This window comes from Paracoccus suum (assembly GCF_003324675.1).
GTDB lineage: Bacteria > Pseudomonadota > Alphaproteobacteria > Rhodobacterales > Rhodobacteraceae > Paracoccus > Paracoccus suum.
This window is the reverse complement of record NZ_CP030918.1, coordinates 2674027-2899930: the sequence shown is the minus strand read 5'-3', so window position 1 is coordinate 2899930 and position 225904 is coordinate 2674027. Positions and strand designations below refer to the sequence as shown.

The window sequence follows — 225904 nt, the reverse complement described above, 5'->3', positions numbered from 1 at the left end:
GCCCTAATCCCGGTCAAGCGGCACGCGCAGCCGCAGGAAGCCCTGGTCGTCCGTCCCCTCGGGGATGAGGCCCAGCGGATTGTCCGCCAGCATGGTCGCGACCTCGGGGCCGGTGCGGATCAACCCGGACGCACCGGGCACGCGCGCAAAGGTGAACATCGGTCGCGCTTGGGGGGCGACGACCCGGCGGCGGCGCAGATAGGCGCGCACCAGATCGCGCACCGTGGCGGTGCCTGCGCTGATCGGCGCGCAATCGGCAGTCAGGTCGGCGTAAAGGCCCACCCCTGACAATCGGTAGCTGTTCGTCGCCAGGAGGAAGCGGCGCTCGGGCGTCACCGGCTGGCCCCCGTAGGTCAGGTTGCGGATCCGTCCGCCCGTCCCGTCGGCCCGGGGGAGCCCGTCCGCCATGTAGCGGGCAGGCCGGCTGGGATCGATCTGCCAGTGCAGGCCGTCGATCATGTCAAAGTTATAGCTGGCGAAATCGGGGTCGATCAATTCCTGCGTTCCCGCGCCGGGCAGGATGCGCAGGAATGCCCCAGCCGCGCGCTCGAGCCAATCCGCAAGCTCGGCCCCGGTCACGATCAGGGCCGCGGCGCGGTTGTTGAACGCATAGAGATCGGCCAGATCGCCATGGGTGATCCTGCCGGCGGGGATGTGGGTGTAATGCCCCGGGCCGCCACGGGCGCCAGCCCGAAAGGGGGCGACTGCGACGAGGATCGGCAGTTCGGCATAGTGCGTGCCCGACAGCGCGGCTCGCAAATGCCAGCGTTGCGCCATGGCAACCAGGCGCAGCCCGGGATCCTGCCCGAGCATCGCCAGGTGGCTGCCCAGCGGCACCGCCGTGCGCCCGATCCGACGCGCGCCCGCGCGCAGTGCGGACCGATGCGCAGGCAGGGTGGCCTTGCGAATGGCAACGCGGGCCGGTGAGCCTATGTCCGTGGCGAGTGATGTCGCGGGATGGAGTTCCGCTGTGGCATGCCCGACCTGCCAGCGTCGGCCATTCGTTTCCTGCTCCAGCACGAGGTTGATGACGCCCAGATGCGAGCCGCCAAAGCCTGCCTGCACCAAAGGTGCGGGGCTCGGCTGCGGGTATTCGCGCCTCTCTTCGGGGGCCGGATTCAACTCGTGGCTATGCCCGGCGATCACCGCGTCAATCCCCGGCAGGCCGGCGAGGGCGCTCGCAGCATTCTCGGTCCCAAGCTGATGCGGCAATGGCGAGGTGCCGGAATGGGCGAGCGCGACGACGAGGTCTGCGCCACTGGCGCGCATCAGCGGCACCTCGCGCTCGGCGGCCTCAATGATGTCCTCGGTCCGAAGGCCCGGAAACTCGGCGGCTTCCCAGGCCGAGGACTGGGGCGGCACGAAGCCGATCACGCCGATGCCGATCTGGTGGGTCCGCCCAGCCCGGTCGCGCAACTCGCGCTGCAGGATCACCCACGGGCGCACCCGGTTTTGCAGTCCGGGCAGGCGCGCATTGGCGAGCACGAAGGGAAATGCTGCTCCCCCAAGCGCCCGGGCCAGAAAGCTGCGGCCATAAGAGAAATCGTGATTACCCAGCGTCGCCGCATCGCACCCGACTGCATTCAGGCTGGCAATTGCCGGATGCGCCCCGGCCCCGGTCGCGGCGCGCGCCAGATCGTCTGCCAGTGGGTTGCCCTGGAGAAGATCGCCATTGTCGAAAAGCAGCGTATTGGCCGCCGTACTGCGCTGACGCTCGATCAGGACTGCCAGATGCTCCAGCCCGCGGCCGAGCGGCAAGTCGGTCCGGCGCCGAAAGTAATCGAAGTCCAGCAACTGCATATGCAGGTCGGTGATCGCCATGATCCGCAGGTCGATGGCCGTCGCGTCACCCGTGCGGCCCGCCCTAGCTTTGGAGGCATGCCCCTCGGCGAAGCCCGTCGCGTCCTCACGAAGGCCGACCCGGCTGCCGTCGCCGGAAATATCGCTCCGTGGCTCGATCAAGGCTGCCGCTCGCGGCAATGCATGGTTGCGTTCCCCCGCTTTCATGCCAGCATAACGTGCACGCGAGGGGTAACAACTGGACAACTCTTCTCTTATGGACGAAGGCGCCCCTTTTCGTACGCGGTTTCGGGGGTTAACTGGAAAGCATTTGGACGATCAAGACCGTCCAACACGGAATATGAGGAAGATCCCGCATGCAGGTGAGCACCAGCCACGACGTCGAGATGCCTGCTGATGCACTGTTCGATGCGGTAGCCGATTTCGATCTGCTTGAACGGATGATGGTGCGCCGCGGCGCACAGGTCACCCGGCTCGAGCCCCCGGCGGGCAGCCCCATGTCCTGGGACATCGCCTTTGACTGGCGGGGACGCCGCCGCGAGATGCGTCTGCACGTGACCTCGTACGACCGTCCCGAGAAGGTCCAGATGCACGGTACCTCGGACAGTTTCGACGTTGAAATCCGTGCCGATATCGTTGCGCTCTCGCGCTATCGCTCGCGCCTCGTGCTGACGATCGAGGGAAAGGCGCGCACCATCAAGGCGCGGCTGATGCTGCAGACCGCCAAGCTGACCCGCGGCTCGATCGACAAGAAGTTCGAGGCGCGCGTCGCGGCCTATCTGGACGGGCTGGCCGCGCGCGACGCCTGACGCGAGGGGACCGGCCCGAGTGGCCGCCGTCAGCTTGCGCCGGCGGCCCAGTATCGCTAGGCCAGCCGCCATGTCCGCGCCAACCGCTCCCGTCGTCATCCTCGTGCGCCCGCAGATGGGCGAGAATATCGGCGCTGCGGCGCGCGCGATGCTGAACTTCGGCCTGACGGACATGCGCCTCGTGGCGCCGCGCGACGGCTGGCCCAATCCGCGCGCCGTGGCCATGGCGTCTGGCGCAGCAGGACAGGTCCTCGATCGCGCCAGGGTGTTCGGGACCTTGGGCGAGGCGATGGCCGATCTGGACCGCGCCTATGCCACCACCGCCCGTGGCCGCGAGATGACAAAGCCCGTCCTGACCCCAGCCGCGGCCATGGAGGACGCGCGGGCCCGCGTCGCCGAGGGTGGTCGCATCGGCCTGATGTTCGGCCCCGAGCGCGCCGGGCTGGAGAACGAGGATGTCGCCCGCGCCAATGCCATTGTCACGGTGCCGGTCAACCCGGATTTCCCGTCGCTGAACCTGGCACAGGCGGTCCTGCTGCTCGGCTATGAGTGGGCGCGGGACAGCTTGCCGACTGCGCCCATGCCCACGGGTCGGCGTCCCCCGGCCGAGGTTGCTGCCAATGGTCGCGACATCGCGGCCCTCGCAGATCACTGGGAAGGGCGGCTCGACCAGGCCGGCTTCTTTTTCCCCGCGCAAAAGGCGCCCGGCATGAAGCTTGCGCTGCGCAACCTTTGGTCGCGCATGCCCCTGACACGTGCCGATGCCAAGATCCTGCACGGCGCGCTGCGCCAATTGACCCGCCATCGCGGCGGACCCCCGCCCGCAGGCGATTGACCCTATCTGGCGGACTGCTTAGGTCCGCCGCCAAAGCCAAGTGAGGTGACCCCATGGCCAAGCGGCCCGTGTTCCAGGAGGTCGGCGAGGCGGCTCGCCCCGCGCCACTGCCCGCAGGCGGGCTGATCGACGCAGCCCCGCTCGGCGCGCGCCGGGCGATACGCGCCTGGTTGGTGGTGCTGTTCATCATGGTCATGGCGATGATCGCGCTGGGCGGCGCGACCCGGCTGACGGGTTCGGGTCTCTCGATCACCGAATGGCGTGTCGTGACCGGCACGCTGCCCCCGGCATCGGCCGCCGAGTGGCAGGCCGAGTTCGACAAATACCAGCAGATTCCGCAATTCCGCGAGGTCAACCCGGACATGGACCTCGGCGGATTCAAGCGGATCTACTGGTGGGAATGGTCGCACCGCCTGCTCGGCCGGCTGGTCGGGCTGGTCTGGGCGGCGGGTTTTGCGTTCTTCTGGGCCACGAGGCGGATTCCGCAGGGCTGGGTCGGACGCTTGGCGCTGCCGGGCATCCTGGGCGGGCTGCAGGGTGCGGTCGGTTGGTGGATGGTGTCCTCCGGCGTCAGCGGGACAACCCTCACGCATGTCGCCAGCTGGCGGCTGGCGACCCACCTCGGCCTCGGCTTCGCGATCCTCGGGGTGATCGCCTGGTATGCACTGATGCTCGGCCGGTCCGAGGCAGCGCTGATGCGCGCCCGCCGGGCCGGCGAGGCAAAGCTGTTTTCCATGTCAACCGGACTAATGCATCTCACGTTCGTGCAAGTGCTGCTGGGTGCCCTGGTCGCCGGCATTGACGCAGGGCGCCAGTATACGGGTTGGCCAAAGATGGGCGGCGAATGGATCCCGGCTGCCGCGCTGGACTTGCAACCGCTGTGGCGCAACTTCATCGAGAACCCCGCCCTGGTGCAATTCATCCACCGCATCGTCGGCTATCTGCTGGCGATCTTTGCCGTGGTGGTGTTCCTGCGCGCGCGCCGCTCGCCCCACCCATCGACGCGGGCCGCCTTTGCCGCCATGCTGGCAGCGGTAGCGGTGCAGATCGGCCTCGGGATCCTGAACGTGATCCATGGCGCCCCCCTCGGACTGGCGCTGGCCCACCAACTGACCGCCGTGGCACTGTTCGTTCTGATCCTGCGCGGCCGCTACCAGGCGCGCTATCCGTTTGAAACTTCGGTTCGGGGAACCCTGCGATGAGCGATGGATTCGATCAGCTGCTGGCGTTCCAGCGCACCACCGAGGCGCTGGCCTCGATCGCCGGCCGGCTCGACTGGGATCGCGAGACGGTCATGCCCAAAGGCGCGGCCGAGCAGCGCAGCGAAGAAGTCGCAGCCCTCGAGACGGTGCTGCACGAGCGGCGCACCGACCCGCGTATCGGCGAATGGCTGGACGTGGCCGCCGATTACGCCGAGGACGCCGAGGACGAGCGTTCGCTGGCCTTGATTGCGCGCGACTATACGCGCGCCAGCCGCGTGCCAGCCCGCCTTGCGACCGAAATCGCCCGCGTCACCTCGCTGGCGCAAGGCATCTGGGCCGAGGCGCGCGCCAAGGACGCGCCGGATGATTTCCTGCCGACCCTGTCCGAGGTCGTGATGCTGAAGCGCGAGCAGGGGGCGGCGCTGGCCGATGGCGGCGATGTCTATGACGCGCTGCTCGACGATTACGAGCCCGAGACTTCGGCAACCGAGATTGCGGCGATCTTTGATGCGATGCGGCCCCGTCTTGTCGCCCTGCGCGAGGCGATCCTAGGCGCGGAAACCGTGCCGCGGGCGCTGAGCGGAACATTTCCGCAAGAGGGGCAGTTGCGGCTGGCGCGCGGCGTTGCGACTGCCTTTGGCTATGACTGGACCCGCGGCCGGCTGGACCTGGCGGTCCATCCCTTCAGTTCGGGTGGCTGGCAGGACGCGCGCGTGACGACGCGGGTGGTCGAGACCGATCCGTTCAATTGTGTCTATTCCACGATTCACGAAGTCGGCCATGCCAGCTACGAATTGGGGATCGACCCGGACTATGCGCTGACCCCGCTGGGGCGCGGCGTGTCGATGGGCGTCCACGAAAGCCAGAGCCGCATTTACGAGAACCAACTCGGCCGCTCGCGCGCCTTCACGGGTTGGCTCTCGGGGCGGATGGCCGATGCGTTCGACGATTTCGCCGGGGGCGACGCGGATGCATTCTACGGGACCGTAAATCGCGTCAATCCCGGCTACATCCGCACCGAGGCGGATGAGGTGCATTACAACCTGCACGTCATGATGCGCTTCGACCTCGAGCGCGACCTGATCGCCGGCAGGCTTTCGGTCGAGGACCTGCCCGAGGCATGGAACGCGCGATTCCTGCGCGATTTCGGCGTGGCCGTGGACCGCCCCGCGAATGGGGTGTTACAGGATGTGCATTGGTCAGTGGGTCTGTTCGGCTATTTCCCGACATATGCGCTGGGGAATGTCTACGCCGGCTGCCTCGACCGCGCGATGCGGGCCGATCTGCCTGACCTTGATGCCGAACTGGCCCGCGGCAAAGCCCACCCGGCGACCGAGTGGTTGCGCGAGCGGGTCCAGCGTCATGGCGCCCTGTTGCCCCCGCGCGAGTTGATCGAGGCTGCGACCGGCGCCGCGCCCTCGCCCGAGCCGCTGCTGGATTACCTCGAGGACAAATTTGGCGATCTGTACGCCCTGTGAGCCTTAAGGCTGCGCGAACGCGCGCGGTCCTCGAAGACGAGACTGAAAGCGAAGGGCCGCAGGTCGCGGCCTTTTTTCCTCGCGTTATGGCGGATCGGCGTCCTTGTCCGCACGAGGTCGTGCTGATGGCCATGGCGGAACTGGCCGCCGCGAAGCGCTGTGATGGACGCCCCGACCGGACTAAATCGCAAATCAGCTTAGGCCGACCGGCGCAACGGAGCATTAGCCGCGGATAAGACGCCGGGCTCCCCCTCGCGTTCGATCTCGCGTGTATGAAAATGGCCCAGCACCGCGATCATTTCCGCAACCTGGCTGGTCAACGAAGCTGCGGCCGCGGCATTGTTGTCGCTGAGCGTCAAGTTCGACTGGTTAACCGAGTCGAGTTGCGACAGGACCTCGGACACCTCGCGCACGCCCGTGGCCTGGTCGGTCGTGGCATGGGCGATGCCGGCGACGTTCGAGGCCATCGCCGCGACTGCCGTGCGGATCTGCTCCAGCGCGCTGCCGGCGTCCTTGACCAGCCGCACGCCGGTCGTGACCTCGGCTTTGCTCTTTCCGATCAGCTCGGCAATCGACTGGCTCGCCTTGGCGGACTGCTGGGCCAGGTTACGGACCTCGTTCGCGACCACGGCAAAGCCGCGCCCGACCTCGCCGGCGCGGGCGGCCTCGACCGCTGCGTTGATCGAAAGCAGGTTGGTCTGGAAGGCGAAGTTCTCGATCACGCGCGTAAACTCGCCCATGTGACGGGTGTGCTCGTCGATCCGGTCCATGGCATCGATGGCGCGGCCAACGGTTTCGGCGCCGGTGCGCACGATTTCCTCGGCGCTGCGGGCGGCACTGTCGGCGTCGCGCGCCGATTGGCTGGTCGTGGCGACGTTTCCGGAAATCTGCTCGACCGCTGCCGCCGTCTGCTCCAGCGAGGCCGCCTGCGATTCGCCGCGCTTGGCCAGATCCTCGGCCCCGGCGGCGATCTCGCTCGCCTCGGCATTCATGGTCCCGGAGCGCACGCGCAGGTCCTCGACCAGCGAGACGAGGTGGGCGAGCGCGTCATTGAAGATGGTGAAGACCGGCACGAACTCCGGGTCGGTGGCGCCGGCAAGGCGCACGGACAGGTCACCGCGCGCCATCGCGGCGATGCCGCTGACGAGCTTTTCGACCGCCACCTTGCGGGGCGTGACGTCGCTGGCAAACTTGATCACCTTGCTGACCTTGCCTGAATCCTCGACGACGGCCGTGTAGGTCGCGACGATATGTGCCGGCGCGCCGTCCTTGCGCAGGCGCCGGAACTCGCCCGACTGGCTCTCGCCGCGGGCGAGCGCCGCCCAGAAGGCGGCATATGCCGGCGAATCCCGTTCGGCGGGATCGACAAACATGCGATGGTGACGGCCCTTGACCTCGGACAATTCATACCCGAGGCAGTCGAGGAAATTCTGGTTAGCCTCGACGATTTCGCCCTGCGGCGTGAACTCGATCACCGCCTGCGAGCGGGATAGCGCCGCGATCACGCTGGCCTGCTGGCGCATCTCGACATGCTGGGCGGTGACATTGGCGATCACGGCGACGATGCTGCGGGTCTGCCCGCCGGGGCCGATGATCGGCGCATAGGTTGTCTGCAGCATCAGCGTGCGGCCGTCCTGTGCCTCGCGCAGGCTGCGGGCGTGAACCGTCTCGCCCGCGGCAGAGCGTGCCAGGAGGCCGCGCACCGTCTCGATGTCGATCATCTTGAACGCATCCGACAGATGTTGTCCCGGCAATGCGTCGAGGGGAACGCCGGTCAGCTTGGCGTAGCCAGCATTGGCGGAAATGATCCGTCCGCTCAGGTCAAGCTCGACCATGGGGGCCGTGTTGGCCGCCTCTGCGATCGCTGCCACGAGGGCTGGATCGTCCGTCAAACGTCGCATCATATGCCTCGTGCTGCGTATCGATGAGGATGGCGTAGCACCCGGCTTCTAAGATCGGGTTAAGACGCGCGTCCCTCGGCACGGGAATGCCGACAATTGTAATGATCGCCGGCGCCTACCCGACGCGCGGGGGCCCGAACCGGGCGAGCATGCGCTCGGCGATCTGGTCACGGGTCTGGCGATAGGCATCCAGTTGTGCCGCGCGGCCCTCGCCGAGGCCGACCGGGTCCATGATCGGCCAATATTCGACATCCAGATGCACATGTCGCGTCATTTCAAGGGCATGACGCTGGCTGGCGGGGGAGAGGGCGATGACCAGGTCAAAGGCGGTCAGATCGTCGCCCCAGTCGGTCATCTGCTCGAAGCTGCGCGAGCGGTGGCGGGCAAGCTCGATCCCCAGTTCGGCGCAGACGGCGACGGCAAATCCGTCGACCTCCATATCGCTTCGCACGCCGGCCGACTGCACGTAGCATGCGCGGCCATAATTTTTCTTCATCATCGCCTCGGCCATGGGCGAGCGGATGGCGTTGTGATCACAGCAGAACAGGACCGAGCCGGGGAGGGGGACCGGGCCGGACATCGGTCAGACCTGTTGCAACGCGCAAATCAGGGTGAACAGGCGGCGGGCGGTGTCGATGTCAACCTCGGCCTTGCCCTCCAGACGCTCCTGCAAGGTGCGCGCCCCCTCGTTGTGAATGCCGCGCCGGGCCATGTCGATCGCCTCGATCTGCGCCGGCGGCAGGCGTTTGACGGCATCGTAGTAGCTGGTGCAGATCTGGAAATAGTCCTTGATCACCTGCCGGAACGGACCCATCGACAGATGGAACGAGGCCAGCGCCTTGTCCTCTTGGGTGGCGACATCGAAAACCAGGCGGCCATCGCGGACCGCCAGCACCAGCGCATAGGGACCGGGGGGCGCGGTCTGCCCGGCCCGGCCCGGAAGCGCAAAGCTGTTATCCTCGAGCAGGTCAAATATCGCGACCCGGCGCTCCTGCTCCATCTCGGGGCCGGGCGGGGGTAGGGCGCTGTCGTCGATCTCGACGCGGCAGAGGCGGTTCATGACCGTGCCCCTTGGCCGGCGTGCTGCGCGATTCGCGCCGCGACCGAGCGTGCGTGGGCGCCGAGGCCCTCGGCCTCGGCCAGTCGCACGGCCGCCGGGCCGATGGCCGCCAGCGCCGCCGGTGTCAGGCGCGAGATGGTGGTGCGCTTGAGAAAGTCCATCACCGACAGCCCCGACGAGAACCGGGCCGACCGCGCGGTTGGCAGCACATGGTTCGGCCCCGAGACGTAATCGCCCGCCGCTTCGGGCGTCCAGCCCCCCAGGAAAATCGCGCCCGCATGGCGGATCCGGGCTGCGACCGCATCGGGGTCATCGGTGCAAATCTCCAGATGCTCGGGCGCGAGGCGGTTGGACAACTCCGCAGCCTCGGCCAGATCGCGGGTCACGACGATGGCCCCATGATCGCGCCAGCTGGCGCCAGCGATGGCGGCGCGGGGCAGGCCCGGCAGCAGGCGGTCCACCTCAGCGGCGACCGAGCGGGCGAACTCTGCATCGGGCGTCAGCAAGATCGACTGAGCGTCGGCGTCATGTTCGGCCTGCGCCAGCAGGTCGAGGGCCAGCCATTCGGGATTGGCGGTGCCGTCGGCAATGATGACCACCTCGGACGGGCCGGCGATCATGTCGATGCCGACGCGGCCAAAGACGCGCGCTTTGGCGGCGGCGACATAGGCATTGCCGGGGCCGGTGATCTTGTCCACGGCGGGGACCGTCGCCGTGCCGTAGGCCAGCGCGGCAATCGCCTGGGCGCCCCCGATGCGGTAGACCTCGTCCACGCCGGCGATCTGGCAGGCGGCCAGAACCAGCGGATTCAACTGCCCGCCAGGGGCCGGCACGCAAACCACCAGCCGGCCCACCCCGGCGACCCGTGCGGGGACGGCGTTCATCAGCACCGAGGACGGATAGCTGGCCTGACCGCCGGGCACATAGAGGCCCGCCGCATCGACCGGCGTCCAGCGCCAGCCAAGGGTCGCGCCCTCGGGGTCGGTAAAGCTTTCGTCGCGCGGCATCTGGCGGGCGTGGTAGGCCCGCACCCGACTGGCTGCGAGCGTCAACGCGGCGCGGTCATCGGCGCTTACAGTGGCGGCAGCGGCCGCGATCTCCTCGGGCGGGATGCGCAGCGTCTGCGGGGTCACGTCCAGGCCGTCATAACGTGCGGTCAATTCGATCAGGGCGGCATCGCCCCGGTCCCGGACGTCGGCGATGATGTTATCAACTGCTGCCCCGACATCCTCCGCATCCTCGCGCTTTGCGCTCAGAAGCGACCGGAACTGCTGGTCGAACCCAGCTGCGGCGGTATCGAGCAGATGCGGCATCCTCGGCCTCCGGCAGGCGCCGAAGGGCGCTGTCGCCCGGTGTTAGCGATGGCCGGGCGGCGCTGCAAGCTACAGCGCCAGCAGCATCTCGGCCTCGGGCACGCCGTTCGGGTTCATCTGCGCCGGTGCGCCGCTGAAGGCAAAGCCGAGCCGGTGGTAAAGGCGCTGGGCCGGCTCGTTGCCCGTGCCGACATGCAGTGCGAGTTCTGTCATGCCGTCCGCCCGCGCGATTTCCAGCAGATGCCGCAGCAGCGCCTCGGCGTAGCCGCGGCCGCGTGCCGCAGGGCGGGCGTAGACCGAGATGATCCACAGGCGGCGCGGGTGGTCAGGATCGGGGTCCAGCCCCGCCACGGCCAGCGGCAGTTGCGGGTCATCGCCGACGGCATAAGTCGGTGTCGCCGCCAGCCGCGCCGCGAAGCTGTCCAGTGGCCGGTCCTGCCAGTCGGCGAGGCGCGAGCCGAAAGCGTCGGGGGCCTTGGCCAGCGCCTCCAGCCGAATCGCACGCCAGGCGGCGGAATCGGCCGGGGTCAGCCGCCAGATCATCATTCCGGGTGCTGCGGCGCCTTGCCCGAGGGCGCGGCGTAGGGCCGGGTCACGTCGCGCAGGTCGACCGAGATGCATTCCACGTCTGCCACCAGCGTGCCATCCCCGGCAAAATGCAAGGCAATGCGCCCGGTGCCGTCCTCGCCCGGTTGCCATTCCAGCGCCAGCAGCGACAGCACCAAGTCCGAATCCGCACGGTCGATCCCGTCCGAGGAAAGGCGGGTCGCGTCGCTGATGACCATCAGGGCCTGCACCCGTTCGAACGGGCGGCCTTCGGCGCGGGCGGCGTCCTGGTCCTCCCAGCGAAAGCGGTTCAGCAGCAGGGTCAGGCGGCGCTGGGCCGGCTGCCAGCTGATCTCGGTCACCGGCAGCACGGCGTCCTGCGCCAGCGCGCTGATGATGCGCAGATCCTCGGCGTCCTCGGCACGCAGCATCACAGGGCCGGGCCCGGCGTCGGCAAAGCCTGCGTCAGGCATGGGTCGGCTCCTCGGCATGGGCGGCGCCCTCGCAGGCGCGCTCGATCCGCGCGCCGACGGCCGCCAGCTTGTCCTCGACATGCTCGTAGCCGCGGTCGAGATGATAGACGCGGCGCACGACCGTCTCGCCCTCGGCCGCAAGGCCGGCGAGGATCAGGCTGACGGAGGCGCGCAGGTCCGTGGCCATAACCGGTGCGCCGCGTAGCCGCTCGGTTCCCGTGACCGTCGCGCGGCCGCCATGCACGTCGATCCGCGCGCCCATGCGCGTCAGTTCTGGAGCGTGCATGAATCGGTTCTCAAAGATCGTCTCTTCCAGATGGCTCGTGCCCTCGGCGGTGCACAGCAGCGCCATGATCTGGGCCTGCAGGTCGGTCGGAAAGCCGGGGAACGGGGCCGTGGTGACATCGACGGCGCGGACGCGGCCGTTTTTGCGCGCCACGGTCAGCCCACGGGCGTCTTCCGACACAGTGATCCCAGCCTCGTCCAGCTTTTCGCAGAAGGCGGCGACAAGATCGATGGTCCCGCCAAGGCAGGTGACCTCGCCGCCGCAGATCGCCGGGGCGAGCATGTAGGTGCCAAGCTCGATCCGGTCGGTGACCACGGGATGGGTCGCGCCGCCAAGGCGGGCCACGCCCTGGACGGTGATGGTCGAGGTGCCTTCGCCTTCGATCTGTGCGCCCATGCGGCGCAGGCAGCGGGCCAGGTCGACGATCTCCGGCTCACGCGCGGCGTTGCGCAGCTCGGTCGTGCCGCGGGCGAGCGTTGCCGCCATCAGCGCGTTTTCGGTCGCGCCGACCGAGACGACGGGAAAGTCGATGACCGCACCGCGGAGGCCGCCCGAGGGTGCCTTGGCGTGGATATAGCCCTCGCGCAGCTCAAGCGTTGCACCCATCGCCTCAAGCGCCATCAGATGCAGGTCGACCGGCCGCGCGCCGATTGCGCAGCCGCCGGGCAGCGACACCTCGGCGATGCCGTCACGGGCCAGCAGCGGGCCCAGCACCAGCACCGAGGCACGCATCTTGCGCACGATCTCGTAGTCGGCGCGGTGGCTGCTGAGGCTGTGGCTGGACATTGCCAGCACACGTCCGTCCTGCAGGCCCGCCACCTCCGCCCCGAGGCTGCCGAGAAGCTGGGTCATGGTGCGGATATCCGACAGGCGCGGGGCGTTGGTCAGCGTCAGCGGCTCATCCGTCAGCAGCGTTGCCGGCATGAGGGTCAGGCACGCGTTCTTGGCGCCGGCGATGGGAATGTCGCCCTTGAGGGGCCCACCGCCCTGCACAATGATCTGGTCCATCCGTCCTGCCTATGCCCTTGGGGTCATTGTTGTGTGTCCCGGCCGGCGTTTTGCGTGGCCGGCGGTCTGGTTGTGGCCTCGTCTAGCCTTCGCGGTCCGGCGCTTGCTCACGCGAGGCATCCGGGTCGGACGCGTCAGTGCCTTGTGCGGATCTTGCGCGCGCCTGCGCCTTGCGTCGGTGCAGGTTGGCGCGCAATGCCTCGGCCCGGCGCGTGTCCTTGTCGGGACGCGACGCGGAGGATTGGGGCTGGCGTGGCTCGCGGGTCATGGGCCCGGTTTAGCCGCGCCGCCGGCAGCCGTCCAGCAGCGGCGTCAGCGCCTGCCGGGCTCAACCCGCGCACAAGGACGGCGGGCACATTCACCGCGCACATCCCAGAAAAGCGCTTGCGCCCACCGCGCGCCTTGTCTAAATCCCCGCCGCACGGACGCACCATCGTCCGCCGGCGCTGTGGTAGCTCAGTGGTAGAGCACACCCTTGGTAAGGGTGAGGTCGAGAGTTCAATCCTCTCTCACAGCACCATAATTCCAATCACTTGCGGGGGTTTGTGGTTTGCACTTTGGTTCTTTGAACCAAATGTGGCCGATCGAGCTTCAACGCGCTTGCGGCCTTCTTCAGATCGCTGGGCGTAAACGCGCCATAGGTTGAACGCGTGGAGGAGGGTGAAGAGGACCAGGTACTGTGCCGCTTCCTCGGCTACCCCCTCCAGACGTGTTTGATCAGCCAGCGGCTGCCAAGGAAGTCCCGCTGCCAGCTGCTGAGCGCCGCTTCGACGTCATATCCGTGCCCATGGCCGTGTGCGGGGGGCTCGCGCGAAATGTCTTGGGGACGTAGCTTCCGTCCTCGACACAGTCAGTGACGTGCTGGCGGATGACGCAGGCAAGGCTACTCTGGCTGCCGCGTCGAGCGCCGCCAAGGTATCCCGGAGCCGCTCGGCGACGGTGGGCGCGGCGGGAACGCAGTGCTCGCGTGCGGTCTCATAAACACTCGCCATGGCAGTGTGGCGTGGCCGCGGGCCTGGCTGGAGCCGGTCCTTGCAGCAGGGACAGGCCTTCCCTCCACCGACGTGTTGCCCTGGACCTGATAGGTTACGTTGGCTTTGATTCGGGTCTCGCCGATATAGCCGACTCCCAGACGCCGCCGCTCACCGTCGAAGAACGAGATGCAAGCCGGCGCCGGGAGACCTGGGAAACCAATTGGCTGAAATCGATGACGTCCATGATGGAATTCCTTTTTCTTATGCGCTCTGCGCACCTGAAGTGGCCATTGCCGTCTGCGCTGATGTTCCGTCCAGGCGGTCGCCGGGGAGCGCCAGTGTGAAGGCGGTGGCGTAGCGGCATGGGTGGTACATGCGCACGGCGCGGTTTGCTAGGCGCGCTTTCCGCCGCGCCTGACGACGCGGTTGATCTTGTCGGCAGGTCCCACGCGAAGGCCACTTCAACGTCCCCGCCACTTGCCCCGGCGTCAGATCCCCAATCGCCGGGCGGCCGCTTCGGCGGCCGTGCGCGCGGCGTTGTCCATGCCGGCGCGGGCGGTCTTCATCCTGGCGGTGCTTTCGGGGCCGGCCTCATCGGGGGTGCCGTTGCGGAACGGCGGCTCGGGTGCGTATTCCAGCACCAGCTGGACGCGGCGCGCTGCCTCCTCGCCCATCAATTCTGCAGCGAGCGTTAGGCCAAAGTCGAGGCCGGCGGTGACGCCGCCGCCGGTCATGCGATTGCGGTCGCGCACCACGCGGCCGTCCACGGGGCGCGCACCCATCAGCGGCAGCAGATCTGCCACCGCCCAGTAGGAAGTCGCGTCATACCCCTGCAGCAGCCCGGCTGCCGCGAGGACGAGGCTGCCGGTGCAGACGCTCGTCACCCATTTGGCGCGGCTGCCCCGGTCGGCGACGAACTCCAGCACCTCCGGATCGGTCATGCAGGCATTGGTGCCGATGGTGCCGCCGGGGATGAACAGCACGTCAAGATCCTCCGGGCAGCCGGCAAAATCGGTCGTGGGAGACACGGCGATCCCGGCGTCGGTCGGCACCGCGGCCAGGTCCTTCCACACCAGGTGCGTGTCGCAGCGGAGGATACGGAACACGGTCAGCGGTCCGATCAGGTCCAGGGCGACCATGTTCGGAAAGACCAGCAGTCCGACCTTGGGCGCGTCCGGCGGCACCTCGGTCATAGTGCGAATGTGGTTGGCCGGGGCCGGCTGGGCAGCCGCGGGCAGGGCTGCTCCAGCTGCCAGCAGCGAGCTGAATGCCAGAAGGGTACGGCGGTCGAAGGTGGCGGGCATGGGGAATCCTTTCGGCAAGGGCGAGGGCGCCGGGCACCCTTCTGTCCTGACGATGACTGCGGTCCGCTCGGATTTATTCCCGCGTGCCGGAATAATTTCTTCGGCGGGGCGTCAACCTTGCAACGACCCCAACGCGCAGGACCACGCCATGCCCCATTCCCGACCGCTCGCCGTCGCCCTTCTGGCAGGTTTCGTGGGCCTGACAGGCAGCCCCGCACTGGCCCATGGGACCGCCGGATGCCCCGCAGACTTGGCCGCCGCTGATACGTCCGTGGGACAGGACCACGCCGCGCCCGCCGCCAAAAGCCCGGCCGGGCATGAGCATGCTGCGCCCGATACTTCTGCCCACAGCGCCGCGCCCGTCGCGCACGGCCACGTCGCCGCCGGCCATGACACCGCCGCCGGCGCCCCAGAGCACGAACAACCGTTCCTGCTGGAAAACGACGAGGCCATGGTCCGGATGATGACCGACATGACCATCAAGGCCAGCGGCGATATCGACCGCGACTTTGCCCTGATGATGATCCCGCACCACCAGGGCGCGGTCGACATGGCCAAGGCATATTTGCGGCATGGTGGCGATGACCCGGTCCTGCAGCGTCTCGCGCAGGAGATCATCGTCGAGCAGATCCAGGAGATTGCCGCGATGCAGATGGCCATCGGCAACCCTGCGCCCGCCCCGGCGCCAGTTCCGACGCAGGCCGCCGCGCTCCGCAAATAAGCCCGATTCATAGAAACGAGGATGTACCAGCCATGACCAACCGAGTTCTGACGCTTGTCCTGCTTGGCACCATGCTGACCCCGCTGGGCGCGCTTGCCGGGCAGGCCCCCGGGAGTGCGGATGGCGGTGACCGCCCGATCAGCAGCAAGGACCGTGTCTATGCAGCCGAGCAGTTTTCCAACACCATCTCGGTCACCGATCCCTCCACCAACACGCTGCTGGGGCTGATCCGTCTTGGCGATCCGCAGCCCAGCAGCCTCAGCCCGCTCTACAAGGGGCAACTGCTGGTCCATGGCCTCGGGTTCGCGCCGGACGGCAAGACCCTGGCGGCGGTCTCGATCGGGTCGAACTCGGTCAGTTTCATCGACACCGCGACCAATGCGGTCAAGCACACGACCTACCTCGGCCGCTCGCCGCACGAGGCGTTCTACACGCCCGACGGCAGCGAAGTCTGGGTCACCGTGCGCGGCGAGGATTACGTCGCTGTCATCGACGCCGCGACCTTCGCGGAAAAGACCCGGATCAAGCTGCCGGCCGGGCCGGGCATGACGATCTTCTCGCGGGATGGGGCTTATAGCTACATCTGCTCGTCCTTCAACCCCGAGACGGTCGTCGTCTCGACCAAGGACCATCAGATCGTGGGCAAGGTGAAACAGGAAAGCCCGTTCTGCCCGAACATCGCCGCGACGCCGGACGGCAAGCAGGTGTGGCTGACCCTGAAGGATGTTGGCAAGGTGCAGGTGTTCGACGCCAAGCCGCCCTTCAAGGTCATCAAGACGATGGACACCGGCCCGCTGACCAACCACGTCAATTTCGCGCGCACCGACAAGGGCCAACTGGCCTATGTTACCGTGGGGGTGCTGAACCAAATAAAGGTTTTCGACACCGCCAGCTTCGAGCAGGTGGCGACGATCCCGGTCGGCAACCTGCCGCACGGGCTGTGGCCCTCGGCCGATGGCACTCGCGTCTATGTCGGGCTCGAGAATGACGACAATCTGGCGGTCATCGACACCGCCGCGCAGCGGGTCGTTGCGAATGTCCCGATCGGGCAGGCGCCGCAGGCGCTGGTCTATGTGCCGGATGCCGTGACCGAAGGCCCGGGGACGGAGAACCTGCAGCCCTTGGGCGATGCCACGGCGGCGACGACCCTGCGCCTCGCCGCGCCGGGTGATCAGGAAAAGACGATCACCAGCGTAACGCTGTTCGACCAGGGCCTGCTCCAGGTCATTCAGGCCGGCGTCGGCGGGCTGGAGCCGAAGCAGCCCTATGTGCTGGCACTGTCGGCCAATGCCGATGGCTCTGGCCCGTTGCAGCCGCTGGCGAAGTTCAAGTCGAACCCGGCGGGCGCGGCTGTGGTGAACGCCCTCGGCCCGATCCGCCACATCGTTGCAGCCGACGCGGGCGAGGCGCGCCGCTATCTGGTGATCGCGCGCCAGGGCGAAGACGGCCCCGGCGAGATCGTGCAGGCGCAGGTCGAATGACCCGCGCAGCCCGCCCCGACCGGCGCCCGCGCCGCCCCGGGGCGGCCACGCCATGAGCGATCTGATGGCCGAGGTGCAGCCAATGATCCCGGCGCTGCGCCGCTACGCGCGGGGTCTGCTGCGCGATGCAGCGGCAGCCGACGACGCGGTCCAGGACTGCCTTGAGCGAGTCGTCGCCCACTGGCATCGCCGCCGCGACGGGAACCCCCGGCCATGGGTGTTCACCATCCTGCACAACGTCGCCGTGAACCAGATGCGCCAACGCGTGCGGCGCGGCATCCCGGCGCCGATCGAAGACGCGCCGGCGGTGGCACTCGCCACCCGCGCCACGCAGGAAGACCGGCTGGTGCGTGGCGACATCCTCGCCGCGCTGGCGCTGTTGCCGGAGGAACAGCGCAGCACGGTCCTGCTTATATCCGTCGAGGACATGAGTTATGCCGAGGCGGCCCAAGTTCTGGGCGTGCCCGTCGGCACGGTCATGTCGCGCCTGTCGCGCGGGCGTGAGCGGCTGCGCGTGATCCTCGAGGAACGTGGCCTCGGTGCGCCGCAGGCCCGCCCGCGCCCCCATCTGCGGAGCCTGCCATGACTAGCCGCCCGATCACAGACGACGAACTGCACGCCTATGTCGACGGCCAGTTGGACGAGGCGCGTCGGGCCGAGGTGGCATGCTATCTTGGTGCGCACCCGGCCGTGGCGGCTCGTATCGGCGCCTATGACGCCCAGCGCGACGCCTTGCGTGCGGCGCTGGACCCGGTCGCTGCCGAGCCGCTGCCGACGCGCCTGAACCTCGCGCATATCGTGACCCCCCGCGTCGCGCGGCCGCGCTATGGCGCAACCTCGCGGCCGCGCTGGCGCTGGTCGCGTTGGGCGGGTTCGGCGGCTGGTCCCTGCACGGCCATGCTTCGCCCGAGGGCGTCGAGGCGATCGCGCAGGAGGCGGCCGACAGCTTTGCCGTCTACTCCCCCGACCGCATCCAGCCGGTCGAGATGCGTGCCGATGGCCTGCCGGCATTGGTCGCATGGGCCGGCGCGCACCTGCCGCGCGCGCCGGCGATCCCGGACCTCGCTGCCTCCGGCTATAGACTGATGGGTGGGCGGATCGTGCCAACGCCCCACGGTGCGGGTTTGATGCTGATGTATGACGACGACCGCGGTACGCGGCTGGTCATGCTGACCCGGCCGATGAGCGTCGACCAAGACAAGCTGATGGCGCCCCATGCCCGGAACGGCGTGGCGGGGTGGAGTTGGGCGACCGGCGGCATGGGCTACAGCCTCGTGGGTGCCGTAAACGCCGAGCGCCTGCATCCGCTGGCCGACGAGGTGCGCCGGCAGGTGGAGCGGGTTTCGTAGGACAGCCCAGCCGCACGGAGCGCGAGCGCCTGCAAACGCGCGTGGTTGCGGGGCGGGGTGTTGCGCGCCCGTTAGCCCGATGGCCGCGCAGCCGAGGCGGACGAAAACCTAAGCGCGCTCTCCGATCAGCCTTGCGCGAATACGCCCGGACAGCCAGTCCATGACCATCACCAGCAGGACGATCAGCAGGATGTAATAGGCGACATGCTCCCAGTCCTTTTGGGTCTGGATCGCCTGCACCAGCAGAAGGCCAATCCCGCCGCCGGTGATCGCGCCGATGATCGTCGCGCTGCGCGTGTTAGATTCGAGGTAATAGAGCAGTTGTGACAGGATCACCGGGTTGACTTGCGGCATGACCGCCCAGCGCGCGCGGGCGAGCGCGCCGGCGCCGGTCGAGCGCAGCCCCTCGACCGGCTTTTCGTCGATATTCTCCAGCGCCTCCGAGAACAGCTTTCCGAACGAGCCGGTGTCCGTCATCAGGATCGCGAGGCTGCCGGTCAGCGGGCCAGGGCCAAAGGCGCGCGACAGCACGATGGTCCAGATCAGCGCATCGACTCCGCGCAGGAAGTCAAGGCTGCGCCGGACGACCTGCCGCAGCCAGGGCGCCGGGGTAAAGTTCGACGCAGCGACAAAGGCCAGCGGTAGCGAAACAAGGCCCGCGCCCATTGTGCCCAGGAACGCCATCAGCAGCGTCTCGAACATCGCGCCGGCGACCTCGCCGTGATGCCAGACGCTGTTGCGCCAGAAATCCTGTGCCATCGCCTGAATGTTGGGCGTCCCGGGCCGCAATTCGTCGCCGCTGAACGCGAGCCCCAGCAGTTGCGGCAGCGATTGCCCATAGAAGGGGCTTTGAAGATCGAAGAAGAACAATTCCCAGCCGGGCTGGCGGCGAAAGATCTCGGATTTCGACCGGGTCAGCGTCACCCGCGCCCCCGGCAGATCGGCGGTCAGGCGTTTGTCTGACAGGTTCATCCACGCCGGCGGGTCGGGGATATCGGCCTCGATGCCATCCCCGGTCGGGATTATGTCGAAGCTGCGGTCATCGACCATCAGCCGCACTGCGCCATCGCCGGCAATGGTGACGTGATTGCCGCGCGGCAGGGAGATCTCGCGGCCGCCATCGGGCCGGGGGGCAATCCAATCCGGCTCGGCCTCGGGGCGGAAGGTCGCGTTGCGCATGCCTTCGATGGCAACCTCGATCCGTCCCTCTCCGCGGTTCTGGCGGGTCACGTGGGTCTTGTAAGACCAGAAGTCCTGCATAAGCACCGCGCCATTGTCCCAGCGTGCGCGCTGCGCGATGCCGGCCAGATCAAAGCTGATCGCGGCATAGACCAGGTAGCCGAGCAGCAGGGCAGGGAACGCCAACGACAGGCGCCGCTGGCGCGCAATTGCCCGGCGGGCCGCGAAGGTGGGGCCTTGCAACCCCGCGGCGTCAAGGGCGGCCATCAGATGCGCCCCGTGACTGCGGCGCGCCCGCGGACCAACCGATCGCGTGCGGTAGAGCTGAGCTGGTCGAACAGAACGATGGTGGCGAACAGCAGGATGAATACGGCCGCCGCCGCGTCATAACGGCCCTGGCCCCATGAGATGGCGTTGCGCAGTTCGTAGCCGATGCCGCCGGCGCCGACGAACCCAAGGATCGCGCTTGCGCGAATGTTGATCTCGAACCGCAGTGCGGCGTAGCTCAGCCAGTTCGGCGCCACCTGCGGGATTACCGCCAGCCACACCCGCTGCGACCAGTTTGCCCCGACCGACTCCAGTCCCTCGACCGGCTTCAGGCTGGCGTTTTCGGCCACCTCGGAGAACAGCTTTCCCAAGGCGCCCGCGCTGTGGAATGCGATGGCGAGAGTTGCCGGAACCGGGCCGCCGCCAAGGACGAAGATCAGCACCAGCGCAATCACGATCTCGGGCATGGCGCGGGTGATGTCCATGATGCGGCGGATGACGGGACGTAGGGCCGGCCATGGGGCGAGGCCGCGCGTGGACAGCAGCGCCAACACGCCGCCTGCGAATGTGCCGATGATGGTGGCGACGGCAGCGATGTTGATCGTCTCAAGCAGCGCCGGCAGGTACGAGAGGAACAGGCCGGGCAGCTTGCTGGCCTTGGCCGCGGCCTCGGAGACGAGTTCGGCCGGAAAGTCGAGGACATGGGGCAGGCCGGTCCAGAACCCGCCGGCGTTGCGCGCGTCTGCCAGCCGGAAGCCGGCGATCATCAGGGCCGCAAACACGGCCCAGAGCACCGTGGAATAGCTGCGCCGCCGCGCGGCGAGCGTGCGATAACCGCGGGCAATCTGGTGGACACTGTCCGGCATTCGGGCCTCGGGCTGGCAAGAAGAAAGTGGGCAGGGGCGACGGAGCGGGCATTGTCCGCCCGCCCCGCGCCTCTGGCCGGAGGGCGTCAGGCGCCGCCGGCTTCCTCGAGGCGACGCACCTCGATAATGGTCTCGTAGGCGTCATGCGTGACTGGCTTGAAACCAGCCGTCTCGCCCCCGGCCACACCGTAGGCGCAGTCCTTGTCCTTTTCGATCAGGCCCGCGACCAGCGCGACGAACTTGGTCTTGGCGTCCTCGGGCAGTTTCTTGCGGACGACCCAGGGGCCTTCCGGAATGGGCGAGGACTTCCACAGTTCAACCATGTCGTTCATGTCGACCAGGCCGGCGTCGACCGCCTTGCGCAGCGCGCCCGAATTATAGCCGTCTTCCCAGTCGCCAAGGCCGTCGGCCCAGGTCACGCCGGCATCGACGTCGCCGTTCTTGACCGCGACGATGGTCTGTTCATGGCCGCCGGTGAACTTGACGTCCTTGAAGAACTCGCCGGGCTTGACCGACATGCCGGCCTTGGGCAGTTCGACCGCCGGGACCAGATAGCCCGAGGTCGAGTTGGGATCGCCGAAGCCCAGGACCTTGCCCTTGGCATCCTCGAGCTTGGTGAAGCCGCTGTCCTTGCGGGCAAAACCGATCGAGTGGTAGGTCGACGAGCCGTCAAGGTTGGTCTTGACCAGCACCGGCTCGACCGCCTCGGGATCGGTCAAGTAGGTCTTGGCGTAGCCCGACGCACCCAGGATCGCGGCGTCGAGCGAGCCGCCCAGCAGGCCCTGGATCACGCCGTCATAGTCGGCGGGCGTGAACAGCTTGACCGGAACGCCCAGCGTTTCTTCGGCATATTTGCGCAGGCATTCGTTCGAGGTCATCCGGTCCTGCGCGTTCTCGCCGCCCAGAACGCCGATATTGAAGCCGGTGATCTCCTGCGCGAAGGAGGGCGCGGCCAAGGCCGAGGTCAGGGCTAACAAGGCCAGCGTCGTCGTTGTCTGCTTCATCATCTTCATGCTCCTTGGAGGGGATCGGAAAGGTCAGTCGGCCAGCAATTGCGCCGCATAGGTGTCGTCCGACGGCACCGGCGCCTGCTCGATCGAGGTCGAGGTGGCGGCTTCGGAAAAGCTGGCGTCGGCGCCGTAAATCTCGCGCGCGACAGAGGTGGTCAGCTGGGCGGGCACGCCGTCAAAGACGATCCGCCCCTTGCGCATGCCGATGATCCGGTCGCAGTAGCGCCGCGCCGTATCGAGCGTGTGCAGGTTGGCGATGACGGTGCGGCCATCCTGGTCGTGAATCGCGCGCAGGCTGTCCATCACCAGTTGGGCGTTCATCGGGTCGAGGCTGGCGATCGGCTCGTCCGCGAGGATGATGCGGGGGTCCTGCATCAGCGCGCGCGCAATAGCGACGCGCTGTTGCTGGCCGCCGGACAGGGCCTCGGCGCGCTTGGTGGCCTGCTCGGCAATGCCCAGCCGGTCGAGGATCGCGACGGCCCGGTCGATGTCTGCCGCGGGCCAGAGGTTGAACAGGGTCGAGACGGTGCCGCGGCGGGCCAGCAGCCCGTGCAATACGTTCTGCACGACGTCCAGCCGGGGCACGAGGTTGAACTGCTGAAAGATCATCGCGCAATCGGCCTGCCAGCGGCGCTTGGCGCGGCCGCGCAGGGCCAGTACGTCCTGGCCATCGACGAGCAACTGCCCGGCCGTAGCTTCGCCAAGGCGGTTGATGATCCGCAGCAGGGTGGATTTCCCCGCGCCCGAACTTCCGATCACGCCGATCATGGCGGGCTGCGAGATGACAAAGTTCGCATCATCGACCGCGCGGGCGGTGCCAAAAATCTTCGTCAGCCGGACGGCTTCGATCCGCATCGTATCCTCAGGGCTTCGCGCTCGCGGCGTTGGCACTCACTAAGGGCGGACGGGCGACAGTTTGGTGACGGCCGGATGACGTCACGATTAAATCTGAAGCGGTGGCGCCGATGCTTTGCCGGGGGCGTCCGCCCGGAATCCGCAAAGAAAAACCCAGCAACCGTGGCGGTTGCTGGGTCTAAAGGCCGGCGGGGACTGCTGCCGACGGCTCAGTTATCGGGGATCTCGCCAGGGCGATAGCTCGGCAGGCCGCCCGCCGGGATGATGGCGATCAGCGCCAGCCCGGCCATGATCAGGAAGCCGATCTTGAGGGCGAGCAGCCGGGATTCGGTGTTGATCCGCAGCGCCTCGGCCTTTTGCTCGGGCGTTGCGGTGGTGGCCGCGATCACCTCGGCCAAGTGGTCGTTGCTGACAAAGGTGATGCTTTCGAGGTCGACCTGGGACTGGACCTCGATGGGAAGGGTCGGGTTGGCGGACAGCTGGCGCATGACCGACATGCTGAGCAGGCCGACCAGCAGGGCGCCGGCCACGGCCGTTCCCACCGCCGCCGCCAGGTTGTTCGCCGTGCCGCGCAGCGAGCCGACATCCCCCGCCAGTTCCTTCGGCGAGGCGGTGACGAGGACGTTGAACAGCAGCGTCACCAGTGCGCCCTGGCCGATGCCGAACATGATCAGCCCGAACAGGACCGGCACCGCGCTCCAGTCGTTGCGGACCACGAAGGCCAGCCACAGCAGCGCCGCCGCGCACAGGATAAATCCCGCGCGGCCGATCTGGCGCGGGGTGAAGCGGGCGTAGAACCGCACCACGAACATCGCGGCGAAAAAGACCGTCAGGTTGAATGGCAGCATGGCGACGGCGGTGGCGAGTGGCGAGCGGCCCTGCACGATCTGGATATACAGTGGCACGGTGAAGTTCAGGGCCGCCTCAAGCGCGACAACGGTGAACATCGCCTAGACCGCGGCGCGCTCCTCGCGCGAGTCGAGCAGCTCCAAAGCCATCAGCGGCGTGCGGCCCGCGGCCTCCTGCCGGCGGGTCCACAAAAAGAAGCCCTGTCCCAGCACGACGCCCAGCACGATCATCACTGGCGCAGGGGACAGGCCGAGAAGGTTGAAGGGCGCGTCCGGCCGCGCCAGCGCAAGGCCCCAGCCGCCGAGGTTGTTGAAGCCAAAGCTGATCAGCAGGATCCCGGCCGCCGCCAGCACCACGCCAACGATGTCGATTCGTACGTCCGGCCGACCCTGGTCCGGGCGCAGCCGGAAGCTGAGGAAAAAGACCAGGCCCGAGACCAGCGCCAGCAACCCGAAGACGGGCCGCCAGCCGATATAGGTGCCCAGCATGCCGCCGATCAGAAAGGCCAGAACGCCCGCCCCCGCCCGGGCCGAACCGAGCGAGCCGAGGGCGGTCGCCTGCTGGGTGCCGTGGTAATTCTCGGCCACCAGCGCGACCAAGGCGGGCACGATCAGCGCGGCCGCCGCGCCGCACAGGCCCTGCGCGCAGATCATCACCGTGGCATTCGGGCTGAGGGTCATCATGACTTGCGACAGGGCAAACAGGATGACCGCGATGCGAAAGACGCGCAGCGCGCCGAAACGCTGGACCAGTTTCGCGCCCAGCATCACGAAGCCCGCGACGATCATGGAATAGGCGACGATCCCCGTAGCCACCGTCGTCGGGGGCACGCCGAAGCTGGCCACCATTCCGCCCATCGACACGGGCAGGGAGGCCACGTTGAAGGACATGATCGCCTGTCCGAACGCGATCGCGATCAGCGGAACCCACGAATTTCGCTCTTCTGTCCCGCCCTGCACCGCGGATGCTGCCGCCACCACCATTGAACCGCTCCTATTCTTGGCACGCGCCCGCCAGGCTATGCGCGCCGTCTTGTCCCTTGTCAGTCCGGCGAGGACATCAGCAGGTCGAGCCCCAGCCGCTGCGACAGGAATTGCGTTGCGAGTTGCCCCTTGACCGAGTTGCCCGCCGCGTCGAGCGGCGGCGCAAAGGTGCCAAGGCCGCCCTTGCCGGGCGAGACGGTGACGATGCCGCCGCCGATCCCGCTCTTGCCGGGCAGGCCCACCTCGTAGAGCCAGTCGCCGGATGTCTCGTAGAGCCCCGCCGTCAGCATGACCGCCAAGGCGTAGTGGCAGACGTCGGGCTTGACGACCTGCTCGCGCGTGACCGGGTTGAAGCCGCCGTGGGCCAGGGTTGCGCCCATCACCGCAAGATCGCGCGCGCTGACGTTCAGCGAGCATTGCCGGGTGTAGAGGTCCACCGCCTGCGCCGGGTCGCAATAGATCGCGCCGCTGCTCTCCAGCATCCAGGCGATGCTGCGGTTGCGGAAATTGGTAGCTGTGGCGGATTCATAGACCTCGTTGTTCAGCGGCAGCTTGCGGCCGGCAAAGCGCGACAGGCCGTCATGGATGAACCGCCACTTTTCCGCCTCCGTCTCGCCCGGCACCAGGCTGGTCGCCGCGATGGCGCCGGCATTGACCATCGGATTGGTCCGGCCATCGCCGCTATGCTCGATCCCCGCGAGCGAGTTGAAGGGGCGGCCGGTGGCGTTCACGCCCAGCCGCTCACGCGCGCCGGTCGGGCCGATCAGGTTGCAGATCAGGGCAAAGATGAACGGCTTCGAGACGCTCATGATGGTGAATTCATGCTCGGCGTCGCCGACTGCGAAGATGCGCCCGTCAGCCCCGGCAAAGCAGATGCCGAAAAGATCGCGCCGCACCCGGGCGAGGGCCGGATAAACGGTCGAGTTTTCACCGAGGGTCGAATCGCGGAAACGGGCGTGCGCTTCACTGACCAGCCGCGCGGTCTGGTCTGTCGGTGGCAGGGTTCCGGTCGAGATATAGGCGGCCGAGGGATCGAACAGAGGGTCCAGAAGTTCCAATCAGACCTCCGCGGGACCGAACGATTCCCGTAAGTTATTGGCTGCAGGCGCGAGATTGTCTCTGCGGCCCGTGGTTGTCCAGCAGGAAGATCACGCGGCGGTGACAGGCAGGGATTTCGTGTGGCAGGCAGAGGTGACTGAAGGCCGGCGGCGCTCGGTGGCCGCGACGCAAGTCAACTTTCTCCATAGCAGCAGGCTAGGCCCGGCCACCATTCAGTCAGGGATAGGCCGTCGGCGCACTATCGGCCTCGACCCGCTGCAATCGCGACATCGCGGCGCCAGCGATCTGTGCTGACCTGCGGCCTCAGGCCTCGCGCCTGGCGGGGATGGAAGCTCGGTAAACTTTGGGCGTCCTCCCGGCCACGGCAGGTCGGGGCGCTGGTTTGCGGCCGGATGGCGGCGGGTCCCCTAGGGACCGCTCAGAACCTCGTGGGGGAATAAGGTTCCAATGGCACCTGGGGCATGCGCCCGGCGACGACATCCGCCACCAAAGCCCCGGTCTTGGGTCCGCTGGCGAGGCCGACGTGGCCATGGCCGAAGGCATAGATGACCCCCGGCGCTTTCGACGAAGTGCCGATCACCGGAAGGCCATCGGGCGTCGAAGGGCGGTTGCCCATCCACCGCGTGACCGACTCGGGGTCGATCGCGAGGCCCGGGAAGGTCTTGGCGAGGTTCTCCAGCAGGATATCGGCCCGTTTCCAGTTCGGGGGCGCCCCCAGCCGAGTCAACTCGACCTGGCCCGAGGCGCGCAGTCCGGTCCGCGTCAGCGTGTTGCCCATCTTGCCGTCGCTTGGCATCGAGGGGATGCGCGGCCGGACCGTGGGGTTCGTCACCTCGACATGATAGCCGCGCTCGCTGACCATCGGGATGTGGTCCCCGGCCTTGCGGGCGAGGGCGCGCGAGTTGATTCCGGCCGCGATCACCGCACGCTCGCAAGGAATGTCGGGGCCGCCCTCGACCCGCACCGCCTTCAGTTGGCCGCCGTCCTGCGCAAAGCCCGTTGCCCGGGCCGGGACGAGCCGCGCGCCACGCTCGGCGGCATGGCGCGCCAGGGCGGCGACGTAGCCGCCCGGGTCGATGCAATGCGCCCCGGCGCGCACGAAGGCGCCGAAGGTGTATCGTGGGCCAATCGTTGGCTCGAGGTCATGCAACTCGCCCCGGTCCAGTTCGACCCACTCGACGCCATTTTCACGGCGCAGTCGCCAGGCGAGGGCCTCGGCCTCGAACGCGGCGCGGTCGGGATAGACATAGAGCAGCCCTTCGTTCCGCACCCAGTCCGGATCCCCGGCCTCGGCCGACAGCCTTGCGTGGCGGGCCGGGGCATCGCACAGCAGCGCCGATAGTGCGCGGGCCGTGCGCTCGACCCGCGGGACGGTCGAGCCTGCCCGCACGAACCGGGCCAGCCAGTCCGCCAGATGGGGCAACTGCGTCCAGCGGATCGTCAGCGGGCCCAACGGATCGCTGAGGAACCCCGGCACCTTGCGCCAAAGGCCGGGCATCGACATCGGCACGACCGAGGACGGGCTGATCCACGCACCGTTGCCAAAGCTCGCGGCCTGCTGGCCGCCCGGCGCTTCCGGCTCGACGATGGTGACGTCATGGCCGTCGCGCAGCAGTTCGATGGCCGTGCTGACACCGACGATTCCGGCGCCGATGACAACGATGCGTCGGGTCATGTCATTCCTCGAATGCCTGTTCACGGATGCGCCCGAATACGGGCAGCAGCACCGCCGCCAACGCGAGCGCGGCGAACACCAACAGCCCCAGCGAGATCGGGCGCGTGACGAAGGTGCTGAACTCGCCCCGCGACAGGAACATGGCGCGGCGGAAGTTCTCTTCCATGAGGGGGCCGAGGATGAGGCCCATGATCAGCGGCGCGGGTTCGCAATCGAGCTTGAGGAATACGTATCCCATCACGCCAAAGCCCATCAGCAGCCAGACGTCGAAGAGAGTCGCCGACAGGGTATAGGTGCCCAGCGCGCAGAAGATCAGGATCGCCGGGTAGAGATACTTGAACGGCATGCTGAGCAGCTTGACCCACATCCCGATCAGCGGAAGGTTCAGCACGATCAGCATGACGTTGCCGACCCACATCGAGGCGATCACGCCCCAGAAGATGTCGGGATGCTCGGTCGCCAGCAACGGGCCGGGCGTCACGCCCTGCACAATCAGCGCACCAATCATCAGCGCCATGACCGCGTTCGACGGGATGCCGAGCGTCAGCATGGGAATGAAAGAGGTCTGCGAGCCGGCGTTGTTGGCGCTCTCTGGCGCCGCCACGCCCTCGATCGCGCCGTTGCCAAAGCCCTCTGGCGGTTTCGAGACCTTTTTCTCGATCGAGTAGGCGGCAAAGGACGACAGCAGCGCGCCGCCGCCGGGCAGGATTCCCAGCACCGAGCCGATAGCCGTCCCGCGCAGGATCGGGGCGACGATGCGTCGCAGATCGTCCCGGCCGGGGATCAGGCCGCCGACCGCGGTTGTCAGTACGGCCCGGCGGGCGGGGTGTTCCAGGTCGCGGGCAATCTCGCCTATGCCGAAGAGGCCCATGGCCGCGACGACAAAGCTGACCCCGCTCGCCAATTCAAGAAAGCCCATCGTAAAGCGCGGCTCGGCGGTCTGCACGTCCTGCCCGACGAGGCCCAGCAGGACCCCCAGCAGGACCATGCCCACCGCCTTCAGCAGCGAGCCGTGCGCGAGCACGATCGAGGTCACAAGCCCCAGCACCATCAGCGAGAAATACTCGGCGGGGCCGAACATCAGGCCGACCTCGGCCAGCGAGGGCGCAAAGAGGGCGATCAGCAGGGTTGCGACGGTGCCGGCCACGAACGAGCCGATGGCGGCCGCGAAGAGGGCGGGCCCGGCGCGACCTTTTCGCGCCATTCGATAGCCGTCGATTGCGGTGACGACCGATGACGCCTCGCCCGGCAGGTTGATCAGGATGGCCGTAGTCGAGGAGCCATATTGGGCGCCGTAGTAGATGCCGGCCAGCATGATCACCGCTGTCACCGGCGCGAGGCCGAAGGTGAATGGCAGCAGGATGGCGATGGTGGCCGACGGGCCGAGGCCGGGCAGCACGCCGACGAGCGTTCCCAGCAGCACGCCGACAAAGCACCACAGCATGTTGACCGGCAGCAGCGCGTGGCCGAGGCCGAGCATGAGTTGATCGAAAAGTTCCATCCGCCCTCACCAACGCCCGAGGAACGGCTCGAGCCAGGCGCCGACGATCGGCACCTGCAGACCCAGCCATTTCACAAACACAATGCTGCACGCGATCCCGAGGAGAAGCGCATAGACCAGCATCCGCCGCACGGCGACGGGCGGGTGCGCATAGGCCGACACCATGACCGACAGCGGCACGGCAAAGACGAGGCCCAATCGCTCCAGCGTCAGGGCAAAGACTACCAGCGCTGCGGCGATCAGCACGATCGGGCGCCAGACGAATGCGGTCGGCGCGGGCAGCGTTTCCAGCGAGGCCCGAACGAGGATGATCACGCCGACCAGCAGCATGCAGCCGGCCACCGCCATGGGAAACCAGCCCGCGCCCATGCGCGATGCGGTCCCCAGCGGCAAGTTCCTTCCGCCGATCATGAAGCCGATGCTGATGAGGCAGAACAGGATGCCGGTGATGGCATCCGAGGATTTCCAACGTTCCCTGATCATCGCGCGCGTCCCTCTCTTTCACTGATGCTGACCACCTGGGGCGGCTCGAATGCCCTGACCGGCGGCACGGGGCCGACAAATTTCTCGATCTGCACGAGGCAGGAATTGGGGCTGGGGCCCTGCGCCAGGCGCGAGGTGCCGATGTCCGGCGTCAGGACGTTCGGGTTGCCGTGCCGCTCCAGGCCGCCGATTTCCTGCGGGTCCGACGGATCGAACCAGGCGCCCGTGGCCATCTGGACGACTTGCGGGCGCAGCGCATCGCTGAGGTCGGCCGAGGCGAGAAGGCTGCCCCGGCCGTTAAACACCCGCACCACGTCGCCCTGGGCGATACCCCGCGCCGCGGCGTCATCCGGGTGCATCCGCACCGGCTCGCGCCCGCCGGGCTTGCTCTCCCGCGAATAGCGGGCGTGGTCCCACTGGCTGTGCAGCCGGCGCGCAGGCTGGTTTGACATGAGGTGCAGCGGGTACTGCGCGGCAAGCGGGGCGCCCAGCCATTCCAGCGGCGGGCGCCAGTTGGGCCGTCCGGGGCAGTCGTCATATCCGAAGGAGCGGACTGCCTCGGAGCCGATCTCGATCAGGCCGGATGGGGTGCCAAGGCGGTTGGCGACCGGGTCGGTCCGGAACCGTTCAAGATAGGCCTCGGACGCGACGGTGGGCGTCAGCTCGGCATAGCCAGAGGCCCAGAATTCGTCGAAGGGGGGCAGGGGCTGGCCGATGGCGGCCGCGCCCTCCTCGATGATGCGATAGAGCCAGCGCAGCCAGTCCCCCTCGGACCGGCCTTCGGTGAAAGCGTCCTCGAACCCCAGCCGCGCCGAAAGGCGGCCGAGGATCTCGTAATCGTCCAGCGCCTCGCCGGGCGCGTCGAAGAGCTTGTGCGAGGCGCTGACAAAGTTGTCGCGACTGGAACATGCCAGATCGTTGCGCTCGAAAAAGGTCGTCGCCGGCAAGACGATGTCTGCATGCCGCGCGGTCGCGGTCCACCAGCTTTCCTGCACCACCACGGTGCGCGGCCGCTGCCAGGCGCGTCGCAGGCGGTTCAGGTCCTGATGGTGGTGGAACGGGTTGCCGCCCGCCCAGTAGATCAGGCGAATGTCGGGATAGGTGAGGGCCTGCCCGTCATATTCGACCGTGCCGCCGGGGTTCAGCAGCATGTCGGCGATGCGGGCCACGGGAATGAACGCCCGGACCGGATTCGTGCCCTGCGGCAGCGAGGGCCACTTGATCGGCCCCGGGACATTGCCGATGCCCCCGGCCGAGCCGTAGCCGAAGCCAAAGCCGCCGCCGGGCTGGCCGATCCCGCCCAGCATCGCTGCCAGCGTGATCGCCATCCAATAGGGCTGCTCGCCGTATTGTGCGCGTTGCAGCGCCCAGTTCATCGCGATGAAGGTGCGCTTTTGCGACATCTCCAGCGCCAGGGCACGGATGCGCGCGGCGGGGATCTGCGTGATGGCTGCGGCCCATTCGGGGTCCTTGCGCACGCCATCCTCGGCACCGGTCACATAGGCCTTGAACCGTTCGAACCCGACCGTGTAGCGGTCGAGGAAATCGCTGTCGTAGCGACCCTCGGCGATCAGCACCTCGGCGATGCCTAGCATCAGCGCCACGTCCGTGTTGGGCCGCAGGGCCAGCCATTCGGCGCCCAGTTCCTCGGCGGCGTCATCGCGGATGGGCGAGATGTTGACGAAGCTGGCGCCCGCGCGCCGACATTCCAGCAGTCCTTCGGGCGCGGCATGGCGGCCCACGCCGCCGGCATTGACCTGGGTGTTACGCAGCGGGATGCCGCCGAACATCACCATCAGCTCGGTGCTGCCGGCGAGGAGGGTCCAGGGCGTGTGCCCCGTCACCAGCCCGCGAGTCGTGCCGACAACATGGGGCACCACGACGTCGCCCGCAGCAAAGCTGTAATTCTGGACCGACCGCACGTAGCCGCCGGCGCAGTTCAGAAAGCGGTGGACCTGGCTCTGTGCGTGATGGAACCGCCCCGCGCTCGACCAGCCGTAAGAGCCGCCGAAGATCGCGCCGTTGCCGAACTCGGCCCGGACGGCGGTGATTTCCTCGGCGACCAGATCGAGCGCCGTGTCCCAGTCGACTGGTACAAAGGGCTCGGCCCCACGGATGCTGCCCTGCCGTTTTTGCAGATAGGCGCGACTGATATGCGGCCGGGTGATCCGCGCCGGCGACAGCCGGTCAGCCATGAGGTCCAGCCCGATCGGCGATGGCGCCGGGTCGCGCTCGAAGGGGATCAGCCCGGTTGGCCGGCCATCCCGCATCGCCGCCCGATAGATCCCCCAGTGGGTGGAGACGAGCGGACTCGCCGGGAGGGCAAGCTCTCCCTCCCGGCGGTAGGCGAACGACCCCTGCGCGAATTTACGCAGGTCTGCCAATTCAGTTGACCTTGATATTGGCGTCTTTGATGATCTTTTCGTACTTCGCCATTTCGTCGCTGATGTAGGTCTTCAGCTCGTCCGGCGACTTGTAGACCGGCTCAAAGCCCATGGCCTCGATCCGGGTCTTGTAGCTGTCGGACTTGACGACCGTCTCGACCGCTTTCGTCAGATAGGCGGCGGCCTCGGGGTCGAGGTCCTTGGGCGCCCAGAGGCCGTACCAGGACAGCATCTCGAACGGCTCCATCCCACTCTCGCCGACCGTCGGAACGTCAGGCGCCAGGGGCGAGCGCTCGAGGCTGGTCACCGCCAGCGCCTTCAGCTTGCCGCCCTTCACATGCGGCAGCGACGAGGCCATGGGGTCGGCCATCAACTGCACCTGGCCGCCGATCAGATCGTTGAGCGCGGGCCCCGCGCCCTTGTAGGCGACGACTTGCGCATCGACGCCAGCCGAGCGGATCAGGTATTCCACCGCCAGGTGCCCGGCCGAGCCGTAGCCGCTGGTGGCAATATTGTACTTGGTGGGATCCGCCTTGTAGGCCTCAAAGAACTCGGCCAGCGTGTTGGCCGGGGTGTTGGTCGGCGTCGAGACGAGCAGCGGGCCGGCGGCGACCATGCCGATATTGGTGAAGTCGGTCTTTACGTCATACGGCACGTTCTTGTTCAGCAGCGGCGTCACGACATGGATCGAGGCGTCGAGGATCAGGGTGTAGCCGTCGGGTTTCGCATTGGCGACCGCGGTCGTGCCTACCACCCCGCCAGCGCCGCCGGCCTTGTTGTCGACCACGACCGTCTTGCCGGTCGATTTGGCAAGCTCGTCCGCGACCAGCCGCGCGACGCTGTCGACCGAGCCGCCCGGCGGGAACGGCACGACGATGGTGATCGGGCGGTCGGGAAAGCCCTCAGCATGGGCGATAGCCGGTCCTGCCAGCAGGCCCGCGGCCGCCAGTGCGATAAGATGCTTCTTCATTGGGTTCCTCCACTGATTTTTGGTCTTGTTGTGGGGCGGGCAGATTGCTTGCCCGCCTCCCTGTCGGAAAAGTTCGACCCCCCGGTCAGAACGTGCCCGGATACTGTCCCCCGTCGATCAGCAGGTTCTGGCCCGTGACGAAGCCAGCATGGACCGAGCAAAGAAATGCGGCATATGCGCCGATCTCGGCAGGCTCGCCGTAGCGCCCGGCGGGATTCTCGGCCGAGCGTTCGGCCCAGATGTCGTCAAAGGGACGGCCGGTCGTTTCGGCGAGCTTGCACACGTGGTCGCGCTGCGCGTCCGAGGCGATGATGCCCGGCAGGATGTTGTTGATGGTGACATTGCGGGCGATGGTCTGACGCGCGAGGCCGCCCGTGAAGCCGACGAGACCCGAGCGCGCGCCGTTCGACAACCCCAGCTCTCCCTGCGGGATCTTCACGCTGCGCGAGACGATGTTGATGATCCTGCCAAAGCCCCGGTCCATCATGCCGTCGACGGTCGCGCGCATCATCTCGATCGGGGACAACATCATCTTGTCGAGGGCGCGGATCCAGTCGTCGCGGTCCCATTCGCGGAAATCGCCGGGGGGCTCACCGTCGCCGTTGTTCAGCAGGATGTCGGGCTCGGGGCAGGCGGCCAGCGCCGCCTGCCGTCCCTCGGCCGTGGTCATGTCAGCGACCACCGTCTGAACCCCGCCGCCGTTCAGTCCGCGCAGCAGGCTCGCGGCCTCGTCCAGCGTCGCGGCCGTGCGGCCGGCGATGGTGACGTTCACGCCCTCCGCCACCAGCGCCTCGGCGAAGGCGCGGCCCATGCCGCGGCTCGCCCCGAACATCAGCGCCGAGCGCCCCTTGATCCCCAGATCCACGCGCGGCCCCCTCAGGCGGCCACGTCGGAGATCGCCACCGGCTTCAGACCGTATTTGCGATCGAGGCCGAGGTCCTTGAAGATCGCGACGCCTTTGGCCAGCGCCTGAGGATCGAGCGGGCGCAAGGGCTTGCGCAGTTCGCCCACCGGGAAGCCGACGGCCTTCATCAGCGACTTCACCGCAACCGGGTTGATCGCGGAATAGGTGAAGTGCAGCAAGGGCAGCAGGTTCAGATAGCCGTCCTTGAACCCCTCGGCCTCGCCATAGCTCGTCCATGGGCGCGAGATCACGGCCATCTCGGCCGGGGCGAGGTTGCCGGTCATGTTGGCAGTGCCGTGGCCGCCAAGACTCATCGTCGGAACCACGAGACCGAGGTTGGGGCTGTCGCAGCACATCACCGACACGTCCGGGCGGCCAGCCAGCACTTGAGCCACCTGGCCGACGCGAGCGGTCGATTCCTTGTGGATCACATAGTTCGGGTGCTTGAAGATGCGCAGCAGGTTGTCCCAGTGCAGGTCGCTCTTGACGCGCGGGGGGTTGTTGTAAATGCCCAGCGGCAGGTCGGTCGCGTCCGCAACGTCGAGGAAGAAGCCCTCGATATCCGCCTCGGGGGCGCAGATGTAGGCGGGGGCGGCAAGGATCGCGCCGTCGGCGCCGTTGTCCTTGGCAAAGCGCACCGCCTCGATGGTCGATTCGGTGTTGTTGCCGGTGCAGCCGTAAAAGATCGGCATGTCGTCGGTCTTCATCTTGGCCGTCTGGCGGATGATTTCCTTTTTCTCGTCGGGCGAGAGCATCGAGCTTTCGCCCGTCGAGCCCATGATCAGGATCGCCCCGGTGCCGTGTTCGCGCTGAAAGGACAGCAGGGACCTGAAGGCCTCGAAATCGACGGACCCGTCCTTGTTGAACGGGGTGACCATCGCAACGAAAGAGCCGGTTAGCTTGCGCATGCATGTCTCCTTTGGCGCTGTCGAATGGATGGGACGTCGCTGGAGTGGCCGCCGACCGCCTGAAACGGCCACTTCAATTGCCTGATTGATATTCAGCGCAGAACGCTTCCCGCCTGTCAACGTCGATGTTATGCAGCGATATGGAACGCATTGACGACGGCGCCGAGGCCGCAATCTCTCAGGACGACGCGGTCGCCCCGATGACCGCAGAGCGGGCCGATCCGCGCTCGCGGATCATTAGCGCCGCGCTGGAGGTGTTCGCCGCCGAGGGGTTCGAGCTGGCGACCCTGCGCGCCATCACCGACAAGGCGGGCGTCAATATAGCTGCTGTGAACTATTATTTCGGCTCGAAAGACGAGTTGCTTCGCACCGTCCTCGAGGTGCGGATGGTCCCCTATGTCGCCGCCCGCCTCAAGCTGCTCGACCTGGCCTGCCAGCAGAGCGGGCCGGAGGGGCCGACGCTGGAGGCCATCGTCGAGGCGCTGGTCCGGCCGATGGTCCGGCTGAGCCGCGACCCGTCGGGCGGCCGTTCGCTGATCCGCATGATCCTGCAGGCGCGCGCTCGCCCGCGCGAGGAGACGGTGCGCGTTTTCGTCGAGGGCGTCGATCCCGTCGTGCATCGGTTCATCGACGCGTTCAGCAGGGCCTTGCCGCATGTGCCGCGAGACGAGATCTTCTGGCGCTACAATTTCGCGCTGGGCGCGACAATGCAGGTGCTGACCGATTCCGACCCCAACGCCATGCGCCTCAAGCGACTGTCAGGCGGGCTGTGCGATACCGACAATGATGAGATTGTCATTGACGAGTTGACCCGGTTCATCTCGGCCGGGTTCAGGGCGCCCCCGACAGGCACGGCGGCGCAGCGCGCGAGCGCGTGATCTGGGCGGAAGGGCGGGTCACTCGGGCGGCAAGCATCAGTTGCCCACGTGGCACGACTGGACAGCCAATCCATAACCGCTGAACTCAACGGAGTCTGATCGGAGGCGGCATTAACTCCGTCCACGAGCGACTCAAGACAGCACGGGACTAGCCATGAAAAAGCGCCGGCGCGAACGCCGGCGCTTCAAGTCTCAGTCCTTCGAGGTCACTCCTCGATATCGACGGTGTCGAAACGGTGCGCGCCCAAGGGGTCCATGACGTAGTTCTTGACCTTCTTGGACAGCGGCAGAACGACCGTCGAATGGGCCAGGGGAACCCAAGGCGCCTGGTCGCTGATAATCAGCTGCGCTTCCTCGTACAGCTTGGTGCGCTCGGCGCGGTCCGAACTGACGCGGGCCTTCTGCAGCAACTCGTTCAGCGGCTCGTAGCACCAGTTCGAGGTGTTGCCTCCGCCGACCGCGGAGCATCCGAAGAAGAAGCTGAGCGAGTTGTCCGGATCGCCGTTATCGCTGGTCCCGCCCAGGATGACCGCGCCATCGCGGTTCGGATCGCGCGCCTTCTTCAGATACTCGCCCCATTCGTACGAGACGATCTCGGCGGTGATGCCGACCTTTTCCAGGTCGGACTGGATCAGTTCGGCCGCGCGGCGCGCGTTCGGCATGTAGGGACGGCTGACCGGCATCGCCCAGACCTTCATCTTCAGGTCCTTGACGCCTGCCTCGTCCAGCAACTTCTTGGCCGTTTCAACGTCGTGCGGATAGCCGGGGACCGAAGCGTTATAACCCCACATGGTCGGCGGCAGGACGCTTTTGGCCACCTGGCCCTGGCCCTGATAGACCGCATCGACGATCGCTTGGCGGTCGATCGCCATGTTGATGGCGCGGCGCACCTCGACCTTGTCAAACGGCGGCATGCCCGAGTTGAAGGCGAGGTAGGCGATGTTGAGGCCGGGCTCCTCCATCACGGTCAGATCGGGGTTGGCTTTCAGCGAGGGAACGTCGGCAGGGGCCGGGTAGGCCGCGACCTGGCATTCGCCGGCCTGCAGCTTCTGCATGCGGGTGGTGGCGTCGGTCGCGATGGCAAAGATCAGGTTGTCGATTTTGGGCGCGCCGGCCCAATAGTCAGGGTTCGCGGCAAAGCGAACGGCGCTATCGATCTGGTAGTCGACAAAGCGGAACGGGCCGGTGCCGACCGGCTTGCGATCCAGGTTCTCGCGGTGGCCCGCGGCGTCCAGCGCGTCGGCATATTCCTTGGACACGATCGAGCCGAAATTCAGCGCCAGCTTCGAGGGCAGCGACGCATCGGGCTGGTTCAGAACGAACTTGACCGTGTAGTCGTCGACCTTGACGATCTCCTTGATGATCGAGCCCATTTCGATGCCGTTGAACATCTCCCATGTCGCGGCCGGGACATAGGTGTTCCACGGATCCTTGGTGTCCAGCTGGCGATTGAAGCTGAAGAGGACATCGTCGGCGTTGAAATCGCGCGTCGGCGTGAAATCATCAGTGGTGTGGAACTTCACGCCCTGGCGCAGCTTCAGCGTGTATTCCTGACCGTCGTCGGAAATGGTCCAGCTTTCCGCCAGCCCGGGAATGACATTGGTGGTGCCGGGCTCGAACTCCATCAGGCGGTCGTAGATGGTTTCGGACGACGCGTCCCAAGTGCTGTTGGAGGTATAGAGCGCCGCGTCAAACCCCTCGGGCGAGCTTTCCGAGCAGTAGACCAGCGTTTTCGCCATCGCAGGGGCAAACGCAACGCTGGACATCAGCGCCGCAGCGCAGAGGGGCAACAGGCTCGCGCGGCGGCGCGGGAACTTCAGGACCATGGAGAACTCCAATGAGGGTGAGGGTCGTTAGTAAGAGGCGGCAGGCAGGCTAGTCGGCCCTGCCTGCGGTCGTTCCCTGGCCGCGGCCGGGGGCCCAGACCGGGTCGGGGGTGGTCCACAGGACATCGTTGCGGATCAGCTGCGCCAGCAGATCGGCGTGCAGGTCGAGGAAGCGCTCGCCCTTTTCGGCGGTGGCGCTGCGCGGGTCCCCCCAGGTGCCGGTGACCGGCGCGCGCTCGGCGAAGGAATAAAACCGCGAGACATCCGCGGGCACGTCGACCGGATGGTCCTGATTGCCGAAGGCCTGGCCGAACAAGCCGGTCTTGACCGCATCGCCCATGGCGGCGAGCATCACCGAGGCCTCGCCCTCGCATGCGTGGTGCACGCCAGTATCGACATCGAGGATCTCGCGCACCTGGTCGGGGGCCAGCATCCAGGGCGTCGTGGCGACGATGGGCATGGCGAATTCGACCGCCAACTCACGCACGGCGACGGCCAGCGGCTCCATATTGCCGCCGTGGCCGTTGACGATCAGCAGCCGCGCAAAGCCCAGCGCCCTCAGCGAGCGGACGATGCAGCGGATCACCCGGCTCAGCGTGTCATAGTCGAGTGTGATCGTGCCGCCGAAAGGCAGGTGATGCTCGCTCATCCCCAGCCACAGGCCGGGCAGGACGGCGACGGGCGTGTCGGCCGACACCAGCCGCGCGGCACGGAGGGCGGCGGCCGACGCGCTCGCCGTATCGGTGCTGACCGGCAGGTGCGGGCCGTGCTGTTCCAGCGAGCCGATGGGCAGGATCGCGAGCGCCCCAGCGTTACCGGCGATCGCGCGCAGATCGGGGGCGGTCATGCGCGCCCACTCAACTTCCGTTTTCATCTTGGGCCTTTTTGCAGGATTGAACTTGGCTTACGGCGGGATCCCAGGCCTCCGTCAGGTCTGGCGCCCCCGCGCGTCGACGCGCAGGACCACGGTCCTGCCGTCCGCTTGGCGCAGGTTGACGCTGTCGAACTGAGCCATGACCGCGCAGGAATGGTTCGGGAAAATACGCACGCGGCTGCCGATGTCGGGTGCGGTATCCGAAAACCGGACAAAGCCATGCTCCTCCGACAGCCGCTCGACCTCCCACGCGCGGCCGGTGCCGTCCATGCTGACGGCGAGCCCGAAGCCGCTGCCGCCAGAGCCATGCGCGCCGAGGTCCGACGACAGGGATTTCGAGCCCGCGTCGACGATGAAATGTTTGTCGTTATGGGCAACGACCGTCGCGATGACGGCGAGCGCCAGATCGTCAGGCGCGCAGATGTCCAGCCGTAGCGCAGTGCGATCCAGAAAGGCGTAGTTGCCGGGCCGGATTTCGGTCACGCCCCTCGGGATTGGTGCACCGAGGCATGTGGGCGTCGCACCGACGGAAATCTCCGGTACCTCGATGCCCGCTTGCCGCAGCCGGCCTGCCAGCTCGCAGAGCGCCGCCGCCTCGGCCTCGGCGATGGACGCCAGTTCCGCCAGGCTCTTGCTGCCATAGGAATGACCCGCGTGGGAGAGCAGGCCCAGAAAGGTCAGGTGGGGGCGGCGATCGACCTCAGCAGCTAGCCGAATCGCGGCCTCGTCCTGCGGCTTGACGCCGACCCGGCCGAGACCGACGTCGACTTTGAGGAACACCGGCAGCCGCACGCCCTGCGCTGCGGCTGCGTTGCCAATGGCCTCGACCCCGGCCTGATGCGCCACGATCAGGCGCAACTCGGTGCCGCGAAGGGTGGCCGCGCGGACCAACTCCGTGATCGATTCCGGCCGCACGACCGGATAGGCGAGCGTCAGCGAAGGCACCCCCGCCTCGACAAAGACGAGCGCCTCGGCCGGCTTCGAGGCGGTCACGCCCACCGCGCCGAGATCCAGCTGGCGACGCGCGATGGCAAGGCACTTGTGGGTCTTGATATGGGGACGGAGCGCCAGGCCGGCGGCCTCGGCCCGGGCCTGCATATGGCCCAGGTTGCGCATCAATCCCTGCTCGTCGATCTCGACATGCGGCGTCGGCAGTCCGGCGGCTTCGGGGCGAAGAAAATGGGTGAACGTCCCGGGATCAGTCATGTTCTCTCCGCCAAAGGGGTGCTTGCGCATACGCTGGCACCCGGATTCCGCCTGTCCCCAAAGGGGCGGCGCGGCGCAGACAGGCGCAAAAAGATGGGCGCTTCAATTCTGCCATTTCGCGCACGGCGTGCTTTACCCGGGGCGGCATTTCAGTTGAGACTGCCGTTACGTCATATTCACATTCAAATCTAGAGATAAGAACAGGGATTCAGACATGAGCGTCCTTCGCCCCGTCAAGCGTGCAGTTGCCGGCCTCCTCCTCGGTACCGTTCTGGCTGCGCCGGTCTGGGCGCAGCCGATTGTGATTGCCATCGGCTCCGAGCCGTCGACGCTGGACCCGCAACTGCGCGACGATGGCGGCGAGCGTGCGGTGAACGACAACATCTACGAGACGCTGATGGCGCGGACGCCGACGGGCGAGTTGGTCCCCGGCCTTGCGGCGGCGGCACCCACCCAGGTCGATGCCACGACCTGGCAGTTCAAATTGCGCGACGGGGTCAAATTCCACAACGGTGAGCCGTTCAACGCCGACGCGGTAGTTGCCTCGGTCGCGCGGATCATCGATCCGGCGAACAAGTCCGAGCAGATCGCCTATCTCGAGACCATCGAGGGCGCGACCAAGGTTGACGATCTGACGGTGAACGTGACGACCAAGGGGCCGGACCCGATCCTGCCCTCGCGCATGTACTGGATGAAGATCATTCCGCCCGGATATGCCACCAGCGGCGATCTGGCCGGTGCGCCGGTCGGGACGGGTCCCTACAAGTTCGACAGCTGGAACCGCGGAACTGACCTCAAGCTGGTCGCCAATGCCGACTACTGGGACGGCGCGCCGCAGATCGCCGAAGTGACCTATCGCTTCGTCCCCGAGCCGGGCACCCGGCTTTCCGGACTGACCGCGGGCGAGTTCGACCTGATCACCTCGCTGCTGCCCGAGTTCACGACCAGCGTGCCCAAGTTTGCCGCCGTCCCGGGGCTGGAGACCTCGGTCATCGTGCTGGGGACTGACAACGAAGTAACCAAGGACCCCAAGGTGCGCGAGGCGCTGAATCTTGCGATCGACCGCAACGCGATGGCCGAAGGCATGTTCATGGGCTACGCCACCGTCGCCAAGGGCACCCATGTGAACCCTGCCGCCTTCGGCTATAACGCGAACCTCGAACCCTATGCCTACGACCCCGAGCGTGCACGCGCCCTGATCAAGGAGGCTGGCGCCGAGGGCAGGCCGCTGGTGCTGGTTGGCGAATCCGGCCGCTGGCTGAAGGACCGCGAACAGATCGAGGCGGTCGCCGCCTACTGGGGCGAGACCGGCCTGGCGGTGCAGACGGAAATCCAGGAGTTCTCGCAATACCTCGACAGCCTGATGGGCGACGGCCCGCGCCCCGACGCGATCTTCATCGCCAACTCGAATGAGTTGCTCGATGCCGACCGCGAGATGAGCTACATCTACCACAAGGACGGCAAGGCCTCGTCCAACTCGAATGCCGAGATGGCGGCGATGATCGATGCCGCCCGGTCCGAAACGGACGTCGCCAAGCGCCAGGGCCTTTACGAGCAGGTTCAGAAGATGGGCCGCGACCTGAATTACACGGTGCCGCTGTTCAACCTGAACGACATCTACGGCATGTCCGAGCGGCTCGACTGGAAGCCGCGGGTCGATGCCAAGCTGATGGTCAAGGAAATGAAGGTGACTGAATAACGCGCGTCTGCGCGCCGTCAGATCGACAGGGATAGCCCTAAGTGCTGCAATTCGTCCTCAAGCGCCTTGTCCAGGGCCTGCTGGTGGTCCTGGCCGTTACTTCGATCGTGTTCGTGGTGACGCGAATGGTGGGCGATCCGGTCGCGCTGATGCTGCCGCTGTCGGCCAGCGACGCGCAGCGGACCGAGTTCTCGGCCGCGATCGGCCTCGATAAGCCACTGCTGCAACAATATCTGCGGTTTCTCGGTGACATCGCCACGCTGGATTTCGGCGACAGCCTCTGGCAGCGCCGGCCGGCGATCAACGTGGTGGCCGAACGGCTGCCGAACACGCTGCTGCTGATCTCGGCCGGGCTTGGCACCGCGGTCGTCCTGTCGATACCGCTGGGCGCCATCGCGGCCCTGCGGCCGGGCGGGATGGTTGACCGGATCACCGTCTCGGCCGGGTTGCTGGGCCTTGCCATGCCGCAGTTCTGGCTGGGGCTGATGTTCATCATGATCTTTGCGGTCAAGCTGAAGTGGTTGCCGACCTCCGGCATGGGCACGCCGGCGCATCTGGTCCTGCCCGCGCTGACCTTGGCGCTGACCCCGCTCGCGCGCTTTACGATGATGGTGCGCGCGGCGATGATCGACGAGCTGAACAAGCCCTATATCAAGACCGCGAGGGCCAAGGGCCTGACGCTGCCGCGCATCCTGAGGGTGCACACCCTGCGCAACATCTTGGTGCCGTTTCTGTCGATCTCGGGGTGGGAGCTGATCACCGCCCTTTCGGGCTATACCGTGGTGGTCGAGACGGTGTTTGCCTGGCCGGGCTTGGGACTGACGGCCGTGCAGGCCATCCAGCGCGGCGATCTGTTCCTGATGCAGGCCATCGTCTTTGTCATCGCCTTCCTCGTCGTCCTGATCGGGATCGCCATGGATATCGTGGCCAAGGCGATCGACCCGCGGATGGAGCTTAACTGATGGCCCCGCCCGCGCTGCCCGGCGCAGAGGGCACGCCTGAGGATGCGCCCGCGCCGCGCGGCGTGAACCCGGCACCCTGGCGTCAGCTTCTCGCCGAACTGGCGCATGACAAGGGGGCGCTCATCAGCCTGATCGTCGTTCTGCTGGTCGCCGGCACCGCGATCCTCGCGCCGCTGCTGGCGCCCTATGATCCGGCCGCGCAGTCGATCATCGCCCGCCTCAAGCCGCCGGTCTGGGACGCGCGCGGCAATTGGGCGCATATTCTCGGCACGGATAACCTCGGCCGCGATGTCCTGTCCCGGCTGATCTGGGGCGCGCGCCTCACCCTGACCATCGCCCTTGCGACCAGCCTGATTGCGGGTGCGTTCGGCACCCTGATCGGCCTCTGGGCTGGTTACCGGGGCGGGCGCACAGACAGCATCCTGATGCGCCTTGTCGATATCCAGATTTCCTTTCCCGGAATCCTGCTGATCCTGCTGGTCGTCGGCGTGATCGGACCGGGCGTGTGGACGTTGGTCGGTGTTCTGGCGATCACGAACTGGATGGTCTACGCCCGCCTGGTGCGCAACGTGGTGTCCAGCACCCGCGCGCTACCCTATGTCGAGGCGGCCGAGATCGTCGGCTGCCGTCCCGGCCGGGTCATCATTCGCCACATCCTGCCGAACCTCGTCTCGGCGCTGATGACCCTCGCCATCCTGGAGTTCACCAACATCATTCTGGCCGAGGCCGCGGTCTCGTTCCTCGGCTTCGGGGTGCAGCCGCCCCAGACCTCCTGGGGCCTCGATGTGGCGTCGGGGCGCGACTATTTGTTCATCGCCTGGTGGCTGGTGACCTTTCCCGGCCTCGCGATCGTCGCGACCGTGCTGTCGCTGAACCTCTTTGCCAACTGGCTGCGCGTGACCACAGACCCGGAGGAGCGGGAAAAGCGCTTTGCCCGGCGCATCACGGCACGTCGCCGCCGGACCAGACCGGTCCCGCAACCATGAGCGCGCCCGTCCCCTTGTTGCAGGTGGACAACCTGCAGGTCGCCTTCGACACCCGCGCCGGGACTGTTTCTGCCTTGCGCGGCGTCGATTTTACCGTGTCCGAAGGCGAGACCTTGGGGATCGTCGGCGAATCCGGCTCGGGCAAGAGCGTGACCGCCCAGGCGATCATGGGCCTAATCGATGCGCCCGGCAGGATCGAAGGCGGGGCAGCGCGCTGGCGCGGCGTCGACCTGACCGGTCCCGGCGCTGCCGCTCGAGGGCGCGCGATCTGGGGCAAGGAAATCTCGCTGATCTTCCAGAACCCCATGACCTCGTTGAATCCGCTCATGACCGTCGGCGCGCAGCTCTGCGAGGTGATGGAATTGCACGGCGGCCTGACCCATGCGCAGGCCCGCACCCGAGCGGCAGAGCTGCTGGCCGAGGTCGGAATCGCCGGCCCCCTCCGCCGGCTGAGTCAGTTCCCGCATGAGCTGTCTGGCGGCATGCGCCAGCGGGTGATGATCGCCATGGCCATCGCCTGCGAGCCCAAGCTGCTGATCGCGGACGAGCCGACCACCGCGCTCGACGTCACGATCCAGGCGCAGATCCTTGAACTGCTCGACCGACTGCAAAAGCAACTTGGCCTCGCCATCGTGCTGATCACCCATGACCTCGGCGTGGTGGCCGGCCTCTGCCACCGGGTTGCCGTCATGTATGCCGGCCGCATTGTCGAGACGGGCGGCGTGGACCAGATATTCGAGGCGCCCGCGCATCCCTACACACAGGGCCTGATCCGCTCGACCCCCAGCCTCGAGGATCAGCAGGCGCGGCTGGTCGCGATCGACGGCAGCCCGCCCAGCCTGTTGCACCCGCCGCCGGGATGCCCGTTTCTGCCGCGTTGCCCCATAGGCGATCCCCTGTGCCAGGCGCCGCAAAGGCTGCTGCCAAATGGCGAAGGGTGGGTCGCCTGCCGCAAGGCGGGCACGCCCGCCTGGGGCGCCGCATGAGCGTGGGGTCTGCCAGCACTCTGTCAGTCGAGGGCCTCAGCGTCGATTACGCGCTGGCGCGCGCCGGACTCTTCAAGCGGCATTCGGTGCGCGCGGTGTCAGACGTCAGCTTCGACGTGGCACCCGGCGAGACGCTGGGACTGGTGGGCGAGTCCGGCTCGGGCAAGACCACGGTCGGGCGCGCGGTCCTGCGCCGCATCCCAGCCGCCGAGGGGCGCATCCGCTTTCAGGGGCAGGACATCACCCGCCTGACGGGCGAGCCGCTGCGCCGGTTGCGCGCGCATATGCAGCTTGTCTTGCAAGACCCCTACACCTCGCTGAACCCGCGCATGCGGGTGGCCGACATTCTGGCAGAGCCGCTGATTGTGCATGGCCTCGTGCGCAGCACTGCGGAGGCGGCCCCGCGCATTCGCGAGTTGCTGGACCGGGTTGGCCTGCCCAGCGACGCAGCGGAACGCTACCCGCACAGCTATTCGGGCGGACAGCGCCAGCGGATCGGCATCGCCCGCGCCCTTGCGCTGAACCCCCGGCTTATCGTCGCAGACGAGCCGGTCTCGGCGCTCGATGTCTCGGTCCGCGCGCAGGTGGTCAACCTGATGCAGGACTTGCAGCGCGATCTGGGGATTTCTTATCTTTTCATCGCCCACGACCTGTCTGTGGTGCGCCATATCTCGCACCGCGTCGCCATCATGTATGCAGGGCGCATTGTCGAAATCGCGCCGAGAGAGGCTATCTATCAGTCCCCGATCCATCCCTACACCGTTTCCCTACTGTCGGCTGTGCCGGTAGCGAACCCGCGCCTGCAGCGGGCCCGAACGCGCATTGTGAACCCGGGCGAGCCGGTGGACATCGCCCGGCCGCCCGCCGGATGCCGGTTCCACCCGCGCTGCCCGCTGGCAACCGAGCAGTGTCGGATCGAAGCGCCCCCGCTGGAGCGCAAGACGCCTGATCACCTTGCCGCCTGCTGGAATCGAAACGGGCCGTGATCGATCTGCTTCTCAGTTGGCCCGGGCTTGTCTCTGCACTGGTCCTGGTCGCGGCGGGCGCGATCCAGGGGTCGACCGGCTTTGGCTTCAACATGCTCGCCGCGCCAGTGCTCGCCATCATGATCCCGTCCTTTGTCCCCGGCGCGATGATCACGCTGGCCATGGTGGTCAGCATCGGCGGCGCGCTGGTCGAGCACTCCGACATTCACCGCCGCGATCTTCTTGCGGCGCTGTCAGGACGGCTGGTCGCGGTGATGGCCGCCGCGCTGGTGCTTGGCATGCTGGCGCCCGAGGCCTTCGCGGCGATCTTTGGACTGGGCGTTTTGCTGGCTGTCGGCCTGAGCCTGTCCGGCTGGCACGTCAGGCCGAGCGCCCGCAACCTGTTCATCGCCGGTGCAACCTCGGGCTTTATGGGCACGCTGACCTCGATTGGCGCGCCGCCGATGGCGCTGGTCTACCAGAACACCGGCGGCGCGCGGATGCGGGCAACGCTCAATGCGTTCTTCGTGCTGGGCAGCCTGATGTCGGTCGGGGCGCTGATCTGGGCCGGCCGTTACGGCCTGCGCGACCTCGCCCTGGCGGCAACGATGCTGCCGTTCGCGTTCCTGGGCTTTCTGTTTTCTGGCTGGGGACGGCGGATGATGGACAAGGGTCAGGTGCGGCTGGTGATCCTGACGGTATCGACGCTGTCGGCCATCGTTCTGCTGGCGCGGGCGTTTGGGTTTACCGGCTGACGCGGCCCCGAGTTGCACGGCTAGACGCCCGGGTTGGGCGAGCGCCGCAGTCGCCCCCAACGGTGTGAATGCTACAACCAATCGCTTAGATACCGCTTTGATTGACCGCAGGCGGTTTCCAAACCGTCACCGCGTGAGAGGCGAGCAGCGATGGCGCTGGCCAGCGTGCAACCCGTGCCACGACGGGTGCCCGGCTTGCGTGGCGCGGCAAATCTGACCGGCGCAGCGTTCGGGCGGAACAGCCAATCGACCGCCTCCGTGCTCTCGGCGTGGCCGCCTTTCAGCAGTACGGCGCGCGCGCCCATGTTGTGCAGGGCATCGGCCAATGCCTCCCGCGATGCGTCGGGCGAGAGGCCGGTCAGCGCGGCGGCCTCGGGCAGGTTGGGCGTAATCAGCGCCGCGCGTGAAAACAGTTGCGTGATCATGGCGTTCTGCCCGACGCCGTCGATCAGCGCGGCCCCGGCGCTGGTCGCGAGCACCGGGTCGAGGACGAACGGCACATCCGGCAGCGCGTCAGCAACCGCGGAAACGATATCTGCATTGGCCAGCATGCCGATCTTCGCCGCCCGAACCTGACCGGCGGCGGCGATCTGGGCCGCGACTATGGCGGGCGGCGCCGGGTGGATGACGCATCCCCCGGCCGGGTCCTGTGCCGTCACCGCCGTGGCGGCCACGCGCGCCGCCACCCCATGATCCGCGAGCACGACCAGATCGCGCGCCAGACCCGCCCCGGCCGAACTGTCGAGCCCGCCGATCAGCAGGACGGTCATTGTCCATCCGCCAGCAGCGCGAGGTCCGCGGCCCCGCGCTTGGCGAGAACCTGCGCGCCGCGCCAGGCGCGCAACCCGGTCGAGCAGCACAGCACCACCCGACCGGGCGGAAACTGCCAGTCCGGCAGCGAATCTGGCGCAAGGACGATTGCGCCGGGTAGGGGCCGGATGCTTTCCGTTGCGCGCAGGTCGATGACGGTATCCCCGGGCGCAACTTGCGAGGCCGCGACAAAGCCGAAGCCCGGGGCCTCGCTCGCCCCGTCGAAGTCAAAACTGCCGAACCGCCATGTCGCCATGTCCAAGGTGACGACCCTGCCAAGCGGCGACGGCTCCAGCCCGATCAGCAGCGCCAGGGCCATCTGGGCCTGGATGGCCCCGAGGCTCGCCACCACTGGTCCAAGCACGCCAGCAGTAGAGCAACTCGCGGCCTGCGCTGGCAGATCGGGAAACACCGCGCGATAACTGGGTGCGGTGCCGCAGAACGCGCCGGCATAGCCCGACCGGCCGACGACGGATGCCGAGATCATCGGCTTTCCAGCCCCCCGACAGAGGTCGGACAAGGTGTAGGTCACGGCAAAGCTGTCCGCGGCGTCGATCACCACATCCACCGCCGCGATCAGGTCCTCTGCAGTGGCCGGATCGACCCGCACCAGCAGCGCCCTGACCTCGCAGTCCGGCCCCAGCGCGCAGGCGCGCTTGGCGGCGATGGTCGCCTTGGGCTGGCCGATATCCGCCGTGGTGAAGAGGGTCTGGCGGTGCAGGTTCGTCAACTCGATCACATCCGGGTCGGCGATGGTCAGTCGTCCAACCCCGGCCGCCGCCAGCGCCGGGATCGCCGTGCAGCCGAGGCCGCCCGCGCCGACGACCAGCACATGTGCGGCGGCGAGGCGCGCCTGTCCCTCGGGGCCGACGCCGGGAACCTGCTGCTGGCGGGCATAGCGGTTCATCCGGCGGCCTCGATCCAGGCGCGGGTCTGCGCCTCGGGGTCTGGGGCGGCGATCAGATCGGTGACCACCGCCGCGACATCGGCGCCGGCGGCCAGCACCTCGGGCAGGCGCGCGGGGGTCAGCCCGCCGATGGCGACCAGTGGGATGTCACCAATACGGGCCTTCCAGCGGGTCAGCTTTTCCAGCCCCTGCGGCCGCCACGGCATTTTTTTCAGCAGCGTCGGCCAGATCGGTCCCAGCGCGATATAGGCCGGGCGCAGGCTGAGGGCGCGGTCAAGCTCGGCGCGGTCGTGGGTCGATACCCCAAGGCGCGCGCCGGCGCGAGCGATCGCAGCCGTATCAGCGGTGTCCAGATCCTCTTGCCCCAGGTGGATGAACGAGGCGCCCAGATCCAGCGCCGCCTGCCAGTGATCGTTGACAACCAGTTGCGCGCCATGCCGGGCGCAGACCGCCGTCGAGGCTGCGATCTGGTCCCGCACCTCTGCGGCGTCACCCTTGAAGCGCAGCTGGACCAGCTTGACCCCCGAGGGAACCAGCCGCGCGATCATGGCGGCGTCGGGTAGCACGGGGTAGAAGCGGGGCAGGCTCATGCCGTGTCCCATAGGGCCAGATCGGCCATGCCCAGCACTGGGGTGGATGGCGCGGCCATGTCGCGGGGCGGCATCAGCCCGGCCTCGAAGGCGGTGCGCCCGGCCGTGACAGCCTGGCCAAAGGCGCGCGCCATTTCCACCGGATCGCCGGCCTTGGCGACGGCCGTGTTCAGCAGGACCGCGTCAAAGCCCATTTCCATCGCTCGCGCCGCCTGGCTCGGGGCGCCCAGGCCTGCGTCGATGATCAGCGGCACCGCCGGGAAATGCGCACGCATCGCCGCCAGCGCATCCGCGTGGCGCAGCCCCTGACCCGAGCCGATGGGCGCCCCCCAGGGCATCAGGACCCGGCAACCGGCATCCAGCAGATGCTCGGCCACGATCAGGTCTTCGGTGGTGTAGGGGAACACTTCGAAACCCTCGGCGCAGAGGGTCCGGGCGGCCTCGACCAACGCGAAGGGGTCGGGTTGCAGCGTGTCCGCGTTGCCGATTACCTCCAGCTTGATCCAGGGCGTGCCGAACACTTCGCGCGCCATATGGGCCGTGGTGATCGCCTCGCGCGCGGTGGTGCAGCCGGCGGTGTTTGGCAGCATCCGCGCGCTGCAACCCTGCAGCAGCGACCAGAAGCCCGCACCGCCGACCCCGGTCCCGGCACCCGCAGCCTCGCGGCGCAGCGACACGGTGACGACCCCGCAGCCCGAGGCTGCGATGGCATCCGTCAGCACTTGGGGCGAGGGATATTGCGCGGTCCCGAGCAGCAGGCGCGAGGACAACTCGACGTCGTAAAGCCGCATCGCTAGCCCCCTTGCATTGGGGCCAGCACCTCGACCCTGTCCCCGTCGCGCAGTGCGGTCACGGGCCGGGCGGCAGCAGGCACGAACTTGCCGTTGAGGGCCGTGGCGAGCGCGTGCCCGCTGTAGCCCAGTTCGGTCAGCGCATCCGCGAGGCTGCTGGCGCCTACGGTGAAAGGCGTTCCGTTCAGATCAATTTGCAAGGCAAACCTCCTGTCGTGCGGCGAGGAACGCATCGGCCAGTTGTTCGGCCAGCGCCGGCGCCGTGAGAAAGCCGTGGCGGTAGAGCCCATTCAGATGCAGGCGGCCTCCCGCCGTACGAATGCGCGGCACGTTGTCGGGAAAGGCTGGGCGCAGGCCGACGCCCGTCTCGACGATTGCGGCCTCGGCAAAACCCGGGTGGACGGCGAACGCCGCTGCCATCAGTTCCATCGCGCTGCGCAGGGTGATGGGGCCGGCAGCGTCGGTCTCGACCATCGTTGCGCCGACCATGAAAAGGCCGGCGCCGCGCGGCACGATATAGACCGGAAACCGCGGGTGCAGCAGCCGCACGGGCCGGCTGAGGGTCACATCCGGGCAGCGCAGCAGCAGCATCTCGCCCCGCACGGCGCGAAGGTCGGGCAGGACATCACGCGCCGCGAGGCCGCGGCAGTCGATATCCGCGCCATCGGGTGCCGTTTGCACGCCGTAGCGGATCTGTACCCCCCGCCCACGCAGGCCATCGGCGAGGGCGGTCAGGGCAAGACGCGGGTCGAGATGCGCTTCGCCGGCATAGAACAGTGCGCTCCGGAACCGGCCCGCCAGGTCAGGCTCCAGCTCCGCGATCCGGTCTGCATCGATCCGCTCATGGCCCTCTGTGCGCGCGGCGAAGCGGTCCAGTTCTGCCCGATCGCGCGCCGGGGCGAGGACCAGAGTCCCGTGCCGCGCGACCCCTGGGGTTCGCGCGTGCCACCAGTCGGCGGCACTTGCACCGAGCAACGCCACCTTGGCAGGGGCGCTCTCGCCCTCGGCAAAGGGGGCGAGCATGCCGCCTGCCAGCCAGCTTGCCCCCGAGCCTTCCGGTGCGCGGTCCAGGACCTGCACCCGCACCCCCCGCTCGGCGAGGGCGGTCGCGGCGCACAGCCCCGCGACGCCAGCGCCCAGCACGGTGATCATGCCGTGCCGTCCGCGGTGGGCACATACAGCTTGCCCGTTTCGCGAAACTTCTCGGCCATCGCCGCCATGCCATCCTTTTGCGCCTCGGCACGGATGTCATGGCTGATACGCATCGAACAGAACTTGGGCCCGCACATCGAACAGAAATGCGCGGTCTTGTGCGCCTCCTTGGGCAGGGTCTGGTCGTGGAAGTCGCGGGCTGTCTCGGGGTCGAGCGAGAGGTTGAACTGGTCCTCCCACCGGAATTCGAACCGTGCGCGGCTCAGCGCGTCGTCGCGGGCCTGCGCGCCCGGCAAGCCCTTGGCGAGGTCGGCGGCGTGGGCGGCGATCTTGTAGGTGATGACGCCGGTTTTCACGTCGGCGCGGTCGGGCAGGCCCAGATGCTCCTTGGGCGTCACGTAGCACAGCATCGCGGTGCCGAACCAACCGATCATGGCGGCGCCGATCGCACTGGTGATGTGGTCGTAGCCCGGGGCGATGTCGGTGGTCAGCGGTCCCAGGGTATAGAAAGGCGCCTCGCCGCAGGTGGCCAGCTGCTTGTCCATGTTGGCCTTGATCTTGTGCATGGCCACATGGCCCGGCCCCTCGATCATCACCTGGCAGTCCTTGGCCCAGGCGATCTGCGTCAACTCGCCCAGCGTCTCCAGTTCGGCGAATTGCGCGGCGTCGTTGGCATCGGCGATCGAGCCGGGGCGCAGTCCGTCGCCGAGGCTGAAGCTGACGTCATAGGCACGCATGATGTCGCAGATCTCGGCGAAGTTCTCGTAAAGGAAGCTCTCGCGATGATGGTGCAGGCACCACTTGGCCATGATCGAGCCGCCCCGGCTGACGATGCCGGTAACCCGGTTCACGGTCAGCGGGATGTAGTGCAGCCGCACGCCGGCATGGATGGTGAAGTAATCGACGCCCTGTTCCGCCTGCTCGATCAGCGTGTCGCGATAGATTTCCCAGGTCAGGTCCTCGGCGATGCCGCCGACCTTTTCCAGCGCCTGGTAGAGCGGGACCGTGCCGATCGGCACCGGCGCGTTGCGCAGGATCCATTCGCGGGTGTTGTGGATGTTGCGGCCGGTCGACAGGTCCATGACCGTGTCCGCGCCCCAGCGGATCGACCAGACCATCTTGTCGACCTCCTCGGCCATGGACGAGGTGACGGCGCTGGTGCCCATGTTGGCGTTGATCTTGACCGAGAAGTTTCGGCCGATGATCATCGGTTCCAGCTCAGGGTGGTTGATGTTTGCGGGAATGATCGCGCGGCCTGAGGCGATCTCCTGGCACACGAATTCCGGAGTGACGAAATCAGGGATCGCGGCGCCGAAATCCTCGCCGTCCCGCGACCCGGCGGCCGCGGCGGCGCGTCCGAGGTTTTCGCGGATGGCGACATATTCCATCTCCGCGGTGATGATACCGGCGCGGGCATAGGCAAGTTGCGTCACCGCCTTGCCGTCACGGGCCCGCAGCGGGGCGCGCTGGACGGGAAAGCCGGGCACCAGTTGAGCACCATTGGCAAAGCCGTTGTCGGCGGGCTGGACCGCGCGGGCGGCGTAAGGCTCGCAATCGGCACGTGCGGAAATCCAGCCCTGGCGGATCGGGGCGAGGCCGGCTGAGATATCGATCGTCACCGCCGGATCGGTATATGGCCCGGACGCGTCATAAACTGTGACCGGCGGCTCGCCGGCCGAAGGGTGAACCGCGATCTCGCGCTGGGGGACCCGGATTTCGGGATGCAGCGTGCCCGGGATGTAAACCTTGGACGAGGCGGGCAGGGGGCCCGTCGTGACGGACGGAACCGCGGCGGGGGCGCCTTGCGGCGGGGTCGGGACGATCTGGTTCATCAAAGCCTCTTTGCGTTGATGACCCGTCGAAGAGGGAAAGAAGCCGGGATCGTGCCCGAGTGTTGCCCATGAGGGGCGACCGTTTGTGCTTCCTACGCCAGGATCAACTGGGTCAGGTTCAAAGGGTCGCTTCGCCGCGGGGTCGCCCCCGCTATCAGCCTCTCAGTCCCTCGGGCGGGACTCCCCTGACAGTGCAGATTTGGTAACGGCGCGGTGTCGCTGGGTCAAGGGGCGGGTGGAGGGAGGGAGCGAGGGCACACCATGAAAGAGGGTGCGAGGCCTGCAATCCGAGTGAGCGGCTGCGGCTTTTCGGCACAACCTCATCGGCAGGACGCGCCCGCCACTCACCCACACGGAAGCTGCGACGGTAGGCCCGGAGGGATTTGAACCCCCAACCAAGGCGTTATGAGCGCCCTGCTCTGACCGTTGAGCTACAGGCCCGCCGCAGGCAGTGTCGTCGCAAAAGCGTGTTTGCGGGTCAAGGGAAACTGGCCTAACAGGCGGGCCAAAGCAGCAGGGGTGCGCCATGAGCAACGAAACGACCGCCCGCGGGATCACTTATGCCGAGGCCGGGGTCGATATCGACGCCGGCAACGCCTTCGTCGAGCGGATCGGCCCGGCAGCCTCAGCCACGCGCCGCCCCGGTGTGATGTCGGGCCTTGGCGGCTTTGGCGCGCTGTTCGACCTGAAGGCGGCGGGCTACGTCGATCCGATCCTGGTCGCAGCGACCGATGGGGTCGGCACGAAACTGCGGATCGCCATCGACACGGGCCGCGTCAGCGGCGTCGGCACCGACCTTGTCGCCATGTGCGTCAACGACCTCGTCTGCCAAGGCGCCGAACCACTGTTTTTCCTCGACTATTTCGCCACCGGCAAGCTCGATGTCGAAGCCGGGGCGCAGATCGTCACCGGCATCGCCGAGGCCTGCGCGGCATCCGGCTGTGCCCTGATCGGCGGCGAGACGGCCGAGATGCCGGGTATGTATCACGGCGGCGATTTCGACCTCGCCGGCTTTGCCGTCGGCGCGATGGAGCGCGGGACTGCGCTGCCGGCCGGCGTGGCCGAGGGTGACGTCCTGCTGGGTCTGGCTTCGGACGGCGTCCACTCCAACGGCTACTCGCTGGTGCGCCGGGTGGCGCTGGCCGCCGATCTGGGGTGGGAGGACGAGGTTCCGTTCGATTCACCCGCCGAGACTCTTGGCGAGGGGCTGCTGGTCCCGACCCGCCTCTACGTGCGCTCGGTCCTCGCGGCGCGGGACGCCGGCGGTCTGCATGCCGCCGCGCATATCACCGGTGGTGGCATCACCGAGAACCTGCCCCGCGTGCTGCCTGCGGGGCTGGGGGCCGAGGTTGACCTCGACGCCTGGACCCTGCCGCCGGTCTTTGCCTGGCTGCGCGAGGCGGGCGGCATTTCGGATGCCGAGATGCTCAAGACCTTCAACTCGGGCATCGGCATGATCCTCGTGGTTGCCCCGGATCGCGCGGCCGCCCTGAGCGAGTTGCTAACCGCGCGGGGAGAGAGGGTCGTGACCCTCGGCCGGGTCAGCGCCGGGCAGGGGGTGCGCTACAGCGGCAGCCTTCGCTGATGCGGGTCGCGATCCTGATCTCGGGCGGCGGGTCCAACATGGTCCGCCTGATCGAGGATATGCAAGGCGATCACCCGGCGCGCCCGGTTCTGGTGCTGTCAAACGATCCCGGGGCCGGTGGCCTCGCCAAGGCCGCGGCGCTGGGCGTGCCGGCAAAGGCGGTCGATCACCGACCCTTTGGCCGGGACCGGGCCGCGTTCGAGGCGGCATTGTCGGTGCCGCTGGCCGAGGCTTCGCCCGACCTGATCTGCCTTGCCGGTTTCATGCGCATCCTGACGCCGGGCTTTGTCGCCCGCTGGGATGGCGGACGGATGCTGAACATCCACCCCTCGCTGCTACCGCTCTATCCTGGCCTCGACACCCATGCCCGGGCAATCGCCGCTGGCGATACCGAGGCCGGTTGTACGGTGCATGAGGTGACGGCCGATCTGGATTCGGGACCGATCCTGGGTCAGGCCCGTGTGCCGGTGAAGCCGGGCGATACGGCCGCGACCCTTGCGAGCCGCGTGCTGGAGGCGGAGCACCGCCTCTATCCCGCCGTCCTGCGCCGCGTCGCAAGCGGCAACCGCAGCCTGCTGCAGTTTTAGGGGCGGACTAGCGCCAAAGGGCCGAAAGCGCGGCAGCGGGATCAGGCTCGGCCCAGATCTCGGCCCCGAGGGCGATGAAATCGGTGACCGGCGCCAGCTTGGCGATAAGCGCGGCGTCGAGGTGGCCCTCGGCCACCACCGGCACCTCGATCATTTCGGACCACCAGGCAAACAGATCGAGCGGCGCTTGCTCCACCCCGGCAGTGGGTGCCCCGCCGACCGGGCCAAAGGTGACGTAATCGGCCCCGGCCTCTGCCGCGTTGATCCCGGCATGGCGCTGGTTGCCGCAGAAGGCGCCGACGATGGCATCCGGCCCCAGCGCCTGACGTGCATCACGCACCTTGCGCCCGCCGCTCATCAGGTGAACGCCGTCCAGACCGTGGCTCAGCGCCAGTTCCCAGTGATTTTCGATCACCACCGGCACGTCGCGGGCATGGGCGATCTCGCGCGCCATGTCGGCCAGCCGGCCCAGTTCGGCCAGATCGTCGTGGGCACGCAGGCGCAGGCAGGCGACCTGCACGCGGTCCAGCACCTCGGCCAGAAGCGGGCCCAGCGCGGCCGCCGAGGCGCCCATGGGCGTCACGAGATACAGCTGCACCGCCTGGGGCTCTGCATCGGCGGGCGCTTGGGGCGCGCGGGTGATCTGGTCTTCGGGCATGGCGAGTCTTTCGGATACGTCCCGGCGGCATAGCCCAGCGCCGCCTGCGAAGCCAGAGGTCGCGCAAGGGTGATGAGCCAGGCTAATGCTGCGGACGGCGGGAAAAGCTGTTCAAGCCCAGGGCAGGCCGCTGCGAACCGCGGCCTCGCACTGCGCAGCGAGCGCCTTGCGGTTGCTGCCCGCTACAGTGATCGGCGGGTGCAGCGTCACGGTGACGCTGCCTTGGGGCGCCTGTGCCAGAACGGCCAGCAAATGCGGCCCGAGCGCCATCGCGCCCCACCAGCCATAGAACCGTGCGTCCCGGCGTGGCGGCGCGCGATAGGCGGCACTGACCGGCTGCAGCGCCAGCCCGGCGGGCAGGTCCGGGGCGAGGAACGCCTGGAACAGGGTCGGCTTGAACGGCAGCACCCGGCGGCCATCGGTGCTGGTCCCCTCGGGGAAGAACAGCAGGCGGTGGCCGGCGCGCGTCCGGGCAGCGAACTCGGCCGCTTGAGACTGGGCAAGGCGCGGGTCGCGGACCACGAAATGCGTGTCGGTGACACGGGTCAGGATGTTGATGCCCGGCCAACCCGCGACCTCGGCCTTAGAGACGAAGAACACCGGCAGCGCGGCGTTCAGGACCAATATGTCCAGCCAACTGCTGTGGTTGGCGACAGCCGCGCCCGGCCCTTGCATCGGCCGGCCGACGCGCCGCCAGCGGATGCCGAGGATCGCGAGGCAGCCGCGGCAGACGCCCTGCACCAGCGGCCCGGTCCAGGGGCGGCGCGCGCCATGCAGCGCCCGCTCGGGCAGGCGCAGCAGCAACAGGGCCAGAACGCCGAGGGCGAGCCAGATGACCACGCCCGTGCCGCGCAGGCCGGCACGCAGCCACCCCAGCAGCGAGATGCGGGGCAGCACTGGCGGCGGTGCGGCGTTATCGTGCCAGGCAGGACCGGACGCGCGGGCTGGGGCGGAATCGGGCAGGGCGCTCGCGCGCGGCGCGACGGGGCCGTTCGGATCTGAGGCCATGCTACAGCGCCGGCTGCCGGCGTGTCTGGTAGAAGTCCCGATGCCGGCTGGACATCTCGGCCGTGTCCATCAGCAGGAACACGTCAGTGGTGTTGAACGGCCGATCGACGAACGCCCCGTCGCCCACCATGCCGCCCAGCCGCAGATAGGCTTTGATCAGCGCAGGCATCTGCGTCATCGCCATGCGCCGGTCCAGCGCCTCGGGCGCAATCAGGTCCATGCGCTGATAGCCCTCAGGCCGGGCGACCGCGCGCAGGCCCGGGGGCGCCAGGTGGTGATGATGCAGCCAGCTCAGCGGGGCGGCCAGCGCCTGCGGGTCGGTGCCGTGGAACGAGGCGACGCCGAACAGCACCTCGATATTCAACTCGTTGACGTAATCGGCCAGGGCATTCCACAGCAGATACATGCCCGAGCCACCGCGATAGTCTGGATGCATGCATGAACGGCCCAGTTCCAGCAGCCGCCGCCCGCTGGACCGTAGCGGCGAGAGGTCATATTCGGCATCGCAGTAAAAGCTGCCGAACTCGGCCGCGCGCGGGCCCGGCAGCAGGCGATAGGCGCCGACAACATGATCGAGGGTTTGTGGCGGAATGCGCGTGTCGATCAGCAGCAGGTGATCGACCACCGGGTCGAACTCGTCGCGCTCCAGCCGGCGATCATGATCGACCATAGGGCCGTCGCCGCCAAGCTCTTTGACGAAAACGCGATAGCGCAGACGCTCTGCCCCGAGGCGGTCCACCTCGGAGGTGGCTATGCGGATGGCGAAGAAGGAGGGTTCGGGCGTCATTCGCTGGCCAAGCCTGCGCAGGGGCGCGCGGCACGGTTTTACGGGCGGGAGGGCTGTGATGCAACCCGCGCGGTACCGCGCGAGGCCGGCAAACCCTGCGGAGCAAAGTCCTGCTGGCGGGTATTCCGTCCCGGCTGCGGTTTTTCCGGCCTTAGCGCGCCATCAGGACGGGAATTTCGGCCATCTCCAGCATGTTGCGGGTCGTTCCGCCCAGAATCGCCTCACGAAAACGGGAATGGCCGTAGGCGCCCATCACGATCATCGTCGCGCCGATCTCGACCGCGCGGCGGCTGATGATGTCGCTGGTGCGCGGCAGCGTCTTGGCCAGGATCGCGACATCCGCCCGCGCGCCGTGACGGGTCAGCATCTGGCACAGCGCGACGCCGGGGTCCGACCGCTCAGGCCCGTTGGGTGAGGGGTCGATGACGGCGATCTCGACCGCCTCGGCGCGGCGGATCAGTGGCAGGGCGCGGCGCACTGCGCAGAGCGCCTCGCTGCTCTGGTTCCAGGCGATCAGGATGCGGCGGTCGAACCCCTCGGGCAGCCCGCCCTCGGGCAGCACCATAACCGGGCAACCGCCCTCGAACATTGCCGCCTCGACCGCGCTTTCGGCATCGGGCGGAACGCCGGGGCCGTAAGGGCGCGACATGACCGCAAGATCAGCGAAGCGCGCGCGCATTCCCACCACGGCCGAAACACCGCCGGCCTGCGCGACTACGGAATCGAGTGACCAGCGTACGGTCTCGCCCTCCAGCCGCGCACGAGCCTGCGCCTCAATGGCCGAGGCGGCGTCCATCGCGCGGTCGATCGCCTCCTGCATGACGAAGCCGGTGGCACCCGCGTAGTAATAGCCGGTCTGGCTGCGATCCACGCCAAGGCACAGAACGTCCAAATGCGCGTCCTCGCTCGCTGCGAGGTGCAGCGCGGCATCCAACTGGAAGTCCTGCCGCTCGCCGGTCAGGACGGTCAGGATTGTCTTGTAAGCCATGGCACCCTCCTTTCGGGTGTTCCCCCGCCGCGAGCCTCGCGGCGGGGCTGAGCAGCATTATAACGCAGAACTGGCCGGGGCGGATTGATCTAAAACAAAAAGTTTTCGGATGGAAGGGTTCCCTGCAGCCCGCGGGCGGGGTGCGCGGCCCGTAGTTATTGCCCGCGCAGGCGCGAGGATGCGGCCAATTTCAGCGGTCGGTCGCCGCGGCGCCTCGTTGCGGGCCAGACTGCGGATCACTCGTCCCGCAGGGCCCATTTCCCGACGGTCGCCGAACGGCCGGGGCGGCGCGGGGGAACGATCAGTCCATGCTCGGGTTCGGGGTCGTCGACCTCGTCCTCGGCCAACGGAGCGGCGGCGGGGCCATGGGCAAAGCGATCGCCAATTGCCTCCTCCATGGCCGCATTCAGCGCGATGGAACGTTCCATGTAGGCCGGGTTGTCCTCGGCCGCGACGCCGGGCTTCCACACCTCGGCCAGCGACCGCAGCCCCTGGCGATCCATCCGATAGAAGATCTTCTCAAGCTCGGCGGCCTCGTATTCCGACAGTCCAATATTTTCAAGAACATAACGACCAGTTCTTAATGCGCTGTCGAACATTTCTCGTACGATATGATCGGCCCCCGCATCGTAAAGCTGGTAGACCGTCACCCGGTCGCGGGCGCGGGCGATGATGCGCAGGTCGGGCCGGCGCGAGCGGGCGAGGCGCACCAACCGCAGGTTTGCCTCCGGATCGTCCATCGCCGCGACCAGCACCCGCGCCTTGGCGAGGCCGGCGGCGTCCAGGATCTCGGGCTTGGTCGGATCGCCGAAATATCCCTTGAAGCCAAAGCGGCGCATCAGCTGGATCAGCTTCAGGTCATGGTCCAGCACCGTGGTCTTGAAACCGGACATCGTCACCAGCCGGTTCACCACCTGGCCAAAGCGGCCGACGCCGGCGATAATGATCATGTGCTGCTCGTCGATCAGATCGGGCTGCGGCAACGCGCGTTCTTCTGACAGGCGCCGGGCGACCTGGTCGTAGACGATGAACAGCAGCGGCGTCGTCAGCATCGACAGCGCGATGACCAGCAGGAAGGCCTGCGCAACCTCGTATGGCAACAGCGCCAGCGAGACGGCGTAGCTGGAGAGCACAAAGCCAAACTCGCCGGCCTGTGCCAGCGACAGGGTGAACAATGCCCGCTCCCGCGGGGCCATGTTGACCATCCGCGCAACCAGATGCAGCACCCCGCCCTTGACGACGATGACCACAGCAGTGGCGCCGAGGATGATCAGCGGCATCTCGGCCAGGATCGAGAAATCCATGCTGGCGCCGACGGTGATGAAGAAAAGGCCCAGCAACAGCCCCTTGAAGGGCGCGATCTGGCCCTCAAGCTCGTGCCGGAACTCCGAGCCAGCGAGCATCACCCCGGCAAGAAAGGTGCCAAGCGCCGGGCTGAGGCCGACAAAGCTCATCAGCCAGGCGATGACGACGACGATCAACAGTGCGACGGCGGTGTCCATCTCGCGCAGGCGTACGCTTTGGACAAAGCGAAAGAGCGGGCGAAAGAAATACTGACCGGCCAGGATCACCCCGCCGACGGCCGCAAGCGTTACCAGTGCGGCCGCCCAGCCGGGCAGGGACGCCATGAAGACGCCCCCTGCCTCGGCATGGCCGTCAACGGCGTCGGGCAGATGCGCCGTGCCGGCCAGCAGCGGCATCAGCGCCAGCATCGGGATGACTGCCATGTCCTGGGTCAGGAGCACCGAGAAGGTGTTCCGCCCGCCGGCCGTCTGCATCAGCTTCTTTTCGTTCAGTGTCTGCAGGACGATTGCGGTCGAGCTGAGGGACAGGATCATGCCCAGCGTCAACGCCACGGGCAGCGATTGTCCCAGCGCCATTCCCAGCGCCGCGAGGATAGCGACGGTGATCAGGATCTGCGCCCCGCCAAGGCCGATCAGCTTGCGCCGCATGGCCCAGAGGGCCCGGGGCTCCAGTTCCAGACCGATGAGGAACAGCATCATGACGACGCCGAACTCGGCGAAATGCTGCAGGCCGACGACCTCGCTGCCCGACAGGTGCAGCACGGGGCCGATGATGATCCCGGCCAGCAGGTAGCCCAGCACCGAGCCGAACCCGAGCCTTGAGGAGATCGGGACGGCGACAACCATGGTCGCGAGATAGATTGATGCCTGAAGGAGGAAACCCTCCATCAGCGCCCGGCCAGCATGAGCAGCTGATACGGCCGCCCGCCCTTGACGTAGGTGACGGCGCCCTTGCCGATCGAAGTGATCGGGCCGCCGTCGATCCGGTCGCCGAGACGGACCGTGACGATCTTGCCATTGCGCAGGCGGATCAGGCCACGGCTGGCGGGTCCCGCGCCGATGACGCCGATCAGCGTGGTGCGGCTGAGGTCTATGCCGCGCAACGTCGCGTTGCTGGCGATGGTGGCCGAGGTGCTGCCGCCGCCAACCGGGCCCGCGACGTCGGGCTCGTTGTCGCCTTCGACGGGCGCGACACGTTGGCCGCGGGCGGCGGCGGTCCGCGCCTCTGCCGCAGCCTGCGCGCGGGCGCGGGCCTCGGCGGCAGCGCGCTGTTGGGCCTCGATCCGGGCGTCCGCCTGGGCGCGGGCGCGGATACGCTCCTCCGCCTGACGCTGCAGCTGTTCGTCGAGGCGCAAACGCTCGGCGCGACGGGCTGCGTCGGCGGCATCGGGGTCAGGCGCCGCAGGCTGGGCCGGTGCGAGATCGGGCGTTGCCGGGGCCGACGGGCGGGCGGCGGCGGCGGCCGCGACGGCCAGCGCCGCTGCATCATCGTCGGTTTTATCCGCCGGTTTGGGAGTCGTAGTGCCCTTCGCGGCGCGGGGCGCGCGCTCTGGGAATGGCGAGGATTTCAGAGATTTTAGTGCTACGCCTCCGGGGCTTGCCGGAGATTGCTCGATCGCGTCGGCGATTGCACTCTCAACCGCTTTCGAGCTGGTTCCCGAAGCGCCCGGGCGGCGACCCGGCCGGCCCTTGGCGGCGCTCGCCGTCGGTGCCGCCTTCTTAGGAGCATCATCGGCGGCCGCCGCGGCAAGGGCGGCATCGACCGCCGATTTCGGGCTCGAGCCGCCGCTCGATTTCTTGGCGGCGGGTTTCTTGGCGGGGATAGGTGGGACGGGCGCCGCATCGTCGCGTGACGGGGGCCGCGCCTGTGCAGTCCGCGGACCCCGCACGTCGGCCACGAACAGGGCCCGGTCGTTGGCGAGGCCGACGCGGAACGCCCCGCGTGAGGGAGAGTCGGGAACCGCGCGGAAGGCACTCTCAAGCCAGTCCTTCATCAGCGGTGCTGGGTCTAGGGACGCGAGATGCAGTTCGGCGGGCTCGGCGGTCAGCGCGCCCTCGCGGCGGGTCGGCCGGGTGAGTTCGGTCGCCGGCGCCGTGGTGGCCGCCGCCGGTGTCGCGGCTGCGGCAGGACGGCTCCGCGGCCGGGACGCGCGGGCCGGGGGGGCTGCAGGTGCAGGAGGCTTTACGGCTGCAGCAGGCTTGGCAGCGGCAGGCGGCGTGGCCGCACTCGGTGCGGCAGCCGGCACCGTGCGCGCCGGTTCGGCGGGGGCACGCGGCGGGCGGCTCGGCGGGCGAATTCCCGTGACTGGGGAGGGCTCAGCCTCGCGCGCACGGTCAAACGGCAACGGATCGCGCGGAACGCGGGGAGAGGCGTCGCCCGCGGCCGGCCGGGCCGGCGCCACCGGCGCCCTGCGCGTGTCCTGGGTCTGGCCGGCAGCAGGGCGGCGAGAGGGGGACTGGGAGACGGCCAGACCGACCGCTTCCTCGATCGCCGCAGCATTTGACGCCGGGCCGCGGGGGGCCGCAGGAGTGGCGGCTTGCGCGGCCTCCGGCACTCTTGCAGGGGCCGGGCTCGCAGCGGGTTGTGCCGTGGCCGGGAGCGAATGGTCAGAGGCGGGGGCTTGCGGTTTGGCTGCGGCCGCCGGCGCCGCTTCTGGGCTCGGCGGAGACGCCGCGGTGACAGGTTGTTCAGTCGCGGCCGGGGCGCTCGGCGTGTCCGCGATCACCGGTTCGCTGGGGTTCGCGGGTGGCGTGGTTGCGGTCGTCGCCGCTTCCGCGGTGTCCGGTGCGGCAGCAGGTTGATCAACCTCAGCCGGCGCGGTCGGCTCCGATGTTTCGGCAATTGTCGCCGCAGGTGCCGCGACGGCGGTGGCCGTCTCGATAGCAGCCGGCTGTGACGCCGGCTCTGTAGCGGTCGGCGCCTCGGCGGGGATTTCCGCGGCTGTGGTTTCGGCCGGACCGGCATTAGTCACCGCCGGCGCCGGCTGCTGGGCTGTCACAAGCGCCGGGACGCGGCCGCTGGGGACAAACAGGAACACCGCCAGCAGGCCGAGGACCAGCAACGCCAGCATGAGGTAGAAATCCCGCTGACCCGGCGTTAGCCGCGGAGCCGCTGCCTTTGCCGCAGGCGCCCGGGGGACGACCGCGGCGGCACGCGCTTGGTTGGCGCGTTCATGGAATGCCTTGGCGCGCGCGTCCTTGATCGCGTTGCGGTCGGGGGCCGCAGTATTCTTGGGCCGTTCGGTTGGGATCGCGACCGCCGCCGTAGCGGGGACGAGACCAGGTGTGCCGGCGAGTTCCGCCGGGACGGGACCAGACGGTCCAGGGATCGCGGGCGGGGCGACGGTCGCCGTTTTGACCTTGCTGGGACGACTGGCGGCCGTGACAGCCAGCGAGCCCTTGTCCTGTGTCTTACCCGCGGCATCGCGCATCTTGGCGCTGAAGCCCACGCGCATGCGGTTCAACGCAGCGGCCATTGGGGCGACGCGTCCCTGCCAACCGCGATCCGCGGCCTCCGCCGCCGAGCGCATTGGCGCGACCAATGTCTTTGGCCCCAGTGTTTGGTCGGCCGACGGGTCGAGCTTCGCGAGTGATGGGGGCGGGGGGCCAAAGACGGGCACTTTTTGAGCGTCAGGCTTGGCTTGCGCTGACGAACCGATTACCGCGACCGACGGCGCCGGGGGGCCAAAGACCGGCGTCACCTCTGGAGCATGAGCTTTGGAAACCGTGACAGCCTCGCCCTTTCCGCCATCTGTGGGGGGGAGCGAATCCGCATCCCCCGGTTGGGGGCTGGGGAGCGGACCGATCAGGTCGTGGACCTCGGGGGCCGCAACGTCTTCGGTCTTCTGCACTTCCTTAGCAACCGCAGAGGTCACACCCTTCGATTGCAGTGCGTGCGTCGGGTCGGCCGCGCCTTCAGCAGGAGGCTGTGCGCCATCGCCCGCGGCTTGAACCTCCTGGGGGGTCGCCGCTGTCCCATTCTGCCTGTCTTGGGCGACCACAGTATCCGTCACCGTCTCGTTTGCTGACGCGACTTGGGCCTCGGCCTCCTTCGCGTCATAGGATGCATCCCCCGACCCTTCATCGGCATCGGCGTCGCTTTGCTTCCCGGCTTCCGCGACCGCCTTGTCTGGGTCCGCTTCGGTGACCTTGTGTTCATCCGCGCGAGGTGGCCGCTCCGCGTCCGACGGGGTTGCCGGACCTGCCAGCGATAGCACGGCTTTTTCCTCGGCAATCACAGCGACGGAAACATCAGCGACCGGCGCGTCATGTGCGGCTTGAGATGTAACTTCAACAATCGACGGCAAAATTTTGTTTTCGCTGCCAACAGTCACATCTGGCGCATTGACATTGCCGGGTTGCGAGATGGCCCGGATGCGTGTCAGGGCTTCGTCCAGCGGAACCCGCCCCTGCGCACCGACGCCAGGGGCTGACGCTTGCTCCGCAACTTTGGAAGGCGTCGTCTCGTCCACCGGCGCCTCCGCAGACCCCTTGTCTGCCTGCGCGACCGCCTTGCCCTTGGGAACATCGATGAACTGGACGGGTCGGGCCAGATGGGTGCCCTCGGCATCCGCCAGGGCGGCAATCGGCTTGAAGCCGTGGCCGGCGGCAAAGGCTTCCGCCTCGCTCAGCGTCTGGCGCCAGACGGCGGCGACGCGCACACGGTCCGGCGCGGCATCGACCCAATCGAAGGCAAGATCGTCGACGGCATAGGGGGTCAGCCCGTCGAGGCCCGCGGCGACGGCGGCGCGGCGAGGCAAGTCGGGATCCACGGTAAATTCGGTGAACAGCACCTGATCGTCGGGAATGATCAGGGCCACCTGGCCCGGGCCCGGACCCTTGAGCCCGTCGATCCCGCGACGCAGCGTCGCCAGCCGGCCGGCGAGATCGGGAGTGTCGAACCGCGCGGCCCCGCGCCAGGCCCATTCCTCGCCCTCGCGCTCCATCAGGTGGACCGCCTCCATGTCGAATGACAGGGCGTGCCGCGGCCCCGCGGCCTCGGGGTCTGGCATGGGCCGGCGGGCGGAATCAGCGGTCATCTGCAGGCTTTCGCTCGGTCGCGGCTGGCGCGTGGGAAAAGGGCTGGTTTATGTACGATCCCTACCGCTTTTCGGGGTCTGTGGAAAGACGGACACCATATCGTGAGGGGTCAAAAGGACATTCTTCGGTGTTACTGAGGTGGCTGCACCGGCATTTCGCGCACCCGCGCGCGGGCCGGGTACGTCAGCCGCGTTCACACAGGAGTCACTGATGCCCAGATCGACCGTCCCAGCCGCCGCACCGGCCCGCAGCTTGTCGGGCGACGACCGCGCCCTGCATCGGCGGCGCACTGGGGCGATGCTGGCCGCAATTTGTGCCACCGCCCTGATGTCTGCCCCGGCCGTGGCGCAGCCTGCAGGGAGCCCGCCCCCCGAGGGCGGGCCAATGGTTCATCCGCTGATGAGGGATCACGCCATGCGTTCCATGCGTCCGGCCCTGATCAATGTTACAGGCAGCGGCATCGCAAACGTGGCGCCCGACCTGGCGGTAATCTCGCTCGGTGTCACCGTGCAAGCGCCGACAGCCGGCGAGGCGATGACGCAGAACGCCGCCCGCCAGCAGGCCGTGATCGACGCCATCAAGGAACACGGGATCGAGCTGCGGGACATCCAGACCTCGAACCTCAGCCTGAACCCGGTTCAGGATTTCTCCAACCAGGGCAAACCGCCGGTCATCACCGGCTACCAGGCCGGGAATATGGTCACGGTCCGCGTGCGCGATCTGCCGCAAATCGGCCCGATCCTCGACGCCATCGTCGCAGCGGGTGCCAACGAGGTGCAAGGCATCAGCTTCCAGCGCGACGACGCTGCCAAGACCGAGGCCGAGGCTCGGCGCAAGGCCGTCGAGAATGCGCGCGAGCGGGCCGAGGTTATTGCCAGCGCGGCTGGCCAGCGGCTGGGACGCCTCGTCGCGCTCAGCGATACGCAGTCCCAGTCCGGGCCGCCGCGCCCGATGATGATGCGCGACGCGGCCATGGCGGCCGAGGCCAAGACCCCGGTCGAGACCGGCGAGTTGAGCCTGACGGCCGATGTCACCGCGACTTGGGAGATGATCCCGCTCGCCGGGGAAGACGGCGGAGACGGTGCAACGCCGCCCGCGAAGGAAGGCACGGATGGCAGCGCGGATGGCGGGCAGACGGTGGTTCCGACGATCATGCCGGCGCCCGAAGCTTCGCCTACCACTGGGGCGGCGCCTGCCGCTGATGCGCCGGCTAATGATGCGGCACCCGCAGCCGACGCCGCACCTGCAACAGACCCTGCGCCTGCGGCGGATGCGGCACCTGCGACTGGCGCTGCGCCCGCGCCGGACGCAGCAGTCCCTGAGGTCGTCACCCCTGACGCCGTTGCACCGGCTGGGGATGCGCCGGCAGCAGATGCAGCGCCGGCAGCAGATGCTGGGGCCGCGCCCGCGCCGACAAACTGAAGCAGCGGGGCGCCGGGCGAGCCGGCGCCCCGTCTCTTATCCGGCGGCTGCCGTCAGCGCCTGATCCAGATCGGCGATCAGGTCCGACGGATCCTCAATCCCGATGGACAGCCGCACCAGGTCGGGCGAGGCGCCGGCGGCGGTCTGTTGTGCCTCGGTCAACTGGCGGTGGGTGGTCGAGGCCGGGTGGATCGCCAGCGAGCGCGTGTCACCGAGGTTCGCGACATGGCTGAACAGTTTCAGCGCGCCGATCAGGCGGACGCAGGCATCATACCCGCCCCTGACCGCGAACGAGAACAGCGCCCCGGCCCCCCGGGGATAAAGTTCTGCGACGCGGTCGGCGTAGGGCGAACTGGGCAGGCCGGCATAGGTGACCGAGGTCACGCGGGGGTCAGCCTCCAGCCATTCGGCGACTGTGCGCGCGTTTTCAACGTGGCGCGGCATCCGCAGCGGCAGGGTCTCGATCCCCATCAACGTGTAATGCGCCGCTTGCGGGTTCAGCGTCATGCCCAGATCGCGCAGGCCGATGGCGATCGCATGGAAGGTGAAGGCGGCGGGACCGAAGGTCTCGTGGAACTTGAGCCCGTGATAGGCGGGCTCGGGCGCGCTGAGGGAGGGGAACCGGTCGCTCGCCGACCAGTCAAAGCTGCCGCTGTCGATCACCGCACCGCCAGTGACCGTACCGTTGCCGGTCATGTATTTGGTCAGCGAATGAACGACCAGCGTCGCCCCCATCTCGATCGGGCGGCAAAGCACCGGCGTGGCGAGGGTGTTGTCGACGATCAGCGGCACGCCCGCCGAGGACGCGATTTCGGCCACGGCCGGGATGTCGGTGACATAGCCGCCGGGGTTCGAGATCGACTCGATGAAGACGGCACGGGTATCCTCGTCGATTGCCGCCCGCAGCGCGTCGAGGTCATCCAGATCGACGAATTTCGCCGACCAGCCAAAGCGGCGTATGGTGTGGCTGAACTGGGTCAGGGTACCGCCGTAAAGCCGGCTTGATGCGACTAGGTTGCGCCCCGGGCCCATCAGCGGGAACAGCGCCATGATCTGCGCCGCATGCCCGGACGAGCAGCAGACCGCACCGGCTCCGCCCTCCAGCGCGGCAAGACGCGCCTGCAGGGCCTGGATCGTGGGGTTGGTCAGACGCGAGTAGATGTAGCCAACCTCTTGCAGGTTGAACAACCGCGCCGCGTGGTCGGCGTCGCGGAACTGGTAGGCGGTGGTCTGGTAGATCGGGACCTGCCGGGCCCCGGTCACGGGATCGGGGGCGGCGCCGGCGTGAACTGCCTGCGTTTCGAATTTCCACTGATCGCTCATCACCCATCCTGCCCTTTTGGTTCGGCGGCACTTTAGGCGGCGGCCCGCCTCCGGCGCAATCACCGCAACGGTCATGTTTCGGATGAATATCCTTCATCGGCCGTATGTTGGGGACCGTGATCTGGTGCGCCGCCGATACCCGGGACGCCATATGGAGAGGGCGCCCCGCTGCCGGGACGCCCTTCCTGAATAGGTGCGATGTTGGTGCGGTGCGGCTGCCGTCAGGCGGCGACGCGGCTCAGCAGCACTTCGTCGACCTTGCGCTGGGCCGAGACCTCGTCCATCCCGCTGACGGCCGCCACTTCACGGGTCAGGCGCTCCAGCGCCGCTTCATACAGCTGACGCTCGGAATAGGACTGCTCGCGCTGCTCGTCGTTGCGGTGCAGGTCGCGCACCACCTCGGCAATCGACATCAACTCGCCCGAGTTGATCTTCTGCTCGTATTCCTGGGCGCGGCGCGACCACATCGCGCGCTTGACGCGGGCCTTGCCCTTCAGTGTGTCGAGCGCACGCTCGATCAGGTCCGGGCTGGACAACTGGCGCATGCCGATCTCGCTGGCGCGGGCGGTTGGGACGCGCAGCGTCATCTTGTCTTTCTCGAACGAGATAACGAACATTTCGAGGCGCAGCCCGGCCACCTCCTGCTCGTCAATCGAAACGATACGACCCACGCCATGGGCGGGATAGACCACGAAGTCGTCGGGACGGAACTCGGATTTCTTGCTTTTGGTCATCTGGTTTCCTCGGCGGCGCGCAATACGCGGGCGCAAAAACGTCCCGCAGCAGAAAAACCTGCTGTCGGGGCGCAAACTAGTTGTATAGACATCCTCATGCGGGCAGACGCGCGAGGCCGGCAGTCAAAAGCGCAGGCATGAATGCGGCTGTCAGGAAGCGCCGCGCCCATACATGCGATATGACGGAATTGTATCACAGAATCGGCCCGTCTAGAAGGAATTTGTTCCTTCCGGACACGCTATCTTTTTTACAAGCTAAAACAGACCGTTAGCGGATAAAACGGCGATTTCAGTCGCCCTCCCCGGGCGCCTCGGAGAAATATTTCGCCAGCTTGTCCTTTACCCCGTCCATCGCCTCATATCCCGGCATGGGGTCTTTCTTGCGGGTGATGACTGGCCATTGTTCCGAGTATTTGCGGTTGAACTCGACCCAAGGCTCCATCTGCGGTTCGGTGTCGGGGCGGATGGCATCGGCGGGGCATTCAGGCTCGCAGACACCACAGTCGATGCACTCGTCCGGATGGATCACCAAGGTGTTCTCGCCCTCGTAAAAACAGTCCACGGGGCAGACTTCCACGCAATCCGTGTATTTGCACATGATGCAATTGTCTGTGACGACGTAGGTCATCGCTCGGCCTCCGGAGGGTCGGCACTGACCTAGACGTTGCCGCGGATCGGTTCAACCCGTCCTGCGGTGTTGGCGGATATGCATTCCATTGGCATCAGCGCCCCCGGATGGTCGATGACTCGGGCAGCCATGGCGTGGCCTTGCGCCACCGCGTCGGGCAGGCTGGCGCCGTGCATCCGCGAGGCGAGATACGCGCCGTTGAAGGCGTCGCCCGCGCCAGTGGAATCGCGCGGTTGCAGTCGGTTGACCGGCGGCAAGGGGACCGGCGCCCCGTCGCACCAAGCGGCCATCGGGCTGCCACCGTTCTTGACGACCACCTCGGTCGCGCCTGCGGCGACGTATCGCGCGGCGGTGGCGGCGGGGTCTGCATCGCCAAAGGCAGCCGCCTCGTCATCGAAGCTGGGCAGGATGACCTGCGCGGCGGCTGCCCCGCGCAGGGTCCATTCCCGCATTTCGGTCAGGCTCTGCCACAGCCGCGGACGCAGGTTCGGATCGAAGGCGACCCGCCGTGTGTCGGCCAGAGCCGCCAGAAACGCCTCCCGCCCCTCGGGTGGCAGAATTGCAAGTGTGATGCCGGAGAAATAGGCCAGGTCAGCCCCACACAGGGCTGTCACCAGATGCGCCGGATCGTCCGCCAGACGCCGCGCGGCCGAGTTTTCGCGCCAATAGGTAAAGCTGCGCTCGCCCTCCGTCAGGGAGATCAGATAGAGGCCCGGGGCGCGCTGCGGATCGCGGCGGATCCAGTCGGTGCCGATGCCGGCGCCGGAAATGAAATCCAGCATCGCCTGCGACAGCGGGTCGGTGCCGATGGCGGTCACGTAATCCACCGCATCCTGCGCCGGCAGGCAGGCGCGCGCATACCAGGCGGTGTTCAGCGTATCGCCGGCAAAGCCCTGGCGCAGCCGTCCCTGGGCGTCAGGGTCGGCCGACAACTCGACCATGCACTCGCCGACCGAGACGAGGCGCATCACCGCGCCAGCCAACCGCCGTCGACCGGGATCACCGCGCCGTTGACGTAATCGGACGCGGGGGCGGCCAGGAATACGCAGGCGCCGGCGATGTCCTGCGGCGTGGCCCAGCGGCCGGCCGGGATGCGCGCCAGGATCGCCGCGCTACGCTCGGCATCTGCCCGCAGTGCCTCGGTATTCGCAGTCTCAACATAGCCGGGGGCGATGGCGTTCACACAAAGGCCTTTCGCTGCCCATTCATTCGCCAGCAGCTTGGTCAGCCCGGCAACGCCGTGCTTGGCCGCGGTATAGCCTGCGACGCGGATGCCGCCCTGAAAGCTGAGCAGCGAGGCGATGTTGACGATCTTGCCCCGGCCGCGCGGCAGGGCCGCCCGGGCGAAGGTCTGGCAGGTGAAGAACAGCGCCTTCAGGTCTGTATCGATCACCGCGTCCCAGTCGGCCTCGGTCATGTCGGTGGCGTCGGCGCGGCGAATGATCCCGGCATTGTTGACCAGAACGTCGACCTCGCGCCCGGAAAACACATCGCGCGCTGCCAGCGGGTCGTCGAAGTCGAGGTGCAGCGCCTCGGCGGTGCCGCCCGCTGCCGCGATGGCGGCCAGCGTGTCGTCCATGGGCGAGCGCCCGGCGGCGATGACATGCGCGCCCGCCGCCGCCAGACCCTCGGCGCAGGCGCGCCCGATCCCGGCATTGGCACCCGTGACCAGGGCGGTGCGCCCGGCCAGCGAAAATGGATTGCGCGGCACTGGCGGCCCCCCGTTTGTGGCTTTGCGCGCAGCCTAGGCGGGGCGCCGCGAGGTGTCGAGCCGCGCGAGCAAGCGCCCTCGATTACTCAGCAGAGCCATTCACTGTAGTGCGGAATTTCGTGTTGTCTCACGCGCGCGTGAGAATTCAGATGCGGGATGATGTGCGCCGCGATCGGGCCGCACCGACCGGGCCCCGCAGAGGCCGCACGCAGGAGGGGACTGCCATGACCATGACAACCGAGGCCGGGGCCGGGGGGGTGCACGCGGTCGACGCCATGCTGCCCACGGGCCGGCTGATGACGCTGGGGCTGCAGCATGTGCTGGTGATGTATGCCGGCGCCGTGGCCGTGCCGCTGATCGTCGGTCGGGCGCTGAAGCTGCCGCCCGAGGACGTGGCCTTCCTGATCTCGGCCGATCTGTTCGTGTGCGGGCTGGCGACGATCATCCAGTCGGCGGGCCTGACGCAATGGTTCGGCGTGCGCCTGCCCGTGATGATGGGCGTGACCTTTGCCGCCGTCGGGCCGATGGTCGCAATCGGCGCGACCCATCCGGGCACCGAGGGCGCGCGCATGATCTTTGGCGCGATCATTGCCGCTGGGATCGTCTCGATGCTGATCGCGCCGCTGGTCAGCCGCATCGTGCGGTTCTTTCCGCCGGTGGTGACCGGCACGATTATCCTGGTGATCGGTGTCACGCTGATGCGGATCGGGATCAACTGGATCTTTGGCAACCCGGTGGGACCGACCGCGCCCAAGCTGGTCACCCCCGAGGCCGCGGCCTGGATGAAGCATATCGCCGAGATGTCCGGCACGGGAACGGTGCCGACGCTGCCGTCGGGGCTGAACCCGGCGCCGTCGATGCCAAACCCCGCCTATGCCTCGCCGGTCAATATCAGCATATCTGCGCTGGTGCTGGTCACCATCCTGATGATTGCCCGCTTCGGCCGCGGCTTCATCGCCAATATCGCGGTGCTGATGGGCATCGTCGTCGGTGCGGTGGTGACCATCCTGACCGGGCAGATGACCTTCGGCAAAGCTGCTGCGGCGGACTGGTTCGGGATCATCACCCCGTTCCACTTCGGCGCGCCGATCTTTGATCCGGTGATGATCCTGACCATGGTGCTGGTAATGATCGTGGTAATGATCGAGTCGATCGGCATGTTCCTGGCGCTTGGAACCATGACGGGCCGCCCGGTGGATCAACCGACGATGAGCGCGGGCCTGCGGACCGATGGCCTCGGCACGCTGCTGGGCGGGATTTTCAACACCTTCCCCTATACCTCGTTCAGCCAGAACGTGGGGCTGGTCGGCGTGACCGGCATTCGCTCGCGCTGGGTGTGCGTGGCCGGCGGGGTGATTTTGATGGTTTTCGGCTTGGTGCCTAAGATGGGCGCGCTGGTCGAATCGCTGCCAACGGCGGTCCTGGGCGGCGCGGGGATCGTGATGTTCGGGATGGTAGCCGCGACGGGCGTGCGGATCCTCGCCTCGGTGGACTTTACCCGCAACCGCAACAACCTGTTCGTGGTCGCGGTAGCGCTGGGGTTCGGGATGATCCCGTTGGTGGCTCCTGATTTCAAGCAGTGGTTGCCGCATGGCATCCACCCGTTGATCGAATCCGGTATCCTGCTGGCGACGATCGCCGCGGTAATCATCAACGCCTTCTTCAACGGGGTGCAGGGCACGGCGGAGGACGCTGCCCGCGCCGCGCGCGTGGCCGGCCACTAGCCTGCGAGCGCCCGGCGGCAGCGTCGGGCGCTATTTCCCGGTGGCGAGGGGATGGTGCGTCAGCACCAACTCGCGCAGCCGGGCATCGACGACATGGGTATAGATCTCGGTCGTGCCCAGATCGGCGTGGCCCAGCAGCACCTGGATGACGCGCAGATCGGCCCCGCCCTCCAGCAGATGGGTCGCAAAGGCGTGGCGTAGTACATGCGGCGTGACCCGTGCCGGGTCTATGCCGGCGCGCAATGCCAGCTGGCGCAGCACGGCGGCCATCGCCTGACGGGTCATGTGTCCGTCCGCCGAGGCGGCAGGAAACAGCCAGCGGCCTTGCGGACCGTGGGTCAGCTTGCCAAGCGCAGAGCCTTCGGCCGCCGCGTCGCGATGCGACAGCCAGACTGCCATCGCGGCGCCAGCGGCGGTTGTCAGCGGCACCATGCGGTCCTTGTTCCCCTTGCCGCGGATCAGCAGCACCTGCGGCTGGCCCCGCGCCGCCGCGACCGGCAGCGTCACCAACTCGGTGACGCGCATGCCGGTCGCATATAGCAGTTCGAGCGCGGCGGCGTTGCGCAGGCGCTCGGTCTCGCCCCGACCGACCTGGGGTGTAGCGGCAATCAGCGCCGCGACTTCGGCCTGCGACAGGGTGCGCGGCAGGCGCGGGCTGCGGCCGGGGCCAGAGATGCGGATGGCGGGATCGTCGGGCCGCCAGCCTTCGGTCAGGGCAAAGCGGCTGAACTGCCGGACCGAGGACAGCCGCCGGGCGCGGGTGGCGCGCGACAGCCCCTCGGCCTCGCAATCGGCCAGCCAGGCCTCGATCCGCTCGCGGGTCAGATCGCCCAAGGTCCAGTCCTTCCGCGCGCACCAGGCCGACAAAGCGCTCAGATCGCGGCCATAGGCCAGCAGGGTGTTGGCGGCGGCGCCCGACTCGGCCGATTGCGCCTCGAGGAAGGTCGAGATCAGCCGCGCATCACTGGCGCGAGGTGCGCCGGCACGGTCGGTCATCCCCGTTGCGCCTTCAGGGCGGGGGCGAGGATCAGTTGCAGCGCCGCGCCGCGAGCCGTCGCCTCGCGCCCCAACGCGCGGAGGGTGCGCACGCCCTTTTCGGCTCTGGCGATGTCACCATCCAGGCCGGCATCCACATCGGCCAGTGCGCGCAGCAGTGCAAGGCCGGCTGCCTCGCCGGTCGGATGGGGCTCTGCCGGACCCGTAAGCGCAGCAGCGAGCGCCGCGCCCAGTGGTTCAGTCGGGGCGCCTTGCGGCGGCAGCGGCGCCTGCCGGGCAACCGCCAGCAGCCAGACATCTGCCGGGTCGCCCGGCTCGGGAAGGGCGGCGAAGACCTTGGGCCCGAGGATGTCGGCCTCGTAAAGGGCGAGGTGCAGCGCCTGCCGGCCCGCATCGCCCGGCAACTGCATGCGAAGCAGTTCGGGCACGACCATCGCTGCCAGCGGGGCGGTCAGGCCCGCGGCGCCCATCTTGTCGATGGCGCGGGGCAGGGCCGCCGCGACCGCGCTTGGGCCTTGCGCATCCAGCGCGGCGTCCAGCGCCTGCATCGCTGAAACTCGGTCCCAGACCCCGCCCGAGGCCGCCGGGCGTTCCTCGCCATAGATATCGCGCAGCCGCGTGGGGGCGAGGCTGCCAAGGCGCGCCAGCCGCTCGGCCGCATCGAGACGCGCCTTCCAGCCGCCCTCGGGGACCAGATCGGCATAGGCGAAGGCTGGCGGCAGCTCGGTGGTCGGCAGCGGTTGGCCGATCGCGGCAAGCAACCGGAAATCGAGCGGCGTCACCGGGTCGGGCGGCGGAACCTCGGTTCCCGCATCGGTGCCGGCATCGTCGAGGAAAGCGGCCAAGCGCGCGGCAATCCCCGGCTCGATCAGGTTCATCGCCTCGGCCCCGCGCAGGCCGAGGGCGGCGGCGGCCCAGTCGCCACTGCGCGCGAGGCAAAAGAGGCGGGCGGCCATGTCGGGCGCCGCCCCGGGCCGCGCGGCCATCGCCTCGCAGGCGCGGCCCTCGTCGCCGATCAGCAGGGCGGCGTCAAAGCGGCGACGCTGACGCTGCGCATCGCCAGGTCCGGCGGCATCCATCAGCTGGGTTGCGGCATCGACCGCCCCGAGGGCCAGCAGACGGTCGACGCGCGCGAGGAACAACTGGCCGGCAGCTGTAACGGACCCGCCGGTCCCACTTTGCGGTGGGTCGAGCTGCGCGACGAGGATCGCCCGCAGCGCCCGCTGGGTGGCCGGCAGGCGGGGGCGGGCGTCGTTGATTGCCTGCGTGACCGCGGCGCCATCGGCCCCGGCCCACAGATCGCGCGGCAGGCCAGCGGCATGGGCCGAGACGGTCCCGGCACGGTCCGCATCTGGCCCGTCGAGGCGGCGCACCCCGACCGGGGGCACGCGCACATCGGTTGCGACGGTATCATTGCCCAGATCGGCCGGCCTGCGCGGCGCGCGGCGCCCGGCCTCGCGTGGGATGGGATCGCCGGGGCGCCAGGCAGAGACCGGCGAGCCTGGGGCTGCGCCGCCCTTAAGCAAGTCGCTGGCCGCCAACGGCGCGGCGCCAGCCGGCGCAGATGCGATCAGCAGCGCAGCCGTCAGCGCCGGGGCGGGTTTAATCCAGCGCATCGGCGCCGGCGGCCGCGGGGGTGTCGGGCTGGACACTCGCTGGGGCGGGTACAGCCGGCACCGGCGCTATCGGAGCTTCTTCGGGCGGCTGGAGCTTCAGCGTCACCGGGATCCGCGTCTCGCGCGGCTCGGGGTCCATTTCGCCGAAATAGGCGAACCCCGCCAAGCCCGCGACAGCGAGAATCGCCAGCGCCACGATCACCTTCAAAACCCGCATCACACTGCCCTTTGCCCTTCCGGTCTGCGCCGGCCTGCGGGGAATATAACTGGCATTTCGGGAAAGGGCACGTCATTACACGCACCACCCGCCGCGCGGACGGCAGGGACGAGAGGGACACCGGGGACAGGAATGCAGCGCGCGATCACGCTGATCGGCATGATGGGTGCGGGCAAGACCGCCGTGGGTGCAGAGCTGGCGCGCGAGCTCGGCCTGCCTTTCCACGACAGCGACGTCGAGATCGAACGCGCCGCAGCCATGTCCATCCCCGAGATATTCGCCCGCGACGGCGAGGATTTCTTTCGCGCCCGCGAGGCCGAAGTCATTGCCCGCCTGCTGGCCGGCCCGCCGACCCTGCTGTCAGTCGGCGGGGGCGCCTGGATGAGGGCCGAGAACCGGGCCCGGATCGAGGCTGCGGGCCTTTCCGTCTGGCTGGATCCTCCGCTGGAGGTGCTGTGGTCGCGGGTCCGCGCGCGTCCCGGCCGGCCTTTGCTCGCGACCGAAAATCCACGCGCGACCCTGAAGGCGCTGCTGGAGGCGCGCCGTCCCGTCTATGCCCAGGCCGCGCTGCACCTGCCGGTCAGCGCCGCCGACACGGTCGAGACGACTGCCCGCGCCCTGCGCCTGGCCGTCAACGCCCATTCACCCGGATTTTTCGCATGACCGTCAGTCTGACCACCGTTCCCGTCGACCTCGGGCCGCGCAGCTACGAGGTGCGTATCGCCCCGGGCCTGCTGGCCGAGGCCGGCACCGCCATCGCGCCGCTGCTGCGCCGGCCGCGGGTTGCGATCGTCACCGACGAGACGGTCGCCGCGCTGCATCTGCCGGCGCTGGAGGAAGCCCTGGACCACGCCGGGATCGCCCACAAGACGTTGGCCCTGCCACCGGGCGAGGCGACCAAGGGTTGGGCCTCGCTGCAGCGCGTGGTCGAATGGCTGCTGGCGGCGCAGGTCGAGCGGGGCGGGCTGGTGCTGGCCTTTGGCGGCGGGGTGATCGGCGATCTGGCCGGTTTCGCGGCCGCGATCCTGCGCCGAGGGGTGCGTTTTGTGCAGTTGCCGACCACTCTACTGGCGCAGGTCGACAGCAGCGTCGGCGGCAAGACCGGCATCAACTCGCCCGCCGGCAAGAACCTGATCGGTGCGTTCCACCAGCCCTCGCTGGTGCTGGCAGACACGGCCGTGCTGGGCACCCTTGCGCCGCGCGATTTTCGGGCGGGCTATGGCGAGGTAGTGAAATACGGGCTGCTGGGCGATGCGGCGTTCTTTACCTGGCTTGAGGGCGCGGGACCCGGCCTTGCAAGCGATCCGGCGGCGCTGGTGCGCGCCGTCGCGCGTGGGGTCGAGATGAAAGCCGGGGTCGTCGCCCGCGATGAGACCGAGGAGGGCGAGCGCGCGTTGCTGAACCTGGGCCACACCTTCGGCCACGCGCTGGAAGCGGCGACCGGCTATGACGGCGCGCGCCTGCTGCATGGCGAGGGGGTGGCCATCGGTTGCGCGCTGGCCTTTGACCTGTCGGCTCGGCTGGGCCTTTGCCCGCAGGAGGCGCCGTCGCGCGTCGCGGCGCATCTGGCGGCGATGGGCCTGCCCTCGCGCCTCGCCGATGTTCCGGGCCTGCCGGACGACGCGGCGCTGATCGCGTTGATGGGGCAGGACAAGAAGGTCAAGGACGGCAAGCTGCGCTTTGTTCTCGCCCGCGACATCGGCGATGCGTTCGTGGCGGATGATGTGCCCATGGAGGCGGTGGCGGCGACGCTCGCCGCCGCCCGCTAGAGGAGCGGGGCGCGACCGCTTTTTGGACGCGAAAACCCCGACGCCGGCCATGGCCGGCGCCGTTCGTGCGTCACTTGGTGGCAGCAGCCTCGGCATAACTGTTGTCATAGGCGGTGCTGACTTCGATCTTGGCGGCGGCGATGGACGGATCGCCCTCGGCAAAGACCGTCAACACGGCCTCGGCGCCCTTAGGGTCCATTATGCCGGTCTCGGAAAAGATCGCGCGGCTTGCCTCGAGCGCCTTGACGTAGGCGGCGCGGTCGCTGCCAACCACCTCGGCCGGCATCTTGTCGGCGATCTCCTCGGCGCTGTGGTCCTTGATCCATTGCAGCGTTTCGACCACGGCTGCGGCCATCGCTTTGACCGTGTCTGGGTTGGACTTCACCCAATCGGCCGGCGCATAAAGGACGCCCCCCGGATAGTCGCCGCCGAACAGGCTGTTGGTGTCGGCCTGGTTGCGGGTGTCGACCAGCACCTTCATGTCGGGATAGCTGGCCTGGACCATCGTGACCGCCGGGTCCAGCAGGACCGCCGCGTCGATCTGGCCCTGCTCCATCGCGGCGACGGCGGTCGCGCCGACGCCCACGCCGACGACCGAGGCGGCGTCGCGCGGCAGGCCGTTCTTGCCCAGCATGTATTTCAGGAAATAGTCGGTGGAGGAGCCGGGGGCACTGACGCCGACCGTCTTGCCGGCAAGGTCGGCCGCCGTGTTGATCTGGTCCTTGGCCTTGGGCGCGACGGCCAGAACGAGGCCGGGATAGCGGTCCTGCACGACAAAGGCAGTCATCGGTTGGTGCTTGGCGGCCATGGTGACGGTGTGGTCGAAATAGCCCGACACGACATCGGCGCTGCCGCCGACGACTGCCTTGAGCGCCTGGCTGCCGCCCTTGAAATCGACCAGATCGACCTCGACCCCGTGCTTGTCGAAATTGCCCAGCGCCTCGGTCAACACCGCCGGCAGGTAGCACAGGCAGGTCTGGCCCCCGACAGCGACCGTCACCTTGGCCGCCATCGCGGGCGTGCCGAGCATGGCGGCAGCCAACGCCGCGCCGATCCACAGTTTTGTCATCTTGCCTTCCCTCCCCCTTCGGAAAATCTCAGCGGTCCCCGCCGCCCGGTGCGGGCTTCCAGACCAGCAGTCGACGCTCGATCAGCGTCACCATGTAATCGATCAGCAGCACAAAAGCCGACAGGACCACCATGCCGGCAAACACCCCGGCGATGTCAAACATCCCCTCGGCCTGCGAAATTAGGTAGCCAAGCCCCGCCGACGCCCCGAGGTATTCCCCGACCACCGCGCCCACCACGGCAAAGCCGATCGAGGTGTGCAGGGACGAGAACACCCAAGCCAGAGCCGAGGGCACGTAGACATGGCGCAGCAACTGACGCTCGTTCATGCCCAGCATCCGGGCATTGGCGAGGACCGTCGGATTCACCTCCTTCACGCCTTGGTAGACGTTGAAGAAGACGATGAAGAACACGAGCGTGAAGCCGAGGGCAACCTTGGACCAGATGCCAAGCCCGAACCACAGCGCAAAGATCGGGGCCAGCACGACGCGGGGCAGGGCGTTCGCCGCCTTGACATAGGGGTCGAATACGGCTGCCACGACCGGACGGCGCGCGAACCAGAAACCCAGGATCAGCGCTGCGATGGTGCCGATGGCAAAGGCCAGCATCGCCTCCAGCAGGGTGATCCACAGATGTCGCCAGATCGACCCTTCCGTGAACCAGGCGACGATCTGGTTCCAAACGTCGCGCGGCGTCGAGAAGAAGAACGCGATCTTGCGCGGATCGCCCAGCAGATGCGTGGTCGAGGCGAGGTGCCAGCCGCCGATGATGGCCAGTGCGACGGCAATCTGCGCTGCCAGCAGCAAGGGCCGGTTCATGCCGCGCCCCCCAGCGCCGCGCGCGGCGTATACGCCTTCATGACCTCGGCACGGAGCAGCGCCCAGATCTCGCGGTGGATCGCCTGAAACTCCGGCGTCAGCTTGATGTCGGCAATCTCTCGCGGGCGGTCCAGCTTTACCGGGAAATCGCCGATGATGTGCGAGGACGGACCGGCGGACATGATGACCACGCGGTCGGACAGCGAGATTGCTTCCTCCAGGTCATGGGTCACGAACATGACGGCCTTGCGGTCCTCGGACCACAGATCGAGCAGCAGATCACCCATGATCAGGCGGGTCTGCGCGTCCAGCGGGCCGAAAGGCTCGTCCATCAGCAGGATGCCGGGCTGGCGGATCAGCACCTGTGCCATGGCAACACGCTTGCGCTGCCCTCCCGACAGGAGGTGCGGCCAGCGATCGCCGAACCCGGCGAGGCCGACCCGGGCCAGCCACTCATCGGCCAGCGCGCGGGCCTTGGCGGGGGGCGTGCCCGCAACCTCCAGCCCCAGGGCGACGTTCTGGCGCGAGGTTTTCCACGGCAGCAGCGCGTCCGACTGGAACAGGTAACCCGCGCCCCGATTGAGGCCTGCGAGGGGACGGCCCTTGATGGTGACGCTGCCCGCGGCCGGCCGCAGCAGCCCCGCCGCCGCGTTCAGCAAGGTGGACTTGCCGCAGCCGGTCGGGCCGACAATGGCCACGAACTCGCCTTTTGCCACCGTCAGGTTGGCGCCCTCGACCGCCGTGAACACGCCGTTGCCGGGCGTCGGGAAGGCAATGGTGACATCGCCCAGCCGCACGGCCTCGTCTGGACCATCGCTCATGTGCCCCCCTTCGATCGACGTCGGGTAAGGATAAAAGGGCAGGGCGGCGCTGGTGTAAAGCGCGGTTGGGCGGCGTCTTGTTGGGCGCGTGGCTGGCATGTCGGCGCTTCGCCCGCTGGAGCCCGGCCACGCTGCCACGGCCGCTGCGGGCTTTCGCGCCGCCCGATAGCGGGCTATGCCGGGTCAGTGCTGGCGAGCCTTCCGCGCCAGCGCGGCTGCAAGGGCCCTCGCAGATCAATGTTCAGCATCCCGACCCTAGCTTCGTTACCTCCCGCGGTTCAGGTCCGCGACCTGTCCCTCAGCTATGGCAGCACGCTGGCGCTGGACGATGTGTCGATGACAGTCGCGCCAGGCAGTTCGTTCGCGCTGCTGGGGCCGAACGGGGCGGGCAAGACGACGCTCATGTCGGTGCTGGCGACATTGTTGCCCCCCGGCCGAGGGCTGGCGCAGGTCGCGGGCCATGATGTCGTCAAGGCGCCGCTCAAGGTCCGAAAGGCCATCGGCATGGTGTTTCAGGACGCCAGCCTCGACGATCGCCTGTCGGCCGAGGAGAACCTCGATTTTCACGGACGCGTCTATGGCATGGGCCCGCGGGCGCGCGCGCAGGCCATCGACCGAATGCTGGCGCTGGTCGATCTGGAGGATTGGCGCGAGAGCATCGTGCGCAGCTTTTCCGGTGGCATGAAGCGCCGGCTGGAGATTGCACGGGCGCTGATGCACGACCCGCAGATCCTGTTTCTGGACGAGCCGACCGTCGGACTTGACGCGCAGACCCGCGCGCGCATCTGGGTCTACCTGAACGCCATGCGCCGCGAACGCGGGCTGACGCTGCTGACCACCACGCATTACATCGAAGAGGTCGAGGGCGCAGACCAGATCTGCATCATCGACGAGGGGCGCATCATCGCGCAGGGCACCCCGGATGAGTTGAAGACCACGCTCGGCCATGCCTTTTTGCACGTGAAGCCTGCCTCGCCCGATGACCGCGAGGCGCTGATCGCGGCCTATCCGCAGGCGCGGGTCTTGGAGGACGGCGCACTGGCCATTCCAGCCGGCGGCGATCAGTTCGGCGCGGATTTCCTCGCCCGCTTTGGCAATCGTCTCAGTGAAATGCGCTACGAGGCGCCGACGCTGGAGGGAGTGTTCCTGTCGCTGACCGGCCGCGCGTTGCGGGACCGCGCCGATGGAGAGCGGGCGGCGCAGCGCGATGCCGGGCGCAGGGCCGGTCGGCGATGATCGCGCTTGGCCGGGTAATCCTCCTCGTCCTGCTGATTGCGCTGTGGGCCGCGATCGCCGCGCGCATGCCGCAGGGCCTGTTCGCCTCGCCGATGCAAACGCTAGCGGCGGCAAAGGTCATGCTGGGCGAGGGACGGCTTTACAGCGCCATCCTTGCATCGCTGCGGGTCTATCTGACAGGGACCGGGCTGGCCGCAGTCCTCGGGATCGCGCTCGGCGCCGCGATGGGCATGGCGCCCCTCTTCGGGCGGATCATCGACATCTTCGTCTATGCGCTCGCGGCGACTCCCCGCGTCGCCTTTATCCCGCTGATCATTGTCCTGCTGGGGCTGGGGATCGAGGCTAAGGTCTTTATCGTCTTTCTGGGTGCCGTCATGCCCATCATCCTGAACACCTACACCGGCGTGCGCGGCGCCGACCGCGACCTGATCGAGATGGCGCGCGCGACCGGGGCCGGGCAGGGTCGTATCTTTGCCCATGTCATCCTACCGGGCGCCGCGCCGTTCCTGATGACGGGCCTGCGGATCGGCGCTACCATAGGGCTGATCAACACCGTCGTGGCCGAGCTTTACACCGCTGTCTCCGGCCTCGGCGGGCTGCTGGCCACCTATGGCGCCAGTTTCCGCATGGCGGAGTATTTCGTGGTGGTCATGACCTTGTCGCTGATCGGCGTGCTGGTTACCGAGGTCCTGCGCCATCTGGAGAACCGCCTGACCCGCTGGACCTCGGCGGGCAGCGCCAAGCCCTCACCCTGAACGCGGAGCATCGTCATGCGCCTGAAAACCCTCATCGCCACGACCGTCTCGCTTTTGGTTCTGGGCACCGCCGTCGGGGCCGCGCCATTCCGGCTGGTCATCACCGACCTCGAGCCACCGCTAGTGCCGAACTCGGTTGTCGATATCGCGAAGGCCGGCGGTTATTTCGACCGCGCGGGTGTCGAGGTGGAGATCGTGCGCGTCCAGCAGACGCCCATGGCTCTCGCCGCCTTGCAGTCGGGCGAGGGCGAGATGGCCAACGTCGCCACCGAGAGCCTGGTGCAACTTGTCGCGCAGGGCGCCAAGGACCTGCGCGCTGTGACCTCGCCGAACAAGGCGCTGCCCTATCTGATCGCCGGCAAAGAGGGGATGACGCTGGAGGGGCTGGCCGGAAAAAGCTTTGGCATCGGCCGCATCGGCAGCCTCGATCACACGCTGTCTGCCAAGGTCCTGTCCGACAAGGGCATCGACGTCGAGGGGTTGAAAATGGTCGCACTGGGCCAGCCCAACGTCCGCGCGCAGGCACTGGCGGCTGGCCAGATCGATGCCACGACGATCTCGATCGGCAGTTACCTGGCGCTGCCCGGCCATGACAAGCTGCCGATCCTGATCCCGGTCAAGGACTATTTCAAGGCCGCCCCGGTCGTCTCCAAGGTAAATGCGGTCAAGACCGAGACCCTGGAAAATCGCGGCAAGGAGGTCACTTCGGTGATCGAGGCGCTGACGCTTGCGGCGCGCGACATGGCCAAGGACAAGGACGCCTGGCCCAAGGCCATGGCCCCGCTGCGCCCCGACGTTGACCCTGCGACCCTCGCCACGCTGGGCGAGGCGTTCCTGACGAGTTGGTCGATCAACGGCGGGCTGCAAAAGGACGAGTTGGAAACCACGCAAGAGTGGCTGTACCAGTCCGAGGACTTCAAGGGCCTGCCCCAGGTCTCGCTGCAGGACTGGGCCGATTTCGGACCAGTCGACGCGGTGCTGGACAAGATCGGTCCGGTCGAGGGCGCCGACAAGGTTTCGCGCTGATTGCCGGGGGCAGCGCCGCATATCCTGTTCGACAAGGTCTCGCTCGCGTTCCAGCCGGGTGGCCCGCCCGCGATCCAGGATATCTCGCTGGGCGTGGACCGGGGCGAGGTGCTGGTGGTCCTAGGCCCTTCGGGCTGTGGCAAGACCACATTGCTGCGTCTGATCGCCGGGCTGCTGCGGCCCAGCGCGGGCCGCGTTCTGGTCGAGGGCAGCCCGCCGCGGGCAGGCGAGGACAGCGCGCTGGTGTTTCAGAATTTTCGGCTGCTGCCGTGGAAGACGGTCGCGGGCAACCTCGCCTTTGCATTGCCTCATCTCGATCCGGACCAGCGCGCGGCGCGCGTCGCGCATTTTCTAAGCGTGGTCGGCCTTTCGCGCGTTGCCAGGGCGTTTCCGCGGGCTCTGTCCGGCGGGATGCAGCAGCGCGTAGCGCTGGCCCGCGCGCTTGCAGCCGAGACGGACATCCTTTTGATGGACGAGCCCTTCGCCAGCCTCGATGCCCAGTCGCGCGAGTTGATGCAGGGTGAAATCCTCAAACTGTCGCGCGTGACCCATGAGGGGCGGCCCCGGACGGTGGTCTTTGTGACCCATAGCGTCGACGAGGCGCTGGTTCTGGGGGACCGGGTGCTGCTGATGAGCCCGCGGCCGGGCAGGGTGGCGGACCTCCTGACGGTGCCCTTTGCCCGGCAGCCGGGCGATCCGCGCCTGCAGCCCCAGTTTGCCGCGCTGCGCGAGCGGCTGTGGGACCAGCTGAGGCAGATGGTCCTTTCGGACCCGCAATCGGATTTCTATGGACGCGGGCAGGCGCTGTAGGCCTGCGGGCAAGGATCGCTCATGAGTTCAGTCGTCCCCATCCTGCGCGGCATTCACGGCATCTGGCTGCGCGAGATCATGCGCGCCACCCGCGACAAGGGCCAGCTGCTGGGCGGCGTCAGCCGGCCGCTGATCTGGCTGCTGATCCTCGGGGTCGGCCTCAACCCCTATTTCCGCGGCGAGGTCTTTGGCGAGGTCCGGCTGGTGCTGCCCTACAGCTACCTGCAGTTCCTCTTTCCCGCCGTGATCGTGCTGAACATCATGTACACTTCGATCCAGTTCGCCGTCTCGGTGATCTGGGACCGCGAGTTCGGCTTTCTGCGCGAGGTTCTGGTCGCGCCCCTGCCCAGATGGGCGGCGCTGCTGGGCAAGGTCCTGGGCGGCGCCACCGCCGCCACCGGCCACGGAATCCTGGTCCTGATCCTCGCCCGCTTTGCCGACGTGACCCTGACTGTCCCGCAGGTGCTGCAGGCGGTCGTCTACATGTTCGCGCTATCCTTTGCGCTGACCTGCTTTGGCGTGGTGCTGGCGAGCAAGGTCCGCAGTTTCGAGGGGTTTGGCGTCTTTTCCAACACCGTCATCCTGCCGCTCTATTTCGCTTCCAGCTCGGTCTTTCCGCTGGACCCGTCGCTGACCCGCACGCAACTGGTCGCGACCTATCCCGAATGGCTTGTCTGGCTGATCCGTGTCAATCCGATCACCTATGCGGTCGATGCGCTGCGCGGCATCCTGATCAACTTCAACCAGTTTCCGGCGCAGACCGGATTTGGCCTCGTGGCTGCGGGCTGCGTCGGTTTCTTTCTGTGGGCGCTGCGGAGCTTTGGCAGGTGACACGCTGGTGGCGCAGATGGCGCAAGCCTGCGCTGGACATCGGGCTGATCGCCGCGCTTCTGCTGGCCGTGAGCTTCCTGCCGCCGGACACCTCGCTGGCCGAGAGGCGAAAGCAGCGCGTGCTGCGCTTTTGCGTGCCGGACCTCGCCAGTCCGCTTGTTGCCGCCGATCAGCCCGGCGCGCCGGGACCGGAGTTACGGCAGATGCAAGCGGTCGCGGCGAGGCTGGGCTTGCCGTTGCAGACAGTCGCGATTGCCAACATGGGCCGCTCGTTCAACCCGCGCGACTGGCAGATCGGGCGCGGCCAGTGCGACATCATCGGCGGCGGACTGGCCGACAGCTCGGCCAACCGCGATTTCCTGACCCTTTTGCCCAACGGCGGCCGCATTGCCATGGTGCGCGCGGGGCCAGCGGCGGAACTGCCGAAAGGGGCCGAGATCGGCGTTTTCATGGGCTCGGCCGGTCTGGACCGGCTGCGCCTGTCGGGCTGGCTTCGCGCCCAAGGGTGGCGCGCGCGTCCGCTGGCGACGCAGGCGGCGCTCGATGCCTATCTGCGCGGTGGGGGGACTGCCCTGGCTTCGACCCTGACACCGCTGCCGCCGGACACGAAGGTGGCGGACCTGCCGCCCGAGGCGGCCGAATCGCAGTCGCTGGCCTTTGGCCTCTGGCGCGGGGACGTCACGCTGACCCGCGCGGTGCGCCGTGCCTTGTCACAAACCCCCGCGAGGTGACCCGCCCCACAAGGACAATCGCAGGATGCAAGAGTATACAATTGCAGTCTTGAACTCGCCCGGAAAACGGCGCACGCCAGAGGCACAGGATGTGTCGGGGCAAGGACCCGCCCAGCCGGGCGCTCCATAAATCCGTCACAAGCCGAGCCAATGATGCAGGCTGGACGGGTCCTGTCCGTACCACGCGCTGCATCGACTCCGTCCCCTTTGCGTCCATTCGCGCAGAGGCGCCGCGTCGTCCAATCACTCCGGTGCCCGTGGTACGTGCCGGACTGCCAGTAAGAGGTTAAGATGCTCGCTCAACTTTCCCGACCGAGGGCCGCCCTGGCCATCACGTCATCGCTGGCGATGACGCTCGGGTCGATGTGGCCCGGTGCCGCAGCCGCGTTCACGGCCGATCAGGCGAGCGCGGGCAAGACGGAATACACGTCGCAATGCGCCCAGTGCCACGGCCTGCGCCTTGAGGGTCTCGAGGCGCCCGGCCTGTTCGGCCAGGACGTGATGGGCAACTGGGACACTGCCGGGGGACTCTACGAGTTCATCTCGGTCGCGATGCCGCCGGCCGCGCCGGGCCAACTGGGCGAGGCCGCCTACCTGAACGTTGTGGCATACATCATGGAACAGAACGGCGCGAAAGCCGACGACAAGGAGCTGACGGTGGCGGATGCAGGCGCGGTCAGCCTGGTCGCGGCGACCAAGGACGGCGCCACCGCCATGGCTGCCGCCAATCAGGAAACCGCCATCGAGGCCGGCGACACGAATGTCCCCCAAGCCTTCACCTGGGGCAAAGAACTGCCGCAATTCAAGCAATAACGCGTTCCTGGCAGTGCCCTCGCCGCCTCGTGCCGCGACCTGCCTGAAGGAGAGACCCTGGACATGCTGAACCTTCGCAAGCACCTGCTGATCGCCTCGACCGCGCTGATCTGCGTTGCCCCCGGCGCCTTCGCCCAAAGTGTGCTGGACAAATACAGCCCCGTCACCAGCGAGATGCTGACCACCCCACCCAAGGGCGAATGGCTGCAATGGCGCGGCGATTATTCCAACACCGGCTTCTCGCAGTTGGACCAGATCAACAAGGACACGGTCAAGAACCTGGAACTGGCCTGGGCCTGGCCGATGGCCGACGTCGGCATTCAGGAAACCGTGCCGCTGATCCATGACGGCGTGATGTTCCTGCAAACCTCAAACGGTATCGTAGAGGCGCTGGACGCCAAGTCGGGCGACTTGCTGTGGACCTATCGCCACGTGCTGCCGCAACTGCCGGAATCCTGGTCCTATCAGGCCAACCAGGCGCGCCGTCAAAAGAACTCTATCGCGCTCGCGGGCGACAAGGTCATCCTGACCACGCCGGACGCAAAGCTGGTCGCGCTGGACGCCAAGACCGGCAAGGTGTCCTGGGAAAAGCAGGTCCTGGACTGGCAAAAGGGCTATTCCTACACGGTCGGCCCGCTGATCGCGGGTGACAAGATCATCTCGGCTATCTCGGGCTGCTCGATCGCGGGGACCGCAGGCGGCTGCTTTATCATGGCGCACGATCTGAACACCGGCGAAGAGTTGTGGCGCTTCAACACCATCAACGATCCGGACAACCCCAAGCAGGGTGAAAGCTGGGGTGAGGTTCCGCCCGAGAACCGCTGGGGCGGCACGCCGTGGACCACCGGTTCCTACGATCCGGAACTGGGCATGACCTATTGGGGCGTCGGGATGCCCGGCCCCTATGCCGAACTGATCCGCGGCTCGGCCGAAGGCAAGGTGCTCTACACCAACTCGACGCTGGCGCTGGACGTGAACACCGGCAAGCTGAAGTGGTATTACCAGCACCTGCCCGAAGATAACTGGGACCTCGACAGCCCGTTCGAGCGGATTCTGGTCGATCAGGACGTGGACGGCGCCGAGCACAAGCTGCTGATCTCGGTTCCCGGCAAGAACGGCATCGCCTTCGCCCTCGATCGCGAGACGGGCAAATACCTTTGGCACAAGGACACCGTGTTCCAGAACGTCGTGACCAAGATCGACGATGATGGCACGGTGCATATCAACCGCGATCTGGTTCCGACCGCCGTCGGCCAGCCCGTCCATGCCTGCACCTCGGTCTCGGGCGGCAAGCTGTGGCAGGTCGGCTCGTACAGCCCGCTGACCCAGACCTATTACGTGCCGCTGACTGAGGCATGTAACGACGTGACCCCGACCCAGTCAGAGTTCACCGCCGGTAACGCGGTCGGCTCGGTCAAGTTCGGGCCGCGCGTGCTGCCGGAGGGTCAGGACAAGGCGGGCCTGTTCGAGGCGCTGTCGATCAACCCGACACAGGGCGATCACCTGTGGCAGCACCGCCAGCGCGAGGCGCCGACCTCGTCGGTGCTCGCGACTGCGGGCGGTCTGGTGTTCGGCGGAGACGCTGCGCGATACATCAAGGCCTTTGACGACAAGACCGGCGACGTGCTGTGGCAGCAGCGGCTGAACGCACCGATCGGCGGCTCGCCCGTCACCTACGAGATCGATGGCGAGCAGTATCTGGTCGTGCCGACCGGATATTCGAACTCGGCCTCGACCATCTCGTCGGCCTTCCCGGAGATGCCGCTGCCGAACGGCACCGGCAACTCGATCTTCGTGTTCAAGCTGAAGAAGGACGGCCAGTAACGCTTGCGGCCATTACGCGAAGGGGCGGGGGCTGCGGCCCCCGTTCCGGTTGGACGGAAGGGGTTTCAAGATGAAGACCTGGTTTGTGGCCGGCCTGCTGGGCCTTGGCATCGCGACCTCGGCTTTCGCGCAAAGCTACGGCGTGCCGTCCGAATTGCTGAACAACACCCGCCGGCTGGAGGGCGACACGCTGCAGGTCTGCACCGACGTCACCGGCAAGATCGGCGCATTCGACCGCGAGGTCGCCACCGCCATCGCTGATGCGCTGTTTCTGAAGGTGAATTTTCACGAGGGTTTCGGCGGCTTTCCGACCAGTGGCGACGGGTTTCTGGACGAGTTACAGATCGCCATGACCAACACCTGCGACATCATGATGGGCATGACCGTGCAGGAAAACTCGCCCTTTCCCGACTGGGCGGTGCTCAGCCGGCCCTATGTCAGTCTGCCCTATCTGTTCGTGGTGCGCGACGATTACAAAAGCTTCGCGGACGTGCCGCGCGAGCGAAAGCTGGGCACGCCCCTGTCCTCGATGGGCGAGCGGGTGTTCATCACCTGGAACCAGCAGCAGCCCAAGGACCGCCGTTACATCCGGCTGCCCTATGCGGACATGGACCTGATGACAAAGCGAGTCGCCGATGGATCGATCGCGGGCATGCTGATCTGGGCGCCGGTCTACTCCGATCTGCGCAAGTCGAACCCCGAGGCGGCCTCGCTGCATCCCATCCCGATTGCGCCGGTACCCGAGACGGTGACGCGGGTCGGCATCCTGATGAAGGCGCGCGACACCTATCTGCGGACCCAGATCGACCAGGCAATTGATGCACTGGTTGCGGACGGCACGATTGCCGGGCTGATGGAAAAGTTCGGCTACGCGGGCACGCCGGGCGACGCCAAGGGCGTGCAGTAATCAGACCAGCCGCAGGGCCGCGAGCAGCGGCTTGATGTCAGGAAACCATCCGAGGACCAGCAGGATCGCGGCAGCCGCCATGCCGATGCCTGACAGTTTCCGCCAGCGTTTTGCCAGCCGCGGAAAGATCGCAAGCAAGGCCCATCCGGCCAGAAGACCGGGAAAGGGCAGCACACCGATGGCGATGGCCCCGATGATGACGCGTTGCAGCGTATCGATGCTGGCGAGCACCGCGTAGCCGCCCGTTCGGGGCAACATCTGGTGCAGCGGCGCCCGCGCCAGATCCAGCAGCGGGACGAGTGCCAGCAGCAGGGCAAAGCTGACCAGAATCGTCGCGAGGGGCCGCAGCCGTCCGAACCAGGTTCGGGCGGGGGAATATGGCGGGGGCTGGACCCAGCTTGCTTGAAAGGCGATGGTCAGGAACACACCCGAGACCAGCAGGTGCCGGAACGGGTTAAGGGTAAGCCAGCCTTGCTGGCGCGGTCGCGGATCGCCCGTCAGCGTCAGGATCGCCGCCAGAAGAAAACCCTGCAGACAAGCGTAAAACAGCGCCGCGACAATCCGCAGGATGATCTGCGACATGGTCAGGTCATAGAGAAATACCATCGAGCCCGTCCGGCTGTTCGATGCCGAGGCTATGCCCAGAAGTCCGGGGATAGTCCATTGAACTGCGCAGGGCGGAGGCAGGGGCGGACTACGGGGATGGGACGCACCCGGTCAGCCCCCCTGACGAGTCGGCCTGCCGTGCCATTCCCGCCCCGTGCCGAAAGGCCCATCAAGGCAAGTCTGCGCTACTTCGACCTCGCGCCGCCCGCTGCTTCAGATCAACTGCTCATAAGCCGCCAGTGCGATCCGCCGCAGGTCCGAGCGCGGGACGGTGCCGACGACCGCATAGCTCAGATCGCGGTCCATCCAGTAGAACCCCTGGGTCGGCCCCTCTTGCGCGAACTGGAAGGCGGTCGTGGTGCTGGCGCCCTGGGGCGCGACGTAAAGCGTGATCCGCTGTCCGGCGGCGTTGTCATACATGTAGAGCGCGGCTGGCCCCTTTTCGGACGGCACGATACGTCCGCCCATCAACGTGAAGCCAACGGCGGCGAAGTCCGGTGGGCGCATCTGGTGGCCAAGGCGCTTGGACATCCAGGTATTCAGGTGATCAGCATCCGAGGCGGCGACCTCGACCGGGTGCGCGACCTCGACGACATAGGTGTCGTAGGCCCGCATGGCGTCGCTTGCGAGCGTGTGCGCCGCGGGACGGGACGCGGCCAGATCGCGCGCGAACCAGCCTGCGCCTACGCCGAGCGCCAGCGCGGCAACCGTCGCGGCGATCTGCCAACGGCTCGTCCAAGGGCGGCCGCCCGTCCTTGTCACATCCTCAGCCTCGGCGCGGCGAATGACATCGGTCAGGCGCGTCGGCACGGGTTCGCGCGCCACGGCCTGATAGAGCGCGGCGAGGGCGGCATCCTGTCTCTGCCATTCAGCGAGGGTGGCGCGCGCGGCGGCATCACCAGCCAAGCGCGCGGCGATGGCGGTCGCCTCGGCCGGGGGCAACGAGGCAGAGGCGTAGCCCAGCAACTCGTGGTCCGTCAGGGCGATCTGCTCACTCATGTCTGGCACCCTGGCTTGGCCCCCTTGTCTCTGTCGGCCCGGCGCCGCGGCCGGTCAGCACCCGCAGCGTCGCGCGAGCGCGCGCCAGTCGCGACATCAGCGTGCCCTTTGGAATGTCGAGAAGGCTGGCCGCCTGATCGAAGCTGTTACCCTCCAGCGCCACGATGACCAGCGCCTCGCGCTGATCGCCGGGCAGGCGGGCGAGCGCGTCCTGCACCTCGCGCAGGGCGAGTCCGGCTTCCTGCCCGCCGGGCTGAGCGGTCTCGAACGTCAGGTCGTCGATGGCCACAAGATGGCCGGGACCCGGGTTCTGGCGTTGCAGATCGCGGTAACGGTTGATGAGGATGCGGAACAACCAGGCCTGAACCGGGCCGTCGCCGCGCCACGAATGGCGCTTCGCAACGGCCCGTTCCAGGCAATCCTGCACCAGATCATCCGCCCGGTCCGGATCGCGCATCAAGGCCCGGGCATAGCGCCGCAGCGCAGGGATCGAGGCCTCGATGTCTTCCAGGACCGTCATGCAGCGGGCTTTCTGGCAGGGCGATCACTTGCGGACGAAGGTCAGGGACGCGCGACGTGCCAGACGTCCTTCAGCCCGTCACCCTTCACCTCGCCCGCGGCGGTATCCTTGACGAAGGTGTAGAGCGGCATGCCCTTGTAGGTCCACTGCTTCGTGCCGTCAGCACGGTCGATGATGGCAAAGTCCCCCTCGGCCTTGTCGCCCGCGTCGGCGACGGCGGCCGGCCAGTTAGCGAGGCAGTCGGCATCGCAGTTGGACACGCCCTTGGTGTCCTTGTCGAAGGTATACAGCGTCATGCCCTCGGCATTGGTCAGCATCGCGCCGCCGGTGCCTTCGGCGGTCTTGGGCGCCGCGGCCAGGGCACTGCCCGCCGCAAGGATCAGGGCGAAGGAGGAGATCATCAGGCGCTTCATCGGTATCACTCCCGTTTGGGCGATGCGGCGATTTTCGCTGCATCTGGTTAGGAATGACGGGGCACGGCAGGAAATAATCCCTGGGTGGGAAAATAATTCCCGGCGTGGCGCTCCGTCACAAAGGCGGTGCGTTCCGGCCCGCATGCGTCTAGCCTCCCCGAAAACGGAGGCCGGTCAGTGCTGGATGCCGATCAACGCCGAATGCTGACAGCCGCCGGTGGCACGCTGTTCGGCTATGCGCTGGCGCTGACGCGCAACCGCGAGCAGGCGATAGATCTGGTCCAGGATTGCGTGGTCCGGGCGCTGGCGGGCCCATCGGCGCCGGACAACGAGCGTGCGTTCCGAGGCTGGCTCTTTGCCATCGCCCGGAACAGCTGGGTCGACCAGCTCCGCGCGTTCCGGCGTCAACGCGCGCTGCAGGACGCGGTCGGTGAGGCCAGCCCCGTCACCGACGCGCTTTCCGATGGCGCCGTGACGCAACTGGCGGTGCGCGAGGCGTTCCTTTTGCTCTCGCCTGATCACCGCGACGTCCTGGCGCTCGTTGATATCGGCGGCTTCAGCTATGACGAGACCGCGATCATGCTGGGCATCAACCGGGGAACGGTCATGAGCAGGGTAAGCCGCGCGCGCGCGGCACTGGCCACGCTGCTGTCCGATTCCAGGGTGGTGGAGTTTCCCGGGCGGAATCGGCGGGCCGGTCATGGCTGAGCCATTGTCCCCCGCAGACCGGGTCAGCGCCTATGTCGACGGCGAGATGACGCGGCAGGAGGCGGCGGAATTCGCCGCCCAGATCGCGCGCGAACCAGCACTGGCCCAGACCGTGGCCCGATATCAGGCGATGCGTGCGGGTGTTGCGGCCCTCGGGCGCGAAACCGTAGTGATCGCCCTGCCGGGGCAACCGCAACGGCGCTTGCCGATCCGCGCCGCGACTGTCCTTGCCGCCGGTCTGGCGGCTTTGGCAGTCGGCGGGCTCTGGTGGGCGCAGCGGGACATGCTCACCGCGACGGCCATTATCGCGACTGCGCAGGACGCGGATACGGCGGCCATGGTCGCGCAGTTCGAGGCGACAGTCGCAGGAGGCGCCCTGCCGTCTTCCGGTCCGGCGCCTGCACTGCCGGACTCTATCACCGATCTGATGCAGGCGAATGGTCTGCGACAGGCGGCGGCGTCAAACCTCGCGCTGCCATCGGGCGGGATCGCCACGGCACGCGATTTCGTTGGCACGCACCGGTGCCATGTCGGCATTTTCTCGCGTCCAGCCGCCGCGGGAACGGCATCGGGCCTGAAGCTCACGGATGATGGCCGGACGCTGCTGGCCGACTGGGCCGAGGGTGGCACCGAGTTTACCCTCATATCGCGCTCGATGGCCCCGGTCCGCTTTGCCACCCTCGCCATCTCGCTGCACCGCGCCTCGCGGGCACCTGACCAGTCCCACCCCGACCTGGTGCTGGCACTGACCGAGGCGCGGCAGTCCTGCCTCGGCTGATCACCACAAATATTTCGACCGGCCGGGAATAAATCCGCCCCCTGAATCGTCTTTTGTCATGTCGCGCCATCATCGCGCCAAGTCCAAAGAGCAGGCGCCGCGCTCAACGGGAGAAAGTCATGTTCACCAGACGACAGATGATCGCATCCGCGGGGGCCGCCAGTGGCCTCGCGCTGTTGGGCGGCACGCCATCCTTCGCCGAAGCCGTGAACCTCGGCTTCGAGAATGGCGAGCGCCAGCTTGTGAGCTATCCCGGCAAGCGGCCGCTGCTGGGCCTAACCGCCCGTCCCCCGCAGCTGGAGACGCCCTTCAGCATCTTCAACGACGGCGTGATCACCCCGAACGACGCCTTTTTCGTGCGCTACCACCTCGCCGACATCCCGACCGAGATCGACCCCGAGGCATTCCGGCTTGAGGTCGGCGGCAAGGTCGCGACCCCTCTGTCGCTGTCCCTTGCCGACCTGAAATCGCAGTTCGAGCCGGTCGAGGTCGTTGCAGTGCATCAGTGTTCCGGCAACAGCCGCGGTTTCGTCGACCCGCGCGTCGCGGGCGGGCAGGCAGGCAACGGGCTGATGGGCAATGCCCGCTGGACCGGCGTCTCGCTGAAATCCGTCCTCGAAAAGGCAGGCGTTGGGGAGGGCGCGGTGCAGGTGGCATTCGACGGCCTGGACGGCCCGGTCCTGGCCGAGACGCCCGATTTCACCAAGGCCCTGGCGGTGGAGCACGCTCTCGACGGCGAGGTGATGCTGGCCTGGGCGATGAATGGCGAGGACCTGCCCTGGCTAAACGGCTTTCCGCTGCGTCTGGTCGTGCCCGGCTATTACGGGACCTACTGGGTCAAGCACCTGAACCAGATCACGGTGCGGGACACGCCGCTCGACTCCTTCTGGATGACCAAGGCCTACCGCATCCCGGACAACACCTGTGCCTGCGTCGAGCCGGGCACCACGCCCGCGCACACGGTGCCGATTGCGCGGTTCAACGTCCGGTCCTTCATCACCAACAAGGTGAATGGCGATGTTGTCGCAGCGAACGCCCCTCTGGCCCTGCGCGGCATTGCCTTTGACGGCGGCTACGGGATCACGGATGTGAGCCTGTCGGCGGATGGCGGCGCGACCTGGACACGCGCCAAGCTGGGCGAGGACCTTGGCAAGTACTCGTTCCGCGAGTGGACGCTCGATCTGCCGGTCGCGTCGGGCGACATCGCCCTGATGGTGCGCGCCAGCAACCGGATCGGACAGACGCAACCGATGGAGGCGCTGTGGAATCCGGCCGGCTACATGCGCAACGTCGTGGAAACCACCCACGTCAAGGCAGCCTAGGGAGGTGATGATGAAAACGCTTGGACTGGCCCTGATCTCCGCTTGTGCCCTGGCTGCCCCCGCGCTCGCCGCGCCGGTCACCTATGACCTGCCCTCCGAAAACGAGACCGCGACGCTGCGGCCCGGCGATGGGATGGACGTGGCCGAGGCAAACTGCGGCACCTGCCATTCGGCTGATTACATCGAGTACCAGCCCCCCGGCAAAGGCGCCAAGTTCTGGGACGCCGAGGTGCACAAGATGATCGCCACCTATGGCGCGCAGATCACCGAAGAGGACGCCGCCAAGATCAGCGCCTATCTGGCGGCGCAGTACTGATCCGAACGCGCCGCCGGGAAGCTGGCGGCGCGATTGTGTTTCGCGAGGGAGGGCTTGGCGGGCTCGCGGATACAAGAGCCCTCGGCTGACATAGTCTTTTGGTGTCTTGGCGCCGTCGCGGGATGACTTTTCTTCGCGGAGTTTCGTTGCCCGGTCAGCCTTCAGCGAGGGGGCCGGCCGCTTTTGACGCCGTTGCGGACCACGGGAATCACCAAGCTCGGGGCGGCCGGCGCTGTCGTGCAGCAAATTACGCCGATCTCCCTTGAATTAGCGAGGAATGCGACAGCGATGCGTACGCGGCGGGCCCAAGTTGCGCCCTGTACGATTAACCTACCGCTTTTTGCCGCAGCCAGCATCCCGAGAACGGCGCCTCTGCCGGGAATGCTCGGTCGCCAGTGCCAAAGCGGTACCTCGCGAGTCTAACAAACTTTCTAGGTTCCAATCCTTGCCGCCAGCCAAATGCCATCTAAATACCATCCATGGAGATGGTGTAGGGATGGCTGGATGTCGGACAAGGTGGTTCCTCTACGCGAGCGCGGCGGGGACAGTGAAAAGATCACGATCAACCTCGGCTACGTCGATCTCGGGCGGATCGACCTGCTGGTGCAGGAGGGGTTCTTCTCAAACCGCACGGATTTCATCCGGACCGCCATTCGCAGCCAGTTGCGCCAGCAGTCCGACGAGGTGGCACGCTCGGTCGACCGCCACATGCTTGAGGTTGGGCTGCTGGAACTGAATTCGGCCCGGCTTGAGGCGGCGCGGGCTGCAGGTGAGATGCTGCAGGTCAAGGTGGTGGGCCTCGTGCGCATCGCTGCCGACGTCACACCAGAACTTGCGCTGCAGACCATCGGCTCGCTGACCGTGCTCGGCGCGCTGCAGGCGAGCCCCAAGATCAAGGCCGCACTGGCCGAACGGATCAACTAGCCGCCACGGCGGCAGGAAAGGAACACATAATGCGTACTGATCACGTCGCGGAGATCCTCCGCGCGACCGGCTCGCTGCGCTCTGGCAACCCGGCTGGGGTGACCGACATTGTCCGCAACGCACTCGCGATTGCGGGCCTGCCGGGGCCGGCTACTGCTGGCGCTGAGGGCACTTCCGCCCTTCATGTTACGCCGCAAACCACAGCGGCCCCACGAGTTGGCCGCCCCCCGCGGATCGCCCGGCTGCGCAAGCCGCTGGGAGAGGTCGTGCGCACGCTGCGCGCGGGCAAGCCGGGGCTGAAGCTGGACGGTCTGCCGGGCCTGCCTCGGCCCACGCCGGCCCCCGATCTGCCGCTGCCGGAAGGCGCGCAATTCCTGGACCTGCGCCATGTCTGCCCGTCGGGCGCCCGGCGCTATCGCCTGTATATCCCGTCGCGCGCGGACGAGGGGCTGCGGGGCCTTGTTGTCATGCTGCACGGGTGCACGCAAACGCCCGAGGACTTCGCCGCGGGCACCGGAATGAACGCCTTGGCGGAAAAGCATCGCCTGCTGGTCGTCTACCCGGCCCAGACCGGTGGCGACAACGCCATGTCCTGCTGGAACTGGTTCCGGCCCGAGGACCAGCGGCGCGGCGCCGGTGAGCCGGCGATCATCGCCAGCCTGACGCATGAGTTGCGCGCCCGCTACGCCATCCCGGAGGACCGGGTGTTTGCCGCTGGCCTATCGGCCGGCGGGGCGATGGCGGCGATTCTGGCCGAGACCTACCCCGAGCTTTATGCGGCGGTCGGCATCCACTCAGGCCTCGCATATGGTTCGGCCAACGACACCATGTCCGCATTCGCGGCCATGCGCGGGCAGCCGGCTGTCGTGCGAATGCCGTCGCCTAATGCCCGGACGGGCGCTGCCCAAGGCCCGAGAGTAATCGTGTTCCAAGGCACCGCGGACTCCACGGTCCACCCGTCGAATGCCGCGCGGATCATTGCCGGGAAGGGTGCGGTCAAGGCCTCCCCTTCCGCACCCTCGGGCGGGACCCGTGGCTACATCCGTTCGGTGGCGAAACGCGCTGACGGGACGAATGCCGTGGAGTGCTGGATGATCGACGGCGCGCAACATGCCTGGTCCGGAGGCAGTTCGAGCGGCAGCTACACCGACCCGACCGGCCCCGACGCCTCGGCGGCCATGGTGCACTTCTTTCTGCAAGGCAGAAGCGACGCGCCCGCGTGAGAGTCGGCGGTGTCCAGCCCGTCACCGTCTAAACTTCTCGCTTTGGAGGAATGGCGGCGTCGAGCCCGACGCCGTCCCGCCTGCCGCCTTTGAAGAAGGGCGACGGCAATGAGACTGCCGCCTCCCATCGCATTTGGAGAAAACCGGCCCACCAGGGCCGGCTTTCATTTTGTCCGCATCGAGGCCGCCGCCCTCGCCGCAATTGGCGAGCGTAAAACCTAACCCTCGATCGCCTTGCTCATTCCGGCGATGAATGCCTCAACCTCCTGCGGCGTGTTGTAGTGCACCAGCGACAGGCGCAGCAGGCCGCCATGTCCCGTCTCGCCCAAGGTTTCGACCAGCCGGCGCGAGTGGAAGTCGCCGTGGCGGACAGCGATGCGATCCTGATCCATGATGCGGCAGAGCGCATCCGAGTCCTTGCCGCTCACCCGCAGAGCCAGAGTCGGCAGCCGGCGAGAGTCGGGGTTGGAGGTCGGTCCGATCACATGCACATCGTTCCGTGACGCCGCCCAGTCGAGCAGGCGGCCGGTGAGACCGTCCTCGTGACGGCGAATCGCGTCAAAACCCGCGACGATACCGGCCCGTCCCGGCGCACCGCCGATCCCGGCAAGATAGTCCCGTATCGCCACAGCCGAATAGGCGCATTCATAGGACGGGTTGCCCGGTTCCAGCTTGCCGGGCACGCGGTCGCGGCCGTAGAAATAGTGGGAGAGCGTCTCAAGCTCCTCCAGCAGGTCGTAGCGGCCGTACATCGCCGCATAGTGCGGCCCGTAGGTCTTGTAGAGGCTGAAGACGTAGAAGTCCGCGCCCAGCGCCTGCACGTCAATCGCACGATGCGCGGCGTAAGCCACGCCATCGACAACCATCCGCGCGCCAGCCGCATGCACGCGCCGGCCAACCTCGGCCACGTCGTTGACCCAGCCGAGGATGTTCGAGGCATGGGTCACGGCGACCAGCCGCGTCCGCTCCGACAGCAGCGCGTCGAGCGCGTCCATGTCGAGCGGCGTTCCATCGGCCGCCGGCTGCCAGCGGCGGATGGTCACGCCGAACTCCTCCAACCCCATCCAGGGACCGATGTTGCTCTCGTGATCGCCCATATGGACGATGATTTCGTCGCCGGGCGCGAAGGTGTGGCGCATGGCGCGGGCCAGGTTCTGGAGAAGAACAGTGGTCGAAGGACCAAACACGATTTCCTCGGGCCGGGCGGCGTTCATGATCTCGGCCAGGGCGTAGCGTCCTTGGGCGAGGGCGTCGGCCGCGGCTTGCGACACGGCATAGGTGCCGCCGATCTGGACGTTCCGCTCGAACAGGAACTCGGTCATCCGCGCCACGACCCCGCGCAGAATCTGACTGCCGCCGGCGTTGTCCATCAACGTCCAGCCGCGCGAAAGGCCGGGAAATTCTGCCCTTACGGCGTCAAGGTCGAGCGATTGCATCACGGCTCCTGTCAGTGGTCCAGAACAGCGGAAAGGAAGTTGCGGGTCCGTACCTCGCGCGGCTTGCTGAAGATCTGAGCCGGCCGGCCTTCTTCGACGATGCGGCCCGCCTCTGTGGGCAAGAAGCGGTCGGCGACTTGGCAGGCAAAGCCCAATTCATGCGTGACGATCAACTGGTGGCGCCCATATGGGCGCGACGGCGGATCACGTCGAAAGCCTCGCTCACCATCTCGGGTCAAGCGCACCGTTGAACGTTGTTGGTCCGGATCAAGGTTTGGCCTCCTATTCTTGGGCCGCACCAAGGCGCAAATCCCAAAAGCCATCTGGCAGCTTGTCCAGACCCTCGCCATTCGCCCGCGCGAGCATGGTGCGTGCCTCGCGCATGGCGTCGGCGGCGACTGCCTGCTCGTCCACGCCCACCGCTTGCCCGCCCTGCAACCGGACCACGCCGTCGATCATCACGAAATCGACGTCGTTGCCATTGGCAAAGCAGATCGCCTGGGCCAAGGGCATGAGCGGTGGTGCGATATGGGGCCGGTCGAGCCGGACCAGGATCAGGTCCGCGGCCTTGCCGGCCTCAAGCGAGCCGATCCGGTCCTCCATTCCCAGTGCCTTTGCGCCGGCCCGGGTGGCCATCTCCAGCGTCTTGCCGGGTGGCAGGAGGGCCGGGTCGCGGAAGTGCCGGCGGTGGTAGTGCATGGCCTGCTGCATGTGGCGGAACATGTCGGCCGAGCGGTCCGGCGCCGTCGCGTCCGACCCTAGCGCCACGGTGACGCCCGCCGCCATCAGCTCGGTCGCCGGACAGCGGCCGAGGATCGACGCCACGGCCGAAGGGTTATGCGCAATCGTGGCGCCGGTTTCGGCCAGCGTAGCGATCTCGTCAGGGTCGAGGTCTGTCGCGTGCGACAGCAGGGTGCGCGGCCCCAACAGACCCAGCGATGCTGCGCGGCGGACCGAGCCGCGCGTGTGGCCGTCCTGGGTAAAGACCAGCCCCCGGTCCTCGGCCGCGGCGCGCGTTTCTTGTGCCTGCGCGCAGGCGTCGGCGAAAATGACCGGGTCAAGCCTCTGCTCGTGCTCGTCGCGCAGGGTCGGATAGATCAGCGCGACCGACAGCGTTCCGCTCCCATGCCAGCGATCTGCGACACCACAGGCGGTTGCCAGTTGTTGCTCGAAACTGACGTCGTAACGCTCGGCGCGGTCATCCTGCCACCGTGCGTAGGTGCGAGGATGGGGCGCGCGCGTGGGACCGATGGCGACCACGCTGCGGGTGCCGATGCTTGCGACGCCTTCACAATGGGCGTCGGCATAGGCCGGATCGTCGCTGCGCATGATCGTGTCGCCGCCGCCCAGCAGCGATACGCCGCAAGTGACGCCAAACCGCAACCGTTCCAGGGCGGCGAGGCGCGCTTCGGCCTGCCAGAACTCAGGAGTCGAAGCGACCGTGTAGGCAGCCTCGCACAGGGCTTCCCACCGCTCGCCATCGCCATAGGCGAGGGTTTTGATCAACCCATGCCCGGCATGGGCATGCACGTCGATAAGGCCCGGCAGCATAAGCTTGCCTGTGGCATCGATGCGTTGCGCGTCGGGAAAGCGCGCCTCGGCTTCGGCGCGGGTGCCCACAAATGCGATGCTGTCACCCCCGACGGCGAGGCCGCCATCGTCGATGACGCGGCGCGCGTCGTCCATCGTTGCGATCGTCGCGCCAAGGATCAGGGTGATGCTCATGGCAGGCGTGGCAGCGCAGCAAAATCGGGCACGGCGTCCACGGGCAGCGTAAAGCCGGGGTGATCGCCGGCAAGGCCGGTCACGCGGATGGGATTATAGAGCGTCAGCCATGGCGGGTCCTGCTGCATGGCGGCGCAGGCCTGGGAATACAGGGATGCGCGGGGACCGGGGGCTGGTGTGGCGCGCGCCCGGTCGATCAGCGCCTCGACGGCCGGGTTGCTGAAGCCTTGCCACCATGAGCCCGCGACCCGGCTATCGATCTTTTCGTGCATCACCCGGAAAGTGGATAGCGGCGAGCTGTCGAAGACGGCGAGATCGCCAATCTGCTTTTTCCTGACCGAATGGGCGTAGGCGGTGCGGTCCTCGGTCAAGGTTACGTCGAGTCGGATGCCGACGGCGGCGAGCTGCTCGGCCAGGACGGCTGTAAGGCGCTGAGCCTCGTCGGGAAGGCGGGTGGGGCAACTGACAGTCAGGGTTAGTCCGTCCGCGTGGCCCGCCTCGGCGAGGAGGCGCCGCGATGCCTCGCGGTCGGGTCCGGTTTGTCGGGGCGCAGGGCCACCGAAATGCAGCGGGCTGACGATGGCGTCGAGCCGCTGCGCGCCGCCCGCCATGACCCGGGCGACGATCTGGTCGCGGTCCAGTGCCAGGTCGATGGCCCGGCGCAGCCGGGGGTCGGCCAGCGGGCCCTGCGCTGCGTTCATCAGGTAGATGATCGCGACCGGCACCAGGGTTTCGACGCGCGTGAAGCCTCGGGGCAGGGTGCTGTCCCAGGGCAGGTTGGTCGCGACGGCGGCCTCGCCTGCGAGCAGGCGTTTCAGACGCCGCCCCGCATCTGGCTCAGCCCGCAAGGTCAGGGAGGCGTTCGGCGCGTCGCCGGTCGCCTCCAGCCGCACTTCGTCCTGGGCGGCGGATGACAGGCGATAGGCGCCGCTGCCGACCAGTGCTTCGGTCCGGCCATCGTCCAGCGCAGGCAGGCAGCCCGGCGCAGCGATAAAGCCTTGTACGAGAACATCCAGCAAATCCGCCATGGGGGCGGGCAGGCGCAGCACCAGCCGATCGGCCGCGGGAGTTATGACCTGCAGGTCGCCGAGATACTGCCGCCAGACCGCAGGCGCGCCCAGGGTCGCGCCCCGGTCGGGCCGGGCCATCCGCTGCAGCGATGCCGCCACCGCAGCAGCGTCAACCGGGCTGCCGTCATCGAAGCGCCGATTCGGCACAAGCTCGAACGTCCATTCGGTCGCGTCGTCGTTGCAACTCCAGGCGCGCGCCAGTCCGGGTACGAAACCATCCGGGGTCCGGCGCACCAGCGTCTCGCAGATCGCGCCGAGGATGCTGAGATCGTCAGCCGCATCCGTGCAGTCGTGGGGGTCGGTGACCTCGACCCGGCGTTGCAGAATGAGGCTCATGTCTTGTCCCTTTCCGGCTCTTCCAACAGATGGCAGGCGACGGACTGGCCGTCGCCGGCGTCGCGCAACACCGGCCGCTCGGCTGCGCAACGGTCCCAGGCAAAGGGACAGCGTCCGCGGAACACGCAGCCGCTGGGCAGTGCGAGGGCCGAGGGCACCTCGCCCCGTGGCGCGGGCGCGGGTTCCCGCCCTGGGTGGATCGAGGGCGCCGCGGCAAACAGAGCGCGCGTATAGGGGTGACGCGGACGGGCGAATAGCCGATCCTTGGGTGCCGTCTCGACGATCAGGCCCAGATACATGACCGCGATGCGGTCGGCGATGTGGTGGATAACGCCGAGATCATGGCCAATGAACAGGTAGGAGAGGCCGAATTCCTGCTGCAAGTCCTTCATGAGGTTGAGGATCTGCGCTTGCACCGACACGTCGAGCGCGCTGACCGGCTCGTCCGCGACGATCAGTGCAGGATGCACGGAGAGAGCGCGGGCGATGCCGATGCGCTGCCGCTGTCCGCCCGAGAACTGGTGCGGAAAGCGCCGGCCCTGCTCGGCCGTGAGGCCGACCCGGTCCAGCAGGCCAACTGCACGCTCGCGCGCCTCGGCCGGCTCGACGCCCTGCGCGCGCATGGGTTCGGCCACGATGTCGCGCACCCGCTGGCGGGGGTTCAGCGAGGCATATGGGTCCTGAAAGATCATCTGCATGCGCGCACGGTGGGGCAGCAGCGCCCGCTGGCCCAGATGCGAGATGTCGGTGCCATCCAGGAAAACCTTGCCAGAGGCAGGCTCATGCAGGCGGGCGATGGTGCGCGCCACCGTGGACTTGCCGCAGCCTGACTCGCCGACGAGGCCCAGGACCTCGCCGCGGGCCAGCGTGAAATCCACCCCGTTGACGGCGTGGACCGTAACTGGCGGACGGCCGATGCCGAGCCGGCCCAGCAGGCTGTCGCGCAGTTTGAAACGCTGGTGCAGGCCGCGCACCTCGAGCACGGGCGCCGCGGTCATGTCGCCTCTCCGGGAGAAAGGGGGAAATGGCAGGCAGCCGACTGCGCGCTGCGGACAGGCGCAAGAGGTGGGCGCTCGGTCAGGCAGCGTTCTGCAACGCGAGGGCAGCGTCCGGCAAAGGCGCAACCCGTTGGCAGCGCGCGCAGATCGGGCACCGTGCCGCGGATCTGGCGCAGGCGCGTCTGGGGGTTTGCGGGGTCGGGAATCGAATCGACGAGGCCGCGGGTGTAGGGATGTGCAGGCGCATCGATCACGGCCCGGGCGGGGCCGGACTCGACCACGCGTCCGGCATAGAGGACCGAGACGCTGTCCGCCGTCTCGGCGACGACCGCCAGATCGTGGGTGATCAGGATCAGCGAGGCGCCCTGATCGCGCACTTGTCTGCGCATCAGTTCCAGGATCTGGGCCTGGATGGTCACGTCCAGCGCCGTCGTCGGCTCGTCCGCGATGATCAGCCGGGGTCCTGCCAGCAGGGCGATGGCGATGACCACGCGTTGACGCATCCCGCCGGAAAACTCGTGCGGATAGGCCGCCAGGCGCTCCTCGGCGCGCGAGATGCCGACGCTCTCCAGCATGGCGACTGCCCGTGCCCGCCGCTCGCGTACGGTCAGGTCCGTGTGCAGGCGCAGCATCTCGTCCATCTGGGCGCCGACAGTCTGCACCGGATTCAGTGAGGTCATGGGGTCCTGAAACACCATGGCAATCTGGCGGCCACGCACCCTGCGCATCTCACGCTCGGACAGCCGGGTCAGGTCGCGCCCGTCGAACAGGACCTGGCCGCCCTCGATGGCGCCGGGCGGATCGATCAGGCCGAGGATCGAGTAGCCGACCACAGACTTGCCGCCGCCACTTTCACCAACCAGGCCCATGATCTCGCCTTGGGCCACGTCGAAACTGACGCCCGCCACCGCCGGCACAGCGCCGGCCGCGGTGTGAAAGGTCGTGCGCAGATCGCGCAGGCTGAGGAGGGGCGCGCTCACCGGAGCCTCGGGTTCAGCGCGTCGCGCAGGAAATCGCCCAGCAGGTTGATGCCGAACACCATTGCCATGATCATCAGGCCGGGAAAGACGCTAACCCACCACAGACCGGAGAAGAGGACGTCAAAGCCATTCTTGATCAGCAGGCCGAGGGATGGCTCGGTGATCGGCACGCCCACGCCGAGGAAGCTGAGTGATGCCTCGATCAGGATGAACGTGCCCACCTGGATCGTGGCGAGGACGATTACTGGCGTCAGAACGTTGGGCAGGATGTGCTGACGCAGGATCGCGAAGTCGGGCAGGCCCGCCACCCGCGCCGCCGCAACGTAATCGCGCCGCGCCTCGCTCAGCGTTGCGCCGCGCACCGTGCGGGCGTAGACGACCCAGCCGACTGCGGTCAGCGAAACCATGACCTTGTCGGCGCCGTTGCCGACGGCGCTCATCAGGAACAGCGCGATCAGCATGGACGGAAAGCTGAGTTGCACATCGGCGATCCGCATCACGACCGCATCCAGCCAGCCGCCGAACCACCCTGCGGCGATGCCGATGGCGGTGCCGATGGTCATTGCCGCGAGGGTCGCGCCAACGGCGATAAAGGCCGAGCTTCGCGCCCCGTAGAAGATCGAGGAGAGCACGTCCCGGCCCTGTCCGTCCGTGCCCAGGGGGAAGCGCGGGTCAGAACCAGTCCAGCCGATCGGCGGCTTGTAGGCGTCCAGCAGGTCGAGCGTCAGGATGTCATAGGGGTTCTGCGACGCGATGGTCGGTCCGAACAGCACCACGAATACCGAGAACAGCGCCAGCACCGCCCCCAGCAGCGCGGGCGGATTGCGAAGGATGTCGCGGAACAAATCGGTTCCGCGCGTCGGCTCGGCGATGGTCATGTGGCGCGGATCCGCGGATCGAGGATGGGGTACAGCATGTCGACCACGAAATTGATCAGGACGAACATCGTGGCGACCAGCATCAGGTAGACGACGATCACCGGGCGGTCGGCCCTTGCGATGCTGTCGATCAGCAGCTTGCCGATGCCCGGCCAGGAAAAGATCGTCTCGGTGATGGTGGCAAAGGCGATCAGATCGCCGACCTGCAGGCCAAAGATCGTGACCACGGGCGACAGCGCATTGCGCAAGCCGTGACGCCAGATCACGCCTTGGCGGGAGACCCCCTTGGCACGCGCAAAACGCATGAAATCCTGGCGCATGACCTCCTGCATGCCTGCGCGGGTCATGCGCAATAGGATCGCCGTCGTGGACAGCGACAGCGTGACTGCGGGCAGGATGACATGCGCCAGCCCGTCGCGCGTCGCGATCGAGATCGGCACGCCGAAGACGTCCACCGTGTCGCCACGCCCGGAAGAGGGCAGCCACCGCAACTGGACCGCAAAGACCAGGATCAGCATCATTCCCACCCAGAAGCCGGGAAGCGAGATGCCGAGCAACGAGCCGGTCATGACGGTGCGGGACGATGCCGCCTGGGGCCGGGCACCGGCGTGCACACCCAGCGGGATCGCGACCAGCAGGGCTACGACAATCGCGACGAACACGATCTCTAGCGTCGCTGGCAATCGCTCGAGAATCAGGGACAGGGCCGGTTGGCGAAAGACGTAGGAGACGCCGAAGTCGCCTGACAGCAGGTTGCCGAGAAAGCGCAGATATTGCACCGGCAGCGGCTGGTCGAGGCCGAGGCGCGCGCGCGCTGCGGCCACGACCTCGGGCTGGCTGTCGATCGGTACCAGCATGAACACGGGATCGCCGGTGAAGCTCATCATCAGAAAGACGATGAGCGTCACGGCGAGCAGGACCAGAACCGTCTGGACGAGGCGGCGGATCAGATAGGCGAGCATGCGCGTGTCCGGTCGGAGGTTGCCAGGTAGCCTGGGGACGCGGGTTGCGTCACTCGGCTACGTCCATTTCGAAGGCCCAGACATACTTGTCCCGCCGCGGCTCGAATGTGACGCCGTCGCGCACCCCGTAGATGTCCTGCTCGTAATGCAGCGGGATCATCGGTATGTCCTTGAGCAGCAGCGCGGTCGCGTCCTTCAGGATGCGGTCACGCTCGGCCACGTCGGCGGTCGCGTTGGCCGCGTCGACGAGCTTGTCGAGTTCCGGGTTGGAGTAGCTGCCGCGATTGACCTGGCCGTAACCCTTGTCGTTGTCGCGCGAGTAATAGAGCGTTTGGTACATCGCGCCGGCGTCGGCCGAAGGCACGTTCCAGCCGGACATGATGAAGCTCGATTTCTCTGACGGGTTGCGGATGTAGCCCCAGAAGTTCGATTTGGGCATCAGGTTGAGGTTCACCTTGATCCCGACCTTGCCCAGCATCGAGGCCATGGCCTGCGCGATCTGCGCATCGTTGACATAGCGGTTGTTGGTCGCGTCGAGCGTGATTTCGAACCCGTCGCCGACGCCCGCTTCCGCCAGCAGCGCCTTGGCCTTTTCCGGATCGTACGGGTACATCTTGTGGAAGTCGGCATCGGGCAGGTAGCCGACCGACCCCTCGGGGACGAATTGGTCCGACGGGGTCGAGAATCCGTTCATGATGACCTTGCGGATCGTCTCGATGTCGATCGCCTGGGCCATGGCAGCGCGGACACGCTGGTCCTTCAGCGGGTTCGTCTCGAGCGGGATGGTGGGCGACTTGTCACGAAAATCGAGCGCCAGCACCATGTTGTTGAGGCTGGGCACCTCGACCACGCTGAAGCCGTTCTCGCCCTTGACCCGATCAACGTCGCGGACCGGCAGGTCGATCACGAGGTCCAGCTCGCCCGTCAGAAGCGCCGCGGTGCGGGTGGCCGGGTTGGTGATCGGCCGCAGGGTGACGGTGTCGATCTTGGGCTTGCCGCCCCAGTACTCGGGGAAGGCTTCGAGGGTGATGTGATCCTCTTTGGCCCAGTCCTCCAGCTTGTAGGGCCCGGTGCCCAGGGGCGAGGCCGTCTCGGCGTCGGGGCCGGCGCCCGCGTTCTTTTCACTGAGGATCAGGATCTCGGCCAGCTTGTTGGGCAGTGTGGCAAAGGGCGAGGGGGTCTTGATCTCGACCGTGTGGTCGTCAACGGCCATGACGCTGGCGACGTTCGCCCCCAGCTCGGCCATGTTGGTGTCCTTCAGGCGGTTGAAGGTGAACACCACATCCGACGCCTTGAAGTCTTCGCCGTTGTGAAACTTGACCCCGGGCCGCAGCTTGAAGCGCCAGGTGGTGGGATCCACGATCTCCCAGCTCTCGGCTAGGCCGGGCACGAACTTCAGATCGGCGGTCCGGCGGACGAGAGGGTCGTAGATGTGGTAGAACAGGATGGTGCTGTTCAGTTCCTCGCCGGCCTGAGGGTCGACGACGCTCGCGTCCGAGGTCATGCCGATCGTTAGCTCCTTGGCGCAAGCGGCCCCGACGGCAAGGGCGCTGACGCCCAGTGCCAGCATTCCGGCACGCCACAGCGGTAGCATTCTGGTCATTGGTCGTCCTCCCTTGGCGGCCGGGTCTGTGCCCGGCTCTGTTGTCACGCGCCCGGACGGGTCGCGGTCTGGACCTCGATCTGGTAACCTTCGGGGTCGTTCATCACGAATGCGCGGATGCCCAGGGCTTCGCTCTGGGACACGGGGCTCAGGCCCGGAACGTGGTGGGCGTCGGCCCAGGCGTGCCACGCGTCAACGTCGGGCACGCGCAGACAAAGCTGCACCGGCTTGACGTCCGCCGCGCGGTGCATGCCGCGCGCCTCGTCCACCAGTCCGACATGGGCGCCGTCGGCGATACGATAGATCCGCGACCAGCCTTGGTCGATGGCGAGCGGCAGGCCGACCACGTCCTCGTAAAAGCGCGCGGCCGCGGCAAGATCACGATAGTAAAGGAAGGTGATCCCCAGCAAAGGCGGCGCGGGACGCTCGGCTTGCGACATACAACTTCTCCCCTCGGACAAGGGGACAGTATACAGGGTGTATTCTATGTCAAGCGGCGTCAGCGCCGGGCGAGGTGGTCCAGAATGGCGCCGCGGGCGTTGTTGATATGCGACTGCATGGCCTCGCCGGCAGCGACTGGATCACGGTCCAGAATAGCATCCACGATGGCCAGATGCTCGCGACAGCCCGCCTCGAATCTTTCGGGGATCGAGCGCTGACCGAACATCCGTGTTCGGCTTTTAAGGCCGGTCACGATGTCGAGGACCAAAGGCGAACCGGCGGCCTCTACCACGGCGGTATGCAGGTCCTGGTCAGCCTCGAAATGCGCGGCGGGCGAGGGCGGAGCACCTGCCAGGAACTCTCGAAACCTCTGGCGAAGATCAAGGAATATGCTGGTCTTCGGGGCCACGGTTGCGGCGCGGCGGGCGGCGTCGGTCTCAAGCAGTAGGCGGACGTGCAAGATGTCCATCACGTCGTCTACGGTCAGGCGCGAGACCTGCGGAACGCCCGCGTGGCGCCCCACCAGTCCCTCGGCCTCAAGCTGTGAGATGGCCTCGCGCACCGGGGTGCGCGACACGCCAAGGGCTTTGGCGAGGTGCGATTCCGCCAACCGGGCGCCGGCGCTGATTTCCCCCGACAGGATCATCTCACGCAGCCGGTCTCGGGTGACCTCGGTCAGGGGGCGAGGCGTCGTTTCGATCTGAGTCATGAACTCTCCGCGCGCTTGCATCGGCCAAAGTCCCGGCGCTACTGTCGCAATGTATACCGGATGACGAGGCGGCGTGACAATGTTCGATACCCTGATCGCCGGCGGGCGCGTGTTCAACGGAGGCGCTCTGGTCGGGGCTGACGTGGCCATTGCCGATGGACGGATCGCTGCCATCGGGCGCGATCTCGGGGCGGCGCGCGAGACGATCGCGGCGCAGGGCCACTTGGTGCTGCCGGGCGGCGTCGACTCGCATTGCCATATCGAGCAGGTGTCCGGCGCCGGCATCCTGAACGCCGACACCTGGGAGAGTGCGACGCGCTCAGCCGCATTTGGCGGCACGACCACGGTGGTAAGCTTTGCCGCGCAGCATGCCGGACAGCGCCTGACCGAGGTCGTCGCCGACTACGAGGCCCTCGCCGCGCGCGGGGCGCTGATCGACCACGCGTTCCACCTGATCGTCGCCGACACCTCGGGTCCGGCGCTGACCGAGGACCTGCCGCTGCTGATGGGGAAGGGGCACCGCTCGATCAAGGTTTTCACGACCTATCCCAAGGTGCGCATGGATGACGAGCAGGTATTGGACCTGCTGATGGTCGCGCGCGACTGCGGCGGCATCCTTTGTGTGCATGCAGAAAATGACGGCATCTTGCGCTGGGCGTCGCGCCGTCTTCAGGCCTCCGGGCGGGATGCGCCGCGCTTTCATCCAGCCTCGCATCCCGCCGCGGCCGAGATCGAGGCTCTATCGCGCATGGCCGTGCTGGCCGAGTTCACGGGCCAGCCGATCATGCTGTTTCACGTCTCGACGGCCGAGGGGGCCGCGATCGTGCGCGCCGCGCGGGGCCGCGGGGCACCTGTGATTGCGGAAACCTGTCCGCATTACCTGCTGATGGACGTGTCGGAGGTGGAGGGCGACGCGCGCCACGCCGCGGCGCGGATCTGCAGCCCGCCACAGCGTGGCGCGGCGGATCGCAAGGCCCTCTGGCAGGCGCTGCGGCTGGGCGATATCACTGCCTTGACCTCCGATCATGCGCCATACCGGCTGGACGCGAGCGGCAAGTTCGCTGCCGGTCCCGATGCGCCGTTTCCGCGCATCGCGAACGGCATGCCCGGGCTGGAGACGCGCCTGCCGCTGATGTTCGACGCGATGGTCACGCGGGGACAATTGGACCTTGCGGCCTTTGTTACCCTTACAGCGAGCCGACCGGCCGAGATCTTTGGCCTGACCGGCAAGGGTCGAATCGCGCCGGGCTTCGATGCGGACATTGCAATCTGGGACCCGGCGCGAGAGATCATCTATGGAGCCGATGATCTGCATGACAACACCGGCTACAACCCCTGGGAAGGGCGCAAGGTCGTTGGGGCGCCGGTGACAGTCCTGTCGCGCGGTCAGTGCGTGATCCGGGACGGGTCCTTGGCCGGAGTGCCGGGCCATGGCCGCCGAGTGCCGATGGAGGTTTCGGTCGACATGCGTCCGTCAGCGCCGAGCGAAGGGGCGATGCTGACGGACTGAGAGCGAGCGAGAAAACACGCCTCGGCGCAGAGCCGAACCTTGGGATAGGCTGACTTGGCGAAAGCTAAGTACCGGGGAACGGACCCTCCCCGGTCAGTCCTTTTCCCAGAAGGCCGTGCCTTCCAGCTTCTTCATGGACTCGAGGATAACTTCGCGCGGGATGACGCCGCAGCGCTCGGCCCACGCATCGTAGCTGGCCCGCATTTCCGCCACCATGTCCGGATGCGTGGCTGCAAGGTCGTGCATCTCGGTCCGGTCGGCCTCCATGTCATACAACTCCCACGGGCCGGGAAAGCGGCGCACGAGCTTCCATTTGCCGATGCGGACCGCGGCATTGCCTTCGTGCTCCCAGAACAGCGGGGCCTCGCGCGGGGTCTCGGCCTCGAAGCTGGGGACCAGGCTGCTGCCTTCGAGGGGCAGGATAGCGTTGCCCGCGAACTCGCTGGGATAGGTCGCGCCGCTGACCTCGACCACGGTCGCCATCAGGTCCGGCAACTGCCCGGCGCCATGGCGCAAGCCGCCGCGATCGGTGATGACCTTGGGCCAATGCGCGATCAGAGGGGTCGCGATCCCCCCCTCGTGGACCCAGTGCTTGTAGAGGCGAAAGGGGGTGTTCGACATGTTTGCCCAGGCGACGCCATAGCTTTGATAGGTGTCCTCGGGGCCGGGCATGATCGAGGGATCGTTGCCCAGCCGCACCGGGCGACCGTCCCGGGTCTCGCCGCGGGCGATCATCAGATCGTCCACCAGCGAACTCAGATCGACCCCCTCGGGGATATCCTCGGCGCAGGCACCGTTGTCGGCGAGAAACAGCACCAGCGTATTCTCCAGCCGACCGGTCTCCTCCAGGGCGGCGAGGATGCGGCCGATGCCCTGGTCCATGCGGTCTATCTGGGCGGCATAAACCTCCATGCAGCGCAGCAGCCAGGCCTTTTCCTCGGCGTCCTGCCATGGCGGCTGGGTCGGATCGCGGTCGGTCAGTTGCCAGGAGGCGTCGATGATCCCGCTACGCACGAGGCGTTCCAGCCGCTCTTCGCGCAACTGGTCCCAGCCCGCGTCAAAGCGGCCGCGATACTTGGCGATATCCTCGGGGTGTGCATGCAGCGGCCAGTGAGGCGCGGTGTAGGCGACATATTGGAACAACGGCTGGTCGGGCGTGTGCGCATGGTGGTCGCGCACAAAGGCCGCCGCCTGATCGCTGATCGCGTCGGTGTAGAAGAAGTCGGGGTTGTCGCGTGCCTCATGCTCGACGTTGTCATTTCCGCGGGTCAGCGTGTTCGGATAGTAGAAGCTGCCGGCCCCGATGATCGTGCCGTAGAATTCGTCAAAGCCGCGTTGCAGCGGCCAGGAATCAGTCGGCTCGGTCAGGTTCTTGGCGACGTGCCATTTGCCCGACAGGTACGTGCGATACCCAGCGCCCTTGACCACCTCAGCCATGGTGACGCACTGCCGGTTCAGATCGCCAGCATAACCCTCGGGTCCCGTGTCATAGGTCAGGATGCCGATGCCAGTCTGGTGCGGATGCAGTCCGGTCAGCAGCGAGGCGCGCGAGGGCGAGCAGCGGGCGGTATTGTAGAACTGGGAATAGCGCAGCCCCTCGCGCGCAAGACGGTCGAGGTTCGGCGTCTCGACCTCGCCACCGTAGCAGCCGATGTCAGAGAAACCCATGTCGTCGTTGAGGATGATGATGATGTCAGGCCGTTGGGGCGCCATCACTTGTCCTTTCCGTTGGAAGTGCTCTGTCCAGCGCGGCGCGAGAGCGTGATCGAGAGACGGTATCGTTGGGGCACGAAGTGCGCGCGCAGCAGCTCCAGAGGACGGCCGTGCTCATCCGCGGTCAGGCGCTCGACAAAGATCAGCGGATCGCCGGGCCCTACCTGCAAGTGGCGGGCATAGTCGTCATCGGCGCCGACGGCGCTGATGGTCTGGCGCGCCTCACCGATGACAAAGCCCATCTCATCCTCGAAGAGGCGATAGATCGCGGTTCTGCCCAGATCGCGCCGCTGCAGGTCCAGCCCGATCTCGGGCGGATAAAACGCGTCCTCGATGCCGACCGTCACGCCGTCGGCAAGGCGCAGGCGGCGCAGTTGAAAGACCTCGCGCGCGCCAAGACCGTCGACGATCCGTGGGTCGGGAGCCCTGACCATGCCTTGGCGTAGCACCTCGCCGCCCGGATCAACGCCAGCCATCTGGCCGGCCTCGACAAAGCCGATTAGGGGCCCGCCCCAACTGCCGGTGTAGGACGGGCGGAGAAACGTTCCGCGGCCCCGCGTGCGGGAAAACAGGCCCTCGTCGACCAGCCACCGCAGGGCGTGACGGATGGTGATGCGGCTGACACCGAAGATCGCGCCGAGTTCCGCCTCGGTCTTGAGGCGGCCGTCGGCGTCCACCAGGATGCCGGCCTGGGTTTGCCGACGGATCAGGCGACGGACCTGGACGTGGAGCGGCACACTGCTTGTCGGGTCGATGCCGTCGACGGTGCGCGCCGGCTCGACCTCGCCGTCCTGCGGTTCGGACGCTTTCATTCGGGTTCCACCCGCGCGCCGGTCGCGGGATCGAACAGGTGGATGTCCTTGGCGGCAAAACTCATGCTCAGGTGCTGGCCTTCGGTGACGACGGCGGCATCGGACAGGCGCGCGCGCGCAGTGCCGTCGGCAAAGGCCAGCTCGGCAATGGCGCTGTCGCCAAGGTTCTCTACCAGCTCGACCGTGACCGGCACGCCCTCGCGACCCAGCCGGACGGCCGAAGGCCGCACGCCGAGGATTACCTCGCCGTCGGCGCGCGCCGGCAGTTTCACCGGCATGGGCTGTCCGGCCAGTGTCACGGCCCCGCCGCGTACCGCGGCCCGCATCAGGTTCATCGGTGGCGAGCCGATGAATCCCGCGACTTGCAGCGAGTTCGGCCGCGCAAACACCTCGGCCGGAGTGCCGATCTGGACGATCTCGCCGTCCATGAACACGGCCATCCGGTCGGCCAGCGTCAACGCCTCCTCCTGGTCGTGGGTGACGTAGACCGTGGTCACAGCAAGGTCGCGCTGCAGCTTTTTCAGTTCGGCCCGAGTCTCCAGCCGCAGCTTGGCGTCGAGGTTCGACAGCGGCTCGTCGAGCAGGAACAGGTTGGCCTTTCGCACGATCGCGCGGGCGAGGGCGCATCGCTGTTGCTGGCCGCCAGACAACTGGCCGGGCTTGCGGTCGAGCAGGTGCCCGATGCTGACCTTGCGCGCGGCCTCGGCTACCTGCGGGACGATCTGGGCCTTGGGCACCTTCGCCATTTCCAGCGGAAAGGCGATGTTCTGGCCGACAGTCATGTGCGGGTAGAGGGCGTAGCTCTGAAATACCATCGCAACGTCGCGATCCTGCGCCTCGCGCGCCGTCACATCGGCGCCGTCGAACAGGATGCGCCCCTCGCTCGGCTGGTCAAGGCCCGCCATAAGCCGCAAGGTTGTGCTTTTCCCCGAACCCGAGGGCCCGAGCAGCGCAAAGAACTCGCCCGGCTGGATGCTGAAGTTGACACCCTTGAGCGCGGCGAGGGCCCCGTGGCGCTTGACCACCCCGTCGAACCGGACTGCGTCGTTGCCGCTCATCTCCGGCCCCCTCCCTTGACTGCCCCGACCGTCAGCCCCTTGACGATGTGCCCTTGGGCCAGCACGCCCAGGATCACGACCGGCAGCATGGCGATCACCGATACCGCGGCAAGCTGCGCCCAGAGCGTCTGCTCGACCGAGACGAAATTATACATGGCGATGGTGACGGGCCGGACGGTGTTACCCGACAGCACGACCGCAAACAGGAACTCGTTCCAGGCGTTCAGGAACACGAACACCACCGTCACCGCGATCCCGCCCTTGGCCTGCGGGATGACGATTCGGCGCAGCGTGGTCCAGCGGCTGGCGCCGTCAACGGCCGCAGCCTCCTCCATCTCCAGCGGGATGTCCTCGAAGTAGGAGACCATCAGCCAGATCGCGAAGGGCAGTGAAAAGGTAAGATAGATCAGGATGATGCCCTGATAGCTGTCGATCCAGCCGATGCCGCGCAGGACGATGAAATAGGGGATGATCAGCCCGACCGGCGGCAGCATCTGAGTGGTCAGGATATAGAACCCCGAGAAGCGCTTGCCCGGCAGGCGCAGCCTCGCGAGCGTATAGGCCGCAGGGATCGCCAGCAGCATCGTCAGGATCGTCGTTCCGACCGAGATGACCACGCTGCTCCACAGGTTCGGCAGGATCGAGTGTGGCCCCCACAGCGTCTGGCGATAAGCGTCGAGCGTCGGCTCGAAGATGAACTTGGGCGGATAGGCGAGGATGTCGCGCTCCGACTTGAACGAGTTCATCACGCTCCACAGGATCGGGAACACCCAGGCGAGCAGGAATGCCAACCCGACGAGGCCGAGGAAGATGCGGCGAAGGGTGCGCATATTCATCGGGCGCGCCTGAGCAGGAACAGCAGGCCCGCGACGGCGATCGTCAGGGCCAGCAGCGCCACCGACAGCGCCGCGCCGTAGCCCAGCGACAGTTCGGTAAAGGACTTGCGATAGGCGTAGAGGTTAAGGATCTCGGTCGCCGTGCCGGGGCCGCCGCCGGTGACGGTAAAGATCGCGGCAAAGGCGCTGAGCGCGACCATGGTGCGCATGATCAGGACCATGATGATGGCCGGGCGGATCAGCGGCAGGGTTATGCGGGTGAACCGCTGCCAGGCGCTCGCGCGGTCGATGCGGGCGGCCTCGTGCAGATCGTCGGGCACGCCGGCCAAGCTGGCCAGCAGGACCATGAAGGCGAAGGGGGTCCATTGCCAGGTGTGGATCACGATCACCGCGATCATGGCCAGTATCGGATCGCCGAGCCAGTTGTGGCTGCCAAGGCCGGCGGTGACCGACAGCCAGTCCACCACCCCGAACTCGGGCGCCAGCATGAAGGTGCGCCAGACCATGCCGACCACGGCGGGCGACAGAACGACCGGGAGGATCGCGACGATGCGAAACAGCGTCTGACCGCGCTTCATTCCCATGACGGCAAGTGCCAGGGCAAGGCCCAGCAGCAGTTGCAGAACGACGGTCGAGAGGGTGTAGATCAGGCTGGCCGCCAGCGATTGCCAGAAGCGCGGGTCGACCCAGAGGGCGGCGTAATTGGCCGTGCCGGTAAAGCCGTTCATGAACGGCATCGAAAGGTCCATCCGTTGCATGCTGACATAGATCAGCAGCAGCAGGGGAATTGTCGTCGTGGCGATCAGCACCAGAAAGGCGGGCGCCAGAAGGATGCTGGCAAACTTTCGCTCGCCTGTGAGGCGCCGCCGGTTGCGACCGGCGGCCCCGGGCGGGGGCCGCCAGCGGGTATCATCGGCCTGCAAGCTCATTTGCCGAGGGCGGCGATCTGTGTCTGCGCGGCGTCGAGCGCTGCCTTGGGGGTTGCCTGACCGGCGAGCGCCGCGGCAATGGCGGTCGCCACCATATCGCCGACTGCCGGCCACTGCGGCACGCGCGGGCGCCAGTCGACGTCCGTATCCTCGCGCAGCGCGGTCAGTGTCGCCTCGACGAAGTTGTCACCGAAGGCCGAGACGGTCTCGACATAGGCCGGGTCCTCCCACAGCGACAGGCGGTTCACGCCGGACCGTTTTGCGGGTCCATTGAAACCATACGAGGTGGCGATCTGCGTCGGCGTGCTGGCCGCCCACTGAATGAAGAGCCAAGTGGCCTTTTTCCCAGCGTCCGGCAGGGCGGCGTTGATCGGAAAGCCCCAGTTCCAGATCGAGCTGACGCGCTTGCCGGAGGGTCCCTTGGGCCAGCGGGCATAGGCGATCTTGCCGATGACGGTGGATTTCTCGGTGTTGTTGATGACCGAGGCCGAGGAATGGGCATCGATATAGCTGGCCAGTGTTCCTTGCGAGAAAGCATCTGCGATGTCGGGCCAGTTCCACTGCTGGGCGGCGGCGGGGGCGTAGTCCTTCATCGTCTTGACGTACCAGGCGAGGGCCGCCTCGGCCTCCGGGCCGTTGACGGTCAGCTGGCCGGCGGGCAGCCAGTCGCCGCCGAAGGCGCGAAAAATTGACGAGTAGATATAGACGTTCTGGCCCGCGCCCGGCAGCCCGCGCAACGCCGTTCCCCAGACGCGATTGCCGGGATCATGCAGCGCCGCAGCGTTGGCGATGAAGCCGTCCAGATCCTCGGCCGGCTTAAGCCCTTTGGCCTCGTACAGGTCTTTGCGAAGTACCTGCAGCGTGACCTCGCCATCATAGGGGATGCCATACAGCTTGCCTTCGATGGTGTTGGCAGCGGTCCAGGCCGGCACGATATCCTCGGGCTTGAACCAGGCCTTGTCAGTCAGCGTCGCATCCTCGAGATAGGTATCCAGTGGATCGACCCAGCCGTTCGCCTGATAGAGCGGATAATACATCGGGTCTGCGGCGTGGGTCGCATAGGTGCCGCTGCCCGAGGTCAGGTCCAGCACGGCCTTTTGCCGGATCTGCGCCGGTGGCACCTTTTCGAAACGCAGCGTGATGCCGGTCAGCGCCTCGAACTGCGGCGCGAGGCTGATCAGGTTCTCGAAATATGCGGCCGGAATGACGGCCACGGTGATCGCCTGGCCCTCGGCTTGGCGCCAATCGATCTTGGCCGACTGATAGGCCGAAAGATCGGCCTGCTGCGCGCGGGCGGCGCGGGGTCCAAGCGCCAGAAGCGCGGTCGATCCGGCGATGCCGGCCAGAACGTGGCGTCGATTGAAATTTCTGCTGTCCATCAGAGCCGTCCTCCCCAGGGCGAGACGGGTGCAGTCAGGCATTTCCTTTTGAGTCGGTCAATAGGTTATGACATTTGCCTTCGGGTAGGACTGATGTTCCGCGCCAGAGCCTTTATCAAGATGATCAACCGGGCAGCCCCACCGTTCGGAAGCCAATGTTTCCGCAAGAGGAATTTGGCGCGTTGCCTGTCCTCGCCGCGACTCGGTAGCGATTGCAGTACGAGGCGTGGCAGAGGTACGAGCCGCCGCGCATGACACGCTCTGTCCCTGTCTCGGGGCCCGGCGGAGAGACTGCAGGCGAGACTGCGTAGTAGCCCGGATCGAACCAGTCGGCGCACCATTCCCAGACGTTTCCCGCCGGCTGGTAGAGGCCGAAGCCGTTGGGCTCAAAGCTGCGCGCGGGCGCAGTCGCGAGCGATCCGTCATCGCCCGAGTTCCAGGTCGGAAAGACGCCCTGCCAGAGATTCGCTTGGTGCGTGCCGTCCGGTGTGAGCTCATTGCCCCAGGGGTAGCGCTGCCCGGCCAACCCGCCGCGCGCTGCATATTCCCATTGCGCCTCGGTCGGCAGTCCGCGCCTGGCCCAGATGCAATAGGCGAGCGCGTCGTTGTGGCTGACATGGACGACAGGATGATCCATCGCACCGTCGATCCCCGACAGCGGACCGAACGGATGCCGCCAGTCGGCGCCGCGCACGGCCAGCCACCAAGGCATGCCGAAGGAGCCGACGACATCCTTGCGCGCGGCCTGCACGGCGAGGTGGAACACGGCCGAGGAGCCGTGGCGTTCAGCCTCGGTCAGGTAGCCGGTCGTCTCGACGAAGGCCGCGAAGCGGGCGACGGACACGGCTTCGGCATCGATGCGAAAGGCGGGCAGGGTGACGGCATGGACCGGACCCTCCCCGTCGGCGGGATAGCCTTCGCCGAAGGCATCGCCCATGCGGAACGTGCCCGCGGGGACGGCGACGTCATGGTGCTGGACGGGGTCGGGCGCGGGCAGGGGGGCTGCCGCCGCGGGCACGGTCGGCCCGACCATCGCCGGGGCGCATCGGCTGCAGGGGGTCTGGCTCATCGCGGATTTCCGGCTGGCTGAGGAACGGACCCCAGCTTGCGCGATGGACGTGCCGCGGCCAAGGCGCGAAAGCCAAATCGGCTACCGCAGGCATGGCCGGTCCTGAGTTGGTGGTGCCGATAGCGGATCCCGTTACCGCCCATAGCGGGAGGTGGCACATGCAGCACTTGAGGGAATGAGGCGTTTCTGTGCCCTCAGCGACCGCGTCGCCGCAGCAGCGGGCGAATCCGCGTTCCCACCAACTGTGTCCCGCGCTCAAGACCGGCCATGATCCTCGGCGCAGTCAGGCCGTGCAGCACGACCGAGGCGGCGACGATCAGGCCGGCCAAGGCCCAGAGCGTGCGCCCAGATTCGACCGAAAATGGCGCATGGGCGAGACCATAGGCGAGGTAGTAGAACGAGCCGACCCCGCGGATGCCGAGGGCGGAGACAGCGAAACGCTCCGCCGTCGGCAGGCGCGCGCCGGCCAGTGCCACCCACCCGGCCACGGGCCGGATGGCGAGCAGGAACAGTGCCGCGACCAGGTATCCGCGCCAGTCGAGCGGCGCCAGCAGCCCCTGCGCGATGGCGATGCCAGTGACAAACATCACGGCGACCAGGAACAGCGTCTCGGTCTGCTCGACAAAGTGGTGCAACTCGCTGTGCAATTCGTGATGGCGCTCGAACCGGCGAAAGCTGAGGGCGGCGACGAATACCGCGATGAAGCCGTAGCCGTGGACCGTGACTTCGGTGAGGCCATAGGTGAACAGGGTCAGGCCGACGGCGAGGAATGCGTCCGCGACGCCGCGCCGGGGGGCGAGGCGGAAGACCACCCACCCCAGCAGCCAGCCGATCAGCACACCCACGACCGTGCCTGAGACGATCTTCCACAGCACGTCTTCGGTGAACCACGTGGCAATCACCGGCCCGGTGAACTGCCCGGCATCGCCCGCAGTGCCGAGATTGCCCGAGAACGCGGCCGCGGCCGCGAGCGCGAGGTGGACGAACGGAAACGCCGCTCCGTCGTTCAGGCCGGCCTCGGCGGTCAGGGCAAAGCGCGCCTCATCCTCCTTTTCCTCCTGCCCTGGTGGGCCGACCTGCACGCTGGCGGCCAGGACTGGGTCGGTTGGGGCCATGCAGGCCGCAAGCAGCAACGCGACCGCCCCCGGCAGGCCGAGGATCAGCCAGCCAGCAAGCGCCAGCAGCGCGATCGAGAGTGGCATGGTGATTCCCAGCAGCCGCCAGGCCGATCCCCAGCCGCGCCAGTTGAAGGCGCGGTCGATCTTCAGTCCGCCGCCGGTCAGGGACAGGATCACGGCCAACTCGGTCACACGCTGGACGATGGCGCCCTGCGCGATCACGTCGAGGTGGGGCACCACAAAGAGGTTCCCGACGAGGATGCCCCCCGCGAGACAGGCGATCGGCAGCGATAGCGGCAGGTTGAGCGACAGACGGCGCATCAGCGGCGGCGCGATCGCCGCAGCGAGAATGCCAAAGCCGAGCATGGCGAGGAACAGTTCGTAGCTGGTGTCTAGCATGTCGCGCGCCAAGCCCTCGCCGCCGTGGGGCGGGCTTGCTTTGTCGGGACCGCTGGCTGGCGCGTCAACCCTGCTAGGCCAGTGCCCGCGCCGCCCGGGGGGCGCAGAGCCTGTCCAACGTCGGTCCGCGTCGCCTCATGCAGCGCGGATGTCCCGGCCGTGCTCGTCATGCAGGGCGCCGTCCACGATAAGCTGCGGACGGCCGTGACGGCAGCGCTCGATCCGGGCGGCGACGGCATAGGTGCTGGCGAGCATCGCCTCGGTCACGACCTCGTGCGTCAGCCCGGCTGCTTTCAGGCGGCCGTCGGCGATGACCAGCGTCTGGTCGCAATAGCGCAGCGCCTGGTTCAGATCGTGCAGCGCCACCATCGCCACCATGCCGCTCTCCGCGGCGAGGCCTTGGACCAGTTCCAGAACCTCGATCTGGCGGTGCAGGTCCAGCGCCGAGGTCGGCTCGTCCATCAGCAGGACGTCCGGCTCGCGGATCAGAACCTGCGCCAACGATACCAGCTGGCGCTGCCCGCCCGACAACTCGCCGAGGTTGCGAAAGGCGAGGGGGACGATGTTCAGCAGGGCCATGACCTGGTCGATGCGCGCGAGTTCCGCCTCGCTGACCCGCCAGCGGCCCGAGCCGCCGCGCGCGGCCAACAGGATGCTTTCGAACACGGTCAGCACGGCGTTGGCGGCTGTGTCCTGGGGCATGTAGCAGATGCCGCCACGGCTGGCGCCTGCGACATGGACCCGCCCCGAACCGGGCATGATCCCGGCGATGCGGCGGAACAGCGTGGACTTGCCGGCCGCGTTGGGGCCGACGACGGCAGTCAGCCCGCCCCCATTGATGCAGGGAACAGAGATCTGTGACAGGACCTCGCGCCGGCCGAACCGCGCGCCAACGTCCTGCAGGGACAGCGTCACCATGCGCGCCTCCGGCTCGTGAAGATGAGAACGATAAAGAACGGGACGCCGACCAGGGCGGTGACCACGCCGACCGGCAGGATGGCGCCGGGGATCAGCATCTTGGAAAGCACCGAGGTCGCCGACAGCATCGCCGCACCAGCTAGCGCGGCGGCTGGCAGGAAGAAGCGTTGGTCCTCGCCCACCAGCATACGCGCGATGTGCGGCCCGACGAGGCCGACAAAGCCGATGGTACCGACGAAGGCCACCGGCACGGCGGCTAGCAGCGCGACCAGGATCATCACCTGCAACCGCAACCCGCGCACATTGATGCCCATCGCTGCCGCCTTGTCATCGCCCAGCCGAAGCGCGGTCAGCGCCCAGGCCTTGCGCATCAGCAGCGGCAGGACCAGCACCAGCATCGCGGCGATGATGGCCACCTTGGGCCAGGTTGCCTTGGTCAGGCTGCCCATGGTCCAGAAGACGACCGCCCCCAGCGCCTGCTCGGACGCGAGGAACTGCATCAGCGCCAGCGCCGCGTTGAAGGTAAAGACCAGGGCGATGCCCAGCAGGACGATCGTTTCGACCGCAACGCCGCGCATGCCGGAGGCGAAGTGGATGATCAGCGACGCGCCCATGGCCATCAGGAAGGCATTCAGCGGTACCGCCCAGGCAAGCGCGCCGGGCACGCCGACGCCTACGACGATCGCCAGGGCCGCGCCAAAACTGGCTGCGGCCGAGATGCCAAGGGTGAACGGGCTGGCGAGCGGGTTGCCGAGAATCGTCTGCATCTGCGCGCCCGCGACCGACAGAGAGGCGCCGGTGACCACCGCCAGCAGCGCGATGGGCATGCGGATCGACCAGACGATCACCCGCTGCTGGACATCGACATTGTCGGCATCGACGAGCGCCGCGACTACCTGGGACAGCGTGTAGTTGGCCGGCCCGAGGGCCATGTCAAAGCCGATCGACAGCACGAGGGCCAGCAGGATCAGCCCGAGCAGCGCCACCCGCCGCGAGGCGAGGGCGCGATACCCCGTCGCCCCGGCGCCCTCCATGCCCTCGAGCGCAGCCATCACTCAGCCTTCAGCGAGACGAACAATCCCGACGCATAGGCAATCGGCAGGAACTTCTCGTGGAAGGCCTCCATCGTCGCGTCGGGGTCGACATCCGCAAAGGCCTCCGGGTGCAGCCATTTGCCGAGCTGCTGGACAGCGGCGAACTGGTAGGGACTGTTGTAGAACTGGTGCCAGATGGCGTGAACGTTCCCGTCCTCGGCCGCCTTGACCCCGGTAAAGGCCGGGCGCTCCATCAGCGCGGCCAGCTTGGCCTTGGCCTTGGCCATGTCCGAGCCAGGGCCGACGCCGACCCAGGCACCGCCGGGTACCGAGGATTCCCATTCGCCGCCCGTCACGATGATCTGGTCAGGATTCGCAGCGATGATCTGCTCGGGGTTCACGGTGCCGAAAGTCGCGGGGATGATATCCTTCGCGATGTTGGTGCCGCCCGCAATCTCGACCATGCGGCCAAAGTTCTCGTCGCCGAAGGACATGCAGCAGTCGTCGGAATAGCCGCCCGCGCGCTCGATAAAGACGCTGGGCCGGGCGGCGACCGGGGCGAGGCGCTTTTCGACATCGGCGAGGATGCCGGCACGGAAGGCGATCAGTTCTTCCGCCACTTCGACGCGGTCGAAAAGCTGACCCATCAGGCGCAGGCTCGGCTCGGTGTTCTGCATCGGCTTTTCACGGAAATCGACATAGACAACCGGGATGCCGGCCGCTGCCAGCTTTTCGATCGCGCCGGATTCCTCGGTCGAAACCTTGGCCTCGATATTCATCATCACGACATCCGGCTTCAGCGTGACGGCCTGTTCCACGTCGAAGGTGCCGTCCTTGACCCCACCAAAGGTCGGCAGCGCATCGGCCGCGGGCCACTTCGCCTTGTAGGCGTTCCAGGTGCCTGCATCGTTCTTCTTGAGGTCGTCGCGCCAGCCGACGACGCGGCCGAACGGGGCCTCCTTGTCCAGCGCACCGACGACGTAGAGTTGACGGCCCTCTCCCAGGATCACGCGATCAACGGGCAAATCGACCTCGACCTGGCGACCGGCGATATCCGTGACCGTGGTCGGCGCGGCCAGTGCGGGGAAAGCGGCCATGATGGTGACAAGCGCCGTGGAAAGAAGGGTGTTCATGCTGTTGGTCCTGCTGGTCTCTTTCGCCTCGGTTTTCATTGTTTACTATTCTTGTCAACATTAATAGTCGGGGTATAGTTCAGCCGTGGAGAGACGATGATTTCGAATGCCACCCTGCGCGACGAGATCCGTGATTACTGGTCTGCTCGCGCCCCCAGCTTCGACGCCGCGCCCGGCCACGGCATCGCCACCCCTGGCGAGCGCAAGGCATGGCAGGACCTTCTGATCCGCCATCTGGGACCGGGCCAGGGCGGGCGCGCGCTGGACCTGGCCTGCGGGACCGGCGAGATGTCGGGGTTGCTGTGCGATCTGGGCTACCAGGTGACGGGCCTCGACTGGTCCGAACCGATGCTGGGCATCGCCCGCGCCAAGGCGTGGAACGCGGGCCGGGCGATCACCTTCCGGCAGGCCGATGCCGAAATAACGATGGAGCCTGATGCCAGCCACGACGTGCTGTTGACGAGGCACCTTGTCTGGACCTTGGTAGATCCTGCGGCGGCGTTTGCGGAATGGCGGCGCATCCTGCGGCCGGGCGGCCGGCTGCTGATCATCGACGGCGATTTCGTCTCGGCGGGACGCGCCGCGCGGTTGCTGAACTGGATCGAGCGGCGGATCGCGCCGGGGTCCGGCGGGTCATCAGATCCCGACCTCGCCGCACAGCACCGATCGATCCTCCGCCGGGTGCATTTTCATGACGGCGCCCGGGCCGAAGTAGTTGCAGGGATGCTGCATTCGGCAGGCTTCACCAAGGTTACAGTGGATCGCGGGCTGGGGCCGATCAACCGGATGATCGGCCGCCACGCCGGGTTCCTGCATGGCCTCAAGCGGCAGACACAGCACCGCTATGCGATTTCGGCTACGCGGCCGGCGCGCTAGGGCGGGGTTGCTTCGCAGGACTGGCGGTCGACCTATTGGATGTGAACGGCGCGCCAGACCCACAGTCAAAGCGGATCGGGACTGATCACGGTTGATTGATTGCCTCGCCGAGTAAGGGCACCCGCTCGTTTAGTCGATGACTTTCAGCAACTCGCTGACCCTGGAGAGGCCGAGATCAAGGTTAACTTCCTCACCGCCTCCGACCCCGATCCGGATGTGCTGGGGCTGGCCGTAGGCGCTGCCGGGCAGCAGGAAGGTGCGGTAGGGATCGGCCAGCAGCCGCCTTGCGAACTCGTCGCCGTCGGTGTTCGCATCTAGGCGCGCCAGGCCGATCAACCCCGCGCGGGGACGCACCCAGGATAGCCGCGGCTCGTGCTCCACGAAGGCGTCCAACCGGGCGAGGTTGGCAAGCCCGTCGGCGCGCGCCTTGCCGATGGCGGCGCGAAAGCGGTCGGGACGCATTGCGACCTCGGCAATCACCTCGCCCATGATGTTCATGATCTCGCTGGAGTTCTCGCGCCGGATCACCGCGTCCATCACCAGTTGCCGGTCGCGGCAGATCAGCCAACCGGTGCGAAGCCCCTGCAGGCCCAGCGCCTTGGACACGCTGCCAGTTGTGATGCCCCGCTCGTATAGCGCCGCGATGGACGTCGACCGGGTGCCTTCCCATTCGAGCCCCGCGTAGACCTCGTCGACGATCAGCCAGGCGCCGACGCGCCGGGCTTGTTCGACCAACTCCACCAGTTCGTCTTCCGAAAAGCGTTGGCCGGTCGGATTGTTCGGGTTGGTGACAAAGATTATCTTCGTCCGTTCACTAACTTGATCGACCAGTTGCTCCATCGGGAAACGCCAGCCATCTTCGCTGCGACGCACGACATGCCGGATGGTGCTGCCAACCGCCTTGGCCAAGACCTCGGCCTGCGGCCAGCCTGGAGTCTCGATCACGATCTCGTCCTCGGGACCCAGCAACTGCATGATCGCGAGGTAGTTGGCCTCGGCGGCGCCGGCCGTGATCAGGACATCGTCCGGCTCGCAAATCCCGGCCAGTCCGGTCTCGCGCAGAACATGATCGCGCAGGCGGGGAAGGCCGCGAAATGATTTGCCGTTCCAGTCGAGCGGCAATTGCGGATCGAGCGCCCCCAGAAACTCGCCAAGTTTTGGCGATTGCGCCAGCGAGAATCCTACTATGGCCTTGGGGGCAGCTTCGGTCGTGTTGAGCAGATATTGAAAAAGCGTATGGATCTTGACTTTCATGCCCGGCCCGTTTTCATAAAGAAGAGAAAGGAGATTAAAAAGTGAAAACAGAGGCTTACATAAAGTCACCGCCAAAAGAATTATATGTGCTGGACTATGGTTTATTCAAGGTCCACGCAAATGGTCGCGTTATCGGGATATGTGGTTTTCTGATCCGCACGACCGCCGGCGAGAATATTCTGATCGATACAGGATTTCCGCGGAAATATGCTTATGACTTCGCGGCCTCCTCAGCCGAAGATCGGCTTGGTGAGTTCGGGGAAGTGCTCGATCTTACGGAACGGAATCTGCCCCCGGCGCAGTTGGCATTGACCGGGATCGCGGTGGCCGATGTGGACATTTTGATCATGACTCACACCCATATCGACCATGTGGGCGGCATCGCGGACTTTCCGGGACGCCCAATTCTGATGTCCCGGGCCGAGCGCGCGCTGGAGCGTCCATCGTATTGGGGCGATCTCCGTCCGTTCGACTGGCCTGACCGAGAATATCTGCTCATCGATGCCGATACCGAGATTGGCCCTGGGATCCGGGTGTTGCATGTGCCGGGGCACGCGCCAGGCCAACTCGCGATCGAGGTCGACCTGCCCGAAACTGGCACCGTCCTGATCACCGGCGATGCCATTTCGCGGCCGTCCGAGATCGACGAAGGCTTCGGCGGCTCTTGGGACGTTGCGCGGGCCTGCGAAAGCGGATCGCGCCTGATGCAGCGGGCCGAACAAAGCGGTGCCTTTGTCATTTACGGCCACTCTCCCGAGCAATGGCCGAAGCTGCGCAAGGCGCCCGATTTCTACGGCTAGCGGACATCGCGGCCCTGATTGAGAATGATCACGTTCCCGCTGGAGATATCTCCGGCGGGGGACGCGAGAAAACGTACCCATTCCGCGACCTCGGCGGGTTGCATGGCGCGGCCATGCGGCATTTGAGCAATCGCCGCCTGCAACACCTCGTCGCTGACGACCTTGAAGAGTGGCGTTTCCGTCATGGCCGGGGCGATGGAGTTGACGGCGATCTTGTCGCGCGCAAAACGTCGGGCCAGATCCTTGGTCAGCGTGTCCAGTGCCGCCTTGCTGGCCCGGTAATGCGGCGGGTCAAAGACGTCGAAATTATAGGCGCCATTCGACGAGATATTGATGATCTTCCTTACGCCGTCGCGGTTTTGCATCAGCTTGATCGCAGCCTGGCAGCAGTGAAACGCCGACGAGAAATTCAGGCTCATCTGGCGGTCAAGCTCTGCAGGCGGGATGTCGGGAAACTCGGACATCAGGCAGGTGCCGGCGTTGTTGGCCAGGATATCGACGCCGCCTGCTTCACTGGCGATGCGCTCGAAGGCAGCCCGGATCTGCGCGGGATCGGTCAGGTCAACGCGCAGCCCGACGAACTCGGGCCCGATTTCGGCCGCCATCCCGCTAAGCGCGTCGCCCTCGATGTCGAGGCCATAGCAGCGAATATCGTCGCGCAGCAGCGCCGCCACGATGGCACGGCCCATGCCTCCGGCCGCGCCCGTGATCACCGCGACACGTTGTTTCGTCATGGCAGAATCCTCCCCAGTGGTTGTCATGTCACAGCGGCGCGGACGCGATACGCCTCGCGATCCCACAGCCGGTCGCGCAGGACCTGATAGAGGACGTCGGCGGCGTGGCGGATGTCGCCCTCGTTCGTGTAGAGCGGAGTGATCCCGAAGCGCAGGATGTCGGGCGCGCGGAAATCGCCGATCACGTTACGGTCGATCAGCGCCCGCATGACCGCGTAGCCCTGCGGGTGACGGAACGAGACCTGGCTGCCGCGCTCAGCCGCCGCGCGCGGCGATGCCAGGACCAGATCGGGGCAGCGTGTCTCGACAGCCTCGATGAAAAGATCGCCCAACTTCTGAGAGGCCGCCTGCAGTTCGCACAGGTCGACATCGTCATAGAGGGTCAGCGCCTCGTCCAGCGCCGTCAGTGACAGGATGGCCGGCGTCCCGGCCTGCATTTTCTGGATTCCGGCCGCTGGGCGGTAGGACGAGTCGAAAGCGAAAGGGTCGGCATGACCCATCCAACCCGCGATGGCCGGCGTGAATGCATCGGCGTGGCGCGGCGCGACGTATAGGAAGGCCGGCGCGCCGGGGCCGCCGTTCAGGAATTTGTAGCCGCAGCCGACCGCAAAATCCGCGCCACAATCGGCCAGCCGGACGGGAAATGCGCCGGCGGAATGCGCCAGGTCCCAGATGATGATTGCACCGGATGCATGCGCGGCCTCGGTCACCGCTTTCATGTCGCGCCGCCGTCCGGTGCGGTAATCGACCTCGGTCAGCATGACGATGGCGACGTCGTCGCCGATCGCGGACTCGACATCTTCGCAGGGCAGGGCGGTGACGTGAAACCCGCTCTCGACAAGCCGGGTCAACCCGTCCGCGACGTAGAGGTCGCTGGGAAAATTGCCGGCATCCGAGAGAATGCGGCGGCGTGGCCCTGCCAGTTTGAGCGCCGCGCTGAGAACCTTGAATAGGTTCACCGAGGTCGAATCGCCCACCGAGACCGTCTGCGACTCGGCACCGATCAGCGGTTCGATGCGCCGCGCGACCTTGGTGGGTAGCCCGAACCATCCGGCGTCGTTCCAGCCCTTTACCAGCGAATCGCCCCATTCGTCCCGCACGGCGGTCGCGACGCGGTCGGGCACGGACCTGGGCAGGGGGCCTAGCGAATTGCCATCCAGATAGGTGACATCGTCCGCGAGCAAAAAGCGGTGACGGCGATACAGCGGCGCTGTTTCGCCGTTGGCCGGCACGGGGGAACTGTGCGTCATGGCTTCCCGATCCAAAGCATATTTTGTCGTGGATACCGCAAATCGTATATGATATTCAAGATCGCATGAAGCCTGGAAAAACAGATAGCGCCTACGATGTGCTTAGGAGGTCGATCCTCAATGGCACACACGCGCCCGGCGCGCCGCTGAGGGTTGCGGCCCTGGCGAAGGCGCATGGCATCAGCGCGACGCCGCTGCGCGAGGCCTTGTCGCGGCTTGAGGAAAAGCAACTCGTCGTGGCTAGCCCAAACTGCGGTTGGCGCGTGGCCGCGGTCTCGTTCGAGGAACTGAGCGATCTGGAAACCGCACGGCTGTCGCTGGAACAGCAGCTGCTGCGGGAATCCATCATCCATGGCGGTATGGAGTGGGAGTCCGACCTGGTCGCCGCGCATCATCGCCTGATGCACACCCCTCAGCCGATCGGGCGCGAGGCCGTTGCAGACCGCGAGCGCTGGATCGACGCGCATGACAGCTTTCACATGCGGCTGATCGCAGCCGGTCTGTCCGCCTGGCTGAGGTCATTCTACGCCGTGACGCTGGAGCAGCTTCAACGTCACCACCAGGCGCTGCTGTTTCACCCGGACTCGATCAATCCGGATCGCGAGGGGCGGCATTCGGACGATACACTGGACCTGCTCCACGCGGCGCTTTCGCATGAGCACCACACCAAGCTGATGCAGGCCGCGCTCGACCGCGACCAGGACGCGGCGAGCGCGCTGCTGGACGAGCATGTGCAAATCACCATGTCGATCTATCGCTCGGTCGTGAATCGCGGCGACGGCTAACTGACAAGAACCAAAGGGGAGGAACTGCGATGAAGATGAAGTTTGTGCTGTCGATGGTCGCGGCAGCGATGCTTGGCCAAACCGCGGCTGCCGAAACGCTGACCGTTGGCGCCTACCCGGCCAACCCGCCGTGGGAGTTCAAGAACGAGCAGAGCGCCTTTGAGGGGTTCGAGGTCGATCTGGTGAACGAAATCGGCAAGCGCATCGGTATGGATATCGAGTTCAAGGACCTCGGCTTCCAGGCGCTCTTTGCTGCGATCTCCTCGGGTCGCATCGACATGGCGATTTCGACCATCACGATCACGGACGAGCGCTTGCGCAGCCAGGATTTCACCCAAGGCTATTACGACAGCGACCTCGCACTGATCGCCAACAAGGACAGCGCGGTTGCCGGCATGGGCGACATGAAGGGCAAGACCGTGGGCGTCTTGTCCTCGTCGGTGGCCGAGAACTGGGTCAAGGACAACACCGAAAAGGTCGGCTTCGCCAATGTGCGCGGATACACGGCGCAACAGGACCTGCTGCTGGACGTGCGCGCGGGTCGCCTCGACGGGGCGGTCGGGGACCTTGCGGGATACCAGTATGCCTTCCGGCAGATGCCCGATCTCAAGATCCTCGAGACGATCCCGACCGGGGACCGCTTTGGCATCATGATGCCCAAGGGCTCCAAGCACCTCGAAAAGGTGAACGCCGCAGTTTCTGCAATTAAGGAGGATGGCACCCTCGCAAAGATCCACGAAAAATGGCTTGGCGTGGCGCCGGCAGCAGGCACGTCGACCGTAACAGTACTGCCCCTGCCCAAGGCAGAGTGACGACCCGGCGGCGCCGGCCCATGCCGGCGCGCTACTCATACCCTGGGACAACGGCCTTCGATGGATTTCATTAGCACATTCCTGAATGCGGAGGTCATCCTCCGTATCTATCCGATGCTGCTGAAGGGCAGCGGCAATACGGTGGCGCTGGCAACGACGACCATTGTCGCCGGCGGAATAGCGGGCGTGCTGATCTGCCTCGTTCGTCTTTACGCGCCCAAGTTCTTTCGCGGCCTCGCCATCGCCTATGTCGATCTGTTCCGGGCAATCCCGATCCTGGTGCTGCTGGTCATCATCTATTACGCCCTGCCGTTCATCGGCATCCGGTTGAATGCCTTCATGGCGGCGACGCTGGCGCTGGGCCTTGTCTTCTCGTCCTTTACCGCCGAGGTGTTTCGCGCCGGCATTCAGGCCATCCCCCGCGGCCAGACCGAGGCTGCCGCGGCGCTTGGGCTGTCGTTTCCGGTCACGATCTGGAAGGTTATCCTGCCGCAGGCCATGCGGATCGCGATTCCGCCCCAGACCTCGAATGCCATCGCCATCGCGAAAGACACCTCGCTGGCTTCGGTGGTGGCGATGCCCGATCTGCTGAAGCAGGCGACGGACGCGCAGGCGCTGACCGCGAACCCGTCGCCGCTGATCGCGGCGGCCATCATGTATCTGATCGTGCTGCTGCCGGCGGTGCGCCTCGTGTCCTACCTCGAGACAAAATTTCGCAACGACGGCAGGACGACGTGACTGGCCATGCCGGCCAGTTTCAAAGGAGCCTTCTAGATGAACGCCGCTGCGACAAATGACGAGCCGGACGCCGTCATTCGGATTTCTGGCCTGAACAAATGGTACGGCGCCTACCACGCGCTGCGGGATGTCAACCTGAACGTGAAACGCGGCGAGCGGATCGTAATCTGCGGCCCTTCCGGCTCGGGCAAGTCCACCCTCGTGCGCTGCATCAACGCGCTTGAGGACCATCAATCGGGCACCATCGACGTGGTCGGAACGCGGCTGACGGCCGACATGAAAAACGTGAACCGGATCCGGGCCGAGGTCGGGATGTGCTTTCAGCAGTTCAATCTGTTCCCGCACATGACGGTCCTGGAAAACTGCACATTGGCGCCACAATGGACGCGCAAGAAATCCCGTAAGGAAGCCGAGGCGGAGGCCATGCATTTCCTCGGCAAGGTCAAGATCCCAGAGCAGGCAGGAAAGTACCCCGGGCAGCTGTCCGGCGGACAGCAGCAGCGGGTCGCGATCGCCCGCGCCCTATGCATGAAGCCGCAGATCATGCTGTTCGACGAGCCGACCTCGGCCCTGGACCCGGAAATGATCCGGGAGGTGCTCGACACCATGATCGAACTGGCGGAGGAGGGCATGACCATGCTCTGCGTCACCCACGAGATGGGATTTGCCCGGAGGGTTGCCGACCGAGTGATCTTCATGGATGGCGGCGTGATCGCGGAGGAGGGCGACCCGACCACGTTCTTTTCCGCGCCGCGGAACGTTCGGACGCAGCAGTTTCTCAGCCAGATCGTTGGGCATTAGGCGCGGATCTTGCGAGTTCGGCCAAGTGCTGCTCGCTGGGTAGGAGTTGCTGGCTTGCCATCCCCCACTCGAACAGTCGTGATCGACATCATGGGTAAATTGCGATCCCAAGAGGGAAGCCAAATTGCGCGCGCCCAGCCGTGAAAGCTGCGTCCTGACGCGATCCCATTGGGGTTTCAATGCATTGCTTGTCCGCGTCATCGGGGCACGGCAGGCGCGAGTCGCGCGCGAAAGTTCCTAAACTCCCGCAGCGCCTGGACCGAGCGGCCGTTGTCGATCGCGGCGAGGTCGAGGATCACCGCATTGGCCACGGTCATCGGCACCAGTAGCGACTGCGAGTGACCGGCTCCGCCTCGTGAGACGATGATCCGCCGTTGGGGTGCGGGCTTGATCCTCAGCCCGCTCGCGTCGCTGAGCAGCAATAAGTCAGTACCCCGAGCCGCCGCGACTTCGCGCAGCGCGAGGACCGGCGGCCGCGGTTCGCGAAAGGAAGTCAGCCAAAGGACGTCATCCGCGGACATCCGGTTCAGGGTCTCGGCCAGGTCCGGCATTCCCGCGAGGTCGAGCGCGTCATAGCCAGACCGCCGAAGACGCAGGGTGATCAGGGCCGACAAGCTAGCGGCGTGGCCGAGCCCGTAGACAAAAATCCGCCGCGCGTCGCGCAGCGATTCAGAAAACCCGCGGATATCGTCGTCGCCGACCGTGTGGCGAAGCTGCTGCAATGCAGCGATTTCGCTGTCCAGGATGGACGATAGCAGGCCACCTGTCGGAGCGCGCAAGAGCCGCGCCGCGACACGGGCGGCCCCGCTGTCGAAATCGCCGTCGGCGCTGTCGATCAGGCTGGCTTGCAGGAAGGCGCGAAACTCGGGGTAACCGTCAAAGCCGAGCCGGCGCGCGAGGCGAACCGCAGAGGCGGGGTGAACGCCTGCGCGCTCGGCCACCTCTTTGCCGCTTTCCATCGCCGCCCGCATGGGATCCTGCATCAGGACGTCGACGATCCGCGCATCGGCGTCGGTCAGCCGTTCGGCATGATCGGCGACCAAATCCCCCAATGCCCGCGGCAGCGGCGCGGGGATATTCAAGCGGACACCCTCACCTCGGGCGAGGGGACCCGCATGCCCGAGGACGCGTCGAAATAGAGCGCCTCGGCGATATCGATGCCAACCCAGACCTCGTCCAGGTTGGACGGCAGGGCTTTGCGGGGACCGGTCATGGTGAGGCTGCCGAGGTCGGTGTCGCAGTGCAGGATGACTTCCGCGCCAGACATCTCGGAAAGCAGCACCTTTCCGCGGACAGCGGGGCTATGCGGTTGCGTGGCGCTGATTTTCAGCGTCTCGGGCCGCAGACCCACGACCAGCCCAGTCGGACCAGCATAATCGGGCACCTCGTCGGCACGGACGAAGTTGATCCCCGGCGCCCCGAGGAAGCCGGCGACAAACATGTTGGCCGGCCGGTCGTAGATCTCATTGGGCGTGTCGAATTGCTGCAGGTGGCCGTCCTTCATGACGGCGATTCGGTCCGCCAGTGACAGCGCCTCGGTCTGGTCATGGGTGACATAGACGGTTGTCGCCCCGACCTGCCGGTGCAGCTGCTTGATCTCGGTCCGCATGGTGACGCGCAGCGCATTGTCGAGATTCGACAGCGGCTCGTCCATCAGGAAAATCGAGGCATTCCGCGCCATCGCGCGTCCCATCGCGACGCGTTGGCGCTGCCCGCCAGAGAGTGCCTTGGGCTTGCGGTCCAGATAGGGCGTCAGTTGCAGCATTGCCGCCACTTTCTCGGCCTGAGCCTGCCGCTGGACGCGCGGCATCCCGCGCAGTTCCAGCCCGAAGGCGATATTCTCGCGCACGGTCATATGCGGATAGAGGGCGTAGTTCTGAAAGATCATCGCGATGTCGCGGTCCTGCGGCGCCAGATCGTTCGCGCGTTGGGCGTCGATCAGGATGTCGCCTTCTTGCGTCCTCTCGAGCCCGGCGATCAGCCGCAGCAGCGTGGATTTTCCGCAGCCTGAGGGGCCGACAATGACGACGAACTCGCCCGGGTGGATGCCCAGCGAGATGCCGTGCAGAACCTGAGGCCCGTGGGGATAGGATTTGCGGATGTCCCGCAGAGTGATCGCGCTCATTGGACATCCTCGCGACGAAGGTGACGGGTGCGCAGCGCGATCGCCAGCGAGGGGCGGTCGGTCGTGAAGACCTTGACCCCCAGGTCCAGCGCCCGGCAGACCTGCGCGGCTGAGTGCGCGGCCCAGCAGCCGAAATCCAGCCCAGCTGCCTGTGCCTGCGCCATCAGCACGGCGTCGGCCTGATCAATGTGCACGCTGACCTCGGGGATGCCGCGGCTGCGAGCGATCTCGATCACGCCCTCGGCCCCGAGCTGCATCAGCACCGGCGGGCTGACCAGCCACAGGCGCGGTCGGTCGCAGGCTGCCGCGATTTCGGTCAGCGAGTCGAGCAGGAAGGACGAAAACACGGTGGTCTCCAGACGCCCTTTTTCCGACAACGTCGCCACAACTCGGGGCACGAAATCGGGATAGGGCCTGCCGTCCGCGCCGGGCTTGATCTCGCAGCGAAAGGCGACCGCGCTGCCCTCGAACACCTCGCACAGTTGGGCAAGCGTCAGCGGATGGCCGCCTTGTCCATAGTTAATGAGAGCTGACAGCACCTCGGCCGCAGGCAATTCGGCGATGGCGCCGGTGCGGTCGGTGGTCCGGTCCAGCGTCGCGTCATGGTGCACGATGATTTCGCCGTCGCGGGTGGGGTGGACGTCGAACTCGACCTCCTCCAGCGGCATCTGCGCGGTGGCGGCAAAACCCGCCGGGGCGCTATCCCCGAACTCCAGTGTGCCGCCGCGATGGGATGCAATGCGGGTCATTTCACTCGTCCTTTTCGTCATTTCACAGCGCCCATCGTGATCCCGCTCACAAGCTGGCGCTCCACCAGCAGGAAGCCGAGCAGCACTGGCAGGATGGTCAGGGTCGAGGCGGCCATGATCAGCGGCCAGTCAAGAAACCCCTCGCCCGGGTTGATCCGGTAGAGACGCGCGAGCCCGACCTGCAGCGTGTAGAGTTCGGTTTTCCCGACCGCGACCAGCGGCCAGATGTAGTTGTTCCACTCCGCGATGAAGATGAACAAACCCATGGACAGGATGGCCGGGCGGGCGATTGGGACGATCACGCGCCAAAGGACCTTAAGGGGCGTCGCGCCGTCCATGTAGGCGGCCTCGTCCAGTGCCACGGGGATGCCGCGGATGTACTGGCGCAGGAAGAATGCCGCGAAGCCGCTAGCGATCGACGGCAGGATCAAGCCTGCGTAGCTGTCCAGCAGGCCGACCCTCGCGAGGGTCAGGTAGTTGGGGATCAGGCTGATGTGGCTGGGGATCATCAGCGTGGCGACGGTCGCCGCGAACATCAGGCTGCCCCCCGGGAAGGTAAAGCGTGCGAAGGCAAAAGCCGCCGCGACCGCGACCACCAGACCGGCTACCGTGACGATGCCCGAGACGACGATGCTGTTCAGCAGATAGCGCGCAAAGCCGTATTGGCCGACCGCGCGGCCATAGTTGTCCCAAGTGAACTCGATCCCGCCGGTGTAGTAGGCGTCAGAGGTCTGGAAGGACATCCAGACGGAATAGAGCACGGGCGACAGGAAAATCAGCGCCGTGCAAACCGCGAGCGCGGTCCAGAGGTTACTACGCTTCATAATGCACCCGTCCCCCGATGATCCGCGACTTCACCAGCGCCAGACCGACGAGGATCACGAACAGGATTACCGCCAAGGCCGAGCCCTGGCCGATGTCAAAGAGATTGAAGCCTACCTTGTAGAGCTCGTTGACCAGCATGTTCGTGGCTCCTGCCGGGCCGCCATGGGTCATCACATCGACGATGGTGAAGATCTGGAACGCCTCGATCACCGAGATCACGAGCAGAAAATAGGTCGTCGGCATGACCAGTGGCACGGTCACACGGCGAAAGACGTGAAAGCGCCTGCCGCCGTCAACGGCGGCTGCGTCATAGAGTTCGGGCGGAATTGCCTGCAGGCCGGCGATGTAGATGATGACGTCGTAGCCCAGTTGCTTCCAGGTGTTGACGAAGACGATCACCCCAAGCGCTAGCGCGGGATCCTGCAACCACCGCATGCGGGGGGCGCCGAACCATCCGAGGGCGGCGTTCGCCAGACCCTGGTCCGTCGCGAACACCCATGAAAAGACCACCCCGATCGAAACCGTCGATGTGACCGCCGGCAGGAATAGCGCGCCGCGCATGATGCGGGTGGCTGGCGTCTGCCGCGTCAGAAAGCTGGCTGCCGCCAACGCGAGCGCCAGCCGCATCGGAACCGAGATCAGGACGAACAGCGCAGTAACCCGGAGCGCGTTCCTGAAGTCATGCGAGGCGAACAGCAGCTGATAGTTCTCGAGCCCGACCCAGGGTTTTTCCGAGGACAGGAAGTCCCATTCCCGAAAGCTGAGGTTTAGGCTCGTCAGGATGGGAATGTAGGTGAACATCGCCATCAGGATGATCAGCGGTGCCACTAGGACATAGGGTGTCAGCTTGCGCTGCATGGGCATGGATTCCGGGAAACGATGGCGGACCCGAGAGTTCGGGCCCGCCTGGTTGGAGGTCAGCGTTATTTGCTCAGACGATCAGCCTCGGCCCGGGTCCGGGTCGCAAAGTCGGTCAGCACGTCCTTGACCCCGCGCTTTCCCAGCGCCATCGCCTGCCACAGATCGTACTCGTTGGTACGCATCCACGTGACGACCGGCGGGCGAGCTCGGCCATGCGCCACGTCGAGTTGCTTGATTGCGACGTCGATCCCAGGCTGATCGGCCATCGCCTGAATGGCGGCAGGCTGCTCGGCGGTCAGACGGTTGATCGGCATGTAGCCGGTGGCCGCGAACCATGAGGCATTCGATTCAGGACCGGCCGCGAAGCTCATGAACTTGTAGGCAGCGTCCTTGACCTCAGGCTTGGCGCTCTCGAGGATGCCGATCCCCGCGCCGCCGATGGGGACCGAGCAACCGTCGTTGCAGGGCATCGGCAGAACGCCGAGGTTTTCACCCAGCGCCTTGTAATTACCGCCAAAGTTGCCAGTCGAGTTGAAGATGATGCCGACCTTTCCGGCAAGGAAGGCCTCGTCGCCCGCATCCTCGTTTGTCACGGTGTCGGGCGAGGCGACGTCATGTTCGTGCACCAGCGACGACATCCATTCGTAGGCATCGATCGTGGCGGGCGAATCGAGCAGGATTTCGTTCGTCGTCCGGTCGATCAACTCGCTGCCGTTGCCCATGACCAGGGCCCAGCGCGTGAACTGCCCGGGCGCCGCGATGCCGCGAATCCCCTCGTCCCCCAACTCTGTCATGATTTTCTGCGCCGCTCCCAACACCTCGTCAAAGGCGGTCAGCGGCGGCAACTCTGCGAAGCCGGCGCGCTTGAAGATGTCCCGGTTGACGTAGGTGACCGGGGTCGAGGAGTTGAAGGGCACGATATAGTTCTTGCCCTTGTAGATCCCGATCTCCTTCGCAAAGGGGTAGAGGTTGTCCTTGAGCGGGTCGGCATCCAGGTAAGCCGTCAGGTCGGCCAGCACGCCGCGCTCGGCAAACAGGCCATAGCGCGTGACCTCCATCACCACTGCGTCGGGTCCGCGCTTTGCCGGGATGGCCGCCTGCAGCTGGGTGACGATCTCTTCGTAATTGCCGATATGCTGGGCATCGATCTTGATGCCGGGATTTGCGGCCTCGAATTTCTCGATGATGGACGCCAGCGCCTCGCCCGACTTGCCGCCAAAGCTGTGCCAGAATTTGACCGTGACGTCGGCGTGTGCGGCGGTTGTCGACAACAGTGCGACAAGACCCGCGATGTGCAGTTTCGATAGCATGTTCGGTACTCCTGCAATTTTTCTTGCAGGCGCTATGGCCGCCCGAGGTGACGCTTGGGTGGCCCCGAGGTGAAGGTTTGATGAAGAAGTGTGGGCGAGGATTGTCGGGTAGCCCCGGCCGCCGCTGCATAATCGCCAGAGCGGTCCCACTCCGACGAACAGCAGCTTTGTCTGCCTCCGGAACCGCGATCCCTGCTGCCGCGGGATTATCACGCGCGGGAACTGGGACCCACGACGAAGCTGGCGCAACAGCGGCGCGAATGAATGAGCTGGATAATGCAGAACGGCCCGCTGCTGCGCGCCAGCGAGTTGACGCGGGACGATTTGGTTCGATCGCGACTATGGCAACCGGGAGTTCGTCTGAAGCGACGCCGAGGGTAACCTCTCGTCCTTCGGGAGCTAATGGCCCAAGGCAGGTTGATCGCCCTTAGCGATAAACTACCTGATCTTGCCCGCGGGGGTGATCCCCTCGATCGGCGGGGCGGGATACGGCTGGGTCACCAGTTCGGGCCGGCGCCGCTCGTAAAAGGCATTGCCGCCGGTGGTCAGCACATAATGCATGTTGTTGTAGCCGGCGCGGTAATTTGCGGCGTGGAAGAACTGTGCATTGCCGATCATGGGATGGCGCTCGCCGCGCAGAACCGAAGCGGCAGCCTCGCGAACCATGGGAGCCGAGCGCCGGTCCATCTTGCGCGTCATCACCCCCGGGGCAAACTGGTTTCGCTGCGAGACGACACCGCAGACGGTCCGGGGGTACTTGCCGGATGCGACCCGGTTCATCACGACGCTGCCGACCGCGACCATCCCGTCCCGGCTGGAGCGGTTGGATTCGAACGCCATCGCGCGCTCCATGCACTCGAGTTCGGAGTGCCGCTTGAACATGCCGCAGCCGGACAGGCTCGCAAGCATGATCGCCACCAGGACGATGCTCCGGGCAGGACGACGAGATTTCATGGGCTGCTCTTTTGTTTATTATTGGTTGCAGCTTGGCCGAGATGGGGCCGGACGGCAAGATCGCGGCGAGTATCGAGAAAATTTGCGTGCTCTCGAAAAGTGAAAGAGCCACGCCGTTTCGCGCACCAGGTCGGGCGGGGCGGTTGGCCGGTTGGATCGCCGACTGAGCGAAAGGCCGGCCGACAGAGTGCTGGCGCGACCGTGGGGTCAGCCGAATGGGTGCAGCGTCGCTGGCTCGTGGCAACTGACTGGCCGCATCCGGTGCCCCCGGATAACATCTGGTCAAAATGGCAAACACCCTCGGGCAGCGGCAAGTGGGAGTGTCGGGGCGGATGGTTCTGGCGGTAGCGATCCTTCGCGCGCGGCAGTCGCAATCTCTCCAAATGTAAGGCATTCTCTGGAGCTGGGCCTTGATGGAGAGAGGCGGGGCGTGGTTGTGAATATCTCGATCCAGGACCTGCTTTTCCGATTGGCGGCAACCGCCATCATTTGTGCCATCCATGGCTTCGTCTTGGCGGCGGCGGCGGGATATGCGGGTGACCCCGGACCGGGTTATGAAGGGCGCCGCTCGCTCAATCCCTTCGACCAGATGGACCCGGTGGGTGCGATCAGCATGGTCGTTTTTGGCTTTGGTTGGATCCGCCCGATCGTGCTGGACCCGCAATTGATGCGTCAGGGTCGGTTTGGCGAAGGACTGGTCGCCGCGTGCGGCATCGTGTCGATCCTCTGCCTTGCCGCCGTCGCCAGTTTCGCCAGACAGCCGTTGATCCAGATGCAGTCGGGCAGCCTGACTCTCAACTTGTCCACTTTCCTGGTCATGCTGGCCGCGCAGTCGATCGCGTTCGCCGCCATCAACCTTGTACCCGCGCCGCCCTTTACCGGCGCGCACTTCCTGAGCGTGGCCTTTCCGCATCGTCTGCCGAACGCGCGCTTGCCACGCATCCTTCCCTACGCCTTTGCCACGGTGCTGATCGGCAGCGGTTTGGCCGGGGGGCTTCTCGCGCCGCTCATGAGGACGCTGACGCGGGCTATCGTCGGGGGCTGATCAGGCGCCCGTGAACGCGCCGAGGTACTTTTGCCTCAGCATGTCGGTCGTGCCGTCGCGATCAAGGTCCGCCAGTGCAGCGTTCAGCGCTCGCTTAAGTGTGAGATCGCCCTTCCACAATCCGAAGGCCAGCCCTTGCTGCGCCGGCAGGCCGGGAACTGGGCGCAACGACCAACCATGCCCGCTCGCTATCTGATCGAGCAGCAACCGATCCCCGATCGCGACGTCGATGCTCCCGGCGGAAAGCGCCTTGACCAGCGCATCAGGGCTGCGGAACAACTGGGGCCGGGCTTTCGCGTTGCGCAAGACAGACGATACTGCCAGCCTATCCGCGCCCGAGGAATCGATCAGGACCCCTACGGAGCGGCCCTCGAGTCCGACATCCTCGCGTGGCGACATCATCCCCCAGCCGGTTTGCGCATGGGGCAGCGTCAGGTCCAGAAAAGACCGAGTCGCCGGCGTATCCGTCACCCCGCCAGCAACAACATGGCAGCGCGCCCTCGTGATCCGCCAACTACGCGGATTGAAGCTCTCGCCCATCGCCGGAACCGTGTTGAGCGTAAGCCTCAATCCCATGCGCTGCGCGGCCTGCTGCAGCAGTTCGACCTCGAACCCAGGCCGGCCCGCATCGCCAGTCACGAGCGGCGGATAGGAAAGCGGGACGCAAACATCGAGCGCGCCAAGGCGGCGGACCTCGGCGAGCGACGTGTCGGGCGGCAGCAGGTAGACCGCGGCGAGCAGCCCAGCGGTCAGAGCAAGCGGTGACAGATCGCGAAAGGCGCGGCGCCACCTGCTCATTCCAGTCTCCGGAAATCCCCCAGCGCGATGACGAAGAATACCACCGCCATCGCAATCAGGACCGCCGGTCCGTAATGCGGATCGAACTGGTTGTAATGGATCAGCACGCCCCGCAGCGCATCAACGGCATAGGTCATGGGGTTGAGGCGCACGAGAGTCACCAGCCACTCGGGATAGACGATCCGCATCTGAGCGCCCGTCAGTGCCGGGTCGAGCGGAAAGATCGAGGACGAGGTAAAGTAAAGCGGGAGGATCACGACATTGGAGAACACGCCGAAGCCTTCGAAGCTGCGCACGCGATTGGCCAGCACGATACCGAGAGAGGTCAGAGCAAAGGCCATCAGGAACATCAGGCCCAGTGCCCGCAGGACGTCCCAGGGCGCCAGCGGCACATCGACAAAGCGCGCCAGCACGAGGACGATGGCGCCGTGGAACATCGCGACCGTGGTGCCGCCCAGGACCTTGCCCAGCAGGATCGTACCGCGCGAGAGCGGCGAGGCGAGCACCTCACGCATGAAACCGAATTGGCGGTCCCAGATCACCGACACCGCGGACTGCACGGAGGTATAGAGGATATTCAGGGCGATGACGGCCGGAAAGATGAATTGCAGATAGGTGTAGGGTACGACAAAGCGGACCTCGCCATAGATCTCGCCCCGGAAGTAGGGGTTTAGTCCGATGCCGAGGATCAGCACCCAGAGCAGCGGCCGGCTGACCCCGCCGATCAGTTGTCCGCGATCGCGGATCGCGCGTTTCACCTCGCGCAGCCAGATCGCGTAGAGCCCGGATACCTGGATGGCGTGGAAGCGGGCGGCCTTCATCGCGTGTGCTCTCCGCCTTGTTGGGCGAAGGCATAGGTCCTTTCGCGCGGGCTTGGCGCGCGCTCGCGGATCTCGCGCCCGGTCAGGGACAGGAACACGCTTTCGAGCGTCGCCTCATCGAGATGCATGGTGATGATATGCGGGCCGAACCGCGCCAGAAAGCGGTCGACGAAACCTTCCTCGGGGACAGGTAGGATGATCGAGCCTTGGGAATCCAGGGCGGCGTCGGGGACCAGGGCAAGGATCTGGGCCCGGGTCTCCTCGTCACGCGGTGTGACCCGCAAAAGAACTTGTCCGTACCTGCGCCGCAAAGCCGCGGGCGTGTCGGCGGCGAGAACCTTGCCCTGGTCGATGATACAAACGCGGTCGCAGCCCGCGACCTCTTCAATGTAGTGGGTGGTCACCACCACTGTCAGGTCACGCTCGTCACGCAGGCGCGCGATATAGTCCCAGATCCGCGCGCGGCTCTGGACGTCGAGCCCCACCGTCGGCTCGTCCATGAACAGGATGGCCGTGTCGTGGATCAGCGCTCGGGCAATCTCGACGCGGCGTTTCATGCCAGAGGACAGCGTGCGCACCAGTCGATCGTGCTGATCGGTCAACTCGACCAAATCCAGCATCTGGTGGATGCGCTTGCGACGCAGCGGTCCCGGAACGCCATATACCCGGCCGTGGAAATCTAGGTTCTCGCCCACCGTCAGCCGGTCATCAAGGCTCGGCTCCTGAAAAACCACTCCGATGCTGGCGCGTGCGGCTTGTGCCTGCTTCACGACATCCTTGCCGTCCACCAGAACAGTGCCGCTGTCGGCCCGCAGCAGGGTAGTAAGAATCCGCACAAGGGTAGTCTTGCCCGCGCCGTTGGGCCCGAGAAGCGCGAACAACTGACCGGGTTGGACGGTCAGGGATACCTTGTCGAGCGCCAGCGTCCGTCCGAAGCGCTTGCCGACATCGCAGGCAACGATCCCACCCTTCACGGCAGGTTGCCGGCTGCCGGGCAGATGGTGCCGCCCGCCAGCTCCACGGGGGCGCAGTTCCTCTTCGCCGCTAGGGAACCGGCTCTGCGGGGAAAGCATGGTCCTTCAGGATCGCGGCTATCGTCCCGTCTGCCGTCAGCTCTGAAATGGCGCGGTCGACGTTGCTGCGCAAAAAGCTCTGGTTGCCCAGCATGGCTGCGCCCATGTTCAGCGTGGTTGGTGGCAAGGGGTCGGGCGCAATCAGGCGCAGGTCGGCATAGGCCGGGTTCGCCTCCTTCGCGGCCCAGACGGCGGGTCCCCAGACCAAGGCGGCCGCCGCCGTGCCTTTGGAAAGGGCCGCAAGGGCATCTTCGTTGGTGCCCATTGGAAAGCGTGGCCACTGGCGGGCAGGGGGCAGCGTTTGCAGGTATTTGATGAAGCTGAAATCCGCGCTGGTGCCGATTGCCGTCGCGATGGGCCGATCTGGCGGAATGTCCGCGAGAGATTGCCAGCTTGGGTCGGTGACGGCGAACACGTAGGTCGAGGCATAGTAGGGGCGCGTCAGCGTCACCCAACCGGGATAAACCCCCGGGATCAGCTTGAAGCCGAAGTAGACGTCGCAATCCGTCAGAAGATGGGTGTAAAGGACGTCCCAGCCCGCCGTGACCCGCTTGTCCTCGATCATCTTGGGCGCGGGTTCCAGCAGCAGGGCCGCGGCGATCTGCTGGGCGATGTCCTGTGCGATCTTCCACTCTGAATCCCTCGGGTCGATGCAGTAGCGCAAGGTATTCTTGTCGTCGTTTCGACCGTAGCGCCACGGCTCTGCGATGTAGGGCGTATCCTGCGCCGGGGCCGCGATGGGCATAAACCCCATGAGACCGACGGAAATCAACGCGCAGGCCCGAATGATCATTCCTGGTGCCATCCGCCATGCCCGATTGTTCAGGAAGGCAGCGGCGCCGTCATCCCGCCGCTGCCTTCGTTTTTGCGTGGACCGTCAGTTGGCGGCCGTTTTCTTCTCGTCCGAAACGGCAAATACCCACAGGGCCGAGCCGCCATCCGGGTTCAGCAATTCGGGCGTCAGCGTCGCCCAAGAGCGTGCGGCGCTGGACCCATTGCCCACGGCGACGGCGATGTACTGCTTGCCGTCGACCTCGTAGCTGATCGGGAACGAGTTGATCGCGTTGTTCACCCGCGTTTCCCACAGCACGTCGCCGGTCTCGTCGTCAAAAGCCCGGAACCAGCGGTCCCAACTGCCCGCGAAGACGAGCCCGCCTGCGGTCGGCAGAACGGCGCTGGTGACGGGTGAGCGCTGGCGATGGCTCCACATCTGCGACTGGTCGGTCAGCTTGACCGCATCGATCCGGCCGATATTGCCGTCGCTGTTCGGCACCGGCACGCGGTCATAGGTGGCCCTGCCTCCGCCCGTGTACACTTGGCCAGGGTCGAGCGGCTGCGGCGTCGTGTTCGAGCAGAACTCGTTCAGCGGCAGGTATAGTGCCTGGGTCTTCGGGCTGTAGGCCGTGGCCGGCCAACCGCGCCCCCCGGGGTCCGCCGGGCAGTTCACCGTCGTCTTGCCGATATGCGGGACAGCGTCCTGGTTGATGGTCTTTTCGCCTGTCTTTTCATCGATGGCAGAGACGACGTTTTGCGGCACCGTCTCGGTCGCCCACAGGAAATCGCCGTTGGTGCGATCAATCGCCTCGATGATGCCCAGCTTGCCGGTGGTCACCAGCATCTTCTTGTCCACACCGGCGACCGGAAGGTCGATCAGCTGCCGCTCGTAGACGTAATCGAGGTCCCAGGTGTCGTCCTTGAGGTACTGGTGGTACCATTTCAGCTCGCCCGAGGCCGGGTCGATCGCCATGGTAGAATCGGTGTAGAGGGCATCGTTGTTCTTGCCATCCTTCACCGGCAGCGTTCCGCGCATTTCGGCGATCCAGGGGTAAGGCTGGCCGACCCCCTGGAAGACAAGTTTCTGGTCGGGGTCATAGGTGCCCGAGATCCAGGCCGAACCGCCCATCCGGCTCTCCAGCGGCAGCCCGTTCCAGGTATCTCCGCCTTTCGGGTCATCCGGCCGGGCAATGGTGTAGACACGCCAGAGCTCCTCGCCGGTCTTGGGATCGTTGCCGGTGACGAAGCAGCCGCCCGGCTGGGCGTTGCCGCAGCCAGTCATCCCCTGAATGATCTTGCCCTCGGCGATGAACGGGCCGCTGGTGTAGCGCCAGCCCTTTTGCCAGTCGGCCGTTTGCTTTTCCCAGGCGACCTGGCCGGTCTTGACGTCGAGCGCGATGATAAAGGCATCGGAGGTCGCTGCGATCAGCTTGTCATCGTAGATGGCCATGTTGCGCTTGGCGAGGTTGTTGCCACCGGCGTCGATCAATTCCTGCGGCAACTCGCGCTGATATTCCCAGAGCAGATCGCCCGTCTTGGCGTTCAGCGCCTGGATCTTGTCGCCGTAGTTGTAGACGAACAGGACCCCGTCATGGACGATGGGCGTCGTTTCCGTCGCGCCGTTCGACAGCGACCACACCCATGCGACCTCCAGGTTCTTCACATTCGTCTTGTCTATCTGCGCGAGCGGCGAGAAGCCCCAGCCGTCATAGGTACGCCGCCACATCAGCCAGTCGCCATCGGCCGGCTTCTTCAGCATCTCGTCGGTCACGGGCGTGATGGCGTCCAGCGGATTCGGCGCGGCCTTCTCCTGCGCCACTGCCACGCTGCCGAGCACCAACAGGGGTGCGACCCACATCGATGAGGTTAACAAACGCGCGAATGTCATGCTGAGACCCTCCAAATTACCGAGGGCGACCTTGCCGGGAACGGCGTGACCGTCCATCGTTGGCTTGCAGTAGGGGATCAGAATCCCCACAGTCAAAGAACACTCCCAGTGTCCCACCATGTCAAGCCGGGATGAGCGCTCAGTTCAGCACCACATGATGTGAGAGATGGAACGATGACGCACCGACAGCCACTTCGCCAATTTTGCCGGTCTGGCGCAGTTTCAGCCATCCTCGTCGCAATTTTGGCGCCTGCAGGTTTTGCCGAGATCAAGGGCATGCCAAGCCTCGACGCCACGGCGCCGATCGGTGCTGCACCCAAGACCGTCGAAAAAGCGGTGGACGAAGACCTTCGCCCGCCGCAATTCACTACCGCGCAGGTCGAGCGTGGCCGGAAGGCCTACATGGCCAATTGCTCGGATTGCCATGGCGATCAGTTGAACAACGGGGAATTCGGGGGTGCGCCGCTGAAGGGTAATTACTTCGACGAGCATTGGGGTCCGACAACGGTCGACGCGCTCTACAGCTTTACCCAAAGCGCAATGCCGCCGAACCGGCCCGGCGCCCTGACAGACAAGACTTACACTGACATCACCACATTTCTGTTGTCGCAGAACGGCTATGCGGCGTCAGGTTCTGAGATGCCGCCTGATATGGACGCCATGGCCACCATGACGCTTGAGAGGTAGCTTTCCAGCGCAGCCGTCGGAGATCACGACTGCGCTTTGAGCGCTTCCCAAAACAGCCGCCCCTTATGCCGGCCTGATGAACATCCGTTCGCTCGGCTTTCCAGCGTGGCTTGTTCCGCGGATCGTACGATAGGCGTGCCATGTCGCGTGGCCCAGCAGCGGGAAGATCACGATCAACCCGATAAAGAGGCTTGCCACGCAGATCGCGAACAACACCAGGACGATTGCGCCCCAGACGATCATCACGCGCAGGTTGTTCCAGGTCATGGCCATGCTGATGCCCAGCGCCGTAAGGGCATCAGTTCGCTCTTCCAGCATCATGGGCAGCGCGAAGACGCTGATGGCAAACCCGAAGGCGGCGAAGAGAGCGCCGACGGCACTGCCGGCGATCAGCAAGCCCCAGCCCTTGTGGGTGAAGAGCAGCATCTGCCCGAGGTCCTCGATGCCGGGAAACCCCACGACCCCAAAGAACAGAGCGTAAATGATGACCGCGGCGCGCAGCCACAGCAGGAAGAGGCCCAGCAGCAGGACCCCCATGAACAGCGCCTGGTAGCCCGAGGCGGGCCGGACGAAGATCATCTGTAGAAAACTGGTGCGCTCGCCGAGCTCGAGCCGGCGGCTTTTCTCGTAAAGGCCGTTGGCGACCAGCGGCCCGAGGACCAGGAAACCAGCGAGGGCAGGGAAGAGGACATAGTCCAGCTCCAGATGAAACAGCAGCCACGCGATCCAGGCCGAGAGGCAGAACACGCCCAGCCCGTAAAGGAGGCTGGGAAGCGAGTTCGCCCAGAGGTCTCGCCATCCCTGACCGAGCCACGAAAGTGCGGTTCGGCCGGGAAGGCTGCGTACATAGGGGTTCTCGCGCGGCAGCGATGGGACCACCTTCGGGATCACGATCCCGCCGGCATGGGGATTGTCTGTCGGGGGCAGTTCCTTGGGCTCGCGGGGGTCGACGGGGTCGTTCAACATGATGGTTTCGCCGCTGCAAGGGGACCGGCGATGTCCTGCGGAAGGGCAAGCGCGCAATCCGGGTGGGAGGCGAGGGAAATGGCGACAAGGTGCCAGTTCGCCGCGATGAAGATGACGAGGATCAGTCCGGATGTCGCCAGCGCAAAGAGCCGCGCGCCGGACCAGAAGCGCCGTGGAATGTGTGCGAGGCTCATTGCGCCCCCGCATCGAGCAGATAGGTGGTCAGGATCTTGATCTCCGTAGGGCTGAGCCGACCCTGCCAGGACGGCATCCAGCCCTGCCGCCCGCCCCAGATGGTGCGGTAGACGGAATCATCGTCGCCGCCGTAGATCCACTGGTTGTCGGTCAGGTTCGGGGCGCCGATTTCCTCCATGCCGCGCCCGTCATCGCCGTGGCAGCTGGCGCAGTTGTCGGCGTAGATTTCGGCCCCTGCGGGATTGTCGGCAGACGGCGCGGCATCGGTGCGCGACAGCGCGCGGATGTGGCCGATCACCGAAAGTATTTGCGGTCGTGTCAGCATCCCGTCCCGGCCAAAAGCCATCATCTGCGAGGTGCGCGTGTCGGGGTGGGTCGAGTTTATGCCGACGTTCAGCGTCTCGATGATGGTGTCGGGATCGCCACCCCACAGCCAGTCGCCGTCGATCAGGTTCGGAAAGCCGGGGCCGCCTCGCGCGTCGCGACCGTGGCAGCCCGCGCAGTTGTCACCAAACAGCGAATGCCCGGTCTGCCGTACGCGCCCGATCAGTGCGTCGTCAGCGCGGATTTCGTCCACGGGCATCGCCAGGACCGGGTCGGCCCAGTCGGCCCGCGCGGCATTGGCCTGAACGATCGCGGCATCGACCTCGCCGCGATCCGTCAGGCCCAGCAGGCCCTTGGTGTAGGTCGTGACCAGTGGCCAGGTGGGCAGCAATACCCAGACGATCACCGCCCACAGATGTGTCAGACCCACCGCCCACCACACTGCGCGCGGAACGCGGGTGTTCAGTTCGGTGATGCCGTCCCATTCATGACCGGTGGTCTGATGACCGGTCAGCGGATCGCGTTCTTTTACCGACATGGGCCATTCTCGTCATCCAGAATGCTGTTTGCCGCCTTATCGAAGCGTTTGCCCAGCGACGGCCAGAAGGCGTAGATGGTGATCCCGACCGAGAGCGCGACCAGGTAGATCAGGCCGAAGGTCTTGGCGAACGCGACGACGCTGTCATGCGAAAAGTCCATCTTCACTCCTCCGCTACGATCTTGATCTGGTCCGGGAGGGTGGTCAGCTTGCCGAGGACCTGCAGATAGGCGACGAGCGCGTCCATTTCGGTCAGTCGGTCGGGCTGATCGTCGAAATTGCGGACATGGGTTGCCTCGCCATAGCGCTCGACAACGCCATCGGCCTGCTCGCGGTCAGGCCTGGTCTGGCCCAGCGCATCCAAGCTGGCGTTCGCGATCATCTCGTCGGTGTAGGGCACGCCGACGGTCCGAAGCGCCTCCAAACGACCCGGCAGGCTCGCGGTCTCGAGTGAGGTGCGCGCTAGGAAGGCATACTGAGGCATCACGGACTCAGGCACCACGTCGCGCGGGTCGATGAGGTGCCGCACGTGCCAGTCGTCGGAAAACTTGTCACCCAGCCGGGCGAGGTCGGGGCCGGTGCGCTTGGATCCCCAAAGCATGGGATGATCGTACTTGCTCTCGACCGCCAGCGAGTAGGGGCCATAGCGCTCCACCTCGTCGCGCAGCGTACGGATCATCTGGCTGTGGCAGGTATAACAGGCCTCGCGCACATAAATGTCGCGCCCTGCCTGCTCGAGCGGGGTGTAGACGCGCATGTCCGAGACCTTCTCGACCGTCTCGTCGATGGTGAACAGGGGGGCGATCTCGACAAAGCCGCCAACGCCCGCTGCGATGATGATACCGATCGTCAGCGCGATCGAGTGACGCTCCATCCGGTAGTGCGTCCGGGCATGCCCTTCGAAGAAGGCAGAGAAGGGTTTGAGCAAGGTTCTGAAAAGGCGGTTCATCGTTTCACTCCGCAGCCGGCACGGCCGGCTCGAGGGCTTCGGAATCGGTCGGATGGTCAAAGGCGCGACGCTCGGCCGGGACATGGCGGATCGTCATCACGACGTTCCACAGCGCGATGGCGGCCCCGATGAGGAACAGCAGGCCCCCGAAAGCGCGGGCGATATAGTAGGGATGCATCGCGACCAGAGAGTCGACGAACGAATAGCGCAGCGTGCCGCTTTCGTTATAGGTCCGCCACATCAGCCCCTGGATGATGCCGCTGTTCCACATCGCAAAGACGTAGATGACGGTACCCGCCAGGGCGAGCCAGAAGTGCCACTCGACCGCAGCGGCCGAGTACATCCTCTCGCGGCGGAAGAGCAGCGGTGTAACCGCGTAGATCGACCCGAAAGAGATCAGCGCGACCCATCCCATCGCGCCGGCGTGGACGTGGCCCACGGTCCAGTCGGTATAGTGCGACAGCGCGTTGACCTGACGGACTGCCATGAACGAACCCTCGAAGGTCGAGAGGCCGTAAAACACGGCTGCGGTCATCATGAAGCGCAGCGTGGCGTCGTCCCGAACCTTGTGCCACGCGCCGTTCAGCGTCATCAGCGCGTTCCCCGCCGATGCCCAGGACGGGACCAACAGCATGACCGAGAATGTCATGCCCAGCGTCTGCACCCAGTAGGGCAGGGCGGTGTAATGCAGGTGGTGCGAGCCAGCCCACATGTAAAAGAACACGATCCCCCAGAAGCTGAGGATGGACAGACGGTAAGAGTAAATCGGCCGTTCCGCCCGCCGGGGCAGGAAGTAGTAGAGCATCCCCAGAAAGCCCGAGGTCAGGAAGAACGCTACCGCGTTGTGCCCGTACCACCACTGGGTCATTGCGTCCTGCACGCCCGAGAACAGCGAATAGCTTTTCGCGCCAAAGAACGAGGCGGGCACCGCGAGGTTGTTGATGATGTGTAGCATCGCCACAACCAGGATGAAGGCGAGGTAGTACCAGTTGGCGACGTAGATGTGCGGCTCGTTCCGGCGTTGGAGGGTACGGATATACATGACGAAATACACCACCCAGACGACAACCAACCACAGGTCGGCATACCATTCCGGCTCGGCGTATTCCTTGGACTGGGTGACGCCCATCAGGTAGCCGGTCGCGGCGATGATGCAGAACAGGTTGTAGCCGAACAGCACGAACCACGGCGACAACTGGCCGGCGATGCGCGCCCGCGACGTGCGTTGCATGACGTGATACGATGTCGCGATCAGCGCGTTGCCGCCAAAGCCGAAGATGACGCCCGAGGTGTGCAGCGGACGCAGCCGGCCAAAGCTGGACCAGGCGGCGTCAAAGCGCAGGTTCGGCCATGCGAGTTGGGCTGCGACCCATACGCCCATTCCCATCGCGATCACCCCCCAGACCAGGGCCAGGATGATGCCGACGCGCGTCGGGTCGTCGTAGTAGGAGGCCGAGCGATCCTCGGTGGGCTCGGGGTCGTAGAGGTGCGAGACGACAAGCCAGATCATCACGCCGCAAAAGGCCATCACCACCCAGCCATGCGCACCCATCGGATCGCCATGGCCAAGGACCGCCATCAGTAACCCTATGGCGAGGCCAAGCAGCGAGATCAGGATCGCCGTCGCTCTTTCGGTTTCGGTCAGCCGTGACACCATCATCGCGCTGTCTCTTTCTCAGAAGGGCGCAGGAAGGCGCCCGTGCAGGTCGTCGGGGGAAGCGGGCGGTCGTCGTCGTCGAGGATGCGTTCGGCATCGCCCAGCAGGTCCTCGTATTGGCTGTGGCGCAGGTTCCAGAAAAAGGCTGCGAGGCCGACGAGTCCCATGAGGAGGGTAACGGGAATGAGGAGCGAGAGGATGCTCATGCCGGCACCTCCAGCCCCTCGGCGGCGGGCAAGGACGGTGTCGAGGCCATCTTTCCCGCCCGGTTCAGCCGCAGAGCGTTGCCGATCACCAGCAGCGACGAGCCGGACATCGCGAGCGCCGCGATCAAGGGCGTGACCTGTCCCGCCATCGCGAGCGGGATGGCGAGGCAGTTGTAGGCGACGGCAAGCCCGATATTCTGGCTCACCAGCCGGGCGGTGCGGCGCGCGAGGTCGTGCGCCACGGCCACCGCCTGCAAACCGTCTCGCAAAAAGACCAGGTCCGCGGCGCTGCGGCCAGCATCGGAGGCGCTCGACGGGGCCATCGACACATGGGCCGCAGCAAGTGCCGCCGTATCATTGAGGCCGTCGCCGACCATCATTGCCCGGCGTCCATCGATCTGCAGAGCATTGAGATAGCCGATCTTGTCCGCGGGCGTCGCACCGTCATGGACCTCGGCAATGCCCAGCCGGCTGGCCATGGCCTTAGCGCGCTCTGCCACGTCCCCGGACAGCATGGCGGTCGTCAGCCCCCGCGCCTCAAGTTCCGCAATTGTCTCGCGGGCGCCGTCGCGCAGGGTCTCGGCCAGATGGAAAGCTTCGGCGGTGTCACGCTCGAAAGCGAAGGCCGGCCCGGCGGGCGCAGTCCCGCCCGACGCGATTTCGGCGACCCAGGATGAGCGGCCGAGGCGTGCGCGGCGGCCGGAAACCACGGCTTCGATGCCGAAACCCGGCACCTCGCGCAGGTCGGAGGCCGGCGGTCCGCACTCGGGCAGATGCGCGGTGATGGCCAAGGCCGCGGGGTGCACCGACCCGGCGGCGAGCGCGCGGGCGGCAGCCCTCCGTGCGGGATCGGTCGGGGCCGCGCTGACCCTCGGCTGGCCCGTCGTCAGCGTGCCTGTCTTGTCGAAGACGACGTGGTCGATTTGCGCCAGCCGTTCGAGGGCGGACCCGTCCTTCATCAGCACGCCCTCGCGCATCAGCCGGCCGGCGGCGACCACATGGGCGACCGGCACGGCTAGGCCCAGCGCGCAGGGACAGGTGATGATCAGCACGCTGATCGCGACAAAGGCAGATGCGCGCCAGTCGCCCGTGGCCAGCACCCAGCCGATGAAGGTCAGCAGCGCCAGCGAGTGGACGACCGGCGCATAGAGGCGCGCCGCGCGATCCGCAATACGGACATAGCGCCCGCGCCCGGCCTCGGCCTCGCCCAGCATGCGTTGCATCTGGGCAAGGAATGACTCGTCAGCCGCGCGCAACACCTCGGCCCGCAGCGTGCCAGTCAGGTTGCGCGTTCCAGCCTCCAGTGTCGCGTTGAGGCCTGCCGCAATCGGCATCGACTCGCCCGTGACGAGCGAGCGATCGATATCCGTCGCGCCCTCCACCACGCGGACATCCAGCGGCACCGTCTCGCCCGGCCCGATGTGCAGGATCATGCCAGGCGCCACGGCGTCGAGACGCAGCCATTCCGACGTGCCGTCCGGTCGCTCCACGCTGGCGCCCTTGGGGGCCAGACGGGCGAGGCCGGTGATCGCGCTGCGGGCTTTCTCGCGCATCAACTGGTCGAGGTAGCGACCGGCCAGAAGGAAAAAGATCAGCGTAACGGCCGCGTCGAAAAAGACATGCGCGCCGCCCTGGACGGTCTCGACCACGCTCAGCGCGACGGCGAGCAGGATACCGATCGAGATAGGCACGTCCATGTTCGTGCGCCCCGCCCGCAAAGCGCGCAGCGCAGAGTCAAAGAAGGGCCGGCCGGAGTAGGCGACGATGGGCAGCGCGATCAGGCCGGAAATCAGGTGGAACGTCTCGCGCGTCGCGCCATCGGCGCCCGACCAGACCGCCACCGATAGCAGCATGATGTTGGCCGCGCCAAAACCTGCAACCGCCATGGCACGAACCAGTTGGCGGCTTTGGGCGCTTTCGGCCTGTGGTCCCAGGTCAGAGGTGTCGATGGGCGATGCCGGGTAGCCGAGGGCCTGCAGTTTCTCGATCACCGGCAGCGGATCGGCGCCGGCGTTCGCCAGCGTCACTGTCACACGGCGCAAGGTCAGGTTGGCCCGGGCCGAGACGACCTCTGGCAATTCTGCCAGCCGACGCTCGACCGACGCGACGCAGGCGCCGCAGCGGATGCCGGGCACGGACAGCAGGATCTGCCCGTGACCCTCGGGCGTCGGCATGACGCTGGCGCGTCGCTCGGCAGAGGCTGCGGTGAGGGTGGCTGAACCGGACATGGCCTTGTCGCGTGTGGGTTGTCACGCGAGCCATCCTGCCTTTCCCCCCATGAGGCCAGTTCGGGGTGGGAAATAGTTTGATCGAGATCAAGTGCTGCGAGCGATAGTTGCTGTCGCGGGCGGGTCCGCTGGCTTCAACCGCCCGCGGCAGACTCCAGCCCCTGCAGGTCGAGCACGGTGATCAAGCGGTTGCGGTCCACCGCAATGATGCCGCGTCGGCGCAGCGCCGTGATCTGGCGGCTGACAGTCTCGATCGTCAGGCCGAGGAAATCGGCGATGTCACTGCGCCGCAAGGGCAATTCGAAGCTGGGCGAGCATCCCTCCGCCTCCGGGTCGATGTGCGTTCCAATCAGCAGCAGGACCGAGGCGACCCGTTCTGAGGCGGATTTCTTGCCCAGTGTCAGCATCCAGTCGCGCGCGTCATCAAGCTCGCGGAGGGCCTGGGCATGCAGACGGCGCGACAGCCCTGGGGATTCAACGGCCATCTCCTCCAGCTCCTCGCGCTGGAAAATGCAGAGGCGCACGGTCCCGGCCGCCTCGGCCGTGACGTCGCTGACCTCAGCGAAGGGCCGGCCGAGGAAATCGGGCGCGAACTGCAGGCCCACGACCTGCTGGCGACCGTCCGGCATGAGCTTGGTCAGCTTGACGACGCCGCTGAGGATGTTGGCATGCGACGTTACCGGGCTGCCTGCGGATGCAAGGTTCGAGCCGGAAGGGCATTCCCGCCGGATCGCGGTACGCGCCAAGCGCGAAAGCTGCGCGGGGTGCAGGGCGCCGCATATGCCACGATGGCGCGCCTCGCAGGCGCGGCACAGGACCGGGATCGGCGAAGGGCCAGTGTCCGGCATGTTGCTCATGGCGCTCGCCTCCCACGGCCGCCGGGCGCGTCGCTGCCGGGCTGCCTGCGCAGCCAGTCTAGACGAAATGCGCTTAGACTGCACCCCTGCAAGGCCGCGGCGAAACGTCCGCCGGCCGGCGCTGGCCCTTTTGCTTTTCGAGGCACCCATCCTCGTCCTTCCCAAAATTAACGGAAACGAGTAGGTGACTCACTCATGGCGATGAGAACCCTCCAACGATTCCTTGCATTCGGAATCCTGGGCCTTCTGGCCTTGGTCTTCGTCATCGGCGCCGTGCGCGCCGGAGGCTGGTTTCTGGTCCCGGCCCTGATTTTTGGCCTATTGTTCCTTGTCGGGGTTTACGACCTGGCCCAGCGCCGTCACGCGGTGCTGCGCAACTATCCGGTCATCGGTCACCTGCGTTTCATCCTCGAAAGCTTCCGCCCCGAGATCCGCCAGTACCTGATCGAAGGCGACCGCGACGAAGTGCCATTCAGCCGCGAGGCCCGCGCCCTCGTTTATCAGCGTGCGAAGGGGGTCGAGGACAAGCGTCCCTTCGGCACGATCGAGAATGTCTATGGCTCGGGCTATACGTGGCTCACGCATTCCGCGACGCCGGTCAAGAATGCCGATTCCGATTTCCGCGTCGTGGTCGGCGGACCGGCCTGCAAGCAGCCCTATTCGGCCAGCCTCTACAATATTTCCGCGATGAGTTTTGGCGCGCTGTCGGCCAATGCGATCCTTGCGCTGAACCGCGGCGCCAAGCTGGCCGGTTTTGCGCAAGATACCGGCGAGGGCAGCATCAGCCGCTACCACCGCGCAGGCGGAGGCGATCTGATCTTCCAGATCGCCTCGGGCTATTTCTCGTGCCGCAACCCCGACGGCACCTTCTCGCCCGAGCGGTTTGCCGAACTGGCGGCCGATCCGCAGATCAAGATGATCGAGATCAAGCTGAGCCAGGGCGCCAAGCCGGGACATGGCGGCATGCTGCCCGCCGCCAAGATTTCGCCGGAAATCGCCGAGGCGCGCGGCATCCCGATGGGTGTCGACTGCATCTCGCCGCCCGCGCACAGCACGTTTTCAACCCCGATCGGCCTGATGCATTTCATCCAGCAACTGCGCGATCTGTCAGGCGGCAAGCCTGTCGGCTTCAAGCTCTGCATCGGGCACCGGCGCGAGTTCCTCAGCATGGTCAAGGCCATGCTCAAGACCGGCATCCGGCCGGACTTCATCGTTATCGACGGGGCCGAGGGCGGCACCGGCGCCGCGCCGATCGAGTTCGTGAACCATGTTGGTATGCCGATGCTGGAAGGGCTCACCTTTGTTCACAACGCCCTGCGCGGCGCCGGCATCCGCGACGAGATCCGCATCGGCGCGGCCGGCAAGATCATCTCGGCGTTCGACATCGCCCGCGCGCTGGCCCTCGGCGCGGACTGGTGCAACTCCGGCCGCGGCTTCATGTTTGCGATTGGCTGCATCCAGGCGCAGTCCTGCCATACGAACAAGTGCCCTGTGGGTATCGCCACCCAGGATTCACTGCGCCAGCGCGCCGTCGACGTGCCTGACAAGAGCCAACGGGTCGCGCGCTTCCACCGCAACACGATGCACGCGCTGGGCGAGATCGCCGGCGCGGCGGGCCTGCGCGACCCCAGCGATTTCATGCCCTATCACTTCATGTTCCGTCAAAAGGACAACGAGTTCCTCGACGGCAATGAGGCCTATCCCTACCTACCCGACGGCTTCCTGCTGGATCCGGACGAAATCCCCGAACTCGCGGATTGGTACGACCGTTGGGATCGGGCGAGCGCTGAAACCTTCGATCCCCCGGAGATCCCGTTCGGGCGGTTCGCGCGGCGGCGTACGGCCGCGAAGCGGGCGTAAGGGCAACGAGAGGCCTTGGCCGCGAGCGTACACTGAGGCCCAAGGCGCGCGGTGCGCACGCAATTCGTCCTCTCAGCCAATCGATTCAAAACCGCATCTTTGTGGAGCCGGAGCGGCGGCACGGCGGGGCATGGCATCTGCGGGTGACGGCGGCCGTTTGACGACGGGTCTGTTCCACGCAGACACCGGTCCGTGGCGCGACCGATTTCGAGCTAAGTACTGCCCGTCTCCAGCAGCAACTGCTCTCCCCCGATGCTTTCCACCACCGGACACCCGCCGTTTGCACCGGCGACACACCTAAGCCTTGCTTAAACGAAACCGCCGGTCTACTGACAGTTTGTCATACAGTAATATCTGCTGAGCCATGCTGGAGAGTTACATGAATCTGAACATTCGCCGCGTCCTCTCCTTCGTAGAAGATGTCTGGGAGGACGGCGCAACGCGTGTTGAGGAGCCTCTGCGCAAAGCCGCCGTGGTGTTCGTGCTGGAAAACCCGATGGCGGGGACTTCGGGTGCCGACCTTCGAGAACTCATCGACGCGAGCCCGGCGCTGGGCGAAAAGATGGGTCGCAAGCTCGTTGATCTGATGGATGGGTGCGAGGTGCAGAGCTACGGAAAAGGCGGCCTCGTCGGTCTGGATGGCGAGCAAGAGCATGCCAACGCTCTGCTGACGACGGCCTTTGCCGATCCTATCCGCGCGCAGATCGGTGGCGGCGAGGCTTGGATCTCCTCCTTCCAGAAGGTCGTCGCACCGAACACGCCCATCGACATTCCAATGAACCACAAGGACGAGGTCTACGTGCGGTCGCACTACGACGGCATGACCATCGCAGTGCCCAACGGCCCGCGGGCGGACGAGGTCGCGCTCATCTTTTGCGCGGCCAGCGGTGGACGGCTGAACGCCCGGGTGGGCGGCCTGACACATGAAGAGGTCGTGGCCCGCAAGAGCGCGCGCTAAGATGGCCTTGTATGAGGTTGACGACTTGCAGCGCGACGCGGGGCAGGGCGCTCTGACGCCCTCTGCCGCGTTAACGGCAAGATTTCGGTCAGGCGTAAGCTCACCTGTCAGCGTTCTGGAGGAGACGTTCGCGAGGATCGACCGGGACGAGCCGCGTGTCGGCGCGTTCGTTTGCCAGGCGCGGGATGCTGCCCGCACGGCCGCGACAGCGTCGGCGCAACGGTGGGCGGCGGGATGCCCCTTGTCGCCGCTCGATGGCATTCCGGTCGCCGTCAAGGACATCATAGAGACAAGCGATATGCCCACCGGCCAAGGCTCGCCCCTCTGGGAGGGTTTCGAGACGCGACGCGATGCGGCGAGCGTGCAGGCGCTTCGCGAGGCTGGCGCGGTCATCGTCGGAAAAACGACGACGACCGAGTTCGCCACCACAGAACTTTTTGCACGCACCACCAACCCTCATGATCCTGCTCGGACGCCGGGGGGTTCCAGCAGCGGATCGGCGGCGGCAGTGGGTGCTGGGTTCGTTCCCATTGCGCTTGGCAGTCAGGTGGTCGGCTCGACACTGCGGCCGGCAAGCTACTGTGGATGTTACGGCTTCAAGCCAACCTTCGGTGCGCTCAACCGCGGCGGCAGCTACGATTATCTCAGCCAAAGCTGCGTCGGTTTGCTTGGCGCCTCGTTGGAGGATCTGTGGCTTGCCGCCCGGACAATCGCGAAGCGCGTGGGCGGGGATCCCGGTCACCCGGGGCTTTCGGGGCCCGACGATTTGCCGCCTGCCGTCCAGCCGACGCGGCTCGCACTTTTGCGCACGGAGGGTTGGCCGCGTGCGACCTCCGGCGCACGAACTGCCTTCGATGCTCTCGTCGAGGAGTTGCGGCGACGTGGCGTGGATGTAGTCGACGAGGCGACGGACCCGGCGCTCGCCGGTGTGGAGCAAGCGATCGCGGATGCATTGCCGCTGACCCAAAAGATCAATGCTTGGGAGTTCCGCTGGCCCCTCGGGACCTACGCGAGACAGGATGCAAGCAAACTCAGTCCCGTCATGCGCAGGCGCCTTTCGACCGCCGAGGAAATGACCCAGTCAGACTACGCGCAGGCCCTAAGTCAAAGGGACGCAGCCCGAACCGTGTTCGACAACGTGATGCAACGGTACGATGGGACCATCACCTTGGCCGCAACCGGTGCCGCTCCGGTGGGCGCGGACTCGACTGGCGATCCAGCCTTCAACGTCCCCGCGTCACTGCTGGGCGTGCCCGCAGTCTCGTTGCCGATCCTGCAGGACGAAGGTCTACCCTTGGGTATCCAGCTGCTCGCGGCGCAGGGTCAGGATGCAGCCCTGTTCGCCTTTGCCCGCTGGATGGTGTCGCGATAAAATCCGATCAGTTGTCCAGCAGTTTCAGGGCAATCGTCGCGGCCTTGTCGATATGCTCAACCGCGGCCGCACGTGCCCTTTCTGGATCGCCTGCGGCTACGGCCTCGACGATAGCCCTGATTTCGCGTAGCGATTGCTCCATGCGGCCCGGGCGCGACATGGTGCGATAGCGCAGGTAGCTTACCCGGGCGGTCAACTCGCTCAGGACTTCCTCGATCACGTCGACGCTGGGCATCCTCGTGGCGACGGCATAGAATTCGACCATCACCTCGACCGCCCGCGCAACATCCTGATCGTTCACCGCATGGTGGAAGCTGTCGAATGCTGCGGTAAGCTCGGTCAGGTTCGCGGGGTCTGTCAGGCGGGCCAAGCGGTCGAACAGCTCTCCCTCGAGATACTTGCGCAGGGTGTAGATCTGCGAGGCCTGGTCACGGGTGAGGCGGGCCACCGTCGGCCCGCGCCTGCCTTCGACCTGGATCAGGCGTTGCGCCTCGAGGCGCCGCAGCGCCTCGCGCAGTGACGTGCGGCTGACCCCGAGCGCCTCGCATAGCTCGCGCTCGACAAGGCGCGTGCCAGGCGGCAGCTGACCATTCACGATGGCATCGCGCAAACCGTCATAGGCTTGCTCGCGGACCAGCACCGGCGTTCCGATCGACCTCAGGGCCGCTACGCCCGCTTGCGGTTTGCTCGTGGCAAGCTTTCCACTCATGACCGCCCTCATTTTACGCCGTCACCTTGCGCTAAACCGTTCGCCGTGGAGGTAAAAGACCTTATAATCGGCCTGAAACCAAGGCTCGGCGGCAAGCCGCGCCCGCCCGGGCGTTGCACGGGCCTTCTCGCGGGCCGGGGAATCCAAGGCTTCGTCAGTGGCCAGGTAGTGAAGCGCGAGGCGGTTGAAAGGTTGCGGATGCGCGACTTCGAGCGAAAAGCGACGGCAAGCCAGCCAGTCGGGGTTTTCGAGGAGGGCGGGCAGATGGTCCTGGTCATACCACGCGTCAAAGTCGCCAAGCCGGTCGCCGGGAACTGAAAATAGTACGGAATACAGCACCGGAGCGGGAATTGCGTCGTCAAGCGCCACGTTAGACTGAAAGCCGATCTCGGTGCCGATGTAGCGGGTAAATCCGCCTACGGAACCGAGCATCCGCGCAGTCATGGCCGTCGGATTGTCCTTGATTTCGACATAGGCCGGGGTTTGCAGGACGTCGGTGCCGGTCATGTCGTAGACAGCGAGGTAATCGCGGTCATTGCGCTTGTAGCGTTGGGCGCCCGTGAATCCCGGCACCGTCATGCGCAAGGGGATGTGTTCGTTGTCGTACCACTCATTGAACTCGCCCTCCCAGTCCGGGGAAGGGGTCATCTCCGAGAAAAGAACTGCGCCCGCCATGTCGGTCTCCCATTGACATACTGTATTCTCGTCATACAAAAGTTTTTCTAGTCTCACCAGAGAGAAAGCTCTGTTGGCCGAAGGCCGCAGCGGAGACCGGGATACCGAGACACAAGGGGCGGCTTATGCGGATCGCAATCACCAACATCGGTCAGCTTGTAACGGGGGATTTGGCCGAGCCTCTCGGCAACGCCGACGCGGTCGTGACCGAGGGTGGGCTGATCCACTCGGTCGGGACCGCAGATCCCGGCCTCGTCGAAAGCTGTGACGTTGTCATCGACGCTGGCGGCACCACTCTGATTCCCGGCCTGATCGACAGTCATGTCCACATCACCTTCGGCGATTACACGCCGCGGCAAAAAACGGTCGGTTACCTGGAGAGCTACCTCCACGGCGGCGTGACGACTGCCATAAGCGCATCCGAGGTCCATGTGCCCGGCCGCCCTATAGACCCGGAAGGTGTGAAAGCCCTGGCACTGGCGGCGCAACGCTGCTTTGCCAACTATCGTCCCGGCGGGATGCGGGTTTGGGCGGGTTCGGTGATCCTGGAGCCCGGCCTCGTCGCTGAGGATTTTGCACAGCTTGCGGCTCAGGGGGTCTGGTTGGCCAAGGCGGGGTTCGGCGCCGTGGCAAGTCCAGGCGACTACGCCCCGCTGGTCGCCGCGGCCAAGGCCCACGGCATGATCACGACAATGCACACTGGCGGTGCGTCCATTCCCGGCAGTGCGCCGATACATGGTGCCGATGTGATCGCCGTCGCGCCCGATGTGTCGTTCCATGTCAATGGCGGCCCGGTCGCCATGCCCGACGCGGATTTTCCCAAAGTCATCGCTGAAAGCGACGTGGCTCTGCAAATCTGCACGGCGGGCAATCTTCGCACCGCCCTTCTATGCGCCAGGCTGGCCGAGGAGGCTGGTTGCTTTGAGCGGGTGCTGATCGCGACCGACACCCCGACTGGCAGCGGTATCATGCCTTTGGGGATGATCTACACGATCAGCCACCTCGCGAGCCTGGGCGGCATCGCCCCTGAGCGCGCGATCTGCGCGGCGACAGGCAGTAATGCCCGCGTCTACCGTCGAAATAGTGGCTTTATCGCCCCCGGACGCGACGCGGACCTGGCGCTCATCGACACCCCGCTTGGCGGCTCGGGCAAGGATGCGCTGGCGTCGCTTTCCAACGGCGATCCGGTCGCCATCGGGGCCGTGATCTCGGGCGGCGTTCCCCGGTTCGTAGGCCGCAGCAGAAATACGCCAGCCACCACGCGCCAGGTTCGCGTCGCCCAGAACCGGGTGCCATTCGATTTTTCCGGCGCCGCAGCACATTGAGGATTCCGATGCCCGACAACAATATCCAAGGCCGAGTTCTGATCGCAGGCGGCGGCCCCGTAGGATTGCTCGTCGCGCTGGGGCTCGCCCGCCGGGGAGTCCCCGTCACGCTCGTCGAGCGTGAAAGCCAGATAAGGGACGATCCACGGGCGGCGACGACCCATCCAGCCACGCTGGAAGTGCTGGACGATTTCGGGCTGGAGGGCGAGGTCCGCGCAGCCGGTCTGGTCGCGCCAGTATTTCAGTTCTGGGATCGACCAGCCTGCGAGCTGGTAGCCGAGTTCGACCACGGGCTGCTCGCAGACGAAACGCGCTTTCCCTATGTGGTGCAGTGCGAACAGTTCAAGACATCGCGTATTGCCCTGGCGCACCTGCGCCGAGAGGCGGACGCGGAAATCATGATGGGTTACGACGTGGTCGCCGCAGGCCAGGACGACGACGGCGTTTGGCTGGATGTTCGCCCGACAGGGTCACAAGACGCACCCAGCCGGCTGACCGGCAGCTGGCTGGTCGGCGCGGATGGCGGGCGCAGCCTGGTCCGGAAGGCCGCGGAAATTCCTTTCGACGGCTTCACCTACCCGGAGCAGTTTCTGGTTCTAACCACCCCGTTCGATTTCGAAGCAGAGCGGGGGTATTGCTTTCGCAGCTACTTTGCGGACCCCGAGGAGTGGTGCAACTGCTTCAAGGTGATCGCGGATGGCCCGCCCGGCCTGTGGCGGACGGTATTCCCGGTTTCGACTGACCTCAGCGAGGACGAGATCATGTCCGACGAGGCGGTGCAGGCAAAGATGCAGAAATTCTTTCCGCTCGATCGCGACCACGAGATTGTTCACCGCAATCTCTACCGCGTGCATCAACGGGTGGCCGAGCGGTTCCGGAAGGGACGCATTCTGCTCGCGGGCGACGCCGCACATATCAACAATCCCATCGGCGGGATGGGTCTGAACGGCGGAATCCAGGACGCGGGCAATCTGGTCGCCAAGCTATCGGACCTCTGGCACGGCCGTGCGGGCGAGGAGGTTTTGGACCTTTACGATCTGCAAAGACGCTCGCTTTCGATCAACTTCGTCCAGGCGCAGAGCATCGAGAACAAGAAGCGGCTCGAGGCTTCCGACCCTGAGACCCGGCGCGAGAACATGGAGAACCTGCGCCAGATCGCCGCCGATCCCGTCAAGGCAAAGGCATTCCTGCTCGGCAGCTCGATGTTGCGTGCGCAGCGAACTGCCGCAGCCATGAAACTGGACTAAGGCGCCGGAAAGTTCTTGCGCGACGGGAGAACGGCCGTCATTCTGTCATACAATAATACATGCCGAATGGACCCGCGGGATTCTGCAGGCGGGAGAGATAAGGGGAGATATCGATGCTAAGCCGAATGACGCTTACCGCCGCGCTCGCAGCTTGTACCGCTTTCGCGGCCCAGGCGGCCGATCTCGAAGTCTGGCGGCACGGGACGGTCGCCGCGAAAGGCGATGCGGGCCTGATCTACATGGCTGCCGAGGGGGGGATGGATGAAAAACAGGGTCTCGACATCCAGGTCAGCGAATTCAAGGGCGACGCGCTGGCCCTGAGGGCGCTGCTGGCTGGCCAGCTCGACAGCTACGAGGGCAACCCTGCCGGCCCCATGATCGCTGCCAGCAAAGGGGGCAAGCTCAAGATCGTCGGCTGCCACTGGCAGGGCTTTACATACTCGATCTTCTCCAAGACCTTGGCGAGCGCCGAGGACCTTCAGGGCAAGACGGTCGCCGTTTCGGCGCCGGGGGCATTGCCGGATGTTTTCACGCGGGCGGTCCTGATCGAGAAGGGCATTCCCGTCGACTCGGTAACCTTGGTCACGTCCGGAGGGGACGCGGACCGCGTCAAGGCCGTTGTCTCCGGCGTCGCGGACGCGGCGCCGTCGTCGACCGAGTTTACCCCACAGGCGGAAAAGCTGGGACTGAAACCCATCGTCGATGGCCAGACGATGCTACCCAATTACATGCGACTGTGCATGGTCATGCGCGGAGACGCGACGACCAAGGAATCCGCGGCCAAATTCATTGCGGCGGAGATGGCAGCTTATAAATACGCCTTTGCCCACAAGGACGAGACCTTGGCGCTGTCCAAGAAGATCGCCCAACTTCCCGATGGCGATGAAACCGCAGCCTATGCTTACGACCTCGCCAGCAAACCCGGGGTCATTGCGATGGATTTCAATGTCCCGGTCGAAAAGCTGAACTGGCTGCGCGACGTTCTGGCGAAAACGGGCAACATCGACGCGAAGTTCGATCCGGCAACGATGGTCGATGACACGGTGCGCCGCGCCGCCCTCGCGTTGTCGGCGAAATGATGGCGGCGCTGCAGCGCGATGCCTGGACCGCGCCCGCGGTCCTGGAGGCCGATGCCCCGCATGTGTCCATCACCGGCCTTCGAAAGGATTTCCGGATCACGATCGCCGGTCAATCCAAGCGCATTCCGGCCCTTTGCGGCGTAGATTTTGCCGTTCGCAAGGGCGAGATCGTCGCAGTCACAGGCGCCAGCGGATGCGGCAAGACGACGTTGCTTCGCATCATCATGGGTTTGGAGACCGCGACTGCCGGCGAGGTCCGCGTTTCGGGCAAGCGGGTTCGCGGCTGCGGATATGATCGGGGTTTGGTGTTTCAGCACGCCGAACTTCTGCCTTGGCGCACCGCGTTGGCGAACATCGAGTTCGGGTTGATGACCAAAGGCATCCGGCAACCGCTTCGCCGCCGCACGGCCGAGCGGTTCCTCGCGATGGTCGGGCTGCAAAACGCACGCGACCGCAAGCCTCACCAATTGTCGGGTGGCATGAAGCAACGCGTCGGAATCGCCCGTGCCCTGGCGATCGAGCCCGAAGTTTTGCTGATGGACGAACCCTTCGGTGCTCTCGACGCGCAGACACGCGAGAGCCTCCAGGCAGAGCTGCTGGATATTCAGGCCGCTACCGGCAAAACCATCATCATCGTCACCCATGATCTGGACGAGGCGGTCCTGCTGGCCGACCGCGTGGTCGTCATGGAACGCGGCGCTGTGAAGGACATCATTGAAATCGGTCTTCCGCGGCCCCGCGGCCCGCTTGCCGAGATGCGCGCCCGGCCCGAGTTCGGTCGTGCCCGTGTCCACCTGTGGGAGTTGCTGCGCCACCTGCCGGAAACCAAGCAAGAGGTTGGCCTGCGATGAGCTCTAATCCCGTGATCCTCGAAGACACCGCTCCGTCAGACGCGCAGCCCGCGCGCTTCAGCGTCCCGGCACCGGCCATAACGACCGCCTCGATCCTCATCGTGCTTTTGCTGTGGGAGTATTTCGGCCGCAATGTGAATCCGCTGTTTGGCAGCTATCCCACCGCAATCGCCCGCGAGCTGGTGGTGATGGCCAAAGAAGGCACGCTGTGGAAGGCGGGATGGGAAAGCACCCGCCCGATGGCCGCCGGCTTCCTGCTCGCCCTCGTGATGGGCATCCCCTTCGGCCTTCTTCTCGGCCGCTTCCGTTGGGTCGAGGCCGCCTTCGGCATTTACGTTACCGCCGGATATGCCATGCCATTGATCGCCTTGGTTCCGCTGCTGGTCCTGTGGTTCGGACTGGGGTTCGCAGTAAAGACCGCGATCGTCACCCTGCTGACCTTCTTTCCGATCTGCATCAACACCTGGATAGGAGTTAAGTCGGTGCCCCGATCGCTTCTCGAGGTCGGGAAGTCCTTCGTCGCAAGCCCCTTCACCATCCTGACCCGCATCGTGCTGCCCGCCGTCGTGCCCTACATCATGGCCGGGATCAGGCTCGCGATCGGCAAGGCGGTGATCGCGATCATCGTGGCCGAATTCTTTACCGCCGTCTCCGGGTTGGGCGGCGTCATCCTGACGGCGTCGAATAACTTCGAGACAGCGCGGATGCTGGCGCCGATCATCGTCATCATGGCTGGTGCGGTGATCGCGACGGCTGCGGTCGGTTGGCTGGAGCGGCGCATCGCCCCCTGGCATGTGGAAATCTCCGGGCGCGGCGTTCAATGACCGGGACAGATGTCGTCTACGGCTCGGACCTGATGGCCGAGCTGCTGCGGTCCATGGGCGTCCGTCATGCTTTCATCAATCCCGGGTCCAGCTTTCGCGGACTGCACGATTCCATCGTGAACTGCCTCGATGACCGCGATCCCAAGCTGGTGCTGACCACCCACGAGATGATCGCGGTCTCCATGGCGCATGGTTACGCAAAGGCTTCCGGCGAGCCGGGGGTGGCGATTTTGCACAACCTGGTCGGGTTGCTGAACGGATCGATGGGCGTTTTTAATGCCTTCTGCGATCAGGTGCCGCTGCTTATCCTCGGTGGCAGCGGTCCGGCAGATCCGGCAGAACGCCGGTTCATTGATTGGGCGCACTGCGCATCGACGCAACCGGACATCGTTCGGCCCTTCGTCAAATGGGCGGAGGAGCCCGCAACACTGCAGGCCTGCCTCGACGCGATGCTGGAGGCGCGAAGGCGTTCCGTCACGGCGCCCCGCGGACCAGTCTACGTTTCTCTCGACGCGGGGCTGCAGGAAAGCCCTGCCGATGCCGACGTTGTGCTGCCCGATCCTTCTCTGCCTCGCTTTGCCGCCCCGGCGCCTTCTGTTCCCGATCCCGCCACACTGACCCGGATCGCGGAGGTGTTGGCCGCGGCGCGTTTGCCGCTGATCATCGGTGGGCGGTTTGGCACCGATCCTGCGACGACGGCCGCGCTCGCCCCGCTCGTCGAACTCACGGGGGCGGCCTATCTGGACGATCGGAACATCGTCTGCATGCCAACGGCCCATCCGCAGAACATGGAGGGGGATGGCGCCATCCGGGGTGAAGCTGACGTCATCCTCGCGCTGGACTGCCAGGACCTTACGGCGGCCACACTGGGCTATGGCAGCAATCGCAGCGCGATCCTTTCCGGCAGCGGCGCAGTGGGAAGGGCCGCCCCCTACATCATCGACATTTCACGCAACGATCAGTTCGGCGGCAGCTGGGCCCGTTTCGGTGGACCGACGCCGCCCGCCGACCTGCGGGTCGATGCCGACGCCCTCGCGAGTCTGGGTCCCTTGCTGGCGGCGGTCGAGGCGGCGATGACCGAAGGGCGGCGGGTGAATTCCCAGGCCCGCATCGAGACGCTGAAGGCCCGTAAGGCTGAGGTTGCAGCACGCCGCCGGCACCGACGCGAGGCGGGCAACAATGAAACTGTCAGCCTGGCGAAGCTGACCGAGGCGCTCTTCGCCGAGGTGCGCGGTGACGATTGGTTGCTGGCGGTGCGCAATCACCGCAGTTGGCAAGCGGGAATCTGGGACTTTCCCGGTTCGGGCTATTACCTCGGCGGCGATGGGGGAGGCGGCGTCGGCTACGGCCCTGGCGCAGTCGCGGGCGCGGCGTTGGCGCTGAAGGACAGCGGCAAACTGGTCATCGGGATCCTCGGCGACGGCGATTTCGTCATGGGAGGCGGCGCGCTTTGGAGCGCTGCCCATACGGGTGCGCCAATGTTGATCGTCATCGCGAACAACCGCAGCTGGGGAAATGACGAGCTGCATCAGATCGAGGTCGCCCAGCATCGTGGTCGCCCTGTCGGCAATGCGCATGTCGGTCAACGAATGGAGGATCCACCGATCGACCTGCTCGCCATGGCGCGCAGCATGGGCGCTTCGGGCTTTGGGCCCGCCACCAATCCAGCCGAGTTGGCAGTCGCTCTTGCCGAGGGCGCGGCCGCGGCGAGGGCAGGGAAAGTCGCGGTGGTCGAGGTAATGACCGCAGTCGAATGACGGCGCGCGGATGCGACAAGTGTCACGCTTTGGGGGGGAAAGAATGAAAAAATGGATTGGCTTAGTATCGGCGGTTTCACTGCTCGTGGTTGCGGCGCCCGTCTGCGCCCGGGACGCGAAGCCATGGCGCCACGGAACCGTGCAGGCCAAGGGCGACGCGGGCTTCCTGTTCATGGCGGCAGAAAAGGACTTTGACCGCAAGCACGGCCTCGACATTGAGATGGTGACGCTGAAGGGCGACACCCTTCTTATCAAGGCGTTGATCGCGGGTGAATTGGACAGCTACGAAGGAGCCATTGGCAGCCCGATGATCGCCGCCTCGAAAGGCGCTGACATCAAGATCATCGGGTGCCATTGGCCCAAGTTGTCCTACGTGATGTGGGGCCGTGAAGGCATCCAAACTGTCGCCGATCTGAAGGGTAAGAAGATCGGGGTCTCGGCGCCGGGCTCGCAGCCAGACCTGTTCGCGCGGGCTCTGCTGGACAAGGAGGGGCTGACAGAGGCTGACGTTACGGTCGTCACAGCGGGCTCGGATTCAGAGCGCATCCAGGCGCTTGCCGCAGGTGCCATCGACGCCGCGCCAGCGTCGAGTGAGTTTTCAGCCAAGGCCAAGGAAGTAGGCGCGCATGCAGTGGCGAACGCCGTTGATGCACTGCCCGACGCAATGCGGCGTTGCCTCTACGTCACCGGGAAAACGCTCGCCGAACGACCCGAGGATGCCGCCGCCTTCCTTGCAGCCGAGCGTGATGCCTACACCCACGCCTTGGCCAATCGCGACGAGACGACCGCACTGACGCGCAAGATCGCCCATCTGAAGGCGGAAAGCCCCGAACCGGAGGCAGTTTTCGACGAGATCGTCACCCTCGGCATCGTGTCGCGCGATTTCAAGATCGACCCGGCCAAGCTGATCTGGCAACGCGATCTGCTCGCGAAGCTCGGAAGCATTGACGCAGCCTACGATCCGGCGGGGATGACGGACACGGCCGCCCTCGCCGCGTCCGGCGCTATGGTAGGCAAATGAGCGGGTCTTCGATGATCCGCGCGAAAATGCTGATTGGCGGCGTTCTCTGCGACGCCGCCGACGGGGCAGAACTTCCTACCGTGAACCCGGCGACTGGCCGTCCCTTGGGCGTGGCGCCCGACGCGGGCCCCGAGGATATCCGCCGTGCGGTGGACGCGGCACACGCCGCCTGGCCCGCATGGGCCGGCCTTTCGGTGGATGCGCGCGCCGCGGCCATGCGCAAACTTGCCGCGGCGGTTCGGGGCCGTGCAGATGAAATCGCGCGCGTCGAGGTTCAGGATACCGGCAACCTACTCGCGCCGATGTTGAGTGACGTCCTGCGTGCGGCCGACCGGCTGGAATTTTATGCCGGCCTCGGCCATGCCGTCATGGGGGCGACCTATCCTGCGACGCCCACCCACGTCCACCTCTCGCTGCGCGAGCCGTTCGGCGTCGTAGCCCGCATCGTCGCCTTCAACCATCCATTCTATTTCGCCCTTTCCAGAATGGGGGCACCGCTGATCACCGGAAACTGCGTTATCGTCAAAACCCCTGATCAGGCGCCGCTGTCGGGGGGAATTCTGGCGGAGCTTGCCGCCGAGCACCTGCCAGCGGGGGTCGCGTCCGTTCTCAGCGGCACCGGCGCGCGCTGCGGCGACGCCATCGTCCGCGAGCCGCGCATCAAACGCATCGGGTTCATCGGCTCGGTTGAAACCGCCCAACGCATCCAGCGCTCTGCGGCGGAGGTCGGCGTCAAGCATATCACCCACGAGCTTGGCGGCAAAAACATGATGATCGTGCTGCCTGATGCGGATGTGGAAAAGGCGGCCAGCCTCGCGATCGAGGGAATGAACTTTCAGTGGCAAGGTCAGTCCTGTGGTTCGACCTCGATCCTGGCGCTGCATGAGGACATTCATGATGCCGTCCTGGCCCGGGTACGGGCCCGCATGCGCGCGATCCGTCCCGGCGATCCCTTCGATCCCTCGACCGGAATGGGGCCCCTCATTTCCGAGGCCCACCACGCCAAGATCACGGCCGCCATCGCGCGCGGACGGGCCTCAGGCGCGGAAATCCTGGAGGGCGGGGGCCGCCCCGCCGGTGCGATGTTCGCCAAGGGATTTTGGGTCGAGCCGACCCTCTTTGGCGGCGTGACGGCCAACAACGCCCTGGCGCGAGACGAGTTCTTCGGACCTGTTCTGAGTGTGCTCCGCTGGCGCGACGAGGGCGAACTCATCGCCATTGACGATGCATCCTCGCTCGGGCTGACGGCCAGCATCGTGGGCCGCGACGTCGGTGCCGCGCTGGGCCTCGGCCGGCGGCTGAGGGTCGGGTATGTCTGGATCAACTGCGTCGGCCCGCACTATGTCGGCGTCCCCTACGGAGGGATGAAGAACAGTGGGGTAGGGCGCGAAGAAGGGATCGAAGAGCTTCTGAGTTACACCGAGATCAAGGCCATTTCGATCGCCAGCGGGTGAGCCCGATCCCTACGTCCAACCGTTCTGTTGCAAAGGACCCCTTTTCCATGACCAAGCATTCGACTGATCTGCGGACCCTTTTGCGCGACCCGTCGCTGCTGCAGACGCGGGCCTATATCGCCGGTGAGTGGGTTGAGGGGGCGAGCACGTTTCCGGTGATGAACCCGGCCCGCGGCGATGTCATTGCCGAGGTTGCCGACATGACCCGCGCCGATGCCGCGCGCGCCATCGCGGCGGCCGCCGAGGCGATGAAGGCCTGGGCGGCCCGGACCGCGAAAGAGCGCGCGCAGGTGCTGCGCAAGTGGTTCGACCTGATGATGGAAAACCAGGACGACCTGGGCAAGATCCTGACCGCCGAACAGGGCAAGCCGCTGTCCGAGGCCAAGGGCGAGATCGCCTATGGCGCCAGCTTCATCGAGTTCTTCGGCGAGGAAGCCAAGCGGGTCTATGGCGAGACGATCCCCGGCCACCAGCCCGACAAGCGCATCACCGTGCTGAAGCAGCCGATCGGTGTGGTCGCCAGCATCACGCCGTGGAACTTTCCGAACGCCATGATCACCCGCAAATGCGGCCCGGCCCTGGCCGTCGGCTGCGGCTTTGTCGCGCGCCCGGCGGCGGAGACCCCGCTGTCGGCGCTGGCACTGGCGGTGCTGGGCGAGCGGGCGGGCCTGCCCAAGGGCATCCTGTCGGTCGTCACCTCCAGCCGCTCGTCCGAGATCGGCAAGGAGTTCTGCGAGAACCCGCAGGTACGCAAGCTGACCTTCACCGGCTCGACCGAGGTCGGGCGCATCCTGCTGCGCCAGGCCGCCGACCAGGTCCTCAAATGCAGCATGGAACTGGGCGGCAACGCGCCCTTCATCGTCTTTGACGACGCCGACCTCGACAAGGCGGTGGAGGGCGCGATGGCCTCCAAGTTCCGCAACAACGGCCAGACCTGCGTCTGCGCCAACCGCATCTATGTGCAGTCGGGCGTCTATGACGACTTCGCGGGGCGCCTCGCCGCTGCGGTCGACAAGCTGCGGGTCGGCGACGGCCTCGAGGACGGGGTGACCACCGGCCCGCTGATCAACAAGGATGCGGTCGACAAGGTCGAGGAGCATATCCAGGACGTGCTGGACGGCGGCGGCAAGATCGTCACCGGCGGCAAGCGGGTCGACGGCCTCTTCTTCCAGCCGACGGTCGTGACCGGGGTCAAGGACAGCATGAAGGTCGCGACCGAAGAGACCTTCGGCCCGCTGGCGCCGCTGTTCCGGTTCGAGACCGAGGAAGAGGTGGTGGCCAAGGCCAATGATACGATCTTCGGGCTCGCGTCGTATTTTTACGCCCGCGACATGGCCCGCATCATCCGCGTGCAGGAAGGTCTGGAATACGGCATCGTCGGCGTGAACACGGGCGTCATCTCGACCGAGGTGGCACCGTTCGGCGGCGTCAAGCAGTCCGGCCTCGGCCGCGAGGGCAGCCATTACGGCATCGACGACTTCCTCGAGCTGAAATACGTCTGCCTGTCGATCTGAGGAGGGGGCCGGATCCCCTCGCAGGGGTCCGGCCACCGGTCAGTTGATGACCGCCAGCACAGCGGCCGCGATGCGTTGCGCGACGGCGGCCCCGGCGGTGCTGACCGCCCAGGCCCGCGCGGCATAATCGGCGGCGCGGTCGGGCTGCAGCAGATCGTCCAGCGCCATGCCCAGTTGCTCGGGCCGCGGCACCTCGCGCACCGCACGGGCAGCGCGCAGATCAGCCCAGGCCTCCACCGACCGAACCGTATGTGGACCGTGCAGGATGGTCTTGAGCGCTGAAGCAGGCAGAGGGCTGCGATCCGGTCGAAAGGCGGGGAGAGCGACGGAGATTGAGACGTCGACCATCCACCGTGAGCGGACGACGGCCGCCGTCCGCTCGGTCGCGGCGCGCTGAGCGCATCGCCGTTCCACTGAGCGCCAACCTTGCGGCTTTAAATTCAGTCCTCTGCCGGTTGACCCCCCCTTTGCCGAGAGATACCGATCCGTTGCTAGGTGCGACATTTTGTCTACGACCTTAGTCTAGCGAGGAGCAATGCCAGTGACAGACACCACACTTGGAATGTCGCGGCGCGACCTGTTGGCCATGATCGGAATTACGGCGGGTGCCTCCGTCATGTATTCCGCGATGGCGGGCATGGGTTACGCCGGCACGTCCGACTACACGGGTCCGATCAAGCTTGAGGGGGATCCGAAGGGCACCAGCGTGCTGGTTCTTGGCGCAGGTCTGGCCGGCATGACGGCGGCCTATGAACTTCGCAAGGCGGGATACAAGGTCCAGATCCTGGAGTACCGCGAAAAAGCCGGCGGTCGCTGCTGGACGCTGCGCGGCGGCGATGTCTACACCGAACTCGGCGGCTTCAAGCAGGAAGTGAAATTCGCCGAGGGCAACTATCTGAACCCCGGTCCGTGGCGCATCCCATCCGACCACTATGCCGTTCTTGACTATTGCAAACGCTTTGGCGTCAAGCTGCAGCCGTTCATACAGATCAACTACAACGCCTTTGTCCACAACACCGAGGCGTTCGAGGGTAAGCCCCAGCGCTTCAAGGAAATCCAGGCCGATTACCGCGGCCAGATCGCTGAGCTGCTGGCCAAGGCCGTCGACCAGAAAAAGCTGGACGAGTTGGTGACCGACGAGGATGCCGCTCTGCTGGTTGAATCGCTCAAGAAATACGGCGTTCTGGACGACAAGCTGGAATACGTGAAATCCGCCGCGACCTCGGGTTATCGCGGCTGGAAGGTCGATCCGGGCGGTGGCACGCAAAGTGCAGGCGAGCCCTCGGACATCATCTCGCTGGCCGATATCCTCAAGGGTCGGCTGTGGAAGGACCTCATCACCGGTGAATCCATCGACCACCAGGCGGCGATCTTCCAGCCCGTGGGCGGCATGGACATGATCGCGCAGGCATTCGAGAAAGAGGTCAAGGACCTCATCACCTACAACGCCAAGGTCACCAAGATCGAGGGCAGCGACAGCGGCGTCACCGCCACATGGGTCGATGCGAACGGCGGGACTGAAGAAAAAACCGCATCCGCAGATTACTGCATCTGCACGATCCCCTTCTCGGTTCTTGGCCAGATCGAAAACAATTTCGGTGCCGAGATGAGTGCGGCGATCGATGACGTGTATTATGCGAGCTCGATCAAGGTCGGCCTCGAATTCAAGCGCCGCTTCTGGGAACAGGACGACCACATCTACGGCGGCATCAGCTACACCAACACGCCGATCACGCTGCTTTCCTATCCGTCGACCGACTTTTTCAGCGATGGTCCGGGCGTCCTGTTGGGGGCCTATTCCTGGGGCGCAGCTTCGTATCAGTTCAACGCCGTTCCAGCCGAAGAACGGATCGAGAAGGCGCTGGAATTCGGCTCGCAGATCCATCCGCAGTACCGCGACGAATTCTCGAACGGCGTCGCCGTGGCTTGGCATCGCGTCCCGTGGACTCTGGGCTGCTACGGTGAATGGCGTGACATGGAAGGCAACTATGCCAACGCCTGCAAGATGGACCAGCGGACGCTGATGGCGGGCGAGCATATCTCGCACCTGCCGGCTTGGCAGGAAGGCGCGATCTTGTCCGCGCTGAATGCCATCGAGCGTCTGCACGCGCATGTCACCGGCGCCTGAACCAGGATCGAGGGAAAAGCCATGAAACATAATATTGCGCTGGCTGTTTTCGCAGCAGTTCTGGGCGCTTCGACCATCGGTGCGTCCGCCGCGGATTTTGCCCAAACTAGCACCGCGCAGACCCTCCCCCAGACCGGCGGCAAGGAGATCTACAACGCTGTCTGTTCCGCCTGTCACATGCCCGGCGGCCAAGGCGCCACGGGTGCCGGCGCCTATCCCGCATTGGCTGGCAACGAGTTCGTTGACTCTGCAGATTCGGTGATCGCCTGGGTCTTGAATGGTCACAAGGCGATGCCGCCGCTGGGCGGCGTCATGGACGACGCCCAGGTCGCTGATGTCGTGAACTACGTCCGCCACGATCTGGGAAACAGCTTCGAAGGCGATACAACTGCGGAAGACGTCGCGGCAGTACGCTGACGCTTCGGATCGGGCCTTTGGGCCCGATCCACCCCCGGAAATGACGAGGAAATCGAACCATGAAGAACGCACTCGCACTCGCCCTTTTGCTCGGAGCCGTGCCGCTGATCGCCCAGGCGGAAGACATTGTTCGCCACAAGACGCCGGGATCCGATTTTCCCATTTCTCGCGCCGTTGAAGTGCCAGCGGGGAAAACCACGGTCTATCTGAGCGGCGTGGTTCCTTCGGTTGCCGATCAGAATGCCGATTCCAAAACCGCCGCCGCCTGGGGCGACACCAAGGCCCAGACCGTCAGCGTTCTGAACAACATCGACGCGGCGCTGAAGGACTTGGACCTGACCATGGGCGACGTCGTCAAGATGCAGGTCTTCCTGGTGGCGCCAGAAGGGGCGGCGGCCGATTTCGCGGGCTTCATGGAGGGCTACACCCAGTTTTTCGGGACTGAGGCACAACCGAACCTGCCGGCCCGCTCGGCCATGATCGTAGACGCGCTCGTCAACCCGAACTGGCTGGTCGAGATCGAGGTGACGGCGGTTCGTCCCTGAGTACTGTCGGAGTTCTCGGCGGCCCTCGCTTTGCATGAGAGTTGAGGGCCCCTCCTGCCTCGGAACCGGAAGCGTATTTAGCGGCGACTGTTGGCCTCTGGGGTGCCTGAGGCCGCAAAAGGTTTTTCGCCTTTCGGGCCGCAAGGTGACGGAACTCTCACAACTGAGTCCGACTGCTAACTTTCACGCCTGCGGCTGAAGCGTAGCGGCGCATCAGTCTTCTGAGGACCGTACCCTGGCTCCGCCCCGCGCTTTGGACGCGGTGGACTGGTACACCTTGCCCTCCTGGTGGTCGTGAAGAGGGTAATGCGATGCCGTTAACCTACAGCGACCCTCGCCATCTACCGGCGCCTCTCTGTACCGGTTGGCAACCGTGAAGCACCCCCGGCGAGTTCGGTCCTGAAGATCGGTCCGAAACTATTTCATCGGAACTGATTCATGTCATGGCTGCCGATCCCAAGGTCGTGCGGCCGATCCTCGTTGTTCGACAGCGACACTGGGGAGCAGACCTTAGCGCCTCCGCCTTTCGCATATCTTGGACGTGAACCGTAAATTAGCGGAAGGGCTGCGTTGACCTTGCGACGAGGGCAGGGTCGGTGCGCTTCACCGGTAAGCCGGTTCCCTTTGAAACAGGCCGCCCCCGCGTGCGGCAGGCAAGCGCGGTCCCGAAACATCCCTAATGACGATGGTTGACGACTTCACGATATAAAGTGTAAACGTGAAGTATGTGAGGAGACGACCTTGGCCCTGTCCCGCTTTGCAACCCGCTTGAACTCATTCGCCTCGGCGCCGGCGCTCTATTGGTCCGACCTCGTTGGCAAGCCGACAACGCTTCAGACCATCGAGCGGGCGGCGACGGTCGAGGGGCTAACGGATGTGGACCTGAACTATCCCGACCATGTCACCGGCGACCCGGCGCTGATCGGCCGGCAAGTCCGGGACGTTGGCCTGAACGTCAACGGCCTCGCCATGCGATACTACACCAATCCCGCATTCAAACTCGGCGCCTTCACCCACCCTGACCGGGCCGTGCGGCGTGAGGCGATCGACCTGACCAAGCGCGGGATTGACGCCGCGCGGGAGATCGGTTCCTCGTTGATGACCATCTGGCTGGGTCAGGACGGCTTCGACTATAACTTCCAGCTCGATTATCGGCAGGCCTGGGACGCTGAGGTCGAGGCCCTGCGCGAGGTGGCGGCGCACGACCCGGATTGCCTCGTCAGTGTTGAGTACAAACCCGACGAGCCGCGGGCCCATGCCCTGCTGCGCGATGCCGCAACGACGCTGCTGGCGATCCAGGACGCAGGGTCTGAGAACCTCGGGGTTACCCTCGATTTCGCGCATGCCCTCTATGCGGGGGAACAGCCGGCCCTTGCAGCGGCCCAGATCAGTAGGCGAAGCCGGCTGCTCGGCGTTCATCTGAACGACGGCTTCGGCAAGCGTGACGACGGGTTGATGGTCGGTGCGGTGCATGTGCGCGCGACGCTCGAGTTGCTGTGGCAGATCCGTCGTGATGGTTATGACGGCGCACTCTATTTCGACACATTCCCCGATGCGAGCGGGCTTGATCCCGTCGCCGAATGCGCGGTCAACATCCGGACCGTCAATCGCCTGATGTCGGTGGCCGACCGTCTCGACGCCGACAACCGGCTGGCCGAGGCACTCGCATCCCAGGACGCTGTAGGGTCCCAGCAGATCGTCAACGACGCCCTCATGGGGCGCTAAAGCACCGACCGCGCGCCGGCGCGACGCCCCCGGCAGGAAGAGGAGGAGACAATCGACATGACGTTCAACTATCGCGCGATTGCCGCGACCTGTGCGCTGATTCTGACGGCTGGACTGGCCCAAGCGCAAGACCTGGCGCCCCTGAACTCGGACACCGAGGCCGACCGGATCGACTGGACCCAGCTCCAGTCCAAATTTGGCGACGTGCCGGCGGCGCCCGCGGGCACCCGCCTCGGCGGTGTGTCGAAAACCCTCACCAACCAGTACTGGCGCAGCGTCGGTGAAGGTTACGCCAATGCGGCCCAGAAAGCCGGGGTTGAGGTTGTCTATCAAGCCGCGCAGAGCGAGGGCGACCAGCTCGGGCAGCTCTCGATCACCGAGACGATGATCTCGCAAGGGTTCAACGCGCTGCTGCTATCGCCGCAGACCGACTCGAACCTGCAGCCGGCCATGGAAAGCGCGATGGCGAAGAGCATCCCCGTCGTCAACGTCAACGACGCCGTGATCCCGAGCGCTAGGAATTACGTCGGCAACGTCCAGCGCGACAACGGCGTCAAGGTGGCTGAATGGTTCATCGCCAACCGTCCCGATGGGGGCAAGGTGGCGGTGATCGAGGGGCAGGCCGGGGTCTATGCCGCCGGTCAACGGACCCGGGGATTCACCGAGACCATTACAAAGGATCCGAAGTTTCAGGTTGTGGCCAGCGTGCCCGGCAACTGGGATCGTCAGGTTGCCTATGACAGCGCCGCCAACATCCTGCAGCAGCACCCGGACTTGATCGGGTTCTACGCCAACAACGACGGTATGGCGTTGGGGATCGTGGAGGCGGTCAAGGCGGCTGGCAAGCAGGAACAGGTCGCGGTATTCGGGACTGATGGTATCCCCGATGCCTATGCCTCGGTCAAGGCAGGCGAGCTGAAGGGCACCGTCGACTCGTTCCCGGTGCTGACGGGCGAGGTTGCGGTCGAGGTTGCGCTGCGCCTTTTGGGCGGTCAGAGCCTTCCGCGTGTGGTGGTCACCCCACAGGCATTAATTACGGCGGACACCGTTGAAAAGTACAGCGTCACCGGTGACGATCTGCGCGCGGTTTTGGCGGTCCAGACCGCCAAGTGAAACCATGGGGTGAGGCCGCGCCGAGCCAGTCAGGCTGGCGGCGTTGGCCCCCGTCACCGGGCATCGCGGGAGGAGCCTGGACATGTCAGATGAACGACCACGCCTACGGCTGGCGGGCATCAGCAAGAGTTTCGGTCCAGTCCACGCTCTGTCGGACGTGAACATGACTGTCCGACGCGGCAGCGTTCACGGGCTGCTGGGCGAAAACGGCGCCGGCAAATCGACGCTGCTGAAAATCCTGTCTGGCGTCATCGAGCCGGGCGCCGGCACCATTGAGGTGGACGGCGTGCCGATCACCGGCCGCGGCCCCGTGGCCGCGCGCCGCGCCGGTATCGCGATGATCCACCAGGAACTGCAGCACGTGCCAAACCTAAGCGTTGCCCAGAACATGTTTCTGGGCCGCCCGCTGACTACCGCCGCGGGCACCCTGGTCACCCGGAGGCGGCAGGAAGATGCCGCGGCCCGCGCGCTCGCGCCGCTCGACGCCGCAATTGACCCCAAGGCCCCGATCCGGACACTGAAGGTTGCCCAGCGCCAGATCGTCGAGATTGCCCGGGCGTTGATGGAAGATTGCCGCATCCTCGCTATGGACGAGCCGACTTCGAGCCTGACCCCGGCCGAGTTCGACCGCCTCGCGGTTCTGATCGCCGATCTGGCCGGGCGCGGCGTGTCGGTAATTTACGTATCACACAAGATGGACGAGGTGTTCAGGGTCTGTGACCAGGCGACCATCCTGCGCGATGGCCGGGTGGTTGCTGACGTAGGGATGGCCGAAACGAACGAGGCGGGCGTCGTGGCCCGCATGGTCGGACGCGAGTTGGTGGCGGCTGAGTTTCACAGCTTTTCCAGGCCGGAGGTGGTGATGTCGGTGGCCGGCCTCAGTCGAGGGGGCGCGGTCCGCAACGTAAGCTTCGACCTGCACCGTGGCGAGGTCCTCGGCATTTCGGGGCTGGTCGGCGCGGGGCGGACCGAGTTGCTGCGCCTCATCGCCGGCGTGGACCATCCGGATGCCGGCACGGTCACGATCGACGGCAAGCCCCTTCCACTCGGGAATCCCCGGACCGCCATCGCTGCCGGCCTCGGCCTTCTGCCCGAGGAGCGCAAGCGCGAGGGGATTGTCGCCGGCCGCTCGATCCGCAGCGACATCGCGCTGTCGTCCATGGGGCGCTTTACCAGCGCGGGGCTGATCGACTTCCCGGCGCTCAGCGCCGAAAGTCTGCGGCTCATGCAAGATCTGAACCTGCGGCCGCTGGACATCACTCGGCCGATTGGAAAGTTCTCGGGCGGCAACCAGCAGAAGGCCATCATTGGCCGTTGGGTGGCTGCCGGCGCCCGCATTTTGCTGTTCGACGAACCGACCCGGGGCATCGACATCGGCGCCAAGGCCGAGATCTATGCCCTGATCGAGCGCATCGCCGCGGAAGGTCGGTCGATTATCGTCGTGTCGTCGGAACTGCCCGAAATCCTTCGGGTAGCCGACCGTGTCCTCGTCATGCGCGAGGGTGAGGTCGCCGGCATCCTTCCCCGCACCGGGCTGAGCGAGGAGGCCGTTGTGCGCCTCGCCGTTCCCCAGAGCGGGACCGAGCGTCCCCTGACCGCCGCTTCAGCCCCCGAGGACATCAGCCATGCAAACCGTTGAAGCCAAGTCGGCCTCCCGCCTGCGGCTGACGGCCGGACTGCGCGACGCCGGCACCCTGTTCGGGCTGCTGGTGATCGTCGTGGTCTTCTCAAGCCTGACGCCGACCTTCCTAACAAGCGCCAACATGCTGAACATCCTGCAGCAGTCGGCGATCAACGCCTGCGTCGCGCTGGGAATGACCTTGGTCATCATCAGCGGCGGCATCGACCTGTCTGTTGGTCCGACTGCCGCGATTGCCGCCGTGGCGGCGGCGACCCTGATGGCCGCGGGGGTACCAATCCCCCTCGCGGTCTTGGCGGCGCTCCTGATCGGGGCGGCGGCCGGGGCGTTCAACGGGGCTCTTGTCGCCTTTGGCGGACTGCAGCCGTTCATCGTCACCCTTGGCACACTGTCGCTCTACCGGGCGATTGCCCTCATCTACACGGGCGGGAATCCAATCTTCGGTATTCCACCCGAGTTTCGGGCCCTGTTCACCGGCTCGGTCGGCGGCATTCCCAACCCGGTCAACATCGTGGCGGTCCTGTCGCTGGCCATCTGGATTGTGCTGAACAAGACCCCGCTCGGTGAATATTTCCTCGCCGTGGGCGGGAACGAGGAGGCGTCCCATATCGCTGGCGTCCCGGTCCGGCGCGTCAAGATCGCGGCGTATGTTTTCTCTGGCGCCCTTGCAGCGACGGCGGGGCTGATCCTTGTCGGGCGTCTGGGCGCTGCCGATCCGACTCTCGGCAACCTGTGGGAGCTCGACGCAATCGCGGCGGCGGCCATCGGCGGGGCCTCGTTGATGGGGGGCAAGGGTTCCGTGGTCGGCACATTGATTGGTGCCGTGATCCTCGGATCGCTGCGGAACGGGCTGACGCTGCTGAACGTGCAGGCGTTCTATCAACTGCTAGCCACCGGAATCATCATCCTGGTTGCCATGCTGATCGACCGCGCCACGCGGGGGCGGGAATGAAGCGCCCCCTGGACCGGCCGCAGAGCATCGGCCCCCACATCCGGATGCTGCTGCCGACGCTGACGCCCCTTGAGACGAGCGTGGTCGAAACGGCCCTGGGGCAGCCCGGCTTTAGCGAAGGCACTGCGCTGCGTGACCTCGCCCAGGCCGCGGGCGTCTCCGAGCCGATGGTTGTCAAGGTCGCGAAGAAGCTGGGCTTCAACGGGTTTCGCGAGTTTCGAACCGCGCTCGTCCTTTACAACGCGCTGCCCGGCAGTGACCTTCACCGCGAACTGGCGCCCGAGGACACCTCGTCCGAAATCACGCGCAAGGTTTTCGACACGTCAATCCAGGCGGTGCAGGAAACGCTGGCAATTCTTGACATGGAGGCTTTCGATCGTGCTGTCGGCCTGATCCATGGCGCACGGCAGCGGGACCTGTACGGCATCGGCGGGTCGGCCCAGATCGCGCGCGACGTGGCGCATAAGCTGTTGCGAATCGGGGTCCGGGCCTCGGTATTCGACGATGCCCACATGATGCTGATGTCGGCCGCGTTGCTGGGGGACGGCGATGTGGCAATCGCTTTCTCGCACTCGGGCACCACCACGGCGGTGATCGAGCCACTGCAACTGGCGCGCCGGCGCGGTGTGCGGACCATTGTCATCACCAACTACGCCGGCTCGCCGCTGGCAGAGGCCGCTGACGTCGTCCTGTGCTCGACTGCGCAGGGCTCACCACTACTGGGCGAGAATGCCGCCGCGCGGATCGCGCAACTGGTGATCTGCGACGCGCTCTTTGCCGCCATCGCTCAGCGGGACCTGCCGCAGGCTGAGCGAAACCTCAACGCAACGATGGGCGCCGTCTCGGCCCGGAGGCAGGTGAAATGAATTGTCTCACCGCGCCGGTGGTCGTCGTCGCCGGCAGCCTCCACTACGACATCATGGTCGATGCTCCTGATCGCCCGCGGAAGGGCGAGACGGTTGCGGGCCTTGCGTGGCGACCAAAATTCGGCGGTAAGGGCGGCAACCAGGCGGTGGCGGCCGCGGCTGCGGGCGCGACCGTGCGGATGTGGGGCGCCGTGGGTGACGACGACTTCGGCCGCTTCCTCAAGGGGTGCTTGGCCGCGGCGAAGGTCGATGGCGGGTGGGTGACGGTGCACCCGGACCAGGGCTCGGGGATGAGCGTCGCGGTTGCCGACAGCGACGGGGACTATGGCGCCGTGATCGTGTCGGGCGCCAACCTGCACCCTGATCCGGCGTCGCTCGCCGACGCCGCGCTCTGGCAGGGCGCGGTCGCGCTGATCCTTCAGAACGAGATCCCCGAGGACGCGAATGTCGCCGCCGCGCGCACGGCGCGTTCCCGCGGCGCGTTCGTGGTCCTCAACGCAGCGCCCTTTCGGCCGATGTCGGAGGCGATGGCGCCGCTGGTCGATCTGCTGATCGTCAACGCGATCGAGGCTGAGCAGGGGGGAGGGGGCGCGGTCGAGACACTGCATGACGCAGCCGCCGCGGCGCAGAGGCTGGCCAGGCGGTTCCCCCGCGTCGTAGTGACCGCCGGTGAACAGGGGGTTGCTGGGGTGGAACGCGGCTCCGCTCCGACCACGCTGCCGGCGCTGCCTGTGCCTCTGGTCAGCACGCACGGCGCGGGGGACACATTCGTTGGCGCACTGGTCGCGGCGTTGGCGCGCGGAACTGCCTTTTCCAACGCGCTCGATGCCGCCAACCGCGCGGCCGCCGCCCATGTCTCGCGCCCGGTCAGCGCTGCCTTGGGGGATGATGTCAGCTGATGTTGACGGGCTTGGATCGCAGCCGAGCGGCCGTCGTTGGGTCCGCGCGCCGACATAATTGGGGCGGAAGGCCGCGCAGGATCAATTCGGCGTCCGCGACCGTCATTGCGCCGAGCTGATAGAATGCGTCACGCGTCGCCCCGGTCCGATGGGCCGACAGCAGGACGCCGGGCGCGTGTCGCACGGGGTCGTCCGGCGCAACGGGCTCGTCCGGAAAGACGTCGGTCGCGACCCGGATGTGGCCGAACGCGGCAGCCGTCAACATGTCGGGAAAATTCACCACGGCCGCCCGGCTCATCAGCAGGACCGCGGCACCCTTGGGCATCAGAGCGAACTCGCGCGCCCCGATAAAACCTTCATTCTCGCTGGTGACGTTTGCAAAGACGAAGGTGAACTGGCTGCGGGCAAGCACTTCGTCGAGTGTCGCAGGGGTCGCGTCAGCGCGGGCGATGATCTCGTCGGGAAGCCACGGGTCGAACACGCGCACGGTGTTGCGGAACGGTCGGATGAGTTCGCGCAGGTGCCGACCCAGGTCGCCAAAACCGATGATCCCGACCGGCGCCCGGGTAAACGGCACTGTGTCGACGTTGCCTTCCAGCCCGTAGGTTTCGGTGCCGGCGCGAAACGCCCGATCGGCCGCCGTGATTCCGCGAGAAAGGTCCAGCGCCATGCCCAGCGCCGCCTCGGCCACCGGTTCGGCAAACGCCGCAGCCGGGGTAATCACCCAGATGCCGCGCTCGACGCAAAACTGGTAATCGATATTGGGCAGGAAGTTCGTCTCAACGTTGATGATCGCCTTCAGCCGGCGCGCGCGCTCCAGCCGCGTGCGCGGCATCGTGGTTTGTCCGATGATCAGCACTGTCTCCGGAAGGAGCTCGTCCACCTGATCATCGGGCATCGGCCGATCCTCTGCCACGACCAATTCCCCCAACGCCTCGAGGCGTGCACGCATGTCGGGTGTCATCATCAGATCGAGCGTCCGAGGCAGGGGGTCTACGAGTATAATGTCACGCGCCATCGCCCGAGGTTCTCCGTGCGTCAGTGGGGTTGATCCGAGCATAAAGTGGAACACCGACTTGGGGAAGCTGGCGGCGAACGACCTGCCCAACTCGCTGCAAGACCGTGCGGGCAGGGGAAAGCTCCACAGGCTCAGGGCAGAGCGCGCCGCCAATTTTGCGGCGATGGATTTGCCCTTGTCCAAGCAAGTTGAACCGGCGACAGGCACCCCCGCTTGGCAAGTGGCCCGGTAGCCCCATTTGCCGCCGGTCAATCAGCACAACCCGACCTTTTGGCCGGGTCGTTGAAGCGCGATAGAACCGTGCCCCCTCTGCGAGTCGTGGGCACGCTTTACATCGGCCGCGGACTCTGCATCCGTGGCCCTTAGTGCCAACCCGCGCCCCGCCGAACCAGCGAGGCGCGTCTGGTTCAGTCGGCCAGGTCGAGCTTTTCGAACCGGTGCGACCCCAAGGGGTCCATGGCGTAATTCTTGACCTTGGCCGACATCGGCAGCACGACCGTCGCGTTTGCCAGCGGCAGGACCGGGGCGATGTCATGGATCATGTTCTGGATCTTGACGTAGAGCTTGGTCCGCTCGCCCTGGTCGGAGATCTGGCGGGCCTCCTTCATCAGGCCCTCGACCTCTTCATTGCACCAGAAGGCGGCGTTGCCCCCCGACTCGCAGCCGATGAAGAAGTTCATCAGGCTGTTCGGGTCGGGCAGGTCCGCGCTGCCGCCCATCATCGCGATGCCGTCGCGGTCACGCTCGCGCACACGCTTCAGGTACTCGCCCCATTCGTAGCTGACGATTTCGGCCTTCACGCCGACAGCGGCGAGGTCGGACTGGATCATCTCGGCCGCGCGACGGCCGTTGGGCATGTAGCTGCGGCTGATCGGGATGGCCCAAAGCTCGACCGACAGATCCTTCTGTCCCAGCTCAGCCAGGGCCTTTTTCGCGGCCTCGGGATCGTACGGATACGGCTTGATATCGCTGGCATAGCCCCACATCGTGGGTGGCACCAGTGTCTCGGCTACCTGGCCCATACCGCCATAGACCGTCTCGATCAGGGCGCTGCGGTCGATGGCCGTGATCAATGCCTTTCGCAACGCCGGATCGTCAAACGGCGCCTTTTGCGTGTTGAAGGCGAGATAGGCCACGTTCAGGCCGGGTTGTTCCATGACGTTGAGCGCGGGGTCGGCCTTGAGCCCGGCGACATCCGCGGGGGCTGGGAAGGGCGCCATCTGGCATTCGTCCGCTTTCAGACGTGCCATGCGCACGGACGGATCGGGCGTGATGGCAAAGATCAGGTTGTCGATCGCAGGCTTTCCATCCCACCAGTCGGGGTTCGCCGCGTACCGGATCACCGCGTCGGCCTGGTAATTGACAAGCCGGAAGGGCCCGGTGCCGACCGGGGCAAGGTTCAGATCGTCGGTCCGCCCATCAGCCAGCAGCTGGTCGGCATATTCCTTGGAGAGGATAGCGCCGAAGTTGCGCGCCATCAGGGCCGGGAACGTGGCGTTCGCCTCGCTCAGCACGAACTTCACAGTCAGATCGTCGACCTTGATGATTTCCTTGATCAGTTTGGCCATGTCGTTGGAATCGAAGATCACCCAGGTGCCTGCCTGGCTGTACTCCTTCCAGGGGCCGTCCTGCGGAATCTGACGCGTGAAGCTGAAGATCACGTCGTCGGCGTTCATTTCGCGCGTCGGCGTGAACTTGTCGTTGCCGTTGAACTTGACGCCCGGGCGCAGGTGGAAGGTGTATTCGCGCCCGTCGGGGGACACGTCCCAGCTTTCTGCGAGCGCAGGCTCGACCTCGGTGCCGCCGGCCTTGAAGCGGGTCAGGGCGTCATAGAGCGCCTCGAACGAGGCATCCCACGTCGAGTTGGCCGAGTAGAGCGCCGGGTCGAAACCCTCGGGCGTCGCCTCGGAGCAGTAAACGAAGTCTTTGGCGGACGCGCCGAAGGCCGTCAGCCCCAGCGCCGCCGACAGGGTCAGCCCTGCAAGAGTGGATCGTTTCATGTTTGTCTCCCTGTAAAATGCATCAGTCGATATGGTCCAGGCCGCGACCGGGCGCCCACACTTGGTCGACGGCGCTCCAGGCATGGGGATCGCGGATCAGGCCGGCGAGGGCCTTGGCCTGTGCGGCCAGAATGGCCTCGCCTTTTTCCGCGGTGGCCGGTCGGGGATCACCTAGGGTTCCGGTGCCGGGGCGACGCTCCCAGAAAGAGTAGAACCGCGTGGCCGAGCCGGGCAGGGCGTGATCATTGGGATTGTTGGTGATGGCGGCGGCGAAATTTTCGCTCCGCACCTTGGTCGGCATGATCGCCAGCATGACCGAGGATTCGCCCTCGCATGCGTGACCCGCGCCCGGGGCGGTTTCGAGGATCTGACCGATCTCGGTCGGCGCCATGCGCCAGGGTAGCGAGGCGACCATCGGAAGGTTGTGCTTCACCGCCAGTTCGCGCACCGCCACCGCGAGCGGGTCAATGTTGCCGCCATGGCCGTTGACGATCAGCAGACGCTTGAACCCGCCCGAAACCAGCGAACGGGCAATGCTGTCTAGCATCGCGTGCATGGTGGCGTAATCGACGCTGATCGTGCCACCGAAGGGCAGGTGATGCTCGCTCATGCCCAGCCACAGGCCGGGCAGCACAGCCACCGGCACCTCGTCCGCCACGAGCCTTGCGGCGGCGATCGACACGGCCGAGGCGCTCGCCGTATCGGTGATCACAGGCAGATGCGGGCCGTGCTGTTCCAGCGAGCCGATGGGGAGAATGGCGAGCGATCCGTCCCGGGCGGCAATCTTGCGAATTTCCGAGGCGGGCAGGTTTTGCCACTCGACGTCGTGGGGAATGTCTTGGGTCATGTCGTCTCTCCTGGCGCAGCCGGTCTGGTACGGCGGCGGCGTGGAGGACAGGCTCGCTCATTTGACAGTGAAAGCAAGGGGCTGCGCACAATAATTTCGCCAACATCGGGTAGATTTCCGATGGATGCACAAGCAGTCTGCGCCTGACGCGATAAAAACGTGATTGAGGGACCGCCTTCCCGGCGGTCCGAACCGGCGCATGGGGCTTGGCTGGGGCCTTCGATGTCGTGCCAGCGAGGCAAACGCCTAACGGGCTGGCGGATAGATCAACCGGTTGCCCCTCTCGGTCGCGACCATGAACTCGTCGCGCGGCGCGATCCTCGCCCTCGGCCATGTTGTCGATGCTCGCAACGCGGCTGAAGACCGGCTCTGCCAGCGCGCGACAGGGGCGCCGAGGGCGATAATCGAGGTCGGAGTGATGCGGCTGGACACGCGGTCTCCGGCCTGGTCGTGGCCCACCGGCGCGGTAATGATGCGCTCCATGTCGCGAACACGACAGTCCGGCGACAAATTCGCCCAAGCCTCCGAGGTCGCAGTGCGGCCCCCTACTTCCGCTCCTCGGGGGAGCCGACCCCGCCCACGGCCCCGGAGTTGCCCGCTGCCTGCAGCGTTTCCGCCAGCCGCATGAGCGAGATCGCCTCGTTGCGATAGCCGAAAGGATCCGCGCCCTTCGCGGACTGCGCCAGAGCGATCGCGTCGTGCCAGTTCCAGTTCCTGATGTAGGGTGAGCCTTTCAGCAGCTGGCCGAAACCCGCCATCGCTGCGGCGAACCGGGCGTCGTCGTCCACCCTCCCATCTGCCAATATCGGGGTCTCGAGAAGCTTCGAGGCACTTTGGCCCGGTAGCTTGTAGCGCATGCGCAGAAAGCCAAGCTCGTCGCCGCCGCTCTGGGCAGGCTTAGCGTCCGTTCCGTAGCGCAGCGGGTCGTTCAGCAGCGCGGGACTGCCCGGCGCCGCTACCTCGTAGAGTGCGGTGACGGCATGACCGGCCCCAAGCTCCCCGGCATCGACCTTGTCGTTGTTGAAATCCTCGCGCCTGAGGGCCCGCGTCTCATAGCCGATCAGGCGGTATTCGGCGACCCGCGAGGGGTTCCACTCGACTTGCAGCTTCACGTCATCGGCGATGGGAAACAGCGCCCCCGAAAGCTGGTCGACCAGCACCTTTTGCGCCTCTTGCAGGGTGTCGATATAGGCCGCCTGCCCATTTCCCTTCTGCGCCAGGGCCTGCATCGTCGCGTCGTCGAGGTTGCCGCGGCCGAAACCCAGAACCGAGAGGTAGGTGCCGTCCATGCGCTTGCGGGCGACATAGTCCTCCAGATCGCCCGGATCGGAGATGCCGACGTTGAAATCGCCATCCGTCGCCAGGAGGATGCGCGAGACCTCACCCTTCTTCGCCATGCTCTCGGCGGTGCGGTAGGCAAGCTCTAGCCCCTCCGCGCCATTGGTCGATCCGCCCGCTTCCAACCGGTCGAGCGCGCCCAAGATCTCGTTGCGCTTGTCGGCGAAGGTGGGCGGCAGGACCTCGCCCGCCGATCCGGCATAGGCCACGATGGCGATCTGGTCCTCGGGGCGAAGCTGCCCCAGCATCATCCGCAGAGATTGCTTGAGAAGTGGCAGCTTGTCGGAGTCCTCCATCGAGCCCGACGTGTCGATCAGAAATACCAGATTAAGCGGGGGGCGATCTGCAATGGCCGGCATTCGGCCCTGAAGCCCGATCCGGACCAACTGCGTGCCCGGGTTCCAAGGCGTCGGCAGCACCGCGATCGATGCCTTGAAGGGTGCAGGGTCCTCGGCGTCCGGCGCCGGATAATTGTACGGGAAGTAGTTCACCATTTCTTCGACGCGCACCGCAGCAGCAGGCGGCAACTCCCCCGCCATGATGCTGTCGCGGACAACCGCGTATGACGCGGTGTCGACATCGGCCGAGAAGGTCGAGACCGGCTCTTCCGCCGTGACCTTGACCGGGTTGTCATCCGCGTTGGCAAAGGCTTCTGTGTCAGGGGCGATGGGGATCGGAACAATCTGGATTTCCGAATAGGAAGAGATGGCATCGCCTGCGGGCGCTTCGGCCGATGCATCGCTGGTACCCCCCTGCGATGCCGTAGCTTCCGCGTCGCTCGAACGCGCAGCCTCTGCCGTGTGGGGCATGCTGCTCGCCGCTGGGGCGACTGCGGCCGACGGCGCCGGCGGGGGCGCGACGTTCGCGATCGGGGTCGATGGCTCTTGGACTTGCTGCAGCCCGCCCGAGGGGACTTCGGCCGTTGTCTCGGCACTCCGCCCGGGGACTGGCGCCGCGGCGTCATTCGAAAGTGTAGCTTGTGCCTTGCTTGATGGCTTGACTGCGCTCGGGCGGGGGGCTGCCGAGGGCGCCGGAAGCGGAGCGACATCCGCTGTGGGCGCCAAGGGTTCAGCGCCCTTCGGGGTTGCGCTTGTCGCGGCTTCTCCGGAACGTGACGCTTGGTCGCCTACAGGCGCATGCCCGACCCGCTGCTGCAGTGGGTTGATGACTATCGCGAGGCAGAGCGCAGCAGCCGAAGTCGTGAACGCGAGGGCCTGCTTTCCAGTCAGATGAGACAACATTTGACGTACTCCTGTCAGAAATCCCGCCTGCTTTTGGGGGCGGTCCTGACTGGGACGCATCTGCTCTTCGCTTTCCTTGGGAAGCTGGTCGAAAACTTCCATCGACCGCGCCACCGCGTCCCGTTTCGCACGCTCATCTGGTTGAGGCGCCGCACGCAGGGCAGCCGCGAGGCGGGCGAGTTCGTCCTTTGGATCGGGGGTCATCTCGCCTCCTCCTGTGCGACGGCACGGAGCCGTTTCTTCACTTCGGACATCCGCCAGGCGACCGTTCCCTCGGGGATTCCCAGAACCTCGCCCGCCTCAGCCTGCGACAATCCCTCGCCAAGGATCAGGGCCACCGTGTCCCGCAAGTCGTCTGGAAGGCATCCCATCGCGCCGCGCAGCCAATCCTGGTCTCTCTCTGCGGCCGTGTGGTCGGCTTGCCTGCCCCTTTCCCAGTCGCCCCATCCGCCCGCCGCCCGAGCATGCGAGGCCGCGCGGCGGCGGCGGTCATGGGCAGCGTTCACAGCGACCCTGTAGAGCCATGTGGTCAGCCGGGCCTCGTTCCGCCACCCGCGCAGCTTCAGCGGCAGGGAGGCGCAAATATCCTGCGCAAGGTCCTCGGCGTCGGCCTGATGTCCGGTCAGCCGCCAGCAAAGCCCGAAGATGCGGTCATAGTGACGCTCGAGCAGAGCGGCATAGGCCGCCCTGTCACCGCGTCCCGCCGCAAGCGCTAGTGTCTCGTCCGACAACATCATCAGCATCACGACCCATCAGACGCAGCCGGGCAATAGTTTCCTTGGGGGACTGCCCGACAACTGGACATGATGCTGTGGAAATTGCCAGCTTTCAGCGGTCGCCTCATGCACAGTCGAGGGTGCCATCAGCAATGCACGTCCTTGTTGGCCGCTGATTATACTAAGCTGTCTTACCTGCAGTTCGCTTCGGAGCCGTTGGAGGACAGTAGAGGGCCCGCCGACGCACAGACGCATGTAGTTCTGGTGCCCGAAGCGTGCGGCCTCTCAGTGATCGGTGGGCTGCCGATGAGAAAGATGGCCCGATGGGGCGTTCGTTTTTACAAAATCTGGTGCCGCGGATCCCGGGTTGGCGGCATCTGCCAAAGATCGAGGTCCACGGGCCCGCTCTATCCATCTGCTCCGTCGGAACCAGACGCCCGCGGCAGTCATTGTGAAGACGTGTCGTTATTATGACGCACCGATGGATCGTTTTGGTCATTCTATTACGAACGTCTCGCCCCCGGAGAATCAATGCGCATCGCAATAGTTGGAACCGGGCCTACCGGGATCTATACGCTTCAGAGTTTGCTGACGCAGGGTGCGGCAACACATGTTTCTCTTTTCGAGAAAGGCGAGCGGGTAGGGGTGGGCATACCGTACTCTCGTGAGACGGCGGGCCCGACAATGTTGGCCAATATTGCCAGCATCGAAATTCCGCCCGTTATTGAGCCGTTTATCGATTGGCTCCGAGTTCGCAGCGACGCGTATCTCTCGGCCCACGCTCTTGACCGCGCGAACCTGACGGAACGGACTTTTGCCCCACGTGTAGTCCTCGGCGATTACTACCATGACCAGATAAACGGTCTCATTCAGGCGTTTTGTGACGCGGGCGTAGATATAGAAGTCCATGAATCATGCCGCGTAACAGATTTGAAGCCCGCCGGATCAAAGATAAGGTTATCCACCCGACCTCGCACCGATACGGCGCCATTCGAAAAGGTTGTCCTCGCCACCGGCCATGTTTTCGAACCGGATGATGATCTGACGGACAACTACTTTCCCAATCCGTGGTCCGGATTGATCGAAGTGGATGTTCCGGCGGCGAGGGTGGGCATCATGGGTACCTCACTCAGCGCCATCGACGCCGCAATGGCGGTAGCTGTTCAGCATGGCAAGTTTGTCCGGGACAGAGGCGCGTTGACCTATCGGTCGGACGTCGAGAACGAGCTTATGCTTACCCTCATGTCGCGGAATGGATTGCTGCCTGAGGCAGATTTTTACTGCCCCATCCCCTACATCCCGCTCGAAATCATGACCCCGGACGCACTGCGAGAGGCGGTTCGGCAGGAGAATGCTTTCGACGCCGTCTATGATCTGTTTCGGTCCGAAATTGCACATGCCGACCCGTCTTGGGCGGTGAGGGTTGGGCTCGCCGAACTTACGCCCGAACTGTTCGAGCGGGCCTATTTTCATGATCGGGAAGCCAATGATCCGTTTCGTTGGGCGCGTGCCAACCTTGAGGAAGCAGAGGCTAACCACCGCGCGCGCCTCACCGTAGCATGGCGCTACGCCATTTTGCGCATGCACGAGAAGGTCCAGGCCATCCTCCCCGAACTGAGCGAGCCAGAACGGGAGCGGTTTGATCTGACGCTCAAGAAGGTGTTCGTCGACAACTATGCAGCGGTTCCCCCAGAGTCGATTCATCGTCTGCTCGCCTTGCGAGATGCAGGGGTGTTGTCAGTTCTGGAGCTTGGGGAGGACTATGGAATAACTCACCAGGGCGATGAAACGGTAATCCTCGTTGGTGGCCGGCACCATGTATTTGACGTCTTTATTGACGCACGCGGTCAAAAGCCGATGGAGACCAAGGATTTGCCGTTTCCCACCTTGAGGCAAGCCCTGCTCAATGCCGGATACGACAGTCCCGACATTGCAGAGGACTTTGGTCTTCTGGGCCTGCCGCCCTACGCCGACAAGGTTTATCTCGCCGCGTCGCCCTACCTTTTAAAGGACCGGCCGTTTGTTCAGGGCATCACGGCTTGCGCAGATATCGGGAAGATTGTCGCAGCGGGCTGCACCGGTGCTGCTCATAACGCGTTTGCCAAGGTTGGCCTGGCCGTTGGCTGCTCGGGTGATCTTGTTAGCTGGCGAAATTCCGTTGCCTGGCTGCCAGAGGACGAGATCTTTGGTTCGGCTAAGATGTGTGTCGCAGAGGCCAGAACGCTTAGGTGAGGGACACCCTCAGGACGATATGGTTCCCTTTCGGACACTTCGCATGCCGCCTACGGCCCACCCGCCGAGCCCCCAAACTTTCGCGCAGCATTCGCCCCATGGGCGATTTATCGCACTGCAAATCGCTGGTCGGATCGCCGAGCAATGTGCGTGCGCCTTGTGGACTTGAGGCTTCCGGTTCGGCAATCATGTACTTTTCAATCCGGGTGCCGCTAGTGGTAGTCAATCCCACCGTCTTGCCTAGACTGCGGTTGATATGCGCACCCTTTCGTGCCGTATTGTACTCCCATTGTTACCGGTGGGCTCAAGCCAGGGATGCGGGACGGGGATCTGCGGGGGAACAGCCGGTCAATGACGGGCCGCGCCACGCTCCGCAGCTGCCTCTCCGAAGCTTCGGGACGCATCCGGGAGTCCCGGACCGGTATTTCCCTTGACACTGCCGACGCCGGAATCCCGCTAATACCGTGATGTCCCGCAGGATCGAGTCGCTACTGACCTCGGGGTAACTATCTGGCCGTGCGGGCCCCAAGGCGAGCATGGATAGACAGACCTCCGTGCGGCCGCCTATGGGCGTGCCGCCGATCGAAAGATTGGCGGTGTCGCGACGAACAAAGAACTGGCGGGCGCTGCCGCGCACGTCGTCTCAGGGTGGCATTCGCCGATCGAGCGAGGGGCTGTGTTGCCTCACGGCCATGTGGTATACTGTCGGTATCCCGTAGATATGGTTTTTACACGGTGCTATGGAGAGGCATGTGACGTGCCATCCCGTGAAGCCCGATGTGACCAACTCTCGACCTCTTTCGAATAATGTTTATTTAACTAGTTGTAAATATTATATAAAGTAAGTAAGTCAGAGACTAAGCAGATGGTCGCCTGCCGCCCACGTAACAGTTTCGTCGCCTCGACGGCCTCGCTGCGTAGATCATGGGCGGAGGTAACCAGATGCGCGTCCCCAGAAATTATTTGTGTTGCAATACGCAGTGAATGCACGTCACATACGTTGGTAGCATCGCGCACTTCTGCCGGGTGATTTGATGTCTAAGACCAACGCTTCACTGACCCCGACCGCTCAGGAGTCGATCCTAGGCATGATTCACGGCCGACAGTTAGCGCACGAGACCGTCGTCCGTGAGTGTGACTTGGCCAACCAAGTTGGGTTGTCTCGCACCCCAGTTCGTGATGCGCTCGGCCGCTTGGAGGGGGGGGATTTCCTGAGGCGATCCGGCCGAACGCTGCTGGCTAATCGGCGTCGCGCTTGGCGATTTGCTCGAGATCCTCGCGGTCCGAAGACTGATCGAGGCGTTGCGGCCGCGCGCATGCCGCTTTGCATCGTTTCGTCGAGAAAATCGCGGATCGAGGCGATGAACGATGCAAAAAGCTTCGGCAGTGTGGAACGCTGGGATGCCGATCAAGAGCTGCATACGGCGATCGCGCATGCATCCGGCAACGGCCTGTTTGAAAGGATGGTCGCCGAGTGCCGCCTCCGCACGGGGATGTTCGGGATGGAGCGGATTCCTTCTCGTTTCGAGTCGGGGCGCGCCGAACATCTAGCGACTCTGGGCGCTTTGCACGAGCGCGCTGCTGAAGCGGTCGGCCCCCTGATGGACGCTCACATCGAGAATGCCAAGTTAGCCGTCGTCCGTGCTTTGACGGGATTGGCTGATCTATGATGCGGACGCTCCATTCGGTCCCGACGGCAATCTAACAATCGGAGTGACCCCCGTCGGCCAGCGAGATCACTTCAATCCGTTTCCCATCTGAACCGAGGCAGCATGTCTACCAATCTTCTCTATCTCGGCAACGGCCGAAAGATGCAGTCTCTCGCAAAGCTGGACGACCGCTTCGAAAGTTGGGGCATGAGCGTCGATCGGCGCTGGGCGTACAACGGCGATTTCCCTGCGAGCCTTGACGGCTATGACGGTATCTTCCTGTCCGGCAGCCCGCACGCCGCTTTTGACGATGTCCCCTTCATCCATCGCGAACACGACCTCATCCGTGAGGCGGCCGAGAAGGACATCCCTATGCTCGGCATTTGCTTTGGCAGTCAGATCCTCGGCTCGGCGCTCTGCGGGCGAGACCAGGTGTTTCGCCGTGATTTCTGCGAGATTGGCTACAAGGATCTTCCGGTCAACGAGGCCGCGCGAACGGACCGGATTGCGGGCAATCTGGGAAGTTCGGTGCACATGTTCGTCTGGCACAATGACGAAGTGCGGGCGGAGCATCCAGACATGGTTATCCTGGCAAGTTCCGACCTATGCCCAAACCAGATCTGGCGTTATCGCGATCAGTCGATCTGGGGCATCCAAGGGCATCCCGAAATCACAGCCGAGCAGGCCCCAATCTGGTTTGAGGAGAACCGCGAACGGATGGTGCAGGATGGCGGCGATGTGGATGCACTTAAGTTCAGCGCCAACGAGGCGTCGGAGGCCAAGACCATGCTTACCAACTTTGCGGCACTCGTGAAGTCCGCTTGACCAAACAGGTGCCCGCCAATTGCTGGCGCGTGACATCCTAGCGCGCTTCGCGAATCTGCAGAGGAGGAGGACGGAACATGAAGAACCTGCTTCGGACGATTGCGGCAACAGCCGTGCTTGCGGCGATGCCGCTCGCGGCATCCGCGGAGGAAATGGTGTTCGCCAGTTGGGGGGGCGCCTATCAGGACGCGATCCGCAAGGCTTGGATCGAACCGTTCACCGCGGCGACTGGCGTCGAGGTCATTGAGGACACCGAACCCGAGGTCGCGCGAATTCGGGGAATGGTCGATACCGGCAACGTCGAATGGGATGTGGTGACTGGCGGCAATGCGACCCTTTCGGACGGTATGGCGCACGGCCTGTTCGAGAAGATCACTCCAGAGATGGTCAACCAAGAGGGAGTAATCCGCGAGGCGCGCAGCGATTACGGCGTTCCGTCGGAAATCTTCTCGACGGTGATAGGCTACTCGACCGAGGCATTCCCGAATGGCGGTCCCAAGACATTTGCTGACTTCTGGGATGTCGAAAAATTCCCCGGCAAGCGAGCAATGCCGGACAAGCCCTCGACAGTTCTCGAGGCAGCGTTGCTCGCAGACGGCGTTGCGCCGGCTGATGTCTACAAGACGCTAGACACCGAAGAGGGCATGAAGCGCGCCCTCGACAAAATTTCTGCCCTGAAACCGAGCATATCGATCTGGTGGAACAGCGGCGCGCAACCCGTGCAGGCCATCGGTTCGGGCGAAGTGGTGATGGCGCTCGGATGGAATGGACGTTTCCAGGCCGGGGTCGACGAAGGGCTGCCGCTAGCGATGTCGTGGGACCAGTCGATTGCACAGGTCGGCTATTTCATGATCGTTAAGGGTGCGCCCAACAAGGACGCGGCGGTGAAGTTCCTGAACTTCATCATTGATGCTAAGAACCAAGCGGAGTTCTCGAAGTATGTTGCCTATGGCCCGGTGACCGAAGCTGCCCTGCCGCTGATCGACGACGAGCGCAAAGCCCGTTTGCCTTCGACCACTGAACGACTGGCGAACACGCTGTTCCTCGACATTCCCTGGTGGGGAAAGAACGCGGTTTCGGCCGGCGAGGCCTACACAATGATGATGCAGCAGTAAGTCGAGGGGGCGGTCCAAATGTCGACCGCCCTGATCTCTGGGCAAGGGAAGAACCCGAGATGGTCAAGTTGAACTACGCCTTCGAAGTCCGCGAATATGAGGAGCGGCTCGCGCGGGTCCAGTCCGCCCTGCGCCGCAAGGGCGTTGACGCCCTGTTGGCTTTTCTGCCCGAAACCGTCACGTGGCTGACCGGTTTTTTTACTCGTGGCTACGGCAGCTTCCAATTCGCCATCATCCCCGCGGAAGGGGCGCCATCACTTTTCTGCCGGGATGTCGAGGAATACTATCTCGACTCAACTTGCGTGTTTCCAGATCGTGCGATGTGGAATGACAGCGATGATCGAATCGCCGTTGCAGCTGAAATGATCCGTAGGCGACTAGGCCCGAAATTGCGCCTGGCTGTGGAGAGGGCGGCGTGGCCTTTGTCTGTCGCAAGGTATGAGGCCCTTAAATCTGTCTTGCCCGGGACTGGGTGGAGCGACGAAAGTCGGCTCGTCACCGAGATGCGTTTCATCAAATCCCCCGCCGAAATTGCTTATCAGCGGCGCGCGGCGAAGGCTGCCGAGGCCGGAATGCAGGCTGCGATCGATAGCGCCGGCGAGGGTGTCAGCGAGCGCGAGATGGCGGCCGAGATCTGCGCCGCGATGATCCGGGCAGGAAGCGACCTTCCTGGCCCAGGAGTGATGTCTTCTGGCGAGCGCGCCTATCATCTTCACGGGGGTTATTCCGACCGGGTTCTCGAGCGCGGTGACATTGTCCAGATCGAAACTACGCCGAATAGCCGCAACTACCATGCTCGCTTCATGCGTCCGATCCGTGTCACGCAAGCCAGTGACGAAGATCATCGCATTGTGGAGACGCTTATCCGGATTCAGGATCAAGCGATTGCCGCGGTCGCTCCGGGAGTTCCAGCGACCTTGCCCGATAGCATCTATCGCGACGGGGTCCTCACAGCCGGTCTGCGGGAAACCTATACTAACAAGACGTTCTATTCAGTCGGTCTGCTGCTTAATCCTAATGGCGGCGAACCGCTAGAGGCTGAACCCAGCGCAACCTGGAATTTCGAGCCGGGGATGACCTTCCACACCTATGTCCTGGCGCGGGGCTTCGGCATGTCCGAGACGATTACCATCACAGAAGATGGCCATGAGCGGCTGACCAACTTCCCACGTCAACTGTTTGTCTCGTGATGAGCGCCAAGGCCGGCATCGCGCCGCAGTGGCAAAGGCGGGAACTGTTGCCGGTGGCGCTTGCCAGCCCGTTACTGCTGTTCTTGCTCGCTTTTTTCATCTGGCCGGTCGTGCAGTTGTTGGGGCTGAGCTTCGGCGAGAGTGGCTTTACACTTGAGAACTACACCCGTCTGGCGCAGGTGCCGCTCTACCGACGTGTGTTCGCCAACACCTTCTTTATTTCGGCCACAACTACGGTTCTTTGCATTTTCTTTAGCTATCCCGTCGCCTATCTTCTTGCCACGGTCAGCGATCGCACCCGCAAGATCCTTTTCGTTATGGTGTTGCTGCCGTTCTGGACTAGCGCTCTGGTTCGCACAGCGGCATGGATCGTCATCCTGCAACGCAACGGCATCCTCAATTCCTTCCTGACATCGAGCGGGATCATCGAACAGCCCTTGCCCTTTGTCTATAATCTCTCCGGTGTGCTCATTGGTATGACGCACGTCCTGATGCCCTTCGTCGTGCTGCCGCTCTACGCCGCGTTCCGGAATATCGATAACTCGCTCATCCTCGCGGCTTCCGGGCTAGGGGCAAACAACCGAGCCCTCGCGTCACGGATCGTCCTGCCGCTAACAGCTTCCGGGGTCATCGCCGGCGGCACCATCGTCTTTATGAATGCGCTCGGCTATTATATTACGCCGGCATTGATGGGTGGACCTGGCCAGACCATGGTTTCCATGCTCATCGCGCAGAATATCAACACCAACCTGAATTGGGGAATCGCGGCGGCACTTTCGGTAGTACTTCTAGTTCTGACGCTCGGAATCTTCGTTGCGTTCCAGCGTGCCTTCGGGATGGATCGCCTTTTCTCGGCCGGGGGCGGACGCGGGGCCAGCCAGAGCTTCGGCGGCGCCGGCGGCAGGTCATTCGGGGGCTGGGTTGCCGCCTTGTGCGGCGTGCTGGTTCTGCTCGTCATGATCGCACCAATCGTGATCGTCTTTCCAATGAGCCTGAGCTCATCCCCTTTCCTGAAGTTCCCGCCAGACAGCTACAGCATCCGATGGTTTCAAAACCTGCTGTCCGATCCAAAATGGATCAAAAGCATCTGGAACTCTGCCAAGGCCGCGTCGATCGCGGTGCCCTTGTCAGTTGTCCTTGGCACTGCAGCTGCCTTGGGGGTTTCGCGGACGCGGCAGCGCTTCCGCGTGTGGCTAGACACCCTGTTCGTCATGCCGATGGTCGTGCCGATCATTCTTTTGGCGGTGGGTCTCTACTACGTGCTGGCCCCGTTCAAGGTGCTTGGCAACCCTTATACCTTGGGCTTGGCCCAGTCGGTCCTCGGGGCTCCTTACGTATTCCTGACTGTACGTGCCGCCCTCAAGGGGTTCGATCCCTCACTTGAACTGGCGGCCCTCAATCTTGGGGCAAGCTGGCTCACTATGTTCCGCAGGGTTTTGCTTCCAGCCATCGCCCCCGGGATTATCGCAGGTTCGATTTTCGCCTTCATCCAGTCTTTCGACGATGTGGTGCTTGCCTTGTTCCTGACGAATGTTCGTTCGCGAACACTGCCACGCGCGATGTATGAGGGGTTGGCCCACGAAATCGATCCCACAATCAACGCAGCCTCTGCGCTCATCATCCTGCTGACCATCGTTGTCTTGCTTATCAATCTGTTGCTTTCCCGGAGGACCACCAATGCCTGAGCTACTTGGGAAAGCCGTCACCATCCGCTCGCTGGTCAAGAGTTATGGAGCAGCCCGGGTCCTTCATGGCCTCGACCTCGACATAGGGTCGGGTGAATTCTGCACCCTTTTGGGTGCATCAGGGTCTGGCAAAACGACCACGCTCAAAGCCATCGCGGGCTTCGAACAGATCGATTCCGGCAGCATCAGCATCGACGGCGTCGATATTGCGCCAATCCCCGTAGCACGGCGAAACATTGGCATGGTGTTTCAGAACTATGCATTGTTTCCGCATATGTCTGTGCGTCGCAACGTGGCCTTCGGTCTGGAGATGCGCCGCCTTGCTTCAGCTGAAATTTACCGTCGGGTCGATGATGTGTTGAAGCTGGTCGAGCTGACGCCCTATGCCGACAAATCCCCCGAGGCCTTGTCGGGCGGCCAGCAACAACGTGTTGCGTTAGCCAGGGCACTCGTGATCAATCCCGACATTCTTTTGATGGACGAACCGCTTGGTGCCTTGGACAAGAATTTGCGTCAGGCGATCCAGTTGCAACTCAAGGCGCTTCATCGTGAACTTGGTGTGACGATCATTTACGTAACTCATGATCAGGAGGAGGCGTTGCACCTTTCGGATCGGATCGTGATCATGGATCAGGGGCGTATCGTCCAGCACGGAACGCCGCACGAATTATACTTTAACCCCGACAATCCTTTCGTCGCCGGATTCCTTGGCGAGTGCAACTTCCTCGTCGACAGCGCAGGGAAACGCATTGGTGTGCGGCCCGAGGTGATGCGTCCCGGTGCGTCAACAAAAGCATCGCAACGCGAGATCGCGGCGACGATTGAATCAGTGATTTTCCTGGGTTCGGGCACCAAGATCGTTGGCCGAGTCGGCGATACACAGATTACTGCCGTCGTGAACAACGGTCGGGTTTCCACTCTTCCCGGCGAAGGTGAGGTGATGCTGTTCCACGTTGACGAAGGGGACGTCATGATATGGCCGTCCGCGGCGCAAAGAGGCTGAAGCAGTGTGCTGTCCCAGAAATGCAAGCTAGTCTCAAAGCTCGCAGAGCGCCCTCGCAGTCGACACCTCGCCGGAGATAACGCTCGCGCCCGCTGATTTTCACAAAGACTTCGTCTAGGTGCCATCGCCACTGCTTACCGGTACGATGGCGGGTGGCATGCCGGATACGGATTTCGGCGGGGAAGACGGGCCTCAACCCTTTTCTAGCAGAAGCGGACCATCCGGTGGCCAACGTCGATGCCGCGTTCATGCAGCAGGGTCTCGACGTTCCGCAAGGGGAGCGGGAAGCGGGCGTAGAGCACTACGGGAACTCGAATGACGCCTGGCGAGGCCTTGAAGTAGCGGGAAGCGCGCTCGCCGGTCACGTAGCCCGGCGACAAGTACCGGCTCCAGTGACAGCCTCGACTGCCACGCTGTTGCTGCAAGTCCTGGCGATAACGCGCGGAAGTGTGGGTCGAGCATCACGGCAAGCGGCGTTTTCGGGCCACGTCTTGCAGTAGGAAATGGCTGCGCTGAATCGCTGTCAACGGCGCAGTCACGTCCGCTCGTGTAACTCTAGTCTATCCCAAAATGCCTATGAGTGCAGGTAGACGCCGCGGCGCCGCGAAAGTCGCCGGATGTCCGCAATCAGCCCACCAGCTGCCGAGATAACCTCACTGGCCGAGTTGGCCAGTGCGTGTGTTGATGTCAGTCGACCATGACTGAGTGCAGCACCCGTCAAACTGAAACGGCCCGGCGTTGTGCTGTCAGACGAATGCGAACTTGTCTCAGTGGTTGCAGCGGGACCCCCCTCAGGCGGCGCCAAGCTGCCGCCACTCAATGAGAGCGGGGGTCCGGTTAGGTTTGAAGTGATCGCGGTGAGAGAGGCTGCGATCCTGGTTGAAGTGGTTTAAGAAGGAGGCATGAACGGCGACGAACATCTGCAAGCTTCGCATGCCGGGGAAGCGGAGTATCGCTCGCTCCCGTCGCCGAAACGGTAGATGTGAGTTCTCGGCGCGATTGTTTGCATGCCGTATTCAGTCCTGGTTCATCCCCATGCCGAACTCGCGCAGGCCGCGGCGTGGAAACTGAGACGGTCTGTGACGGTCTTGGTCGGCGAGCCATACCGGCGTATAAGTTTTCTGAGAAACTTCAGCGCGGCCTTGCGATCCCGGGTTTTGGTCACCACGGATTCCCGCACCTCACCTTCGTGATCAACCGCGCGCGCCAGAGGTAGTGCCTGCGGCCTTTGATCTTCACTAAGATTTCGTCCGGCTGCCGGCGCCACTGCGGTCCGGCACGCAGTTGCTGCACGCACTGCGTGCGGATCTTGGCGGCAAACAGCGGGCCGAATCAGTTCCACCAGAAGCGCACCGGCGCGTGGCTGATGTCGATGCCGCGTTCATTTAGGAGGTCTTCAACGTTCCTGAGCGACAGCGGGAACTGGACGCAGAGCATCACGGCTAGGAGGATGACCTCGGGCGACGTCTTGAAATATCGAAAGGTCGGCGTTGGGTCATATGGAAGGGTCGGGCGATCGCTCCCGCTCGGGCAAGCCGAGTTTATCTGACTGTGCCGTCAGTGCGGATGTCGCAGGGTGGGCGAATGTTGCTCGCTCTGATGAACCGAATGCTTCGGCAAATTGAGATGGCCCAACTCATTGCGGATGATCAGAAGGCGGGGCTACCAGCTGTCCCAAAGGCTTGGGAAGATTATGCAAAAGAAACAGGCGAGTTCGTGGCAGAGGCGTGTTGCCAGGCATCGATTTGGTGCGAAATCTCGTCGCGGATCAGCCGAACATGGCGCTTATCGCTCGGTGGGACCTTTCCCCGCGATAATCTTCGACCGAGCTCTTTCCACGCGGCGCGCCCGCGTTTCCGACTGCTTGGCGTCCGAGAAGTGGAGCATCCAGCCGCGCTGCCGTCCCGGCGTCAGTTCCTCGAAGGCTTCCGCCAGTTCGAGATCGTCGTCGAGGGCGTTCTGTAGTTCGTCCGGATAGTCGAGATCGTCCTTTTCGGTGAACTCGACCTTCAGCCCATCTTTCTCCACCTGTATCGCTCGGTCGACGAAGCGCCGGATCGTGCCTTCACCGTGTTCGATTTCTTCCAGGCTCCTAAAATGAAGCCGTCGCATCGCCTGTGAGTGCTTGCCCGGCTGGACGAGAACGCCGTCCTCATCTCGCAGGAGCGACCCCTTGAAGAATCCGACCGCGCAAGAGTTTTTCATCCCGTAGATGATCGCCACGTTTCTGCCTTCGTGGGCGTAGCAGAGCTTGCCCCACTTCACCCGTTCCTCGAGGGCGCAATCGAGGAGAATGTCGCGCAGCTTGCGTCGCTCGGCCCGCCAAGTTTCCTGTTTTAGGAGTTTTTCGATATCGGGATCACTTGCCATGCCTGCTTCCCTTCAAACTGAGTTCGGCGCGACGAAGATCCGTCCGATCGCGATCACTGCGCAGACGGCGACGCCCAGCCAGTGATACATCGGCCTGTTATCCTCGGCGCCCCCGCAGGTAAACGCCGGAGAAGATCGGCGTCCACCGCGATCGGGGTGGCCGCGTCCGGCACGAGCCATCCCGGCGACAGTGCGACCACCGGGAATGACCAGACCTGGCGCAGGACAGTTCAAGCGGGATCAGAGCCATCCAGACAGCATTCGGGAGCGCGGCCAGCGTCGGAACGGCCTGGTCAGAGTTAATGAGCCCCCAGCCGGCCCGATAGCTGTGTGCAGCGCGGGCAACGCCTGAAGTATCCGGCGAGCGATGCTCATCGTCAGCCCTGACCATCGAGATTCGCGACGACCTCCTCCAGCCGGTCGAGAAATTGTTCCCAGCCCGCCTTGGCCCCGTAGTAGGCCTGATCCTGATCGCGACCGAAGCCCGATTGCTCCATTTTCAAATGCGTGCCGGTGGCGGTTTCCGTCAGGGTCCATGTCACAACGCTTTCCAACCCGTACGCCGCCCAGGAATACGAGAGCGTCCTGAGCGGTTCGATTGCCAGTACCTCGCACGACACTTTGCCCCACTCAGCTTCGAGGTGGAAACGGTGGCCGACCTCAGGCTTGAAATCGCTTTTCATCAGCCATTTCTCGATGAGATGCTCCTGCGTCAGCGCACGCCAGACATATTCCGGCGGGTGTCTCAGTTCGCGTTCCTTAAAAATCGAGCGCAGGTTGTTCGTGTCTTCCGTCACTGGTCCATCCTCCTCAGAAGACCTTCAAATTCGTCGAGCTTCGCGTCCCAGAACTGGCTCATGGTTCGCGTCCAATCGACCAGCGGTGCCAGTGCCTCGACATTCGCAGCATAGCGAGTCTGGCGACCGTCCTGCCGCCCGCTGACAAGGCCCGCTTGCTTGAGGATGGCGAGATGCTTTGACACCGCCGGTTGTGAGATCCCGGCAAAATCCGTCAGCGCCAGAACATTCTGTTCGCCTCCAAGGCACAGGCGCTCGAAAATGGCTCTGCGGGTCGGATCGGAAAGGGATCGAAAGAGGTTATCGTGCAAATCCAACATAAATCATAACCCGCTAGCTATGTGTAACGGATAGCTAGCCAGTTATGATTCGACAACCCCTGACTTGATCCAGACTGCACACGTGGGAGCCGTCATCCACAGGCCGACATCAAGGGGGATAGGCTACCACTACGACAGAATGCCGAGGCGGAACCGAGGAGGCGCAACGGAAGGTGGTGAGCAACAATATTTGACCAAGCCAACCGACAGTCGGCTCGCCACGGTCAGCCCAGGGAGACCGCCAATGGTCCGTTGCAGCCTCCAAAAATCGCAGATCTTCCCGACACTAAATGCTTCTGCTGCCCAAGCCGACCAAACGGTCATGCAGTTCGTCGATGAGCAGGATCCGGCTGCTGTGCGGCTGGTGCACGAGCCCGATCTGGCGGCGCAGGTCCGGCGGACCGAATGGCGCCGCGCGCAATGGTGCGGGACTGTCCAGCAGTGCCACCCGCGGCACTATTGACACGCCCAGCCCCCCGGCCACGCAGGCGGTGATCGAGGCTATGGTGTCGATCTCGGCGACCTCGTTCAGCCGGATGTCCAGCCGGCTGAGTTCTTGGTCGATGATGTGGGCAAGAGGCACGTTGCTGCCGAATCGGATGAAGGGGCAGTTGCGCAGGTAGTCCTCGGCGGTCATCAGGGGATAGTCCGGCGGCGCGATCACCAGCAGCGGTTCGGACAGGAACGGGCGCCAGCGCAGGCCAGGCGGCAGGCGTAGATGCTCGGCGACCATTGCCGCGTCCAGACGGCCCGCCGCCACGTCCAGCAGCAGTCCATCGGACAGGCCGACGCGCAGCTTGACCCGCAGGCCGGGACGGGCATCGCGCAGTGCGACGATTGCGCGGGGCAGCAGCGAAAGCGCGCTGGTCCGTACCGACCCTAGCGACAGTGTGCCGATCAGGCGACGCCCGGATATAGCGTCAAGCGCGGTTTCTGTCAGTTGTAGGACCTCGCGCGCCGTCTCGAGCATCTGCTGGCCGGCCGCCGTCAGGCGCGGCGGGCGGCTGGTGCGGTCGAACAGCGCGGCGCCGATTTCCTGTTCCAGCGCCTGGACCTGCTGGCTGATGGCCGAGGGCGTGAGGTGCACCTTTTCGGCCGCCCTGGCGAAGCCGCCGGTTTCGACGATGGCCAACAAGGTTTTCAGCTGACGGGTATCCACTAATTAAGTGTTCCTTCATTTAAGAATTAAAATTAGCCGTTGGCGTCCAGAATATCTAGTGACGTAATGTCCCCCTTGACGGCTGCATCCGCCGCGAAGGGGAGAATTAATGCCGAAGAACGTCCTGATCACCGGGCCCGACCTTGTCGCGCCTGCGGTCGACCTGCTGACGTCTGCCGGTCTGACGCCGGTCTATGTACCGCCCTACACGGGCGGCGAGGGTCTGACAGAGATCGTTCGTGCCGCCGATCCTGTAGGGATCATTTCACGCATGGGCCGGCTGGATGCGGCCACCATGGACTGCGCTCCGTCGCTTCAGGTGATTTCCAAGCACGGCGTGGGGGTGGACAACATTGACTTGGCCGCCGCGGGCGAGCGGGGAATCCCGGTGCTGATGGCCACCGGCGCTAACGCCTTGTCGGTCGCGGAACATGCCATCGCGCTGCTGCTGGCGGTGGGCAAGCGGCTGGTGCCGCTGGACCGCGGGCTGCGCGAGGGACGCTGGGAAAAGGCCGGCTTCAAGGGCCGCGAGATCGCTGGCTCGACCCTTGGGCTGGTGGCGTTCGGCGCGATCGCCCGGCACACGGCGCGCATCGCGCAGGCGTTGGGAATGACCGTCATCGCCTATGACCCCTTCTGCCCGGCCGAGGCAATGGAGGCTGCGGGCGTCCGCCGGGTCCATGATGTCGATGCGCTGGTAACCGAGGCAGATGTGATCAGCCTGCATTCGCCGCTGACCGATGCCACTCGCAACCTGATCGACGCCCGCCGCCTGGCGATGATGAAGCCCGACGCGATCATCGTCAACACCGCCCGCGGAGCGCTGATCGACGAGGCGGCGCTCGCTGCGGCCCTCGCCAAGGGTCAGATCGCCGGGGCCGGGCTGGACAGTTTCGCGCAGGAACCGCCGGCCGCCGAACATCCCTTCTGGGCCGAACCGCGGCTGGTCATGACACCGCATGTCGGCGGCGTGACCACGGCGGCAAATGCCCGCGTCGGCATCGAAGCCGCACAGGGAATCATCGACCACTTGGCCGGGCGCGACCTGCCGCCCGCCCGTATTGCCAACCGCGCGGCGCTTGCGCCCGCCACCTCCTTAAAGGGACTTAGATGACCATCGGTTTCCGCATTCTGACCCGCAACCGCGCCGTCACGCCCGAGCTGGTCGCGCAATTCCGCGCACTGCCGGTCGCCAATGTCAGCGATGCCATGAGGCGGATGACCGCCGCCGGTCCCCGGCTGACCCGCATGCACCAGGACGGCACACTCGCCGGCCCGGCGCTGACTGTGAAATCGCGGCCGGGCGACAACCTGATGCTGCACAAGGCGATCGACATGGCCCAGCCCGGCGACGTGATCGTCGTCGATGCCGGGGGCGATCTGACCAACGCCCTGATGGGCGAGATGATGCTGGCCTATGCCGCCAAGCGCGGTGTCGCCGGCTTTGTCCTCAACGGCGCGATCCGGGATGCGGATGCGATCCGCGAGATGAATCTGCCGCTGTTCGCGGCGGGCATCACCCATCGCGGCCCCTACAAGGACGGGCCGGGGGAAATCAACGTCCCGATCGCCATCGACGGGATGGTGATCGCACCGGGCGATCTGGTGCTGGGCGACGGTGACGGCGTGGTGGCGGTGCCCTTCGATGCGGCCGAGGCCGTTCTGGCCGCGACCCGCGCCAAGCACGATGCCGAGACCAGGCAGATGGCGGCCATCGACGCCGGAACCAACGATCGGTCCTGGGTCGATGCGGCGCTGAAGGAACTGGGCTGCGAGATGCCGGCCTGAAGAGGAGATGCGACCGGCGCTGCCGGCGCGAATTGGGGAGGAACAACCATGACCGCACTGAAATCCGCGGCCCTTGCCGCCATCCTGACGACGGCCGCCACCGCCGCTCTGGCCGAATGGCCGACCGACCGACCGATCGAGATGATCGTGGCCTTCGCCCCCGGCGGCGGCACCGACATCATGCTGCGCACGCTCGCGCCCTTCATCGAGGCGGAACTCGGCACCCAGATCCCGGTGATGAACCGCCCCGGCGCCTCGGGCGAGATCGCCTATACGGCGCTGTCGCAGGCAAAGCCCGACGGCTATACCATCTCGTCGCTGAACACGCCCGGCTTCCTGACCATGCAGGTGGACCGCAAGCTACGCTTTGACCCGGCGGCCCTCTGCCCGCTGGCGCGCATCGTGGAAGATCCCGGCACCTTCGTCGTGCAGGCAGGCGCGCCCTATCAGACGCTGGCCGACCTGGTGGCCTTCGCCAAGGACAACCCCGGCAAGGTTTCGGTCGGCACCACCGGCGTCGGCACCGACGAACATCTGGCCATGCTGCAACTGGAACAGGCGGCGGGGATCGACCTGACCGCCGTGCCCTTCGCCGGCGCCAACGAGGCAAAGACCGCCCTGCTGGGTGGCCATGTCAGCATGATCGGCCTGAATGTAGGCGAATACGCGACCAGCGACCACAACGCCATCCGGGCGCTGGCGCAGTTTTCCGAGGAACGCTCGACGCTTGCCCCCGACCTTTCCACGGCCAAGGAGCAGGGCTTCGACGTGATGATGTCGTCCGAACGCGGCCTTGCAGCCCGCTGCGACGTGCCCGAGGCCGACCGCACCCGCCTGTCGCAGGCGATCGAGGTGGCACTGGCCAAGCCCGAATTCCTGGAAAAGGCCAAGCAGCAGAACCTGCCCCTGTCCTATCAGTCGGGCGCCGACTGGACGGCGGCGATGCCCGCGCGGCTGGAACGCTTCCGCCAGATCCTGGCGCTGGTCAAGGAAAACCCGTGATGGCCGCGCCGGACGCCCGCATGGGCAACCGCCCCGACCTGCTGACGGCGGCGCTGTTCCTGGGAATCGGGGTACTGGGACTGGTGATGTCGGGGCCGCTCGAGTTTGGATCGCTGGCCAGCATGGGGCCGGGGTTCATGCCTCGCCTGGTCTGCGTGCTGCTAGTTGGGGTGGGGCTGGCCGTCGGCTTGTCCGCCTTGCGCAGCCCGTCCGAGGTGATCGAGGCGATCCGGGTGCGCCCGCTGCTGGTCATCACCGTCGCCATCGTGGGCTTTGCATTTGCTGCCACCCATCTTGGTTTCGTTCTGGCGTCGCTGTGGCTGATCATTGCCGGTTCGCTGGCCGATCCCGGCGGACGCTGGCGGACGACGCTGCTGCTTGCCGCGGGGCTGACGCTCTTTGGCGCGCTGGTCTTCGTCTATGGGCTTGGGGTGCAGGTGCCCCTCTGGCCTGTGTGACCACGGCGGGCGGGCCACGGCGGCCCGCCTGACACCACATCGCCCGAGGAGGGGTGAGGGATGGAATTCGTTGACCTGCTGATGCTTGGCTTCGGCGAGGCGATGTCGCCCGCCAACCTCGGCTTCTGCCTGATCGGTGCGCTGCTGGGCACACTGATCGGGGTGCTGCCGGGGATCGGGCCGACCGCGACCATCGCGGTGCTGCTGCCGATCACCTTCTTCCTGCCGCCGCTGGCCGGGATCATCATGCTGGCCGGCATCTATTACGGCGCACAATACGGCGGTTCGACCACGGCCATTCTGGTCAACCTGCCGGGCGAGGCATCCTCGGTCGTGACCGCGCTGGACGGCTATCAAATGGCTCGGCAGGGCCGGGCCGGGGCGGCGCTGGCCATTGCCGCGCTGGGTTCGTTCTTTGCCGGCACCGTGGCGACGTTTGCCATCGCCATCGCCGGGCCGACGCTTTCCAGCTTTGCGCTGTCCTTCGGGCCGGCTGAATATGTCTCGCTGATGCTTTTCGGCCTGCTGGCGGCGACGATCCTGGCCAGCGGGCCAGTACTAAAGGCGATCGGGATGATCCTGTTCGGCCTACTCCTGGGCATGGTCGGCACCGACGCAGAGACGGGGGCCGAGCGGCTGACCTTTGGCGCGCTGGAACTGTTTGACGGCATCGACTTCATCGTCATTGCCATCGGCGTCTTTGGCTTCGCCGAGATCATCACCAACTTGGAACGCTCGGGGTCCGAGGGCGTAGGTGTCGCGCCTCTTACCCGGCTCTGGCCCTCGCGCGAGGATTTCCGGGCGTCGTGGGGGGCCGTATTGCGCGGCACCTGTGTCGGCACCTTCCTTGGCCTGTTGCCCGGGGGCGGTGCGACGCTGGCCTCGTTCAGCGCCTATTCGCTGGAAAAGAAAGTCTCGCGCCATCCGCGGAAGTTCGGCACGGGCGTGCCCGAGGGCGTCGCAGCGCCCGAGGCAGCCAACAATGCCGCCGCGCAGTCGTCCTTCATTCCGCTGCTGACGCTGGGTATTCCGTCCAACAACATGATGGCGATGATGCTGAGCGCGTTCATGATCCACGGCATCACGCCCGGCCCGTCGGTGCTGACCAACCAGCCCGAGATCTTCTGGGGCCTCGTCGCCTCGATGTGGATCGGGAACCTGCTGCTGGTCGTCATCAACCTGCCGCTGATCGGGCTGTGGGTGCGGCTGCTGACGGTGCCCTATCGGCTCTTGTATCCGGCAATTCTACTGTTCTGCTGCATCGGCGTCTACAGCATGAACAACCGCATCTTCGATGTGGTGCTGGCAGCGGGCTTCGGGTTGCTCGGCTATCTGTTCCGCAAGGCGAAATGCGAGCCGGGACCGCTGCTACTGGGCTTCGTCCTTGGCCCGCTACTGGAAGCGAACCTGCGGCGGACGATGCTCATCACCCAAGGCGATCCGTCGATCTTCGTGGAACGGCCCATCAGCCTAGTCATGCTGCTGGCCACGGTCGTGCTGCTAGGACTGATGATCCTGCCAAGCTTCCGCAAGACGCGGGAAGAGGCCTTCCAGGAAGATGAAGGGTGAGGACGGGGCTGCTGGCCCCCTTTTTCCGTTCTGGTGAGGAGCGGCGGTGCCATCCCCTCCAGCAACTGCTGAACCGCGGCGTTTGCCGAGAGCAAGCTCCAGTGACGGTCCATCGCCAGGGCGGGTTGCGGAAGATGCCCCTGCAGGGTTCCGTCGATCGCCTCGCGCGCCGCGGAAAGCTCGGGTGCGTCCAAGGGGCGCTGCGGAAAGTGCGCAGCGTATCCGGCGGCATTGAAGATCAAGTTACGGTCGCGCAGCGGCAGGGCGAGCCGCTCTGTCAGATTCAACACCATCGCACGACTGGGCTGGGCCCGCCCGGATTCCACAAAGCTGAGGTGGCGCTACGATATGTCCGCGTCGAGCGCCAGTTCAAGCTGGCTGAGCCGGCGACGCTGACGCCACCGCCGCTGTAGGCCGCCGACAGTGGCCTGATCCTGTTCCATCCCCTGACGACCTTTGGTCCCGGCTCCGCCGCGCCGAGGGCATTGTCGACGACCAAGTGGCCGAACGGCTGTTGACGCCCACGTTCCAGATCGAGCCAAACCCCTTCGCTACTATCAGGAGATCGCCGTGAACCGCGCCGTTCAGGCGGCGCTTCAGGGCAGGAAGCCGGCACTGCTCACACTGTGCACAGGAGCGGGCAAGACTGCCGTCGCCTTCCAGATCTGCTGGAAGCTCTGGTCGGCACGCTGGAATTCCAAAGGGATCAACCGCAATCCGAAGATCCTGTTTCTCGCTGATCGCAACGTCTTGGTCGACGATCCGATCGCAAAGGACTTCGGCCCGTTTGGTTAGGCCCGTCACAAGATCTCTGGCGGGCTGGCGGTCAAGAGCCGCGACATGTAATTCGCGATCTACCAGTCGATCGCGTGTGACGAGAACCGTCCCGACCTCTACCGCGAGTATGCGCGCGATTTCTTTGGGCCGGGCGCATGCCGGGAAATGGCCGTCGGAGGGCAGCGTCGCCTTCTCTCTGCTCATCGGCAAACTGATCGACGAGACCGGCGACCGCCTCACTCCGACCCAGACCAGAAGGGTTCGCGCCGCTACCGCTATTACGTCTCCAACTGGCTCATCCCCGGTCCGCCCGATCCGACCGCCTGGCGCCTGCCCGCGGCGACGCTTCAGACCGGGATCGCACTCGGCATCCTTGCGCACGTCGCCCGGCTTCTGCGCGAGTACAGGTTGCTCGCCGAACCCGATCTCCTACGCCACCGTCAGGCTGAAGAGCAATCGGCGGCAAAGGTCTTTGACGCGAGCGGGAAAGCGGATGCAGAGGCGCGACTGTTCGGACTGATTGCCGAGGGCCGGATCGCGTCTGACCGTCTCACCCTCCGCTTGTCCACCGGCACTGTCGGGCGCTCAGCAGTCTGGAGCCGAACGTGTGCTGTCAGACGAATGCGAACTCGTCTCAGTGTTTGCAGCAGGGCCGTCTTTCAGGCGGTGCCGAGCTGCCGCCACTCGGCGATAGCAGCGGCTCGGTTGGCTTTGAGGTGCTGACGGCGGGAGAGGCTGCGGTCCCGGCTGAAATGGTTTGAGACGGAGGCGTGGAGGGCGACGAACATCTGCAGGCTTCGCATGCGGCGGAAGCGGAGCATGGCTCGTTCTCGTCGCCGGAATGGCAAATGTGAATTCTCGACGCGATTGTTCGCGTGCCGCGCAGAGAGCTGCTTCGCACCTGCTCCGAGCTCGCGAAGGGCCGCACCATAGGAGCGAAGGCGGTCTGTCACGATCTTGGTCGGAGAGCCATACCGGCGCATCAGCTTGCGCAGGAAGCGCTGCGATCGTGGGTCTTGGTAACCACGGACTCCAGCACCTCGCCCTCGTGGTCGACGGCGCGCCAGAGGTAATGCTGGATGCCGTTGATCTTCACGAACACCTCGTCCAGGTGCCACCGCCACTGCGGACCCGTCCCCATGAATGAGGCTCGCTTCCGGCGGATCTCAGAGGCGAACAGTGGGCCGAACCGGTTCCGCCAGAAGCGGACTGTCTCATGGCTGACCTCGATGCCGCGCTCCTGCAGCAGGTCCTCGACGTTGCGCAGCGAAAGCGGGAACCGAACGTAGAGCATCACGGCCAGGCGGATGATTTCGGGTGAGGTCTTGAACTACCGAAACGGGCCGCGCTGGGTCATGCCGGAAGGGTAGGGTTGACGCTGCCGGTCGGACAAGCCGGGTTTATCTGACAGTGCCGATCGAGCCGATGAGCCCGCCGGTTATCCGCTGCGCCATCTACACGCGAAGTCGACGGACGAAGGGCTTAACCAGGGTTTTAACTCGCTCGATGCCCAGCACGAGGCCTGTGCTGCCTATATCGCGAGCCAGCGTCACGAGGGCTGTCGGGCGGTGAAGGAGCGCTACGACGATGGCGGCTTCTCGGGCGGCAAGACCGAGCGCCCGGCGCTCAAGCGGCTCCTGGCCGAGATCGATGCCGGCCGGATCTCGAAGATCGTTGTCTACAAGATCGACCGGCTGACCCGCTCGCTCGCCGACTTCGCCAAGCTGGTCGAGCGGCTCGAGGCGAAGGGCTGCTCCTTTGTCTCGGTGACCCAGGCCTTCAATTCCTCCACTTCGATGGGGCGGTTGACGCTGAACGTGCTGCTGTCCTTTGCCCAGTTCGAGCGCGAGATCACAGCCGAGCGCATCCGCGATAAGATCGCGGCCTCCAAGAAGCGGGGGTTGTGGATGGGCGGCACGCTGCCGCTCGGCTATGACCGCCATCCGGATCCGCGCGAGCAGGTGCTGGCTGTGAACGAGACCGAGGCTGCGACAGTCCGGCAGATCTTCGGTCTCTACGAGCACTGTGCCAGCCTCTCGGCCCTTGCGGAGGAGGTACGCCGCCTTGATCTGCGCTCGAAGTCGCGCCCGGGCCGCGATGGTTGTGAGATGGGCAACCGCCCGCTGGCCCGTGGACAGCTGCACTACCTGCTCTCCAACCCGGTATACCGGTCGCACCCGCGATGGTCGGACTGAGCACGCGGGCCAGCATCCGGCGATCATCGGCGAGGCGCAGTGGCGGCGTGTCCAGGCCATGCTCACCGAGGCCGCCGGCCGGAAGCGGGGCGAGACCTCACTCCCACCGCCCGGCGCCAGCCTGACCGGCAAGCTGGTCGATGAGACCGGAGATCGCCTGACCCCCACTCACACGCAGAAGGGAGGGCGGCGCTATCGCTACTATATCTCCAGTCGTCTGGTAACGGGAGGCAGCGACAAGTCTGCTAGGCACACCCCGGCACGGGCACTGGAACCGGCACTTGCCAGCGGGATTGCCACGCACCTGCGTGCCCGGGTCGATCAACATGACCTGCTGACGCTGCCAGACCTCACCGGCCACAATGGCATGCTGGAGAGGCTGGCCTCCTCAGGCGCGGACGTAGCGGCATAGAACCGCTGGCTCGGCTTGATCGAGCCAGGGACGCTGTCCCGCGAGGGCGTGGATCTCGTACTCAGCCGCGAGAAGCTTGCAGCGCTCTTTGGGGTTGGGACCGACGCGCTCGCCCCCAGTGCCCTGCAGTTGACGTTGCCATTGGCGCTCAAGCGGCGCGGCGTCGAGCAGCGCCTGGTGATCGGCGACCGGCAGACGCAGCCAGATGTGCAACTCGTTGCGCATCTGATGCGGGCGAATCGTTGGCTTGGCGAGATCCGGCGTGGGCGGGACATCCGCACGATTGCCAAGGCTGACGGAATCTCTGAAGGCTGCCTCCGCGTGCACCTGCAACTCACCCTCCTCGCTCCCGGGATCCAGCAGGCAATCCTTGAGGGCACCCAGCCGGCCGCATTGACCCTGCACCGTCTCACCCGTCCGAAGATGCCGGCCGACTGGAGTGTGCAATACAGCCGCACCGGCATCGCGCCGCCGCGCTGATCGGACCTCCTGCCCATCTCACGGGAGCTTCTATGATCAGCAGACACCTTCCCCGCCCGCATAGTAGGTTTCCCTGTTACCCACGTTCAATTGCCTGTTCCGGCGAGCAGGGAATTTGCTATTCAAGGTACTGATGCTGCGGCAGAAAATAGCTCGGATACTGGCCGTCCGGGACCGCCCGAAGTTGATTTCCCTGTAAACTCCTTCGGAACAGGGAAAATGCGCGCAAACCTCACGACCTTGGAGCCGCCCCGAGACCGGGTCGCGGAATGCAGCAGATGTGTGCAATGGAAAGCGTCTCTCCGCAAAGCAGCGGCACACAAGGAACGGAATTCACGCGGATAATTCCGCGCATCCCGGCAGAGATGAATTCAGGTAAGATGACTGGCTGGGGCGGTAGGATTCGAACCTACGGTACACGGTACCAAAAACCGATGCCTTACCACTTGGCCACGCCCCAGCAGCGAGGGGGTGTTTAGCTAGGCCAAACTGCGGCCGCAAGCGTAAAAACTTGCTGGTCGCGGGATGCTGGGGCGGGTAGGCCGCGCGGATGGAAAACTGGGATGTCGTCATTCTCGGCGCCGGTGCGGCTGGGCTTTTCTGCGGTGGCTCGCTGCGCGAGTTGGCGCCGCATCTGCGCGTGTTGTTGCTGGATCACGCGAGCAGGGCCGGTGAAAAAATTCGCATCTCCGGCGGCGGCCGGTGCAATTTCACCAACCTCGCGACCCAGCCCTCGCGGTTCCATTCTGCCAATCCGCGCTTTGCTGCCTCGGCGCTCGCCGGCTACACGCCAGAGGATTTCGTCGCCCTGGTTGAGCGCGCCGGAATCGCCTGGCATGAAAAGACCGCAGGCCAGCTGTTCTGCGACGGCAAGTCGACCCAGATCATCGGCATGCTGCATCGGCGTATGGCGGGGGTGGAAATGCGCCTGGGCGTTGCAGTGGAGGGGGTCGCCCCGCGACCGAATGGCTTCAAGGTCTCGACCAGCTCTGGCGCCATCACAGCCAGCCGTGTGGTGCTGGCCACGGGGGGCAAGTCCATCCCCAAGATGGGCGCCAGCCCGGTGGGATACGCCATCGCCGAGAGCCTTGGGCTGCGCCTGACCGAGACTCGCCCGGGCCTTGTCCCGATGACCTTTGCCGAGCAGGACCTGGACTTGTGCCGTCCGCTCGCCGGGATCAGCGTCGAGGCCACGGTCACTGTCGGTCGCACCAGCTTTCGCGACGCACTGCTTTTCACCCATCGCGGGCTCTCAGGGCCGGTGATCCTGCAGGCCTCCAGCCTGTGGTTGCCCGGGCAGCCGGTGGTGATCGATCTGGCACCGGATGCGGGCCTTGCCGCACGCCTGCGCGAGGCGCGAGGCGCGACGCCGCGGCGGGCCGTTGCCACCGTTCTGGGGAGCGTGCTGCCCGAGCGTCTGGCGCAGGCCATCGCGGGTGACGGCGATAGCGGTGCTCGGATCGGTGCGATGGGCAATGCTGCGGCCGAGGCACTGGCGGCGCGGGTGCACCGCTGGCAGATCCGCCCGGTCGGCACCGAAGGCTACCGCACGGCGGAGGTGACAATGGGTGGGGTAGATACCCGCGATCTGGACGCCCGCACGCTACAGGTCAGGAAAGTTCCGGGCCTGCACATCATCGGTGAGCTGGTGGATGTCACCGGCTGGCTCGGCGGGTATAACTTTCAGTGGGCCTGGGCATCGGCGCACGCCGCGGCAAAGGCGATTGCCGCGGGGTAACGGTCGCCCATCGGCGGTCTAAACGCGCTGCGGATCGGCCTTGGCCAAGGCGTCAAACTTCATCAGCGAGGCGATCAGAGCCGGCATCGCCTCCAGCGGGATCATGTTCGGCCCGTCTGAGGGCGCCGTGTCGGGCGCCTCGTGCGTCTCGATGAATACCCCGGCAACCCCTAGGCTGACCGCGGCGCGGGCCAGCACGGGCGCGAACTCGCGCTGACCGCCGGAGGCCCCGCCAAGGCCGCCGGGCTGCTGGACGGCGTGGGTCGCATCCATGATGACCGGCCAGCCGGTGCGGGTCATGACCGGCAGGCTGCGCATGTCCGCGACCAGCGTGTTGTAGCCAAAGCTGACGCCGCGCTCGGTCAGCATAAGCCGCTCGTTACCGGTCGAGGCGACTTTGTCGGCCACGTTCTGCATGTCCCAAGGGGCAAGGAATTGGCCCTTCTTGACGTTCACCGCGGCGCCCGTCCGGCCGGCGGCGAGCAGCAGGTCGGTCTGGCGGCAGAGAAACGCGGGGATCTGGATCACGTCCACCGCCTGAGCCGCAGCCTCAGCCTGCGGGATATCATGGATGTCGGTCAGCACCGGGCAGCCGATGCGCTCGCGCACCGTCTGTAGCCATCTCAGGCCCTCCTCCATACCGACGCCGCGACGGCCCTGCAGCGAGGTGCGGTTGGCCTTGTCGTAGCTGGCCTTGAAGACGAAGCCGGCGCCAGCAGCCCGGCACGCTCCGGCCATCGCCTCGGCGATCATCAGCGCGTGGTCCAGCGTCTCCAGCTGGCAGGGTCCGGCGATCACGGTCAGCGGCAGGTCGTTGCCGCAGGTGACATCGCCCAAGGCGACAGTGCGTTGCTCCGTCATGAGGATACCTGCTCGCGAAGGACAGAGGCGGTCAGCGACAGCATCAGGTAGATGCCGGCGAAGATGAGGAAGGCGACCAGCGTGTTCTGGGCCGACTTGGGATAGGTCGGCTCGTCCGGGGGCACCGGCGGGAGTGCGAGCGAAAGGTAGCGGACCTGCTTGTTCGCCTCGATTCGTGCCGCCTCGACCTGGGCCGCGGCGGTCGCGAACAGCTGCTGGCGGGTCTGCAATTCGCCCTCGGCGATGCGCAGTTCGCCGGTGACCGAGGCCAGCGATCCACGGGAATCCGAGGTCTGGGTCAAGTCGGCGCGGCGGTCGGCGATCAACTCCTCCAAGCGCTTGATGTCGCCCTCGACGCCGGCCACACGGCTGGCGTTCGGGCGGACGTTGGACTGCAACTGCCCCAGCTCGAGCTGCTTCTTCGTCAACTCGCCCTCCAGCGTGGCGATCTGCTGCATGGCGACCGTGTTTTCGGAAATCGGGTCAAGAACGCCCAACTTTTGCTGCAGCTCCTGGATGCGGTTCTGGGCGGCGGCGACCTTTTTCTCGGCGTCGGCATAGCTGGCCATGGCGCCGGTCATCTGGTCGTCGCGCAGGCGCGCGGTCATCTGGTCGACCTGCCCCTCGGCATAGCGGATCAGCGCCAGCGAAAATTTCTGCGACAGTTCCGGGTCGGGCGCGGCGACCGCGAGGCCGATTACCCCCTCGGTCGGATCATAGCTGATCTTCACCATGTCCTTGTAAACGGAATAAGCTTCTTCGTTGCTGGAATCCGGGGGCAGGCGCAGCAGCGGGTCGATCGAGGGGTCCTGGAAGACGCGCTTGAAACCAAGTTCAGCGTCAAGCCGCATCATGGCATCGCGCGAGCCGAGATAGCTTTGCACCGCGACGCTGTCAGGATTGGTCGCAAGCTGCGTGCCGGACAGCAGGCCACCCAGCGGTCCTGCGGAAGCACCCTCGGACTTCTGGATCTGGAATTTCGATTCTGTCGCGTAAAGCGGAGTCGCCTGGGTGAAATAATACCACCCCGCTATCACGGTCGGCAGAAAGACGAAGGCAGCCAGACGTACGAACAGCATCAGCATCCGGCGGCGGCGGCGGCGGGCGATGTCTCGCTGGATGCGCAGGATTTCGGCGGCGCGACGCTCTTCGGTCATCGCCTCGCGGCTGGGCAGGTGCGGCGTACCGGCGGGGGCCGGGGGGCGGCCGGGCGCAGCCTTCACGGGCAGGTTGCCACGTCCCTGCGCCGGCCCGCTGCCGCGCCCCTCGGGCAACGGCTGAACGCTGCGCGCCTGGCGGCCGCCGACGACCGAGGGTGAATTCGGCGCCGGCTGGCTGGTGGCCCGATCGCCGGCTTCGGCCACGGCCTTGCGCAGGCCAGTCCGCTCCATCGGGTCGATGCCCTGCAGGCGCAGCCGGACGATCGCCTCCTCGTCACTGGCGGCCTCGATGCCGTGCGAGGCCGCGAGGCGTGCCGCGACGCGCAACTGGCGGGGCGACAGACGCTCGGCCTCGACCTCGGCTATGGCTTTTGCCATTGCTTCGGGGCTCAGATCGCCAGCCGGTTGGCCGTCGGCGGTCCGGCGCGCGGTGTTCGCGGCAGCGCCCGGAAAGGTCATGCCGGCAAAGCCGTCCTCCACGGTGGCCTCGTTCGAAACAAGCAGGTCGCTGTGGTCCGTCGCCGGCTCGAACGGGACGTCTTGGGCCGGTGCAGGCCCGGCAGCTGCCGCCTTGCTGTCGCCGGTATCGCGGCGCGCGCGGATCTCAAGCCGGACCGGGCCAGGCTTTGCCCCGGCTGCGGGCGAGGGCGGCGCGCCGGCCGAATCCGGCTCGCGCGAGACCCTGGCCTTGGCGAGTGCGGATTCGGCGGGGCTGAGGCGGTAGAGGCGGGCTTTAGGCGGTGTAGTCATAATACTGCTTCGCCTCGTCGAGCGTTTCGAACATGTACAGCCGTCCATCGCGCAGAACGCCGGCGCTACGGCAGAATTTTTCCAAGGTAGAGGCCTGGTGCGAGACCACCACCACGGTTGAGGTCTTGAGCCGGTCGAACAGCACGCCCCCGGCCTTGCGATTGAAGTTGGCGTCGGTGGTCAGGGGCATCCCCTCGTCGATGAGGTAGATGTCGAACTCGAGTGACAGCAGCAACGCAAAGTTCAGCCGCGCCCGCATCCCTTGGCTGTAGGTGCCGACCGGCTGGTCGAAATATTCGCCGATCTCGCACAGCCAGCGGCAGAAGGCCTCGGCATAGTCGGGATCGAGGCCGTAGATGCGGGCGATGTAGCGCACATTCTCGTTGCCCGAGAGCCGCGCCACCACGCCGCCCATGAAACCCAAGGGAAAGGAAACGCGGCAATCGGCGCGGATGCGGCCCTCGTCGGGCTTTTCCAGCCCACACATCATGTTGATCAGGGTCGTCTTGCCGGTGCCGTTCGGCGCCAGGATACCCATCGAGTTGCCAAGCTCGACCCGGAACGAGGCCTGATCGAGGATCACCTTGCGCTGCCGGCCGGTCCAGAACGATTTCGAAACGTTATCGAATTCCAGCATCCGTCAGCCGCCTTTCAAGGGGCGGGCGGCGATCATCGGATAGCAGCGGGGCAAGGTGATGGCAGGCACAGGCATGGGTTTAAAACGAAGTGCGGTCATGAGGTGAAGACGGTTCGGCGCGGGATCGGACCGGGGCGCGGCAGAACGCCCGCAGATGGCGGACACTAGGTCAATCCGGGCCGAAAAGTAAACGGACAGACTAAGATGTTACGCAAAGGCGAGGGGTTGTGAGGAGCCAGCCCGAGCGCTCACCGCGACGGCACGGACGCGACACAACCGTGGGTTTAGTGGCCACCCGCGCGCATCCCTCACCCCCTTGGCAACATTGCAGCGCGGCGCGAAATCCTCCATGCAGCGGCTTCGGCGGACAGGGATCAGGCGGTGCGGCCGTGGCAAAGATCGCTTTTATCCTATTGGCGCACAAAGACCCCGATGGGGTGATCGCGCAGGCGCAGCGTCTGACCGCGACCGGCGATTTCGTCGCCATCCATTTCGACCGCCGCGCCCCCGCAGCCGCGTTCACCGCAATCAAAGCCGCCCTGCAGGGCAATCAGCGGGTGACCTTCGCCGCCCGGCGCCATCGCTGCGGTTGGGGGGCCTGGTCGCTGGTCGCCGCCACGCTGGAGGCGGTGCGCGCCGCGGTGACAGCCTTTCCGACGGCGACCCATTTCTACATGCTTTCGGGCGACTGCCTGCCCATCAAGTCCGCTGAGTATGTCCATGATTTCCTTGACAAGGACGACGCGGACTACATCGAAAGCTTTGATTTCTTTACGTCCAACTGGATCAAGACCGGCTTTCGCGGCGAGCGGCTGCACTATCGACACTGGTTCAACGAGCGCACCCAGTCGCGCCTGTTCTACCTGAGCTACGAGATCCAGCGCCGGCTGAAGATCACCCGGCCCGTGCCCAAGGGCATTCAGGTGATGATCGGCAGCCAGTGGTGGTGCCTGCGCCGCCAGACGATTGAGAAAATTCTCGGTTTCTGTGAGGAACGACCGGACATTGTTGGTTTTTTCAAGACCACCTGGATTCCGGACGAGACCTTCTTTCAAACGCTCGTCCCGCATCTCGTCGCTCGCGATCAGATCCGGCGGCGGACGCTGACCTTCCTGATGTTCTCCGATTACGGCATGCCGGTGTCGTTCTATGACGATCACCACGATCTGCTGCTGGGCCAAGATTACCTGTTCGCGCGCAAGATCAGCCCGCAGGCGCTGGACCTGCGCGCGCGGCTGGGCGCGCTCTGGGCGGAAAAGGGACGTACCTTTACCATCACCGGCGAGGCGACAGCGCTGTTTGACTTCCTCGTCTCGCGCGGCCGGGTCGGGCGGCGCTTTGGCGGCCGGTTCTGGGAACGCGACCAGGACCTGCGACGCAGTCACCAGTTGCTGATGGTAGTCTGCAAGAAGTGGCATGTCGCGAAGCGCCTCACGGCTGCCATTCGCGAGGGCGCCGGTCTTGCAGCAGTCGATTACCTCTTTAACGAAGAGGACGCTGGCTTGCCCGATCTGGGCGGAATCGAGAAAAGCCTGGGCAAGCGTCAACGTCACCGCCGGGCCCTGATCCGCCTGCTGTTCCAGCAACTCGAACGGCGGCGGCTGGTCATCTGCGTCGATCCGCACGGCGCAGGAATGATCGCCGATTTCATATCGGACCGGATCGAGACGAGGGTGCTGCTCATCGAAACCCGGCTCGACGTCGATTACCTGCGCGGCCACATCCTGCGCACGGGACTCGCCGGCGCCGCGCCCCAGCCCGCTGCGGTCGAGCGGCTGCTTCCCATGGTGCGTGGCGAGTTGGAGCAGGAGGTCGAGCGAGTGCGCGACGTTGCTGGTGATCGCCTGCTGACCCTCGACCAGGACGCAAGCGCGGGGCACAATGCCGCCCAGCTTGGCCTGTTCCTCGGGGTGGAGACCGACGAGGCGGCTGGAATCCTGGCCCGTGTGCCGGGGCTGTTCGACGACTGACGGGCGCGGATCGCCGCGTCAGGAAACCGCAGGGGGAAACCATGACTGCTGCCGAAACCCGCTATGACCCGGACAATATCTTCGCGCGGGTCCTGCGTGGCGAGATTCCGAACGAGACCGTCGCCGAGTCCACCCATGCCCTGGCCTTTCGCGACATCCGCCCACAGGCGCCGGTCCATGTGCTGGTGATCCCAAAGGGTCCGTATGTCGACGCGGCCGATTTCGGCGCCCGCGCCTCGGACGAGGAGATCACCGATTTCGCGCGGCTTCTGGCCAAGGTCGCTGCCAGCGAGGGCGTCGACCCCGCCAGCGGCGGTAGTGGGTTTCGCACCATCAGCAACGCCGGCACGCATGGCGTGCAGGAGGTGCCGCATTACCACGTCCATGTCCTGGGCGGCGCGACGCTGGGCCGGATGCTGCCCGGTATGTGATTGCATTCGCTCCGCTTGACTAACGGGGGGCTGGCAGAGGATAAACCGCATATCTGAACGAGCGTTCAGATAACCTTTGGGAGGAGGGCACCGATGGCCATGCCGGCGATGGATTTCGACCTGGGCGAGGATGTCGCGGCGCTGCAGGACATGGTCCACCGATGGGCTCAGGACCGGGCAAAGCCCATCGCCGCAGAAGTTGACCGCACGAATGTCTTTCCGTCCGAACTGTGGCGCGAGATGGGCGAGCTGGGCCTGCTCGGCATCACCGTCCCCGAGGAATACGGGGGCAGCGGCATGGGCTATCTGGCCCATACCATCGCGGTCGAGGAAATCGCCCGCGCCTCGGCCAGCATCAGCCTGTCTTATGGCGCTCATTCCAACCTGTGCCTGAACCAGCTGAAACTGAACGCCACCGAGGCGCAAAAGCAGCACTACCTGCCCAAGCTCTGCTCTGGCGAATGGGTCGGCGCGCTCGCCATGTCGGAGCCGGGCGCGGGCAGCGACGTCGTCGGCATGTCGCTGCGCGCCGAAAAGCGTAACGATCACTATGTGCTGAACGGCGGCAAATACTGGATAACCAACGGGCCCGATGCCGACGTTGTGATCGTCTATGCCAAGACCGACCCGGACGCGGGCAGCCGCGGCATCACTGCCTTTCTCGTCGACAAGGGCACGGCTGGCTTTACGCAAGGCCCGCATTTCGACAAGCTCGGCATGCGCGGGAGCAACACGGGCGAGCTGACCTTCACCGATTGCGCCGTGCCGTTCGAGAACGTGCTGGGCGAGGAGGGCCGCGGTGTCCGCGTGCTGATGTCCGGCCTCGATTACGAGCGGTTGGTGCTGTCGGGCATCGGTACAGGGATCATGGCCGCCTGCCTCGACGAGGTGCTGCCATATGTGCGCGAGCGCAAGCAGTTCGGTCAGCCCATCGGTCAGTTCCAACTGATGCAGGCCAAGGTGGCGGACATGTATACCGCGCTGCAGACCGCGCGCGCCTTTGCCTATTCGGTTGCCAAGACCTGCGACGCTGGCAAGGTGACGCGCGCCGATGCGGCGGCGGCGGTGCTCTATGCCTCGGAGCAGGCGATGGTGCAGGCGCATCAGGCTGTGCAGGCGTTGGGCGGCGCAGGTTTTCTGAACGACAGCGTGGTCAGTCGCCTCTTCCGCGACGCCAAGCTGATGGAAATCGGGGCAGGGACCTCGGAAATCCGGCGCATGCTGATCGGCCGCGAACTGGTAGGGGCGAAATGATGCGCAGCGCGGCCGGGCTTTTCGCGGGTCTGGCGGTGGCAGCACTGACCGTAATGCCGCTTGCCGCGCAACAGGCAGCCGCTCCCGCGCCAGGCCAAGCGGATGCCGCGCCGTTTGACGCCACCATCACCGAGGCCTGCCTCAGCGGGCGCAGCGATCCATCCAGCCGCTCGGGCTGCATCGGCATTGCCGCCGCCCATTGCCTGGCCGCCTCGGGCGAGATCAACGACGCGCCAGTCTATGTGCGCTGCTATGATGCCGAGGCGGCTGACTGGCAGGCCCGGCTGACCGATGTTCTGGGCCGGCTGTCCTCCAGCGGGGCCGCCTCTGACACCGCCGAGGCTGCGGGTCCGGGCAGCGGCCGGCGCGCCGCGCTCGAGGTGGCCGAAGCGGCATGGGCAAACTGGCGCGACGCCGAATGTGCCTTTGCGCGCCGCCTGGCCCAGGGCGGCGGCGGCGAGGCCCTGGCCGGCGCCAGCTGCGTGATGCGCCTGACCGCCGAGCGCGCGCTGATGCTGGAGCAGACGGCGCAGCAACAGGTGGGTCCGTGATGCGCGGGGCATTGGCAGCGGCGGCGCTGCTCATGGCGAGACCGGCGTTTGCCGGCGATCCGGTCGGCCTCGACCCTGCCATACACGACCGCTGCCTCGCCAATGCTAAAAGCGAAGGTGCGGTGGTCGACTGCGCGGGGCAGGGCGTGACCGCCTGCCTCGCTTTCTGGAAGGAACGCGATCCCTCGCGAGATCCCTTTATCGTCCGCGACGTCTGCACCGACGCCGAGCATCAACTGTGGGAGGCGAGCCTGACGACGGCCTATGATGCGCTGATCGCGAGCACAAAGGTCAGCCGCCCGGAGGCGGTTGCTGACATCCGCGAGATGGAGCGCGCCTGGCTCGCCTTTCGCGACGCGCGCTGCAAGGCGGAGGTCGGGCTTTTCGGCCACGGCACCGGCGGCGCCATTGCCGAGCCGGAATGCCTCATGCACGAGACTGCTCGGCAGACCGCGCTGCTGCGCGAACTTGGCAAGGGCTAGCTGATGCGGCCGCCGCCAATGCTCAGGTCTTCGTGATGCGCCCGCTGCAGGGTCCGACCTTGCCGCCCGGCGATTACGCGGCGATGCGCGCCGCGTTCCGCTGGGATCTGCCGCCACGCCTGAACATGGCGCGGCAGGCGATCCTCGACCGCGCCGCGGCCGAACCGGCGCGGCTGGCGATGCTGGAGTGGTCGCCCGAGGGGGTGACCCGCCACAGCTACGCCGATCTTGCCGAGATGACCGCGCGCCTTGCCGCCGCCATCGATCCCGCGCCGGGCGACCGGGTTGGCGTGCTGCGCACTCAGTCCGCCTGGACCGCCGCCGCCCATGCTGCGATCTGGGCGCGCGGCGCCATCAGCGTGCCGCTGTTCAAGCTGTTCGGCCCCGAGGCATTGGCCCTGCGCCTGTCGGACGCCGGCATCGCCACCGTCATCACCGATCCCGAAGGCCGGGCGATGCTGGCCGGGTTCGAGTTGCGCGTCATCGTCCCCGAGGAGGACGCGCTGCTGGAGGCCGCCACCCTTGAGGCCGTCGACACCGGCCCCCAGGATCCGGCGGTCATCATCTATACCTCGGGCACGACCGGCGCGCCCAAGGGGGCGCTGCACGCGCACCGCATCCTGACCGGCCATCTGCCGGGGGTCGAGATGAGCCACGACCGGCTATTCCCCGGCGCCGACGTGATCTGGACCCCGGCCGACTGGGCGTGGATCGGCGGGCTTATCGACGTGGCTATGCCGGGCCTCGCGCTCGGCGTGCCGGTAGTGGCCGCGCGCCTGCCCAAATTCACGGCCGAGGCGGCGGCCGCCGTGATCGCCGATTGCGGTGTCACCTGTGCCTTCCTGCCGCCGACCGCGCTGCGTCTGCTGCGCGCTTCGGACGTCCGCCTGCCGCAACTTCGCAGCGTCGGCTCGGCCGGTGAGCCTCTGGGGGTGGAGCTGCTGACCTGGGGCCGGCGCGCCCTCGGCGTCACGATCAACGAATTCTACGGCCAGACCGAATGCAACATGGTCGCCTCCGGCGCAGGCAGCCTGTTCGCCCCGACACCCGGCGCCATCGGCCGTAGCGTCCCCGGCTTTGACGTGACAGTGATCGACGCCGCGGGCCAGCCGACGCAGTCCGAGGGCGAGATCGCCATCAGGAAGGGCGCGGCCTCGATGATGCTCGGCTATTGGCAAAATCCCAAGGCAACGGCGGAAAAGTTCCACGGCGACTGGCTGCTGACCGGCGATCGCGGCATCATGGATGATGGCTATATCCGCTTTATTGGGCGCGGCGATGACGTCATAACGTCGGGCGGCTACCGCATCGGCCCGACCGAGATCGAGGATGTGCTGCTGAAACATCCGGCCGTCGCGTCTGCCGCCGTGATCGGCCTGCCCGATCCGCTGCGGACCGAGGCGGTGACCGCCTGCGTTGTTCTGCGCCCCGGGTTTGTCGCCGACGCCGCGCTCGCCGCCGAGTTGCAGGACCACGCCCGGCTGTGCGCCGCGCACAGTTATCCGCGGGCGGTGCATTTTCTGGACGCGCTGCCGATGACCGTGACCGGCAAGGTGATGCGACGCGAATTGCGCGCTATGCTGACTGAGGGCGGCCAGCCCGGCGCGGGCCGGGGGAAGGACTGACATGAAACTGCTCACCACGGCCGCGCCCACCTCCGAGGCATTCCGCGCCAACCGCGCAGCCCATCTGGAGATGCTGGAACTCGCGCGGCAGGCCGTGCTTGCAGCGGCGGCGGGCGGGGGCGAGGCGGCAATGGCGCGCCACACCTCGCGCGGCAAGATGCCCCCGCGTGAGCGGGTGGCGAACCTGCTGGACCCCGGCAGCCCTTTCCTCGAAATCGGCGCGAGCGCGGCCCATGACATGTATGACGGTGCTGCCCCGGGGGCGGGCCTGATCGCGGGCATCGGCCGCTGCATGGGCCAGGACGTGATGGTGATCGCCAACGATGCCACCGTGAAGGGTGGCACCTACTATCCGATGACCGTCAAGAAGCACCTGCGCGCGCAAGAGATCGCCGAGGCCTGCCATCTGCCTTGCGTCATGCTGGTCGATTCGGGCGGCGCGAACTTGCCAAATCAGGATGAGGTCTTTCCCGACCGCGACCATTTCGGCCGGATCTTCTACAATCAGGCGCAGATGTCGGCCAAGGGGATCGCCCAGATCGCCGTGGTCATGGGCTCGTGCACCGCAGGCGGGGCCTATGTGCCTGCGATGTCCGATGTGACGATCATCGTGCGCGACCAGGGCACCATCTTTCTGGCCGGCCCGCCGCTGGTCAAGGCCGCCACCGGCGAGGTCGTCAGCGCCGAGGATCTGGGCGGCGGCGACGTGCACACGCGCCTCTCGGGCGTTGCCGACTACCTGGCCGAGGATGACGCCCATGCCCTCGCGCTCGCCCGCCGCGCGGTTGCCAACCTGAACCGCCGCCTTCCTGAAACCGTCGTCTGGCAATCGCCCGAACCCCCGGCCTATGACCCCGAGGAGATTCTCGGCGTCGTGCCCGCCGACCTGCGCACCCCCTATGACATCCGCGAGGTCATCGCCCGCACCGTTGACGGCAGCCGCTTTGACGAGTTCAAGGCCCGCTTCGGCGAGACGCTGGTCACCGGATTTGCCCATATCGACGGCTGCCCGGTTGGCATCGTCGCCAACAACGGTGTCATCTTCAGCGAGGCCGCGCAGAAGGGCGCACACTTCATAGAGTTGTGCAGTCAGCGCCTCATCCCGTTGGTCTTCCTGCAGAATGTGACCGGCTTCATGGTCGGCCGGAAATACGAGAACGAGGGCATCGCCCGCCACGGCGCCAAGATGGTGACGGCGGTTGCGACCACCAGCGTGCCCAAGATCACCATGCTCGTTGGCGGCAGCTTCGGGGCGGGAAACTACGGTATGTCCGGCCGGGCCTATTCGCCCCGCTTCCTGTGGACCTGGCCGAACAGCCGCATCAGCGTCATGGGCGGCGAGCAGGCGGCGGGCGTTCTGGCCACCGTTCGCCGAGAGGGCATCGAGCGCAAGGGCGGGACATGGTCGGCCGAGGACGAGGCCGAGTTCAAGCGCCCCACGATCGAGATGTTCGAGCGCCAGTCCCACCCCCTCTACGCCACGGCGCGCCTGTGGGATGACGGGATCATCGATCCGCGCAAGACTCGCGAGGTGTTGGCCCTCTCACTGCGCGCCAGCCTCAATGCCCCGATCGAGCCGACGCGCTTTGGCCTGTTCAGGATGTGATGGTTCCATGACGCTTGCTCGCACCGATAACGCCGCGCCGAGGGGCCGCCCGTCCGCACAGCGGGCTTGGTGTGCAATGCGCCAGCGAGGCGAGCTGGTCCGTGACGTGTTTTACCTTGACGCCCCGCGGGCGTCGGCGCTGCCGCAAAGGACCGCCAGATGTTTCGCAAGATCCTGATCGCCAATCGCGGCGAGATTGCCTGCCGCGTGATCGACACTTGCCGCCGTCTCGGCGTTACGACGGTCGCCGTCTACTCTGACGCCGACCGCGCCGCGCGCCACGTCGCGATGGCGGACGAGGCGGTCCATATCGGCGGCCCGGCGCCCCGCGACAGCTATCTGCGCGGCGACGCGATCATCGCCGCCGCCAGGGAAACCGGTGCCGAGGCGATCCATCCCGGCTATGGCTTCCTGTCCGAGAACCCTGATTTCGTTGATGCGGTGGAGGCGGCCGGGCTGGTGTTCATCGGCCCCAACGCTCGCGCCATCCGGGCCATGGGCCTCAAGGACGCGGCCAAGACGCTGATGGCCGAGGCCGGCGTTCCCGTCGTGCCGGGCTATCAGGGTGCCAATCAGGATGCCGACCACCTGCAGCGGCAGGCTGACCAGATCGGCTATCCGGTCCTAATCAAGGCGGTCGCGGGCGGCGGCGGCAAGGGCATGCGTCTGGTCGAGCGCGCCCCGGATTTCGCCGCCGCCCTTGCCAGCGCGCAAGGCGAGGCCGCGACCGCCTTTGGCAACCCTGCTGTTCTGATCGAGAAATACATCCAGCAACCCCGCCATATCGAGGTGCAGGTATTCGGCGACGGCGTGCGCGCGGTGCATCTGTTCGAGCGGGATTGCTCGCTGCAGCGCCGCCATCAGAAGGTGATCGAGGAAGCCCCGGCCCCCGGGATGACGCCGGAGATGCGCAAGGCGATGGGCAAGGCCGCCACCCGCGCGGCCGAGGCGATCCGCTATTCCGGCGCCGGCACCATCGAATTCATCGTCGACGCCAGCGAGGGCCTGCATCCAGACCGCTTCTGGTTCATGGAGATGAATACCCGCCTGCAGGTCGAACATCCCGTGACCGAGGCCATCACTGGCGTCGATCTGGTCGAATGGCAGCTGCGCGTCGCAAGTGGAGAATTCCTGCCCAAGCGGCAGGACGAGTTGTCGATCACCGGCCATGCCTTCGAGGCGCGCCTCTATGCCGAGGACGTGCCAGCCGGCTTCCTGCCAGCTACGGGCCGTCTGGCGCATCTGGCCTTCCCGCAGAATGCACGAATCGAGACCGGTGTGCGGCAGGGCGACACGATCAGCCCCTGGTATGATCCTATGATCGCGAAGGTTGTCACCCATGGCGCCACCCGCGCCATAGCGCTGCGGGCGCTGGAAACCGCGCTCGTCGATACCGAGGTTGCCGGCACCACCACCAATGTCGATTTCTTGATCGCCCTGACCCGGCACGAGGGTTTTCGCCGCGGCGAAGTCGACACGGGCCTGATCGCCCGCGACATCGCCGAGCTGACCGACGCTGCCCAGCCGGATGCGCGCACCCGCGCCCTCGCCGTCATCGGCCTGGCCGGGCTCGACGACCCGGCCAAGGTCGGCGGCATGACCCTGTGGCAGCCGTTGCGGCGCACCATCGCCTGGGGCGATGCCGACAGCGGTGGCGAGGCCTTGCTGGAGGTGCTGGGACCCGGCCGTGCCCATGTTACCGTCGACGGCAGCACGCTCGACATCGCCTATACGGGCGGGCGTTGGTGGGTCGACGGCGGCCCGCGCCGCTCGCGCATCGTGCGCCATGATGCTGGGGTCAGCGTCTTCGGCGGGCGATCGCTGACCCTTGGCCTGCGCGACCCGCTCGCCCGGCAGGGCGCGGCAGGCGGGGGCGGGCTGACGCTCTCGCCCATGCCGGGTCTGGTGAAGGCGGTCTATGTCACCGCCGGGGACGAGGTGCATGCCGGCGACCGCCTCGCGGTTCTGGAGGCGATGAAGATGGAGCACACGCTGACCGCCGCCCGCGACGGCACGGTGGCCGAGGTGCTGGCCGCCGCCGGCGATCAGGTCGAGGCCGGGGCACCGCTCATCCGGCTGGAGGAGGATGCGCCATGATGGATGCCGCCGAAGAAATGCCGATCCTGTGGCATGTGCCGCTGTCGCGCTCGATGCGGGTTCTGTGGCTGCTGAACGAAATGGACATGCGGTTCGAACTGCGCGTGCTGGACATCACCAGCAAGGACATGCGCGGCGCGGATTATGCCGCGATCCATCCCGGCGGACGCGTGCCGGCAATGCGGATCGACGGCCACACGCTGCACGAATCCGGCGCGATCATCGAATATCTGTGCGAGACGCGTGCCCCGGATCTGTGGCGCGCGCCGGGCAGCCCTGGTCGGATTGGCTGGCTCGACTGGCTGCATTTTGCGGAGTCCATCGGCCAGCATATCGCCAGCCTGACGCAAAGCCACCTGATGCTGCGCGATCCAGCCACCCGCTCGCCCACCGTCATGCGGCTGGAAACGGCCCGCCTGGCGCGAATGCTGCGCCTGATCGAGGGCACGGTCGCGGGGCAAGACTGGCTGATGGAGGACGGCTTTTCGGGCGTCGACTGCGCCGTCGGCTGGTCGGTCTGGACCGCCGGGCGCTTTGTCCGGCTGGAGGGCTCGCTCGCGGACTATGCCTCCCGCTGCGCCGCGCGTCCGGCTTTTCAGGCGGCGCTGCCAGCGAAAGGCGAGCCGTGGCTCTACGCCCAGGAATTTTACGAGCTGCCAGATGTCTGACACCGGTTTCGTCGAAATCTTCGAGGTCGGCCCGCGCGACGGCCTTCAGAACGAGGCACGGCTGATTCCGGCCGTCGACAAGATCGCGCTGATCGACCTGCTCTCCACCAGCGGCCTGCGGCGGATCGAGGCCACCAGCTTTGTCAGCCCGAAATGGGTGCCGCAGATGGCCGACGCCGCCGAAGTCATGGCCGGCATCACCCGCAGGCCCGGCGTGGCCTATGCGGTCCTGACACCCAACATGCGGGGATACACCGCCGCCCGCGCGGCTGGCGCTGACGAGGTCGCGATCTTTGCTGCTGCGACCGAGGGGTTTTCTCGTGCCAACCTGAATGCCAGCACACAGGAGGTGCTGGCCCGCCTTGCGCCCGTGGCAACGGCAGCCCTTGGCGACGGTCTGCGTCTGCGCGGCTATGTCAGCGTCGTGACCGATTGCCCTTTCGACGGGCGAACGCCGCCAGCCAGCGTCGCGCGGGCGGTGGCGGCGCTGCTTGCGCTCGGTTGTCACGAGGTCAGCCTTGGCGAGACTCTGGGCCGGGGCACGCCCGAGGCGGTCGACGCGATGCTGGAGGCGGTCCTCAACGAGGCACCGCCGCAGGTTCTGGCTGGTCATTTTCATGACACCGGCGGCCGGGCGCTCGACAATGTGGACGTGGCACTGGCGCGTGGCATCCGTGTGTTCGACAGCGCCGTCGGCGGCCTTGGCGGTTGTCCCTATGCGCCCGGCGCGGCCGGCAATCTTGCGACGGAACGGCTAGCCACTCATCTGGCCGCGTCAGGCTGGGCGACTGGCCTCGATCAGGACATCATCGCCAGGGCTGCCACGATGGCGCAGACCCTGCGCGCGCCAGCCGCCTGAACTTCTCCGTCAGTAACAGCGGAAAGCATCGCACTGATAGCTGAAGCTGCGGCCCCGCGAATCGACCCCGTGGGTGAAGGTCCGGCTGCCGATCGTCTGGCTGGTCCATTCCCATTTCGACCCGTCCGCTGCCCGCCCGGTGGTCTTGGTCAGCTTCCCGGTCTTTTGCGAAGTCTGCGACCACGTCTCGCCGGTGTTGGCGTTGCGGCCCTTGGTCCGCGTGAACGGCCCCTGAATCTCGACGTCGCTGATGGTGCCATCGGCTTCGTGGCACCGGAACTTGGTGGGCGAGCCGCTGCATTGCTGTGCCCCCGCCGCTGCCGGCAGCACCAGTGCCGCCGCCGCAAGTATGATGAAGTGGCGCATCGCCTGTCCCTTCGGTTTTCCACGATGATAGCGCGTCCGGACCATCCGCGAAACCTTGCCGCGCGCCCCCTCGCGGACTAGTTAGCCGTCCATGCTGGACAACCGCGCCCCCCTGCCGACCGAAATCGCCCGCCGCCGGACCTTTGCGATCATCTCGCACCCGGACGCCGGCAAGACCACGCTGACCGAGAAGTTCCTGCTGTTCGGCGGCGCGATCCAGATGGCGGGGCAGGTCCGCGCCAAGGGCGAGGCGCGGCGCACGCGGTCCGACTTCATGAAGATGGAGCAGGAGCGCGGGATTTCAGTCAGTGCCTCGGCCATGTCGTTCGATTTCGGCGACTACCGCTTCAACCTGGTGGACACCCCCGGCCACAGCGACTTTTCCGAGGATACCTATCGCACGCTGACCGCCGTGGATGCGGCAATCATGGTGATCGACGGTGCGAAAGGGGTCGAATCCCAGACGCGCAAGCTGTTCGAGGTCTGCCGCCTGCGCGATCTGCCGATCCTGACCTTCTGCAACAAGATGGACCGCGAGAGCCGCGATACCTTCGAGATCATCGACGAGATCCAGGAAAACCTCGCTATCGACGTCGCGCCCGCAAGCTGGCCGATCGGCATGGGGCGCGAGTTCATCGGCGCCTATGACCTGCTGCACGACCGGCTGGAGATCATGGACCGCGCCGACCGCAACAAGGTCGCCGAGACGGTCCAGATCACCGGCCTCGACGACCCGAAGCTCGCCGACCACATTCCAGCCGCGCAGCTTGCGACCCTGCGCGAGGAGGTCGCAATGGCGCGCGAGTTGCTGCCTGCCTTCGACCGAAAATCCTTTCGGGAAGGGCATCTGACCCCGATCTGGTTCGGCAGCGCCATCAACAGCTTTGGCGTGCGCGAACTGATGACGGGCATGGGCGAGCATGGCCCCGAGCCGCAGCCCCAGAACGCAGCAGAGCGCGAGATCGCCCCCGAGGAGGCCTCGGTCACCGGCTTTGTCTTCAAGGTCCAGGCCAACATGGACCCCAAGCACCGCGATCGCGTGGCCTTTGTCCGCCTTGCCTCCGGCCATTTCGAGCGCGGGATGAAGCTGACCCATGTGCGCACGAAAAAGCCGATGGCGGTCAGCAATCCGGTGCTGTTCCTCGCCTCTGACCGCGCCCTCGCGGACGAGGCCTGGGCGGGCGACATCATCGGCATCCCGAACCACGGCCAGCTCCGCATCGGCGACGCGCTGACAGAGGGCGAGGCGCTGCGCTTTACCGGCATCCCCAGCTTTGCGCCCGAATTGCTGCAAACCGTGCGCGCGGGCGACCCGATGAAAGCCAAGCACCTGGAAAAGGCACTGATGCAATTCGCCGAAGAAGGCGCGGCCAAGGTGTTCAAGCCGATGCTCGGTTCCGGCTTTATCGTCGGCGTCGTCGGCGCGCTGCAGTTCGAGGTTTTGGCGAGCCGGATCGAGCAGGAGTACGGGCTGCCGGTGCGGTTCGAGGGCTCGCAATTCACCTCGGCCCGGTGGCTTTCGGGCGACAAGGATGCCATCGACCGGTTCGCACAGGTCAACAAGGGTCATATGGCGACCGATCATGACGGCGATCCGGTCTTTCTGACT

The 225904-nt window shown here is 65.9% G+C and carries 211 protein-coding genes, 3 tRNA genes and 4 pseudogenes (1 of these 218 cut by a window edge); 97 read left to right on the top strand and 121 right to left on the bottom strand.

Annotation, left to right across the window (positions count from 1 at the left end; genetic code table 11):
* Window positions 1-3: 3 nt before the first annotated feature.
* Complete coding sequence (locus DRW48_RS14135) at window positions 4-1962, bottom strand: 5'-nucleotidase C-terminal domain-containing protein (RefSeq protein ID WP_162784782.1); 1959 nt, start codon at window positions 1960-1962, stop codon at window positions 4-6.
* A gap of 194 nt (window positions 1963-2156) precedes the next feature.
* Between DRW48_RS14135 and DRW48_RS14130 the strand changes: the two genes are divergently transcribed.
* The 4 genes from DRW48_RS14130 (at window position 2157) to DRW48_RS14115 (ending at window position 6124) form a co-directional block, all read left to right on the top strand.
* Window positions 2157-2609 carry an SRPBCC family protein gene (locus tag DRW48_RS14130; RefSeq protein ID WP_114076985.1) on the top strand — a complete coding sequence of 151 codons (453 nt, stop codon included), beginning with the start codon at window positions 2157-2159 and terminating at the stop codon, window positions 2607-2609.
* Window positions 2610-2679: 70 nt separating this feature from the next.
* Entirely contained in the window at window positions 2680-3444 is a 765-nt protein-coding gene (locus DRW48_RS14125) for an RNA methyltransferase (RefSeq protein ID WP_114076984.1), read from the top strand.
* A gap of 53 nt (window positions 3445-3497) precedes the next feature.
* Window positions 3498-4646, top strand: coding sequence for a heme A synthase (gene ctaA / locus DRW48_RS14120; RefSeq protein ID WP_114076983.1), 1149 nt, complete (start codon window positions 3498-3500; stop codon window positions 4644-4646).
* Window positions 4643-6124, top strand: coding sequence for a carboxypeptidase M32 (locus DRW48_RS14115; RefSeq protein WP_114076982.1), 1482 nt, complete (start codon window positions 4643-4645; stop codon window positions 6122-6124). The genes ctaA and DRW48_RS14115 overlap by 4 nt, the downstream gene beginning before the upstream one ends.
* Window positions 6125-6321: 197 nt before the next feature.
* Here the strand turns inward: DRW48_RS14115 and DRW48_RS14110 are convergent, their stop codons facing one another.
* From DRW48_RS14110 to murA, 7 genes are all read right to left on the bottom strand, one after another.
* On the bottom strand, window positions 6322-8025 hold the full coding sequence (locus tag DRW48_RS14110) for a methyl-accepting chemotaxis protein (RefSeq protein WP_162784781.1): 1704 nt from the start codon (window positions 8023-8025) through the stop codon (window positions 6322-6324).
* A gap of 115 nt (window positions 8026-8140) precedes the next feature.
* Window positions 8141-8605, bottom strand: coding sequence for an arsenate-mycothiol transferase ArsC (locus DRW48_RS14105; RefSeq protein ID WP_114076980.1), 465 nt, complete (start codon window positions 8603-8605; stop codon window positions 8141-8143).
* Between the two features lie 3 nt (window positions 8606-8608).
* Window positions 8609-9085 carry a UPF0262 family protein gene (locus DRW48_RS14100; RefSeq protein ID WP_114076979.1) on the bottom strand — a complete coding sequence of 159 codons (477 nt, stop codon included), beginning with the start codon at window positions 9083-9085 and terminating at the stop codon, window positions 8609-8611.
* Complete coding sequence (hisD, locus tag DRW48_RS14095; RefSeq protein ID WP_114076978.1) at window positions 9082-10398, bottom strand: histidinol dehydrogenase; 1317 nt, start codon at window positions 10396-10398, stop codon at window positions 9082-9084. The genes DRW48_RS14100 and hisD overlap by 4 nt, the downstream gene beginning before the upstream one ends.
* Window positions 10399-10467: 69 nt before the next feature.
* Window positions 10468-10944: a GNAT family N-acetyltransferase gene (locus DRW48_RS14090; RefSeq protein ID WP_162784780.1), complete on the bottom strand. Its 477-nt coding sequence runs from the start codon at window positions 10942-10944 to the stop codon at window positions 10468-10470.
* Entirely contained in the window at window positions 10941-11417 is a 477-nt protein-coding gene (locus tag DRW48_RS14085) for a DUF2948 family protein (protein WP_114076977.1), read from the bottom strand. The genes DRW48_RS14090 and DRW48_RS14085 overlap by 4 nt, the downstream gene beginning before the upstream one ends.
* Complete coding sequence (gene murA / locus DRW48_RS14080) at window positions 11410-12711, bottom strand: UDP-N-acetylglucosamine 1-carboxyvinyltransferase (RefSeq protein ID WP_114076976.1); 1302 nt, start codon at window positions 12709-12711, stop codon at window positions 11410-11412. The genes DRW48_RS14085 and murA overlap by 8 nt, the downstream gene beginning before the upstream one ends.
* A 445-nt stretch (window positions 12712-13156) precedes the next feature.
* Here murA and DRW48_RS14070 point away from each other — a divergent pair.
* Window positions 13157-13231: transfer RNA gene (locus DRW48_RS14070), tRNA-Thr, on the top strand.
* Window positions 13232-14173: 942 nt separating this feature from the next.
* On the opposite strand, the gene DRW48_RS14065 is transcribed toward DRW48_RS14070, so the two are convergent.
* Window positions 14174-14989 carry a DJ-1/PfpI family protein gene (locus DRW48_RS14065; protein ID WP_114076974.1) on the bottom strand — a complete coding sequence of 272 codons (816 nt, stop codon included), beginning with the start codon at window positions 14987-14989 and terminating at the stop codon, window positions 14174-14176.
* Window positions 14990-15137: 148 nt separating this feature from the next.
* On the opposite strand from DRW48_RS14065, the gene DRW48_RS14060 reads away from it, so the two are divergent.
* The 4 genes from DRW48_RS14060 to DRW48_RS16170 all read left to right on the top strand — a co-directional run bounded on the left by DRW48_RS14060 (window position 15138) and on the right by DRW48_RS16170 (window position 18540).
* Window positions 15138-15710: a DUF305 domain-containing protein gene (locus tag DRW48_RS14060; RefSeq protein WP_199286116.1), complete on the top strand. Its 573-nt coding sequence runs from the start codon at window positions 15138-15140 to the stop codon at window positions 15708-15710.
* A gap of 32 nt (window positions 15711-15742) precedes the next feature.
* Window positions 15743-17191, top strand: a complete 1449-nt coding sequence (locus tag DRW48_RS14055; RefSeq protein ID WP_114076973.1) for a YncE family protein — start codon at window positions 15743-15745, stop codon at window positions 17189-17191.
* 52 nt (window positions 17192-17243) lie between these two features.
* A complete protein-coding gene (locus DRW48_RS14050) occupies window positions 17244-17777 on the top strand; it encodes an RNA polymerase sigma factor (RefSeq protein ID WP_114076972.1) in 534 nt (177 codons plus the stop codon).
* A gap of 277 nt (window positions 17778-18054) precedes the next feature.
* The gene (locus tag DRW48_RS16170; RefSeq protein ID WP_199286115.1) at window positions 18055-18540 is read left to right on the top strand and encodes an anti-sigma factor family protein; all 486 of its coding nucleotides are present in this window, start codon (window positions 18055-18057) and stop codon (window positions 18538-18540) included.
* 108 nt (window positions 18541-18648) lie between these two features.
* On the opposite strand, the gene phnE (DRW48_RS14040) is transcribed toward DRW48_RS16170, so the two are convergent.
* From phnE (DRW48_RS14040) to DRW48_RS13980, 14 genes are all read right to left on the bottom strand, one after another.
* Window positions 18649-19986: a phosphonate ABC transporter, permease protein PhnE gene (gene phnE, locus DRW48_RS14040; protein WP_114076971.1), complete on the bottom strand. Its 1338-nt coding sequence runs from the start codon at window positions 19984-19986 to the stop codon at window positions 18649-18651.
* Window positions 19986-20852: a phosphonate ABC transporter, permease protein PhnE gene (gene phnE / locus DRW48_RS14035; RefSeq protein ID WP_114076970.1), complete on the bottom strand. Its 867-nt coding sequence runs from the start codon at window positions 20850-20852 to the stop codon at window positions 19986-19988. Before phnE (DRW48_RS14035) ends, phnE (DRW48_RS14040) begins: the two co-directional genes overlap by 1 nt.
* A gap of 86 nt (window positions 20853-20938) precedes the next feature.
* Window positions 20939-21859 (bottom strand): phosphonate ABC transporter substrate-binding protein, encoded by a 921-nt coding sequence (gene phnD, locus DRW48_RS14030; RefSeq protein ID WP_422385735.1) that lies wholly within the window; start codon window positions 21857-21859, stop codon window positions 20939-20941.
* A gap of 30 nt (window positions 21860-21889) precedes the next feature.
* Complete coding sequence (gene phnC, locus DRW48_RS14025) at window positions 21890-22717, bottom strand: phosphonate ABC transporter ATP-binding protein (RefSeq protein WP_114076969.1); 828 nt, start codon at window positions 22715-22717, stop codon at window positions 21890-21892.
* A gap of 209 nt (window positions 22718-22926) precedes the next feature.
* Window positions 22927-23664: an MFS transporter gene (locus tag DRW48_RS16165; protein ID WP_199286114.1), complete on the bottom strand. Its 738-nt coding sequence runs from the start codon at window positions 23662-23664 to the stop codon at window positions 22927-22929.
* Window positions 23665-23667: 3 nt separating this feature from the next.
* Entirely contained in the window at window positions 23668-24549 is an 882-nt protein-coding gene (locus DRW48_RS16160; protein WP_199286113.1) for an MFS transporter, read from the bottom strand.
* 59 nt (window positions 24550-24608) lie between these two features.
* Window positions 24609-25607 carry a glutaminase A gene (gene glsA / locus DRW48_RS14015; protein ID WP_114076968.1) on the bottom strand — a complete coding sequence of 333 codons (999 nt, stop codon included), beginning with the start codon at window positions 25605-25607 and terminating at the stop codon, window positions 24609-24611.
* 419 nt (window positions 25608-26026) lie between these two features.
* On the bottom strand, window positions 26027-27283 hold the full coding sequence (locus DRW48_RS14010) for an NAD(P)/FAD-dependent oxidoreductase (protein ID WP_114076967.1): 1257 nt from the start codon (window positions 27281-27283) through the stop codon (window positions 26027-26029).
* 1 nt (window position 27284) lies between these two features.
* On the bottom strand, window positions 27285-28784 hold the full coding sequence (locus DRW48_RS14005; RefSeq protein WP_114076966.1) for a tripartite tricarboxylate transporter permease: 1500 nt from the start codon (window positions 28782-28784) through the stop codon (window positions 27285-27287).
* 6 nt (window positions 28785-28790) lie between these two features.
* Window positions 28791-29267, bottom strand: coding sequence for a tripartite tricarboxylate transporter TctB family protein (locus tag DRW48_RS14000; RefSeq protein ID WP_114076965.1), 477 nt, complete (start codon window positions 29265-29267; stop codon window positions 28791-28793).
* Window positions 29264-31651 (bottom strand): molybdopterin-dependent oxidoreductase, encoded by a 2388-nt coding sequence (locus DRW48_RS13995; protein WP_241963285.1) that lies wholly within the window; start codon window positions 31649-31651, stop codon window positions 29264-29266. Before DRW48_RS13995 ends, DRW48_RS14000 begins: the two co-directional genes overlap by 4 nt.
* Window position 31652: 1 nt before the next feature.
* On the bottom strand, window positions 31653-32621 hold the full coding sequence (locus tag DRW48_RS13990) for a Bug family tripartite tricarboxylate transporter substrate binding protein (protein WP_114076963.1): 969 nt from the start codon (window positions 32619-32621) through the stop codon (window positions 31653-31655).
* Window positions 32622-32706: 85 nt separating this feature from the next.
* Window positions 32707-33486, bottom strand: a complete 780-nt coding sequence (locus DRW48_RS13985; protein WP_114076962.1) for an SDR family oxidoreductase — start codon at window positions 33484-33486, stop codon at window positions 32707-32709.
* 11 nt (window positions 33487-33497) lie between these two features.
* On the bottom strand, window positions 33498-34433 hold the full coding sequence (locus DRW48_RS13980; RefSeq protein ID WP_114076961.1) for a 4-hydroxy-tetrahydrodipicolinate synthase family protein: 936 nt from the start codon (window positions 34431-34433) through the stop codon (window positions 33498-33500).
* Between the two features lie 140 nt (window positions 34434-34573).
* Here DRW48_RS13980 and DRW48_RS13975 point away from each other — a divergent pair, with 140 nt between their 5' ends.
* Window positions 34574-35311 (top strand): TetR/AcrR family transcriptional regulator, encoded by a 738-nt coding sequence (locus DRW48_RS13975; RefSeq protein WP_199286112.1) that lies wholly within the window; start codon window positions 34574-34576, stop codon window positions 35309-35311.
* A gap of 206 nt (window positions 35312-35517) precedes the next feature.
* On the opposite strand, the gene DRW48_RS13970 is transcribed toward DRW48_RS13975, so the two are convergent.
* From DRW48_RS13970 to DRW48_RS13960, 3 genes are read right to left on the bottom strand one after another with little or no spacing between them, the layout of a single operon-like run.
* Window positions 35518-37137 carry an ABC transporter substrate-binding protein gene (locus DRW48_RS13970; protein WP_277870783.1) on the bottom strand — a complete coding sequence of 540 codons (1620 nt, stop codon included), beginning with the start codon at window positions 37135-37137 and terminating at the stop codon, window positions 35518-35520.
* 49 nt (window positions 37138-37186) lie between these two features.
* Entirely contained in the window at window positions 37187-38011 is an 825-nt protein-coding gene (locus tag DRW48_RS13965; protein WP_114076960.1) for a creatininase family protein, read from the bottom strand.
* 54 nt (window positions 38012-38065) lie between these two features.
* Window positions 38066-39217, bottom strand: coding sequence for an alanine racemase (locus DRW48_RS13960; protein ID WP_114077587.1), 1152 nt, complete (start codon window positions 39215-39217; stop codon window positions 38066-38068).
* Window positions 39218-39431: 214 nt separating this feature from the next.
* On the opposite strand from DRW48_RS13960, the gene DRW48_RS13955 reads away from it, so the two are divergent.
* The 6 genes from DRW48_RS13955 to DRW48_RS13930 are packed head-to-tail and all read left to right on the top strand — an operon-like array spanning window position 39432 to window position 45570.
* Window positions 39432-40916: an ABC transporter substrate-binding protein gene (locus DRW48_RS13955; protein ID WP_114076959.1), complete on the top strand. Its 1485-nt coding sequence runs from the start codon at window positions 39432-39434 to the stop codon at window positions 40914-40916.
* Between the two features lie 41 nt (window positions 40917-40957).
* Window positions 40958-41878: an ABC transporter permease gene (locus DRW48_RS13950; protein WP_114076958.1), complete on the top strand. Its 921-nt coding sequence runs from the start codon at window positions 40958-40960 to the stop codon at window positions 41876-41878.
* Window positions 41878-42864, top strand: coding sequence for an ABC transporter permease (locus DRW48_RS13945; protein ID WP_114076957.1), 987 nt, complete (start codon window positions 41878-41880; stop codon window positions 42862-42864). Before DRW48_RS13950 ends, DRW48_RS13945 begins: the two co-directional genes overlap by 1 nt.
* Window positions 42861-43850, top strand: coding sequence for an ABC transporter ATP-binding protein (locus tag DRW48_RS13940; protein ID WP_114076956.1), 990 nt, complete (start codon window positions 42861-42863; stop codon window positions 43848-43850). Before DRW48_RS13945 ends, DRW48_RS13940 begins: the two co-directional genes overlap by 4 nt.
* Window positions 43847-44836, top strand: a complete 990-nt coding sequence (locus DRW48_RS13935) for an ABC transporter ATP-binding protein (protein ID WP_114077586.1) — start codon at window positions 43847-43849, stop codon at window positions 44834-44836. Before DRW48_RS13940 ends, DRW48_RS13935 begins: the two co-directional genes overlap by 4 nt.
* Window positions 44833-45570, top strand: coding sequence for a sulfite exporter TauE/SafE family protein (locus tag DRW48_RS13930; protein WP_162784779.1), 738 nt, complete (start codon window positions 44833-44835; stop codon window positions 45568-45570). The genes DRW48_RS13935 and DRW48_RS13930 overlap by 4 nt, the downstream gene beginning before the upstream one ends.
* A gap of 71 nt (window positions 45571-45641) precedes the next feature.
* Here DRW48_RS13930 and DRW48_RS13925 read toward each other — a convergent pair whose 3' ends face one another.
* From DRW48_RS13925 to DRW48_RS13890, 8 genes are all read right to left on the bottom strand, one after another.
* Window positions 45642-46340, bottom strand: coding sequence for a hydroxymethylpyrimidine/phosphomethylpyrimidine kinase (locus DRW48_RS13925; protein ID WP_114076955.1), 699 nt, complete (start codon window positions 46338-46340; stop codon window positions 45642-45644).
* The gene (locus DRW48_RS13920) at window positions 46337-47287 is read right to left on the bottom strand and encodes a HesA/MoeB/ThiF family protein (RefSeq protein ID WP_114076954.1); all 951 of its coding nucleotides are present in this window, start codon (window positions 47285-47287) and stop codon (window positions 46337-46339) included. Before DRW48_RS13920 ends, DRW48_RS13925 begins: the two co-directional genes overlap by 4 nt.
* The gene (locus tag DRW48_RS13915) at window positions 47284-47877 is read right to left on the bottom strand and encodes a thiamine phosphate synthase (protein ID WP_114077584.1); all 594 of its coding nucleotides are present in this window, start codon (window positions 47875-47877) and stop codon (window positions 47284-47286) included. Before DRW48_RS13915 ends, DRW48_RS13920 begins: the two co-directional genes overlap by 4 nt.
* The gene (locus DRW48_RS13910; RefSeq protein WP_114076953.1) at window positions 47874-48668 is read right to left on the bottom strand and encodes a thiazole synthase; all 795 of its coding nucleotides are present in this window, start codon (window positions 48666-48668) and stop codon (window positions 47874-47876) included. The genes DRW48_RS13915 and DRW48_RS13910 overlap by 4 nt, the downstream gene beginning before the upstream one ends.
* 2 nt (window positions 48669-48670) lie before the next feature.
* On the bottom strand, window positions 48671-48868 hold the full coding sequence (gene thiS, locus DRW48_RS13905) for a sulfur carrier protein ThiS (protein WP_114076952.1): 198 nt from the start codon (window positions 48866-48868) through the stop codon (window positions 48671-48673).
* Window positions 48858-49820 carry a glycine oxidase ThiO gene (gene thiO / locus DRW48_RS13900; RefSeq protein ID WP_114076951.1) on the bottom strand — a complete coding sequence of 321 codons (963 nt, stop codon included), beginning with the start codon at window positions 49818-49820 and terminating at the stop codon, window positions 48858-48860. The genes thiS and thiO overlap by 11 nt, the downstream gene beginning before the upstream one ends.
* On the bottom strand, window positions 49817-51652 hold the full coding sequence (gene thiC / locus DRW48_RS13895; RefSeq protein ID WP_114076950.1) for a phosphomethylpyrimidine synthase ThiC: 1836 nt from the start codon (window positions 51650-51652) through the stop codon (window positions 49817-49819). The genes thiO and thiC overlap by 4 nt, the downstream gene beginning before the upstream one ends.
* A gap of 368 nt (window positions 51653-52020) precedes the next feature.
* Window positions 52021-52093: transfer RNA gene (locus DRW48_RS13890), tRNA-Ile, on the bottom strand.
* A gap of 85 nt (window positions 52094-52178) precedes the next feature.
* On the opposite strand from DRW48_RS13890, the gene purM reads away from it, so the two are divergent.
* Both purM and purN read left to right on the top strand, forming a co-directional pair.
* A complete protein-coding gene (gene purM, locus DRW48_RS13885; protein WP_114076949.1) occupies window positions 52179-53237 on the top strand; it encodes a phosphoribosylformylglycinamidine cyclo-ligase in 1059 nt (352 codons plus the stop codon).
* Window positions 53234-53824 carry a phosphoribosylglycinamide formyltransferase gene (gene purN, locus DRW48_RS13880; RefSeq protein WP_114076948.1) on the top strand — a complete coding sequence of 197 codons (591 nt, stop codon included), beginning with the start codon at window positions 53234-53236 and terminating at the stop codon, window positions 53822-53824. Before purM ends, purN begins: the two co-directional genes overlap by 4 nt.
* A 7-nt stretch (window positions 53825-53831) precedes the next feature.
* Here purN and DRW48_RS13875 read toward each other — a convergent pair whose 3' ends face one another.
* The 6 genes from DRW48_RS13875 to DRW48_RS13850 all read right to left on the bottom strand — a co-directional run bounded on the left by DRW48_RS13875 (window position 53832) and on the right by DRW48_RS13850 (window position 63608).
* Complete coding sequence (locus tag DRW48_RS13875; protein ID WP_114076947.1) at window positions 53832-54482, bottom strand: thiamine phosphate synthase; 651 nt, start codon at window positions 54480-54482, stop codon at window positions 53832-53834.
* Between the two features lie 111 nt (window positions 54483-54593).
* Complete coding sequence (gene olsA, locus DRW48_RS13870) at window positions 54594-55490, bottom strand: lyso-ornithine lipid O-acyltransferase (protein ID WP_114076946.1); 897 nt, start codon at window positions 55488-55490, stop codon at window positions 54594-54596.
* Between the two features lies 1 nt (window position 55491).
* Window positions 55492-56277: an L-ornithine N(alpha)-acyltransferase gene (gene olsB, locus DRW48_RS13865; RefSeq protein WP_114076945.1), complete on the bottom strand. Its 786-nt coding sequence runs from the start codon at window positions 56275-56277 to the stop codon at window positions 55492-55494.
* A 151-nt stretch (window positions 56278-56428) separates the two neighbouring features.
* Window positions 56429-57265 (bottom strand): universal stress protein, encoded by an 837-nt coding sequence (locus DRW48_RS13860; RefSeq protein ID WP_114076944.1) that lies wholly within the window; start codon window positions 57263-57265, stop codon window positions 56429-56431.
* A 236-nt stretch (window positions 57266-57501) separates the two neighbouring features.
* Complete coding sequence (locus DRW48_RS13855; protein WP_114076943.1) at window positions 57502-59457, bottom strand: cation:proton antiporter domain-containing protein; 1956 nt, start codon at window positions 59455-59457, stop codon at window positions 57502-57504.
* Entirely contained in the window at window positions 59457-63608 is a 4152-nt protein-coding gene (locus DRW48_RS13850; protein WP_114076942.1) for a hypothetical protein, read from the bottom strand. Before DRW48_RS13850 ends, DRW48_RS13855 begins: the two co-directional genes overlap by 1 nt.
* Window positions 63609-63819: 211 nt before the next feature.
* On the opposite strand from DRW48_RS13850, the gene DRW48_RS13845 reads away from it, so the two are divergent.
* Complete coding sequence (locus DRW48_RS13845; protein ID WP_241963284.1) at window positions 63820-65031, top strand: SIMPL domain-containing protein; 1212 nt, start codon at window positions 63820-63822, stop codon at window positions 65029-65031.
* Window positions 65032-65067: 36 nt separating this feature from the next.
* On the opposite strand, the gene DRW48_RS13840 is transcribed toward DRW48_RS13845, so the two are convergent.
* From DRW48_RS13840 to kduD, 5 genes are all read right to left on the bottom strand, one after another.
* Window positions 65068-66354 carry an O-acetylhomoserine aminocarboxypropyltransferase/cysteine synthase family protein gene (locus tag DRW48_RS13840; RefSeq protein ID WP_114076941.1) on the bottom strand — a complete coding sequence of 429 codons (1287 nt, stop codon included), beginning with the start codon at window positions 66352-66354 and terminating at the stop codon, window positions 65068-65070.
* A gap of 221 nt (window positions 66355-66575) precedes the next feature.
* A complete protein-coding gene (locus DRW48_RS13835; protein WP_114076940.1) occupies window positions 66576-67088 on the bottom strand; it encodes a CarD family transcriptional regulator in 513 nt (170 codons plus the stop codon).
* A gap of 289 nt (window positions 67089-67377) precedes the next feature.
* The gene (gene fdxA / locus DRW48_RS13830; protein ID WP_114076939.1) at window positions 67378-67716 is read right to left on the bottom strand and encodes a ferredoxin FdxA; all 339 of its coding nucleotides are present in this window, start codon (window positions 67714-67716) and stop codon (window positions 67378-67380) included.
* A 29-nt stretch (window positions 67717-67745) separates the two neighbouring features.
* A complete protein-coding gene (locus DRW48_RS13825; RefSeq protein WP_114076938.1) occupies window positions 67746-68684 on the bottom strand; it encodes a sugar kinase in 939 nt (312 codons plus the stop codon).
* Window positions 68684-69427 (bottom strand): 2-dehydro-3-deoxy-D-gluconate 5-dehydrogenase KduD, encoded by a 744-nt coding sequence (gene kduD, locus DRW48_RS13820; RefSeq protein WP_114076937.1) that lies wholly within the window; start codon window positions 69425-69427, stop codon window positions 68684-68686. Before kduD ends, DRW48_RS13825 begins: the two co-directional genes overlap by 1 nt.
* Before the next feature lie 224 nt (window positions 69428-69651).
* Here kduD and DRW48_RS13815 point away from each other — a divergent pair, with 224 nt between their 5' ends.
* A complete protein-coding gene (locus tag DRW48_RS13815) occupies window positions 69652-71151 on the top strand; it encodes a nucleobase:cation symporter-2 family protein (RefSeq protein ID WP_479684908.1) in 1500 nt (499 codons plus the stop codon).
* A gap of 30 nt (window positions 71152-71181) precedes the next feature.
* On the opposite strand, the gene DRW48_RS13810 is transcribed toward DRW48_RS13815, so the two are convergent.
* Genes DRW48_RS13810 through DRW48_RS13800 form a run of 3 tightly spaced genes read right to left on the bottom strand, consistent with a single transcriptional unit; the run spans window position 71182 to window position 73980 of the window.
* Window positions 71182-72147: a site-specific tyrosine recombinase XerD gene (locus tag DRW48_RS13810; protein WP_114076936.1), complete on the bottom strand. Its 966-nt coding sequence runs from the start codon at window positions 72145-72147 to the stop codon at window positions 71182-71184.
* Window positions 72144-73763 carry a hypothetical protein gene (locus tag DRW48_RS13805; RefSeq protein ID WP_114076935.1) on the bottom strand — a complete coding sequence of 540 codons (1620 nt, stop codon included), beginning with the start codon at window positions 73761-73763 and terminating at the stop codon, window positions 72144-72146. Before DRW48_RS13805 ends, DRW48_RS13810 begins: the two co-directional genes overlap by 4 nt.
* Window positions 73750-73980: a hypothetical protein gene (locus DRW48_RS13800; protein WP_114076934.1), complete on the bottom strand. Its 231-nt coding sequence runs from the start codon at window positions 73978-73980 to the stop codon at window positions 73750-73752. The genes DRW48_RS13805 and DRW48_RS13800 overlap by 14 nt, the downstream gene beginning before the upstream one ends.
* 132 nt (window positions 73981-74112) lie before the next feature.
* Between DRW48_RS13800 and DRW48_RS13795 the strand changes: the two genes are divergently transcribed.
* Together DRW48_RS13795 and aroB are read left to right on the top strand one after the other, a co-directional pair.
* A complete protein-coding gene (locus tag DRW48_RS13795; RefSeq protein WP_114076933.1) occupies window positions 74113-74643 on the top strand; it encodes a shikimate kinase in 531 nt (176 codons plus the stop codon).
* Window positions 74640-75749 carry a 3-dehydroquinate synthase gene (gene aroB / locus DRW48_RS13790; protein WP_114076932.1) on the top strand — a complete coding sequence of 370 codons (1110 nt, stop codon included), beginning with the start codon at window positions 74640-74642 and terminating at the stop codon, window positions 75747-75749. The genes DRW48_RS13795 and aroB overlap by 4 nt, the downstream gene beginning before the upstream one ends.
* Before the next feature lie 70 nt (window positions 75750-75819).
* Here aroB and DRW48_RS13785 read toward each other — a convergent pair whose 3' ends face one another.
* Genes DRW48_RS13785 through DRW48_RS13775 form a run of 3 tightly spaced genes read right to left on the bottom strand, consistent with a single transcriptional unit; the run spans window position 75820 to window position 78456 of the window.
* On the bottom strand, window positions 75820-76818 hold the full coding sequence (locus DRW48_RS13785) for an ABC transporter substrate-binding protein (protein WP_114076931.1): 999 nt from the start codon (window positions 76816-76818) through the stop codon (window positions 75820-75822).
* 28 nt (window positions 76819-76846) lie between these two features.
* Window positions 76847-77635, bottom strand: coding sequence for an ABC transporter permease (locus tag DRW48_RS13780; RefSeq protein WP_114076930.1), 789 nt, complete (start codon window positions 77633-77635; stop codon window positions 76847-76849).
* Complete coding sequence (locus tag DRW48_RS13775; RefSeq protein WP_114076929.1) at window positions 77632-78456, bottom strand: ABC transporter ATP-binding protein; 825 nt, start codon at window positions 78454-78456, stop codon at window positions 77632-77634. The genes DRW48_RS13780 and DRW48_RS13775 overlap by 4 nt, the downstream gene beginning before the upstream one ends.
* 237 nt (window positions 78457-78693) lie before the next feature.
* Between DRW48_RS13775 and DRW48_RS13770 the strand changes: the two genes are divergently transcribed.
* The 9 genes from DRW48_RS13770 (at window position 78694) to DRW48_RS13730 (ending at window position 87389) form a co-directional block, all read left to right on the top strand.
* Window positions 78694-79692 carry an ABC transporter ATP-binding protein gene (locus DRW48_RS13770; RefSeq protein ID WP_114076928.1) on the top strand — a complete coding sequence of 333 codons (999 nt, stop codon included), beginning with the start codon at window positions 78694-78696 and terminating at the stop codon, window positions 79690-79692.
* Window positions 79689-80447 (top strand): ABC transporter permease, encoded by a 759-nt coding sequence (locus tag DRW48_RS13765; RefSeq protein ID WP_114076927.1) that lies wholly within the window; start codon window positions 79689-79691, stop codon window positions 80445-80447. The genes DRW48_RS13770 and DRW48_RS13765 overlap by 4 nt, the downstream gene beginning before the upstream one ends.
* Before the next feature lie 15 nt (window positions 80448-80462).
* A complete protein-coding gene (locus tag DRW48_RS13760) occupies window positions 80463-81473 on the top strand; it encodes an ABC transporter substrate-binding protein (RefSeq protein WP_241963283.1) in 1011 nt (336 codons plus the stop codon).
* Complete coding sequence (locus tag DRW48_RS13755) at window positions 81474-82283, top strand: ABC transporter ATP-binding protein (RefSeq protein WP_114076926.1); 810 nt, start codon at window positions 81474-81476, stop codon at window positions 82281-82283.
* Window positions 82284-82304: 21 nt separating this feature from the next.
* On the top strand, window positions 82305-83114 hold the full coding sequence (locus DRW48_RS13750; RefSeq protein WP_114076925.1) for an ABC transporter permease: 810 nt from the start codon (window positions 82305-82307) through the stop codon (window positions 83112-83114).
* Complete coding sequence (locus DRW48_RS13745; RefSeq protein WP_162784778.1) at window positions 83111-83845, top strand: hypothetical protein; 735 nt, start codon at window positions 83111-83113, stop codon at window positions 83843-83845. Before DRW48_RS13750 ends, DRW48_RS13745 begins: the two co-directional genes overlap by 4 nt.
* Before the next feature lie 291 nt (window positions 83846-84136).
* Window positions 84137-84658, top strand: coding sequence for a c-type cytochrome (locus tag DRW48_RS13740; RefSeq protein WP_114076923.1), 522 nt, complete (start codon window positions 84137-84139; stop codon window positions 84656-84658).
* Between the two features lie 63 nt (window positions 84659-84721).
* Entirely contained in the window at window positions 84722-86482 is a 1761-nt protein-coding gene (locus DRW48_RS13735) for a pyrroloquinoline quinone-dependent dehydrogenase (RefSeq protein ID WP_114076922.1), read from the top strand.
* Window positions 86483-86552: 70 nt separating this feature from the next.
* Window positions 86553-87389: a substrate-binding periplasmic protein gene (locus tag DRW48_RS13730; RefSeq protein WP_114076921.1), complete on the top strand. Its 837-nt coding sequence runs from the start codon at window positions 86553-86555 to the stop codon at window positions 87387-87389.
* Here the strand turns inward: DRW48_RS13730 and DRW48_RS13725 are convergent, their stop codons facing one another.
* The 4 genes from DRW48_RS13725 to DRW48_RS13710 form a co-directional block, all read right to left on the bottom strand.
* Entirely contained in the window at window positions 87390-87995 is a 606-nt protein-coding gene (locus tag DRW48_RS13725; protein WP_114076920.1) for a hypothetical protein, read from the bottom strand.
* A gap of 213 nt (window positions 87996-88208) precedes the next feature.
* The gene (locus DRW48_RS13720; RefSeq protein WP_114076919.1) at window positions 88209-88994 is read right to left on the bottom strand and encodes an anti-sigma factor family protein; all 786 of its coding nucleotides are present in this window, start codon (window positions 88992-88994) and stop codon (window positions 88209-88211) included.
* A complete protein-coding gene (locus DRW48_RS13715) occupies window positions 88987-89514 on the bottom strand; it encodes a sigma-70 family RNA polymerase sigma factor (RefSeq protein ID WP_114076918.1) in 528 nt (175 codons plus the stop codon). The genes DRW48_RS13720 and DRW48_RS13715 overlap by 8 nt, the downstream gene beginning before the upstream one ends.
* 41 nt (window positions 89515-89555) lie before the next feature.
* On the bottom strand, window positions 89556-89915 hold the full coding sequence (locus DRW48_RS13710) for a COG4315 family predicted lipoprotein (protein WP_241963282.1): 360 nt from the start codon (window positions 89913-89915) through the stop codon (window positions 89556-89558).
* A gap of 189 nt (window positions 89916-90104) precedes the next feature.
* Between DRW48_RS13710 and DRW48_RS13705 the strand changes: the two genes are divergently transcribed.
* The 6 genes from DRW48_RS13705 to DRW48_RS13680 all read left to right on the top strand — a co-directional run bounded on the left by DRW48_RS13705 (window position 90105) and on the right by DRW48_RS13680 (window position 95198).
* Window positions 90105-90635 carry an RNA polymerase sigma factor gene (locus DRW48_RS13705; RefSeq protein WP_199286111.1) on the top strand — a complete coding sequence of 177 codons (531 nt, stop codon included), beginning with the start codon at window positions 90105-90107 and terminating at the stop codon, window positions 90633-90635.
* The gene (locus tag DRW48_RS13700; RefSeq protein ID WP_114076916.1) at window positions 90628-91413 is read left to right on the top strand and encodes an anti-sigma factor family protein; all 786 of its coding nucleotides are present in this window, start codon (window positions 90628-90630) and stop codon (window positions 91411-91413) included. The genes DRW48_RS13705 and DRW48_RS13700 overlap by 8 nt, the downstream gene beginning before the upstream one ends.
* Before the next feature lie 119 nt (window positions 91414-91532).
* A complete protein-coding gene (gene sorA / locus DRW48_RS13695; RefSeq protein WP_114076915.1) occupies window positions 91533-92735 on the top strand; it encodes a SorA family sulfite dehydrogenase catalytic subunit in 1203 nt (400 codons plus the stop codon).
* 7 nt (window positions 92736-92742) lie between these two features.
* Window positions 92743-93051, top strand: a complete 309-nt coding sequence (gene sorB, locus DRW48_RS13690) for a SorB family sulfite dehydrogenase c-type cytochrome subunit (protein ID WP_199286110.1) — start codon at window positions 92743-92745, stop codon at window positions 93049-93051.
* A 504-nt stretch (window positions 93052-93555) separates the two neighbouring features.
* Window positions 93556-93975, top strand: a complete 420-nt coding sequence (locus tag DRW48_RS13685; RefSeq protein WP_114076914.1) for a CopG family transcriptional regulator — start codon at window positions 93556-93558, stop codon at window positions 93973-93975.
* Between the two features lie 29 nt (window positions 93976-94004).
* The gene (locus tag DRW48_RS13680) at window positions 94005-95198 is read left to right on the top strand and encodes an extracellular catalytic domain type 1 short-chain-length polyhydroxyalkanoate depolymerase (protein ID WP_114076913.1); all 1194 of its coding nucleotides are present in this window, start codon (window positions 94005-94007) and stop codon (window positions 95196-95198) included.
* Between the two features lie 218 nt (window positions 95199-95416).
* Here the strand turns inward: DRW48_RS13680 and DRW48_RS13675 are convergent, their stop codons facing one another.
* The 11 genes from DRW48_RS13675 to DRW48_RS13630 all read right to left on the bottom strand — a co-directional run bounded on the left by DRW48_RS13675 (window position 95417) and on the right by DRW48_RS13630 (window position 106336).
* Window positions 95417-96634 (bottom strand): aminotransferase class V-fold PLP-dependent enzyme, encoded by a 1218-nt coding sequence (locus DRW48_RS13675; RefSeq protein ID WP_114076912.1) that lies wholly within the window; start codon window positions 96632-96634, stop codon window positions 95417-95419.
* Between the two features lie 11 nt (window positions 96635-96645).
* On the bottom strand, window positions 96646-96807 hold the full coding sequence (locus tag DRW48_RS16015) for an ATP-binding cassette domain-containing protein (protein WP_162784777.1): 162 nt from the start codon (window positions 96805-96807) through the stop codon (window positions 96646-96648).
* Between the two features lie 109 nt (window positions 96808-96916).
* Window positions 96917-98359, bottom strand: coding sequence for an amidohydrolase family protein (locus DRW48_RS13670; protein ID WP_114076911.1), 1443 nt, complete (start codon window positions 98357-98359; stop codon window positions 96917-96919).
* Window positions 98356-99765, bottom strand: a complete 1410-nt coding sequence (locus DRW48_RS13665) for an ABC transporter substrate-binding protein (RefSeq protein ID WP_114076910.1) — start codon at window positions 99763-99765, stop codon at window positions 98356-98358. Before DRW48_RS13665 ends, DRW48_RS13670 begins: the two co-directional genes overlap by 4 nt.
* Window positions 99762-100763, bottom strand: coding sequence for an ABC transporter ATP-binding protein (locus DRW48_RS13660; protein WP_114076909.1), 1002 nt, complete (start codon window positions 100761-100763; stop codon window positions 99762-99764). Before DRW48_RS13660 ends, DRW48_RS13665 begins: the two co-directional genes overlap by 4 nt.
* A complete protein-coding gene (locus tag DRW48_RS13655) occupies window positions 100760-101743 on the bottom strand; it encodes an ABC transporter ATP-binding protein (protein WP_114076908.1) in 984 nt (327 codons plus the stop codon). Before DRW48_RS13655 ends, DRW48_RS13660 begins: the two co-directional genes overlap by 4 nt.
* Window positions 101740-102621 (bottom strand): ABC transporter permease, encoded by an 882-nt coding sequence (locus tag DRW48_RS13650; RefSeq protein ID WP_114076907.1) that lies wholly within the window; start codon window positions 102619-102621, stop codon window positions 101740-101742. Before DRW48_RS13650 ends, DRW48_RS13655 begins: the two co-directional genes overlap by 4 nt.
* Complete coding sequence (locus DRW48_RS13645; RefSeq protein WP_114076906.1) at window positions 102618-103583, bottom strand: ABC transporter permease; 966 nt, start codon at window positions 103581-103583, stop codon at window positions 102618-102620. The genes DRW48_RS13650 and DRW48_RS13645 overlap by 4 nt, the downstream gene beginning before the upstream one ends.
* A gap of 49 nt (window positions 103584-103632) precedes the next feature.
* Window positions 103633-105186, bottom strand: a complete 1554-nt coding sequence (locus DRW48_RS13640) for an ABC transporter substrate-binding protein (protein WP_241963281.1) — start codon at window positions 105184-105186, stop codon at window positions 103633-103635.
* 44 nt (window positions 105187-105230) lie between these two features.
* Window positions 105231-105626, bottom strand: a complete 396-nt coding sequence (locus DRW48_RS13635) for a VOC family protein (protein ID WP_114076904.1) — start codon at window positions 105624-105626, stop codon at window positions 105231-105233.
* Window positions 105627-105685: 59 nt separating this feature from the next.
* Window positions 105686-106336, bottom strand: a complete 651-nt coding sequence (locus DRW48_RS13630; RefSeq protein ID WP_114077579.1) for a GntR family transcriptional regulator — start codon at window positions 106334-106336, stop codon at window positions 105686-105688.
* A 79-nt stretch (window positions 106337-106415) separates the two neighbouring features.
* Here DRW48_RS13630 and hydA point away from each other — a divergent pair, with 79 nt between their 5' ends.
* A complete protein-coding gene (gene hydA, locus DRW48_RS13625) occupies window positions 106416-107846 on the top strand; it encodes a dihydropyrimidinase (RefSeq protein WP_114076903.1) in 1431 nt (476 codons plus the stop codon).
* A 93-nt stretch (window positions 107847-107939) separates the two neighbouring features.
* Here hydA and DRW48_RS13620 read toward each other — a convergent pair whose 3' ends face one another.
* The 11 genes from DRW48_RS13620 to DRW48_RS13570 all read right to left on the bottom strand — a co-directional run bounded on the left by DRW48_RS13620 (window position 107940) and on the right by DRW48_RS13570 (window position 120244).
* Complete coding sequence (locus DRW48_RS13620) at window positions 107940-109559, bottom strand: arylsulfatase (protein ID WP_114076902.1); 1620 nt, start codon at window positions 109557-109559, stop codon at window positions 107940-107942.
* Window positions 109559-110371 carry a GntR family transcriptional regulator gene (locus DRW48_RS13615; protein WP_114076901.1) on the bottom strand — a complete coding sequence of 271 codons (813 nt, stop codon included), beginning with the start codon at window positions 110369-110371 and terminating at the stop codon, window positions 109559-109561. Before DRW48_RS13615 ends, DRW48_RS13620 begins: the two co-directional genes overlap by 1 nt.
* Window positions 110368-111429, bottom strand: coding sequence for an ABC transporter ATP-binding protein (locus tag DRW48_RS13610; protein WP_114076900.1), 1062 nt, complete (start codon window positions 111427-111429; stop codon window positions 110368-110370). Before DRW48_RS13610 ends, DRW48_RS13615 begins: the two co-directional genes overlap by 4 nt.
* Complete coding sequence (locus DRW48_RS13605) at window positions 111426-112265, bottom strand: carbohydrate ABC transporter permease (protein ID WP_114076899.1); 840 nt, start codon at window positions 112263-112265, stop codon at window positions 111426-111428. Before DRW48_RS13605 ends, DRW48_RS13610 begins: the two co-directional genes overlap by 4 nt.
* Window positions 112262-113194 carry a carbohydrate ABC transporter permease gene (locus tag DRW48_RS13600; protein ID WP_114076898.1) on the bottom strand — a complete coding sequence of 311 codons (933 nt, stop codon included), beginning with the start codon at window positions 113192-113194 and terminating at the stop codon, window positions 112262-112264. The genes DRW48_RS13605 and DRW48_RS13600 overlap by 4 nt, the downstream gene beginning before the upstream one ends.
* The gene (locus tag DRW48_RS13595) at window positions 113191-114573 is read right to left on the bottom strand and encodes an ABC transporter substrate-binding protein (RefSeq protein ID WP_162784776.1); all 1383 of its coding nucleotides are present in this window, start codon (window positions 114571-114573) and stop codon (window positions 113191-113193) included. The genes DRW48_RS13600 and DRW48_RS13595 overlap by 4 nt, the downstream gene beginning before the upstream one ends.
* Window positions 114574-114697: 124 nt before the next feature.
* Window positions 114698-115642 carry a formylglycine-generating enzyme family protein gene (locus DRW48_RS13590; protein ID WP_114076896.1) on the bottom strand — a complete coding sequence of 315 codons (945 nt, stop codon included), beginning with the start codon at window positions 115640-115642 and terminating at the stop codon, window positions 114698-114700.
* Between the two features lie 194 nt (window positions 115643-115836).
* On the bottom strand, window positions 115837-117159 hold the full coding sequence (locus DRW48_RS13585; RefSeq protein WP_114076895.1) for a cation:proton antiporter: 1323 nt from the start codon (window positions 117157-117159) through the stop codon (window positions 115837-115839).
* 135 nt (window positions 117160-117294) lie between these two features.
* A complete protein-coding gene (locus DRW48_RS13580; RefSeq protein WP_114076894.1) occupies window positions 117295-118077 on the bottom strand; it encodes an ABC transporter ATP-binding protein in 783 nt (260 codons plus the stop codon).
* Window positions 118071-119129 carry a FecCD family ABC transporter permease gene (locus DRW48_RS13575; protein WP_114076893.1) on the bottom strand — a complete coding sequence of 353 codons (1059 nt, stop codon included), beginning with the start codon at window positions 119127-119129 and terminating at the stop codon, window positions 118071-118073. Before DRW48_RS13575 ends, DRW48_RS13580 begins: the two co-directional genes overlap by 7 nt.
* Window positions 119129-120244, bottom strand: coding sequence for an ABC transporter substrate-binding protein (locus DRW48_RS13570; protein WP_114077578.1), 1116 nt, complete (start codon window positions 120242-120244; stop codon window positions 119129-119131). The genes DRW48_RS13575 and DRW48_RS13570 overlap by 1 nt, the downstream gene beginning before the upstream one ends.
* Before the next feature lie 96 nt (window positions 120245-120340).
* On the opposite strand from DRW48_RS13570, the gene DRW48_RS13565 reads away from it, so the two are divergent.
* Window positions 120341-121120 (top strand): class I SAM-dependent methyltransferase, encoded by a 780-nt coding sequence (locus DRW48_RS13565; RefSeq protein WP_114076892.1) that lies wholly within the window; start codon window positions 120341-120343, stop codon window positions 121118-121120.
* A gap of 129 nt (window positions 121121-121249) precedes the next feature.
* Here the strand turns inward: DRW48_RS13565 and DRW48_RS13560 are convergent, their stop codons facing one another.
* The gene (locus DRW48_RS13560; protein ID WP_114076891.1) at window positions 121250-122374 is read right to left on the bottom strand and encodes an aminotransferase class I/II-fold pyridoxal phosphate-dependent enzyme; all 1125 of its coding nucleotides are present in this window, start codon (window positions 122372-122374) and stop codon (window positions 121250-121252) included.
* Between the two features lie 86 nt (window positions 122375-122460).
* Between DRW48_RS13560 and DRW48_RS13555 the strand changes: the two genes are divergently transcribed.
* Window positions 122461-123174, top strand: a complete 714-nt coding sequence (locus DRW48_RS13555; RefSeq protein ID WP_241963280.1) for an N-acyl homoserine lactonase family protein — start codon at window positions 122461-122463, stop codon at window positions 123172-123174.
* Here DRW48_RS13555 and DRW48_RS13550 read toward each other — a convergent pair.
* A complete protein-coding gene (locus DRW48_RS13550; protein WP_199286109.1) occupies window positions 123171-123908 on the bottom strand; it encodes an SDR family NAD(P)-dependent oxidoreductase in 738 nt (245 codons plus the stop codon). The genes DRW48_RS13555 and DRW48_RS13550 overlap by 4 nt on opposite strands.
* 23 nt (window positions 123909-123931) lie before the next feature.
* Complete coding sequence (gene kynU / locus DRW48_RS13545; RefSeq protein WP_114076888.1) at window positions 123932-125158, bottom strand: kynureninase; 1227 nt, start codon at window positions 125156-125158, stop codon at window positions 123932-123934.
* Between the two features lie 65 nt (window positions 125159-125223).
* Between kynU and DRW48_RS13540 the strand changes: the two genes are divergently transcribed.
* Genes DRW48_RS13540 through DRW48_RS13525 form a run of 4 tightly spaced genes read left to right on the top strand, consistent with a single transcriptional unit; the run spans window position 125224 to window position 128294 of the window.
* Window positions 125224-125943 (top strand): GntR family transcriptional regulator, encoded by a 720-nt coding sequence (locus tag DRW48_RS13540; RefSeq protein ID WP_114076887.1) that lies wholly within the window; start codon window positions 125224-125226, stop codon window positions 125941-125943.
* A gap of 29 nt (window positions 125944-125972) precedes the next feature.
* The gene (locus DRW48_RS13535; RefSeq protein ID WP_114076886.1) at window positions 125973-126755 is read left to right on the top strand and encodes an ABC transporter substrate-binding protein; all 783 of its coding nucleotides are present in this window, start codon (window positions 125973-125975) and stop codon (window positions 126753-126755) included.
* Between the two features lie 60 nt (window positions 126756-126815).
* Window positions 126816-127493: an amino acid ABC transporter permease gene (locus DRW48_RS13530; RefSeq protein ID WP_114076885.1), complete on the top strand. Its 678-nt coding sequence runs from the start codon at window positions 126816-126818 to the stop codon at window positions 127491-127493.
* A 36-nt stretch (window positions 127494-127529) separates the two neighbouring features.
* Window positions 127530-128294 carry an amino acid ABC transporter ATP-binding protein gene (locus tag DRW48_RS13525; RefSeq protein WP_114076884.1) on the top strand — a complete coding sequence of 255 codons (765 nt, stop codon included), beginning with the start codon at window positions 127530-127532 and terminating at the stop codon, window positions 128292-128294.
* Window positions 128295-128491: 197 nt separating this feature from the next.
* Here the strand turns inward: DRW48_RS13525 and DRW48_RS13520 are convergent, their stop codons facing one another.
* From DRW48_RS13520 to DRW48_RS13490, 7 genes are all read right to left on the bottom strand, one after another.
* Window positions 128492-129337 (bottom strand): MurR/RpiR family transcriptional regulator, encoded by an 846-nt coding sequence (locus DRW48_RS13520; RefSeq protein WP_277870812.1) that lies wholly within the window; start codon window positions 129335-129337, stop codon window positions 128492-128494.
* 35 nt (window positions 129338-129372) lie between these two features.
* Window positions 129373-130419 (bottom strand): ABC transporter ATP-binding protein, encoded by a 1047-nt coding sequence (locus DRW48_RS13515; RefSeq protein WP_114076882.1) that lies wholly within the window; start codon window positions 130417-130419, stop codon window positions 129373-129375.
* Entirely contained in the window at window positions 130416-131168 is a 753-nt protein-coding gene (locus DRW48_RS13510; RefSeq protein WP_114076881.1) for a glycerophosphodiester phosphodiesterase family protein, read from the bottom strand. The genes DRW48_RS13515 and DRW48_RS13510 overlap by 4 nt, the downstream gene beginning before the upstream one ends.
* A gap of 17 nt (window positions 131169-131185) precedes the next feature.
* Window positions 131186-131992, bottom strand: a complete 807-nt coding sequence (locus DRW48_RS13505; RefSeq protein WP_114076880.1) for a carbohydrate ABC transporter permease — start codon at window positions 131990-131992, stop codon at window positions 131186-131188.
* Complete coding sequence (locus DRW48_RS13500; RefSeq protein ID WP_241963279.1) at window positions 131982-132857, bottom strand: carbohydrate ABC transporter permease; 876 nt, start codon at window positions 132855-132857, stop codon at window positions 131982-131984. The genes DRW48_RS13505 and DRW48_RS13500 overlap by 11 nt, the downstream gene beginning before the upstream one ends.
* Before the next feature lie 59 nt (window positions 132858-132916).
* On the bottom strand, window positions 132917-134164 hold the full coding sequence (locus DRW48_RS13495) for an ABC transporter substrate-binding protein (protein WP_114076878.1): 1248 nt from the start codon (window positions 134162-134164) through the stop codon (window positions 132917-132919).
* 438 nt (window positions 134165-134602) lie between these two features.
* A complete protein-coding gene (locus DRW48_RS13490) occupies window positions 134603-135118 on the bottom strand; it encodes a cell wall hydrolase (protein ID WP_114076877.1) in 516 nt (171 codons plus the stop codon).
* A gap of 436 nt (window positions 135119-135554) precedes the next feature.
* On the opposite strand from DRW48_RS13490, the gene DRW48_RS13485 reads away from it, so the two are divergent.
* Window positions 135555-136163 (top strand): site-2 protease family protein, encoded by a 609-nt coding sequence (locus DRW48_RS13485; RefSeq protein ID WP_114076876.1) that lies wholly within the window; start codon window positions 135555-135557, stop codon window positions 136161-136163.
* Here the strand turns inward: DRW48_RS13485 and DRW48_RS13480 are convergent, their stop codons facing one another.
* The 5 genes from DRW48_RS13480 to DRW48_RS13460 form a co-directional block, all read right to left on the bottom strand.
* Window positions 136164-136961 (bottom strand): substrate-binding periplasmic protein, encoded by a 798-nt coding sequence (locus DRW48_RS13480; RefSeq protein ID WP_114076875.1) that lies wholly within the window; start codon window positions 136959-136961, stop codon window positions 136164-136166.
* Entirely contained in the window at window positions 136958-137782 is an 825-nt protein-coding gene (locus DRW48_RS13475) for an ABC transporter permease (protein ID WP_114076874.1), read from the bottom strand. Before DRW48_RS13475 ends, DRW48_RS13480 begins: the two co-directional genes overlap by 4 nt.
* On the bottom strand, window positions 137779-138756 hold the full coding sequence (locus tag DRW48_RS13470) for an ABC transporter ATP-binding protein (RefSeq protein ID WP_241963278.1): 978 nt from the start codon (window positions 138754-138756) through the stop codon (window positions 137779-137781). The genes DRW48_RS13475 and DRW48_RS13470 overlap by 4 nt, the downstream gene beginning before the upstream one ends.
* 70 nt (window positions 138757-138826) lie before the next feature.
* Window positions 138827-139600, bottom strand: coding sequence for a substrate-binding periplasmic protein (locus tag DRW48_RS13465; protein WP_162784774.1), 774 nt, complete (start codon window positions 139598-139600; stop codon window positions 138827-138829).
* Between the two features lie 132 nt (window positions 139601-139732).
* Complete coding sequence (locus DRW48_RS13460) at window positions 139733-141517, bottom strand: pyrroloquinoline quinone-dependent dehydrogenase (protein ID WP_162784773.1); 1785 nt, start codon at window positions 141515-141517, stop codon at window positions 139733-139735.
* A gap of 276 nt (window positions 141518-141793) precedes the next feature.
* On the opposite strand from DRW48_RS13460, the gene DRW48_RS13455 reads away from it, so the two are divergent.
* Window positions 141794-142204 carry a c-type cytochrome gene (locus DRW48_RS13455; RefSeq protein WP_162784772.1) on the top strand — a complete coding sequence of 137 codons (411 nt, stop codon included), beginning with the start codon at window positions 141794-141796 and terminating at the stop codon, window positions 142202-142204.
* A 63-nt stretch (window positions 142205-142267) separates the two neighbouring features.
* Here DRW48_RS13455 and DRW48_RS13450 read toward each other — a convergent pair whose 3' ends face one another.
* The 9 genes from DRW48_RS13450 to DRW48_RS13410 form a co-directional block, all read right to left on the bottom strand.
* Window positions 142268-143170, bottom strand: a complete 903-nt coding sequence (locus DRW48_RS13450) for a DUF2189 domain-containing protein (RefSeq protein WP_114076869.1) — start codon at window positions 143168-143170, stop codon at window positions 142268-142270.
* Window positions 143164-143364: a hypothetical protein gene (locus DRW48_RS13445; RefSeq protein ID WP_114076868.1), complete on the bottom strand. Its 201-nt coding sequence runs from the start codon at window positions 143362-143364 to the stop codon at window positions 143164-143166. The genes DRW48_RS13450 and DRW48_RS13445 overlap by 7 nt, the downstream gene beginning before the upstream one ends.
* Complete coding sequence (ccoP, locus tag DRW48_RS13440) at window positions 143361-144227, bottom strand: cytochrome-c oxidase, cbb3-type subunit III (protein WP_114076867.1); 867 nt, start codon at window positions 144225-144227, stop codon at window positions 143361-143363. The genes DRW48_RS13445 and ccoP overlap by 4 nt, the downstream gene beginning before the upstream one ends.
* The gene (locus DRW48_RS13435) at window positions 144218-144388 is read right to left on the bottom strand and encodes a cbb3-type cytochrome c oxidase subunit 3 (protein WP_114076866.1); all 171 of its coding nucleotides are present in this window, start codon (window positions 144386-144388) and stop codon (window positions 144218-144220) included. Before DRW48_RS13435 ends, ccoP begins: the two co-directional genes overlap by 10 nt.
* 2 nt (window positions 144389-144390) lie before the next feature.
* Complete coding sequence (gene ccoO, locus DRW48_RS13430) at window positions 144391-145176, bottom strand: cytochrome-c oxidase, cbb3-type subunit II (protein ID WP_114076865.1); 786 nt, start codon at window positions 145174-145176, stop codon at window positions 144391-144393.
* Window positions 145177-145180: 4 nt separating this feature from the next.
* Window positions 145181-146833 (bottom strand): cytochrome-c oxidase, cbb3-type subunit I, encoded by a 1653-nt coding sequence (ccoN, locus tag DRW48_RS13425; RefSeq protein ID WP_114077577.1) that lies wholly within the window; start codon window positions 146831-146833, stop codon window positions 145181-145183.
* Window positions 146833-147039, bottom strand: coding sequence for a cbb3-type cytochrome oxidase assembly protein CcoS (ccoS, locus tag DRW48_RS13420; RefSeq protein WP_114076864.1), 207 nt, complete (start codon window positions 147037-147039; stop codon window positions 146833-146835). Before ccoS ends, ccoN begins: the two co-directional genes overlap by 1 nt.
* On the bottom strand, window positions 147036-149267 hold the full coding sequence (locus DRW48_RS13415; RefSeq protein ID WP_114076863.1) for a heavy metal translocating P-type ATPase: 2232 nt from the start codon (window positions 149265-149267) through the stop codon (window positions 147036-147038). Before DRW48_RS13415 ends, ccoS begins: the two co-directional genes overlap by 4 nt.
* Window positions 149268-149401: 134 nt before the next feature.
* Window positions 149402-150124, bottom strand: coding sequence for a Crp/Fnr family transcriptional regulator (locus tag DRW48_RS13410; RefSeq protein WP_114076862.1), 723 nt, complete (start codon window positions 150122-150124; stop codon window positions 149402-149404).
* Window positions 150125-150319: 195 nt separating this feature from the next.
* Between DRW48_RS13410 and DRW48_RS13405 the strand changes: the two genes are divergently transcribed.
* The 3 genes from DRW48_RS13405 to DRW48_RS13395 all read left to right on the top strand — a co-directional run bounded on the left by DRW48_RS13405 (window position 150320) and on the right by DRW48_RS13395 (window position 154314).
* Window positions 150320-151984, top strand: a complete 1665-nt coding sequence (locus DRW48_RS13405) for an FMN-binding glutamate synthase family protein (RefSeq protein ID WP_114076861.1) — start codon at window positions 150320-150322, stop codon at window positions 151982-151984.
* Between the two features lie 379 nt (window positions 151985-152363).
* Window positions 152364-152942 (top strand): amino acid synthesis family protein, encoded by a 579-nt coding sequence (locus DRW48_RS13400; protein WP_162784771.1) that lies wholly within the window; start codon window positions 152364-152366, stop codon window positions 152940-152942.
* The gene (locus DRW48_RS13395; RefSeq protein ID WP_114076859.1) at window positions 152908-154314 is read left to right on the top strand and encodes an amidase; all 1407 of its coding nucleotides are present in this window, start codon (window positions 152908-152910) and stop codon (window positions 154312-154314) included. The genes DRW48_RS13400 and DRW48_RS13395 overlap by 35 nt, the downstream gene beginning before the upstream one ends.
* Window positions 154315-154321: 7 nt before the next feature.
* Here the strand turns inward: DRW48_RS13395 and DRW48_RS13390 are convergent, their stop codons facing one another.
* Window positions 154322-155023 carry a GntR family transcriptional regulator gene (locus DRW48_RS13390; RefSeq protein ID WP_162784769.1) on the bottom strand — a complete coding sequence of 234 codons (702 nt, stop codon included), beginning with the start codon at window positions 155021-155023 and terminating at the stop codon, window positions 154322-154324.
* 21 nt (window positions 155024-155044) lie between these two features.
* Window positions 155045-155698: a DUF4286 family protein gene (locus tag DRW48_RS13385; protein ID WP_114076857.1), complete on the bottom strand. Its 654-nt coding sequence runs from the start codon at window positions 155696-155698 to the stop codon at window positions 155045-155047.
* 125 nt (window positions 155699-155823) lie between these two features.
* Here DRW48_RS13385 and DRW48_RS13380 point away from each other — a divergent pair, with 125 nt between their 5' ends.
* From DRW48_RS13380 to DRW48_RS13340, 9 genes are all read left to right on the top strand, one after another.
* Window positions 155824-157023, top strand: a complete 1200-nt coding sequence (locus DRW48_RS13380) for an amidohydrolase family protein (protein WP_114076856.1) — start codon at window positions 155824-155826, stop codon at window positions 157021-157023.
* Window positions 157024-157031: 8 nt separating this feature from the next.
* Complete coding sequence (locus DRW48_RS13375; protein WP_114076855.1) at window positions 157032-158270, top strand: FAD-dependent oxidoreductase; 1239 nt, start codon at window positions 157032-157034, stop codon at window positions 158268-158270.
* Window positions 158271-158395: 125 nt separating this feature from the next.
* Window positions 158396-159349: an ABC transporter substrate-binding protein gene (locus tag DRW48_RS13370; protein ID WP_162784768.1), complete on the top strand. Its 954-nt coding sequence runs from the start codon at window positions 158396-158398 to the stop codon at window positions 159347-159349.
* A complete protein-coding gene (locus tag DRW48_RS13365) occupies window positions 159346-160200 on the top strand; it encodes an ABC transporter ATP-binding protein (RefSeq protein ID WP_199286108.1) in 855 nt (284 codons plus the stop codon). The genes DRW48_RS13370 and DRW48_RS13365 overlap by 4 nt, the downstream gene beginning before the upstream one ends.
* Entirely contained in the window at window positions 160197-161024 is an 828-nt protein-coding gene (locus tag DRW48_RS13360) for an ABC transporter permease (RefSeq protein WP_114076853.1), read from the top strand. The genes DRW48_RS13365 and DRW48_RS13360 overlap by 4 nt, the downstream gene beginning before the upstream one ends.
* Window positions 161021-162781 carry a thiamine pyrophosphate-binding protein gene (locus tag DRW48_RS13355; protein ID WP_114076852.1) on the top strand — a complete coding sequence of 587 codons (1761 nt, stop codon included), beginning with the start codon at window positions 161021-161023 and terminating at the stop codon, window positions 162779-162781. Before DRW48_RS13360 ends, DRW48_RS13355 begins: the two co-directional genes overlap by 4 nt.
* A gap of 43 nt (window positions 162782-162824) precedes the next feature.
* Window positions 162825-163802, top strand: coding sequence for an ABC transporter substrate-binding protein (locus tag DRW48_RS13350; protein WP_162784767.1), 978 nt, complete (start codon window positions 162825-162827; stop codon window positions 163800-163802).
* 11 nt (window positions 163803-163813) lie between these two features.
* A complete protein-coding gene (locus tag DRW48_RS13345; protein WP_114076850.1) occupies window positions 163814-165256 on the top strand; it encodes an aldehyde dehydrogenase family protein in 1443 nt (480 codons plus the stop codon).
* Window positions 165257-165303: 47 nt separating this feature from the next.
* Complete coding sequence (locus DRW48_RS13340; RefSeq protein ID WP_114076849.1) at window positions 165304-166770, top strand: NAD-dependent succinate-semialdehyde dehydrogenase; 1467 nt, start codon at window positions 165304-165306, stop codon at window positions 166768-166770.
* A gap of 39 nt (window positions 166771-166809) precedes the next feature.
* Here DRW48_RS13340 and DRW48_RS13335 read toward each other — a convergent pair whose 3' ends face one another.
* Window positions 166810-167007 (bottom strand): hypothetical protein, encoded by a 198-nt coding sequence (locus DRW48_RS13335; RefSeq protein WP_114076848.1) that lies wholly within the window; start codon window positions 167005-167007, stop codon window positions 166810-166812.
* A gap of 304 nt (window positions 167008-167311) precedes the next feature.
* Between DRW48_RS13335 and DRW48_RS13330 the strand changes: the two genes are divergently transcribed.
* From DRW48_RS13330 to DRW48_RS13290, 9 genes are all read left to right on the top strand, one after another.
* The gene (locus tag DRW48_RS13330) at window positions 167312-168898 is read left to right on the top strand and encodes a flavin monoamine oxidase family protein (protein ID WP_338418421.1); all 1587 of its coding nucleotides are present in this window, start codon (window positions 167312-167314) and stop codon (window positions 168896-168898) included.
* Window positions 168899-168919: 21 nt separating this feature from the next.
* Window positions 168920-169315, top strand: coding sequence for a c-type cytochrome (locus DRW48_RS13325; RefSeq protein ID WP_114076847.1), 396 nt, complete (start codon window positions 168920-168922; stop codon window positions 169313-169315).
* A 59-nt stretch (window positions 169316-169374) separates the two neighbouring features.
* Complete coding sequence (locus DRW48_RS13320) at window positions 169375-169860, top strand: RidA family protein (protein WP_114076846.1); 486 nt, start codon at window positions 169375-169377, stop codon at window positions 169858-169860.
* Window positions 169861-170601: 741 nt separating this feature from the next.
* Window positions 170602-171585 carry a sugar phosphate isomerase/epimerase family protein gene (locus tag DRW48_RS13315; RefSeq protein ID WP_114076845.1) on the top strand — a complete coding sequence of 328 codons (984 nt, stop codon included), beginning with the start codon at window positions 170602-170604 and terminating at the stop codon, window positions 171583-171585.
* 57 nt (window positions 171586-171642) lie between these two features.
* Window positions 171643-172698, top strand: a complete 1056-nt coding sequence (locus DRW48_RS13310; RefSeq protein WP_114076844.1) for a sugar ABC transporter substrate-binding protein — start codon at window positions 171643-171645, stop codon at window positions 172696-172698.
* Between the two features lie 82 nt (window positions 172699-172780).
* A complete protein-coding gene (locus DRW48_RS13305) occupies window positions 172781-174337 on the top strand; it encodes a sugar ABC transporter ATP-binding protein (protein WP_114076843.1) in 1557 nt (518 codons plus the stop codon).
* Window positions 174324-175289: an ABC transporter permease gene (locus DRW48_RS13300; protein ID WP_114076842.1), complete on the top strand. Its 966-nt coding sequence runs from the start codon at window positions 174324-174326 to the stop codon at window positions 175287-175289. Before DRW48_RS13305 ends, DRW48_RS13300 begins: the two co-directional genes overlap by 14 nt.
* Window positions 175286-176155, top strand: coding sequence for a MurR/RpiR family transcriptional regulator (locus DRW48_RS13295; RefSeq protein WP_114076841.1), 870 nt, complete (start codon window positions 175286-175288; stop codon window positions 176153-176155). The genes DRW48_RS13300 and DRW48_RS13295 overlap by 4 nt, the downstream gene beginning before the upstream one ends.
* On the top strand, window positions 176152-177054 hold the full coding sequence (locus DRW48_RS13290) for a PfkB family carbohydrate kinase (RefSeq protein WP_114076840.1): 903 nt from the start codon (window positions 176152-176154) through the stop codon (window positions 177052-177054). The genes DRW48_RS13295 and DRW48_RS13290 overlap by 4 nt, the downstream gene beginning before the upstream one ends.
* Here DRW48_RS13290 and DRW48_RS13285 read toward each other — a convergent pair.
* The 5 genes from DRW48_RS13285 to DRW48_RS13260 all read right to left on the bottom strand — a co-directional run bounded on the left by DRW48_RS13285 (window position 177047) and on the right by DRW48_RS13260 (window position 184235).
* Complete coding sequence (locus DRW48_RS13285) at window positions 177047-178324, bottom strand: hydroxyacid dehydrogenase (RefSeq protein WP_199286107.1); 1278 nt, start codon at window positions 178322-178324, stop codon at window positions 177047-177049. The two genes, DRW48_RS13290 and DRW48_RS13285, sit on opposite strands and share 8 nt — an antisense overlap.
* Window positions 178325-178479: 155 nt before the next feature.
* Window positions 178480-180072 carry an ABC transporter substrate-binding protein gene (locus DRW48_RS13280; RefSeq protein ID WP_114076838.1) on the bottom strand — a complete coding sequence of 531 codons (1593 nt, stop codon included), beginning with the start codon at window positions 180070-180072 and terminating at the stop codon, window positions 178480-178482.
* Window positions 180073-180094: 22 nt separating this feature from the next.
* Window positions 180095-180919, bottom strand: coding sequence for a creatininase family protein (locus DRW48_RS13275; protein WP_114076837.1), 825 nt, complete (start codon window positions 180917-180919; stop codon window positions 180095-180097).
* 545 nt (window positions 180920-181464) lie between these two features.
* Window positions 181465-183702 carry a YfbK domain-containing protein gene (locus DRW48_RS13265; RefSeq protein ID WP_114076835.1) on the bottom strand — a complete coding sequence of 746 codons (2238 nt, stop codon included), beginning with the start codon at window positions 183700-183702 and terminating at the stop codon, window positions 181465-181467.
* Window positions 183699-184235, bottom strand: a complete 537-nt coding sequence (locus DRW48_RS13260) for an RNA polymerase sigma factor (RefSeq protein WP_114077574.1) — start codon at window positions 184233-184235, stop codon at window positions 183699-183701. The genes DRW48_RS13265 and DRW48_RS13260 overlap by 4 nt, the downstream gene beginning before the upstream one ends.
* Before the next feature lie 510 nt (window positions 184236-184745).
* Here DRW48_RS13260 and DRW48_RS13255 point away from each other — a divergent pair.
* From DRW48_RS13255 to DRW48_RS13225, 8 genes and pseudogenes are all read left to right on the top strand, one after another.
* Window positions 184746-186446, top strand: coding sequence for an FAD/NAD(P)-binding protein (locus DRW48_RS13255; protein ID WP_114076834.1), 1701 nt, complete (start codon window positions 184746-184748; stop codon window positions 186444-186446).
* A gap of 1034 nt (window positions 186447-187480) precedes the next feature.
* Window positions 187481-187609: pseudogene (locus DRW48_RS16560) on the top strand (hypothetical protein); the annotation flags it as partial.
* A gap of 198 nt (window positions 187610-187807) precedes the next feature.
* Window positions 187808-188116, top strand: a complete 309-nt coding sequence (locus DRW48_RS16375) for an FCD domain-containing protein (RefSeq protein ID WP_241963277.1) — start codon at window positions 187808-187810, stop codon at window positions 188114-188116.
* A 102-nt stretch (window positions 188117-188218) separates the two neighbouring features.
* Window positions 188219-188920 carry a type 1 glutamine amidotransferase gene (locus DRW48_RS13245; protein ID WP_114076832.1) on the top strand — a complete coding sequence of 234 codons (702 nt, stop codon included), beginning with the start codon at window positions 188219-188221 and terminating at the stop codon, window positions 188918-188920.
* A gap of 77 nt (window positions 188921-188997) precedes the next feature.
* Window positions 188998-190035: an ABC transporter substrate-binding protein gene (locus tag DRW48_RS13240; protein ID WP_114076831.1), complete on the top strand. Its 1038-nt coding sequence runs from the start codon at window positions 188998-189000 to the stop codon at window positions 190033-190035.
* A gap of 59 nt (window positions 190036-190094) precedes the next feature.
* Complete coding sequence (locus DRW48_RS13235; RefSeq protein WP_114076830.1) at window positions 190095-191225, top strand: M24 family metallopeptidase; 1131 nt, start codon at window positions 190095-190097, stop codon at window positions 191223-191225.
* A complete protein-coding gene (locus DRW48_RS13230) occupies window positions 191225-192910 on the top strand; it encodes an ABC transporter permease subunit (RefSeq protein WP_114076829.1) in 1686 nt (561 codons plus the stop codon). The genes DRW48_RS13235 and DRW48_RS13230 overlap by 1 nt, the downstream gene beginning before the upstream one ends.
* Window positions 192903-193913: an ABC transporter ATP-binding protein gene (locus tag DRW48_RS13225; RefSeq protein ID WP_114076828.1), complete on the top strand. Its 1011-nt coding sequence runs from the start codon at window positions 192903-192905 to the stop codon at window positions 193911-193913. Before DRW48_RS13230 ends, DRW48_RS13225 begins: the two co-directional genes overlap by 8 nt.
* Here the strand turns inward: DRW48_RS13225 and DRW48_RS16555 are convergent.
* The 6 genes and pseudogenes from DRW48_RS16555 to DRW48_RS13200 form a co-directional block, all read right to left on the bottom strand.
* Entirely contained in the window at window positions 193879-194163 is a 285-nt protein-coding gene (locus DRW48_RS16555) for a DDE-type integrase/transposase/recombinase (protein WP_422385734.1), read from the bottom strand. The genes DRW48_RS13225 and DRW48_RS16555 overlap by 35 nt on opposite strands.
* A gap of 541 nt (window positions 194164-194704) precedes the next feature.
* Window positions 194705-195365: pseudogene (locus DRW48_RS13220) on the bottom strand (IS6 family transposase).
* A gap of 333 nt (window positions 195366-195698) precedes the next feature.
* Window positions 195699-196283 (bottom strand): YdeI/OmpD-associated family protein, encoded by a 585-nt coding sequence (locus tag DRW48_RS13215; protein WP_114076827.1) that lies wholly within the window; start codon window positions 196281-196283, stop codon window positions 195699-195701.
* Between the two features lie 377 nt (window positions 196284-196660).
* Complete coding sequence (locus DRW48_RS13210) at window positions 196661-197080, bottom strand: SRPBCC family protein (protein WP_114076826.1); 420 nt, start codon at window positions 197078-197080, stop codon at window positions 196661-196663.
* The gene (locus tag DRW48_RS13205; RefSeq protein WP_114076825.1) at window positions 197077-197400 is read right to left on the bottom strand and encodes an ArsR/SmtB family transcription factor; all 324 of its coding nucleotides are present in this window, start codon (window positions 197398-197400) and stop codon (window positions 197077-197079) included. The genes DRW48_RS13210 and DRW48_RS13205 overlap by 4 nt, the downstream gene beginning before the upstream one ends.
* Before the next feature lie 286 nt (window positions 197401-197686).
* Window positions 197687-198559, bottom strand: a complete 873-nt coding sequence (locus DRW48_RS13200; RefSeq protein ID WP_114076824.1) for a LysR family transcriptional regulator — start codon at window positions 198557-198559, stop codon at window positions 197687-197689.
* A 109-nt stretch (window positions 198560-198668) separates the two neighbouring features.
* Here DRW48_RS13200 and DRW48_RS13195 point away from each other — a divergent pair, with 109 nt between their 5' ends.
* The 7 genes and pseudogenes from DRW48_RS13195 to DRW48_RS16550 all read left to right on the top strand — a co-directional run.
* Window positions 198669-199673: a hydroxyacid dehydrogenase gene (locus DRW48_RS13195; RefSeq protein ID WP_114076823.1), complete on the top strand. Its 1005-nt coding sequence runs from the start codon at window positions 198669-198671 to the stop codon at window positions 199671-199673.
* Entirely contained in the window at window positions 199670-200347 is a 678-nt protein-coding gene (locus tag DRW48_RS13190) for an RraA family protein (RefSeq protein ID WP_114076822.1), read from the top strand. Before DRW48_RS13195 ends, DRW48_RS13190 begins: the two co-directional genes overlap by 4 nt.
* 48 nt (window positions 200348-200395) lie before the next feature.
* Window positions 200396-201349 carry a tripartite tricarboxylate transporter substrate binding protein gene (locus DRW48_RS13185; protein WP_114076821.1) on the top strand — a complete coding sequence of 318 codons (954 nt, stop codon included), beginning with the start codon at window positions 200396-200398 and terminating at the stop codon, window positions 201347-201349.
* On the top strand, window positions 201349-201807 hold the full coding sequence (locus DRW48_RS13180; protein WP_114076820.1) for a tripartite tricarboxylate transporter TctB family protein: 459 nt from the start codon (window positions 201349-201351) through the stop codon (window positions 201805-201807). The genes DRW48_RS13185 and DRW48_RS13180 overlap by 1 nt, the downstream gene beginning before the upstream one ends.
* 60 nt (window positions 201808-201867) lie before the next feature.
* On the top strand, window positions 201868-203376 hold the full coding sequence (locus tag DRW48_RS13175) for a tripartite tricarboxylate transporter permease (RefSeq protein ID WP_114076819.1): 1509 nt from the start codon (window positions 201868-201870) through the stop codon (window positions 203374-203376).
* Between the two features lie 101 nt (window positions 203377-203477).
* A complete protein-coding gene (locus tag DRW48_RS16155) occupies window positions 203478-203789 on the top strand; it encodes a hypothetical protein (RefSeq protein WP_199286231.1) in 312 nt (103 codons plus the stop codon).
* Window positions 203790-203815: 26 nt separating this feature from the next.
* Window positions 203816-204297, top strand: a pseudogene (locus DRW48_RS16550) (DEAD/DEAH box helicase family protein); the annotation flags it as partial.
* Window positions 204298-204812: 515 nt separating this feature from the next.
* Here the strand turns inward: DRW48_RS16550 and DRW48_RS13160 are convergent.
* Window positions 204813-205447, bottom strand: a pseudogene (locus DRW48_RS13160) (IS6 family transposase).
* A 151-nt stretch (window positions 205448-205598) separates the two neighbouring features.
* Here DRW48_RS13160 and DRW48_RS16200 point away from each other — a divergent pair.
* From DRW48_RS16200 to DRW48_RS16190, 3 genes are read left to right on the top strand one after another with little or no spacing between them, the layout of a single operon-like run.
* Complete coding sequence (locus tag DRW48_RS16200; RefSeq protein WP_241963471.1) at window positions 205599-206348, top strand: recombinase family protein; 750 nt, start codon at window positions 205599-205601, stop codon at window positions 206346-206348.
* A gap of 58 nt (window positions 206349-206406) precedes the next feature.
* Window positions 206407-206760, top strand: coding sequence for a hypothetical protein (locus DRW48_RS16195; RefSeq protein WP_206749744.1), 354 nt, complete (start codon window positions 206407-206409; stop codon window positions 206758-206760).
* Window positions 206761-206808: 48 nt separating this feature from the next.
* Window positions 206809-207240: a hypothetical protein gene (locus DRW48_RS16190; protein WP_206749743.1), complete on the top strand. Its 432-nt coding sequence runs from the start codon at window positions 206809-206811 to the stop codon at window positions 207238-207240.
* A 385-nt stretch (window positions 207241-207625) separates the two neighbouring features.
* On the opposite strand, the gene DRW48_RS13150 is transcribed toward DRW48_RS16190, so the two are convergent.
* Window positions 207626-207700: transfer RNA gene (locus tag DRW48_RS13150), tRNA-Gln, on the bottom strand.
* A 90-nt stretch (window positions 207701-207790) separates the two neighbouring features.
* Here DRW48_RS13150 and DRW48_RS13145 point away from each other — a divergent pair.
* Complete coding sequence (locus tag DRW48_RS13145; RefSeq protein ID WP_114076817.1) at window positions 207791-208978, top strand: BaiN/RdsA family NAD(P)/FAD-dependent oxidoreductase; 1188 nt, start codon at window positions 207791-207793, stop codon at window positions 208976-208978.
* An 18-nt stretch (window positions 208979-208996) separates the two neighbouring features.
* Here the strand turns inward: DRW48_RS13145 and kdsA are convergent, their stop codons facing one another.
* From kdsA to DRW48_RS13130, 3 genes are read right to left on the bottom strand one after another with little or no spacing between them, the layout of a single operon-like run.
* On the bottom strand, window positions 208997-209839 hold the full coding sequence (kdsA, locus tag DRW48_RS13140) for a 3-deoxy-8-phosphooctulonate synthase (protein WP_114076816.1): 843 nt from the start codon (window positions 209837-209839) through the stop codon (window positions 208997-208999).
* Window positions 209836-211749, bottom strand: coding sequence for a KpsE/RkpR family capsule polysaccharide export protein (locus DRW48_RS13135; protein WP_114076815.1), 1914 nt, complete (start codon window positions 211747-211749; stop codon window positions 209836-209838). The genes kdsA and DRW48_RS13135 overlap by 4 nt, the downstream gene beginning before the upstream one ends.
* A complete protein-coding gene (locus DRW48_RS13130) occupies window positions 211733-212386 on the bottom strand; it encodes an ABC transporter ATP-binding protein (RefSeq protein ID WP_114076814.1) in 654 nt (217 codons plus the stop codon). The genes DRW48_RS13135 and DRW48_RS13130 overlap by 17 nt, the downstream gene beginning before the upstream one ends.
* A 389-nt stretch (window positions 212387-212775) precedes the next feature.
* On the opposite strand from DRW48_RS13130, the gene DRW48_RS13125 reads away from it, so the two are divergent.
* The 10 genes from DRW48_RS13125 to DRW48_RS13080 all read left to right on the top strand — a co-directional run bounded on the left by DRW48_RS13125 (window position 212776) and on the right by DRW48_RS13080 (window position 223929).
* Entirely contained in the window at window positions 212776-214356 is a 1581-nt protein-coding gene (locus DRW48_RS13125; protein ID WP_114076813.1) for a DUF5928 domain-containing protein, read from the top strand.
* Between the two features lie 41 nt (window positions 214357-214397).
* Window positions 214398-214787, top strand: a complete 390-nt coding sequence (locus tag DRW48_RS13120; protein ID WP_114076812.1) for an HIT domain-containing protein — start codon at window positions 214398-214400, stop codon at window positions 214785-214787.
* 93 nt (window positions 214788-214880) lie between these two features.
* Window positions 214881-216041 carry an acyl-CoA dehydrogenase family protein gene (locus DRW48_RS13115; protein ID WP_114076811.1) on the top strand — a complete coding sequence of 387 codons (1161 nt, stop codon included), beginning with the start codon at window positions 214881-214883 and terminating at the stop codon, window positions 216039-216041.
* On the top strand, window positions 216038-216592 hold the full coding sequence (locus DRW48_RS13110; RefSeq protein ID WP_114076810.1) for a lysozyme inhibitor LprI family protein: 555 nt from the start codon (window positions 216038-216040) through the stop codon (window positions 216590-216592). The genes DRW48_RS13115 and DRW48_RS13110 overlap by 4 nt, the downstream gene beginning before the upstream one ends.
* The gene (locus DRW48_RS13105; protein WP_114076809.1) at window positions 216592-217074 is read left to right on the top strand and encodes a lysozyme inhibitor LprI family protein; all 483 of its coding nucleotides are present in this window, start codon (window positions 216592-216594) and stop codon (window positions 217072-217074) included. Before DRW48_RS13110 ends, DRW48_RS13105 begins: the two co-directional genes overlap by 1 nt.
* Before the next feature lie 35 nt (window positions 217075-217109).
* Window positions 217110-218699, top strand: a complete 1590-nt coding sequence (locus DRW48_RS13100; RefSeq protein WP_114076808.1) for an AMP-binding protein — start codon at window positions 217110-217112, stop codon at window positions 218697-218699.
* Between the two features lies 1 nt (window position 218700).
* Entirely contained in the window at window positions 218701-220305 is a 1605-nt protein-coding gene (locus tag DRW48_RS13095; RefSeq protein ID WP_114076807.1) for a carboxyl transferase domain-containing protein, read from the top strand.
* A gap of 159 nt (window positions 220306-220464) precedes the next feature.
* Window positions 220465-222402: an acetyl-CoA carboxylase biotin carboxylase subunit gene (locus DRW48_RS13090; protein ID WP_114076806.1), complete on the top strand. Its 1938-nt coding sequence runs from the start codon at window positions 220465-220467 to the stop codon at window positions 222400-222402.
* Complete coding sequence (locus DRW48_RS13085) at window positions 222399-223070, top strand: glutathione S-transferase family protein (protein WP_241963275.1); 672 nt, start codon at window positions 222399-222401, stop codon at window positions 223068-223070. Before DRW48_RS13090 ends, DRW48_RS13085 begins: the two co-directional genes overlap by 4 nt.
* Window positions 223063-223929, top strand: coding sequence for a hydroxymethylglutaryl-CoA lyase (locus DRW48_RS13080; RefSeq protein ID WP_114076805.1), 867 nt, complete (start codon window positions 223063-223065; stop codon window positions 223927-223929). The genes DRW48_RS13085 and DRW48_RS13080 overlap by 8 nt, the downstream gene beginning before the upstream one ends.
* Before the next feature lie 9 nt (window positions 223930-223938).
* Here DRW48_RS13080 and DRW48_RS13075 read toward each other — a convergent pair whose 3' ends face one another.
* Window positions 223939-224295 (bottom strand): hypothetical protein, encoded by a 357-nt coding sequence (locus DRW48_RS13075; protein ID WP_114076804.1) that lies wholly within the window; start codon window positions 224293-224295, stop codon window positions 223939-223941.
* A 91-nt stretch (window positions 224296-224386) separates the two neighbouring features.
* Here DRW48_RS13075 and DRW48_RS13070 point away from each other — a divergent pair, with 91 nt between their 5' ends.
* Window positions 224387-225904, top strand: partial view of a peptide chain release factor 3 gene (locus DRW48_RS13070; protein WP_114076803.1) — the 5' portion only. Its footprint extends 81 nt past the window's final position; the window shows 1518 of its 1599 coding nt (coding positions 1-1518); its start codon is at window positions 224387-224389; the stop codon falls past the right edge of the window.

What these genes read in the sequence shown, in the direction of transcription:
- DRW48_RS14130 (WP_114076985.1), top strand. Translation starts at nt 2,157, where the DNA reads ATGCAGGTGAGCACCAGCCACGACGTCGAGATGCCTGCTGATGCACTG.
- DRW48_RS14125 (WP_114076984.1), top strand. Translation starts at nt 2,680, where the DNA reads ATGTCCGCGCCAACCGCTCCCGTCGTCATCCTCGTGCGCCCGCAGATG.
- ctaA (WP_114076983.1), top strand. Translation starts at nt 3,498, where the DNA reads ATGGCCAAGCGGCCCGTGTTCCAGGAGGTCGGCGAGGCGGCTCGCCCC.
- DRW48_RS14115 (WP_114076982.1), top strand. Translation starts at nt 4,643, where the DNA reads ATGAGCGATGGATTCGATCAGCTGCTGGCGTTCCAGCGCACCACCGAG.
- DRW48_RS14110 (WP_162784781.1), bottom strand. Translation starts at nt 8,025, where the DNA reads ATGCGACGTTTGACGGACGATCCAGCCCTCGTGGCAGCGATCGCAGAG.
- DRW48_RS14105 (WP_114076980.1), bottom strand. Translation starts at nt 8,605, where the DNA reads ATGTCCGGCCCGGTCCCCCTCCCCGGCTCGGTCCTGTTCTGCTGTGAT.
- DRW48_RS14100 (WP_114076979.1), bottom strand. Translation starts at nt 9,085, where the DNA reads ATGAACCGCCTCTGCCGCGTCGAGATCGACGACAGCGCCCTACCCCCG.
- hisD (WP_114076978.1), bottom strand. Translation starts at nt 10,398, where the DNA reads ATGCCGCATCTGCTCGATACCGCCGCAGCTGGGTTCGACCAGCAGTTC.
- DRW48_RS14090 (WP_162784780.1), bottom strand. Translation starts at nt 10,944, where the DNA reads ATGATGATCTGGCGGCTGACCCCGGCCGATTCCGCCGCCTGGCGTGCG.
- DRW48_RS14085 (WP_114076977.1), bottom strand. Translation starts at nt 11,417, where the DNA reads ATGCCTGACGCAGGCTTTGCCGACGCCGGGCCCGGCCCTGTGATGCTG.
- murA (WP_114076976.1), bottom strand. Translation starts at nt 12,711, where the DNA reads ATGGACCAGATCATTGTGCAGGGCGGTGGGCCCCTCAAGGGCGACATT.
- DRW48_RS14065 (WP_114076974.1), bottom strand. Translation starts at nt 14,989, where the DNA reads ATGCCCGCCACCTTCGACCGCCGTACCCTTCTGGCATTCAGCTCGCTG.
- DRW48_RS14060 (WP_199286116.1), top strand. Translation starts at nt 15,138, where the DNA reads ATGCCCCATTCCCGACCGCTCGCCGTCGCCCTTCTGGCAGGTTTCGTG.
- DRW48_RS14055 (WP_114076973.1), top strand. Translation starts at nt 15,743, where the DNA reads ATGACCAACCGAGTTCTGACGCTTGTCCTGCTTGGCACCATGCTGACC.
- DRW48_RS14050 (WP_114076972.1), top strand. Translation starts at nt 17,244, where the DNA reads ATGAGCGATCTGATGGCCGAGGTGCAGCCAATGATCCCGGCGCTGCGC.
- phnE (WP_114076971.1), bottom strand. Translation starts at nt 19,986, where the DNA reads ATGGCCGCCCTTGACGCCGCGGGGTTGCAAGGCCCCACCTTCGCGGCC.
- phnE (WP_114076970.1), bottom strand. Translation starts at nt 20,852, where the DNA reads ATGCCGGACAGTGTCCACCAGATTGCCCGCGGTTATCGCACGCTCGCC.
- phnD (WP_422385735.1), bottom strand. Translation starts at nt 21,859, where the DNA reads ATGATGAAGCAGACAACGACGACGCTGGCCTTGTTAGCCCTGACCTCG.
- phnC (WP_114076969.1), bottom strand. Translation starts at nt 22,717, where the DNA reads ATGCGGATCGAAGCCGTCCGGCTGACGAAGATTTTTGGCACCGCCCGC.
- DRW48_RS16165 (WP_199286114.1), bottom strand. Translation starts at nt 23,664, where the DNA reads ATGTTCACCGTTGTCGCGCTTGAGGCGGCCCTGAACTTCACCGTGCCA.
- DRW48_RS16160 (WP_199286113.1), bottom strand. Translation starts at nt 24,549, where the DNA reads ATGGTGGTGGCGGCAGCATCCGCGGTGCAGGGCGGGACAGAAGAGCGA.
- DRW48_RS14010 (WP_114076967.1), bottom strand. Translation starts at nt 27,283, where the DNA reads ATGACCCGACGCATCGTTGTCATCGGCGCCGGAATCGTCGGTGTCAGC.
- DRW48_RS14005 (WP_114076966.1), bottom strand. Translation starts at nt 28,784, where the DNA reads ATGGAACTTTTCGATCAACTCATGCTCGGCCTCGGCCACGCGCTGCTG.
- DRW48_RS14000 (WP_114076965.1), bottom strand. Translation starts at nt 29,267, where the DNA reads ATGATCAGGGAACGTTGGAAATCCTCGGATGCCATCACCGGCATCCTG.
- DRW48_RS13990 (WP_114076963.1), bottom strand. Translation starts at nt 32,621, where the DNA reads ATGAAGAAGCATCTTATCGCACTGGCGGCCGCGGGCCTGCTGGCAGGA.
- DRW48_RS13980 (WP_114076961.1), bottom strand. Translation starts at nt 34,433, where the DNA reads ATGCGCAAGCTAACCGGCTCTTTCGTTGCGATGGTCACCCCGTTCAAC.
- DRW48_RS13975 (WP_199286112.1), top strand. Translation starts at nt 34,574, where the DNA reads ATGGAACGCATTGACGACGGCGCCGAGGCCGCAATCTCTCAGGACGAC.
- DRW48_RS13970 (WP_277870783.1), bottom strand. Translation starts at nt 37,137, where the DNA reads ATGGTCCTGAAGTTCCCGCGCCGCCGCGCGAGCCTGTTGCCCCTCTGC.
- DRW48_RS13965 (WP_114076960.1), bottom strand. Translation starts at nt 38,011, where the DNA reads ATGAAAACGGAAGTTGAGTGGGCGCGCATGACCGCCCCCGATCTGCGC.
- DRW48_RS13960 (WP_114077587.1), bottom strand. Translation starts at nt 39,217, where the DNA reads ATGACTGATCCCGGGACGTTCACCCATTTTCTTCGCCCCGAAGCCGCC.
- DRW48_RS13955 (WP_114076959.1), top strand. Translation starts at nt 39,432, where the DNA reads ATGAGCGTCCTTCGCCCCGTCAAGCGTGCAGTTGCCGGCCTCCTCCTC.
- DRW48_RS13945 (WP_114076957.1), top strand. Translation starts at nt 41,878, where the DNA reads ATGGCCCCGCCCGCGCTGCCCGGCGCAGAGGGCACGCCTGAGGATGCG.
- DRW48_RS13940 (WP_114076956.1), top strand. Translation starts at nt 42,861, where the DNA reads ATGAGCGCGCCCGTCCCCTTGTTGCAGGTGGACAACCTGCAGGTCGCC.
- DRW48_RS13935 (WP_114077586.1), top strand. Translation starts at nt 43,847, where the DNA reads ATGAGCGTGGGGTCTGCCAGCACTCTGTCAGTCGAGGGCCTCAGCGTC.
- DRW48_RS13925 (WP_114076955.1), bottom strand. Translation starts at nt 46,340, where the DNA reads ATGACCGTCCTGCTGATCGGCGGGCTCGACAGTTCGGCCGGGGCGGGT.
- DRW48_RS13920 (WP_114076954.1), bottom strand. Translation starts at nt 47,287, where the DNA reads ATGAACCGCTATGCCCGCCAGCAGCAGGTTCCCGGCGTCGGCCCCGAG.
- DRW48_RS13915 (WP_114077584.1), bottom strand. Translation starts at nt 47,877, where the DNA reads ATGAGCCTGCCCCGCTTCTACCCCGTGCTACCCGACGCCGCCATGATC.
- DRW48_RS13910 (WP_114076953.1), bottom strand. Translation starts at nt 48,668, where the DNA reads ATGCGGCTTTACGACGTCGAGTTGTCCTCGCGCCTGCTGCTCGGGACC.
- thiO (WP_114076951.1), bottom strand. Translation starts at nt 49,820, where the DNA reads ATGATCACCGTGCTGGGCGCTGGCGTCGCGGGGCTGTGCGCCGCGACC.
- thiC (WP_114076950.1), bottom strand. Translation starts at nt 51,652, where the DNA reads ATGAACCAGATCGTCCCGACCCCGCCGCAAGGCGCCCCCGCCGCGGTT.
- purM (WP_114076949.1), top strand. Translation starts at nt 52,179, where the DNA reads ATGAGCAACGAAACGACCGCCCGCGGGATCACTTATGCCGAGGCCGGG.
- DRW48_RS13875 (WP_114076947.1), bottom strand. Translation starts at nt 54,482, where the DNA reads ATGCCCGAAGACCAGATCACCCGCGCGCCCCAAGCGCCCGCCGATGCA.
- olsA (WP_114076946.1), bottom strand. Translation starts at nt 55,490, where the DNA reads ATGGCCTCAGATCCGAACGGCCCCGTCGCGCCGCGCGCGAGCGCCCTG.
- olsB (WP_114076945.1), bottom strand. Translation starts at nt 56,277, where the DNA reads ATGACGCCCGAACCCTCCTTCTTCGCCATCCGCATAGCCACCTCCGAG.
- DRW48_RS13860 (WP_114076944.1), bottom strand. Translation starts at nt 57,265, where the DNA reads ATGGCTTACAAGACAATCCTGACCGTCCTGACCGGCGAGCGGCAGGAC.
- DRW48_RS13855 (WP_114076943.1), bottom strand. Translation starts at nt 59,457, where the DNA reads ATGGAGGGTTTCCTCCTTCAGGCATCAATCTATCTCGCGACCATGGTT.
- DRW48_RS13850 (WP_114076942.1), bottom strand. Translation starts at nt 63,608, where the DNA reads ATGACCGCTGATTCCGCCCGCCGGCCCATGCCAGACCCCGAGGCCGCG.
- DRW48_RS13845 (WP_241963284.1), top strand. Translation starts at nt 63,820, where the DNA reads ATGCCCAGATCGACCGTCCCAGCCGCCGCACCGGCCCGCAGCTTGTCG.
- DRW48_RS13840 (WP_114076941.1), bottom strand. Translation starts at nt 66,354, where the DNA reads ATGAGCGATCAGTGGAAATTCGAAACGCAGGCAGTTCACGCCGGCGCC.
- DRW48_RS13835 (WP_114076940.1), bottom strand. Translation starts at nt 67,088, where the DNA reads ATGACCAAAAGCAAGAAATCCGAGTTCCGTCCCGACGACTTCGTGGTC.
- fdxA (WP_114076939.1), bottom strand. Translation starts at nt 67,716, where the DNA reads ATGACCTACGTCGTCACAGACAATTGCATCATGTGCAAATACACGGAT.
- DRW48_RS13825 (WP_114076938.1), bottom strand. Translation starts at nt 68,684, where the DNA reads ATGCGCCTCGTCTCGGTCGGCGAGTGCATGGTCGAGTTGTCGGCCGAC.
- DRW48_RS13815 (WP_479684908.1), top strand. Translation starts at nt 69,652, where the DNA reads ATGACCATGACAACCGAGGCCGGGGCCGGGGGGGTGCACGCGGTCGAC.
- DRW48_RS13810 (WP_114076936.1), bottom strand. Translation starts at nt 72,147, where the DNA reads ATGACCGACCGTGCCGGCGCACCTCGCGCCAGTGATGCGCGGCTGATC.
- DRW48_RS13805 (WP_114076935.1), bottom strand. Translation starts at nt 73,763, where the DNA reads ATGCGCTGGATTAAACCCGCCCCGGCGCTGACGGCTGCGCTGCTGATC.
- DRW48_RS13800 (WP_114076934.1), bottom strand. Translation starts at nt 73,980, where the DNA reads ATGCGGGTTTTGAAGGTGATCGTGGCGCTGGCGATTCTCGCTGTCGCG.
- DRW48_RS13795 (WP_114076933.1), top strand. Translation starts at nt 74,113, where the DNA reads ATGCAGCGCGCGATCACGCTGATCGGCATGATGGGTGCGGGCAAGACC.
- aroB (WP_114076932.1), top strand. Translation starts at nt 74,640, where the DNA reads ATGACCGTCAGTCTGACCACCGTTCCCGTCGACCTCGGGCCGCGCAGC.
- DRW48_RS13785 (WP_114076931.1), bottom strand. Translation starts at nt 76,818, where the DNA reads ATGACAAAACTGTGGATCGGCGCGGCGTTGGCTGCCGCCATGCTCGGC.
- DRW48_RS13780 (WP_114076930.1), bottom strand. Translation starts at nt 77,635, where the DNA reads ATGAACCGGCCCTTGCTGCTGGCAGCGCAGATTGCCGTCGCACTGGCC.
- DRW48_RS13775 (WP_114076929.1), bottom strand. Translation starts at nt 78,456, where the DNA reads ATGAGCGATGGTCCAGACGAGGCCGTGCGGCTGGGCGATGTCACCATT.
- DRW48_RS13770 (WP_114076928.1), top strand. Translation starts at nt 78,694, where the DNA reads ATGTTCAGCATCCCGACCCTAGCTTCGTTACCTCCCGCGGTTCAGGTC.
- DRW48_RS13765 (WP_114076927.1), top strand. Translation starts at nt 79,689, where the DNA reads ATGATCGCGCTTGGCCGGGTAATCCTCCTCGTCCTGCTGATTGCGCTG.
- DRW48_RS13760 (WP_241963283.1), top strand. Translation starts at nt 80,463, where the DNA reads ATGCGCCTGAAAACCCTCATCGCCACGACCGTCTCGCTTTTGGTTCTG.
- DRW48_RS13750 (WP_114076925.1), top strand. Translation starts at nt 82,305, where the DNA reads ATGAGTTCAGTCGTCCCCATCCTGCGCGGCATTCACGGCATCTGGCTG.
- DRW48_RS13740 (WP_114076923.1), top strand. Translation starts at nt 84,137, where the DNA reads ATGCTCGCTCAACTTTCCCGACCGAGGGCCGCCCTGGCCATCACGTCA.
- DRW48_RS13735 (WP_114076922.1), top strand. Translation starts at nt 84,722, where the DNA reads ATGCTGAACCTTCGCAAGCACCTGCTGATCGCCTCGACCGCGCTGATC.
- DRW48_RS13730 (WP_114076921.1), top strand. Translation starts at nt 86,553, where the DNA reads ATGAAGACCTGGTTTGTGGCCGGCCTGCTGGGCCTTGGCATCGCGACC.
- DRW48_RS13725 (WP_114076920.1), bottom strand. Translation starts at nt 87,995, where the DNA reads ATGGTATTTCTCTATGACCTGACCATGTCGCAGATCATCCTGCGGATT.
- DRW48_RS13720 (WP_114076919.1), bottom strand. Translation starts at nt 88,994, where the DNA reads ATGAGTGAGCAGATCGCCCTGACGGACCACGAGTTGCTGGGCTACGCC.
- DRW48_RS13715 (WP_114076918.1), bottom strand. Translation starts at nt 89,514, where the DNA reads ATGACGGTCCTGGAAGACATCGAGGCCTCGATCCCTGCGCTGCGGCGC.
- DRW48_RS13710 (WP_241963282.1), bottom strand. Translation starts at nt 89,915, where the DNA reads ATGATCTCCTCCTTCGCCCTGATCCTTGCGGCGGGCAGTGCCCTGGCC.
- DRW48_RS13700 (WP_114076916.1), top strand. Translation starts at nt 90,628, where the DNA reads ATGGCTGAGCCATTGTCCCCCGCAGACCGGGTCAGCGCCTATGTCGAC.
- sorA (WP_114076915.1), top strand. Translation starts at nt 91,533, where the DNA reads ATGTTCACCAGACGACAGATGATCGCATCCGCGGGGGCCGCCAGTGGC.
- sorB (WP_199286110.1), top strand. Translation starts at nt 92,743, where the DNA reads ATGATGAAAACGCTTGGACTGGCCCTGATCTCCGCTTGTGCCCTGGCT.
- DRW48_RS13685 (WP_114076914.1), top strand. Translation starts at nt 93,556, where the DNA reads ATGTCGGACAAGGTGGTTCCTCTACGCGAGCGCGGCGGGGACAGTGAA.
- DRW48_RS13680 (WP_114076913.1), top strand. Translation starts at nt 94,005, where the DNA reads ATGCGTACTGATCACGTCGCGGAGATCCTCCGCGCGACCGGCTCGCTG.
- DRW48_RS13675 (WP_114076912.1), bottom strand. Translation starts at nt 96,634, where the DNA reads ATGCAATCGCTCGACCTTGACGCCGTAAGGGCAGAATTTCCCGGCCTT.
- DRW48_RS13670 (WP_114076911.1), bottom strand. Translation starts at nt 98,359, where the DNA reads ATGAGCATCACCCTGATCCTTGGCGCGACGATCGCAACGATGGACGAC.
- DRW48_RS13665 (WP_114076910.1), bottom strand. Translation starts at nt 99,765, where the DNA reads ATGAGCCTCATTCTGCAACGCCGGGTCGAGGTCACCGACCCCCACGAC.
- DRW48_RS13660 (WP_114076909.1), bottom strand. Translation starts at nt 100,763, where the DNA reads ATGACCGCGGCGCCCGTGCTCGAGGTGCGCGGCCTGCACCAGCGTTTC.
- DRW48_RS13650 (WP_114076907.1), bottom strand. Translation starts at nt 102,621, where the DNA reads ATGACCATCGCCGAGCCGACGCGCGGAACCGATTTGTTCCGCGACATC.
- DRW48_RS13645 (WP_114076906.1), bottom strand. Translation starts at nt 103,583, where the DNA reads ATGCTCGCCTATCTGATCCGCCGCCTCGTCCAGACGGTTCTGGTCCTG.
- DRW48_RS13640 (WP_241963281.1), bottom strand. Translation starts at nt 105,186, where the DNA reads ATGACCAGAATGCTACCGCTGTGGCGTGCCGGAATGCTGGCACTGGGC.
- DRW48_RS13635 (WP_114076904.1), bottom strand. Translation starts at nt 105,626, where the DNA reads ATGTCGCAAGCCGAGCGTCCCGCGCCGCCTTTGCTGGGGATCACCTTC.
- DRW48_RS13630 (WP_114077579.1), bottom strand. Translation starts at nt 106,336, where the DNA reads ATGACTCAGATCGAAACGACGCCTCGCCCCCTGACCGAGGTCACCCGA.
- hydA (WP_114076903.1), top strand. Translation starts at nt 106,416, where the DNA reads ATGTTCGATACCCTGATCGCCGGCGGGCGCGTGTTCAACGGAGGCGCT.
- DRW48_RS13620 (WP_114076902.1), bottom strand. Translation starts at nt 109,559, where the DNA reads ATGGCGCCCCAACGGCCTGACATCATCATCATCCTCAACGACGACATG.
- DRW48_RS13615 (WP_114076901.1), bottom strand. Translation starts at nt 110,371, where the DNA reads ATGAAAGCGTCCGAACCGCAGGACGGCGAGGTCGAGCCGGCGCGCACC.
- DRW48_RS13610 (WP_114076900.1), bottom strand. Translation starts at nt 111,429, where the DNA reads ATGAGCGGCAACGACGCAGTCCGGTTCGACGGGGTGGTCAAGCGCCAC.
- DRW48_RS13605 (WP_114076899.1), bottom strand. Translation starts at nt 112,265, where the DNA reads ATGAATATGCGCACCCTTCGCCGCATCTTCCTCGGCCTCGTCGGGTTG.
- DRW48_RS13600 (WP_114076898.1), bottom strand. Translation starts at nt 113,194, where the DNA reads ATGAGCTTGCAGGCCGATGATACCCGCTGGCGGCCCCCGCCCGGGGCC.
- DRW48_RS13595 (WP_162784776.1), bottom strand. Translation starts at nt 114,573, where the DNA reads ATGGACAGCAGAAATTTCAATCGACGCCACGTTCTGGCCGGCATCGCC.
- DRW48_RS13590 (WP_114076896.1), bottom strand. Translation starts at nt 115,642, where the DNA reads ATGAGCCAGACCCCCTGCAGCCGATGCGCCCCGGCGATGGTCGGGCCG.
- DRW48_RS13585 (WP_114076895.1), bottom strand. Translation starts at nt 117,159, where the DNA reads ATGCTAGACACCAGCTACGAACTGTTCCTCGCCATGCTCGGCTTTGGC.
- DRW48_RS13580 (WP_114076894.1), bottom strand. Translation starts at nt 118,077, where the DNA reads ATGGTGACGCTGTCCCTGCAGGACGTTGGCGCGCGGTTCGGCCGGCGC.
- DRW48_RS13575 (WP_114076893.1), bottom strand. Translation starts at nt 119,129, where the DNA reads ATGGCTGCGCTCGAGGGCATGGAGGGCGCCGGGGCGACGGGGTATCGC.
- DRW48_RS13570 (WP_114077578.1), bottom strand. Translation starts at nt 120,244, where the DNA reads ATGAACACCCTTCTTTCCACGGCGCTTGTCACCATCATGGCCGCTTTC.
- DRW48_RS13565 (WP_114076892.1), top strand. Translation starts at nt 120,341, where the DNA reads ATGATTTCGAATGCCACCCTGCGCGACGAGATCCGTGATTACTGGTCT.
- DRW48_RS13560 (WP_114076891.1), bottom strand. Translation starts at nt 122,374, where the DNA reads ATGAAAGTCAAGATCCATACGCTTTTTCAATATCTGCTCAACACGACC.
- DRW48_RS13550 (WP_199286109.1), bottom strand. Translation starts at nt 123,908, where the DNA reads ATGACGAAACAACGTGTCGCGGTGATCACGGGCGCGGCCGGAGGCATG.
- kynU (WP_114076888.1), bottom strand. Translation starts at nt 125,158, where the DNA reads ATGACGCACAGTTCCCCCGTGCCGGCCAACGGCGAAACAGCGCCGCTG.
- DRW48_RS13540 (WP_114076887.1), top strand. Translation starts at nt 125,224, where the DNA reads ATGAAGCCTGGAAAAACAGATAGCGCCTACGATGTGCTTAGGAGGTCG.
- DRW48_RS13535 (WP_114076886.1), top strand. Translation starts at nt 125,973, where the DNA reads ATGAAGATGAAGTTTGTGCTGTCGATGGTCGCGGCAGCGATGCTTGGC.
- DRW48_RS13530 (WP_114076885.1), top strand. Translation starts at nt 126,816, where the DNA reads ATGGATTTCATTAGCACATTCCTGAATGCGGAGGTCATCCTCCGTATC.
- DRW48_RS13525 (WP_114076884.1), top strand. Translation starts at nt 127,530, where the DNA reads ATGAACGCCGCTGCGACAAATGACGAGCCGGACGCCGTCATTCGGATT.
- DRW48_RS13515 (WP_114076882.1), bottom strand. Translation starts at nt 130,419, where the DNA reads ATGAGCGCGATCACTCTGCGGGACATCCGCAAATCCTATCCCCACGGG.
- DRW48_RS13510 (WP_114076881.1), bottom strand. Translation starts at nt 131,168, where the DNA reads ATGACCCGCATTGCATCCCATCGCGGCGGCACACTGGAGTTCGGGGAT.
- DRW48_RS13505 (WP_114076880.1), bottom strand. Translation starts at nt 131,992, where the DNA reads ATGAAGCGTAGTAACCTCTGGACCGCGCTCGCGGTTTGCACGGCGCTG.
- DRW48_RS13500 (WP_241963279.1), bottom strand. Translation starts at nt 132,857, where the DNA reads ATGCCCATGCAGCGCAAGCTGACACCCTATGTCCTAGTGGCACCGCTG.
- DRW48_RS13495 (WP_114076878.1), bottom strand. Translation starts at nt 134,164, where the DNA reads ATGCTATCGAAACTGCACATCGCGGGTCTTGTCGCACTGTTGTCGACA.
- DRW48_RS13490 (WP_114076877.1), bottom strand. Translation starts at nt 135,118, where the DNA reads ATGAAATCTCGTCGTCCTGCCCGGAGCATCGTCCTGGTGGCGATCATG.
- DRW48_RS13480 (WP_114076875.1), bottom strand. Translation starts at nt 136,961, where the DNA reads ATGAGCAGGTGGCGCCGCGCCTTTCGCGATCTGTCACCGCTTGCTCTG.
- DRW48_RS13475 (WP_114076874.1), bottom strand. Translation starts at nt 137,782, where the DNA reads ATGAAGGCCGCCCGCTTCCACGCCATCCAGGTATCCGGGCTCTACGCG.
- DRW48_RS13465 (WP_162784774.1), bottom strand. Translation starts at nt 139,600, where the DNA reads ATGCCCATCGCGGCCCCGGCGCAGGATACGCCCTACATCGCAGAGCCG.
- DRW48_RS13460 (WP_162784773.1), bottom strand. Translation starts at nt 141,517, where the DNA reads ATGACATTCGCGCGTTTGTTAACCTCATCGATGTGGGTCGCACCCCTG.
- DRW48_RS13455 (WP_162784772.1), top strand. Translation starts at nt 141,794, where the DNA reads ATGCCAAGCCTCGACGCCACGGCGCCGATCGGTGCTGCACCCAAGACC.
- DRW48_RS13450 (WP_114076869.1), bottom strand. Translation starts at nt 143,170, where the DNA reads ATGTTGAACGACCCCGTCGACCCCCGCGAGCCCAAGGAACTGCCCCCG.
- DRW48_RS13445 (WP_114076868.1), bottom strand. Translation starts at nt 143,364, where the DNA reads ATGAGCCTCGCACACATTCCACGGCGCTTCTGGTCCGGCGCGCGGCTC.
- ccoP (WP_114076867.1), bottom strand. Translation starts at nt 144,227, where the DNA reads ATGTCGGTAAAAGAACGCGATCCGCTGACCGGTCATCAGACCACCGGT.
- DRW48_RS13435 (WP_114076866.1), bottom strand. Translation starts at nt 144,388, where the DNA reads ATGGACTTTTCGCATGACAGCGTCGTCGCGTTCGCCAAGACCTTCGGC.
- ccoO (WP_114076865.1), bottom strand. Translation starts at nt 145,176, where the DNA reads ATGAACCGCCTTTTCAGAACCTTGCTCAAACCCTTCTCTGCCTTCTTC.
- ccoN (WP_114077577.1), bottom strand. Translation starts at nt 146,833, where the DNA reads ATGGTGTCACGGCTGACCGAAACCGAAAGAGCGACGGCGATCCTGATC.
- ccoS (WP_114076864.1), bottom strand. Translation starts at nt 147,039, where the DNA reads ATGAGCATCCTCTCGCTCCTCATTCCCGTTACCCTCCTCATGGGACTC.
- DRW48_RS13415 (WP_114076863.1), bottom strand. Translation starts at nt 149,267, where the DNA reads ATGTCCGGTTCAGCCACCCTCACCGCAGCCTCTGCCGAGCGACGCGCC.
- DRW48_RS13410 (WP_114076862.1), bottom strand. Translation starts at nt 150,124, where the DNA reads ATGAGCAACATGCCGGACACTGGCCCTTCGCCGATCCCGGTCCTGTGC.
- DRW48_RS13405 (WP_114076861.1), top strand. Translation starts at nt 150,320, where the DNA reads ATGGCGATGAGAACCCTCCAACGATTCCTTGCATTCGGAATCCTGGGC.
- DRW48_RS13400 (WP_162784771.1), top strand. Translation starts at nt 152,364, where the DNA reads ATGAATCTGAACATTCGCCGCGTCCTCTCCTTCGTAGAAGATGTCTGG.
- DRW48_RS13395 (WP_114076859.1), top strand. Translation starts at nt 152,908, where the DNA reads ATGAAGAGGTCGTGGCCCGCAAGAGCGCGCGCTAAGATGGCCTTGTAT.
- DRW48_RS13390 (WP_162784769.1), bottom strand. Translation starts at nt 155,023, where the DNA reads ATGAGTGGAAAGCTTGCCACGAGCAAACCGCAAGCGGGCGTAGCGGCC.
- DRW48_RS13385 (WP_114076857.1), bottom strand. Translation starts at nt 155,698, where the DNA reads ATGGCGGGCGCAGTTCTTTTCTCGGAGATGACCCCTTCCCCGGACTGG.
- DRW48_RS13380 (WP_114076856.1), top strand. Translation starts at nt 155,824, where the DNA reads ATGCGGATCGCAATCACCAACATCGGTCAGCTTGTAACGGGGGATTTG.
- DRW48_RS13375 (WP_114076855.1), top strand. Translation starts at nt 157,032, where the DNA reads ATGCCCGACAACAATATCCAAGGCCGAGTTCTGATCGCAGGCGGCGGC.
- DRW48_RS13370 (WP_162784768.1), top strand. Translation starts at nt 158,396, where the DNA reads ATGACGCTTACCGCCGCGCTCGCAGCTTGTACCGCTTTCGCGGCCCAG.
- DRW48_RS13365 (WP_199286108.1), top strand. Translation starts at nt 159,346, where the DNA reads ATGATGGCGGCGCTGCAGCGCGATGCCTGGACCGCGCCCGCGGTCCTG.
- DRW48_RS13360 (WP_114076853.1), top strand. Translation starts at nt 160,197, where the DNA reads ATGAGCTCTAATCCCGTGATCCTCGAAGACACCGCTCCGTCAGACGCG.
- DRW48_RS13355 (WP_114076852.1), top strand. Translation starts at nt 161,021, where the DNA reads ATGACCGGGACAGATGTCGTCTACGGCTCGGACCTGATGGCCGAGCTG.
- DRW48_RS13350 (WP_162784767.1), top strand. Translation starts at nt 162,825, where the DNA reads ATGAAAAAATGGATTGGCTTAGTATCGGCGGTTTCACTGCTCGTGGTT.
- DRW48_RS13345 (WP_114076850.1), top strand. Translation starts at nt 163,814, where the DNA reads ATGATCCGCGCGAAAATGCTGATTGGCGGCGTTCTCTGCGACGCCGCC.
- DRW48_RS13340 (WP_114076849.1), top strand. Translation starts at nt 165,304, where the DNA reads ATGACCAAGCATTCGACTGATCTGCGGACCCTTTTGCGCGACCCGTCG.
- DRW48_RS13325 (WP_114076847.1), top strand. Translation starts at nt 168,920, where the DNA reads ATGAAACATAATATTGCGCTGGCTGTTTTCGCAGCAGTTCTGGGCGCT.
- DRW48_RS13320 (WP_114076846.1), top strand. Translation starts at nt 169,375, where the DNA reads ATGAAGAACGCACTCGCACTCGCCCTTTTGCTCGGAGCCGTGCCGCTG.
- DRW48_RS13310 (WP_114076844.1), top strand. Translation starts at nt 171,643, where the DNA reads ATGACGTTCAACTATCGCGCGATTGCCGCGACCTGTGCGCTGATTCTG.
- DRW48_RS13305 (WP_114076843.1), top strand. Translation starts at nt 172,781, where the DNA reads ATGTCAGATGAACGACCACGCCTACGGCTGGCGGGCATCAGCAAGAGT.
- DRW48_RS13300 (WP_114076842.1), top strand. Translation starts at nt 174,324, where the DNA reads ATGCAAACCGTTGAAGCCAAGTCGGCCTCCCGCCTGCGGCTGACGGCC.
- DRW48_RS13295 (WP_114076841.1), top strand. Translation starts at nt 175,286, where the DNA reads ATGAAGCGCCCCCTGGACCGGCCGCAGAGCATCGGCCCCCACATCCGG.
- DRW48_RS13290 (WP_114076840.1), top strand. Translation starts at nt 176,152, where the DNA reads ATGAATTGTCTCACCGCGCCGGTGGTCGTCGTCGCCGGCAGCCTCCAC.
- DRW48_RS13280 (WP_114076838.1), bottom strand. Translation starts at nt 180,072, where the DNA reads ATGAAACGATCCACTCTTGCAGGGCTGACCCTGTCGGCGGCGCTGGGG.
- DRW48_RS13275 (WP_114076837.1), bottom strand. Translation starts at nt 180,919, where the DNA reads ATGACCCAAGACATTCCCCACGACGTCGAGTGGCAAAACCTGCCCGCC.
- DRW48_RS13265 (WP_114076835.1), bottom strand. Translation starts at nt 183,702, where the DNA reads ATGACCCCCGATCCAAAGGACGAACTCGCCCGCCTCGCGGCTGCCCTG.
- DRW48_RS13260 (WP_114077574.1), bottom strand. Translation starts at nt 184,235, where the DNA reads ATGATGTTGTCGGACGAGACACTAGCGCTTGCGGCGGGACGCGGTGAC.
- DRW48_RS13255 (WP_114076834.1), top strand. Translation starts at nt 184,746, where the DNA reads ATGCGCATCGCAATAGTTGGAACCGGGCCTACCGGGATCTATACGCTT.
- DRW48_RS16375 (WP_241963277.1), top strand. Translation starts at nt 187,808, where the DNA reads ATGAACGATGCAAAAAGCTTCGGCAGTGTGGAACGCTGGGATGCCGAT.
- DRW48_RS13245 (WP_114076832.1), top strand. Translation starts at nt 188,219, where the DNA reads ATGTCTACCAATCTTCTCTATCTCGGCAACGGCCGAAAGATGCAGTCT.
- DRW48_RS13240 (WP_114076831.1), top strand. Translation starts at nt 188,998, where the DNA reads ATGAAGAACCTGCTTCGGACGATTGCGGCAACAGCCGTGCTTGCGGCG.
- DRW48_RS13235 (WP_114076830.1), top strand. Translation starts at nt 190,095, where the DNA reads ATGGTCAAGTTGAACTACGCCTTCGAAGTCCGCGAATATGAGGAGCGG.
- DRW48_RS13230 (WP_114076829.1), top strand. Translation starts at nt 191,225, where the DNA reads ATGAGCGCCAAGGCCGGCATCGCGCCGCAGTGGCAAAGGCGGGAACTG.
- DRW48_RS13225 (WP_114076828.1), top strand. Translation starts at nt 192,903, where the DNA reads ATGCCTGAGCTACTTGGGAAAGCCGTCACCATCCGCTCGCTGGTCAAG.
- DRW48_RS16555 (WP_422385734.1), bottom strand. Translation starts at nt 194,163, where the DNA reads ATGAACGCGGCATCGACGTTGGCCACCGGATGGTCCGCTTCTGCTAGA.
- DRW48_RS13215 (WP_114076827.1), bottom strand. Translation starts at nt 196,283, where the DNA reads ATGGCAAGTGATCCCGATATCGAAAAACTCCTAAAACAGGAAACTTGG.
- DRW48_RS13205 (WP_114076825.1), bottom strand. Translation starts at nt 197,400, where the DNA reads ATGTTGGATTTGCACGATAACCTCTTTCGATCCCTTTCCGATCCGACC.
- DRW48_RS13195 (WP_114076823.1), top strand. Translation starts at nt 198,669, where the DNA reads ATGCCGAAGAACGTCCTGATCACCGGGCCCGACCTTGTCGCGCCTGCG.
- DRW48_RS13190 (WP_114076822.1), top strand. Translation starts at nt 199,670, where the DNA reads ATGACCATCGGTTTCCGCATTCTGACCCGCAACCGCGCCGTCACGCCC.
- DRW48_RS13185 (WP_114076821.1), top strand. Translation starts at nt 200,396, where the DNA reads ATGACCGCACTGAAATCCGCGGCCCTTGCCGCCATCCTGACGACGGCC.
- DRW48_RS13180 (WP_114076820.1), top strand. Translation starts at nt 201,349, where the DNA reads ATGGCCGCGCCGGACGCCCGCATGGGCAACCGCCCCGACCTGCTGACG.
- DRW48_RS13175 (WP_114076819.1), top strand. Translation starts at nt 201,868, where the DNA reads ATGGAATTCGTTGACCTGCTGATGCTTGGCTTCGGCGAGGCGATGTCG.
- DRW48_RS16195 (WP_206749744.1), top strand. Translation starts at nt 206,407, where the DNA reads ATGCTCACCGAGGCCGCCGGCCGGAAGCGGGGCGAGACCTCACTCCCA.
- DRW48_RS13145 (WP_114076817.1), top strand. Translation starts at nt 207,791, where the DNA reads ATGGAAAACTGGGATGTCGTCATTCTCGGCGCCGGTGCGGCTGGGCTT.
- kdsA (WP_114076816.1), bottom strand. Translation starts at nt 209,839, where the DNA reads ATGACGGAGCAACGCACTGTCGCCTTGGGCGATGTCACCTGCGGCAAC.
- DRW48_RS13135 (WP_114076815.1), bottom strand. Translation starts at nt 211,749, where the DNA reads ATGACTACACCGCCTAAAGCCCGCCTCTACCGCCTCAGCCCCGCCGAA.
- DRW48_RS13130 (WP_114076814.1), bottom strand. Translation starts at nt 212,386, where the DNA reads ATGCTGGAATTCGATAACGTTTCGAAATCGTTCTGGACCGGCCGGCAG.
- DRW48_RS13120 (WP_114076812.1), top strand. Translation starts at nt 214,398, where the DNA reads ATGACTGCTGCCGAAACCCGCTATGACCCGGACAATATCTTCGCGCGG.
- DRW48_RS13115 (WP_114076811.1), top strand. Translation starts at nt 214,881, where the DNA reads ATGGCCATGCCGGCGATGGATTTCGACCTGGGCGAGGATGTCGCGGCG.
- DRW48_RS13110 (WP_114076810.1), top strand. Translation starts at nt 216,038, where the DNA reads ATGATGCGCAGCGCGGCCGGGCTTTTCGCGGGTCTGGCGGTGGCAGCA.
- DRW48_RS13105 (WP_114076809.1), top strand. Translation starts at nt 216,592, where the DNA reads ATGCGCGGGGCATTGGCAGCGGCGGCGCTGCTCATGGCGAGACCGGCG.
- DRW48_RS13100 (WP_114076808.1), top strand. Translation starts at nt 217,110, where the DNA reads ATGCGCCCGCTGCAGGGTCCGACCTTGCCGCCCGGCGATTACGCGGCG.
- DRW48_RS13095 (WP_114076807.1), top strand. Translation starts at nt 218,701, where the DNA reads ATGAAACTGCTCACCACGGCCGCGCCCACCTCCGAGGCATTCCGCGCC.
- DRW48_RS13090 (WP_114076806.1), top strand. Translation starts at nt 220,465, where the DNA reads ATGTTTCGCAAGATCCTGATCGCCAATCGCGGCGAGATTGCCTGCCGC.
- DRW48_RS13085 (WP_241963275.1), top strand. Translation starts at nt 222,399, where the DNA reads ATGATGGATGCCGCCGAAGAAATGCCGATCCTGTGGCATGTGCCGCTG.
- DRW48_RS13080 (WP_114076805.1), top strand. Translation starts at nt 223,063, where the DNA reads ATGTCTGACACCGGTTTCGTCGAAATCTTCGAGGTCGGCCCGCGCGAC.
- DRW48_RS13075 (WP_114076804.1), bottom strand. Translation starts at nt 224,295, where the DNA reads ATGCGCCACTTCATCATACTTGCGGCGGCGGCACTGGTGCTGCCGGCA.